This window comes from Bradyrhizobium sp. B025, from assembly GCF_042257955.1.
In the GTDB taxonomy this organism is placed as follows: Bacteria; Pseudomonadota; Alphaproteobacteria; order Rhizobiales; family Xanthobacteraceae; genus Bradyrhizobium; species Bradyrhizobium diazoefficiens.
Map to the genome: position 1 here is coordinate 115343 of NZ_CP170150.1, position 229227 is coordinate 344569.

Annotated in this window: 196 protein-coding genes, 1 tRNA gene and 3 pseudogenes (2 of these 200 only partly in view); 87 read left to right on the forward strand and 113 right to left on the reverse strand. The window is 65.0% G+C overall.

Translation table 11 applies throughout. The features are described from left to right. A protein-coding gene (locus ACE10W_RS00540; RefSeq protein ID WP_304550011.1) for a molybdopterin-synthase adenylyltransferase MoeB crosses the window boundary here: on the forward strand, positions 1-779 show its 3' portion. 25 nt of this gene lie to the left of the window's left edge; only the last 779 of its 804 coding nucleotides appear in the window; its start codon lies beyond the left edge, outside the window; the stop codon is at positions 777-779. Between the two features lie 50 nt (positions 780-829). On the opposite strand, the gene ACE10W_RS00545 is transcribed toward ACE10W_RS00540, so the two are convergent. Further along, on the reverse strand, positions 830-1831 hold the full coding sequence (locus tag ACE10W_RS00545; protein WP_011083589.1) for a D-glycerate dehydrogenase: 1002 nt from the start codon (positions 1829-1831) through the stop codon (positions 830-832). A 330-nt stretch (positions 1832-2161) separates the two neighbouring features. On the opposite strand from ACE10W_RS00545, the gene ACE10W_RS00550 reads away from it, so the two are divergent. Then, positions 2162-2692: an SH3 domain-containing protein gene (locus ACE10W_RS00550; protein WP_304550013.1), complete on the forward strand. Its 531-nt coding sequence runs from the start codon at positions 2162-2164 to the stop codon at positions 2690-2692. Between the two features lie 155 nt (positions 2693-2847). Here ACE10W_RS00550 and irrA read toward each other — a convergent pair whose 3' ends face one another. Continuing rightward, a complete protein-coding gene (irrA, locus tag ACE10W_RS00555; protein ID WP_008131763.1) occupies positions 2848-3339 on the reverse strand; it encodes an iron response transcriptional regulator IrrA in 492 nt (163 codons plus the stop codon). A gap of 350 nt (positions 3340-3689) precedes the next feature. On the opposite strand from irrA, the gene fabA reads away from it, so the two are divergent. The 4 genes from fabA to ACE10W_RS00575 all read left to right on the forward strand — a co-directional run bounded on the left by fabA (position 3690) and on the right by ACE10W_RS00575 (position 8538). Continuing rightward, positions 3690-4211 carry a bifunctional 3-hydroxydecanoyl-ACP dehydratase/trans-2-decenoyl-ACP isomerase gene (gene fabA / locus ACE10W_RS00560; protein ID WP_011083591.1) on the forward strand — a complete coding sequence of 174 codons (522 nt, stop codon included), beginning with the start codon at positions 3690-3692 and terminating at the stop codon, positions 4209-4211. 40 nt (positions 4212-4251) lie between these two features. After that, complete coding sequence (fabB, locus tag ACE10W_RS00565) at positions 4252-5475, forward strand: beta-ketoacyl-ACP synthase I (protein WP_161532857.1); 1224 nt, start codon at positions 4252-4254, stop codon at positions 5473-5475. Between the two features lie 135 nt (positions 5476-5610). Next, on the forward strand, positions 5611-6408 hold the full coding sequence (gene fabI / locus ACE10W_RS00570) for an enoyl-ACP reductase FabI (protein ID WP_011083593.1): 798 nt from the start codon (positions 5611-5613) through the stop codon (positions 6406-6408). 192 nt (positions 6409-6600) lie between these two features. After that, positions 6601-8538 carry an autotransporter outer membrane beta-barrel domain-containing protein gene (locus ACE10W_RS00575; protein ID WP_304553944.1) on the forward strand — a complete coding sequence of 646 codons (1938 nt, stop codon included), beginning with the start codon at positions 6601-6603 and terminating at the stop codon, positions 8536-8538. 64 nt (positions 8539-8602) lie between these two features. Here ACE10W_RS00575 and ACE10W_RS00580 read toward each other — a convergent pair whose 3' ends face one another. The 5 genes from ACE10W_RS00580 to ACE10W_RS00600 all read right to left on the reverse strand — a co-directional run bounded on the left by ACE10W_RS00580 (position 8603) and on the right by ACE10W_RS00600 (position 12582). Next, positions 8603-9199, reverse strand: a complete 597-nt coding sequence (locus ACE10W_RS00580; protein WP_304550018.1) for a glutathione S-transferase family protein — start codon at positions 9197-9199, stop codon at positions 8603-8605. A 115-nt stretch (positions 9200-9314) separates the two neighbouring features. After that, entirely contained in the window at positions 9315-10205 is an 891-nt protein-coding gene (locus tag ACE10W_RS00585; RefSeq protein WP_304550019.1) for a hypothetical protein, read from the reverse strand. Between the two features lie 60 nt (positions 10206-10265). Next, positions 10266-11105, reverse strand: a complete 840-nt coding sequence (locus tag ACE10W_RS00590; RefSeq protein ID WP_304550021.1) for a hypothetical protein — start codon at positions 11103-11105, stop codon at positions 10266-10268. An 82-nt stretch (positions 11106-11187) separates the two neighbouring features. Next, a complete protein-coding gene (locus tag ACE10W_RS00595) occupies positions 11188-11649 on the reverse strand; it encodes a GNAT family N-acetyltransferase (protein WP_304550023.1) in 462 nt (153 codons plus the stop codon). Between the two features lie 6 nt (positions 11650-11655). Further along, positions 11656-12582 carry a hydrogen peroxide-inducible genes activator gene (locus ACE10W_RS00600; protein ID WP_011083599.1) on the reverse strand — a complete coding sequence of 309 codons (927 nt, stop codon included), beginning with the start codon at positions 12580-12582 and terminating at the stop codon, positions 11656-11658. Positions 12583-12696: 114 nt separating this feature from the next. On the opposite strand from ACE10W_RS00600, the gene katG reads away from it, so the two are divergent. Next, entirely contained in the window at positions 12697-14862 is a 2166-nt protein-coding gene (gene katG / locus ACE10W_RS00605) for a catalase/peroxidase HPI (RefSeq protein WP_304550025.1), read from the forward strand. A gap of 172 nt (positions 14863-15034) precedes the next feature. Here katG and pnp read toward each other — a convergent pair whose 3' ends face one another. From pnp to rimP, 8 genes are all read right to left on the reverse strand, one after another. Beyond that, the gene (gene pnp, locus ACE10W_RS00610; protein ID WP_028172517.1) at positions 15035-17197 is read right to left on the reverse strand and encodes a polyribonucleotide nucleotidyltransferase; all 2163 of its coding nucleotides are present in this window, start codon (positions 17195-17197) and stop codon (positions 15035-15037) included. Positions 17198-17659: 462 nt separating this feature from the next. After that, entirely contained in the window at positions 17660-17929 is a 270-nt protein-coding gene (rpsO, locus tag ACE10W_RS00615; RefSeq protein WP_011083602.1) for a 30S ribosomal protein S15, read from the reverse strand. A 2-nt stretch (positions 17930-17931) separates the two neighbouring features. Continuing rightward, positions 17932-19050 carry a tRNA pseudouridine(55) synthase TruB gene (gene truB, locus ACE10W_RS00620; RefSeq protein WP_304550030.1) on the reverse strand — a complete coding sequence of 373 codons (1119 nt, stop codon included), beginning with the start codon at positions 19048-19050 and terminating at the stop codon, positions 17932-17934. Further along, a complete protein-coding gene (gene rbfA, locus ACE10W_RS00625; protein WP_011083604.1) occupies positions 19047-19481 on the reverse strand; it encodes a 30S ribosome-binding factor RbfA in 435 nt (144 codons plus the stop codon). Before rbfA ends, truB begins: the two co-directional genes overlap by 4 nt. Positions 19482-19634: 153 nt before the next feature. After that, on the reverse strand, positions 19635-22343 hold the full coding sequence (infB, locus tag ACE10W_RS00630; RefSeq protein WP_011083605.1) for a translation initiation factor IF-2: 2709 nt from the start codon (positions 22341-22343) through the stop codon (positions 19635-19637). A 71-nt stretch (positions 22344-22414) separates the two neighbouring features. After that, positions 22415-23098, reverse strand: a complete 684-nt coding sequence (locus ACE10W_RS00635) for an RNA-binding protein (protein ID WP_011083606.1) — start codon at positions 23096-23098, stop codon at positions 22415-22417. Between the two features lie 23 nt (positions 23099-23121). After that, positions 23122-24732, reverse strand: coding sequence for a transcription termination factor NusA (nusA, locus tag ACE10W_RS00640; RefSeq protein ID WP_028172520.1), 1611 nt, complete (start codon positions 24730-24732; stop codon positions 23122-23124). 2 nt (positions 24733-24734) lie between these two features. Beyond that, the gene (gene rimP, locus ACE10W_RS00645; RefSeq protein ID WP_028172521.1) at positions 24735-25490 is read right to left on the reverse strand and encodes a ribosome maturation factor RimP; all 756 of its coding nucleotides are present in this window, start codon (positions 25488-25490) and stop codon (positions 24735-24737) included. Positions 25491-25850: 360 nt separating this feature from the next. Between rimP and ACE10W_RS00650 the strand changes: the two genes are divergently transcribed. Further along, positions 25851-26933, forward strand: coding sequence for a DUF2336 domain-containing protein (locus ACE10W_RS00650; RefSeq protein WP_011083609.1), 1083 nt, complete (start codon positions 25851-25853; stop codon positions 26931-26933). Positions 26934-27026: 93 nt separating this feature from the next. Here the strand turns inward: ACE10W_RS00650 and ACE10W_RS00655 are convergent, their stop codons facing one another. From ACE10W_RS00655 to murJ, 16 genes are all read right to left on the reverse strand, one after another. After that, the gene (locus ACE10W_RS00655; protein WP_060909538.1) at positions 27027-27740 is read right to left on the reverse strand and encodes a tRNA (guanine(46)-N(7))-methyltransferase TrmB; all 714 of its coding nucleotides are present in this window, start codon (positions 27738-27740) and stop codon (positions 27027-27029) included. Continuing rightward, positions 27737-28894 carry a M20 family metallopeptidase gene (locus ACE10W_RS00660; RefSeq protein WP_304550038.1) on the reverse strand — a complete coding sequence of 386 codons (1158 nt, stop codon included), beginning with the start codon at positions 28892-28894 and terminating at the stop codon, positions 27737-27739. The genes ACE10W_RS00655 and ACE10W_RS00660 overlap by 4 nt, the downstream gene beginning before the upstream one ends. Before the next feature lie 86 nt (positions 28895-28980). Further along, positions 28981-29394, reverse strand: a complete 414-nt coding sequence (locus ACE10W_RS00665; protein ID WP_027546813.1) for a helix-turn-helix domain-containing protein — start codon at positions 29392-29394, stop codon at positions 28981-28983. 220 nt (positions 29395-29614) lie between these two features. Then, positions 29615-31228, reverse strand: coding sequence for an apolipoprotein N-acyltransferase (gene lnt / locus ACE10W_RS00670; RefSeq protein ID WP_161532867.1), 1614 nt, complete (start codon positions 31226-31228; stop codon positions 29615-29617). Further along, a complete protein-coding gene (locus ACE10W_RS00675) occupies positions 31225-32343 on the reverse strand; it encodes a hemolysin family protein (protein WP_028172525.1) in 1119 nt (372 codons plus the stop codon). Before ACE10W_RS00675 ends, lnt begins: the two co-directional genes overlap by 4 nt. 1 nt (position 32344) lies before the next feature. Next, on the reverse strand, positions 32345-32833 hold the full coding sequence (gene ybeY / locus ACE10W_RS00680) for an rRNA maturation RNase YbeY (RefSeq protein WP_370164877.1): 489 nt from the start codon (positions 32831-32833) through the stop codon (positions 32345-32347). Positions 32834-32916: 83 nt separating this feature from the next. Further along, complete coding sequence (locus ACE10W_RS00685; protein WP_011083616.1) at positions 32917-33912, reverse strand: PhoH family protein; 996 nt, start codon at positions 33910-33912, stop codon at positions 32917-32919. 64 nt (positions 33913-33976) lie between these two features. Beyond that, a complete protein-coding gene (gene miaB, locus ACE10W_RS00690) occupies positions 33977-35374 on the reverse strand; it encodes a tRNA (N6-isopentenyl adenosine(37)-C2)-methylthiotransferase MiaB (RefSeq protein ID WP_304550043.1) in 1398 nt (465 codons plus the stop codon). A 191-nt stretch (positions 35375-35565) separates the two neighbouring features. Continuing rightward, positions 35566-36246 (reverse strand): HAD family hydrolase, encoded by a 681-nt coding sequence (locus ACE10W_RS00695; protein ID WP_011083618.1) that lies wholly within the window; start codon positions 36244-36246, stop codon positions 35566-35568. Then, positions 36247-36702 (reverse strand): Fur family transcriptional regulator, encoded by a 456-nt coding sequence (locus tag ACE10W_RS00700; protein ID WP_011083619.1) that lies wholly within the window; start codon positions 36700-36702, stop codon positions 36247-36249. Positions 36703-36740: 38 nt separating this feature from the next. Then, on the reverse strand, positions 36741-37226 hold the full coding sequence (gene rimI / locus ACE10W_RS00705) for a ribosomal protein S18-alanine N-acetyltransferase (RefSeq protein ID WP_011083620.1): 486 nt from the start codon (positions 37224-37226) through the stop codon (positions 36741-36743). Then, positions 37223-37918, reverse strand: coding sequence for a tRNA (adenosine(37)-N6)-threonylcarbamoyltransferase complex dimerization subunit type 1 TsaB (tsaB, locus tag ACE10W_RS00710; protein ID WP_011083621.1), 696 nt, complete (start codon positions 37916-37918; stop codon positions 37223-37225). Before tsaB ends, rimI begins: the two co-directional genes overlap by 4 nt. 199 nt (positions 37919-38117) lie before the next feature. Next, positions 38118-38687: a NifU family protein gene (locus ACE10W_RS00715; protein WP_011083622.1), complete on the reverse strand. Its 570-nt coding sequence runs from the start codon at positions 38685-38687 to the stop codon at positions 38118-38120. A 238-nt stretch (positions 38688-38925) separates the two neighbouring features. Further along, positions 38926-39420 (reverse strand): universal stress protein, encoded by a 495-nt coding sequence (locus tag ACE10W_RS00720; protein WP_038965167.1) that lies wholly within the window; start codon positions 39418-39420, stop codon positions 38926-38928. Between the two features lie 108 nt (positions 39421-39528). Continuing rightward, complete coding sequence (gene trpS / locus ACE10W_RS00725; RefSeq protein ID WP_011083624.1) at positions 39529-40581, reverse strand: tryptophan--tRNA ligase; 1053 nt, start codon at positions 40579-40581, stop codon at positions 39529-39531. A 92-nt stretch (positions 40582-40673) separates the two neighbouring features. Beyond that, the gene (gene murJ / locus ACE10W_RS00730; RefSeq protein ID WP_304550050.1) at positions 40674-42206 is read right to left on the reverse strand and encodes a murein biosynthesis integral membrane protein MurJ; all 1533 of its coding nucleotides are present in this window, start codon (positions 42204-42206) and stop codon (positions 40674-40676) included. A gap of 125 nt (positions 42207-42331) precedes the next feature. Between murJ and ACE10W_RS00735 the strand changes: the two genes are divergently transcribed. After that, positions 42332-43333 (forward strand): adenosine kinase, encoded by a 1002-nt coding sequence (locus tag ACE10W_RS00735; protein ID WP_011083626.1) that lies wholly within the window; start codon positions 42332-42334, stop codon positions 43331-43333. Between the two features lie 165 nt (positions 43334-43498). Here ACE10W_RS00735 and ACE10W_RS00740 read toward each other — a convergent pair whose 3' ends face one another. Next, a complete protein-coding gene (locus tag ACE10W_RS00740) occupies positions 43499-44692 on the reverse strand; it encodes a serine hydrolase (protein WP_304550052.1) in 1194 nt (397 codons plus the stop codon). A 347-nt stretch (positions 44693-45039) separates the two neighbouring features. On the opposite strand from ACE10W_RS00740, the gene ACE10W_RS00745 reads away from it, so the two are divergent. Then, positions 45040-45360: a hypothetical protein gene (locus ACE10W_RS00745; protein WP_011083628.1), complete on the forward strand. Its 321-nt coding sequence runs from the start codon at positions 45040-45042 to the stop codon at positions 45358-45360. A gap of 189 nt (positions 45361-45549) precedes the next feature. Continuing rightward, positions 45550-47043: an NAD-dependent succinate-semialdehyde dehydrogenase gene (locus ACE10W_RS00750; protein ID WP_370205327.1), complete on the forward strand. Its 1494-nt coding sequence runs from the start codon at positions 45550-45552 to the stop codon at positions 47041-47043. Positions 47044-47094: 51 nt separating this feature from the next. Here the strand turns inward: ACE10W_RS00750 and ACE10W_RS00755 are convergent, their stop codons facing one another. The 6 genes from ACE10W_RS00755 to ACE10W_RS00780 form a co-directional block, all read right to left on the reverse strand. Further along, positions 47095-47370 (reverse strand): hypothetical protein, encoded by a 276-nt coding sequence (locus tag ACE10W_RS00755; RefSeq protein WP_011083630.1) that lies wholly within the window; start codon positions 47368-47370, stop codon positions 47095-47097. Positions 47371-47562: 192 nt separating this feature from the next. Then, a complete protein-coding gene (locus tag ACE10W_RS00760; protein ID WP_231166608.1) occupies positions 47563-47985 on the reverse strand; it encodes a hypothetical protein in 423 nt (140 codons plus the stop codon). A gap of 352 nt (positions 47986-48337) precedes the next feature. After that, complete coding sequence (locus tag ACE10W_RS00765; RefSeq protein ID WP_304550055.1) at positions 48338-50554, reverse strand: SLC26A/SulP transporter family protein; 2217 nt, start codon at positions 50552-50554, stop codon at positions 48338-48340. A 218-nt stretch (positions 50555-50772) separates the two neighbouring features. Next, positions 50773-51930: an IS481 family transposase gene (locus tag ACE10W_RS00770; protein ID WP_110116441.1), complete on the reverse strand. Its 1158-nt coding sequence runs from the start codon at positions 51928-51930 to the stop codon at positions 50773-50775. 177 nt (positions 51931-52107) lie between these two features. Next, positions 52108-53022: a phosphoribosylaminoimidazolesuccinocarboxamide synthase gene (locus ACE10W_RS00775; RefSeq protein WP_028172538.1), complete on the reverse strand. Its 915-nt coding sequence runs from the start codon at positions 53020-53022 to the stop codon at positions 52108-52110. A 78-nt stretch (positions 53023-53100) separates the two neighbouring features. Beyond that, positions 53101-54018 (reverse strand): pirin family protein, encoded by a 918-nt coding sequence (locus ACE10W_RS00780; protein WP_028172539.1) that lies wholly within the window; start codon positions 54016-54018, stop codon positions 53101-53103. 314 nt (positions 54019-54332) lie between these two features. Here ACE10W_RS00780 and ACE10W_RS00785 point away from each other — a divergent pair, with 314 nt between their 5' ends. Together ACE10W_RS00785 and ACE10W_RS00790 are read left to right on the forward strand one after the other, a co-directional pair. Continuing rightward, positions 54333-55394 (forward strand): helix-turn-helix domain-containing protein, encoded by a 1062-nt coding sequence (locus ACE10W_RS00785; protein ID WP_304550057.1) that lies wholly within the window; start codon positions 54333-54335, stop codon positions 55392-55394. 315 nt (positions 55395-55709) lie between these two features. Beyond that, on the forward strand, positions 55710-57137 hold the full coding sequence (locus ACE10W_RS00790; RefSeq protein WP_370205330.1) for a serine hydrolase domain-containing protein: 1428 nt from the start codon (positions 55710-55712) through the stop codon (positions 57135-57137). Between the two features lie 149 nt (positions 57138-57286). Here ACE10W_RS00790 and ACE10W_RS00795 read toward each other — a convergent pair whose 3' ends face one another. Next, a complete protein-coding gene (locus ACE10W_RS00795; protein ID WP_304550060.1) occupies positions 57287-58654 on the reverse strand; it encodes an MmgE/PrpD family protein in 1368 nt (455 codons plus the stop codon). A 123-nt stretch (positions 58655-58777) separates the two neighbouring features. Between ACE10W_RS00795 and ACE10W_RS00800 the strand changes: the two genes are divergently transcribed. After that, positions 58778-59893, forward strand: coding sequence for an aromatic acid exporter family protein (locus tag ACE10W_RS00800; RefSeq protein WP_271555619.1), 1116 nt, complete (start codon positions 58778-58780; stop codon positions 59891-59893). A 13-nt stretch (positions 59894-59906) separates the two neighbouring features. On the opposite strand, the gene ACE10W_RS00805 is transcribed toward ACE10W_RS00800, so the two are convergent. The 14 genes from ACE10W_RS00805 to rpsT all read right to left on the reverse strand — a co-directional run bounded on the left by ACE10W_RS00805 (position 59907) and on the right by rpsT (position 77879). Then, on the reverse strand, positions 59907-60554 hold the full coding sequence (locus ACE10W_RS00805) for a DUF6064 family protein (RefSeq protein ID WP_011083640.1): 648 nt from the start codon (positions 60552-60554) through the stop codon (positions 59907-59909). 142 nt (positions 60555-60696) lie between these two features. Beyond that, entirely contained in the window at positions 60697-61347 is a 651-nt protein-coding gene (locus tag ACE10W_RS00810) for a 2-hydroxychromene-2-carboxylate isomerase (protein ID WP_060909524.1), read from the reverse strand. After that, positions 61344-61832, reverse strand: a complete 489-nt coding sequence (locus ACE10W_RS00815; RefSeq protein WP_011083642.1) for a DUF2867 domain-containing protein — start codon at positions 61830-61832, stop codon at positions 61344-61346. Before ACE10W_RS00815 ends, ACE10W_RS00810 begins: the two co-directional genes overlap by 4 nt. Then, complete coding sequence (locus tag ACE10W_RS00820; RefSeq protein WP_304553945.1) at positions 61829-63223, reverse strand: MATE family efflux transporter; 1395 nt, start codon at positions 63221-63223, stop codon at positions 61829-61831. The genes ACE10W_RS00815 and ACE10W_RS00820 overlap by 4 nt, the downstream gene beginning before the upstream one ends. Before the next feature lie 226 nt (positions 63224-63449). Next, positions 63450-64745, reverse strand: a complete 1296-nt coding sequence (murA, locus tag ACE10W_RS00825; protein WP_304550064.1) for a UDP-N-acetylglucosamine 1-carboxyvinyltransferase — start codon at positions 64743-64745, stop codon at positions 63450-63452. 286 nt (positions 64746-65031) lie between these two features. Then, positions 65032-67467 (reverse strand): DNA topoisomerase (ATP-hydrolyzing) subunit B, encoded by a 2436-nt coding sequence (gyrB, locus tag ACE10W_RS00830; RefSeq protein WP_304550066.1) that lies wholly within the window; start codon positions 67465-67467, stop codon positions 65032-65034. Between the two features lie 280 nt (positions 67468-67747). Then, positions 67748-68431, reverse strand: a complete 684-nt coding sequence (locus ACE10W_RS00835) for a hypothetical protein (protein ID WP_304550068.1) — start codon at positions 68429-68431, stop codon at positions 67748-67750. A 140-nt stretch (positions 68432-68571) separates the two neighbouring features. Then, on the reverse strand, positions 68572-70728 hold the full coding sequence (locus ACE10W_RS00840; RefSeq protein ID WP_304550070.1) for a hypothetical protein: 2157 nt from the start codon (positions 70726-70728) through the stop codon (positions 68572-68574). A gap of 118 nt (positions 70729-70846) precedes the next feature. Next, the gene (locus ACE10W_RS00845) at positions 70847-71590 is read right to left on the reverse strand and encodes a hypothetical protein (RefSeq protein WP_304550071.1); all 744 of its coding nucleotides are present in this window, start codon (positions 71588-71590) and stop codon (positions 70847-70849) included. Between the two features lie 112 nt (positions 71591-71702). Beyond that, positions 71703-72839 (reverse strand): DNA replication/repair protein RecF, encoded by a 1137-nt coding sequence (gene recF, locus ACE10W_RS00850; RefSeq protein ID WP_304550074.1) that lies wholly within the window; start codon positions 72837-72839, stop codon positions 71703-71705. A gap of 91 nt (positions 72840-72930) precedes the next feature. Beyond that, positions 72931-73296 (reverse strand): DUF559 domain-containing protein, encoded by a 366-nt coding sequence (locus ACE10W_RS00855; protein WP_011083650.1) that lies wholly within the window; start codon positions 73294-73296, stop codon positions 72931-72933. Positions 73297-73423: 127 nt separating this feature from the next. Continuing rightward, complete coding sequence (gene dnaN / locus ACE10W_RS00860; protein WP_011083651.1) at positions 73424-74542, reverse strand: DNA polymerase III subunit beta; 1119 nt, start codon at positions 74540-74542, stop codon at positions 73424-73426. A 377-nt stretch (positions 74543-74919) separates the two neighbouring features. After that, the gene (dnaA, locus tag ACE10W_RS00865; RefSeq protein ID WP_011083652.1) at positions 74920-76332 is read right to left on the reverse strand and encodes a chromosomal replication initiator protein DnaA; all 1413 of its coding nucleotides are present in this window, start codon (positions 76330-76332) and stop codon (positions 74920-74922) included. Between the two features lie 1280 nt (positions 76333-77612). Then, positions 77613-77879, reverse strand: coding sequence for a 30S ribosomal protein S20 (gene rpsT / locus ACE10W_RS00870; RefSeq protein ID WP_011083654.1), 267 nt, complete (start codon positions 77877-77879; stop codon positions 77613-77615). Positions 77880-78240: 361 nt separating this feature from the next. Here rpsT and ACE10W_RS00875 point away from each other — a divergent pair, with 361 nt between their 5' ends. The 3 genes from ACE10W_RS00875 (at position 78241) to ACE10W_RS00885 (ending at position 80414) form a co-directional block, all read left to right on the forward strand. Next, on the forward strand, positions 78241-78558 hold the full coding sequence (locus ACE10W_RS00875; RefSeq protein WP_011083655.1) for a hypothetical protein: 318 nt from the start codon (positions 78241-78243) through the stop codon (positions 78556-78558). A 144-nt stretch (positions 78559-78702) separates the two neighbouring features. Further along, positions 78703-79359: a peptide-methionine (S)-S-oxide reductase MsrA gene (msrA, locus tag ACE10W_RS00880; protein ID WP_304550088.1), complete on the forward strand. Its 657-nt coding sequence runs from the start codon at positions 78703-78705 to the stop codon at positions 79357-79359. A gap of 350 nt (positions 79360-79709) precedes the next feature. Further along, positions 79710-80414, forward strand: a complete 705-nt coding sequence (locus ACE10W_RS00885) for a polysaccharide biosynthesis/export family protein (RefSeq protein ID WP_231166607.1) — start codon at positions 79710-79712, stop codon at positions 80412-80414. 143 nt (positions 80415-80557) lie between these two features. Here the strand turns inward: ACE10W_RS00885 and ACE10W_RS00890 are convergent, their stop codons facing one another. The 4 genes from ACE10W_RS00890 to ACE10W_RS00905 form a co-directional block, all read right to left on the reverse strand. Then, on the reverse strand, positions 80558-81040 hold the full coding sequence (locus tag ACE10W_RS00890; RefSeq protein ID WP_304550091.1) for a hypothetical protein: 483 nt from the start codon (positions 81038-81040) through the stop codon (positions 80558-80560). Between the two features lie 214 nt (positions 81041-81254). Further along, positions 81255-81926: a dienelactone hydrolase family protein gene (locus ACE10W_RS00895; RefSeq protein WP_182872464.1), complete on the reverse strand. Its 672-nt coding sequence runs from the start codon at positions 81924-81926 to the stop codon at positions 81255-81257. Between the two features lie 160 nt (positions 81927-82086). Further along, complete coding sequence (locus ACE10W_RS00900; protein WP_304550092.1) at positions 82087-82428, reverse strand: hypothetical protein; 342 nt, start codon at positions 82426-82428, stop codon at positions 82087-82089. Between the two features lie 25 nt (positions 82429-82453). Next, positions 82454-83218 carry an alpha/beta fold hydrolase gene (locus ACE10W_RS00905; RefSeq protein ID WP_304550095.1) on the reverse strand — a complete coding sequence of 255 codons (765 nt, stop codon included), beginning with the start codon at positions 83216-83218 and terminating at the stop codon, positions 82454-82456. A 319-nt stretch (positions 83219-83537) separates the two neighbouring features. Here ACE10W_RS00905 and ACE10W_RS00910 point away from each other — a divergent pair, with 319 nt between their 5' ends. The 3 genes from ACE10W_RS00910 (at position 83538) to ACE10W_RS00920 (ending at position 87814) form a co-directional block, all read left to right on the forward strand. Then, the gene (locus ACE10W_RS00910; RefSeq protein ID WP_028172559.1) at positions 83538-84029 is read left to right on the forward strand and encodes a (2Fe-2S)-binding protein; all 492 of its coding nucleotides are present in this window, start codon (positions 83538-83540) and stop codon (positions 84027-84029) included. After that, the gene (locus tag ACE10W_RS00915) at positions 84026-86320 is read left to right on the forward strand and encodes a molybdopterin cofactor-binding domain-containing protein (protein ID WP_304550097.1); all 2295 of its coding nucleotides are present in this window, start codon (positions 84026-84028) and stop codon (positions 86318-86320) included. Before ACE10W_RS00910 ends, ACE10W_RS00915 begins: the two co-directional genes overlap by 4 nt. A 399-nt stretch (positions 86321-86719) precedes the next feature. Further along, a complete protein-coding gene (locus tag ACE10W_RS00920) occupies positions 86720-87814 on the forward strand; it encodes an HD-GYP domain-containing protein (RefSeq protein WP_011083664.1) in 1095 nt (364 codons plus the stop codon). Between the two features lie 115 nt (positions 87815-87929). On the opposite strand, the gene ACE10W_RS00925 is transcribed toward ACE10W_RS00920, so the two are convergent. Further along, entirely contained in the window at positions 87930-89510 is a 1581-nt protein-coding gene (locus tag ACE10W_RS00925; protein WP_304550099.1) for an ATP-dependent acyl-CoA ligase, read from the reverse strand. A 218-nt stretch (positions 89511-89728) separates the two neighbouring features. Continuing rightward, the gene (locus ACE10W_RS00930) at positions 89729-90139 is read right to left on the reverse strand and encodes a VOC family protein (RefSeq protein ID WP_011083666.1); all 411 of its coding nucleotides are present in this window, start codon (positions 90137-90139) and stop codon (positions 89729-89731) included. Positions 90140-90265: 126 nt separating this feature from the next. On the opposite strand from ACE10W_RS00930, the gene ACE10W_RS00935 reads away from it, so the two are divergent. The 6 genes and pseudogenes from ACE10W_RS00935 (at position 90266) to ACE10W_RS00960 (ending at position 93729) form a co-directional block, all read left to right on the forward strand. Further along, positions 90266-91240 carry a tripartite tricarboxylate transporter substrate binding protein gene (locus tag ACE10W_RS00935; RefSeq protein ID WP_011083667.1) on the forward strand — a complete coding sequence of 325 codons (975 nt, stop codon included), beginning with the start codon at positions 90266-90268 and terminating at the stop codon, positions 91238-91240. 150 nt (positions 91241-91390) lie between these two features. Then, positions 91391-91669, forward strand: a complete 279-nt coding sequence (locus ACE10W_RS00940; RefSeq protein WP_304550102.1) for a DUF3551 domain-containing protein — start codon at positions 91391-91393, stop codon at positions 91667-91669. Between the two features lie 155 nt (positions 91670-91824). Further along, positions 91825-92049, forward strand: coding sequence for a DUF3551 domain-containing protein (locus ACE10W_RS00945; RefSeq protein WP_060912795.1), 225 nt, complete (start codon positions 91825-91827; stop codon positions 92047-92049). A 37-nt stretch (positions 92050-92086) separates the two neighbouring features. After that, the gene (locus ACE10W_RS00950) at positions 92087-92626 is read left to right on the forward strand and encodes a helix-turn-helix transcriptional regulator (protein WP_011083668.1); all 540 of its coding nucleotides are present in this window, start codon (positions 92087-92089) and stop codon (positions 92624-92626) included. A gap of 11 nt (positions 92627-92637) precedes the next feature. Then, positions 92638-92970 (forward strand): annotated as a pseudogene (locus ACE10W_RS00955) (SRPBCC domain-containing protein); the annotation flags it as partial. Positions 92971-92991: 21 nt separating this feature from the next. Beyond that, positions 92992-93729, forward strand: a complete 738-nt coding sequence (locus ACE10W_RS00960) for a DUF899 domain-containing protein (protein WP_304550104.1) — start codon at positions 92992-92994, stop codon at positions 93727-93729. 172 nt (positions 93730-93901) lie between these two features. Here the strand turns inward: ACE10W_RS00960 and ACE10W_RS00965 are convergent, their stop codons facing one another. After that, positions 93902-95146, reverse strand: a complete 1245-nt coding sequence (locus tag ACE10W_RS00965; RefSeq protein ID WP_304550106.1) for a S1C family serine protease — start codon at positions 95144-95146, stop codon at positions 93902-93904. 192 nt (positions 95147-95338) lie between these two features. Here ACE10W_RS00965 and ACE10W_RS00970 point away from each other — a divergent pair, with 192 nt between their 5' ends. From ACE10W_RS00970 to ACE10W_RS00990, 5 genes are all read left to right on the forward strand, one after another. After that, positions 95339-95956, forward strand: coding sequence for a hypothetical protein (locus ACE10W_RS00970; RefSeq protein ID WP_304550108.1), 618 nt, complete (start codon positions 95339-95341; stop codon positions 95954-95956). Beyond that, complete coding sequence (locus ACE10W_RS00975) at positions 95943-96317, forward strand: transcriptional regulator (RefSeq protein ID WP_038965183.1); 375 nt, start codon at positions 95943-95945, stop codon at positions 96315-96317. The genes ACE10W_RS00970 and ACE10W_RS00975 overlap by 14 nt, the downstream gene beginning before the upstream one ends. Positions 96318-96347: 30 nt before the next feature. Next, positions 96348-97088: a di-trans,poly-cis-decaprenylcistransferase gene (locus tag ACE10W_RS00980; RefSeq protein WP_011083674.1), complete on the forward strand. Its 741-nt coding sequence runs from the start codon at positions 96348-96350 to the stop codon at positions 97086-97088. A 121-nt stretch (positions 97089-97209) separates the two neighbouring features. Continuing rightward, positions 97210-97746: a GNAT family N-acetyltransferase gene (locus tag ACE10W_RS00985; protein WP_304550110.1), complete on the forward strand. Its 537-nt coding sequence runs from the start codon at positions 97210-97212 to the stop codon at positions 97744-97746. 86 nt (positions 97747-97832) lie between these two features. Then, positions 97833-98318: a Crp/Fnr family transcriptional regulator gene (locus ACE10W_RS00990; protein WP_011083677.1), complete on the forward strand. Its 486-nt coding sequence runs from the start codon at positions 97833-97835 to the stop codon at positions 98316-98318. Here the strand turns inward: ACE10W_RS00990 and ACE10W_RS00995 are convergent. Continuing rightward, positions 98257-99084, reverse strand: coding sequence for a metallophosphoesterase (locus tag ACE10W_RS00995; protein WP_304550112.1), 828 nt, complete (start codon positions 99082-99084; stop codon positions 98257-98259). The genes ACE10W_RS00990 and ACE10W_RS00995 overlap by 62 nt on opposite strands. Positions 99085-99291: 207 nt before the next feature. Between ACE10W_RS00995 and ACE10W_RS01000 the strand changes: the two genes are divergently transcribed. From ACE10W_RS01000 to ACE10W_RS01010, 3 genes are all read left to right on the forward strand, one after another. Beyond that, a complete protein-coding gene (locus tag ACE10W_RS01000; RefSeq protein WP_304550113.1) occupies positions 99292-99978 on the forward strand; it encodes a DNA-3-methyladenine glycosylase I in 687 nt (228 codons plus the stop codon). A gap of 303 nt (positions 99979-100281) precedes the next feature. Continuing rightward, positions 100282-100575, forward strand: coding sequence for a hypothetical protein (locus tag ACE10W_RS01005; protein ID WP_028172575.1), 294 nt, complete (start codon positions 100282-100284; stop codon positions 100573-100575). A 242-nt stretch (positions 100576-100817) separates the two neighbouring features. After that, positions 100818-101045: a DUF3551 domain-containing protein gene (locus tag ACE10W_RS01010; RefSeq protein WP_028172576.1), complete on the forward strand. Its 228-nt coding sequence runs from the start codon at positions 100818-100820 to the stop codon at positions 101043-101045. Between the two features lie 6 nt (positions 101046-101051). Here ACE10W_RS01010 and ACE10W_RS01015 read toward each other — a convergent pair whose 3' ends face one another. Further along, positions 101052-101300 carry a hypothetical protein gene (locus ACE10W_RS01015; protein WP_304550115.1) on the reverse strand — a complete coding sequence of 83 codons (249 nt, stop codon included), beginning with the start codon at positions 101298-101300 and terminating at the stop codon, positions 101052-101054. A gap of 134 nt (positions 101301-101434) precedes the next feature. On the opposite strand from ACE10W_RS01015, the gene ACE10W_RS01020 reads away from it, so the two are divergent. Next, complete coding sequence (locus tag ACE10W_RS01020; protein WP_304550116.1) at positions 101435-101818, forward strand: SHOCT domain-containing protein; 384 nt, start codon at positions 101435-101437, stop codon at positions 101816-101818. A 63-nt stretch (positions 101819-101881) separates the two neighbouring features. Here the strand turns inward: ACE10W_RS01020 and dinB are convergent, their stop codons facing one another. Further along, positions 101882-102982 carry a DNA polymerase IV gene (dinB, locus tag ACE10W_RS01025; RefSeq protein ID WP_304550117.1) on the reverse strand — a complete coding sequence of 367 codons (1101 nt, stop codon included), beginning with the start codon at positions 102980-102982 and terminating at the stop codon, positions 101882-101884. A 213-nt stretch (positions 102983-103195) separates the two neighbouring features. Between dinB and ACE10W_RS01030 the strand changes: the two genes are divergently transcribed. Then, positions 103196-103405 carry a hypothetical protein gene (locus ACE10W_RS01030; protein ID WP_060909506.1) on the forward strand — a complete coding sequence of 70 codons (210 nt, stop codon included), beginning with the start codon at positions 103196-103198 and terminating at the stop codon, positions 103403-103405. Positions 103406-103432: 27 nt separating this feature from the next. On the opposite strand, the gene ACE10W_RS01035 is transcribed toward ACE10W_RS01030, so the two are convergent. The 12 genes from ACE10W_RS01035 to ACE10W_RS01090 all read right to left on the reverse strand — a co-directional run bounded on the left by ACE10W_RS01035 (position 103433) and on the right by ACE10W_RS01090 (position 120404). Continuing rightward, positions 103433-103509, reverse strand: a tRNA-Arg gene (locus ACE10W_RS01035). A 285-nt stretch (positions 103510-103794) separates the two neighbouring features. Continuing rightward, positions 103795-106905, reverse strand: coding sequence for an EAL domain-containing protein (locus ACE10W_RS01040; RefSeq protein ID WP_304550166.1), 3111 nt, complete (start codon positions 106903-106905; stop codon positions 103795-103797). A 173-nt stretch (positions 106906-107078) separates the two neighbouring features. Beyond that, positions 107079-108164: a branched-chain amino acid ABC transporter permease gene (locus ACE10W_RS01045; protein WP_171463731.1), complete on the reverse strand. Its 1086-nt coding sequence runs from the start codon at positions 108162-108164 to the stop codon at positions 107079-107081. Then, complete coding sequence (locus tag ACE10W_RS01050; protein ID WP_011083706.1) at positions 108161-109171, reverse strand: branched-chain amino acid ABC transporter permease; 1011 nt, start codon at positions 109169-109171, stop codon at positions 108161-108163. Before ACE10W_RS01050 ends, ACE10W_RS01045 begins: the two co-directional genes overlap by 4 nt. Further along, positions 109168-109890, reverse strand: a complete 723-nt coding sequence (locus ACE10W_RS01055) for an ABC transporter ATP-binding protein (protein WP_304550170.1) — start codon at positions 109888-109890, stop codon at positions 109168-109170. The genes ACE10W_RS01050 and ACE10W_RS01055 overlap by 4 nt, the downstream gene beginning before the upstream one ends. Next, positions 109887-110651: an ABC transporter ATP-binding protein gene (locus tag ACE10W_RS01060; RefSeq protein WP_028172583.1), complete on the reverse strand. Its 765-nt coding sequence runs from the start codon at positions 110649-110651 to the stop codon at positions 109887-109889. The genes ACE10W_RS01055 and ACE10W_RS01060 overlap by 4 nt, the downstream gene beginning before the upstream one ends. Before the next feature lie 178 nt (positions 110652-110829). After that, positions 110830-112014 (reverse strand): substrate-binding domain-containing protein, encoded by a 1185-nt coding sequence (locus ACE10W_RS01065; protein ID WP_028172584.1) that lies wholly within the window; start codon positions 112012-112014, stop codon positions 110830-110832. Positions 112015-112125: 111 nt separating this feature from the next. Continuing rightward, complete coding sequence (locus tag ACE10W_RS01070) at positions 112126-114174, reverse strand: acyl CoA:acetate/3-ketoacid CoA transferase (RefSeq protein ID WP_304550172.1); 2049 nt, start codon at positions 114172-114174, stop codon at positions 112126-112128. Positions 114175-114287: 113 nt separating this feature from the next. Next, entirely contained in the window at positions 114288-115598 is a 1311-nt protein-coding gene (locus ACE10W_RS01075; RefSeq protein ID WP_039186767.1) for an MFS transporter, read from the reverse strand. A gap of 195 nt (positions 115599-115793) precedes the next feature. Further along, positions 115794-117236, reverse strand: a complete 1443-nt coding sequence (locus ACE10W_RS01080; RefSeq protein WP_011083712.1) for a sigma-54-dependent Fis family transcriptional regulator — start codon at positions 117234-117236, stop codon at positions 115794-115796. 261 nt (positions 117237-117497) lie between these two features. Next, the gene (locus ACE10W_RS01085; protein ID WP_304550175.1) at positions 117498-119234 is read right to left on the reverse strand and encodes a bifunctional diguanylate cyclase/phosphodiesterase; all 1737 of its coding nucleotides are present in this window, start codon (positions 119232-119234) and stop codon (positions 117498-117500) included. Between the two features lie 198 nt (positions 119235-119432). Further along, positions 119433-120404 carry a sensor histidine kinase gene (locus tag ACE10W_RS01090; protein ID WP_011083714.1) on the reverse strand — a complete coding sequence of 324 codons (972 nt, stop codon included), beginning with the start codon at positions 120402-120404 and terminating at the stop codon, positions 119433-119435. Between the two features lie 179 nt (positions 120405-120583). On the opposite strand from ACE10W_RS01090, the gene ACE10W_RS01095 reads away from it, so the two are divergent. Beyond that, complete coding sequence (locus ACE10W_RS01095) at positions 120584-121423, forward strand: SDR family NAD(P)-dependent oxidoreductase (protein ID WP_304550178.1); 840 nt, start codon at positions 120584-120586, stop codon at positions 121421-121423. Between the two features lie 125 nt (positions 121424-121548). On the opposite strand, the gene ACE10W_RS01100 is transcribed toward ACE10W_RS01095, so the two are convergent. From ACE10W_RS01100 to ACE10W_RS01110, 3 genes and pseudogenes are all read right to left on the reverse strand, one after another. Next, positions 121549-122925, reverse strand: coding sequence for a cytochrome P450 (locus ACE10W_RS01100; RefSeq protein WP_304550180.1), 1377 nt, complete (start codon positions 122923-122925; stop codon positions 121549-121551). Between the two features lie 142 nt (positions 122926-123067). After that, positions 123068-124303 (reverse strand): LLM class flavin-dependent oxidoreductase, encoded by a 1236-nt coding sequence (locus ACE10W_RS01105; RefSeq protein ID WP_304550182.1) that lies wholly within the window; start codon positions 124301-124303, stop codon positions 123068-123070. A 148-nt stretch (positions 124304-124451) separates the two neighbouring features. Further along, positions 124452-125316, reverse strand: a pseudogene (locus ACE10W_RS01110) (FAD-dependent oxidoreductase). Between the two features lie 159 nt (positions 125317-125475). Between ACE10W_RS01110 and ACE10W_RS01115 the strand changes: the two are divergent. Beyond that, complete coding sequence (locus ACE10W_RS01115) at positions 125476-126888, forward strand: MFS transporter (protein WP_304550183.1); 1413 nt, start codon at positions 125476-125478, stop codon at positions 126886-126888. 129 nt (positions 126889-127017) lie between these two features. Then, positions 127018-128196 carry a PHB depolymerase family esterase gene (locus ACE10W_RS01120; RefSeq protein WP_028172592.1) on the forward strand — a complete coding sequence of 393 codons (1179 nt, stop codon included), beginning with the start codon at positions 127018-127020 and terminating at the stop codon, positions 128194-128196. 93 nt (positions 128197-128289) lie between these two features. Here ACE10W_RS01120 and ACE10W_RS01125 read toward each other — a convergent pair whose 3' ends face one another. Continuing rightward, the gene (locus ACE10W_RS01125) at positions 128290-128982 is read right to left on the reverse strand and encodes an MBL fold metallo-hydrolase (RefSeq protein WP_304550185.1); all 693 of its coding nucleotides are present in this window, start codon (positions 128980-128982) and stop codon (positions 128290-128292) included. Between the two features lie 180 nt (positions 128983-129162). Between ACE10W_RS01125 and ACE10W_RS01130 the strand changes: the two genes are divergently transcribed. Further along, a complete protein-coding gene (locus ACE10W_RS01130; RefSeq protein WP_271557204.1) occupies positions 129163-130761 on the forward strand; it encodes an alpha-amylase family glycosyl hydrolase in 1599 nt (532 codons plus the stop codon). 186 nt (positions 130762-130947) lie between these two features. On the opposite strand, the gene ACE10W_RS01135 is transcribed toward ACE10W_RS01130, so the two are convergent. After that, on the reverse strand, positions 130948-132645 hold the full coding sequence (locus ACE10W_RS01135; protein WP_304550190.1) for an alpha-amylase family protein: 1698 nt from the start codon (positions 132643-132645) through the stop codon (positions 130948-130950). 152 nt (positions 132646-132797) lie between these two features. Between ACE10W_RS01135 and ACE10W_RS01140 the strand changes: the two genes are divergently transcribed. After that, a complete protein-coding gene (locus ACE10W_RS01140; RefSeq protein ID WP_092186190.1) occupies positions 132798-133289 on the forward strand; it encodes an MmcB family DNA repair protein in 492 nt (163 codons plus the stop codon). Between the two features lie 114 nt (positions 133290-133403). Here ACE10W_RS01140 and ACE10W_RS01145 read toward each other — a convergent pair whose 3' ends face one another. Beyond that, positions 133404-133958, reverse strand: coding sequence for an ActR/PrrA/RegA family redox response regulator transcription factor (locus ACE10W_RS01145; protein WP_008141807.1), 555 nt, complete (start codon positions 133956-133958; stop codon positions 133404-133406). A gap of 102 nt (positions 133959-134060) precedes the next feature. Further along, a complete protein-coding gene (locus tag ACE10W_RS01150) occupies positions 134061-135383 on the reverse strand; it encodes an ActS/PrrB/RegB family redox-sensitive histidine kinase (RefSeq protein WP_011083727.1) in 1323 nt (440 codons plus the stop codon). Positions 135384-135489: 106 nt separating this feature from the next. Between ACE10W_RS01150 and ACE10W_RS01155 the strand changes: the two genes are divergently transcribed. From ACE10W_RS01155 to ACE10W_RS01170, 4 genes are all read left to right on the forward strand, one after another. Continuing rightward, a complete protein-coding gene (locus ACE10W_RS01155; protein WP_060909491.1) occupies positions 135490-136293 on the forward strand; it encodes an ABC transporter ATP-binding protein in 804 nt (267 codons plus the stop codon). 238 nt (positions 136294-136531) lie between these two features. After that, positions 136532-137350 carry an ABC transporter permease gene (locus tag ACE10W_RS01160; protein WP_304550203.1) on the forward strand — a complete coding sequence of 273 codons (819 nt, stop codon included), beginning with the start codon at positions 136532-136534 and terminating at the stop codon, positions 137348-137350. A gap of 122 nt (positions 137351-137472) precedes the next feature. Then, a complete protein-coding gene (locus ACE10W_RS01165) occupies positions 137473-138801 on the forward strand; it encodes a polyhydroxyalkanoate depolymerase (protein WP_028172598.1) in 1329 nt (442 codons plus the stop codon). A 321-nt stretch (positions 138802-139122) separates the two neighbouring features. Continuing rightward, complete coding sequence (locus ACE10W_RS01170) at positions 139123-139962, forward strand: M48 family metallopeptidase (protein ID WP_011083731.1); 840 nt, start codon at positions 139123-139125, stop codon at positions 139960-139962. Between the two features lie 294 nt (positions 139963-140256). Here ACE10W_RS01170 and ACE10W_RS01175 read toward each other — a convergent pair whose 3' ends face one another. After that, on the reverse strand, positions 140257-142470 hold the full coding sequence (locus ACE10W_RS01175; protein ID WP_011083732.1) for a transglycosylase domain-containing protein: 2214 nt from the start codon (positions 142468-142470) through the stop codon (positions 140257-140259). Between the two features lie 180 nt (positions 142471-142650). Here ACE10W_RS01175 and ACE10W_RS01180 point away from each other — a divergent pair, with 180 nt between their 5' ends. Beyond that, complete coding sequence (locus ACE10W_RS01180) at positions 142651-143076, forward strand: DUF1330 domain-containing protein (protein WP_060909488.1); 426 nt, start codon at positions 142651-142653, stop codon at positions 143074-143076. Between the two features lie 162 nt (positions 143077-143238). Here ACE10W_RS01180 and ACE10W_RS01185 read toward each other — a convergent pair whose 3' ends face one another. The 3 genes from ACE10W_RS01185 to ACE10W_RS01195 form a co-directional block, all read right to left on the reverse strand. Beyond that, complete coding sequence (locus ACE10W_RS01185; RefSeq protein ID WP_028172601.1) at positions 143239-144465, reverse strand: ABC transporter substrate-binding protein; 1227 nt, start codon at positions 144463-144465, stop codon at positions 143239-143241. Positions 144466-144642: 177 nt separating this feature from the next. Beyond that, positions 144643-145869 (reverse strand): ABC transporter substrate-binding protein, encoded by a 1227-nt coding sequence (locus ACE10W_RS01190; RefSeq protein ID WP_028172602.1) that lies wholly within the window; start codon positions 145867-145869, stop codon positions 144643-144645. A gap of 177 nt (positions 145870-146046) precedes the next feature. Next, the gene (locus ACE10W_RS01195) at positions 146047-146403 is read right to left on the reverse strand and encodes a DUF1304 domain-containing protein (RefSeq protein ID WP_186363054.1); all 357 of its coding nucleotides are present in this window, start codon (positions 146401-146403) and stop codon (positions 146047-146049) included. A 98-nt stretch (positions 146404-146501) separates the two neighbouring features. Between ACE10W_RS01195 and ACE10W_RS01200 the strand changes: the two genes are divergently transcribed. Beyond that, the gene (locus tag ACE10W_RS01200; RefSeq protein ID WP_028172604.1) at positions 146502-147032 is read left to right on the forward strand and encodes a methylated-DNA--[protein]-cysteine S-methyltransferase; all 531 of its coding nucleotides are present in this window, start codon (positions 146502-146504) and stop codon (positions 147030-147032) included. 146 nt (positions 147033-147178) lie between these two features. Here ACE10W_RS01200 and ACE10W_RS01205 read toward each other — a convergent pair whose 3' ends face one another. Continuing rightward, positions 147179-149968 (reverse strand): [protein-PII] uridylyltransferase, encoded by a 2790-nt coding sequence (locus ACE10W_RS01205; RefSeq protein WP_028172605.1) that lies wholly within the window; start codon positions 149966-149968, stop codon positions 147179-147181. 188 nt (positions 149969-150156) lie between these two features. Between ACE10W_RS01205 and ACE10W_RS01210 the strand changes: the two genes are divergently transcribed. From ACE10W_RS01210 to ACE10W_RS01235, 6 genes are all read left to right on the forward strand, one after another. Then, entirely contained in the window at positions 150157-151128 is a 972-nt protein-coding gene (locus ACE10W_RS01210) for an aliphatic sulfonate ABC transporter substrate-binding protein (protein ID WP_271557198.1), read from the forward strand. 261 nt (positions 151129-151389) lie between these two features. After that, entirely contained in the window at positions 151390-152235 is an 846-nt protein-coding gene (locus ACE10W_RS01215) for an ABC transporter permease (protein WP_304553946.1), read from the forward strand. Positions 152236-152239: 4 nt separating this feature from the next. Next, positions 152240-153025 (forward strand): ABC transporter ATP-binding protein, encoded by a 786-nt coding sequence (locus ACE10W_RS01220; RefSeq protein ID WP_304550207.1) that lies wholly within the window; start codon positions 152240-152242, stop codon positions 153023-153025. 55 nt (positions 153026-153080) lie between these two features. Next, a complete protein-coding gene (locus ACE10W_RS01225) occupies positions 153081-153590 on the forward strand; it encodes an OsmC family protein (RefSeq protein WP_027542149.1) in 510 nt (169 codons plus the stop codon). Between the two features lie 220 nt (positions 153591-153810). Next, on the forward strand, positions 153811-154620 hold the full coding sequence (locus ACE10W_RS01230; RefSeq protein WP_011083743.1) for a hypothetical protein: 810 nt from the start codon (positions 153811-153813) through the stop codon (positions 154618-154620). A gap of 388 nt (positions 154621-155008) precedes the next feature. After that, positions 155009-156685, forward strand: a complete 1677-nt coding sequence (locus tag ACE10W_RS01235; RefSeq protein WP_304550211.1) for a PAS domain-containing methyl-accepting chemotaxis protein — start codon at positions 155009-155011, stop codon at positions 156683-156685. Between the two features lie 116 nt (positions 156686-156801). Here the strand turns inward: ACE10W_RS01235 and mutS are convergent, their stop codons facing one another. Further along, positions 156802-159540: a DNA mismatch repair protein MutS gene (gene mutS / locus ACE10W_RS01240; RefSeq protein ID WP_304550212.1), complete on the reverse strand. Its 2739-nt coding sequence runs from the start codon at positions 159538-159540 to the stop codon at positions 156802-156804. Between the two features lie 215 nt (positions 159541-159755). Here mutS and pcaF point away from each other — a divergent pair, with 215 nt between their 5' ends. The 6 genes from pcaF (at position 159756) to ACE10W_RS01270 (ending at position 166507) form a co-directional block, all read left to right on the forward strand. Then, complete coding sequence (gene pcaF, locus ACE10W_RS01245; RefSeq protein ID WP_304550213.1) at positions 159756-160964, forward strand: 3-oxoadipyl-CoA thiolase; 1209 nt, start codon at positions 159756-159758, stop codon at positions 160962-160964. A 119-nt stretch (positions 160965-161083) separates the two neighbouring features. Further along, positions 161084-161977 carry a dioxygenase gene (locus tag ACE10W_RS01250; RefSeq protein ID WP_060912787.1) on the forward strand — a complete coding sequence of 298 codons (894 nt, stop codon included), beginning with the start codon at positions 161084-161086 and terminating at the stop codon, positions 161975-161977. 129 nt (positions 161978-162106) lie between these two features. After that, on the forward strand, positions 162107-162808 hold the full coding sequence (pcaH, locus tag ACE10W_RS01255; protein ID WP_038965195.1) for a protocatechuate 3,4-dioxygenase subunit beta: 702 nt from the start codon (positions 162107-162109) through the stop codon (positions 162806-162808). Between the two features lies 1 nt (position 162809). Beyond that, positions 162810-163412 carry a protocatechuate 3,4-dioxygenase subunit alpha gene (gene pcaG, locus ACE10W_RS01260; protein WP_011083750.1) on the forward strand — a complete coding sequence of 201 codons (603 nt, stop codon included), beginning with the start codon at positions 162810-162812 and terminating at the stop codon, positions 163410-163412. Between the two features lie 263 nt (positions 163413-163675). Next, on the forward strand, positions 163676-165367 hold the full coding sequence (locus ACE10W_RS01265) for a methyl-accepting chemotaxis protein (protein ID WP_011083751.1): 1692 nt from the start codon (positions 163676-163678) through the stop codon (positions 165365-165367). A 48-nt stretch (positions 165368-165415) separates the two neighbouring features. Further along, positions 165416-166507, forward strand: a complete 1092-nt coding sequence (locus ACE10W_RS01270; protein ID WP_011083752.1) for a phosphotransferase — start codon at positions 165416-165418, stop codon at positions 166505-166507. A 177-nt stretch (positions 166508-166684) separates the two neighbouring features. On the opposite strand, the gene ACE10W_RS01275 is transcribed toward ACE10W_RS01270, so the two are convergent. The 3 genes from ACE10W_RS01275 to ACE10W_RS01285 are packed head-to-tail and all read right to left on the reverse strand — an operon-like array spanning position 166685 to position 169884. Next, a complete protein-coding gene (locus ACE10W_RS01275) occupies positions 166685-168241 on the reverse strand; it encodes an MDR family MFS transporter (RefSeq protein ID WP_304550215.1) in 1557 nt (518 codons plus the stop codon). A gap of 4 nt (positions 168242-168245) precedes the next feature. Continuing rightward, positions 168246-169409, reverse strand: coding sequence for an HlyD family secretion protein (locus ACE10W_RS01280; RefSeq protein ID WP_304550216.1), 1164 nt, complete (start codon positions 169407-169409; stop codon positions 168246-168248). After that, positions 169402-169884, reverse strand: coding sequence for a MarR family winged helix-turn-helix transcriptional regulator (locus tag ACE10W_RS01285; protein WP_011083755.1), 483 nt, complete (start codon positions 169882-169884; stop codon positions 169402-169404). Before ACE10W_RS01285 ends, ACE10W_RS01280 begins: the two co-directional genes overlap by 8 nt. 156 nt (positions 169885-170040) lie before the next feature. Between ACE10W_RS01285 and ACE10W_RS01290 the strand changes: the two genes are divergently transcribed. The 6 genes from ACE10W_RS01290 to ACE10W_RS01315 all read left to right on the forward strand — a co-directional run bounded on the left by ACE10W_RS01290 (position 170041) and on the right by ACE10W_RS01315 (position 176184). Then, on the forward strand, positions 170041-170535 hold the full coding sequence (locus ACE10W_RS01290; protein WP_011083756.1) for a Fur family transcriptional regulator: 495 nt from the start codon (positions 170041-170043) through the stop codon (positions 170533-170535). A gap of 34 nt (positions 170536-170569) precedes the next feature. After that, complete coding sequence (locus tag ACE10W_RS01295; RefSeq protein WP_011083757.1) at positions 170570-171523, forward strand: DMT family transporter; 954 nt, start codon at positions 170570-170572, stop codon at positions 171521-171523. A 12-nt stretch (positions 171524-171535) separates the two neighbouring features. Next, entirely contained in the window at positions 171536-172819 is a 1284-nt protein-coding gene (gene ispG, locus ACE10W_RS01300) for a flavodoxin-dependent (E)-4-hydroxy-3-methylbut-2-enyl-diphosphate synthase (protein ID WP_027542165.1), read from the forward strand. 138 nt (positions 172820-172957) lie between these two features. Further along, positions 172958-173854, forward strand: coding sequence for a TauD/TfdA family dioxygenase (locus ACE10W_RS01305; protein WP_028172619.1), 897 nt, complete (start codon positions 172958-172960; stop codon positions 173852-173854). A 185-nt stretch (positions 173855-174039) separates the two neighbouring features. Continuing rightward, positions 174040-175377, forward strand: coding sequence for a Rieske 2Fe-2S domain-containing protein (locus ACE10W_RS01310; RefSeq protein WP_369525357.1), 1338 nt, complete (start codon positions 174040-174042; stop codon positions 175375-175377). A gap of 3 nt (positions 175378-175380) precedes the next feature. Beyond that, positions 175381-176184, forward strand: coding sequence for an N-acetylmuramoyl-L-alanine amidase (locus tag ACE10W_RS01315; RefSeq protein WP_060909481.1), 804 nt, complete (start codon positions 175381-175383; stop codon positions 176182-176184). A gap of 31 nt (positions 176185-176215) precedes the next feature. Here the strand turns inward: ACE10W_RS01315 and ACE10W_RS01320 are convergent, their stop codons facing one another. The 3 genes from ACE10W_RS01320 to ACE10W_RS01330 form a co-directional block, all read right to left on the reverse strand. Continuing rightward, a complete protein-coding gene (locus ACE10W_RS01320) occupies positions 176216-177826 on the reverse strand; it encodes a Na+/H+ antiporter (protein ID WP_074076494.1) in 1611 nt (536 codons plus the stop codon). A gap of 45 nt (positions 177827-177871) precedes the next feature. Then, complete coding sequence (gene bla / locus ACE10W_RS01325) at positions 177872-178741, reverse strand: class A beta-lactamase (protein WP_304550222.1); 870 nt, start codon at positions 178739-178741, stop codon at positions 177872-177874. Between the two features lie 193 nt (positions 178742-178934). Beyond that, complete coding sequence (locus ACE10W_RS01330) at positions 178935-179309, reverse strand: nuclear transport factor 2 family protein (protein WP_011083764.1); 375 nt, start codon at positions 179307-179309, stop codon at positions 178935-178937. Positions 179310-179403: 94 nt separating this feature from the next. Between ACE10W_RS01330 and ACE10W_RS01335 the strand changes: the two genes are divergently transcribed. Both ACE10W_RS01335 and ACE10W_RS01340 read left to right on the forward strand, forming a co-directional pair. Further along, positions 179404-179832: a GFA family protein gene (locus tag ACE10W_RS01335; RefSeq protein ID WP_028172624.1), complete on the forward strand. Its 429-nt coding sequence runs from the start codon at positions 179404-179406 to the stop codon at positions 179830-179832. A gap of 147 nt (positions 179833-179979) precedes the next feature. Beyond that, positions 179980-181797, forward strand: coding sequence for a caspase family protein (locus ACE10W_RS01340; RefSeq protein WP_304550225.1), 1818 nt, complete (start codon positions 179980-179982; stop codon positions 181795-181797). Positions 181798-181845: 48 nt separating this feature from the next. On the opposite strand, the gene ACE10W_RS01345 is transcribed toward ACE10W_RS01340, so the two are convergent. Continuing rightward, positions 181846-182532 carry a DUF1345 domain-containing protein gene (locus ACE10W_RS01345; RefSeq protein WP_161532926.1) on the reverse strand — a complete coding sequence of 229 codons (687 nt, stop codon included), beginning with the start codon at positions 182530-182532 and terminating at the stop codon, positions 181846-181848. 7 nt (positions 182533-182539) lie between these two features. Beyond that, complete coding sequence (locus ACE10W_RS01350; RefSeq protein WP_304550230.1) at positions 182540-183463, reverse strand: polyprenyl synthetase family protein; 924 nt, start codon at positions 183461-183463, stop codon at positions 182540-182542. Positions 183464-183624: 161 nt separating this feature from the next. Between ACE10W_RS01350 and mtgA the strand changes: the two genes are divergently transcribed. From mtgA to ACE10W_RS01365, 3 genes are all read left to right on the forward strand, one after another. Further along, entirely contained in the window at positions 183625-184299 is a 675-nt protein-coding gene (gene mtgA / locus ACE10W_RS01355; protein ID WP_161532927.1) for a monofunctional biosynthetic peptidoglycan transglycosylase, read from the forward strand. 168 nt (positions 184300-184467) lie between these two features. Continuing rightward, a complete protein-coding gene (gene rpmF / locus ACE10W_RS01360) occupies positions 184468-184650 on the forward strand; it encodes a 50S ribosomal protein L32 (RefSeq protein WP_007598106.1) in 183 nt (60 codons plus the stop codon). Positions 184651-184808: 158 nt separating this feature from the next. Then, entirely contained in the window at positions 184809-185453 is a 645-nt protein-coding gene (locus ACE10W_RS01365; protein ID WP_028172628.1) for a hypothetical protein, read from the forward strand. A gap of 6 nt (positions 185454-185459) precedes the next feature. On the opposite strand, the gene ACE10W_RS01370 is transcribed toward ACE10W_RS01365, so the two are convergent. Continuing rightward, on the reverse strand, positions 185460-185720 hold the full coding sequence (locus ACE10W_RS01370; protein ID WP_038965203.1) for a hypothetical protein: 261 nt from the start codon (positions 185718-185720) through the stop codon (positions 185460-185462). 221 nt (positions 185721-185941) lie between these two features. Here ACE10W_RS01370 and ACE10W_RS01375 point away from each other — a divergent pair, with 221 nt between their 5' ends. Beyond that, entirely contained in the window at positions 185942-187636 is a 1695-nt protein-coding gene (locus tag ACE10W_RS01375; protein ID WP_028172630.1) for a bifunctional diguanylate cyclase/phosphodiesterase, read from the forward strand. A gap of 42 nt (positions 187637-187678) precedes the next feature. Here ACE10W_RS01375 and ACE10W_RS01380 read toward each other — a convergent pair whose 3' ends face one another. The 7 genes from ACE10W_RS01380 to ACE10W_RS01410 form a co-directional block, all read right to left on the reverse strand. Beyond that, a complete protein-coding gene (locus ACE10W_RS01380) occupies positions 187679-189187 on the reverse strand; it encodes a tripartite tricarboxylate transporter permease (protein ID WP_304550263.1) in 1509 nt (502 codons plus the stop codon). A 4-nt stretch (positions 189188-189191) separates the two neighbouring features. Then, entirely contained in the window at positions 189192-189677 is a 486-nt protein-coding gene (locus tag ACE10W_RS01385) for a tripartite tricarboxylate transporter TctB family protein (protein ID WP_304550265.1), read from the reverse strand. Positions 189678-189864: 187 nt separating this feature from the next. After that, entirely contained in the window at positions 189865-190842 is a 978-nt protein-coding gene (locus tag ACE10W_RS01390; RefSeq protein WP_304550267.1) for a tripartite tricarboxylate transporter substrate binding protein, read from the reverse strand. Positions 190843-191044: 202 nt separating this feature from the next. After that, positions 191045-193912: a PAS-domain containing protein gene (locus tag ACE10W_RS01395; RefSeq protein WP_304550269.1), complete on the reverse strand. Its 2868-nt coding sequence runs from the start codon at positions 193910-193912 to the stop codon at positions 191045-191047. 352 nt (positions 193913-194264) lie between these two features. Then, positions 194265-195140 carry a hypothetical protein gene (locus ACE10W_RS01400; protein WP_011083777.1) on the reverse strand — a complete coding sequence of 292 codons (876 nt, stop codon included), beginning with the start codon at positions 195138-195140 and terminating at the stop codon, positions 194265-194267. A gap of 95 nt (positions 195141-195235) precedes the next feature. Beyond that, positions 195236-196216 (reverse strand): amino acid--[acyl-carrier-protein] ligase, encoded by a 981-nt coding sequence (locus tag ACE10W_RS01405; RefSeq protein WP_011083778.1) that lies wholly within the window; start codon positions 196214-196216, stop codon positions 195236-195238. A 64-nt stretch (positions 196217-196280) separates the two neighbouring features. After that, the gene (locus ACE10W_RS01410; protein WP_161532933.1) at positions 196281-197498 is read right to left on the reverse strand and encodes an acyl-CoA dehydrogenase family protein; all 1218 of its coding nucleotides are present in this window, start codon (positions 197496-197498) and stop codon (positions 196281-196283) included. A gap of 353 nt (positions 197499-197851) precedes the next feature. Here ACE10W_RS01410 and ACE10W_RS01415 point away from each other — a divergent pair, with 353 nt between their 5' ends. The 3 genes from ACE10W_RS01415 (at position 197852) to mtnA (ending at position 200400) form a co-directional block, all read left to right on the forward strand. Beyond that, positions 197852-198124: a phosphopantetheine-binding protein gene (locus tag ACE10W_RS01415; protein ID WP_011083780.1), complete on the forward strand. Its 273-nt coding sequence runs from the start codon at positions 197852-197854 to the stop codon at positions 198122-198124. Positions 198125-198399: 275 nt separating this feature from the next. After that, complete coding sequence (locus ACE10W_RS01420; RefSeq protein WP_304550271.1) at positions 198400-199275, forward strand: S-methyl-5'-thioadenosine phosphorylase; 876 nt, start codon at positions 198400-198402, stop codon at positions 199273-199275. Between the two features lie 18 nt (positions 199276-199293). Next, the gene (gene mtnA / locus ACE10W_RS01425; protein ID WP_304550272.1) at positions 199294-200400 is read left to right on the forward strand and encodes an S-methyl-5-thioribose-1-phosphate isomerase; all 1107 of its coding nucleotides are present in this window, start codon (positions 199294-199296) and stop codon (positions 200398-200400) included. 107 nt (positions 200401-200507) lie between these two features. Here the strand turns inward: mtnA and ACE10W_RS01430 are convergent, their stop codons facing one another. After that, positions 200508-201143, reverse strand: coding sequence for an HAD-IA family hydrolase (locus ACE10W_RS01430; protein ID WP_304550274.1), 636 nt, complete (start codon positions 201141-201143; stop codon positions 200508-200510). Positions 201144-201250: 107 nt separating this feature from the next. Here ACE10W_RS01430 and ACE10W_RS01435 point away from each other — a divergent pair, with 107 nt between their 5' ends. Both ACE10W_RS01435 and ACE10W_RS01440 read left to right on the forward strand, forming a co-directional pair. Beyond that, complete coding sequence (locus tag ACE10W_RS01435) at positions 201251-202009, forward strand: trypsin-like serine protease (RefSeq protein WP_304550275.1); 759 nt, start codon at positions 201251-201253, stop codon at positions 202007-202009. Between the two features lie 125 nt (positions 202010-202134). Beyond that, entirely contained in the window at positions 202135-203637 is a 1503-nt protein-coding gene (locus ACE10W_RS01440; protein ID WP_304550276.1) for an NAD(P)/FAD-dependent oxidoreductase, read from the forward strand. 266 nt (positions 203638-203903) lie between these two features. Here ACE10W_RS01440 and ACE10W_RS01445 read toward each other — a convergent pair whose 3' ends face one another. Both ACE10W_RS01445 and ACE10W_RS01450 read right to left on the reverse strand, forming a co-directional pair. After that, positions 203904-204830: a response regulator transcription factor gene (locus tag ACE10W_RS01445; protein WP_161532938.1), complete on the reverse strand. Its 927-nt coding sequence runs from the start codon at positions 204828-204830 to the stop codon at positions 203904-203906. Beyond that, complete coding sequence (locus ACE10W_RS01450; RefSeq protein ID WP_304550277.1) at positions 204814-208185, reverse strand: ATP-binding protein; 3372 nt, start codon at positions 208183-208185, stop codon at positions 204814-204816. Before ACE10W_RS01450 ends, ACE10W_RS01445 begins: the two co-directional genes overlap by 17 nt. Before the next feature lie 167 nt (positions 208186-208352). On the opposite strand from ACE10W_RS01450, the gene urtA reads away from it, so the two are divergent. The 8 genes from urtA to ACE10W_RS01490 all read left to right on the forward strand — a co-directional run bounded on the left by urtA (position 208353) and on the right by ACE10W_RS01490 (position 216252). Beyond that, positions 208353-209612: an urea ABC transporter substrate-binding protein gene (gene urtA / locus ACE10W_RS01455; protein ID WP_038965210.1), complete on the forward strand. Its 1260-nt coding sequence runs from the start codon at positions 208353-208355 to the stop codon at positions 209610-209612. Positions 209613-209758: 146 nt separating this feature from the next. Then, positions 209759-210685, forward strand: coding sequence for an urea ABC transporter permease subunit UrtB (gene urtB / locus ACE10W_RS01460; protein ID WP_011083789.1), 927 nt, complete (start codon positions 209759-209761; stop codon positions 210683-210685). 18 nt (positions 210686-210703) lie between these two features. Continuing rightward, on the forward strand, positions 210704-211846 hold the full coding sequence (gene urtC, locus ACE10W_RS01465) for an urea ABC transporter permease subunit UrtC (protein ID WP_028172642.1): 1143 nt from the start codon (positions 210704-210706) through the stop codon (positions 211844-211846). A gap of 118 nt (positions 211847-211964) precedes the next feature. Continuing rightward, on the forward strand, positions 211965-212720 hold the full coding sequence (gene urtD / locus ACE10W_RS01470) for an urea ABC transporter ATP-binding protein UrtD (protein WP_011083791.1): 756 nt from the start codon (positions 211965-211967) through the stop codon (positions 212718-212720). A 10-nt stretch (positions 212721-212730) separates the two neighbouring features. Beyond that, the gene (gene urtE / locus ACE10W_RS01475; RefSeq protein ID WP_304550280.1) at positions 212731-213420 is read left to right on the forward strand and encodes an urea ABC transporter ATP-binding subunit UrtE; all 690 of its coding nucleotides are present in this window, start codon (positions 212731-212733) and stop codon (positions 213418-213420) included. 27 nt (positions 213421-213447) lie between these two features. Next, positions 213448-214677, forward strand: coding sequence for a formamidase (fmdA, locus tag ACE10W_RS01480; RefSeq protein ID WP_161532941.1), 1230 nt, complete (start codon positions 213448-213450; stop codon positions 214675-214677). A 92-nt stretch (positions 214678-214769) separates the two neighbouring features. After that, complete coding sequence (locus ACE10W_RS01485; RefSeq protein ID WP_304550281.1) at positions 214770-215147, forward strand: zinc ribbon domain-containing protein; 378 nt, start codon at positions 214770-214772, stop codon at positions 215145-215147. A gap of 64 nt (positions 215148-215211) precedes the next feature. Continuing rightward, positions 215212-216252, forward strand: a complete 1041-nt coding sequence (locus tag ACE10W_RS01490; RefSeq protein ID WP_304550283.1) for an aliphatic amidase — start codon at positions 215212-215214, stop codon at positions 216250-216252. Positions 216253-216435: 183 nt separating this feature from the next. On the opposite strand, the gene ACE10W_RS01495 is transcribed toward ACE10W_RS01490, so the two are convergent. The 4 genes from ACE10W_RS01495 to ACE10W_RS01510 all read right to left on the reverse strand — a co-directional run bounded on the left by ACE10W_RS01495 (position 216436) and on the right by ACE10W_RS01510 (position 222778). Then, positions 216436-217257, reverse strand: coding sequence for an MlaD family protein (locus ACE10W_RS01495; protein ID WP_271557130.1), 822 nt, complete (start codon positions 217255-217257; stop codon positions 216436-216438). 174 nt (positions 217258-217431) lie between these two features. Then, a complete protein-coding gene (locus ACE10W_RS01500) occupies positions 217432-219651 on the reverse strand; it encodes an acetate--CoA ligase family protein (protein ID WP_304550285.1) in 2220 nt (739 codons plus the stop codon). A 114-nt stretch (positions 219652-219765) separates the two neighbouring features. Continuing rightward, the gene (locus tag ACE10W_RS01505; RefSeq protein WP_375762500.1) at positions 219766-220335 is read right to left on the reverse strand and encodes a class GN sortase; all 570 of its coding nucleotides are present in this window, start codon (positions 220333-220335) and stop codon (positions 219766-219768) included. Between the two features lie 178 nt (positions 220336-220513). Further along, positions 220514-222778, reverse strand: coding sequence for a marine proteobacterial sortase target protein (locus ACE10W_RS01510; RefSeq protein ID WP_304550287.1), 2265 nt, complete (start codon positions 222776-222778; stop codon positions 220514-220516). 184 nt (positions 222779-222962) lie between these two features. Here ACE10W_RS01510 and ACE10W_RS01515 point away from each other — a divergent pair, with 184 nt between their 5' ends. Then, on the forward strand, positions 222963-223724 hold the full coding sequence (locus ACE10W_RS01515; RefSeq protein WP_304550288.1) for a helix-turn-helix transcriptional regulator: 762 nt from the start codon (positions 222963-222965) through the stop codon (positions 223722-223724). A gap of 78 nt (positions 223725-223802) precedes the next feature. Here the strand turns inward: ACE10W_RS01515 and ACE10W_RS01520 are convergent, their stop codons facing one another. Continuing rightward, positions 223803-225026: an ABC transporter substrate-binding protein gene (locus ACE10W_RS01520; protein ID WP_038965212.1), complete on the reverse strand. Its 1224-nt coding sequence runs from the start codon at positions 225024-225026 to the stop codon at positions 223803-223805. A 76-nt stretch (positions 225027-225102) separates the two neighbouring features. After that, the gene (locus ACE10W_RS01525; protein ID WP_304550289.1) at positions 225103-226653 is read right to left on the reverse strand and encodes a long-chain fatty acid--CoA ligase; all 1551 of its coding nucleotides are present in this window, start codon (positions 226651-226653) and stop codon (positions 225103-225105) included. A 262-nt stretch (positions 226654-226915) separates the two neighbouring features. Here ACE10W_RS01525 and ACE10W_RS01530 point away from each other — a divergent pair. Beyond that, positions 226916-228052: pseudogene (locus ACE10W_RS01530) on the forward strand (acyl-CoA dehydrogenase family protein). 118 nt (positions 228053-228170) lie between these two features. Next, positions 228171-229227 carry the 5' portion of an acyl-CoA dehydrogenase family protein gene (locus ACE10W_RS01535; RefSeq protein WP_304550291.1) on the forward strand. 110 nt of this gene lie beyond the right edge of the window, so 1057 of the gene's 1167 nt are visible here — the first part of the coding sequence; its start codon is at positions 228171-228173; its stop codon lies off the right edge, out of view.

Genomic DNA, 229227 nt, shown 5'->3' on the forward strand with positions numbered 1-229227 from the left:
GTTATGCCCGCCATATCGTCCTGCGCGACGTCGGCGGCCCGGGCCAGGCCGCGCTGAAGCGGGCCTCCGTGCTGGTGATCGGCGCCGGCGGGCTCGGCGCGCCCGCCTTGATGTATCTGGCTGCCGCCGGGATCGGCACGCTCGGCGTGGTCGATGACGACGTGGTGTCGCTGTCCAACCTCCAGCGCCAGGTGATCCATACGACGCCCGATATCGGCCGGCACAAGGTCGAGAGCGCGGCCGAGCGCATTTCCGCTCTCAATCCGCATGTCCGCTTCGTCGGTCACGCCACCTGGCTCAACGCCGACAACGCGCTCAGCCTGATCGGCGACTACGACCTCGTGCTCGACGGCTCCGACAATTTCTCGACGCGCTATCTGGTCTCCGACGCCTGCTTCTTCGCGAAGAAGCCGCTGATCACCGCGGCGCTCGGCACCTTCGACGGCTCGCTCACCACCATCCGCGCGCATGAAAAGAACGAGGCTGGTGAATTCAATCCGACCTATCGCTGCCTGTTTCCGGAGGCGCCGCCGCCCGGCACGGTGCCGGCCTGCGCCGAGGCCGGCGTCATGGGCGCGCTCGCGGGCGTGCTCGGCTCGATGATGGCGCTGGAGGCGATCCGCGAGATCGTCGGCTTCGGCGACGGCCTCGTCGGCCGCCTCCTGATGATCGATGCGCGCGCGATGCGCTTCGAGACGCTGCGCTATTCGCGCGATCCGGCCAATCCGCTCAACGGCGATGGTCCCGTGTTCGACGATCTAAGCATCCATCGCGCGTAGGCGCGTGTTCTTCAATCTCTACCCCCGCGTGGCCCCCAGCGCACAGCGCCTCAGAGCATGCTCGGCAGCACGCGATCCGGCGGCTTGTGCGCGTCGAGGAAGGTGCGGATGTTGATGATCACCTTCTCGCCCATCTCGACGCGGCCTTCGATCGTGGCCGAGCCCATGTGCGGCAGCAGCGTCACCTTGCCGGCCTTGGCCAGCCGCACCAGCTTCGGGTTCACCGCGGGCTCGTGCTCGTAGACGTCGAGCCCGGCGCCGCCGATCTCGCCGCCTTCGATCAGCTTGATCAGCGTGTCCTCGTCGGTCACCTCGCCGCGCGCAGTGTTGACGATGTAGGCGTCCTTGCGGATCAGCTTCAGCCGTCGTGCCGAGAGCAGGTGATAGGTCGCCGGCGTGTGCGGACAGTTCACCGAGAGGATGTCCATCCGCGCCAGCATCTGGTCGAGGCTTTCCCAATAGGTCGCGCCAAGCTCTTCGGCGATCTTCGGCGCCACGGGACGGCGGTTGTGGTAGTGGATCTGCAGGCCGAAGGCGCGGGCGCGGCGCGCCACCGCCTGGCCGATGCGGCCCATGCCGATGATGCCGAGGCGCTTGCCGCCGATGCGGTGGCCGAGCATCCAGGTTGGCGACCAGCCGGGCCAGGGCTTTCCTTCCGTCAGGATCGAGGCGCCTTCGATCATCCGCCGAGGCACGGCCAGGATCAGCGCCATGGTCATGTCGGCGGTGTCTTCGGTCAGAACCTTTGGCGTGTTGGTGACGGTGATGCCGCGCGCATGCGCGGCCTCGACATCGATATTGTCGACGCCGTTGCCGAAATTGGCGATCAGGCGCAGCTTGCAGTCGGGCTGGTTGACGATGTCGGCGGTGATGTGGTCGGTGACGGTCGGAACCAGCACGTCGGCGGTGCGCGCGGCTTCCGCGATCTGGTCGGCCGACATCGGCGTGTCGTCGAGATTGATCCGCGCGTCGAACAGCTCGCGCATCCGCGTCTCGATCGAATCCGGCAGCTTGCGCGTTACCACGACGAGGGGCTTTTTCTTCACCGACATGTCCTGCTCTCATGAGGCGTGGCAAGCCCGCCTCTGTCGCCAAAGGCCGGCCGTTCAGGCCTCATTAACCCGGTTGTTCGACACTGCCCTTGCCGTGTCGTCCCCGGCGTTTCCTTCAAGCTCTCCCGATATTTCCGACCGGAAAATCGGGCCAAACTGGTTGTTCAAGCGTCCGTCCTCTCTAGCAGAAGGCCGGGCCAAGACAAGAACCACGGGGTAAGGCTTGGCGGAACACCCGCGTGGGGCGGGTCAGGGACGACCGCGGCAGGGTATTTTGGAATTTTGGGGTGAGGGTCCGGCTCGGCCGGGTCCTCGACAGGAGACGGGTTGATGGCGTTGGGGCGTTTTTGTTCGGTGATGGCGCTCGTTTGCACCTGGTTGGGCGCCTCGGTCAGCCCCTCGCATTCGGCGAAGGACAACACCCCCCAGAGCGCCAGCGGCCTCCCGGTGCCGCGCTATGTCAGCCTGAAGTCGGATCACGTGAACGTCCGTGCCGGTCCGACCAAGGACAATGACGTGGCCTGGGTCTATACCCGCGCCGGCCTGCCGGTCGAAATCACCGCCGAGTTCGAGAACTGGCGCCGGGTGCGCGATTCCGAAGGCGCCGAGGGCTGGGTCTATCACTCGCTGCTGTCGGGCCGCCGCACCGCGGTCGTTACCATGAAGCACAAGGACGAGCTCGCGCCGATCTATGACCGCGCCGATCCTGACAGCGCGGTTGCGGCCAAGCTCCAGGCCGGCGTCGTCACCCAGGTGAAGAAGTGCAGCGCAAACTGGTGCCGCGTCACCGGCAACGGTTTTGACGGCTGGATCCAGCAGGAACGCCTCTGGGGCGTGTATTCGGACGAGCAGGTGAATTGACGCTGCAGGCGTCATCCCGGGATGGCGCGAAGCGCCAGACCCGGGATCTCGAGATACGGGGTTCGGTGCTACGCACCGCCCGGAACGACGGCGTAAACAATTGTGGCCGGGACAAGCCCGGCCATGACGACCAAATCAACAGTTTAGGATAGATCTCAGCGCTTCTTGCGCAGGCGCACGACCATGTCGATGCGCGCGATCTCGTAACCCTCGGGCACCTCCGGCATCTTGGACAGCGCCAGATGCGGATCCTCGATGTCGACCAGCTCGTGGCTGTTCTCGAGGTAATAGTGGTGGTGCGTGGTGACGTTGGTGTCGAAATAGGTCTTGGTGCCGTCGACACTGACCTGGCGCAGCAGGCCGGCATCGGTGAGCTGGTTCAGCGTGTTGTAGACGGTCGCCAGCGACACCGGAACCTTGGCCAGCGTGGCTTCCTCGTACAGCATTTCAGCCGTAAGGTGGCGAGCACCCTTGCCGAACAGGAGCCAGCCCAGCGCCATGCGCTGCCGCGTCGGGCGGAGCCCGGCGGACTGGAGCATTTCGTTAACGTCGTGCCACGGGCAGCCGGTCAAAGCCGGCTGGCGGCCGGACAGGAGGGCCGCGGCATGGACGTCGTCGTCGTGATGGGGCGCGGTATTCTCGCTCATTTCCAGATTTCGGGCACGCGTGAACAATAACTCCCTGCAATATAAGAACAGATAGATGCAGATGCAAGTTTCTCGCAACTAGAGAGGTTCTAATCGGAGTGGAACCGAGCGAGGAGCCCGTCATTTTACCTTCATGAGAGCGCTTTGCCACCGAAATGGCCTGTGTTAGAGAGCGCGCGGTTCCGCTTAGCCGATTTTGGTGCACCCGGGCATCGAGGCCCGGTCCGCAGTCCATCGGGGCTTGTGGGAGTTGCGCCTGACGATGGCAATTGGCGTTACTCTCCGACCGGGACGGGGCCCATTTTCGCCAAAAAACGTCGCTCAATCGGACTTTGAACAGAGGCACATGCATGCTGAACAGGCGCAACGGTTACGAATACGAAGATCTGCTGGCATGTGCCCGCGGCGAGATGTTCGGCCCGGGCAATGCCCAGCTGCCGCTGCCGCCGATGCTGATGTTCGACCGCATCACGGACATCAACGACAATGGCGGCGAATTCGGCAAGGGCCTGGTGCGCGCCGAGCTCGACGTGAAGCCCGACCTCTGGTTCTTCGGCTGCCATTTCAAGAACGATCCGGTGATGCCCGGCTGCCTCGGCCTCGATGCGCTGTGGCAAATGGTCGGTTTTTACCTGGGCTGGAGCGGCGGTGAAGGTCGCGGTCGCGCGCTTGGCCTGAACGAGCTGAAGTTCAGCGGCCAGGTGCTGCCCGAGGCCCGCAAGGTTGTGTACAACGTCGATATCAAGCGCGTGATGCGGGCAAAGCTCGTGCTCGGTATCGCCGACGGGTGGCTTTCGGTCGATGACCAGATTATCTATCGCGCGAAGGATCTGAAGGTCGGCCTGTTCAAGCAGGGCACGAGCCTGGGCTGAACGCATCACAAAGAAAGACAACGATTTAGGCGAGGCTGTCATGAGGCGGGTTGTGGTCACCGGGATGGGCATCGTCTCGTCCATCGGAAACAACACCCAGGAAGTGCTTGCGAGCCTTCACGAGGCGAAGTCGGGCATTTCGCGGGCTGAGAAATATGCCGAGCTCGGCTTCCGTTCGCAGGTGCAAGGTGCGCCGACGCTCGACCCTGCGACGGTCGTCGACCGCCGCGCGATGCGCTTCCTCGGCCAGGGCGCGGCCTGGAATCACATCGCGATGGAACAGGCGATCCAGGACTCCGGTCTGTCGCCCGAAGACGTCTCCAACATCCGCACCGGCATCATCATGGGCTCCGGCGGCCCCTCCGCCCGCACCATCGTCGAATCCGCCGACATCACCCGCACCAAGGGCCCGAAGCGCGTCGGACCGTTTGCAGTGCCGAAGGCGATGTCGTCCACGGCGTCCGCGACGCTCGCGACCTGGTTCAAGATCAAGGGCGTGAATTATTCGATCTCCTCGGCCTGTGCGACCTCGAACCATTGCGTAGGCAATGCCTATGAGACGATCCAGATCGGCAAGCAGGACATCATCTTCGCCGGCGGCTGCGAGGAGCTGGACTGGTCGCTGTCGGTGCTGTTCGACGCGATGGGCGCGATGTCGTCGAAGTACAACGACACGCCCGCGACCGCCTCGCGTCCCTACGACGTCAACCGCGACGGCTTCGTGATCGCCGGTGGCGCCGGCGTGCTGGTGTTGGAAGAGCTCGAACATGCCAAGGCGCGCGGCGCGCGCATCTACGGCGAGATCGTCGGCTATGGCGCGACCTCGGACGGCTACGACATGGTCGCGCCGTCGGGCGAGGGCGCCGAGCGCTGCATGCGCATGGCGATGTCGACGGTGAAGACCAAGGTCGACTACATCAATCCGCACGCGACCTCGACGCCGGCAGGCGATCCGCCGGAAATCGAGGCGCTCCGCAAGGTGTTCGGCGTCGGCGAGAAGTGCCCGCCGATCTCGGCGACCAAGGCGCTGACCGGCCATTCGCTGGGCGCCACCGGCGTCCAGGAGGCGATCTACTCGCTGCTGATGATGAACAACGGCTTCATCTGCGAGAGCGCGCACATCCAGGAGCTCGATCCCGTGTTCGCCGACATGCCGATCGTGCGCAAGCGAATCGACAACGTCAAAATCGGCACCGTGCTGTCGAACTCCTTCGGTTTCGGCGGCACCAACGCCACGCTGGTGTTCAGCCGGCTGGACGTGTGATCTCTGATTTTGTCATGCCCCGCGAAGGCGGGGCATCCAGTATGCCGCGGCTTCTCCATTTATCACGACGGTCTCTGGATACTGGATCGCCCGCCTGCGCGGGCGATGACGTCGAAAATAGGAGCGACGGCTGACATGGAAGGTTTGATGAAGGGCAAGCGCGGTCTGATCATGGGCATCGCCAATGATCATTCGATTGCCTGGGGCATGGCGAAGACGCTGCATGCCCATGGCGCCGAGCTTGCCTTCACCTTCCAGGGCGAAGCCCTTGGCAAGCGAGTCAAGCCACTGGCGGAGCAGCTCGGCGTCGAACTGGTGCTGCCTTGCGACGTCGAGGACATCGCCAGTGTCGACGCGACCTTCGATGTGCTGCGCGAAAAATGGGGCAAGCTCGATTTCGTCATCCATGCGATCGGCTTCGCCGACAAGAACGAGCTGAAGGGCCGCTACGCCGACACCAGCCGCGAGAATTTTTCGCGCACCATGGTGATCTCCTGCTTCTCGTTCACGGAGGTCGCAAAACGTGCCGCCGAGCTGATGACGGAGGGCGGCAGCATGATCACGCTGACCTTCGGCGCCTCGGAGCGCGCGATGCCGAACTACAACGTGATGGGCGTGGCCAAGGCGGCGCTGGAAGCCTCCGTGCGCTACCTCGCCTCCGATTTCGGACCGCGCGGCATCCGCGTCAACGCGGTCTCCGCCGGTCCCATCCGCACGCTTGCCGGCTCGGGGATCGGTGAGGCGCGCGCGATGTTTGCCTTCATGCAAAAACACTCGCCGCTTCGCCGCGGCGTCACGCTCGACGAGCTCGGCGGTTCGGCGCTGTACCTGCTGTCGGATCTGTCCGGCGGCGTGACCGGCGAGATCCACTACGTCGATTCCGGCTACAACATCGTCCTGATGCCGAGGCCTGACGATCTGAAGTCGGAATAAAGCGTTCGCAGGCCGCCTGAGGCCGCGACCGTTTCCTCGCACCCCACGATCATGGGGCAGACTCGGCGATAGAAATAATGTTTGCTGCGCCCGGTGGCGCCGCGGGGTCGTATCCCGCGGTTCGGGAGAGCGGTCTTGCCGAGGATACGTGCGATCAGTCGCGTAGGCGTGCTGGCGTCTGTTGCCGGTGCGATGCTGGTTTGCGGCAGCTCCCGCGCTGTAGCGCAGTCGGCGATCTGGGATGCGACCCTCTCCAACACGAACTGGTACGTGCCGACAGCGCAGCTGCTGGCCTACGCCGCGCCCAAGACCGGCTTCTCCAATCCGATCCCGATCGGCGACCAGACGCTGTGGTCGCTGGCGACCGCGACCAACGGCGCCTTCACCGGAACGAGCGTGGCGCAGCTCAAGCTTGGTCCGGCGCTGCTGACCGATACCTCGACCATCCAGGGCTTCGTCACGACCGCGGGCCAGATCACGATGCTGTTCACGCCGACCGCGGGCGGTGCGGTGACCGTCGGCCTCGGCCATATGCGAACCGTCAACGGCGTGACCGGCATGGAAATGCAGATGATCACGGGCGACAGCCTGCTGGTGACGCACTGGGCCTACATGCTTCCTTACGATCCCGCGACCTTCACGCCGCCGGCCTCGCAGGCCGTTCCGGCCAACTCCGTTCCACAATGGGCTTGGACGTCGGGCACGCCGTGGCGGATCGTCAGCTCGACGCTGTTCGGTACGTCCGCGCCTGGTCGCTTCGTCATCACGAATTACCAGAACGGATACTTCTGGGGCGCCGGCATTGCGCCCGCGGGGAGCGGTGCTGCGAACTTCACGCTGCTGGGGTCGGTGACGCCGGAAGGCAACGTGCTCTTCAACACACTCTCGCGCCGCACGCTCGCCAGCCTCTATGGCGCTGCGAGCGGCGATACGTCGGGCGCACAGATGCTGGTCAGCACCTATGATCTCTCGGGCAACCCGACCGGCGGCGTGGCCTATCTCTCCCTGGTGCGGCCCTATGCCGAAACGCTCCAGGCCCGGAACAGCCGTGCGGGATTAGGCGCGGCGGACATGCTCTATCGCTTGTCGGCGACCTCGCTTGGCTGGACCGGCAGCATGGCGACCGGCTTCACCGCGCTCGACAATCTCAGCGGCTCCGGTCTCGTCAACGCCGTCAACCAGACCTTGCCTGTCCTCACCGGCGCGGCGTCGCAGGCGACCTATTCCACGCAACGCACATTTCAGCAGGCGATGACAGGACGATTGGACGACGTGCTCGGGCTGAACGCGGGCGCAACGCCTGAACGGAATCTTTGGATGAAGCCGCTCGGCGGCGGTGTCCGGCAGGGCAGTGTGGATGGCGTCCCCGGCTATAACGCGTCCGGCGGTGGCATTGCCGTGGGCGCGGACACGACAATCTCCACGCGCGCGATGATCGGCGGCGTGTTCGCCTATTCGCATCAGACGATCACCGGCAGCGAGGATGCCGTCCCGAACCGGCTCGCCATCGATTCCTATCAGGCCGGACTCTACGGCGCCTATGCGCTCGGCCATGGCGTTCAGGTCGATGGCCAGCTCGACGGTGCGTTGAATGACAACGGCGAGAGTCGCTCGCTCACGTTCATCAACAGTACGGCTGCGGCCGGCTATCGGTCCTATAGCGGGCACGCCGGTGTGGGTGTTCGCAAGCTGATCCCGCTCGAGCCTGGATTTGCGATCGCGCCGTCGCTGCGGCTGGACTACGGACAGGTTCGTTCGCCAGCCTATCAGGAAGGCGGCGCAAGCGGCTTCAGCCTCAATGTGGATTCGCAAACCTATCGCGAATTGACGCTGACGGCAGGGCTGAAGGGCGCCTACAGGATCGCGCAGCACGTCTATCTTACCGGCGATGTCGGCGTCGGCTACAACGCGCTGAATCAGGGACTTCAGGTCAAGTCAGCGTTTGCCGGCGGCGGCGAGACCTTCACGACCGGCGGCCTTGCCCTGTCGCCGTGGATCTACTCGACCGCGCTGGGCATCGTCGCGGCCGACAACAACCGTTTCGATCTCGGCCTCCGCTACGGCCTCGCGGCGACATCCTCCGGATTGCTCCAGCAGTCCGGGCTCGCGGTCCTCAAGATCAGGCTTTGAGCCGGATTCTTGTTTTGTCGCGTTTTCTTTACGCGAACCGGCATCCACTTCGCTCGAAAACGCTCTAACCCGCCGCGATCTTCTCCGCGCGCTGGAACGCCGGCCGCGCCATGCAGCGCGCCAGATAGGCATCGAAGGCCGGGCGCGACGGCACCATCTTGAACAGGCGCACCGCGAAGTTCAGACCGGAGCCGACGGTGATGTCGGCGGCGGAAAACTCCTCGCCAAGAATCCACGGCCCCTTGGCGAGCGCAGCTTCCAGCACGTCGAACACCTGCGTCGCGCTGCCCCACGCCGCGGTCGAGGTCGGGATCTCGATCTTGGTGAAGATCTGGATGATGGCGGGCTCGATGCAGCCCGGCGAGAAGAACAGCCATTGCAGATAGCGCGCGCGGCGCGGATCGGTCACAGCGGGCGCAAGCTTGGTCTCGGGATAGCGGTCGGCGATATAGGCGCAGATCGCCGCGGCCTCGCCGAGCGCAGCGTTGCCGTCGCTGAGCGCCGGCACCTTGCCCATCGGGTTGACCTTCAAATAGTCCGGCGCCTTCTGCGCACCGGTCGAGATATCGGTCAGCACGCGCTCATAGGGCAGGCCGCTCTCCTCCATCAGCCAGAGCGTCGTGAACGAGCGAGAACGGGGCGACCAATAGAGCTTGATCATGGGGGGAACCTTTCATCGGCGGAAGGCCAACAGCGCGCAACTCATGCCGCGTTTGCCGTGTATCCGCAACGCAATACGCCTAGGCAGAAGGCAAGCGGCGCGAACGACATGTGGGTCAACGTTCCTTGGTGTCGCTTTGACGCGCTGCTGGTCGAACCCCGAGCATGAGCGGAAGCGTTTTGTCGAGGCTTTCCGCCAGCATGGCGCGCACGCCGTCGCGCAGTGCGGGATTGTCGGCGGCATCTTCAGGGCGCGTTGGAAACGATTCTGCGGGTAATTCGCGATAGGGGCCGCCGATTTGCCTGCCCAGAAGCCGCTGCACCACCAGGGAATGATGCACGTTGATCAGCGCAGAGCTCTGTCTGACAACGGAGAAGTCGCGCCCGTCAAAGATGCGGATAAACGCCAGGGCATAAAGATAGATGCGACGCCCTAGCACTACATCCTGGTTGAGGATGCCGAACCCGCGGACCGTATAGTTCGATGTCCCGATAGGGCTGACTGAATTGAGGATCTGAATGTAGTGCCGGCAATTCGTTCCTTTCGCGACCTCGCGCATGTATCCGGCCAGCTCCGCGTTGAGATCGCGGAACAGCCTGTCCTTCAATGTGTCCTTGGACTCATCGCGGGGAGGAAATTTCGCTGGGTTGTAGGGGATTCTCAGAACGGACACGCCGGCAGGGATCGCGGCGCGAGTCCGCGCGAAGATCAGATCGTTGAGCCCCCAGCCTGGGATCGGGACCACCATCGTCTTGTTCTGGAATACGGTGAGGCCGGTCGTCAGCACGGTGAACTCATCGCCGGTGGTGACCACGACACCGAAGTCGCACGAGCCGCCGGCCACGGGAGCGGGCTTGCCCGTCGCTTCACGCCGCGTGGTTATCTTGCCGATGGCTTGTTTGACGGTTGGTCGTGCCGTCTCCAATTGGGCTTGTGCCCGCGCCTGAGTTGAAAAACACCACAGGATGATCGCGACGACGAACAGCAGGGTCATGATGCTGAACACGGCTGTGTTCGCAAGCGCAGCGAAATTTGATTCTCTGGCGTGTCGCGTCGGCAAAGGCGCTTACTCTTCCTTTAGATAGCCCGGCAGGCCCCGGTCGAGCCTGTCGGTGATGAGCGCGCGCGTCCTCTCGCGCAGCGTCGCGCTGGCGGAAGCTGCCGCGGGTGGGTCGGGAAATAGCGAGTTGTCGAGCTTGTTGAGTGGGTCTTCGGTCAGTCGCAGACTCGCAGCGAAGTTAGCGCCGAAATTCACAAAGGGGCGCTTGATCTCCTCGTAGCTCCTTCCGTCGATCAGTGTGATCGCAACATTGGCGAAAAGATGCGAGTGACGGAGGATGCCGCCGACCCCCTGATTGTAAGTGCCGATGCCGTTTAGCGTCATGTGCGAATTTGGCAGCTCCGCCTTGAACGTGGTTGCGACAAGATAGCGCTCGCAATTCGCATTCGCGGTGAAGCTTCGTACGATGTCCGGCAGACGCTCTCCGGGATCGCGGATCAGGATCGTTTTCGGATTATAGAAGGGCTCGAAGACGCCCTTGGGATAGGCGATCCTACGTACCCCGGGATCGTTATTCGTTGCCGCGCGCACCCGTGCGAAGACGAGATCGTCGAGGCCCCAGTCGATCGGGACCTCGCTTGCCTCAGCCTCGAAGATCGTAATGCCAAATTTCTGTACGGAGTAGCGATCTCCGATCACCGAGATCACACCGAGCCGACACGGGCCGCTCTCTGCCGCGACCGGCGGCTTCGCAGTCGGCTTGGCCTTCGGCGCCGCTTTCTTGGCAACCGGCTTTGCCTGTGGTGCGGACTGAGCGACGGGCGCTGTTGTCGCGGGAGGAGTTTGTGCGACTGCCGGGGTCAGAAGGGACAGGAGCGCGATCAGCGAGACAGCAATGCGAAGCATGGATTCCGGGAGCAGGGGTCATCGGTCCCGCCACACTAGGTGGGGATCGTGACAACCGCAAGCTGCATCCAGAGATCGTGGTCTATCCCGCAGCCGGCCGCTTCCAACGGTAATACTTCATCACGAACCCGTTCGACGGTTCGACCTCTTCCTTCTCAAACACAAAGCCTTCGCGCTCGTACCAGCGCCAGGCCTTTTCGTTTTCGCGCACACAGCGCAGGTACATCTCGTCAGGCATTTGCGTGCGCGTGAAGGCGAGCAGTTTTCGCCCGAGCGATTGCCCCTGATAGGCGGGCCCGACAAAGAGCATATCGAGATAGAGTTTGGGCAGATGCAGTGCGAGCATCGCGGCGATGGCGCCGTTGTCGTCGGCGACGAACAGGCTCCAGCCGTTCTCGATCTCGCGCCTGATGCGTGCGCGCAGGTTTGCCAGCAGGAATTCACTCGCCTCGGCAAGCCCGGTCGAGACCCAGCTCTCCATCCAGACGCGGGCGATCTCGTCATATTCGTCCGCGCGGGCGGGGCGGATGACGGGTTGCGGCATCGGAAGTCAGGCCCGTTGGCTGCGCACGGATTGCCGTGCGCGCACCTTGCCGGCCGACAGGCACACCACCTCCGAAATCTGGAGCAGCTGCCGCGCCAGCGGGCTGGTCTTGCGCCAGACCATGCCGATGGTGCGCGAGGGCTGCGGGTCGCGAAAGCGCGTGAGCGAGACCGAGGCCGATCGCGTCTCCACCGGCACCGCCATCTCCGGGATCAAGGTGACGCCGATGCCGGCGCTGACCATCTGGACCAGCGTCGACAGCGAATTCGCATCCAGCATCTCGCGCGGCGGCGCCGATTGCATGTTGCAGAAGGACAGCGCCTGGTCGCGGAAGCAGTGTCCCTCCTCGAGCAGCAGGAGCCGCATCTCCCGCATCATCTCGCGCGAGGGTGCGGGCGTTCCCTCATCCGCGCCCGGCCGCACCAGCAGGAATTTCTCCTCGAACAGGGCAACTTCGGTGAGCGAGGGCTCGGACACCGGCAGCGCGACGATGGCGGTGTCGAGCCGGCCTTCGACCAGTTCCTGGATCAGCCGCGGCGTCATCGTCTCGCGCACGCGGATGTCGAGTTCCGGATGCATGCGCGTGAGATTCTTGGTGATCTTGGGCAGCAAATACGGCGCGATCGTCGGAATCATGCCGATGCGCAGTCGGCCGGCGAAGCGGTCCTGCGACGCCCGCGCGAAATCGCCGAGCTCATCGACCGAGCGCAGGATGTCGCGGACGCGGGGGGCGAGCTCTTCGCCGAACCGCGTCAGCGCGACCTGCCGGGCGGTGCGCTCCAGCAGCAGGCCGCCGAGCGCCTCCTCCAGTTCCTTGATCTGCATCGACAGGGCCGGCTGCGAGATCGAGCTCGCCTCCGCCGCGCGCCCGAAATGGCCGTGACGCGCCAGCGCGTCGAAATACCGGAGCTGGCGCATCGTCACGTTGACCATCAGAAAATCCTATCGCAGCGATCATTAAAGTCAACTTCCCCTGATGGAATGCGAGGCTTAGAGTGTTTCTACCTGGTCAAAGGCGCGAGTTCGACGCCACCAGAGGAGGTATTCATGGACGACACTTCAAAGTGCCCGTTTTCGGGTGGAAAACGCGTGCCGGCGAACCGCGATTGGTGGCCAACCCAGCTCAGCATCGAGATGCTGCATAAGAATTCCGGCCTGTCCGATCCGATGGGCAAGGAATTCGACTACGCCAAGGAATTCAAGACGCTCGACCTGAACGCGGTCATCAAGGACCTGACCGCCCTGATGACGGACTCGCAGGAGTGGTGGCCCGCCGACTTCGGTCATTATGGCGGCCTGATGATCCGCATGGCCTGGCACAGCGCCGGCACCTACCGCATCACCGATGGCCGTGGCGGGGCCGGTGCCGGTCAGCAGCGTTTCGCGCCGCTCAACAGCTGGCCCGACAACGCCAACCTCGACAAGGCGCGCCGGCTGCTCTGGCCGATCAAGCAGAAATACGGCCGCAAGATCTCCTGGGCCGATTTGATGGTGCTCGCCGGCAATGTCGCGCTGGAATCGATGGGCTTCAAGACGTTCGGTTTCGCCGGCGGTCGCGCCGACGTCTGGGAGCCGGAAGAGCTCTATTGGGGTCCCGAAGGCACCTGGCTGGGCGATGAGCGCTACAGCGGCGAACGCCAGCTCGCCGAGCCGCTCGGCGCGGTGCAGATGGGCCTCATCTACGTCAATCCGGAAGGCCCGAACGGCAAGCCGGACCCGATCGCCGCGGCAAAGGACATCCGCGAGACCTTCTTCCGCATGGCGATGAACGACGAGGAAACCGTCGCGCTGATCGCCGGCGGTCATACCTTCGGCAAGACCCATGGTGCGGGCGATCCGTCGCTGGTCGGACCGGAGCCGGAAGCGGGCGCGCTCGAGGATCAGGGTCTCGGCTGGAAGAGCAAGCACGCTTCGGGCCTGGCGGGCGACTCCATCACCAGCGGTCTCGAGGTGACGTGGACGACGACGCCGACGAAGTGGAGCAACAACTTCTTCGGGAACCTGTTCAAGTACGAATGGGAGCTGACGAAGAGCCCGGGCGGCGCGAACCAGTGGACGGCCAAGGGTGCCGAGGCGATCATTCCCGACGCCTTCGACAAGTCGAAGAAGCACCGGCCGACGATGCTGACCACCGATCTCTCGCTGCGCCTCGATCCGGCCTATGAGAAGATCTCGCGGCGCTTCCTGGAGAACCCGGATCAGTTCGCGGATGCATTCGCCCGCGCCTGGTTCAAGCTCACCCATCGCGACATGGGTCCGATCCAGCGCTATCTCGGCCCGCTGGTGCCGAAGGAGACGCTGATCTGGCAGGATCCGATCCCGGCCGTGAATCACGAGCTGGTCAGCGATCAGGACATCGCTGCGCTGAAGACGAAGATCCTGGCCTCGGGCCTCTCGGTGCCGGAGCTGGTCTCGACCGCATGGGCGTCGGCCTCGACGTTCCGCGGTTCGGACAAGCGCGGCGGCGCCAACGGCGCGCGCATTCGTCTCAGCCCGCAGAAGGACTGGGAGGTGAACCAGCCGGCTCAGCTCTCGAAGGTGCTCGGCAAGCTCGAAGCGATCCAGAAGGAGTTCAACGCCTCGGCCGGCGCGAAGAAGGTCTCGCTCGCCGACCTGATCGTCCTCGGCGGCACCGCCGCGGTCGAGAAGGCCGCGAAGGACGCCGGCGTCGACGTCAAGGTCGCGTTCACGCCGGGCCGCATGGACGCCTCGCAGGAGCAGACGGATGCGGCTTCCTTCGCGCCGCTGGAGCCGCGCGCCGATGGTTTCCGCAACTACGTCGGCAAGCGGCAGCAGTTCCTGCAGCAGGAAGAAGCGCTCGTCGATCGCGCACAGCTTCTGAAGCTCACCGGACCCGAGTTGACCGTCCTGGTCGGCGGTCTGCGCGTGCTCGGTGCCAATGCGAACGGTTCGAAGCACGGCGTCCTCACCGCGAAGGTGGGTGCGCTGAGCAACGACTTCTTCGTCAACCTGCTCGACATGAGCACGCAGTGGGCGCCGGCGGCCGACGGCACCTACGAGGCTCGCGACCGCAAGACCAACGCGGTGAAGTGGACCGGCACGCGCGCCGATCTCATCTTCGGCGCGCACTCGCAGCTCCGCGCCTACGCCGAGGTCTATGCCACGTCGGACTCCAAGGAGCAGTTCGTGAAGGACTTCGCCAAGGCCTGGACCAAGGTGATGAACCTCGACCGGTTCGATCTCGCGGCGTAAGATGGTGTTACACCTCTCCCGCCTGCGGGAGAGGTCGCGCCGAAGGTGCGGGCTCACCCCAGCCCTCTCCCGCAAGCGGGAGAGGGAGCGCAGCTCTCCCGGGGCGAGCACGAACACAAACAAAAAGGGCGGCCTCTCGGCCGCCCTTCGTTTTTCTGGACTGGTGCGAGACTTACTCGCCGGCCGCTTCGCGCGGAGCCTTCTCGCCCTCGGCGGCCTTGTCCTTGGCCTCGAGGTCCTCGCCGGTGGTCTGGTCGACCACCTTCATCGACAGGCGGGTCTTGCCGCGGTCGTCGAAGCCGAGCAGCTTGACCTTGACCTTGTCGCCTTCCTTGACGACGTCGGAGGTCTTCTGCACGCGCGCCGAAGCGAGCTGGCTGATGTGAACGAGGCCGTCCTTGGAGCCGAAGAAGTTCACGAAGGCGCCGAACTCCATCACCTTGACGACGGTGCCGTCATAGATCTGGCCGACTTCCGGCTCGGACGCGATCGACTTGATCCACTTGATCGCGGCCTTCATCGCCTCGCCGTCGCTGGAGGCGACCTTCACGGTGCCGTCGTCCTCGATGTTGACCTTGGCGCCGGTCTTCTCGACGATCTCGCGGATCACCTTGCCGCCGGTGCCGATCACTTCGCGGATCTTGTCGGTCGGGATCTTGAAGGTCTCGATGCGCGGCGCGTATTCGCCGAGCTCGGCGCGGGCGTTGGTCAGCGCCTTGGCCATCTCGCCGAGGATGTGGATACGCCCATCCTTGGCCTGGCCGAGAGCGACCTTCATGATCTCCTCGGTGATGCCCTCGATCTTGATGTCCATCTGGAGCGAGGTGATGCCCGATTCCGTGCCGGCGACCTTGAAGTCCATGTCGCCGAGATGATCCTCGTCACCGAGGATGTCGGAGAGAACCGCAAAGCGCTTGTCTTCGAGGATCAGGCCCATTGCGATGCCCGCGGTCGGCCGCTTCAGCGGCACGCCGGCGTCCATCAGCGCGAGCGAGGCGCCGCAGACCGAAGCCATCGACGAGGAGCCGTTGGATTCGGTGATCTCGGAGACCACGCGGATCGTGTACGGAAACTCGTGATGCGGCGGCAGCACCGGGTGGATCGCGCGCCAGGCGAGCTTGCCATGGCCGATCTCGCGGCGCTTGGTGCCGCCGAGGCGGCCGGTCTCACCGACCGAATAGGGAGGGAAGTTGTAGTGCAGCAGGAACGTCTCTTTGTACGTTCCCGACAGCGCGTCGATGTACTGCTCGTCCTCGCCGGTGCCGAGCGTGGTCACGACCATCGCCTGGGTCTCGCCGCGGGTGAACAGCGCCGAGCCGTGGGCGCGCGGCAGCACGCCGACTTCGGCGATGATGTTGCGCACGGTCTTGGAGTCGCGGCCGTCGATGCGCTTGCCGGTGTCGAGGATGTTCCAGCGAACGATCTTGGCCTCGAGCTCCTTGAACACGCCGGCGATGCGCAGCTTGTCGTATTTCGGTTCCTGCCCTTCGGGGAAATAATGGGCGATCACCTTTTCCTTGACCTTGCCGACCGCGGCGTAGCGATCCTGCTTGACCGGAATGGCGTAGGCGGCGCGGAGTTCCTGCTCGACGAGGCCGAGCATTTCCTTCTCGAGCGCGGCATTGTCGATGACGGTGACTTCGCGCGGCTCCTTGGCGGCCTTCTCGGCGAGCTCGATGATCGCGTTGATCACCGGCTGGAAGTGGCGGTGACCGAACATCACCGCGCCGAGCATGATGTCTTCGTTCAGTTCCTTGGCTTCCGATTCCACCATCAGCACGGCGTCGGCCGTGCCGGCGACGACGAGGTCGAGCTGGGTGTCGACCATCTCGTCGAGCGTCGGGTTGAGCACGTATTCGTCATTGACGAAGCCGACGCGCGCGGCGCCGATCGGACCCTTGAAGGGAGCGCCCGACAGGGTCAGCGCAGCCGACGAGGCCACCAGCGCGACGATATCGGGATCGTTCTCCATGTCGTGCGACAGCACGGTGGCGATCACCTGGGTCTCGTTGCGCCAACCGTCGACGAACAGCGGACGGATCGGGCGGTCGATCAGGCGGGAGACCAGCGTCTCCTTCTCGGTCGGACGGCCCTCACGCTTGAAATAGCCGCCGGGAATGCGGCCGGCGGCGTAGGTCTTCTCCTGGTAGTCGACGGTCAGCGGCAGGAAGTCGACGCCTTCGCGCGGCGCCTTCGCCGCGACGACGGTGGCGAGCACCACGGTCTCGCCATAGGTGGCGACGACGGCGCCGTCGGCCTGGCGGGCGATCTTGCCGGTTTCTAGCTTGAGAGGGCGTCCGCCCCAGTCGATCTCGACTGAATGCTTATTGAACATAGATGTCTTCTTTCATGGGTTCTCGAAACGAGGGACGCTTCGAAAAACAAAAACCATGCGCAAGATTGCGGGACGCTGATCGGAGCGGATGATCAGCGTCCTGCGATCCTGCCATGGTTTTTGGATTTCGGATGGCGTCCATCCTTTCGGGTCATACGGGCGCCTTGCCCGTTGTGCCCAGCCGCCGGATTGCTGCTGGACTGTCAGTCGGCACGAACGCGAACACCGAACTGCGGTCTTCGCCGATCGTGCCCCGGATGCTGGCCGTCACTCGAGTATGATCCGGAAAAGTGCGAATCGGTTTTCCGAAAAGATCATGCTCAAACAACAATCCAAAGTGCGATTCTTCGCGCTTTGGGCTCGCATCCGACGCGCACGCAGCCTCGATCAAAAACCTTTAAACAAACGCTTTCGTTCGAAACCACGCGCGAAAACGCGCGCCGGTGGCGCGCGCAGGAACACTTAACGACGAATGTTGTGCTTCTCGAGCAGTGCCTTGTAGCGCGCCTCGTCCCTCTTCTTGAGGTAGTCGAGGAGCGAGCGGCGGGTCGAGACCAGCTTCAAGAGGCCGCGACGCGAATGGTTGTCCTTCACGTGAGTCTTGAAATGGCTGGTGAGGTTGTTGATGCGTTCCGACAGGATCGCGACCTGAACCTCGGGCGAACCGGTATCGCCGGCCTTGGTGGCATTCGTCTTGATGACTTCCGCTTTGCGTTCTGCGGCAATCGACATCGTCAATTTCTCTCGTTGCGACCGGGGCTGGCAGTCAGGCCGGTCAGGTTGAACACACGCTTGGGGATGATTTCGCCATTGCCGACTTCGGCAAGCGCCAAAAGGCGGCCTGCCACCGTGACATAGACTGTGCCGCTACAAGTGGGCGCATCCCGTCCGCGCAACAAAACGGCCTGGCCCCGATGGAGCCTTGCCGCATCAGCCCGAGTGACGGCCAGTGCCGGGATGTCGTCCAGCGCGGTCTCAACGGGCAAAAGCGCGTCGGCGAGGCTGCCCTCGCCGGACGCGGCTCTATCGCACAAAGCCTCCAACTGATCCAGCGGAATCATGTCGTTTTCGCCAAATGGGCCGACCAGGGTCCGCCGCAGCGCGCAGATATGGCCATAAGTGCCGAGAATCCGGCCCATATCGCGGGCCAGCGCACGGACATAGGTGCCCTTGCCGCACTCGGCCTCGAACACGGCCCGGTCGTTATCCGGTTGATCCACAAGGGTTAATCGGTGAATCTCGACCGGGCGGGGAGCCAGCTCCACGACCTCGCCGTCGCGGGCGAGGTCATAGGCGCGCTCGCCCTGGATCTTGATCGCAGAATAGCGCGGCGGGATCTGCTCGATCACCCCGGTGAAGCGGGGCAACAGCGCCAGGATGGCCTCCCGGGTCGGGCGCTGGTCGGAGGTCGCGGTCACCCGGCCCTCGATGTCGTCGGTGTCGCGCTCCTCGCCCCAGCACACGGTGAACTGGTAGCGCTTGCGGCCGTCCATGACGAAGGGAACCGTCTTGGTGGCTTCGCCGAGCGCAATCGGCAGGCCGCCGGAAGCGAGCGGATCGAGCGTGCCGGCGTGGCCGGCGCGCTTGGCGTTGAACAGGCGCTTGAGCACGGCGACGGCCTGCGTCGAGGTCATGCCGATCGGCTTGTCGAGCACGACCCAGCCATGGACGTCGCGGCGGTCGCGGCGAACCTGGTTGCCCTTCTGCTGCTTGGCGCGGGGATCGTTGTTGACGCGGCGCGGCTCCTGGTGCGGCTGGGAATTGCCGCCCATGTCCGCAAAATTATTTTTCTGCACGTCGCGCTGATCGGCCTGTTCGCCGCCGATCGTGCCGTGAGCCGGGTCCATCGTCATTGCTCTTCTTCCCGATCCGAATCCGGATCCTGTTCCAGGTCCTTCTGCACCGCAGGTGTTCGCAAAAGCTTCTCGATCCGTTCCGCTTCGTCGAATCGCTCGTCGACGCGGAAGCGAACGTCAGGTGCAAATTTCAGGTTAACGCGCCGCGCGACTTCGCCGCGCAGGAATTTCTTGTTGCGCTCGAGCGCAGCGATGACGATCTCGGTGTCGCGGCCACCGAGCGGCATCACGTAGATTGTCGCGAGCTTCAGGTCGGGGGACATCCGCACCTCCGGCACGGTGACGATGTGACCTTCGAGGTCCGCATCATGCACGTTGCCTTGCGCCAGAATCTCGGCCATCGCATGGCGAACCTGCTCGCCGACGCGCAACTGGCGCTGCGAGCCTCCGCCGGATGCGGAACTTTTTTTCTGGTGGTGGCGCGGCATTCTGGAAATCACCTCGTCGTGCCCGCGTTTGGGACACGAGCATTGTCATTTGTCCGTTGAAACGAAGAGGCGCGGATGGCCGGAAAAAATCCGGCCATCTCACTCCCGCTATTTCAGCTCAAAAAGATCCGGGCGCTTCGGTAAGATTTGGACTTACAGGGAGCGCTGGATCGTCTCCACGCGATAACACTCGATCACGTCACCGGCACGCATGTCGTGATAGTTCTCGAAGGCCATGCCGCATTCCTGACCGGACTGGACTTCCTTCACTTCGTCCTTGAAGCGCTTCAGCGTCGACAGCTTGCCTTCGTGCACGACGACGTTGTCGCGGATCAGGCGCACATTGGCGCCGCGTTCCACGGTGCCGTCGGTGACGCGGCAGCCGGCGACCTTGCCGACCTTGGAGATGTTGAAGATCTCCAGGATCGCGGCATTGCCAAGCATGGTCTCGCGCAAGGTCGGCGCGAGCAGGCCGCTCATCGCCTTCTTCACGTCGTCCACGAGGTCGTAGATGATGTTGTAGTAGCGGATCTCGATGCCGTTGCGCTTGGCGGCCGCAGCGGCTTCCTTGTTGGCTCGAACCGAGAAGCCGATGATCGCGGCGTTGAAGCCTTCCGCGAGCGTCACGTCCGACTCCGAAATACCGCCGACGCCGGCATGCAGGATGCGGGCGGCGACTTCGTCGGTGCCGAGCTTCTCCAGCGAGCCGAGGATCGCTTCCAGCGAGCCCTGCACGTCGGCCTTGATGATCAGCGGGAATTCCTTGCGGCCCGCCGTCTTCAGCTGCGACATCATCTGCTCGAGCGAGCCGCGCATGCCGGAGATCGAGGCTGCCGCGTTCTCGCGCTTCTGGTGCGCGCGGTAGCTCGTGACCTGGCGGGCGCGGGCTTCGTTCTCGACGACGGCGAGGCGATCGCCGGCTTCCGGCGGACCGTTGAAGCCGAGCACCTCGACCGGCACCGACGGACCTGCTTCCTGCACCGTCTCGCCCTGGTCCGAGATCAGCGCGCGGACGCGGCCCATCTCGGCGCCGGCAACGATGATGTCGCCGACACGGAGCGTGCCGCGCTGAACCAGCACGGTCGCGACCGGGCCACGGCCGCGGTCGAGCTTGGCCTCGATCACGGTGCCTTCGGCCGGACGCTCCGAATTGGTCTTCAGGTCGAGGATATCGGCCTGGAGCGCGATCATTTCGAGCAGCTTGTCGAGATTGGTCTTGTTCTTGGCGGACACCTCGACGTCGACGACGTCGCCGCCGAAGGATTCCACCTGCACTTCGTGCTGGAGCAGCTCGGTGCGCACGCGCTCGGGCTTGGCATCGGGCTTGTCGATCTTGTTGATGGCAACGATGATCGGCACCCGCGCCGCCTTGGCGTGGTTGATGGCTTCGACGGTCTGCGGCATCACGCCGTCATCGGCCGCGACCACCAGCACGACGATGTCGGTGACCTTGGCGCCGCGGGCGCGCATCGCGGTGAACGCGGCGTGGCCGGGCGTGTCGATGAAGGTGATCTTCTTGCCGCTTTCGGGCGACACCACCTGATAGGCGCCGATATGCTGGGTGATGCCGCCGGCTTCGCCGGAGACCACGTTGGCATGTCGGAGCGCGTCGAGCAGCGAGGTCTTGCCGTGGTCGACGTGACCCATCACGGTCACCACGGGCGAACGCGTCTCGGTGTCGGTGGAATCGTCGACCTGGTCGAACAGGCCTTCTTCAACGTCAGACGCGGCGACGCGCTTGACTGTGTGACCGAGCTCTTCGGCGATAAGCTGCGCGGTGTCGGCGTCGATCACGTCGGTGATCTTGTGCATCGCGCCCTGCTTCATCAGCATGCGGATGACGTCGACCGCGCGCTCGGCCATGCGGTTGGCGAGCTCCTGGATCGTGATCGCTTCCGGAATGATCACCTCGCGGATGAGCTTTTCCTTCGGCTCGTTCGAGGCATGCCCCTTCAGACGCTGGGTGCGGCGGCGGAACGAGGCGATCGAGCGCTCGCGCACCTCGTCGGCGTTGAGCGCGGTGACCACCGTGAGGCGGCCGCGCTCTTTCTGCGGGCCGGGCTTGTGAGTGGTCTTGGGAGGCGGCGCGGGACGCGCGGCGCCGCCGGGACCGCGACGGATCTGGCGCGGCGCCTCGTCCTCGTCCGGCTCGGCCGCAACTGCGGGGCCACGGCCTGCCGGTGCACCCGGACGCTGCGCGGTCGTCGTTGCAGGACGCGCGGTCGTTGTTCCCGGGCGGGTCGTCGTGGTTCCGGGTCGTGCCGCGGGCGCACCGGGGCGCGGTGCGGGCGCGGCCGGCGCTGCGGTCGCGGGACGCGCGGCCGATGCCGGCTGCTCGCCCTCGCCAAAACGCTTCTTGGCCTCGGTCTCGGCCTTCCGCTTGGCTTCGTCCTCGTGGCGATGGCGCTCGTCCTCGGCCTTGCGGCGGGCTTCGGCGGCTTCGCGCTCGGCGCGTTCGGCGGCCTCGCGGACGGCGCGGCGCTGGGCCTCTTCCTCGGCCTGGCGGCGTTCCTCGACTTCGCGCAGCTTGGCATCGGCCAGCGCGCTGGCACGGGCCGAACGCTCGTCCTCGGTCAGGGTGCGCAGCACCACGCCGGAACCGGCATTGCGCGGCGGGGCGGGCGGCGGAGCCGGGCGCGACGGGGCAGGCGCGGCGGGCGCCGGCTTTGCGGTCACCTCGGGCGCGTGCGGCTCGGGACCGTCGCCAATACGGCGCTTGCCGCGCTTCTCGACCACGACCTGCTTGCTCCGGCCGTGGCTGAAGCTCTGGCGCACGGTGCCCGTTTCGACGCGCGGCTTGAGCGATAGCGTCTTGCTCGGAACGCTCAGCTTCTTGTCGCCAGGGGTCTTGGTATCAACCATTCAGCAGTCCTAATCCTGATCTTGTTGTCGTTGTGCGTTGCCGCACAGTCATGTCGGTTGGTCGTTGTCTCTCAGAAATCCTGGCCGCGCTTTTCGGCAGTCTTGTCATCGTCCGCCATCCGGTATCGGACCAGCATCTGGCTACGTGACAGGAATGACCTGCTCGCCGGGCCCGCGAGCAGCGCAGCATGTATCACATTTGACCGGGTCAGTGCCAAATCCAATTCTATCGATTTCAGTCCGGTCACGACGGGAATCTGCGGCTTGGCGCCGCGATTTCCGGCATTTTGACGCGCCAGCATGTCCAATTTGCGGATTCCGTCCGCGGCCCCGTCGCTGGCGTGGATCAGGACCTCGACCGTGCCTTCCCGAAGCGCGCTCTCGACCTTGCCGAAGCCGGCCACGACCTGGCCCGCCTTGGCGGCAATCCCAAGGGCTTCCGTCACGCTCCGGACCAGGAGCGCCTCGATGTCGGCGGGAAGCGTCTGAGGGGTGCGCAGCTCGCGCTTGAAGGCCTTGCTAAATTGGTGACGCCGCACCGCTTCCGCAACCACCTCGCGCGAGGCGGTGATCCACATGCCGCGTCCGGGCAGCTTGCGCTTGAGATCGGGAACTATGTGCCCTTCCGGCGAGACGACGAAACGGATCAGCTCGTCGATCGGCCGGACCTCGCGGCTGACCGCGCACATCCGCATGGTCGCGGACCTTTCGGTCCGCGGCCCATGGTCGAGATCGTGGTCAGTATCTGCGAGCATCCGGGCGACATTCTCCTTCGTCCTTAAGCCGGCTGATCTTCGCTCGCCTCAGCCTCTTCGGCGGGCTTGGCGAGATCGGCCTCGGTGATCCAGCCGGCCTTGACGCGGGCCTGCATGATCATCGCTTCGGCATCGTCACGGGAAATCTCGATACCGTCGAGCGCACCCGGATATTTGGTGGATTCGCCACCTTCCTTGCGCTCGGTCCAGCCGACCAGATCGTCGGTGGCGCAGCCGGCGAGGTCGTCGACGGTCTTGATGTCGTTCTCGCCGAACTTGACCAGCATCTTCGAGGTGACGCCGGGCACGTCCTTGAGAGCGTCCTCGACGCCGAGTTCCACGCGCTTGGCCTCGAGCTCGGCTTCCTGCTGCTCGAGATATTCGCGGGCGCGGTTCTGGAGCTCCTGCGCGGTCTCCTCGTCAAAACCCTCGATGCCGGCGAGCTCCTTGATGTCCACCATGGCGAGTTCCTCGACCGAGGTGAAGCCTTCGGACGCCAGCAGCTGGCCGACCACTTCGTCGACGTTGAGCGATTCCATGAAGACGCGGGTGGAGTTCTCGAAGTCGGCCTGGCGGCGCTCCGATTCCTCCTGCTCGGTCAGGATGTCGATATCCCAGCCGGTGAGCTGCGAGGCCAGGCGCACGTTCTGGCCGCGGCGGCCGATCGCCAGCGAGAGCTGGTTGTTGGTATCGGGCACCACGACCTCGATGCGCTCGCGGTCTTCGTCGATGACGACCTTGGAGACTTCGGCCGGCGCCAGCGCGTTGACCACGAAGGTCGCGATGTCGGGCGACCAGGGAATGATGTCGATCTTCTCGCCCTGCAATTCGTTCACCACGGCCTGCACGCGCGAGCCGCGCATGCCGACGCAGGCGCCGACCGGATCGACCGAGGAATCGCGGGAAATCACGCCGATTTTCGCGCGCGAGCCGGGATCGCGGGCAACCGCCTTGATCTCGACGATGCCGTCATAGATTTCCGGCACTTCCTGCGCGAACAGCTTCGCCATGAACTGCGGATGGGTGCGGGAGAGGAAGATCTGCGGGCCGCGGGTCTCGCGGCGGACGTCGAAGATATAGGCGCGGACGCGGTCGCCGTTGCGGAACACTTCGCGCGGCAGCATCTCGTCGCGGCGGATGATGGCTTCACCGCGGCCGAGATCGACGATCACGCTGCCATATTCGACGCGCTTGACGACGCCGTTGACGATGTCGCCGATGCGGTCCTTGAATTCCTGATATTGCCGGTCGCGCTCGGCCTCGCGCACCTTCTGCACGATCACCTGCTTGGCCGACTGCGCAGCGATGCGGCCATATTCGAGCGGCGGCAGGGTGTCGGCGATGGTGTCACCGACCTGGGCGCCGGGATTGGCGCGCTGCGCATCCACCAGCGAAATCTGGTTGGAGTGGTTTTCGACCTTCTCGACCACCAGCATGTGGCGCGACAGCCGCAGCTCGCCCTTCTTCGGGTCGATCTCGGCGTGAACGTCAGTCTCGCTGCCGTAGCGGGCCCGCGCCGCCTTGGCGATGGCGTCCTCCATCGCCGCGATGACGATGCCGCGGTCGATCGATTTCTCGCGCGCGACGGCATCGGCGATCTGGAGCAATTCAAGTCGATTGGCGCTGACTGCCATGGCTAGTCTCCTTCGTCAGGCTCGATCTCGCCGCGCCGCGCGCGTTCGGCGGCCAGGCGATGCTTCTTCGTATTGGTCGGTGCCGGCTTCTTCTTCGGCTTGGTGTTCTTGGTCGTTTTTTCGCTGATTTTCGCGTGAGGCGCAGCCGGCGGCTCCAGGCCGAGATTGCGGCGCATCTCGCGCGCCGCGGCCTTGCCACGGCGCATCGATTCCGCGATCAGCTCGTCGGTCAGCACCAGCCGGGCCTCGCTGATGTCCTCCATCGTCAGGAGAACGTCGCGTTCCTCACCCGCCTTGACGTCGTCGCGCTGCAGATGCACGCGGTCGCCTTCGACAGCGCCGATCATGCCGCGGAACCGCTTCCGCCCCTCATGGGCGACCGCCATCTCGACCTTCACCAGATGTCCGGCATAGCGCTCGAAATCGGAACGCCGCACCAGGGGGCGATCGATCCCCGGCGAGGAGATTTCCAGCCGATAGGCGCGATCGATGGGGTCGGCGACGTCGAGCACGGGCGACAGCGCCCGCGAGATCGCCTCGCAATCCTCGATCTGCATCGAGCCGTCCGGGCGCTCGGCCATGATCTGCACGGTGCAGCCGGCCTCGCCGGAAATGCGGATCCGCACCAGGCGGTAGCCCATGCCCTGGAGCACGGGACCTGCCACCGCGGACACCCGTGCCGCGACGCCCGGCTCGACCACGAGCCTCGGCTCGGCCAGCAACTCGGCATCCGTGGAACCAGCGGTCGGTTCGGTCATATCCAGGGTCAAGGCGCTCGATGGTTAAGGCTTGGTTACGATTTCAAAGCCCGCTTCGGAACTCTCCCGGCAGCTCGCCGGGCCGCATCTTCCGCCAAGCCGCGCTCAGGTAATAAAAAAGAGCGGGTCCTTTCGGGCCCACTCTCACTACGCGGATCGTATGAGAAGATGAATTGGCGCTGATATAGCCCTTTCCACCCTCGCGGACAAGGCCCATCGCAGGGCAGGCGAGGCTTTTTGCGCCTTTCCAACGGCCCCCCGCGCAACGCTTCCTTCATCAACGGGGCCTAAATTCCCTGATTGTGGGGCGACTTGGACCAAGGGCGCACCCGCGGCGTGCCCTGTACGAGTTTGCGTTTCATGACCGTTGCCACGTCGCTCATTCCCGGACTGGACGATATCGTCAAACGCGGCGACCCCCGGCGCCGTGGCGAGATCGCGCGTGCCATCGCCGAGCTGTTCTTCCAGGATCCCGCCAAGCTCCGTCCCGAGCTCATCGATCTCTTCGACGATCTCCTGATCGATCTCGTCCCGCATGCCGAGCTCGCCTCGCGCGTCGATCTCGCCGAGCGCTTTTCGCGCCTGGACAACGCGCCGCGGCACCTGGTGAACCAGTTCGCGCGTGAAAACGAGATCATGGTGGCGGCCCCTGTGTTGCGCCGCTCGCCCGTGCTCGACGAAGCGGCGCTGGTCGAGATCGCGCGGCTGAAGGGCCAGGGTCATCTGCTGGCGATGACGGAGCGTCCCGCCCTGTCGTCTGTCGTCACCGACGTACTGGTCGAGCGCGGCGATCGCGACGTGGTGCGTCGCGCCGCAGGCAATGCCGGTGCGATGTTCTCACCCGGCGGCTATTCCGAGCTGATCAAGCGTGCCGCGCAGGACGGCGTGCTGACGCTCAAGATCGGCCAGCGCAACGATCTTTCGGGCGAGCACCTGAAAGAGCTGCTCAACGGCACGCTCGACGTCATTCGCCGCCGTCTCTCCAGCGTGGTCAATCCCGTGCGCCAGGTCGAGATCAAGCGCGCCATGGCGGCCATCGAGGAGGCCGCGCTGCCGCCCGGGCCGCGGCGCGATTTCACGGCGGCACAGCGCACGGTGCTCGGCTTGCATCGCGAGGGCCATCTCGGCGAGAGCGCGCTGCTCGGCTTTGCCAAGGCAAACAAATACGAGGAAGCGATCGCCTCGCTCTCGGCGATGTCCGGCGTCCGCCTCTCGATCCTCGACCGCCTGATCGCGGGCGACCGCTACGATCCGATTCTGATCCTGGGGCGCGTGCTCAATCTCGGCTGGCCCACGGTGCGCGCGCTCATCCTGCTCTGGTACGGTCCGCATCGCACGCCGGCCGATGCCGACATCGAGGCCGCCCGCATGAACTTCACGCGCCTGATGCCGACGACGGCGGAACGCGTCGTGAATTTCTGGCGCAACCGGCAGACGATCTGAAGTTACTGTGTTGGTCATTCCGGGGCGATGCGAAGCATCGAACCCGGAATCTCGAGGTTCCGGGTTCGCGCTTCGCGCGCCCCGGAACGACAATCAGCTTCTTCTGAACCGCAAATACGTCGCCTTGCGTCCTTCGCGCGCGGCCTTCCGGCCGTAGCGCGTCATCGTGTAGCCGTCCCATGGCTGCCGGAAATCGTCGGCGCGCTCCGCAAGCCATTTGAAGTCCGCCGAGCGCGCAAGATGCGACAGCGTCCAGGCGCAGTAATCGTCGATGTCGCAGACGAAGCGGAATTCGCCGCCGACCTTCAGCACGCGCGCCATTGCGGCGATGGTCCTGTCCTGGACGAAGCGCCGCTTCCAGTGCCGGCGCTTCGGCCAGGGATCCGGGTGGATCAGGTCGATCCGCGACAGCGAGGCCTTCGGCAGCCAGGCCAGGAGCTCGGCGGCATCGCCCGCGAACAGGCGGATGTTGGCGATGTTGCCGGCCTCGATCTGCGCGAGGATCTTCGCCATGCCGTTGACATAGGGCTCGCAGCCGATGAAGCCGGTCGTGGCGAAGTTCTGCGCCTCGGCCGCAAGATGCTCGCCGCCGCCGAAGCCGATCTCGAGCCGCACGTCGCTCGCCGCGGGATCGAAGATCTCGCACGCATTCGCCGGCGCCTCGCCCGCGATGTCGAGCGCAAGATGCGGCAGCAGATGATCGATCAGCTCGGCCTGGTGCTGCCTGAGCTTGTGGCCCTTGCGGCGCCCGAAGAAGGCGCGCTCGCTGTTGTCATCGCGATCGGGATCTGACTTGCGTTCGCTCATCGCAGCGTCTGATACAGGCGATAGAGCAGCCGCGCGCGCGGTTCGAGCGACGAGACATAGAGCTGCTCATAATGGGTGTGTGCGCCCTTGCCGTCGACGCCGAGCCCGTCGAGCGTGCCGGTGTGGGGAGCGGTGAAATTGCCGTCCGAGCCGCCGCCCGTGTAGGTGTCGATCAGTTCGAAGCCGATCTCCGTGGCGAGCGTCCTGGCATGCTCGTACAGCGAGGCACCTGCATTGCCCTTCTCGTAGGGCGGACGATTGAGCTCGCCGGTGACCCTGACGGTGACGCCGTCCGTCTTCGACCTCAGGGCGAGGATCTTGCCGACGAATTCGTCCGCATCGGTGAAGCTCGGCACGCGCAGATCGATTTCGGCATAGGCCTCTTCCGGCGTCACGTTGGGGCGCGTGCCGCCGCGCACCACACCGACATTCACGGAGACGCCGCGCGCCGGGTCGTTCATCCCTTCCAGCGTCAGGATGATATTGGCGAGCTCGCGGACGGCGCTGCGACCATCTTCGGGTCGCGAGCCGGCATGTGCAGGCACGCCCTTGATGAACACCTGGAAGCGTCCGACGCCCTTGCGTCCGGTGACGATCTTGCCGCCGTCGCGTGCCGGCTCCGTCACCAGCACGTATTTGGCCTTGCGCCCTTCCTTCTCGATCAGCGCACGCGAGGTGGGGCTGCCGATCTCCTCGTCGGAGGTGAACAAGTGGGTGATGCCGAGTGGCGAGCGCTCGGCCGTGGCGCAAAGCGCGCGAAACGCGTGATGGGCGAGGTAGGCGCCGCCCTTCATGTCGTAGATGCCGGGACCGAACGCGCTGTCGCCTTCGACCTTGAACGGCAGGCGCTCGATGAATCCCAGGGGATGAACGGTATCGAGGTGGCTCAGCACCAGGATGCCGGGCCGGTCCTGGCCCCAGGCCGAGCGTGCCAGCAGATGATCGCCGCAGCCGTCGACGCCGGCGATGCGCTCGAGCGTGACAGGCAGATCGCGATAATGATCCGCGACCAGCGACACCAGCCTGTTGACCTGTTCAGGCGCCTCTGTCGGCGTCTCGATCTCCACCCAGCGCCGGATGCCGTCGAGAATAGTTTGGTTATCGAACCAGTTGGAGTTCGCCATGGGCGCATCTATGCCTTTGAATCGCATCATCCGGGAGGACGCGCGTCAAGGCGCGGCCGCAAATGACGACATAGGCCAGATTTGGCGCAGCCTCAAATCGATTGAGCTGGCGCGCCTCAGCGCTTGTCGGGACCTTCGCGTGCCGCGATCTGCTCGACGAGATCGACGATCGAGCGGCGCATCTTCGAATCAGTGATTCGCGTGAACGCCTTGGTCAAAGCGAGTCCCTCGGAGGTCGCGAGGAAGTCCGAGACGTAAGAGGGCGAGGCGCCTTCCGCGAAGCCGTTCGGGCCGGCCACACCGCTCGGTCCGCCTTCGAACAGGAACGACACCGGCACCTGGAGAATTTCGGCAATCTGCTGGATGCGGCTCGCGCCGACCCGGTTCGTGCCCTTCTCGTATTTCTGGATCTGCTGGAAAGTCAGGCCCAAAGCTTCACCGAGCTTTTCCTGGCTCATGCCCAACATGATGCGGCGCATGCGCACGCGGCTGCCGACATATTTGTCAACAGGGTTGGGCGCTTTCGACATTTCCTCAGCCTCCAAACACCACCCTCAGCGCAATCGACGGAATGCCTCAGGTGCCAGCATCATAAAAATCAGACCCTGTTATTGGGAAACATTGCGGAGAAATTTAGCAATGCCCACTGTCTTTTGCAGCTGGTGCAGAATGAGGAACCCGCGTGCAGTCTGTCAACCGTGGGACCACGGTTGTCAAAGGATTCCGGCCGCTTCGGCGGTGACGGCGGGATCAGGGGTACCGTTTGGCCACACGTCGGCGGACCGCGAGAAGCACGGCCAGCGCGACGAGCACGGCCGCGGGCACGTCGCCCACCCGTGCATAGATCGTCGGCGGGATCGCGGCGGGCAGGCTTGCATCCAAAATGCCTTCGACGCCGAGACCGAGGCTGGCGACGGTTCGCCCCACCGGATCGATCACCGCGGAGATGCCGGTATTGGCGGAGCGGACCAGCGGCAAGCCGAGTTCGATCGCGCGCATCCGCGCCTGCTCCAGATGCTGATAGGGTCCGGTCGAGATGCCGAACCAGCCGTCATTGGTGAGGTTCACGATCCAGCCCGGACGTTCGTTGCGACCGGCAACCTCGCCGGGAAAGATCGCTTCGTAGCAGATCAGCGGCAGCGCTGACGGCGCGCCGGGTATCGGCAGCGCATGCCGCACGGTGCCGGCGATGAAGCCGCCGCGCACACGCGTGAGCTGCTCGAAGCCGAGCTTCTCCATCAGATCCTGGTAGGGAAGAAATTCTCCGAACGGCACCAGGTGCAGCTTGTCGTAGACCGCGAGCACGCTGCCGTCGTGATCGATCACGTAGATCGAATTATAGGCACGCGTGATCGGCGTTCCCCGCGGCAGATCGGGCGCGCGAACCGAACCCGTGATCAGCACCGTGCCCTTCGGCAGCAGCTCGGCGATCTCGGCCATCGCGTCGGCTTCGCGGGTCAGGAAGAACGGAAAGGCGGATTCCGGCCAGATCAGGATGGTGGCATCGCGCACGCCGGTCGATTGCGGTCCGGAGGCGCGGTCCGACAGCGCCAGGTATTTCTTCATCACCTCCGTCTTGGCGGCGTAGTTGAACTTCGCGTCCTGCTGGAGGTTCGGCTGCATCAGGCGCAGCTTGGCGCCCGCGACCATCGTGGTCGGATGCAGCGACAGGCGGATCGCGCCGAAGATGCTCATGGCAATCAGAAGCGCGACCGCCGCGGCCGGCGCGCGCCACGCCACGCGGCGATCGGGCGTGCGGTCGATCAGCGTCGCGGGGCTTGCAAAGATCGCAACAGTCAGGAACGTCATGCCCCACAGTCCGATCAGCGACGCCGTCTGCGCCAGCGGCAACGGCTCGGACAGCGCATAGCCGAACGCGTTCCAGGGAAAGCCGGTCAGCGCGTGACCGCGCAGCCATTCGGCGATGGTGAGGCTTGCCGCGAGCGCAAGCACGCGCGTGGCGTTCTTGGTCCAGAGCAGGCGGGCGAGCGCAAATCCGATCGCCGTGAAGATGGAAAGATAGGCCGGCAGGCCCAGCACGGCGAACGGCGTCAGCCAAGCGAACACATCGGCGTCGACGAAGAAGGCATAGCCGATCCAGTAGAGGCCGGGGACGAAATAGCCGAGCCCGAACCAGTAGCCGGTCAGCGCCGCGGCGGGGATGCCGCGGTATCGCCCCGCGCCGGCGCCGTCGATCAGCCAGACCAGCACCGGGAAAGTGATGAACAGCACGGGGAAGAGATTGAACGGCGCCAGCGCCAGCACCGACAGCGCGCCGGCGGCCATGGCGACGAGGGCGCGCTTCCATCCCCAGGTGAGGATGATGGCAAGCGCAATCTGCCGGAGTCGCTGGAACGCGCTCACTGCGGGCCGGTCCCGTCGCTTGGCGGCGGGGTCGGCGTGTCACTGGCCGGCGGTTGACCGCTCTCCGGCGCGCTCTCGCGGCGTCGGCTCTCGCGCTGGGTGCGCGGCGCGGGGCGTTCCTTCCGCGTCGAGATGCGCAGCCGCTTGACGCGGCGCGGATCGGCATCGAGTACCTCGACCTCATAGTTGCCGGGGCCCGAGATCACCTCGCCGCGCACCGGCAGGCGCCCGACGAAGCTGACGAGATAGCCGCCCAGCGTCTCGACTTCCTCGCCGGCTTCGCCGGTGACGAAGTCCGCGCCGATCACGGTGCGGACGTCATCGAGGCTGGCGCGGGCGTCGGCGATGAAGGCGTTGTCGGGCAGGCGCACGATCGAGGGCGGCTCGTCGCTGTCGTGCTCGTCGTCGATCTCGCCGACGATCTGCTCGACGATGTCCTCGAGCGAGACCAGCCCGTCGCTGCCGCCATATTCGTCGACCACCAGCGCCAGGTGGATGCGCGTGGCCTGCATCTGCGCGAGCAGGTCGATCGCCCGCATCGACGGCGGCACGTAGAGCAGCTTGCGAATGATGCGCGCGTCCTCGAGCGGCATCGCGAGATCGACGGTACGAAGGTCGAGGCCGGCCGGCAGCGGCTTCTTGCGCTTGGTCTTGGTGGCGTCCGACACGCGTGCCCGCGCGGTCATGAACGCGAGCAGGTCGCGGATGTGGACGATGCCGACGGGATCGTCGAGCGTCTCGTTGTAGACGACGAGGCGCGAATGGCCGGCGCTTTCGAAGCGGTCCATCAGCTCGCCGAGTGGAATGTCGCGCTTCACCGCGATGATGTCGGCGCGATGCACCATGACGTCGGCGATGCGGCGCTCGTGCAGACCGAGGATGTTGCGCAGCATGGTGCGCTCGACGGCGGAGAAGCCGGTGTCGTCGGGCGTCGAGGCGTCGAGCACGACCTGGAGATCGTCGCGCACCGACCCCGCCTTCCAGCCGAACAGCGTGCGGATCGCGCGCAGCAGCCAGCCTTCGGCGGTCGGACGCAGCACCTCGCCGGGTGCCACCACGACCGGCAAATTGGGAGTGTTGCGGGGATTGTCGTGGATCGGGTCGGAATCCGGCATCTCAGTGCGTCCCCGGGCGGTCGGCATAGGGATCGGGAATGCCGAGATGGGCCAGGATCTGCGTCTCCAGCGCTTCCATCTCCTCCGCGTCGTCGTCGTTCTCGTGGTCGTAGCCGATCAGGTGCAGGAAACCGTGCACGGCCAGATGGCTCAGATGGTGGTCGAACGGCTTCTTTTCCTCGTCCGCCTCGCGCCGCATGGTCTCGTAGGCGATCGCGATGTCGCCGAGCATGCGCGGCGCATCGCCTTCCTTCCATTCGCCCTCCGGCTGGAGCGCGGGAAACGACAGCACGTTGGTCGGCTTGTCGATGCCGCGCCAGTTGCTGTTGAGCGTGCGGATGCCGGCATCGTCGGTCAGCATCACCGCCACTTCCGCCTCCGCGACGTCTTCGTCGACACTCTCGGCGGCGGCCGCGACCGCGCGCTGGATCACGGCTTCGGAATCGGGTTCGCGCTGCCAGCAATCGGCGACGACGAGGACCTCGGTCATGGGAAGGTTGGGGTGTGACATTGTCTTTGTTCGGAACGAAAAGGCGCTCGCGTCCGCGCCCATATGGTCCGGTTGTTGTCCCGTCAGGATTTACCGGCGGCCGGCCGCTGCGGCTGCCCTTCATAGGCGGAGACGATCCGCGCCACGAGTTCGTGGCGGATCACGTCCTCGGCTTTGAAATGAACTTGTGCAATGCCTTCGACGCCGTTCAGCAGGCGGGTTGCCTCGGCGAGGCCCGAGGTCTGGCCGTTTGGCAAGTCGATCTGCGAGGGGTCGCCGGTGACGATCATGCGGCTGTTCTCGCCGAGGCGGGTCAGGAACATCTTCATCTGCATCGACGTGGTGTTCTGCGCCTCGTCCAGGATGATGGCGGCGTTGGTCAGCGTGCGGCCGCGCATGAAGGCGAGCGGCGCGATCTCGATCTCGCCGGTTTGCAGCGCCCGCTCGACGATGCGTGCGTCCATGAGGTCGTAGAGCGCGTCGTAGATCGGGCGTAGATAGGGATCGACCTTCTCACGGAGATCGCCGGGCAGGAAGCCGAGCCGCTCGCCGGCTTCCACCGCCGGGCGCGACAGGATGATCTTGTCGACTTCCTTGCGCTCGAACAGTTGCGCGGCATGCGCGACCGCGAGCCAGGTCTTGCCGGTACCGGCAGGTCCAATGCCGAACACCAGTTCGTGGCGCTTCAGCGCGCGGATGTAGGAGTCCTGCGCGGCGGTGCGCGCGCGCACCGGGCGTTTACGCAAGTTGATGCTGTCGAAGGTCGTTTTGGCCGATTTGGCGTCGAACTCGAACAGGGAGCCCTGTGCGATCACGGCGCGGATCGCGCCCTCGACCTCGCCCTGGTCGAGATCCTGCCCCTTCACCGCCTGGGCGTAGAGCACCTCCAGCACGCGGCGCGCGGCATCGCAACCGTCGCGCGTGCCGCCGATGGTGATGTGGTTGCCCTTGGAATCGACGACGACGCCGAGCCGACGCTCGATCTGCGCGAGGTGCTGGCCGTAGGGGCCGACCAGTGCGGATGCGGCGCGGTTGTCGTCGAAGTCGATGACGACCTGGGTTTCGGGCGGAACTTGCATGTCGCGGTCAAATTTGCGGCTGGGAGCGATAGAAGACGAATCCGATGCGCTTTTTGGCAAGGGTTCAGGCTCCAGTGGCGATGGGTGATAAAGCGGGCTCGCGCGCAACGCGCGGTGTGACGAGCTCCCCGAGGAAGCTGTAGCGTTCGAGGCTGTCGATCCGCACCGGAAGGATTTGTCCGATGATGTCGGGCGAGGCCATCACATGCGCGGGCTGGAGGAAGGCGGTGCGGCCGACGATCTGGCCGTCCTTGCGCGCCGGACGCTCGAACAGCACATCGACGGTTGAGCCAATCGCGGCCTTGTTGAAGGCCGATTGCTGGCTGTCGATCAGTTCCTGGAGCCGCTCCAATCGCTGGTCCATCTCGGCGGGGGACACCGTCTCCTGCATATCCGCGGCCGGCGTTCCCGGCCGGGCGGAGTATTTGAACGAATAAGCGGCAGCGTAGCCGATTTGCGTGACAAGCGCGAGGGTGGCGAGAAAATCTTGCTCACTTTCACCCGGGAATCCGACGATAAAATCTGATGAAAAAGCAATGTCTTGGCGCGCGGCCCGGAAACGGTCGATGACACGCCGATAATCATCGGCGGTATGTTTGCGGTTCATGGCGGCCAGAATCCGGTCCGAGCCCGACTGCACCGGCAGGTGCACGAACGGCATCAGGGCCGCGAGATCGCGATGGGCCGCAATCAGGCTGTCATCGACGTCGCGGGGATGGCTGGTCGAATAGCGCAGCCGCGCGATGCCGGGAATCCCTGCCAGGTGTTCGAGCAGCCGGCCGAGTGGCCAGCTTTTTCCGTCGGGTCCGTCGCCGTGATAGGCGTTGACGTTCTGCCCGATCAGCGTGAGCTCGCGCACGCCGTTGTCGGCGAGCCGCTTCACGTCGTCGACGATCCTGGCCACCGGGCGCGACACTTCGGCGCCGCGCGTATAGGGCACGACGCAGAAGGTGCAGAACTTGTCGCAGCCTTCCTGCACCGTGACGAAGGCGGAAATGCCGCGCGCGCGGATCGCATCGGGTTTCGGCTGGGCCAGGAAGCCGAACTTGTCGGCCGCGGGAAATTCGGTCTCGACCGCGCGGCCTTCGTTGCCGGCCCGCTTCAGCAGCTCCGGCAGGTGATGATAGCTCTGCGGGCCGACCACGACGTCAACCACCGGCGCCCGGCGCACGATCTCCTCACCCTCGGCCTGCGCCACGCAGCCTGCGACGGCGATCTGCATCGCGCGGCCCCCGCGGGCGGCCTCGTCCTTGGCGACGCGCAGCCGGCCGAGCTCGGAATAGACCTTCTCGGAGGCCTTCTCGCGGATATGGCAGGTGTTGAGGATGACGAGGTCGGCGTCCTCGGCGCTGGCCGTCTCCACGAATCCTTCCGGAGCCAGCGTGTCCACCATGCGCTGGGCATCGTAGACGTTCATCTGGCAGCCATATGATTTGATGTGCAGCTTGCGCGGCGGCGTCATGGAACCCGAAAATGGAGGTGGAGGACGGCCCTCAGATATAGGCTGGAGGGGGGAAAATCCAGCGAATGGAGCCCGAGGCGGTCATTCCGGGGCGCCCGCAAGGCGGGCGAACCCGGAATCGCTCCAAAAGCACGGGATTCCCGGTTCACGCGCCTTGCGCGTGCCCCGGAATGACGGGCAAGGGGGCGAAATCAGCCCGCCAAAGCGTCCGCCTCGACCCGCCGGACCAGCTCCGGCAATTGCCGCATATCGTCGAACGTCAGTCCGGCGCCGGCGGCCCGCAGCCTTTCGGCGTGCCCCGGCGGGCAATGGCTGCCGCCGTGAAAGCCCAGCACGGTCATCCCGGCGGCGTGCGCGCCGGTCACTCCGGGAAGGCTGTCCTCGATCACGAGGCAGCGCTCCGGGGCGACCTTCATCTGCGCGGCGGCAAACAGGAACAGGTCGGGCGCGGGCTTGCCGCGGGCGACCTGGCTCGCGGAAAAGATGTTCGGCGCGAGCAGGTCGTAGAGCCCGGCGCACGTCAGGCCGTGATGGATCTTCTCCGGCGTGCCGCTCGATGCGACGCATTTCGGTAGATCGATTGCGGCGATCGCCGCGGCCACATGGGTGATCGGCTGCAAGTCGCTGGCGTAGAATTGCAGCGTGGCCGCATTCACTTGGCTCTCCAGATCGTCGGGGAGGCTGCGGCCGATTTCCTGCTCGACCATCCGCCGCGCGTCCTTCTCGGATACGCCGAGAAAGCGGATTAGTACCTCCTCCGAGGTGATCGGATAGCCGTGGCGGGTCAGCACATCCGCATGCGCGCGACAGGAGATCACCTCGCTGTCCACGAGCACGCCATCGCAGTCGAAGATGATGAGATCGACGGGCACTTAGCTTGTGGGCTTGTCGTCGTCGAGCGGGACGCAATAGAGCTCGAGCCGGTGGTCGACCAGCTTGTAGCCGAGCTTGCGGGCGATCTCCGCCTGGAGCTTCTCGATCTCTTCGGAGGTGAACTCGATCACCTTGCCGTCGCGCAGATTGATGAGGTGGTCGTGATGGCTGTCGCGCATCGTCTCGTAGCGCGCGCGTCCCTCGCGAAAGTCATGGCGTTCGATGATGCCGGCATCCTCGAACAGCTTGACGGTGCGATACACGGTTGAGATCGAGATCTTGTCGTCGACGGCGACGCAGCGGCGGTATAATTCCTCGACGTCGGGATGATCGACCGCCTCCGCGAGCACGCGGGCGATGACGCGGCGCTGCTCGGTCATGCGCATGCCGGTGGCGGCACAGCGCGCCTCGATGCCGGACGCCTTGGATGCAGAAGAAGGTTTCAGTGCGGTCATGATCTGTCTGCCTGACGGGGCGCTTTCTGCCATCAATGTTACGACAAGTCACGCCGCATCAGAAGGGCGTTCAATTGTTCCCCGTTCGGCTGTTTATAGTAGCGTTCGCGGCGGCCGACCACCATGAATCCGCACCTCGCGTAGAGCCGCCGTGCCGGCTGGTTGTTTTCCTCGACCTCGAGAAATATCGTGCGCACGCCGCGCCCGGCGAGGTGGCCGAGATGGCTCATCAGCAGCGTGTGGGAGAGGCCGCGGCCGCGATGGGCCCGGTCAACCGCGATCGAGAGGATCTCCGCTTCGTCCGCGCCGATCCGCGACACCGCAAAGCCGATGGTCTTGCGGCCGAGGCGCAGCCGATGCACCAGCGTATTGCGCTCGCTCATCATGCTCTCGAATTCGCCTTCGCCCCAGCCGTGCGCGAAGGAGGCGCCATGAAGCTGCGCGAGCCGCGCGGCATCGCGCGCGGAAGCCGGCTCGACGGCGGCCGTGCCGCCGCGCCACCATTCCGACAGCCAGCTCATCATGAAGTTGCGGCTTGAGCTGCGAGCGGCGGCTGCGTTGCCGGTTTTGCATCGGGGGCGCGCAGATAGAATGGCCGCGCCGGATTTGTCTCGGGATCGGCGGCAGCGCCAAGCCATGCGACCCAGCCGATATCGGGCGCGGGCTGCGCGTCGACCGCGACCGGCTGCGGTGCATCCTTCGGCCAGCGATCGGCAAGGATGTTTGCGGCATTGCCGACCAGATGCGGTGCGCCGAATTGCGAGGCCGCGATCGCCTCGTCGACGGAGACGACGCCCGGCCGCACCAGCTGGCTGCCGTCGCCGGCGACGATCTGGAAATAGACGTGATCGTGCCGCGCATCGATAGCGGAGATGACCGGGGCCGATTTGCTCTGGCCGACGACGGTGGCGGCATAGGCCGACAACGTCGTCAGCCCGACGGCCGGCCGCTTGGCCGCGAGTGCAAGGCCGCGCGCTGCCGAAATGCCGACGCGGAGGCCCGTGAAGCTTCCCGGGCCGACGGTGACGGCGATGCGGTCGAGCGCGGTGAAGGAAAGATTGGCCGATTGCATGACGCGCGCGATCATCGGCATCAACGCCTCGGCGTGGCCGCGCTTCATGAGAAGCTGCTCCTGCGCAAGCAGCTCGCCGGCGTCGGTATCGAGCACGGCGGCCGCGCACGCCTCGAGCGCGGTATCGATGGCAAGGATCAGCATGAGAACGCGAATGGCGAGTGGCGAATAACGAGTAGTGTAGCGAACCACGCGCCAATCCGCCATTCATCACGCACGATTTGCAGGCCTCCAAAATGCCCCACGCAAGCTGTCATTCCGGGATGGTGCGTCAGCACCAGACCCGGAATCTCGAGATTCCGGGCTCGGTCCTTCGGATCGCCCCGGAATGACGACTTCGTCGTCACATCGGCCGGACTTCGACCACGTCGGGTACGAAATGCTTGAGCAGGTTCTGGATGCCGTGCTGGAGCGTCGCGGTCGATGACGGGCAGCCGGAGCAGGCGCCCTTCATGTTGAGATAGACGATGCCGTCCTTGAAGCCGCGGAAGGTGATGTCGCCGCCGTCATTGGCGACCGCCGGCCGCACCCGGGTCTCGATCAGGTCCTTGATCATGTCGACCGTCTCGGCATCGGCCTCGTCGAAGAACTCGTCCTCGTCGTCGAGATCGGCATCGCTTTGCGCGGCGCCGTCGGCGAGCAGCGGCGCGCCCGACATGTAGTGCTCCATGATGGCACCGAGGATCGCGGGCTTGAGCTGCTGCCATTCACCGTTCGCCTTGGTCACGGTGATGAAGTCCGATCCGTAGAACACGCCGGTGACGCCGGGCACCTCGAACAGCTTTTCGGCGAGCGGCGAACGCGCTGCCGATTCGCGGCTCGCAAATTCCATCGGGCTGCCGTCGACCACGACGCGGCCGGGAATGAATTTCAGCGTGGCGGGATTGGGGGTGGCTTCGGTTTGAATGAACATGGTTTTCTCCAGACGTCGCCGGTTCAAGGCCGGCGCGCAAGCTATCCACTAGCAGATGGCGACGGGGAACGCACGATCAAGGGGCGAGATGGCCGTTCCGTTGTTATATCAGTGGGTTAAGGTGCCAAGATATTCCAACCTCGTCATGGCCGGGCTTGTCCCGGCCATCCACGCCTTACTTCGCGGAACCAAAAACGTGGATGCCCGGGACAAGCCCCGGGCATGACGAGCGCCCGGCCTACGACAGCGAATCCACGCTTTGGTCGCTCAGCGCGCCGGAGATGATCGTCACCGGCACCGGGAACGTGCCCAGCTCATGCGCGAGCAGCGCGACCAGGGGTCCCGGACCTTCCGCGCCGGGATTGGCGGCGAGCACCAGCATGGCGATGTCGGGGTCCTCGTCGATCACCGCGAGCAGCTGTTCCATCGCGGCCCCTTCGCGAATCACCCGCTCCGGCGTGATCGCGGCAATGCCGTTGGCGCGGCCGGCGGCGCGGTCGAGCGCGGCTTCCGCCGCCTCATGCGCCTCGGCGCGCATGATGTCGGCGACACCAAGCCATTCCTGGGTCCGCTGCTCGGGCTCGATGATGCGCAGCATCACCACCCCGCCGCCGGCGCGGATCGCCCAGCGGCTGGCGTAGTAGACCGCGCGGTCCCATTCGGCGGTGTCGTCGACGATGACGAGGCATTTGGGCTTGTGACCCGGCTCGAAGCAAAGTCGCTTGCTGGTCATGCATGTCCCGGCGTGTGCGCGGCCGGCATGCTGCCACACTCCCGCAACGTTTGGGAGAGGGGAAGCGGCCGACGTCGGCGCGCCGGCCGCGTTTTGCGAATGCGATAATCAGCGCCGGCGGATGAAGCCGACGATGTCCTTCGAGAGCTTCATGGTCTCGTCGGCAATCGCGCGGGCCCGGTCGGAGCCCTCGTTCAGGATCGCGTCGATATGGCCGGGGTCGGCGACGAGGCGCTTCATCTCGCCGGCAATCGGCGCGAGCTTGGTGACGCACAGCTCCGCCAGCGCGTTCTTGAAGCTGGAGAACTGTCCGCCGCCGAAGTCCCTGAGCACGTCGGCCTTGGAGCGGTCAGCGAGCGCCGCGAAGATGCCGACGAGATTGTCGGCTTCAGGGCGGGCTTCCAGGCCTTTCTCCTCGGTCGGAAGCGGCTCCGGATCGGTCTTCGCCTTGCGGATCTTCTGCGCGATGGTGTCGGCGTCGTCGGTGAGGTTGATGCGCGAATTGTCCGAGGCATCCGACTTCGACATCTTCTTGGTGCCGTCGCGCAAGCTCATCACGCGCGTCGCCGGGCCCGTGATGAAGGGTTCCGGCAGCGGGAAGAACAGGCCGTCATTGGTGCCCTGGGCGCGGATCGAGTCACCGAAGTCGTTGTTGAACTTCTGCGCGATGTCGCGCGAGAGCTCGAGATGCTGCTTCTGGTCCTCGCCGACCGGCACATGGGTGGCGCGGTACAGCAGGATGTCGGCCGCCATCAGCACGGGATAGTCGAACAGCCCGACGGAGGCGTTCTCGCGGTCCTTGCCGGCCTTCTCCTTGAACTGGGTCATGCGGCCGAGCCAGCCCATGCGCGCGACGCAGTTGAATATCCAGGCGAGCTCGGCATGACCCGAGACCTGGCTCTGGTTGAACACGATGTGCTTCTTTGGATCGATGCCGCTCGCGATGAACGCGGCGGTCACCTCGCGGGTGTTGCGCGCGAGCTCGACCGGTCCGCCCCAGACGTCCACGCCCTGCGTGATCGCGTGCATGTCGACGACGCAATAGATGCAGTTATGGGTTTCCTGCATCTTCACGAAGTTGACGATCGCGCCGAGGTAATTGCCGAGATGCAAATTGCCCGTCGGCTGGACGCCCGAGAAGACCCGTTCAACGAATGGCATGGCAAGCTTTCCTGGAAGGTACCGGCCGTCGTTTCCAACAGCGGCGCTGCCCCGTCAAGGGCAATTCGATCATCCTGCGCGCCGAGGTCGGGCTAGGCGGGCCGCCGCAAGGCGGCAGCCGCCTCGCGCCAGGAGGCCGCGCCGAGGATTTGCAGGAGCAGGCCGTAGACGGCGATTCCGGCCGCGATCTGCACGCCCAGCACGATGAATTTGATGACGCCATGCGCGTCGGCAGGCACCGGGCCCGCGGTCAGCCAGAGCAGGGCGCCCATGGCGGAAGCGGCGAGCACGATCCGCGGCAGTCGCTTGCGGGCGGCGGTGTCGACCGAGAAGCCGAATTCGCCCGTGCCCTTCCGCAGCAGCGAGAGCGCGCTGCTCCAGGCGCCGGCCGCGATGCTCGCAGCGATCCCGCCTGCGCCGAAGAAATGGCCGAGCAGAACCGCAAGCGCGACCGCGACCACAAAACCCTTGGCCGTTGCCAGCAGCGGCGTCATCGTGTCGCTGCGGGCATAGAAGGCCGGTGACAGCGCCTTGATCAGCACGTGGGCCGGCAGGCCCAGCGCCAGCCACATCAGCGCACGCGCGGTGGCCGTGCTGTCATCGGCGCCGAAGGCGCCATGCTCGAACAGCAGCCGCACGATCGGCTCGGCCAGCACGATCAGGCCGAGGGTTGCCGGCAGCGCGAGCCCGGTCGCAAGTTCCAGCGCGCGCGATTCCGCATGCGCCACCGCGTCGCGGTCGCCGCCGGTGACGGCGCGCGTGAGCTCCGGCACCAGCACCGTGCCCATGGCGACGCCGACGATGCCGAGCGGCAGCTCGATCAGGCGGTTGGCGAAATAGAGCCAGGAGACGGCAGAGGGCGTCGCCGAAGCGATGATCGCACCGGCCACCATCAGCCATTGCGGGCCCGAGCTTGCGATCATGCCGGGAATGGCCTTGGCGAAGAAGCCGCGCATCTCCTTGTCGAAGCTTGCGCGCAACGGTGCGGCAAGCCGTCCGCTTCGCTGCGACAGTAACATGGCGAGTTGCAGTAGCCCGGCAATGCCGACGGTCGCCGCCAGCATCCACGCGGCGGAGGTCGCATCGGCATGCCAGGCCAGCAGCGTCGCGATTGCGGCGATCAGGGCGATGTTGAACAGCAGCGGCGAGAACGCCGTGAGCGCAAAACGCCCCTGTGCGTTGAGCAGCCCCATCAGCACGGTGACGGGGCCGGCGAAAGCGAGATAGGGCAGCATCAGCCGCGCGTTCTGGACGGCGAGATCGAGGGTGCTGCTACCGAGAAATCCCGGCGCGATCATCATGATGATCAGCGGCATCAGCAGCGCAATGACGAGCGAGATTGTGATCAGGGCCGCGCTGATCGTGCCGAGCACACGTCCCGCGAAGGCGGAGGCGGCCGCCTCGCCGTCGCGATCCCGGACGCGCAGCCAGGCCGGGATCAGCGCCGCGTTCAGGGCCCCTTCGCTGAGCAGGCGGCGCACCACGTTGACGAGCTGGAACGCCGCCAGAAAGGCGTCCGCCACGGCGCCGGTGCCGAGCAGGGCGGCAATCATGGAATCGCGCGCAAAGCCCAGCAGTCGCGAGGCCAGTGTTCCCGTCGAGACGGTCAGGAAGGAGCGGATCATTGCGCGTGCATAATACCGTGGCTTGCCCGCGAAGGCCGGGTCGTGATAGGCCGCGAGCCAGATTTCAGGCCGACAGGAAGCGGATTTTCCCGGCAATCGCAATCCGCCAAACAGGATCAAGGTGAATGGCTGACGTGAAATATGACGTTCTCGGGATCGGCAACGCGCTGTTCGACGTGCTGGTCAGGACCGACGAGGCTTTTCTCGCCAAGCACGGCATGACCAAGGGCAGCATGTCCCTGATCGACGAGGCGCGGGCCGCCGCCATCTACCAGGATATGGGCCCGGCGACGGAAGTCTCGGGGGGATCTGCCGCCAACACCATCGTCGGCATCGGCAGCCTAGGCGCCCGCGCCGCCTATGTCGGCAAGGTCAAGGACGACCAGATCGGCAAGCTCTACGTCCACGACATCCGTGCCGCCGGCGTTGCCTTCAACACGCCCGCCGCGAAGGATGGTCCCGCCACCGGCTGCTCCTACATCCTGGTCACGGGCGATGGCGAGCGCACCATGAACACCTATCTCGGCGCGGCGCAGGATCTGTCGCCGGCTGACATCGATCCGGCCGAGATCGCGAGCGCCGGGATCGTCTATCTCGAGGGCTATCTCTGGGACCCCAAGAACGCCAAGGAGGCCTTCGTCAAGGCGGCCAAGATCGCTCATGACGCGAGGCGCAAGGTGGCGCTGACATTGTCGGATTCCTTCTGCGTCGATCGCTATCGCGACGAGTTCCTGTCCTTGATGCGCAACGGCACCGTCGACATCGTCTTTGCCAATGAGTCCGAGCTGCATTCGCTCTACATGACCTCGGACTTCGACACGGCGCTGAAGCAGCTGCGCAACGACGTCAATCTCGGTGTGGTCACCCGCAGCGAGAAGGGCTGCATGGTCGTCTCGGCGGAAGACGCCGTCGCCGCGCCGGCGGCTCCCATCGCCAAGCTCGTCGACACCACAGGCGCCGGCGATCTCTTCGCCGCCGGCTTCCTCTATGGCCTGGCGCGCAACCTGCCGTACAAGCAGTGCGGCGAGCTCGGCGCGCTTGCGGCCGCCGAAGTGATCCAGCACATCGGCGCGCGTCCGCAAGTGTCGCTGAAGGAATTGGCGGAGCAGCGCGGGCTGACGGCGTAACGCAAGCCCGCGCCTCGCTCTCCGCTGTCATCGCCCGGCTTGACCGGGCGATCCAGTACTCCGAGACGCCTGTGATTTATTGAGAAGCCGCGGCGTACTGGATCCCCCGCCTTCGCGGGGGATGACAGTCGTCGTGTGGTGAGAGCCGTGCGCGAAGTCGCCCCCTCACGCCGCCTTCTGCCCGCTCCCCGCATCGAGCCCGGCATAGACGCCGCGCTCGAATCCCGCGAACGCCTCCAGGCACTTTCCGTCCGCGAACGGCAACACCTGCATCAGGATCACGCCGGTGACGTCGCGCGCCGGGTCGATCCAGTAATAGGTGTTGGCGAGGCCCGCCCAGGCGAGGCTGTTCGGGCTGCGGCCTTCCGGCGTCTTGGCGGTGTTGATGAGGAAGCTGAGGCCCCACTTCTTCACCTGGTCCGGATAGAGGTCGACGTCGTTGGTGTACATCGGCGCCACCGAGGTCATCTTGGTGACGTTGAGATCGCCGATGTGGTTCTGCCCCATCGTTGCGACCGTCTCGGCCTTCAGCACCTGGTTGCCGTTGCCGCGGCCCTTGTTCAGGATCATCTGCGTGAACCTGATGTAGTCGGCCGCGGTCGAATAGAGGCCGCCGCCGCCCATGCAAAATTCCGGCGCTTGCTCGAGCTCGAACGGGATCGCGCCGAGCTGGCCGTCCTCGCCGCGCGCATGCATGCCGACCAGCCGTTTGCGCATGTCGTCGGTGATCTTGAAGCCGGTGTCGCTCATGCCGAGCGGGGTAAACAGACTGTCACGCAAATACGCGTCCAGCCGCTTGCCGCTGACGGCTTCCACCGCCTTGCCGACGAAATCGATATTGGTGCCGTATTCCCAGCGCGTGCCGGGATCGGAGGCGATCGGCGTCTTCAGCGCGGCGTTCTGGCAGGTGATGATACCCGGCGTTCCGGTCTTCTCGAGATAGATGCCAATATTGCCGTTCCACATGTCGTAGCAGAAGCCGGCGGTGTGGGTCATGAGCTGGCGCAGCGTGATCGGTCCCTTGGCCGGCCGCAGCTTCGGCTCGCCCTTGGCGTCAAAGCCTTCGAGCACTTGCGGCTTGGCGAGATCGGGCAGCACCTCACCGATCGGCGCGTCCAGCGACAGCTTGCCTTGCTCGACCAGCTGCATCGCGCCCGCTGTCGTCACCGCCTTCGTCATCGATGCGATCCAGAACACGCTGTCCGCTGTCATCGCGTCGGGCTTGGACAGATCGCGCTTGCCGAACGCGCCCTGATACAGCACGTCGTTACCGTTGGCGGCGATGGCCACGACGCCGGGAATCTCCTTGGCGTCGCTTGTCTTACGCAGAACCTCGTCGATCTGGGCTTGGCTTTGCATACGCGTTTCCTCCGGTTTGATTATTGTTGGAAGTGATCGATTGTCCTCCTGCATGCCCCGCGCGGCAAGCGCGTCGCGATGTCTCCGCCGGTCGCGATGTCGTGACTTGACGACCCGCGCCGCGCGCAGGACGACAAGACGTCTGAACTGAAACACTCCGTCACAATCTGCGGTGGATGGCCGCAACGAACCGTGACCGTGGACGGGCTCCGGCGATATGTTTCGCGTGTTTGAAGCACTTGAAACATTTTGTGCGTTGCGGCGTTTGGCAACGGGCCCAATCAGCCGCGGACGTTAGGACTTGATACAAATTTGGCGGCCGGCACCGGCCGCGAGGGGGACCTCTGATGATTTCAACCTGGAGCGAATGGAAGCGCTATCCCCGTCCCGGACGGGGCGACAATCTCGAGGCGCCGATCTCGCCCGGCATTTACGAGGTCCGCATCGCCGGCAGCGGCGCGCTCTATTCCTTCGGCGCGGTCGACAATCTGGCGCAGGCGCTGGCGCTGCTTCCGGTCGGCTCGAAATCGTGGTTTGGCCGCCGCGACACCACGGGCGTTCCCGATCTCGAATATCGCACCTGTGCGACCTCCTCGAAGTCCGACGCCAAAGCCGCCGCCGAGCGCATGATCGGCCGACGCGAGACCTATATGAGCGGCGCGGCCTGAGCATGATCCGGACCCGAAGGGCCGCGTTAGCGCAAAGTGTGCAGCGGTTTTCCGGAAAGATCATGCTCAAACAATAAGTTCGCCGCTACGAGCTTAGCTCCCATCTGATGTGCGTTGCGGGGCGGTGCATTACGCGCCGTCTGTCCCTATATTCCGGGCCGATCCGATCGCGCTCCGAGGAGTAACGCTATGACCCCGACTGCCGCCGCACGCGCCCAGCACGCCACCGCCACCCTGCGCGACCGGTTGAAGGACCCGTCGCTGCTGAAGGAGGCCTGCTACATCGACGGCGCCTGGGTCGGCACGCCGGTCTTTGCCGTCAACAATCCCGCCACCGGCGTCGAGCTTGCGAAGGTTCCACAGCTTGGTGCGGACGATACGACCAAGGCGGTCGAAGCCGCCGAGCGGGCCTTTCCCGCCTGGGCCAAGCACACCGCCAAGCAGCGCTCCAACATTTTGCGCAAATGGTTCGAGCTGATCATCGCCAATCGCGAGGACCTTGCGCTGATCCTCACCTCCGAGCAGGGCAAGCCGCTCTCCGAGGCATTGGGCGAGGTCGACATCGGCGCCGCCTATATCGAGTTCTTCGCCGAGGAAGCCCGCCGCGTCTATGGCGAAACCATTCCGACGCAACGTCCTGATGCGCGCCTGCTCGCGATCAAGCAGCCGATCGGCGTCTGCGGTGCGATCACGCCGTGGAATTTCCCGAACTCGATGATCACGCGAAAAGTCTCGCCGGCGCTGGCGGCCGGCTGCACCGTGGTGCTGAAGCCCGCCAACGAGACGCCGCTGTCGGCGCTGGCGCTGGCCGTGCTCGCCGAGAAGGCCGGCATCCCCCAGGGCGTGCTCAACATCATCACCGGCGACGCGCCGCCGATCGGCAAGGTGCTGTGCGAGCATCCGGCGGTGCGCTTCGTCGGCTTCACCGGCTCGACCGCCGTCGGCAAGATTCTCTACCAGCAGGCCTCCGTCGGCGTGAAGCGGCTCGGCCTCGAGCTCGGCGGCAACGCGCCCTTCGTGGTGTTCGACGACGCCGATATCGATGCGGCGGTCGAAGGCGCGATCGTCTCGAAATACCGCAACATGGGCCAGACCTGCGTCTGCGCCAACCGCCTCTACGCCCAGGACAAGATCTACGACGAGTTCGTGCAGAAGCTGTCGAAGAAGGTCGCGGTGATGAAGATCGGCGACGGCACAGAAGCCGGCGTGACGCAGGGCCCGCTGATCAACCTGAAGGCGGTCGACAAGGTCGAGCGCCACATTGCCGACGCCGTGAAGCGCGGCGCCAAGGTCGTCACCGGCGGCAAGCGCAGCGAGCTCGGACGCTCCTTCTTCGAGCCCACGGTGCTCGCCGACGTCAAGCCGGACTCGCTGGTGGCGCAGGAGGAAACCTTCGGCCCGCTCGCGCCGGTGATCCGCTTCAAGGACGAGGCCGACGTCATCGCGATGTGCAACGCCTCGCCGTTTGGGCTCGCCTCCTACTTCTATTCCCGCGATCTCGGCCGCGTCTGGCGTGTCGCCGAAGCGCTGGAGTCCGGCATGGTCGGCGTCAACACCGGCCTGATCACCACGGAAGTCGCGCCGTTCGGCGGCGTCAAGGAAAGCGGCTTGGGGCGCGAAGGCTCGCGCCACGGCATGGAAGAGTATGTCGAGATCAAATACGTGATGATGGCGGGGGTCTAACCGGCAATCGATGCTGCGCGCCGGCGATTTGAACTCGCCGGCGCGAATGCATCAGCGGCACACGTAGGCGCCGTTCACATATACGCGGACGCATGCTGTGCCGACCGCTGCCGCGCCTACCGCCGCTCCCCCTACGACCGCGCGCCGCGTGGTTCGACGTGCGACGCCGGCGACGCTCGCCGGGGTTGCCGGTCGTCCGACCCTGGCTTCAGCGGCTTGAACGACGAGCGTGATGCCGTCCTCGTGTGACCAATTGATCGAGCCGAAAATTCCACAGCCTAGAACGGCTGCAACAAGTAGCATTCGCTTGGTGCCGGCCAGCTTCATGGCAATCTCCCTCGGGTATCAAAGCCGAGCGATCAGCATTCTCTGGTCATTTGCTCCCGGCTTGATCTGGATCAATGGAGCACAGGAATTGCAAAGCGGCTTGCTCGCTGTTGCGAGGCGTGCGCCGTCTGGCAAAGGTGCAAGATGCGGGAGGCGGCTCGAAAGCCGCCTCCCGCTGATGCGACTGTGCCATTACTGACAGCGATACATGCGGCCGTCCTCCATCTTGGTCAGCGTACCGGGTGTGCAGACCATGCCGTTTCGCCTGCGCCAGTCCTCCGGCGAGTAGGCGTAAGACGCGTAAGGACCGCCGCCCGCATAATAGCCCGGACCGGCCCCCCATCCAGGTGACGTTGCGGCAATCGCGGCGGCTGTGCCAACCGCTGCGACACCTGCTCCGACACCGTAGGCGCCGGCACCGTATACGGCGCGCCGTGTCTGTCGACGCGCCACGCCGGCAACGCTCACGGGAGTCAGCGGGCGACCGACCCGCGCCTGTGCACTGTCGACCGACATCGAGACGCCGTGCTCCTCAGACCAGGCGAAGGAGAACAACGTCGCGCAGGCGAAGGTCGAGACTGCTATTGCAATTCTTGTCGCGCATGTACGTGTCATATTTTTTCCTCCATTGCTGTCTTCCAAATGCGCTTTCGCTGTCCGGGGTCCGTTGCGCGATCCCTGGCGGTCTTCTCGCGCTGGTCTGGAGCGGCGTGCAACCGACGCCGTTTGCGCTCGGCGCAAGCGGCGGCCCTTGCGATAAGAGAAGCTTCATCGGAGGCACGCCGTATCGTACTCGGAGAGCAATGGCAGGCAGGATCATATTGCAGATCGGCGACGCCCGCTATTGTCCCAATGCACCGCAATGGGTCACGCCAACTGCCTCATTGCAATGCTTGGTGGCGCAATCTCATGAGACGGAAGTGCCGTAGCCCGGACTGCGCTTCGCTCCGCCCGGACTACGCGGTCGTTACCGCCGCAGCACCGCGATCGTCCTGTTCGCAAATGTCAGTCGCTCGGCCATGACCGACACGAAATAGGTCAGCAGCTTGCGGCTGAGCGCGGGGGCCTCGTCCCTGATCGCGTCGAACTGGTGCGTGTTCAGCACGTAGAGCACGCTGTCGACCTCGGCCTGGATCGTCGCGCTGCGCGGCGTCTGCGACACCAGGCCCATCTCGCCGATCGTGGTGTAGCGCCCGAGGCTTCGGACCCGCGTCATGCCATTCTGCTCCGCGGGGATCATGATCCCAACGCGGCCGTCGAGGATGAAGTGCATGGAATCGGCGGCATCGCCGGCCTGCACGATGATTTCGCCGGCCTCGACCTCGAGGCGCTGGCAGCGGCGGATCAGTTCGTCGGCATCGTCCTCGCTGTCGAGAATCCCTGCGAACCAGTCGCGCAAATTCGCCTCTTCCTGCGCCAGGCCCTGATGCTGCGCGATGAGCTCGTTCTCGCACCACTCCAGCGCATGATCGAGCTCGGGAATGACGGTGACGCCGTCGCCGAGGAAATCGCTGGAGCGTAGCACCTTCTCGGCCGCGGCTGGCAGGTGCACCAGGATCAGCTCGACGCCGAGGTCGCCGGCGCTGCGCTTGATCTGGGCAAAACTGTAGGCGGCCGACGAATCGACGCCGGTGACGAGCTTGAAGTCGAACAGCAGATAGCGGCACTCCGGGCGTTCGTGCAGCAGCTTCTTGACGTGCTGATAGAGCCGGTTGGCGGACCCGAAGAACAGATAGCTCTGGAGATTCAGGCCCTGAATCTTGCCGCCATGAGCGAGCAGCACCTCCTGGTCGTCGCGCGAGCGATCGAGCGAGGAGCGATATTCGGCGCCGTCAAAACTGTATTTGATCGATTCGACCCGCGCCGCGCTGAATGCGAAGGTCGCGCAGCCGATGATCACGCCGATCAGGATGCCCGGCACGAAACCCCAGATGACGATGATCGCGATGATGGCGACCAGCGACAGATATTCGAGCTTCGAGAGCCGCTTGCGCGACTCGATGAGCCATTTGTGGAGCTGATCGGCGCCGAGATAGAGCAGCAGGCCGCCGAGCACGAATTTCGGCATGAAGCCGAGCAGCTCCGGTGCGATCGCGAGCATCAGCAGTGATATGGCCGCAACCGTGAAGCCGGACAGGCGTCCGCGGCCGCCGCTGCTGAAATTGAGGATCGAGCGGCTGACCGAGATGCAGCCGGCATAGCCGGCGAGCGCGCCGGACAGGATATTGGCGGCGCCGGTAGTGTTCAGCTCCCGCTCAAGATTGGCCTCGCGGTGAGCGGCGACCTCGATGCCGGTGGTGTTGAACAGGGTGCTGGAGGCGCTAACGAAGATGACGGCGACGACGTTGCCGAGCAGGTCCGGCACGGCGAACCACGGATAGTGCGCGAGGTCGTCGATGTGCCAGGGCAACATGAAGGTCGCCGGCGGCGGCGGTTGGAACATCCAGCCCAAAGCGCGCGCCTCCTCCGGCGAAATCCCGGCGATCCAGAACGCCAGATGCGCGGCGAGCATGCCGCCGACCAGGATGATCGGCAACCCGAACGCGTTGCGCGAGCGGTGCCACGTCAGATAGAGCACCAGCGCCATCGCGCAGGCGGCGCCCAGCTCCGACATCGTGACGCCGTTGGTGAAGCGCGGCAGGGTGGCAAACTGCACGGGATGATCGGTGATCACCCGGATCGCGCCCATCACGATCAAGAGCCCGGTGGCGCCGAGAAAGCCGCCGATCACCGGATAAGGCACGTAGCGGATGGCGCGGCCCATCCGCGTCAGTCCCAGTCCGCACAGCACGATCCCGGTCAGCATGGTCGACAGGCCGAGCGTGATCAGGACGGGCGAGAGCAGCGGCGCCGACAGATTGGCCGCTTCAATGCGTTCGACCAGTGAGGCGGCCAAGATGCCCGTCACTGCGGCGGTCGAGCTGTCGGGGCCGGCGACCGCGAAGGGCAGGGAGCTTCCCAGCCCGATGACAGCCGCAAGGACCGCGGAGCTGATGAAAGTCGCGGCGATGCCGTAGGACAGATAAGGCGACAGCGGCCCGGTGAAGATCAGCAGCGCGTAGGATAGCCCGAAAGTGACAGCCAGGACGCTGGCGGCGCTCCCGCCCAATATATCATTCAGCGCACGCCTGAGGGCCGGGTTGAAACGGGCAGCCGGACTGAAAATAATTGCTGGATCGGTCACGCGGTTGCGCTCGCCCCTGAAAAAGTCCCGTCCGAGACGTAGACGACTGCGGACTTAGCGCAACAGGATTCTTGTAACTATGAAATATCCGACAGTTCGGCGATGGCATGTGAACGGCCAATCATGCGTGAAGAAATAGAGCCGGATGGACAACGCCGGAAAGACACACCGACCCCTCCACGTCATTGCGAGCGTAGTGTTCAGCCCGGGCACATAGCTTACACCTGTTCGGGGAGATGGTTGACACTTTTGGGGTTACGTAGATCGATCGTTTCGATCTGGTGAGCGGCAAAGAATATTCCAAACTTTCCCTCAGCACTGAGCTGACGAATGGCGAGTTTCTCACCACGGAAGGCTTGCGGGACTTTCCAGAGCCGTCCCTTGAAGCTGACATAGGCCTTCGTGGTGGAGACGGAACGGACGATCTCGCCCTCGTCGTACTCCACCGTTGGAAGGCGATCCGGCATGAGGCGCTGGCTTGGTCGATAACGGCTTGCGGGCACATCGAAGCCCAATGCCTCGTGCGGCCGATCTAGATTGTAGACGGCTCGCCATTGGTCGAATGCCCGCTGGACATCGGCAAGGTCCCGGTAGCGCTTGAAGGCGAGAACCTCGGCCTTCAGGCTGCGATGGAACCGTTCGTTCTTGCCTCGGCTCTGGGGATGATAGGGCCGGCTGTGGATCGTGCGGACGCCGAGCTTGAGAAGCCACACCGTCAGCGTGGTCCAGGGGTCTTCAAGGGTGAAGCCCCAGGGGCCGCCATTGTCGACGAACATCGCATCCGGCAGTCCGTAGCGATGGAACGTCGCCTCAAGATGTCCTCGTACCGTCGAGCCTCGTTCGTTGTCACAGGCTGCCAGGCATAAGGAAAAGCGCGAGTGATCGTCTAGCGTCGTCAGTGGATGACAAGACACGCCGTTCTCCAGCGCACTGTGCCCCTTGAAGTCCATTTGCCAAAGCTGGTTGGGCGCATCCTTCTCAAAGCGAGTATAGGGCTGTCCAGGCGTGCCCGCGGGCTCCTTCACACGATCGTAACGGCGTAAAATTTCGTGCACGGTCGATATCGCGGGAGTGGCTTGCCGATTGCGCTTCAGGCGATGCGCGAGCTTGCGCGCACCCCAGGCCGGGTGCGCATCTCGCAGCTCGACAATCTGCTGCTCGGTCGCAGCAGCTGTACGCTCCGGACTGTGATGAGGTCGTCGCGACCGGTCTGCCAACGTCGCATCGCCCGCTTCGTACCGCTGGATCCACTTGTAGCCGGTCTGGGCGCTGATGCCGAACTGCCGGCACAGCTTCCGCCGGTTCACTCCCTCCTGCTTGGCAAGCATCACAAACTCTCGCCGTTGATCCATGACAGACACCTCGCGCCACGGCATCGCTCGCCCCCTTGTTTGACGAATCGAGCCGATTTTGACGTGTCAACCATGTCCCCGAACACCCGTCAGTCATGTCTCCGGGCTAAACAGTAGCGAAGCAATCCAGAATCCCTCCGCGGAAAGACTCTGGATTGCTTCGCGGCGCTCGCAATGACGAGTTTGTGGCAGCAACTGCGCCTAAATCTTCAGCTCTTTCCCCGTCACGCGCCGATACGCCTCCAGATACCGTTTGCTGGTCGCCTCCACCACGCTCGCCGGCAGCGGCGGCGGCGGGGCGTCGCCGTTCCAGCGGCCGGCGCGGCGCTCGACGTCGAGATAGTCGCGCAGCGGCTGCTTGTCGAAGCTCGCCTGCGGTTGGCCGGGCTTGTAGGCATCGACGGCCCAGAACCGCGACGAATCCGGCGTCATCACCTCGTCGATCAGGATGATGCGGCCGTCCTTGTCGCGGCCGAACTCGAACTTGGTATCGGCGATGATGATGCCCTGCTCGCGCGCCAGCTCCTCGCCGAGCGTGTAGATCGCGCGCGTCATGCTCTCGAGCGTGTAGGCTGTCTCGTCGCCGACCACCTCGCGCATCCGCGCAATCGTGATGTTCTCGTCATGGCCGGTCTCGGCCTTCGTCGCCGGGCTGAAGATCGCTGGCTCCAGCTTCTCGCTCTCGACGAGGCCGGCCTTCAGCTTCTCGCCCGCGAGCGTGCCGCTGGCTGCGTATTCCTTCCAGGCCGATCCCGAGAGATAGCCGCGGATCACGCATTCGATCGGAAACACCGTGGTGCGGCGGGAGAGCATGGCGCGGCCGAGGATCTCGGCGCGATGCGGCTTCAAGGCGGGCACGGCCGCGATGATCTCGTCGGTGTCGGCGCTGATCATGTGATGCGGCACCACGCCTTCAAGCTCGTTGAACCAGAACGCACTAATCTGGGTCAGCACCGCGCCCTTCATCGGGATGGTCTCGCCCATGACGACGTCGAAGGCGCTGATGCGATCGGTGGTAAGGAGCAGCAGGCGGTCGTCGTCGACGGCATAGATGTCGCGCACCTTGCCGCGCCCGATCTTGGGGAGCGGCAGGTCGCTGGAGAGCATGGTGGTCATCGGCAAAGCTTTCGCAGACAGGGCCTTCAGGCGGGAAATCCGGCCGCGCCTGACGGCACGGCCGGAAACCGGATTAGCCTATTCCGGCAACGGAATGAACTCATGTTCCTGAGGAACCGCCGCGAAGCGGCCGGTTTTCCAGTCCTGCTTGGCCTGCTCGATCCGCTCCTTGCTGGAGGAGACGAAATTCCACCAGATGTGGCGCGGGCCTTCCAGTGCATCGCCGCCGAGAAACATCATTCGCGTGGCCTTGAGTGCCTTCACGGTGATGCGGTCACCGGGGCGGAAGATCAGCAGCCGCGGCCCCTCATAGCGCTCGTTCGCGATCTCGACCTCGCCGTCGACCACGTAGATCGCGCGCTCCTCGTGATCGGGGTCAAGCGGCACGCTCGCGCCCGCGACCGCCGTGACCTCGGTGTAGAACCAGGGCGAGACCATGGACACCGGCGACGTGATGCCGAAGGCGGAGCCCGCGATCACCCGCGCGGTGAAATCCCGCTCGGAGATCATCGGCAGGTCGCCGGCGCCGTAATGCTGGAACGACGGCGCGATCTCTTCCGATCCGGCCGGCAGCGCGATCCAGCTTTGCAGGCCCAGCATCTGCTGGCCCGAGGCGCGCTGCGCATCCGGCGTGCGCTCGGAATGCGCGATGCCGCGGCCCGCCGTCATCAGGTTCATCGCACCGGGCGCGATCTCCTGGACGTTGCCCTCGCTGTCGCGGTGCATGATCGACCCGTCGAACAGATAGGTGACGGTGGCGAGCCCGATATGCGGATGCGGCCGCACGTCCATGCCCTTGCCGGAGACGAACTGCACCGGGCCGAAATGATCGAAAAAGATGAACGGCCCGACCATCTGCCGCCTGCCATGGGGCAGCGCGCGTCGCACGACGAAGCCGTCGCCGAGGTCGCGCGTGCGCGGCACGATCACGAGATCGAGCGCATCGCAGGACATGGGATCGCCGAGCACGGGATCATTGGAGGGTTGCCAGCTCATGATGGACTCCTTTTAACTTTCTTGGCACGATCGTAGCAGGATTTGGCGTCGCCGTCGCGACAAAGCCGGGGACCCGACGTCACAGGTTCGATAGAGCCACATACTTCGCTGTTATGCCCCGCCCAGTGCGCAATTGCGCACGGGGGCGGGGCATCCAGTGCGTCGCGACCTCTCGGCTCAATCACAACCGTCTCGGTGTACTGGATCGCCCGGTCAAGCCGGGCGATGACAGTTGGGGTGTGGATGGTCCTTGAAAAAAAGGACGCAACGAACGATGTTCGGCTGATTTCAACCGCGACCGATCGCATCGCCCGATGACAATTGCCGCAACAGAGCTTGCATTTCGCGCCGCGTCCGTGGCGCTGCTGCTGGTGCTCGCGGCGTCCCTGCTCTCGGATTTCCGCAATGTGCTGGCGGCCCGGCTCGGTGCGGCCTTCGCGCTGGGCTCAGCGGCGCATGCGGCGAGCTATTCGGTAGATGTCACGTCGCGGATCCCGCTCCTGCATGCGCCGCTGATCGCGCTCTCGACCGGCACCATCGTGGTGTTCTGGCTGTTCACGCGCTCCCTGTTCGACGACGAGTTTCGCCTCCGCTGGTGGCACGGATGGGTCTGGGCGCTGGTGACGGCCTTCAGCTTCGCAGGCTGCGTCTGGATTGCACCCAGCGGCCATGTGCGGTTCTCGGTGACGGCGGTGAATCTGATCGTGCTCGGTTTCATCGCGCTCGCGGTCGGGCAGATGATCGCCTCCTGGCCGGCCGACCTGGTCGAGCGCCGCCGCCACGTTCGTGTCTTCATCGTCTGCGTAACCGCACTCTATGGCGGGCTGAACGCGGTACTCCAGATCGTCGTCGCCGGCCACCACGTCGGCGATGTCGCCGAAACCATCAATGCCGGCGTGCTTGCCTGCACCGTCGCGGCGATCGTCTATGCCATGATGCGCGTTGACGGGGCGGATCTATTTCCGGCTGCGGCGGAGCCCGCACCGCCGATTGTTTTCAGTCAGCCTGCAGCCGATGACGCGGCCGATCAAAAGCTCATCGACGCCCTGATGCGGCTGATGGCCGACGAGCGGATCTATCGCCAGGAGAACATCACCATCGGCGTCCTGGCAGGTCGGCTGAAGATTCCCGAATACAGGCTGCGCCGGCTGATCAACCAGCGGCTCGGCTACCGCAACTTCAATGTCTTCCTGAACAACCACCGCATCGAGGAAGCCAAGGCCGCGCTCGCCGATCCCGCCCAGGCCGAGGTCCCGGTCATCACCATCGCGATGGATGCCGGCTTCCAGTCGCTCGGCCCGTTCAACCGCGCCTTCAAGGCGGTCACCGGCGTGACGCCGACGGAGTACCGGCGGCTGAAGGTGAATGCGGCGTAACCGGCTCTTCGCCTCTCCCCGCGTGCGGGGAGAGGCCGACGCGCGAAGCGCGGCGGGTGAGGGGGAGCCTCCGCGAGTCCAACTCTCACCGCCCCCGCGGAGGCTCCCCCTCACCCCAACCCTCTCCCCGCAAGCGGGGCGAGGCAGCGGACCACCGTCGTGACTGCATCCTCGCATTGCTTTGAAATATTTGAGTTATTTCGGAATCGGCCAGCCCCGCTCAGTTTCAGCCACGCTATTTTCCAAATCCGGCGAGCGCGTGTCGCCCGCATCCGGCCTGCTCTCCCGCACCTGCCCCGAAGCCGGAGAAAGCCCGTGACCCGCCGCCGCAAGATCATCCTCCTCACCACCGCCATCGCCGCTGCCGGCGTCGCGCTCGGCGCGGCGCGGGCGCATGACGTGCCCAGGATCGCCACCGGCTTCGTCGCCGACATCCTGTGCTCCGAGACGTTCGTCTCGGGCCTGGATATCAGGCGGACCTTCGCCGAAACCATGGACGCCATGCCGGGCACCAGTCTGATCACCTGGGCGATGGACTATCAGGTCGATCGCGCGCGCAAGGACGTCACGGTGACATTGTTCGGCATCGGCCGCAGCCATGCCGTCTATCGCGAAGGGCTCGGCTGCACGCTCGAGCACGGCGCGGCGATCGCCGACGTCGCGGTGCCCGCGGACGACAGGCAGCCGGCGCTGCTGCCCGAGATCGCCGGCCCCGCGATCGTGCCGCCGCAAAGCCCCGAGCTTGCCGCCGCGCTCGACCGTGCCTTTGCGGAGCCCGCGCAGCCGCCTCATCGCCGCACCCGCGCGGTCGTCGTGACGAAGGCGGGCCGCATCATTGCCGAGCGCTATGCGGACGGAATCGGACCGGAGACTCCGCTGCTCGGCTTCTCCATGACAAAATCGGTGATCTCGGCGCTAACAGGCGTGCTGGTGCGCCAGGGCAAGCTGAAGCTCGATGGGCCTGCGCCGGTCGCCGCCTGGAAAGATCCTGACGATCCGCGCCACGCCATTACCGTCGATCAGCTGCTGCGCCACACCGCGGGCCTTGCGCTCGGCAGCTCATTGGAGGCTTCGCTCGGCTCCGCCTTCGAGCCCGTCAACCGGATGAAGTTCATGGAATCCGACATGGCCACCTATGCGGAGAGCATCCCGCTCGAGACCGCACCGGGCACCGCGTGGAACTATCACGACGGCAACACCATCATTCTCGCGCATCTGATCCGCGTTGCTGCCGGCGGCACCCCCGAAGATGCGCTGCGCTTCGCGCGCCGCGAATTGTTCGCCCCGCTCGGCATGCGCCATGTCACGCTCCAGCTCGACGGCGCCGGCACGGTCGAGGGCTCCAGCGAGATGCTGGCGACCGCGCGTGACTGGGCGCGGTTCGGCCAGCTCTATCTCAATGACGGCCTCGCCGGCGGCAAGCGCATCCTCCCCGAGGGATGGGTGAACTATTCGGCGACGGCGACGCCAAACGCGTGGGTCGGCATCGGCGCCGGCTTCTGGACCAACCACGGCGCCAGCTTTGGCGCGAACCTTCGCATCACACACGGCTGGCCGCGCGATGCCTTCTTCGCCAAGGGCACGATCGGGCAGTACACGATCGTCATTCCCTCGGAGCGACTCGTGATCGTGCGGCTCGGCCGCTCGCCGAACTGGCCGCCGGAGGCGGACGGCGTGTTCGATCTCGTGCGCGACGTGGTGGCCGCAACGCGCGAGAAGGGGAAGCTGGCGGGGGTGAATTGATTTAACCTCTCCCCGCTTGCGGGGAGAGGTCGGATTGCGCAGCAATCCGGGTGAGGGGGGACAGGTCTCGCGGCCATCTCATTCGCGGAGAGATGCCCCTCACCCCAACCCTCTCCCCGTAAGAACGGGGAGAGGGGGAAGAGAGAGTCCTACCTCCCCAATTCCGTCGCCTTCGCCACGCGGTCGAACCGCTCCAGCGTCAGGATCGCGTCGGCAAATTTCTCCGCCCGCGCATTCAGCACCGGGCGCGCCAGCGTCAAGAATTTCTGCTGCATCGCCTGCGCATCGGGAAACGAATTCGGCTCGCCGGAGGGATCGGCATACAGCCGCTCGTGCACGCCGTCGTCCGTCGTGATGCTGACGCGCGCGCCGAACGGATGGGTGCGGCCGATCTCGAGCCGGTCGTCCTGCACCACGTCGAACTTGTCGGCGAGCGTGTCGATGGCGGTATCGCCGAGGCGGTTGTAGTCATCCCAACCAAAGCTGCCCTGATCGAGCGCGAGCGCGCCGGTGAAGAACATCGAGAACTGGCCGCCGACGATCGAGGTCGGATGCCGCTTGGTCGCGGCATCGCCGGTCAGCGTGATGCCGTTGCGATGCAGGCCGATCTCGACGCGCTTGACCTGGTCTGGCGTCAGATTGTGCTCGCGCCGCATCGCGATCAGCGCGTCGATTGCGGCATGGGTGTAGCGGCAGCTCGGATACGGCTTCACGCCGATCTTCATCGTCTCATAGGTCTTGCCGAGCTCGGCGACGGCCTTGCCGGGATGCGCGTCGTCGGTGTAGCCGGCGAGCAGGCCGTGCTTGCCCTCGACCGATTCGGTCGCGCCGACGAAATCGTTGCGCGCCAGCGTCGCGGCGATCACGCCGTTCATCGCGGCGGCGCCGACCTGGTAGCGCTTGTTCCAGGCGCCGTTGACCAAAAATTGCAGCGAGCCGGCGGCCTGGCTGCCGGAGACGCCGAAGGCGGCGATGATCTGCTTTTCGCTGAGGCCGAACAGTTTTCCGGCCGCGGCGGCCGCGCCATAGGTGCCGGCGGTCGCGGTCGGATGGAAGCCGCGCGCATAATGCGAGGTCGGGTCGAGCGCGTTGCCGAGCCGGCAGCAGACTTCATAGCCCGCCACGATCGCGGTCAGCACGTCGCGCCCGGAAGCGCCGACCATCTCGCCGACGGCGAACGCGGCCGGAACGACCGGCGCGCTCGGATGAAGCGAGGAATCCGCATGCGTGTCGTCGAAATCGAGGGAATGGCCGAGTGCGCCGTTCAGCAGCGCCGCCACCGCCGGGGTCCAGGTCTTGCTGTCGCCGAACACGGTGGACTCGCCCCTGGTGTCGAGCGCGAGCGCCTCCAGCATCTTCAGGATCGAGGGGGTGGATTCCGCTTCGCTTCTGGCCCGGATCGCGCTGCCGAGGAAATCCAGCGTCAACACCTTGGCGCGATCCAGCACTTCCGCCGGAATATCCTGGTATTTCAGATTGAAGACATAGGCGGCGAGCGTTGCGGTTTCGTGGGCCATCGTGTTTCCTCGTTTTGGCGCGCAAGTTAGGCGGGCTGATTTGGCCTTTCAAGCGGCCTTGGGGCCGCGGGCATCAGCTATGCTTTTGGCAGGCGCAAGAGGATCGGACCGGGACATTCGACGATGGCACTCGCAAGACAAATGTTCGACCGGATCCGATCACGGCGGACGCAGTTGGGGTTGGCCATCCGGGTCACGGTCGCCGCGGTGGCGGCCTATGCGATCGCCACCGCGCTGCATCTGCTGTTGCCGCTCTGGGCGGTGCTGACCTCGCTGATCGTGACCCAGATGAGCGTCGGCCGCTCGCTGAAGGCGACACGCGACTACGTGCTTGGCACGATCGGCGGCGCCATCTATGGCGGAGCCATCGCGATCCTGATCCCTTACTCTACCGAGGCGGGCCTGTTGGGGCTGCTGGTGCTGGCGGTCGCGCCACTCGCCTTCGTGGCCGCGATCAACCCAAGCCTCAACGCGGCGACGGTGACCGCGATTATCGTGCTGCTGGTTCCGACCATGCATCATTCCGATCCCATGACCTCGGCGATCGATCGCGTCAGCGAGGTCGGGGTCGGCGCCATCACGGGATTGCTCGTTTCGTTCCTGGTGCTGCCCTCACGCGCGGTGCGACAGATCCGCGCCAGCGCGGCAAGACTGCTCGAACTGATCGCGGACGCCTTCACCGAGTTGCTCGCGGGTCTCACGCGCGGCCGCGACAACGATGCGCTGCACCGGATCCAGGACGGCATCGGCACCGCGATGGTGGGCATGAATGCCATCGGTACAGAAGCCGAACGCGAGCGTGCGGCGCGCCTGTCGAGCGGGCCCGATACCGGTCCCTTGCTGCGAACGGTCCTGCGGCTGCGCCATGACGTCGTGATGATCGGCCGCGCCACCGTCGTCCCGCTGCCGGTCGAGGTGCAGATGCGGCTCGCCGCGCCGCTGGCGGAGGTCAGTGCGGCGATCGTGCGCTTCCTGCGGTCGGCGGCCGAAGCGTTGCGGGCTGGCGCCGGCGCGCCGCCGATCCATCCCGTGCATGTCGCGCTTCAGCACTACGCCGAGGCGGTTGCCGCGGTGCGCCAGGACGGCCTGATCCGCGGCCATTCCGGCGACACCGCCGAGCGCTTCTTCGCTATCGGATTCTCGCTGGAGCAGATGCACCAGAATCTCTGCGATCTCGACCGCGTCGTCGGCGAGTGGTCGGAGGCAGCAAGCGACAAGCCCGCGCGCGTGGCGGAGTGAGCCGGTGCTGGAACTAGCAGGCCGATGCGACCCGCCGGTCACGCTGGATCAGCAGTGCCAGAGAGACAGCTCCAGCCACCAACAGCGCCCAGTCTTGCGGCACGCGGAGCAGTATCGCGGCGCTGCCGCCGACAAGCGACCATAGAAACGGGATCACAAGGAGCCAGCGCGGGACCGGCTGCCTTGTCAGCAGCAACATGCCGAAGCTGAAGATGGTGACGGGACACGGCGTGACTCCGAACATCGGCAGTTCGTTGGGGTGCTGACCCATCTCGAGGCCGAACAGGGGGTAGATCGCCGCCGCGTAGAATACGAACGCGACTCCGATAACCCCCGCTGATTCCTCATTGTAGTCGAAATCGATCCGGTTTTGGCACACGCCGAAATAGACGAAGGCTGCAGCCTGGACGACAAACAACGCGCCGAAAATGTAGGCCAGCTTGTTGATCGTTGCGAAGAAGGTCAGGTGATAGACGATCCCGGTCCATGCCCACATCGCCGCAAGAATGCCGGCGACGATCTGATCGGCCCATCTGTCCTTGCGAAACACCAGCACGAAGGCCAGCCCGCCCAACAGATATGCGAGAACCTGCATCGGCCAGATTGCCCGGTTGTAGCTCGCAAAAACACCTAGGAATTGCTCGATCGTGAACGGCAGCATGATCGCGGCTCCTTCCGGGAGGAGACGCTATGCAGCCGGCGAGATGCGTCATTTGACCGGGATCAACGCGGATGCACGCCCGGCCGCGGCATGTTGACCTATGTCGGTCATGGGCCGAGGCCGGTACGCATCAGGACTTGCCCTACCGCTTCGTTAGGCCCTTGTCCTGCATGCGCCAGACCAAGAGATCGATGCGGTCCTGGCCGAAGAACGGCTCGTTCTCGAACACGAAGGTCGGCACGCCCCAATGGCCGGAGGCGGCGTGGTCCTTCTCGTTCTCCGCGATCACCTGCTCGTAACGATCCGGATCGGCGCTGATCGCAGCATCCATCGCGGCGAGATCGAAGCCGGCCTTCTCGGCCGCGCGGGCGAGATGATCGCCTTCGTTCCAGCCCGCCACCGAGCCGTCCCACAGCACGCGCGCAATTGCATCGGTGAATGCGAGCGAACGGCCCTCGAGCTGCGCCATCGCGCCCAGCCGGGTCAGCCGGTGGATGTAGGGTTGCTCGGCCGCGACATCGAACGTCGTCTTGTCCTGCACGATCGGATCGGGCCTCGGAAAGCGGAACGGAATGCCCTCGTGCTGCGCGACGCGCGTGCTGTCGAGCACCACATAGCGAATGAAGTTCGGGCTGGCCTTCTTGAAGAAGCCGGGGACGCGGACTGCCAGCGGATAGACCGGTCGCAGGTTCACCGCGAGGTCATACACCGCGACGAGCTTCAGCGTCTTCGGCAGCGCCAGATAGCTGAAGGGACTGCGGTAGGAGTAGAAGAGGTCGACGGACAGGGTCATCTCGCCGGTTCCGCGATGCGCTTCATCATGCCGCGGACCACGAACTTGTGGAAGGGCATGATGAGGGCGAGATAGGTCCGGCCGAGCAGATTGTGGGTGCGCACCAGCGTGGTCGATGTCACCTGGCGGTCCGCCTCCGTTCCGGCGACATCGACGACGAGGCGGAAATCGAGATGGGAATCGTTGAAGCCCGCGACCAGCCGCTCCGGTGTTTCGCTGACCACCGGAAACAATCCGATCAGGCCATACGGCGCCGGTGCGCCTTCGCCCGAGGTCTTCAGTCCGAACGGTCTCACCAGGATGTTGCGCAGGCGTATGAGCGCATCGACCCAGCGCGGTCCGTGGAGAACCATCCGCACGCAGGCCTCGCGAGCATTCACCGCCGTTGCGCCGATCTCCACGCGAAATGCGTCCACGAACTGCGCGCCCGCCAGCAGCGTGCCGGCGTCGACATTGGGAGGAACTTCGCGGACTGTGCCGATCATCCCGCCAGTCTGCGCGCCAGCATCCGGAAGCGCAAGACCAGGAGGCCGGCATAGACGAACGTGCCGATCGAGAATCCGATCCAGACGCCGACTGCGCCCAGCCCGGTGTGGAAAGCCAGGACCCAGGCGACGGGAAAGGCGACGCACCAATAGCCGATCGCCGCGAACGCCAGCGTCATCCGGGTGTCATTGATGCCGCGCAGTGCGCCGCCCATGATGGTCTGGAGGCCGTCGGCGATGAAGAAGGTCGCGCCGACCAGCAGCAGTGTCGCCGTCAGCTCGACCGTTCCCGCGCTGGCCTCGCTGCCGCCGAAGAACAGCCGTCCGAGCTCGTAGCGGCCGAGGATGATGGCAACCGTCAGGGCCGAGACCAGCGCCACGCCAAGCACCGCAGCGACGAGGCCCGCACGTCTCACCGCGGCCGGGTCGTTGCGGCCGAAGGCGTGGCCGACGCGGACCGTCGCCGCCATGCCGATGCCGAGCGGGACCATGAACAGCACGGCCGTGACCTGGAGCGCAATCTGGTGCGCGGCAAGCGCAGTGGTCGAGATCAACCCCATCAGCAGCGCCGCGGACGAGAACAGGCCATATTCCAGCAGCAGGGAAAACGAGATCGGCGCGCCGAGCGCGATGAGCTGGTGCATCAGGGGCCAGTCGATCCGCCAGAGATGGGCGAGCGGACGGTAGTCCGCGAATGGCTTTCGCCATGCGGCGATGGCGAGCACAGCGAGGAAGGTGCCGAGGTTGACGAGCGTGGTCGCGAGCCCGGCGCCGAACAGGCCGAGCTCCGGCAGGCCGAACAGGCCATGGATCAGGACATAGACCAGCGCGGCATTGACGGGGATCGCCGCGACCGTGATCCACAGCGGCGGCTGCGGCCGGTTCACCGCGCTCATCATGCTGCGCAGCGCGATGAAGCCGAGCGCCGGTGCGATGCCCCAGGCGAGGCCGTTCAGATAGTGCTGGGCGAGCGCGGCCGATTGCGGCACCTGTCCGAGAGCGATCAGGATGTGTTCGCCATAAAGCGGCGAGGCCATCATCGGCAGCGAGATCAGCAGCGCGACCCACAAGCCGACGCGCAAGGCGCGGCGGATGCGCCTGACGTCGCCGGCGCCGAACGCCTGCGCCACCAGCGGCGACACCGCAGCCATCAATCCGAGCCCGAAGGTAAAGCTGACGAAATAAACTGTATGCGCCAGCGCGGCGGCGGCGACCGCATCCTCGCCGAGCCGGCCGATCAGCGCGAGATCGGTCGTGATCATCGCGATCTGCCCGAGCTGCGTCAGCATCATCGGCACGGCCAGCCGCAGCGTCTCGACGAACTCATCGGCGAGATGGTTTTGCGGCACGCCGGATTGCGGCTGCGAATGATGTTGCACGGTGTCGAGCATGGTCACTCAATAGCATCACTGAGCGACGAAAACATGGCCCGTGTCTCTTCTCCCTCTCCCCGTTCTTACGGGGCCGCGACGAGCTTTGCTCGCGCTGAGAGGGTTGGGGTGAGGGGCCTGTTTCCGCAGAAAAGATGGCAGTTGGATTCGCGGAGGCTCCCCCTCACCCGGATTGCATCTGCGATGCAATCCGGCCCCTCCCCGCAAGCGGGGAGAGGCAAAGACCTTAGCTCTTTCTTTCCGGCACGCGCTTGATCTTCGCGCCCAGCGCGTTCAGCCGCTCCTCGATGCGCTCGTAGCCGCGCTCGATCTGGTCGGCGTTGTTGATGGTCGAGGTGCCCTCGGCGCAGACCGCGGCCAGCAGCATCGCCATGCCGGCGCGGATGTCGGGCGAGGTCATCGGCGCGCCGCGCAGTCGGCTGGGACCGGCGATGATGGCGCGATGCGGATCGCAGAGCACGATACGCGCGCCCATCGCGATCAGCTTGTCGACGAAGAACATCCGCGATTCGAACATCTTCTCGAACATCAGGATCACGCCCTCGCATTGCGTGGCGGTGACGATCGCGATCGACATCAGATCGGCCGGGAAGGCCGGCCAGGGCTGGTCCTCCAGCTTCGGCACGTGGCCGCCGAAATCGTCCTGGATCTTCAGCGTCTGGTTCGAGGGCACGATGAGGTCGTCGCCCTCGACGCGGCAGACGATGCCGAGCCGTTCGAAACCCATGCGGATCGAGCGCAGATGCTCGACACCGGCGCGCACGATGCGAAGCGGCGAGCGCGTCACGGCGGCAAGCCCGATCAGCGAGCCGACCTCGATATGGTCGGGCTGGATTCGGTAGGTCGCTTCCCCCAGCGTCGCCGGACCATGGATGATCATGGTGTTGGTGCCGATGCCCTCGATTCTGGCGCCGAGCGCGACCAGGAAGTTGGCGAGGTCCTGCACATGCGGCTCGGAGGCTGCGTTGCGCAAATAGGTGACGCCGTCGGCGGCGACCGCCGCCACCAGCGCGTTCTCGGTCGCGGTGACGCTGGGCTCGTCCAGGAACACGTCAGCGCCGGCGAGCTTTGGCGCGCGGAATTCGAGCCGGTCGGTTGCGGTGACTTTGGCCCCGAGCTGTTCCAGCGCCAGCACATGGGTGTCGAGCCGGCGGCGGCCGATGACGTCGCCGCCGGGCGGCGGCAGCATCACCTCGCCGCAGCGGGCGAGCAGGGGGCCCGCGAGCAGGATCGAGGCGCGGATGCGGACGCAGAGCTCGGGGTCGAGATCCGCAGCGCGGATGCTCTTGGCATGGATATGAAGCGTGTTGCGGGCGGTCCACTCCGCCGCCGCGCCGACCGAGCGGATCAGCTCGACCAGCGTCTCGGTGTCGCGGATCCGCGGCACGTTCTCCAGCGTCACCGGATGCTCGGTGAGCAGCGCGGCGGCGATGATCGGCAGCGCCGAATTCTTGTTGCCGGACGGCTCGATCGAGCCCGAGAGCCGATGACCGCCCTCGACGATGTACTGGATGGGCGCCACGGTGGTTCTCGCTGTCCTGTTGGGTGGGGCGGGCTACTTCGGAGGCGCAAACTACCGAGATTTGGGCACGGTAGCAATTCGGGCTTGATGGTCGCCAGGTGCGCTCCCTCTCCCGCTTGCGGGGGAGGGCTGGGGTGGGAGTGCTTCAGCGGTGGGGTTGTCGAAATCTATGGAGAATATCCCCGCGAGGAGAAAGCCCTCACCCGCCGCGCGCGGGACGATGCTTCGCACCGCCCGGAGCGCGTCGACCTCTCCCGCAAGCGGGAGAGGTGCAACGAGGTCGGGGCTAGATATCGATCGTCGCGCTGAGCGAATGTTCCTGGATGAAGTCGCGGCGCGGCTCGACCACGTCGCCCATCAGCTTGGTGAAGATGTCGTCGGCCTCGTCGACCTCCTTGACCTTCACCTGGAGCAGCGAGCGCGCATTGGTATCCAGCGTTGTTTCCCAGAGCTGCTCCGGGTTCATCTCACCCAGTCCTTTGTAGCGCTGCAGGGTGACGCCCTTGCGGCCGGCGTCGGTGACCGCTTCGAACAGATCGACCGGACCGTGGACCGTGTGCTCGACGTCCTTGCGCCGCAGGTTGCCGGGGCGGGCATAAACATCCTGCAGCTTGGGCGTAAATTCGTCGAGCTTGCGGGCCTCGGCCGAGCCCAGGAACGCGGAGTCAATGATCGCGACGTCCTTGACCCCGCGCACAGTGCGCTCGAACTGGAAGCCCTGGCCTTCCACGTAGTGGCCGACCCATCCGCGTTCGACATCCTCGGCCTGCTTGTCCAGCCGTCCGGCGACGTATTGGGCGGCCGCGGCGGCCTTGTCGGGATCGCCGTAGATGTCCTTGTTCAGCACGCCAGTGATGGCGGCCTGCTCGACGACCTTGCGGTTGTAGCGGGTGTGCAGATTGCGCAGGATGCTGCGAACGACGCGGGCGTCGTCGATCAGTCCGCGCAGGTCACGGCCGCTGCGGTCGCCGCCGGTGCCGGGCGTGAATATGCAATCATCGAGACCGGTCTCGATCAAATAGTCCTCCAGCGCCCGCTCGTCCTTCAGGTACTGCTCGGACTTGCCTCTGGAGACCTTATAGAGCGGCGGCTGGGCGATGTAGAGATAGCCGCCGTCGATGATGTCGCGCATCTGCCGGTAGAAGAAGGTGAGCAGCAGCGTGCGGATGTGGGCGCCGTCGACGTCGGCGTCCGTCATCACGATGATCTTGTGATAGCGCAGCTTCTCGATCGAGAACTCGTCGCTGATGCCGGTGCCGAGCGCCGTGATCAGCGTGCCGATCTGCTCGCTTCCCAGCATCTTGTCGGGACGCACGCGTTCCACGTTGAGGATCTTGCCGCGCAGCGGCAGCACCGCCTGGAATTCGCGGTTGCGGCCCTGCTTAGCGCTGCCGCCTGCCGAGTCACCCTCGACGATGAAGAGTTCGGACTTGGCCGGATCCTTTTCCTGGCAGTCGGCGAGCTTGCCGGGCAGCGAGGAGACCGAGAGCGGGCTCTTGCGCGTCAGCTCGCGCGCCTTTCGCGCGGCTTCGCGGGCGGCTGCGGCCTGGATCACCTTGCCGACGATCATCTTGGCTTCGCTAGGGTGCTCCTCGAACCAGGCCTGGAGCGCCTCGTTGAGCACGTTCTCGACCACGGGACGCACTTCCGAGGACACCAGCTTGTCCTTGGTCTGCGACGAAAACTTCGGATCGGGCACCTTGACCGACAGAACGGCGGTGAGGCCTTCGCGGCAATCGTCGCCGGTCAGCGCGATCTTTTCCTTCTTCGCATTGGCCTCGGCATAGCCGTTGACCTGGCGCGTCAGCGCGCCGCGGAAGCCGGCGAGATGGGTGCCGCCGTCGCGCTGCGGGATGTTGTTGGTGAAGCACAGCACGTTCTCGTGGTAGCTGTCGTTCCACCACAGCGCCGCCTCGACGCCGATGCCGTTGGCTTCCGCGCGCACCATGATCGGCGCCGGCACGATCGCCTTCTTGTTGCGGTCGAGATGTTTGACGAATTCCTCGACGCCGCCGGAATAGTGCATCTCCTCGCGCTTCTCGACCGCGTGGCGCATGTCGGAGAGGGCGATGTTGACGCCGGAGTTGAGGAAGGCGAGCTCGCGCAGGCGGTGCTCGAGCGTCGCGAAATCATATTCGATGTTCTTGAAGGTGTCGGGCGAGGCCAGGAACGTCACCTCGGTGCCGCGCTTGCCCGGCGCGTCGCCGACCACCACCAGCGGTGCGACGGCATCGCCATGGGCGAACTCGATGTAGTGCTCCTTGTTGTCGCGCCAGATGCGCAAGCCGAGCTTGCTCGACAGCGCATTCACGACGGAGACGCCGACGCCGTGCAGGCCGCCGGAGACCTTGTAGGAGTTCTGGTCGAACTTTCCGCCGGCATGGAGCTGGGTCATGATGACCTCGGCCGCCGAGATGCCTTCACCCTTGTGGATGTCGACGGGAATGCCGCGGCCGTCGTCGCGCACGGTGACGGAATTGTCGGCATTGAGCACGACATCGACGCGCGTGGCGTGGCCCGCCAGCGCCTCGTCGATCGCGTTGTCGACGACCTCGTACACCATGTGGTGCAGGCCCGAGCCGTCGTCGGTGTCGCCGATATACATGCCCGGGCGCTTGCGGACGGCATCGAGACCCTTGAGCACGCGGATCGATTCCGCCCCGTAATCGCTCGGATTTGAGGGCTCGTTTTCGGCAGGCGTCTGCCGAGCAGGTTCTGTCATAAGAGGCCTTCGAGATGTCGCCCGAATCAGCCGCGCAAAAGGCGCTGATGTGAGGCTATTTGTGCCATGAAAGACCGCTTGCGCCTAGCGCAAAGTATCCTCCGGCAACCCTTTGACTAAATAGGGATTTTTGGCCGGTTTTCAAGCCTCGCGAAGGCCGATTCTGGGCGCCGCAAAAAGCGCGATTCGGACCCTCCTTTTCACCCCCCGAAGGCGTGGATTTTGCGGGGCGGGGAAGCGCGTTCCGAGATGCCGCGGCGCCCCGGAACGGGCCACGGGTTCAGTATATCTGGGACGGTTTCTTATCGTCGCTGAGGCCCCAGGCCTCGCCTGAGGCAAGGGTGACGGTATCGGTGCGCACCAGAAGGCCCGACACGCGCAGCTCGTAGGAATACGTGCCGGGCGGCAGATCCAGCACTTGTGGATGGTTTTCGCCGCCCGCGATCTTGATGGTTTGATCGTTGATCACAAGCGAAGCCACATCCGGCCTTAGATAGCCGAATATCAGCCGCGCTTGTCCTGATATCGGCAGGACATCGGCCTTGGCTGCAGCCTCCGGATTCCGTTGCGCCAGGCTGACCGTGGTCTCGCCCTTGGCGCGGCCAAGCTTCAGCACGGCCGGGCCCTTCGGGGAGACGAAGGCCAGTTGCACGCGATCGGCGGCGATCATTGCGTCATCCGGCTTCTCCTGCCAGCCGCGCTGTCCGAGCTCTCTGCGGTAGAGGGCGAGCACCTCGCTGAGCTCCGCGGGCACGCGCGCTTCGATCTCGAGCCGGAGCGGGACCTTGGCGTCATGCGCGTGCGTGGTGCGGAATTGGCTGAAGCTGCTTTGCTTCGGTGCCGGCATGTCGACGTCGGGATCTGCCGTCAGCGGCTCCTTCGAACAGCCTGCGAGAAGAGTGAGGGCGCACACCAGCAGCCGCCATCGTGCCGGAACTCTCGTCCCGCGCTTGACCGTTGTCATGCTCCATCTCCGAGAATGTCGCGCGTTGTGATCTTCGCGCGATGCGGCGGCTGCGACACGGTCGCCGCCGCTTCCAGACGACTAGTCGCCCCAGGAACCGGACAGGTTCAACCGGGCCGTTGCAGGCACAGGCGGCGGGATCAATACATCTGCAGCGGAAGCACCTCGCCGGTCGGACCCACCATCAGGCCCCAGGCATCGCCGGCGGCGACCGTGAGGGTCTCGGTGCGGGCGGGACGCCCCGGTACGCGCAGCGCATACTGATACTTGCCGGGCGCCAGATCGAGCATCGGACCTTTCGGCGATTGCGGGCCGCCGGCGCCGGCCGCGATCTTGATGGTCTGCTTGTTGATCGTGAGCGATGCTTCCTTCGGCCCGATATTGCCGAGCATCACCCTGGCCTGGCCCGGCTTGGGCATGATGTCCGCCTTGGTCGCGGCATCCGGATTCTTCTGCGCCAGATTGACTGTGGTCTCGCCTTTGGCGCGACCGAGCTTGAGCACGGCCGGGCCCTGCGGCGAGGTGAAGTCGATCTGCGCGCTATCTGCGGACACGGCGGCACCGTCGGCCTTTTCCTGCCAGCCGAGCTTTCCAAGCTCGGTGCGGTAGAACGCCAGCACGTCGCCGAGCGGGGCGGGGATGCTGGCCTCCAGCTCGCGGCGGAACGGCGTCTCGCTGCCCGGCAGTTTCGTGGTGGCGAGCGAGGTCGACGAACGCTGCGTCGGCACGGGCAGCTGGGATTCGGTGTCCGGCTTGAGCGGTTCGGATGACTTGGCCTGCACCTCCGCAGGCTTATCCGCAGGCTTGGCCGCAGTCACCCTTAGGCCCGAACCCTCGGCACTGACCCGCACCTTGGGGCCCATCTGCATCACGGTGAAGGAGATCGACGTGCCGCCCTTGGCAAACTCCAGCATCGCCATGTTGGGCTGGTTGATGACCGAAGGCCGCTCGTTCCAGCCCAATGGCTTCAGCGAGGCCCGGTAGAACGCGGTCAGCGCCTTCACGGATGAACCAGAGGAGAATTCGAGGCTGCCGTCGCTGCCTTCGAACTTCACGCCCTCGGCGTTCTCCGGCAGCGGCACCGGCGTCTTGCTGTCGGCGAGCGCGTTGAGCGGGGCATCGGACAGCGCGGCCGCCTGCACCTTGCGCCGCGCCTCGTCGGCGGCGATGACCTGCTTTGCGGCTGCCGCGGCATCGCTGAAGAATCTGTCGTCAGCCTCCTTCTTTGCCTTGGCGCGGGCGGCAAGGGCTGATTCCTTCACCTGCGCGGTCAGGCTGACCATGGTGAAATCGTATTTGCGGCCAAGCCGCAGCACGCCGGCTTCCTCGGCGTTGGAGATCTTGATCGCCACCTCGTCGCCGGGCGCGAGCGGCGCGCTGCCGTCCTCCTGCCAGCCGCGCGCGGCGAGCTCGCGATGATAGAAGGCCAGCACCGCGGGCAGCTCGGCCATCGCTGCCGCCGACATCTCGCGCTTGTTGGAGCTTGCGCTGCCGAGCCCCCTCGACGACTTGGTGAAAGTTGGCCGCGGCAGCCCGGCGGCGTCGCTGTCGGCCTTGAGATCGAAGGGAAGCGCGAAGGGCGCGACGCGGATGTCGACATTGGTGCGGCCGTCGTCGAGGCGCGTCAGCGTCAGCATGACGGGCTTCTGCTTGTAGAAGCCGGTGACCTCACTGTCGGGATGCTCGTAGAACACGCGTAAGCCGTTGGGAACGGTCTCATCCAGGCTGGTCGTCCAGCGCGCGGCCGTTTCCGGCGTGAGCTTGCGCCAGCCGATCGCTTCCATCTGGCTGGCGTAAAAGTCCGATGTCGTATCGAGCGCGCTGGGCGCGATGCAGCCGAGATAGGGCCTTGTGCCATCGAACACGATGTCGCTCGCGCCGTCGGGGAACGGCACGTTGCCGTAGATCCGGTCGGTCGAGTAGTAGACCACGGACTGGTCGGGCCGGCCGAGGGCCTGCGTGAAATGAACGGACAGGCCCTGCCGTCCCTTCTTGAAATTCAGCGTGGTGCTCTTCTCCTCCAGCGGCCGCACATAGGGCACCCAGCCGGCCGCGCCGAGGAGCTTCTTCACCGCCGGCGATGTCACGGATTCCGGCGTCGGCATGCGATACTCGACGCGGTAGGGATCGGGGCGCGAATTATCCTCCACCGCACCCTCGAGCTGCGGCAGCGCGTGAACGTCGACGATGCCATCGTCGGCGCGTGCGGGCAGAGACGCGCTCGCCATGAGCAGAAGGCCGCAGGCAAGCAGCCGCCAGCGTGCCGGGACCTGCGTCCCGCGCTTGATGATCGACATCGCCAAAACTCCTGGATTTCGCGCGGGTCTTGATCCCTCGCGCAATTGCAGGCTGCGACACCGTCGGCGCGGCCTCAGACGAGAAGTCGCGGCAGGAACCCGTGAGGTTCAAAAGGGCTCAATACAGCAGGAGCGGCGACCATGCGTCACCGTCGGGCCCGACGGTGAGCTCCCAGGTATCGCCGGCAGCGACGTCGAGGACATTCGTGGTGGCTGGATGGCCCGGCACGCTCATCTCGTAGGAATATTTGCCGGGCTGCAGATCCAGCGACACCGCATGGGCGCCGGCGGCGCGCTTGATGGTCTGCTCATTGATCGTGAGCGTGGCGTCCGTCTTGCTGATATTGGCGAACACCAGCTTGGCCTGGCCGGGTTCGGGCATGACGTTCGCGTCGGTCGCGACCAATGCGTTCTTCTGCACGAGCTTGACCGTGGTGCTGCTGTCCTTGCGGTGGAGCTCCAGCAGCGCTGGTCCCAGCGGGGAGGCGAAGGCGAGCTGGACGTGATCGGCGGCGATCACCGCGCCGTCACGCTGCTCCTGCCAGCCGAGCTTGCTGAGCTCGGTGCGGTAGAAGGCGAGCACGTTGCCGAGCTCGGCGGGTACGGTGGCCTCCAGTCTGATGCGAAGCGGCGCTTTAACGCCCTGCACCACGGTGGTGTGGGTCCCCCTGTAGCTGTAACGGGTCGGCGCGGGCAGCTTGGCCTCGGGGTCCGGCGTGAGCTCTGCCGAAAACAGCCGCGGCAGATCCGGCACAAAGGCGCCGGCGGTTGCCGCGAGCATGCAGCTTGCGAGCAGGGCGAGGCCGCACGCAAACGCCCGCCATCGTGCCGGGGCTTGCGCCCCGGACCTTACCGTCCGCATCTCACTCTCCAAGAGATTGCGATTCATGTCATCGCGCAGTCACGGCTGCGACGTCGTCGGCGCGGCCTCCGACAGCTAGTCGCGGCGGGAAATCGTCGGGTTCAATGGCGTTCTAGCGCCGGGCAGAGACGCGTCCGCTCTCGACGTCAAAGACTTCGCCCCCGGCGCCGATCTCGGCGAAAGCGGCGGGGTCCGCGCCGGTCAGCCAGACCTGCGCGCCGAGCTTCTTCAGCTCCTCGAACAGCGCGGCGCGGCGGTTCGGATCGAGATGGGCGACGACCTCGTCGAGCAGCAGCAGCGGCACGATGCCGGTCATCTCGGCGACCAGCGTCGCGTGCGCCAGCACGAGGCCGATCAGAAGCGCCTTCTGCTCGCCGGTCGAGGCATCGCGCGCCGGCATGCCTTTCGGCGCGTAGATGACCTGGAGATCGGTCAAATGCGGGCCGTCGGTGGTGCGGCCGGCAATCGCATCGCGCGGACGGTTGTCGCGCAGGATCTGGCGGTAGCGGTCCTCGACCGACGTCGCGGTCTCCCGGAGCAGCGCGTTCTCCATCCAGCCGTCGAGCGCGATCTGCGCCGAAGGAAAGGCGGAAGCCTGCGCACGCGCGTTCAGCATGCCGGTCAGCCTTGCTGCGGTCTGGCCGCGGGTTGCTGCGACCGCGACCGCAAGCTCGGCGGTCTCGCGCTCGATCGCGTCACACCAATGGTCGTCGTAATTGCGCGTCTCGAGCAGGCGGTTGCGCGAGCGGAGGGAACGCTCGAGCGCGTTGATGCGGCTGGAATGCTCGCTGTCGATAGCGAGCACCAGGCGGTCGAAGAAGCGCCGCCGCTCGGAGGCCGCGCCCATGAACAGCCCGTCCATCGCCGGCGTCAGCCACACCATGCGGATGTGGTCGCCGAAGGCCGTCGCCGAATTCACGGGCTCGCGGTCGATGCGGCAGCGCCGGGTCACGGCAGCGTCGGCGCGCGGCGGCTCGATGCCGGTGCCGAGCGTGGCGAGGCCCAATGCGCCCTCGACCTGTGCCGATACCGCCCAGGAGCCGTCGCCCTGATTGTCGGCAACGTCCTCCAGCGTCGCACGCCGCAGGCCGCGCCCCGGCGACAGGAACGAGATCGCCTCGATGCAATTGGTCTTGCCCGCCCCGTTCGGCCCGACCAGCGCCACCATGTCAGCCGCCGTCTCGAGCCCCGCCGCCCGATAATTGCGAAAATGCGTCAGCGTCAGGCGATGAATGCGGGAGGGGGTCATTTTAACTCGTCATTGCCGGGCAGTGCCTTTCCCTCCCCCCTTGTGGGGGAGGGTGGCGCCTCACGAAGTGAGGCGACGGGTGAGGGGTATGTTACCGCGTGGCGAGCTTTGCAAGAATGTCTTCCAGCACAGCCGCGGGCTGTTGCAACACCTCGTTGTTCCAGTAACGCGCTATGGCGAAACCTGCCGCGGACAAGGCTGCGTCACGAGTTGCGTCGCCTTGTGATTCCGCATGTTGGCTTCCGTCAATCTCGATCACGAGCCTCTTCTCGAAACAGACAAAGTCGAGAATGTAGTTCTTGAACGGCTCCTGTCGGCGAAACTTGAAAGTGGAGAGCCGACGATCCCTCAACAAGCGCCACATTGCCCTCTCGGCGTCAGTCGGCTCGTGCCGCATCTTCCTTGCAAATTGGCGGAGAGGCGGGGCGATCGGTCGATGGGACGGGTCTCGTGGCACCAACCCCTCACCCAAGTGAGCTTGCGTCAAACATTGGTGTAGCCCTCTCCCACAGGGGGAGAGGGCGCAGTAACGTGCATCGCGCGCGGTTCTAAGGGCAGTGTGTGCTGGCGAGGGAGCACGGCCCTCACACCCGCATCGGCATCAGCACGTAGAGCGCGCTCTTGTCGTCGCGGTCCTGGACCAGGGTGGGCGAGCCGGGGTCGGCGAGCCTGAGGGTCGCGACCTCGCCTTCGATCTGGGCGGCGATGTCGAGCAGATAGCGGGAGTTGAAGCCGATATCGAGGGCGTCGGAGGCGTATTCGACCTCGAGCTCTTCGGTCGCGCTGCCGGAATCCGGGTTGGTCACCGACAGCACCAGCTTGCCCGGCGACAGCGACAGTTTCACCGCGCGGCCGCGCTCGCTGGAGATGGTGGAGACGCGGTCGACCGCGTTCTCGAAATCCTTCTTGTCGACGACGAGCTCCTTGTCGTTGCCTTGCGGGATCACGCGGCCGTAGTCGGGGAAGGTGCCGTCGATCAGCTTCGAGGTCAGCACGACGTTGCCGATCGTAAAGCGGATTTTGGCCTGCGACAGCTCGATCGTCATCTCGGCTTCGGTGTCCTCGATCAGGCGCTGCACCTCGCCGACCGTCTTGCGCGGCACGATCACGCCGGGCATGCCGTCGGCGCCCTTGGGCTGGACCAGGTCGAGCTGGGCGAGGCGGTGGCCGTCGGTGGCGACGCCGCGCAGGGTCGCGGCCTTGGCGGTGCCGGCGGCGTGCAGATAGATGCCGTTGAGATAATAGCGCGTCTCCTCGGTCGAGATCGCGAACTGGGTGCGGTCGATCAGCCGCTTGACGTCCTTGGCGGCGAGCGAGAACGAATGCGACATGTCGCCGGCGGCCAGATCCGGGAAGTCATTCTCCGGCAGCGTCTGGAGCGTGAAGCGCGAGCGGCCGGCGCGGATCGCCAGCACGGCGCGGTCGCCGTCGGCCTCGAGCACGATCTGGGAGCCGTCCGGCAGCTTGCGCACGATGTCGTAGAACATGTGCGCCGGCACGGTGGTGGAGCCGGCGGTCGCGGTTTCCGCGGGCAGCGTTTCCGTCACCTCGAGGTCGAGGTCGGTCGCCTTCAACGACAATTTCGCGTTCTCGGCCCGGACCAGCACATTGCCGAGGATCGGAATCGTATTGCGGCGCTCGACCACGCGGTGGACATGACCCAGCGATTTCAGGAGTTGCGCGCGTTCGACCGTAACCTTCATTGCACTACTCGCCCGATCCCCAAGATGAAAAAAGCCGGGCGGCCGAAAAGCGCGCCGCGGCACCGAAGACCCCGACAGGCCGGGGTCTCCAGCCGATATGACCAAAGCCGTCAGGGTCGCGCAAGGTGGCGCGGATGGCCCCCGGTTTCAAGGGATCGGGAGGCAGTTCCCCACGATTTACAGGCAAAAACACCGCCGCCGCTCAGGCATAGGTCTGCTCCCTCGCCCCGCTTGCGGGGAGAGGGTTGGGGTGAGGGGGAGTTACCGCAAGGGAGGTGAGAGTTGGATGCGCCGAGAGTCCCCCTCACCCGGAATCCGCGCTGCGCGCGTATTCCGACCTCTCCCCGCAAGCGGGGAGAGGTGAAAGAAATAGGCGTTTATTCCTGAAGCTGGCGCTTCAGCGACTCGACTTCCTCCGACAGCGCGGTGTCCTTGGAGACCAGCGCCTCGATCTTGCGCACGGCGTGCAGCACCGTGGTGTGGTCGCGTCCGCCGAAGCGGCGGCCGATTTCGGGCAGCGAGCGCAGGGTCAGCGTCTTGGCGAGGTACATCGCCACCTGGCGCGGACGGACCACGTTGGCGGTGCGGCGCGAGGACAGCAAGTCGGAGCGGCTGACATTATACTGCCGCGCCACCACGCGCTGGATGTCCTCGATCTTGATCCGCTTCGGCTCCTGCGGCCGGACCAGGTCGCGCACCTCGCGCTCGGCCATCTCCAGCGTCACCGGCTGGTTGTTGAGCTTGGAATGCGCCAAGAGCCGGTTGATCGCGCCTTCGAGGTCGCGGCCGTTATGGGTGATGGTGCGGGCGAGATAATGCAGCACCTCCTCCGGCACGTCGAACGTCGCATGATGGGCGCGGGCGGCGGCGACGCGCGACTTGAGGATGCCGTGGCGCAGCTCCTCGCCGAGCGAGCCCATCTCGACCACGAGGCCGCCGGCCAGCCGCGAGCGCACGCGGTCATCCAGGCTTTCGAGATCGGACGGCGGACGGTCGGCCGCGATCACGACCTGGCGGCCGGCGTCGATCAGCGCGTTCAGCGTGTGACAGAACTCGGCCTGAGTGGACTTGCCCTGCAGGAACTGGAGATCGTCGATCACCAGCACGTCGATACCGCGCAGCGCTTCCTTGAAGGCGAGCGCCGTCTGCGTCTTCAGCGCGGCGACGAAGCCGTACATGAACTTCTCGGCCGTGAGATACAGCACCTTACGCTCGTTGCCGGAATTGCCGGCCCAGGTCACCGCCTGGAGTAGATGCGTCTTGCCGAGGCCGACGCCGGCATGGATGTAGAGCGGGTTGAACATGACGGGATCGCCGCGACGTCCTTCGGCAACCTGGCGCGCGGCTGCATGGGCCAGCGTGTTGGAGCGGCCGATGACGAAGCTCGCAAAGGTCAGGCGCGGATCGAGCGGCGAGCCGCCGAGCGCGTCATGATTGGCCGAGACCGGCGCGGTCGCAGTCGAGCGCAGCTCCGGCGCAGGCGCGCGGCGTGTCTCGACGGGTGCGGGCGCTTCCTTCGGCGGCGCGACCGGGCGCACCGCGGAGCGCACGGTGAGATCGATGCGATGCACTTCCGGCATCTCGGCCTGCCAGCACGACAGCACGCGCTCGGCATAATGGGCCTGGATCCAGCTCTTCAGGAAGCGCGTGGGAACCGAGAGCCGCACGCTCTCATCCTGCACGTCTTCGAGATCCATGCGCGCAAACCAGCTCGTATAGATGTCTTCGCCGACGCTCGAGCGCAGCCGACCCTTCACGCGTGACCAGCGATCCTGTTCCGATGTGTTCATCGTCAAAACTTCTCTTGAGAGATATAGTTGCGTTGTGAGCGCCATGCAGGGTTCCTGCCATAGGGTTCCTGGCATGGCGCGACCTCAAAGCGAGTCCATCGTCAGACATGGCTCGACCGTTCGGCGAGAACGCCGCGTCCGATCAGCGATGTCAGAGATGGAGGGGTCGCGAGGTCAGCGCGTACTCGGCGCTCCGTCACACGCGGGAGGCTGGGTGTCCGACGGATTTAAAACGGCATCGTTGGAATGGGAAACCTGTTTCAATACCGCGTTCTGTCCGTAAGACATGATACCTCCCCGTCCTGCCGTGATTGCTCACGGCAAGGTCCTGCGTGTCCTGAAGACATCCGCGGCTAAAGTCGCCGATGTCCTGCCCGTCTGCACTGTTCGTTCGCCCGGCTTCGCCAATCACGCGTGTCGGGGTAGTCTCAAGATGTCTCTCGTTTGCGCTTGGATCTCGCTTGGAGACATTCAGACAAAGAGCTACCATTCCCATGTTGCTATGGGTTTTGAACCGACAATCGCTTGTTGAAGCGTCGCCAACGTGCACACCGCCGCCGATTTGCACGCTCGCCCCGTTTCCAAAACCGCGCTGGTCTCAAGATCGTGGGCGCCGCGAACGACTTAAGGAATACACTAAGCGGAAAGACTCGCAACGAAATTGATTCACACTCGATGCATCAAAAAACTTGACCAGCGTTAACGCCGCGCGCGACTTGTGCACAGGCTCGTGACCAAGTTTTTGGATTCGTGCACAGAATCGAAAATGCGCCGCGTCATGTGACAAATCCTCGTCACAGCCAAAAATTTTTTACAAAATCGTCACGCGCGCGACGTGCAGACGAATTTTCCAAATGCTTGCGATCGCTATGTCGATAAGTGATTAGCGAGACACCGTTTTTTGAGTCTCGTTTCACAGGGTAACTCCATCGCACGATGTGTCCCGGTGAAACTACGGTGTGCAGAACCTGGCGCGCGTGCAGGTGCGAGTTGGGCCCGCCTCGCAAGGGTTTTTCGCAGCGCAGCGCAGCGAAAGTTTCCGCTGTTGCAATATCACCCGCAACGAGGCTGGAGGTAAAATTGCGGAACGCATCATAGTGCGGAGATGCAAATCCTCCAATCGAGGATTGGCGCGTGACTGCTTGCGTGAATATGACAGGCAGCAAAAAGCCCGGCGCGAGGCCGGGCTGATTGACGAACGTGATGTCGAGCGGATCAACCGATCGGATGATTGCAACCAGTCGCTTGGCGAGCCTGGTCAGCGAACTTGCTTCGCGAACTTACTTGGCGAGCTTGGCGATCTGCGCGGTGAGCCGCGAGACTTTGCGACTGGCATTGTTCTTGTGAATGATGTTGCGCTGCGCGGCGCGCATCAAGGCGGGCTCGGCATTCGCCAGCGCCTTCACGGCGGCGGCGCGGTCGCCGGTCTTGATGGCTTCCTCGACGTTGCGCACGGCGCCACGCATCTGGGTGCGGCGCGACTTGTTGACGGCGGTGCGGCGGGCGATCTTGCGCGTCGCTTTCTTGGCGGAGGTGGTATTGGCCATGGTCTCAATGTCCTTTGCGGGTACCGGTCGCGTCTTGGTCGGGTAGCGCCGGCTTGCTTGACCGCGTAATCGACGCTCGGATTTAGGGTGTTCGGTTCAAGGCTGTTCCCGGAACATGAGGCCTCAAAGAGCCTGCAACTGCTCAAAGAACAGCGGCGGCAGGATTGCGCCCGCCGCCAGTTGGCGCCCTTATAGAGAGGGTCTTTGGCACCGTCAACGCTTTCAAGACCCGGAAAACCGGCTCTGGCGGCCTGAATGGGTGCCGTAACGCCCTGAAGAGGTTGAATTTCTGCCGTCGCCCGGCTATTGGCTGGCGGCGTTTCTTTGGGTCCTCCGACCGGACGACCATATAAGGTGAGGCATGATCCGCGGCTTTTTCCGACTGATTGGGCTGTTGCTGCTCGCCGGCGGGTTCATCTTCATGGTCTATGACGGCGCCCGCTGGGTGGCCGACCAGACCCTCAAGTTCACCCGGTTCGGCCAGTTCTGGAACGACATCAATCAGGCCAGCCAGTCGGCGTTCCGGACCTGGGTCGAGGCCAAGGCGCCCTGGCTCTGGACCTCGGTGATCCGCCTTGTGCTGGATCAGCCGGTGTTCGCCGTCCTCGGCATCCTGGGCATCCTCCTGATGATCCTGTTCCGCCCGCGCAAGCCGCTGATCGGCTATTCCCGGGACTGAGTCCCGCGCGCGGCGCCGCGTAACAAGGCTGCCCCTTCGCGCGTAAACGCCTATATTCCCACCTGATCGCGAGCACGCCGCCTGAGCGCCTGGCTTTTCAAGTCGGCACAAGCGACGGACAGCTCGTTCTTCGGAGATCCGACCATGCTGTTCATGCGCAAGACCACCGCATTGCCGAGCGCAACTGAGGCGCTGCCGGGCCGTGCGCAAGCCATCCCGACCGCGAGCACCCATTTCGTCAACGGCAGCAAGTTGCAGCCGCCTTATCCCGCCGGCCTCGAGCAGGCCGTGTTCGGGCTCGGCTGCTTCTGGGGCGCCGAGCGCAAGTTCTGGGAGCTTGGCGATGGCGTTTACACCACCGCCGTCGGCTATGCCGGCGGCCACACGCCGAATCCGACCTATGAGGAGACCTGTTCGGGACGCACCGGCCACACCGAAGTGGTGCTGGTCGTGTTCGATCCGAACAAGGTCTCCTACGAGAAGCTCTTGAAGACGTTCTGGGAGAGCCACAACCCGACGCAGGGCATGCGCCAGGGCAACGACGTCGGCACGCAGTACCGTAGCGCGATCTACACTTACTCGGATGCGCAGAAGAAAGCGGCCGACGAGTCGAAGGCGCTCTATCAGAAGGCGCTCGCGGCCAAGGGCCTCGGTGCCATCACCACCGAGATCGCGCCCGCCGGCGCATTCTATTTCGCCGAGGACTACCATCAGCAATATCTGGCGAAGAATCCCGCCGGCTATTGCGGCCTCGGCGGCACCGGCGTGTCCTGCCCGATCGGCGTCGGCGTGAGCGCGTAAGTCAGCTCCGGACTCGCTGCACCTCTCCCGCTTGCGGGAGAGGTCGGCGTGCCCGGGCGATGCGAAGCAACGTCCCGCGCGCCGGGTGAGGGCTCTATCCCCCGGGGGACTGTCCCGTTGTGGAGACACCCTCTCCCCAGCCCTCTCAGCGCGAGCGAAGCTCGTCGCGCCCCGCATCCGCCTTCGCCAAGGCTTCGGCGGACAAGAGCGGGAGAGGGAGCGCAGTGTGCCCGTTGCTCGCAGCGCTCCAGCCCCCTCAACGCTTTATTAACCATAACCGGTGCATCACTGGAGCCGTCTCGTTTCGAGGGATAGGTCCGGTGCCGGTTGCACGCGCGTTTCGATGGTCGATGTTGGCAGCGTCCGCCGCGCTTGCCCTTGGCGGCTGCATGCAGACCGCCGGTCCCGTCGCGGTGATGCAGCCGCGCGCCGATCTCGATTCCATGGCCTACGGCCAGCCCTACAACGCGCCGCAGCCGGTTGTCGTCGCCGACGGTGGCGGCGCCATCGGCGCGCTGCGCAACTCCTTTGCCTCCGCGCCTGCGCCGATGCCGGTTGGCTACGCCGCGCCGATGGGAGCGCCGGTCCGTTATGACGCCTCCTACCATCTCGATGCCGGCGACAAGCTGCGCGTCGTGGTCTATGGCCAGGAAGGTCTCACCAACAGCTACGCGATCGATGCCGGCGGCTCCATCACCATGCCGCTGATCGGCGCGGTGCCGGCCCGTGGCCGCACCACGGCGGGCCTCGCCGGTGAAATCGCCGCGCGCCTGCGCAACGGTTACATCCGTGAGCCCTCGGTCGCCGTCGAGATCGAGGCCTATCGCCCGTTCTTCATTCTCGGCGAAGTCTCGGCGCCCGGCCAATATCCCTACGTGCCGAACATGACGGTCGAAAGCGCCGTCGCCATCGCCGGCGGTTTCTCGCCCCGCGCCAAGCGCGACGTGGTCACCGTCACGCATACCGAAGCCGGCGGCTCGATGCGCGCCGTGGTTCCGCTCGGCACGCCGTTGGCACCGGGCGACACCGTGTTCGTCGGCGAGCGCTGGTTCTAGCTCTCTCGTCATTCCGGGGCGCGCGTAGCGCGAGCCCGGAATCTATTTCCCCACCATCTCTGACGCACGGTGGATTCCGGGCCTGCACCGCTGCGCGGCGCATCCCGGAATGACGGCAGGGATGATGTCGGCGGCCTCGCGACCTATCTCCTGAAATCCAGCCGCCCTTCCGGAAAACATCCGTCGATGCGCGCGGCATCGACCACGCGCCCGACCCACGGCCGCGTGATCGCAGGGTTGGTCAGGTTGATGTACTTGCCGACCAAGCGATCCGCGCCCTCGCGCACAGCGTCGATCAGCCCGTGCCGGCGGCCGTTGTGCCAGTCGAAACGCAGATAGATCCGGTTCCCCGCGACGCGAATTTTCGCGCGGCCCTGCTTCCACATCTCCGGCGTATCGCCCGCGATGGTTGGATCAGCGCCGCCGTTCCAGCGGCTTGCCCAGATGCCTTCAAGCGGATCGGCGCGCGAAGAAATGTCTGCCCAATGCGCCGCATTGACGTCGGCTGCATCGCCGGAAAGCGTGGCGGCCGCGGCGTAGCTCATGACGTCAGAATCGTCCGGACCCGGGACGTCCATCGTGCCGAAAGGATTGCGGATGACGCGGTTCGTGTTGATCTGCTGCATGACGATCTCCCGGCGTGTGTTGGCTTGATCGGCCAGCTCTATCGCCGGGGGGCAAGGTGCGGCCACCCGATTCCCGCTCTCTCCTCTGGTCATTCCGGGGCGCGCGTAGCGCGAACCCGGAATCCATCGCGCCACCATTTTCTGCGGCCCGATGGATTCCGGGCCTGCACCGCTTCGCGGCGCATCCCGGAATGACGGATGAGAGATGTGCGCCTTACGTCAAATGCTTCGCGAAGAATTCCATGCTGCGTGGCCAGGCGATGTCGGCACTCGCCTTGTCGTAGCTGGCGCGCTCGTCGCAATGAAAGCCGTGCTGGGCGCCGGGATAGATGAAGACCTCCACGTCCGGCCGTTTCGCCTTGACGGTCTCGACGTCGGTCAGGGGAATGCCGGCATCCTTCTCGCCGAAATGCAGTTGCGTCGGCACCTTCGGCGTCTCGTCGGCAAAGCGCACGACCGCGCCGCCGTAATAGCCGATCGCCGCCTTCAGGCCCGACAGCCGCGTCGCCGCGACGAAGGCGACGCTGCCGCCGAGGCAAAAGCCGATGATGCCGACCGGTCCGACGCCCTTCACCGCATCGATCGCGGCTTGGGTGTCGCGCAGCATCGCGGCCCAGTCGGGACTGGCGACGAACTTGCGCGCCTCGGCGATCTCGTCGGGCGTATAGCCCGACTGGAAATTGGGCGAGGTGCGGTCGAAGATCGACGGCGCGATCGCGACATAGCCTTCGCTCGCCAGCCGATCGCAGACCGAGCGGATGTGATGATTGACCCCGAATATCTCCTGGATCACCACCACCGCGCCCTTCGGGTTGCCTGCGGGATCGGCGCGATAGCCGCCCAGCTGGAAATTGTCGGAGGCCGTCAGTCTGATGTCTTGTCCCACGCGGGTTGTCCTTCTTTGTTATTGCGAACTCAGCTCTCTCCCCTCATCCTGAGGAGCGCGCCCTTCGCGCGCGTCTCGAAGGATAGAGGCCGAGCTGCGAGAGGCGGGCCTGCATGGTTCGAGACGCGCGTTCCGCGCTCCACACCATGAGGGGTGACAGTTATTCCCACATCCAGTTCTCGCCGTAGTCCTCCTTCCATCCCGCCAGCCGTCCGTGGCGGAATTGCAGGAACAGGCGGTGGCGGTGGGGGATCAAGCCGCTGCCGCCGATGTTGCGAAGCGCGAGGTAGATCTCGTTGCCGGGACGTCCCCGCACATATTGCAGCGGCTGCCCCAGGGCTCGCGCGCTCTGCCCGGCGTCCATGCCGAAGGCGAGCGGTGTGTTGTTCGACAAGGTCGCGACGAAGGGCCGGCGCGGCGGCATGGTGCCAAACGGCTCGGCCTGCACAGGCGCCGAGAAAAGTGTCGCCACGACGCCCGCAACCAACATCGCTCGCTTCATCGCCTCAGGTCCTCGTCCGTCCGGCCTATTGCGGCAAGTTCTTCAGGAAAGGCACGACCGCGTCAACAAAAGCCTTGGGCTGATCGATGTTGACGGCGTGTCCGGCGGCGGGGATCACGACCTTTTGTGCGCCGGGGATCTTGGCCGCCATGTAGTCGGATGCGGCCAGGAACGGCGTGTCGTCGGCGCCGACCACGATCAGCGACGGCACCGTGATATCGGGAAGTAGCTCGATCACCTTCGCATCGCGCTGGGTCAGCATGCCGCGTGCGGCGAGCGCCAGCCCGCTGGCGTTGCGATGACTAGCGGAGGCGCGCTCGCGCGTCGCCGCCTTCAGCACGTCGAGACCTTCGCGCTCGAGCCTGTCGGCGGTGGCAAGCGCCCGTGCGTTCCAGGCCTCGCGCGCATCGTCCTTCTTGAAGCCCGGGCCGGTGTCGATGATCAGCAGCGCGCGGACGCGTTGCGGATAAGCACGCATGAAGGCGAGCGACATGTAGCCGCCGAGCGACAGCCCGCCGATGACGGCGCGCTTCGAGCCGACGGTATCGAGGATCGTCGCCATGTCGCCGACGGTGAGCGCTTCGCTATAGGCCTTGGGATCGTCGGGATAGTCGGACTGGCCGTGGCCGCGCATGTCCCACAAGACAAGCTTGTGGTCCCCCGCCAGCGCATCGACCTGCTCACGCCACATCGCTGAGGTCGATGAGTAGCCGTGCGTGAGTAGCAGCGGCGGCCCGTCGCCATGAACCTCGTAATAGATTCCGACGCCGTCCCGATCGATCTTCGGCATTTCTCCCGCCTTTATTGTTTGTTTCGTCGCGGCCATCCTAGCCGCCGGGTTACCTCGAAGAAACCGCCTGAAGGCGATGGCATGTATGCTTGACGCGAGGTCTGCCGTTTTCCTTTGCATCATGCGCGCTGCGTCAGTTCCGTTCTCGCAACGCACAACATGCAAAGGCCGAGATGGCTTCGATCAATTCCAGATTGCATTTGCCTCTGCGGCGGAACGCGATCATTCTTGCGATCAAGGTTGACGCCAGCCCGGTGGGCGTCCGCCAATACAAGTTGCCGCCGTAAGCGGCTTCATGCACCGGCAGGGGAAGACGCCTATGCCAACTCTCACCATCAACGGGCGGAGTCTGTCCGTGGATGCGGCGAACGACACGCCGCTCCTCTGGGCTATCCGCGAGCAATTGCAGATGACCGGCACCAAGTTCGGCTGCGGTGCCGGCCTGTGCGGTGCCTGCACCGTGCACGTCAACGGCGAAGCCGTGCGCTCGTGCCAGACCATGGTCGGCGATGTTGCCGGCAAGAAGGTCACCACCATCGAAGGCCTCTCCGCCAAGGGCGATCATCCGCTCCAGAAGGCATGGATCGCCGAGCAGGTTCCGCAATGTGGCTACTGCCAGTCCGGGCAGATCATGCAGGCAGCCTCGCTGCTCGCGAAGAATGCCAATCCGACCAAGGAAGAGGTCGTCGCACACATGGACGGCAATCTCTGCCGCTGCATGACCTATTCGCGGATACAGAAGGCAATCATGCGTGCCGCAACCGAGATGCGCACTGCATCCGCCTCCGGCAATGAGCGGAGGTCCACATGAATAAGCACGTGAACAACGTCGCCCCCGGGACGACCGATCTCAGCCGCCGCTCCTTCCTCGTCGGCACCGCCGCGTCCGGCCTCGTGCTCGGCTATGCCGGCATGCCCGGCATCGATCCGGCGTCGGCCGCCGCGCCCGCCAATTTCGAGCCGAGCGTCTGGTATGCGATCTCGCCTGACGGTCTCGTCACCGTGACCTGCGGCAAGGCCGACATGGGCCAGCACATCGCCTCCACCATGGCGCAGATCGTCTGCGAGGAGCTGGGCGCGAAATGGAGCGACATGCGCGTGCAGCTCGCCTCCAACGATCCGAAGTTCAACGATCCCGTTCTGGGGGCGCAGATCACCGGCGGCAGCTGGTCAACCATGATGAATTTCGAGGCGATGAGCCGGGCGGGCGCTGCCGGCCGTATCGCGCTGACGGAAGCGGCGGCCGCAGCCATGGGCCTGCCGCCCTACTTCAAGGACCAGCTGGTGGTGCGCGACTCCATGGTCTCGCATCCGAAGTCGAAGAAGCAGATGTCGTTTGCCGACATCGTCAAGAGCGGCAAGGCGACCAAGACCTTCACGCCGGACGAGCTCAAGGCGATCAAGCTGAAGACGCCGGATCAATACACCATGATCGGCGTGTCGGTGCCGCAGCTCGACATCCCCTCCAAGACCAACGGCACCGCCAAGTACGGCATCGACGTGATGCTGCCGGGCATGGTCTACGGCAAGGTGGTGACCCCGCCGGTGCGCTTCGGCGCCACGGTGAAATCGGTCGACGACAGCGAAGCAAAGAAGGTGCCCGGCTTCATCAAGGCCATCATCCTCGACGACAAGACCGGAACCACCTCCGGCTGGGTGGTCGCGGTGGCCGGCACCTATGCCAACGCGCGCAAGGCGGCGGATGCGCTGAAGATCGCCTATGACGGCGGTCCGAACGCCAAGCTGTCGAGCCAGTCGCTGCTCGACGAGGCCAAGCGGCTCCAGGGCCTCGAGGATTCCGGCCAGTTCTTCGTCAAGGACGGCGATCCCAATGCGGCCTTCGGTTCGGCGGCCAAGGTGGTGGAGGCCGAGTACACCACCAGCATCAACATCCACGCGCCGCTGGAGCCGATGAACGCCACCGCGGAGTTCAAGGGCGACATCCTGCACATCTATTCCGGCAACCAGTTCGCGACGCGCTCCGGCGCGATCGCCGCGGGCGCGGCCGGGATCGATCCGAAGTTCGTGGTGATGCACCAGCATTGGCTGGGCGGCGGCTTCGGCCGGCGTCTCGATGCCGACATGATGATTCCGGCCGTGCAGGCGGCAAAGGCGGTCGGCAAGCCGGTGAAGGTGATCTATTCGCGCGAGAACGACATGACGATGGATTTCTCGCGTCCGCTCACCTACCAAAAGGTGAGGGCCGGCGTGGACGGCGACGGCAAGCTCATCGCGCTCAGCCACGACGTCGTCTCCGCCTGGCCGACCGCGCGCTGGGGAATCCCCGATTTCCTGACGCCATCGGTCGACAAGAAGGGGCCGCTCGACAGCTTCACGGTGAACGGTGCCGACTTCTTCTACACCGTGCCCAACCATTATGTGCGCGCGATCAAGAACGAGCTCGCGCACAACGCGACGCCGTCCGGGCAGCTTCGCTCGGTGGCGCCCGGCTGGACGTTCTGGGCGGTCGAAAGCATGATCGACGAGATCGCGGCTGCGACCGGCAAGGATCCCGCGCAGTTCCGCATCTCGCTGCTCGACGGTGCCGGCAAGAACGACGGCGGGGCGCAGCGGCTGCGCAACACGCTGCTCGCCGCAATGGGACTGTCCGGCTACGGCACCAGGCAACTGCCGAAAGGCGAGGGCATGGGCGTCGCCTGCGTCTCGTCGCAGGAGCGCGCGACCGCAAGCTGGACGGCGTGCGTCGCCCATGTCGCGGTGGCGCCGTCGGGTGAGGTGACCGTGAAGAAGCTCACGGTCGCAACCGATGTCGGCACCCAGGTGCATCCCGACAACATCCGCGCCCAGGTCGAGGGTGCGGCGCTGTGGGGCCTGTCGCTGGCGATGTACGAGAAGGCGACGCTCAAGGGCGGTGGCATCGAGCAGACCAATTTCGACAGCTACACGCCCTTGCGCATGAGCCAGATGCCCGAGGTCGCGGTCACCGTGATCGCCAATGGCGAGAAGGCCACCGGCGTCGGCGAGCCGGCGGTGACGGTGATCGCCCCCGCCATCGGCAACGCCATCTTCAATGCTTCCGGCGCCCGCGTGCGCGCGCTGCCGATCACGGCCGAGGCCGTGAAGGGCGCAATGAAGGCGTAAGCCGGTCGAAGGCTGCCAGAGATCATCCGCCGGAGGGCAACTTCCGGCGGATTTGTTGTTATGCGGAACGCCGCATCCACATATTCGCTGTCATGCCCCGCGCAGGCGGGGCATCCAGTACGCCGCGGCCTTTCCGTATCCTCACGCGGCCTCTGGAATACTGGATCACCCGCCTTCGCGGGTGATGACAGTGGGACCCAAATTCCCCTTTATCTTCAATGGCCGTTCTACCGTGCATGGGGTTGTTTTTGACTGTTTTGCAGTTCCCGTCTCGGGAACAGAAATCCGTAAAATTGCGCGCAATTCCGGAAGGTTCCATTGAGCACGCCTCTTAAGGGCCGGAGAACCTGATCCGGCTTAGGCTTTCGCCCGAAACACTCCCGTTCTCTTGGGGAAGCCATGAACGCCTCAGTGAAACCCGCCGCCAAACGCCGGCTTCTGCTCGCCTCCGACCGGAGCGACGAGAGCACCGAGCTTGCCAGCATCCTGAAGGCGGTCGGCGACGTCTCGACGGTGACGACCCAGGACATCCCCGAGAAGCCCTCGCGCGATCTCTCCGGCCTCGTGGTCGACATCAATCTGCGCTCGCCCGAGAGCGTGCAGCGGGTGCGCAACAAGCTGCGCGGCGATGCCTATCGTTCGATGCCGCGGCTGTTCGTGCTCGCCGATGCCCTGCACCACGGCACCATGCAGGCCTGGGCGCTGGGCGCCACCGACACGATCTCGCGGCCGCTTCAGGCCGACGCGATCCTGCAGCGCATCCGCGCCGCGTTTCCCGACACCGCCACCTATGACGCGACCGATCGCGGCAAGACGCTCAACCGCGGCGTCGAGGCGGCGCACGCGGTGCTCGCCAAGATGTTCGAGAAGCTGCCGCTCGGCGTGCCCCTGACCTTCGACGACGTCATCGCCGCCGAGAGCAAGATCCTGAAGGCGATGAAGCACTCCTCGCTGCGCGAGTGGCTCACCACGGTCGGCTGCCACCATGTCGGCAGCTATCGCCACTGCCTGTTCGTCACCGGATTTGCGGTCGCCTTCGCGCAGCATCTCGGCATGCGCGAGGACGACCAGCGCCGCCTGACCCGCGCCGCGCTGCTGCACGACGTCGGCAAGGCCTTCGTTCCTTCCGCGCTGCTCGACAAGCCCGGCAAGCTGACCGACGAGGAGATGGACGAGGTCCGCCAGCATCCGCGCCGCGGCTATGACGCGCTCGCAGCCCAGGGCGGCTTCCCGCCGGAGATGCTCGACGTCGTGCTGCATCACCACGAATTCCTCGACGGCAGCGGTTATCCCAACGGCCTGTCGTCGAACCAGATCAGCGACATCGTGCGGCTGACGACGATCGTCGACATCTACGCCGCCCTGGTGGAGAAGCGCGCCTACCGCATGCCCTTCACCCACTCCCGCGCCTTCACGATGATGGAAGGCATGGGCGGCAAGCTCGACCAGCAGCTGCTGCAGGCGTTCAGGCCCGTGGCGCTGGGGTCGTTTTGACTTCTTGACGAGTCATTCCGGGGCGCGCGCAGCGCGAACTATCGTGCGCAGTTGCGCACCTGAGAATCTCGAGGTTCCGGGTTCGGTGCTTTGCACCGCCCCGGAACGACTGTGATCACCCCACCATCTTCCTCAGCTCCGCCTTCGCCACCTTCTCCAGCGTCGAGCGCGGCATGTCGTCGACCAGCCTGATCTCGCGCGGCACCTTGAAGTCGGCGAGGCCTTTGCGGCAGGCGGCCATCACGCTGTCATGCAGGTCCGGCGCTGCGCCCGCGACGCCGCCGTGCGGGATGATGAAGACGACCGGCACCTCGTCCAGCATCGGGTGCTTCTTCGCCACCACCGCCGCCTCGCGCACGCCGGGGACGAGCGCGATCACCTGCTCGATCTCGGAGGCCGCGACGTTCTCGCCGCCGACCTTCAGCATGTCCTTGGCGCGGTCGCCGAACCTGATGAAGCCGTTCGCCAGCCGCTCGACGCGGTCGCCGGTGAGGAAGAAGCCGTGCGCGTCGAAGCTCTCGCGCGTGGCTTTCTCGTTGTGGAGATATTCGGCGAACAGCGACAGGCCGCGGATGCCCTTGATCGAGAGATTGCCGGTGTCGCCGACCTCGGTCGGCCGTCCGTCATCGTCGGTGATCCGGATCTGGTACTCAGGCGCGGCGCGGCCGATCGACATCGGGATGTTGGGCTGATCGACCTCGCCGACGATGCCGTGGGTGATGGTCTCGGTCATGCCCCACCAGCCGATGATCTTGACGCCGAACGCGGCAAAGGCCGGCGGCTCGTTGACGGCGCTGCCCCACAGGCGGAATTTGTGGTCCTTCGGGATCTCCTGCTCGAGCAGCGCCTTCATGCAGAAGGGAATGGTCGAGGTCCAGGTCGAGCCGTGCTCGCGCGCGACACCCCAGAACCGGCTCGCGGAGAAGCGCGGCTGGATCACGCAGGAGCCGCCGACCCACAGCGTCGCCAGCATGGAGTAGGCCAGCGCGTTGGTGTGAAACAGCGGCAGATAGGCCTGGTGCACGTCGCCGGCGTGCAGGTCCTCATGCGCGGCGTTGACCTTGGCGCCCCACAGCGCGTTGGCGTGGGTCCACAGCACCGCCTTCGGCCGCGACGTCGTGCCGGAGGTGTATTGCACGCTGCACGGCGCGAGCGGATCGGCCATGCGCCCGGGACGGTCGGCGCTGTCGGCGAACAGCGCCTCGAAGCTGTCGCCGTGCGCGACGGGCTGTGCCGGCGCCGCGCCCGCATCGTGCGAGGTCACCGCGATCCAGCGCAGATTGCGGCAGTGCTTTGCAAGGATCTCGGCGTAGGACGGTTGCGTGATGGCGGCAACCGCGCCGCAATGATCCGCAAAATACTCCATCTCGGCCGGCGCCGAACGCGTGTTGGTGGTCACTGCGATGGCGCCCAGCTCGACGCAGGCAAACCAGGCCAGCAGCGCCTCGATGCAATTGTCCAGGTGAATGAGGACATACTCGCCCGGCCTGACGCCGCGCTTCGCCAGCCCCGCCGCGAGCGCGCCGACCCGCTCGTGAAACTCGCCATAGCTCCAGTGCCGCGCCGGCGCGTCGAACGGCGCCCAGATCAGGAACGGATGTGAGCTGCGCACCTCGGCGCGCATCTTCAGGAGCCAGGGCACATCCAGCCCGTCAAACGGGCCCACGATTCCGGCTGCGGTCTGTTGATTGGGCATGCGTCCTCCCGTGCAGCCTGCATCTTGATGGCGGCTGCCTTTTGATTATTGCGTCTTCCTGCCACCGGACGGCGCGGGGAGCAAATCGGGGGCGGTGTGCGCTGTGCAGTGGCCGCGCGCTCGTTCTCTCATTCGTCATTCCGGGATGGTCCGAAGGACCAGACCCGGAATCTCGAGATTCCGGGTTCGATGCTTCGCATCGCCCCGGAATGACGAGTCTAGTTTTCGTACGACGAGATCTCGATCAGGCTGCCGTCCGGATCCCTGCAATAGACCGAGCGCAGCGTGCCGCGGGCGCCCTGCTTGGGAACCGGGCCTTCCTCGATCGCGACGCCATGTGCCTGCAAATGCGCCACCACCTCGTCGGGCGCGGCGGAGGTGAGGAAGCACAGATCCTCGCTGCCGGCGGTCTGGTGATCGGCGGTGAACCACTCCACCTTGTCGGCATCGCGCGGCCGGACGTTGATCTTCTGGTTACCGAATTGAAGGGAAGTCCGCGGCGCTTTGCCGCCGCCGGGGTCGAACACCTTGACTTCCATGCCGAGAATCTTGCGGTACCACTCCGCGGTCACCGCGACGTCGGCGACGTTGATCACGAGGTGATCGAGGGCCTCGACCTTGACCGGCATGCCTTATCCTTTCGTCGCCATGTGCGTTGCGCACTTTCCGCGTGCTTCCGGCTTTGTTACAACGCCGCCGACGACGCTTTCAAGATATCTGGCTTTCAAGAACAACACGTTGGGAGAACCCTTGAAATGATCACTCGCCGTACCGCGCTGGGCCTGCTTGCCGCCACTCCTCTTGCAGCCAGCCCGCTGTCGAAGGCCCTTGCCGCCGATTATCCGGCTCGCCCGGTGAAATGGGTGGTCGGCTATCCGCCGGGCGGCGCCACCGACATCCTGGCACGGCTGATCGGCCAGCGGCTGTCGGAAAAGCTCGGCCAGCAATTCGTGATCGAGAACAAGCCGGGCGCCGGCAACAATATCGCCACCGAATCCGTGATCAATGCCGAGCCCGACGGCTACACGCTGCAGCTGGTCAATCCGGCCAACTACATCAACGCCTCGCTCTACACCAACCTGAAGTTCAACTTCGTGCGCGACATCGCGCCGGTCGCCTCGTTCCAGCGCGTGCCGAACGTGATGACCGTGAACAAGGACGTGCCGGCCAAGACCGTCGCCGAGTTCATCGAATACGTGAAGGCCAATCCCGGCAAGGTCAACATGGCCTCGTCAGGCAACGGCACCTCGGTGCACCTGTCCGGCGAGATGTTCATGGCGATGACCGGCTGCAAGATGCAGCACGTGCCCTATCGCGGCGCGGCGCCCGCGATCACCGACATGCTCGGCGGTCAGGTGCAGGTGATCTTCGACAACATGCCCTCGATCATCCAGCACATCCGTTCGGGCAGCCTGCGTGCGATCGGCGTCACCACCGCGCAGCGCTCGCCGCAACTGCCCGACGTGCCGGCGATCGGCGAGACCGTGAAGGACTACGAGGCGAGCGCGCTGTTCGGCATGGGGGCGCCGAAGAACACGCCGAAGGAAATCATCGCCAAGCTCAACGATGAGATCAACACGCTGATGAAGGAGCCCGACATGACCAAGCGTCTGGTCGAGCTCGGCGGCGAGCCGCGGGTGCAGACCCCCGAGGCGTTCGGCGAGGAGATCAAGGCCGAGACCGAGAAGTGGAAGAAGGTCGTCGAGTTCGCCGGCCTGAAGGTCGAGTAGCGATCTTGTGATGATCGGAATTGGAGCCCTGCCGTTCGGCAGGGCTTTTTTTCTTGCGCGCGTTGTCTCGTTGATCTGGAATAAAGCGGCCCGGCGAAACCTGATGATGTATGGCGCCGTATCTGGCGCCGTGAAGAGAGGAGTTGGGACATGCGCAAGACGCAACTGGTCCTGCTGACATTGGGTGCGACGGTCCTTGCCGGTGTCGTCACCGTCACGCCCGCCGCGGCGCGCGACTATCCCTGGTGCGCCCAGGGCGGCGAATATGATTATCCCGGCGAATGCGCCTACAGCACCTACGAGCAGTGTCTGGCCAGTGTGTCTGGCCGGCTGCTGTACTGCGGCCCCAATCCGCTCATGGCCTATGGCCAGGTGCCGCAGCGCCAACCGCAGCCGCGCCGGCGCACGCGGCCCGTCGCGCCGTACTAGCCGCACGAAGTCATCTCGAAACCCGCAGCGGCGCATTTTCGCGTGATCGCTCCGGAATAAACTGGCTCGGCGAGCCTTTCTCTCTGTGAGGTCGCATGTCGCGCGGCGAACATGGGAGATCGGTCATGCGCAAGGCGCAATTCGTGCTGGGCACCATGGTCCTTGTGTGGCTCGCCGGCGGCAGCCCGGCGCGGGCGGACTATGCGTGGTGCATTCAGGATTCGGAATACGGCTATCCCGGCGACTGCTCCTATCAAACCCGGGAGCAGTGTCTGCTGAGCGCCTCAGGCCGCAAGGGCTTTTGCGGTCAGAATCCAGCCTTGGTCACGCGAGCGCCACCTCAGCCGGCTCCGCGAGCCCGGCACGCTCCGCCATACTAGCGGCGCCTCTCATTGACGTCTGCCTGATCAGCTGATCGTGCAGATCCGGGCGCGCGGGTTCCTGCTTGACGCCTTCTCGTTCACGTCTATACTAAACCATATGGTTAAGTATCAGGACGAGACGCTGGACCGGACCTTTGCGGCGCTATCCGACCCGACGCGGCGTGCGCTTCTCGCCCGCCTCGGCGAGCAGGACAGCCTGTCGGTGAGCGAGCTGGCCGCGCCGTTTCCGGTCTCGCTGCCGGCGATCATGAAGCATCTCGATGTGCTCACGGACGCAGGCCTGATCGTGCGCGAGAAAACCGGTCGCACGGTCTCGTGCCGGCTCACCGCGCAGCCGATGGAGCAGGCGATGAACTGGCTCAATCGTTACGCGCAGTTCTGGTCCGACAATCTAGATCGTCTTGCCGCCTTCGTGGAGGAAGAGACATGGCCAACACAGCCGTCAACGCCGATTCCCGCAGCGCCGAGCGCCCGGCAGAACGTCCAAGCGAACGTCCAAGCCTCACGCTCACGCGCCGGCTCCGCGCGCGGCCGGAAAAAGTCTACGCCGCCTGGACGCAGGCCGCGCAGCTAGCGCAATGGTTCGGGCCGCCGAACATGAAACCGGCGACGCTGACCGCCGAGCTCGACGTTCGCACCGGCGGTCGCTACCGCATCAGCTTCGTCAGCGACGACGGCGAATATTTCGAGGCCGGCGGCACCTATCGCGAGGTCGTGCCGAACGAGCTTTTGGTCTTCACCTGGGCCTGGCACTCGACGCCCGAGCGCGAATCGCTGGTCACGATCTCGTTCAAGCCGGATAGCGCCGGCACGCTGATGATCTTTCATCACGCCCAGTTCTTCGACGAGGCCGCACGCGACAACCATCGGCGGGGCTGGAGCTCGTTCCTCGACAAGCTCGATGCCTTCGTCGCCTGATTTCTGTCAGAGGAGACCGTCATGCAACCCCATCAGATCGTATCGCGCGAGCAATGGATCGCGGCTCGCAAGACCCTTATGGCGCATGAGAAGGAGCTTACAGCGGCGCGCGAGCGCCTCGCCGAGGAGCGCCGCGCGCTGCCCTGGGTCAAGGTCGACAAGGACTACGTATTCGACGGACCGAGCGGCAAGGTGACGCTCGGCGATCTCTTCAAGGGGCGTCCGCAGCTCGTCGTCCAGCACGTGATGTTCGCGCCCGACTGGGACGCGGCCTGCAAGAGCTGCTCGTTCTGGGCCGACGGTCTTGATCGCATGGTGCCGCATTTGGCCGCGCGCGATACCGCGACGGTCGCAATCTCGCTGGCGCCGATCGCAAAGCTCGAGGACTTCAAGACGCGGATGGGCTGGACCTTCGACTGGGTCTCGTCGGGAAGCAACGACTTCAACCGGGATTACGGCGTGACGTTCTCGCCGGACCAGATCGCCACGGGCAAGCCGATGTACAATTTCGGCACCACGAAGATCTACGGGCCGGAGCTGCCGGGCATCAGCGTGTTCTACCGCAACGAGGCCGGTGAGATCTTCCACACTTATTCCTGCTTCGCCCGCGGCCTCGACATGATGAACGCCGCTTATCAGTACCTCGACCTCACCCCGCTCGGCCGTCACGAGGAGGGGCTGCCCTATCCGATGGACTGGGTGCGCCTGCGCGACCAGTACGAGCCGCAGGCGACGAAGGGTGCGTGCTGCCACGGGTGAGGGGGCGGGTACGCCCTGCCCACATCAAAGGTGTCATCGCCCGGCTTGACCGGGCGATCCAGTACTCCGAGAGGGGAGTGATAGAGACGAGAGGCCGCAGCGTACTGGGTTCCCCGCCTTCGCGGGGAATGACAGCAGTGGTCGGCGCGGCAGCTTGCCTTGCTCGTGAGGGCTACCGCTTCGCGTCGGCCTGCTCCGTCGCGTTGCACGAGATCAGCATCGTATAGGGCCGCGCGTTGCCGGCGATGTCGGTGGTCTTGAGCTCGGCCTTAGGCTCGGCGGTCTGATAGGGCACCACGGAATTGTCGAGGAAGTCGCGCAGCACGCCGGTCTTGATGGCGAAGTTGATGTTCTCGGGAATGTTGCCGGTCGCTACGGCGATGCGGAGCGCGTCGACCTTTCCGGTAACGACGCCCACGATCTGCCCGGTGGCGTCGAACAGCGGGCCCCCGCTGTTGCCGGGCTGCACTGGCGCACTGATCTGCAGGAAGCGCGTGTCGTTGCGCATGCCGCTGAGTGAGCTCACGATACCGGTCGTCACGGTGAAGTCCGAGGTCAGCATTCCATGGTAAGGAAAGCCGATCGCGATGACGGAATCGCCGGAGCGGATCGAGCGGTCGCGGATACGGGCAAAGTCCTTGAAAGCCGCCGTCGACGGCGCCTGCAACAAAGCGAGATCGTTGTTCGCATCGCTCGACACGACGCGCAGCGCCATCGAGGCCTCGCCGGTGAGGTTGCCCTTGATGTCGCCGACGCAGCCGTCGATCACATGGTTGTTGGTGACGACGTGGCCGTTGGCGCTGACCACGAAGCCGGTGCCGCTCTTGGTTCGAGCAGATTTGCCGCCGGTCGCCGGTGATGCCTGCTTGTCCGGCGCGGTCTGCGGCTTGGCGGCAATCTTTGTAAAATCGCCGGCCTTATCCAGGCCGTCGGTTTTGACTCTGGTCACACAATTGGTAATCGCAGCCACCAAAGGCGCAGTTGACGTCAGGCTGAACTGAAAGGGCGTACCTCTCGCCACCGCCACCATCAGGCTCGCCTTCTGGAGCGCGCGGGCGACGTTGGTGGGCAGAACCGCCGAGACCATGACCTCGGAAAACGCGGTCGCGAAGAGTCTTACCTCGGCCTGACCGTCGAAGGTTACGTCGATCGTCAGGTTCTCACCCTTCTTGAAGCGAAATGCCGGATTGGCAAAGCCGAGCAGCCAAGAGCTGTTTGCATCCTGGCCAACAAGCAAGGTGACTCCGTTGGCGTAAGGTGTGCTTGCGGCGCAGTGAGAGAACGCGCCGGTCGAATCATTGGAATAGGCGCCGCCGTTCCAGTTGCCGACGCGGATCGTGCCGAAAGGCCCCGCCGCATGGGCCACCCCGGCCAGGATCATCTGTAGCACGCACGCAACAACAGTCGTCTTGAACATCTCCACGCCCCCGGAACGCTATTGGCTCATCTTATCCGGCCGGTCCCCATTGGTGCAACCGGCAGTTGTTCGGTTGGGGCGTGTTTCCTCGGGCAGCCTTCGGGCTTGCGCCTACTTTGCAATGCTATATACTTTGCAGTACAAAGTAACGGATCCCGACAAGCGGGGTCGAGCGAGGTTCTGGCGTTGCCGATGCGCGATCTCGACAAGGCACTGGCCGACATCGTGGCGATCCGCAGCCAGATTGCGGCCGGCACGGCGTTCCGCGGCTACGGCCCGGCAACCATGGTCGCGACCGGCGGTGTCGCGCTGATTACGGCAATCCTGCAATTCTGGCTGCTCGGCGACCCCACCGGAGAGCCGCTTGGCTTTTTCTTCGGCTGGTTCATCGCCGCCGTGGTCTCCGGCCTGATGATCGGGATCGAGATGCGCGCGCGTTCACGCCGCCATCATTCCGGCCTTGCCGACGCCATGATCCACCAGGCGGTCGAGCAGTTCCTTCCGGCAGGCGTTGCCGGCGTGCTGCTTGCGGTGGTGATGTGGAAGTTCGCGAGTGAGACGCTGTGGCTGTTGCCGGGTCTGTGGCAGATCCTGGTGTCGCTTGGCATCTTCGCCTCCATTCGCTCGCTGCCGCGCACCGTCGCGCTCGCCGGCGCCTGGTATTTCGTTTCCGGTTTCGCGGTCGTGGTGCTCACGAGCCGAACCCACACGCTGTCGCCGTGGACCATGGGCCTGCCTTTCGTGATCGGCCAGTCGGTGATGGCGGGCATTCTGTATTTTGCGTCCGGAGATCATGATGTCGAAGACTGACAGCGCGCCTTTTTCCTATGAAGGGCTCGACCGCGTCATCCACGAGAAGGCGAGGCTCGGGCTTCTGACCTCGCTGATGGCGCATCCGAAGGGGCTGGCGTTCGCCGACCTCAAGCAGCTCTGCGGCCTTACCGACGGCAATCTCAGCCGGCATCTTGCCGTGCTGCAGGAGGCCGGCCTCGTCGAGGTAACCAAGGGCTATGAGGGCAATCGTCCGCACACCACTTGCCGGCTGACCAGGGCAGGCCGCCGCCGCTTCCTCGACTATCTGGCCGTGCTCGAGCGCTTGGTGCGCGACGCCGCCAAGGCCGCCGGTCGCGAAGCGCCGCCGCTCGGCCGTCTCGGTATCATCTCGACCTGATCCTCCCCTTTTTTGACCGGAGACTTTGCAATGCAAAGTGACATGACCTCTCGCAGCGAGAAGCTTCACGTCGGTATCATCATGGACGGTAACGGCAGATGGGCGACGCGGCGCGGCCTGTCGCGGCTGCGCGGCCACGAGGCCGGCGTCGAGACGATCCGCCGCATCGTCGAGGCAGCGCCCAAGCAGGGCATCGGCACGCTGACGCTCTATGCGTTCTCGACCGACAATTGGCGAAGGCCGAAGGCCGAGGTCGCAGCGCTGATGACCCTGCTGCGCTTCTATCTCGCCAACGAGGTGCAGAGCCTGGTGAAGAACGGGGTGCGTCTCACCGTGATCGGCCGCCGCGACCGGCTGCCTGACGGCATCGCGAATGCGATCGCGCGGGCCGAAGCGGCCACCGCCCACGGCAGCACGCTCCACCTCCGCATCGCCGTCGATTATTCCGCGCGCGATGCCATCCTCAACGCGGCGGCGAAGGCGGCGGCGCTGACCAGCCTCACCCGCGAAGCGTTCTCGCAGCTCGTCACCGGCGAGGCCGGTTTGCGCGACGTCGATCTCATCATCCGCACCTCGGGCGAGAAGCGGCTGTCGGACTTCCTGCTGTGGGAAGGCGCCTATGCCGAGCTGCACTTCACCGAGCGGATGTGGCCGGAATTCGATGCGGGCGATCTCGCCGAGGCGCTCGCCGCGTTCCACGGCCGTGAGCGGCGCTTCGGCGGCCTCCAGGCGATCATGCCCGAGGAGGTGCCGTCACTCTCGCGGGTGTGACGCGGGGCACAGGGAAACGAGCTGTTCGTTTTTAGCCGCATGATTGGCGGCGATGTCCAAGCGCTGCGTGCACGGCCTCGGCTAGGTGTGCGGTCCACGCAACCTGCCGAGAGCGTCACGCATGCTACAGCTGTTTCCGGGGGGCGTCGTCGCGCCGGTCGAACTGGCCGAAGCGAAGGGGATGGTCTGCATCAGGGCCGCCAGTGCGTCCGATGTGGAGGACCTGTCGGTCTATTTCACCGGCCTGTCCACGTCATCGCGCAACAAGCGTTTCATGGGTGCGCGCGCCGACCTCGCCGTGGTCGCGGCCGAATGCGTGGCGAAGGCCGACCGTCCCGGTCACTTCACCTTGCTGGCCGAGTTCAGGCAGGAGGGGCAGCGCAACATCATCGGCGAAACGCACTACGCCTACGATGCGGCCGCACGGCACGGCGAGTTTGCCATCTCGGTCGCCGACGCCTTCCAGCGCCTGGGCCTTGGCCTCCAGATGATGACGGCGATGGAGACGCGCGCGATCGATCTCGGCCACGAGATGATCGCCGGCGAGACCGCGCGAACGAATGCTGAAATGCTCGGCCTGGCGAAGAAGGCCGGGTTCAGGGATACCGGGCTCGGCGACTGGCAGTCGGTTCACCTCGCAAAGCACCTGTCGCGATAGCTCTACGCAGGTCGAATTGCCGCGTGGCACGGATCGTGCTCTAGTATCCCGGCGATGGGTATCCCCAGCGATGGGAGCTTTCGGCGATGCGCGCAGTCCTGGATTATTGCACCGGCGGAACGGAGCGGCAGGTTGCGGCCGGTACGGTCGTCGTCACCGAGGGCGGCACCAGCGGCCATCTCTATGTGCTGATGCAGGGCAAGCTCGAGGTGCTCAAGGGTGAGATGGTGGTCGCCACCGTCACCGAGCCGGGCGCGGTGCTGGGCGAAATGTCGGTGCTGCTGGGCCAGCCGCACACCGCGACGGTCAGGGCCTGCTCCGATGCAATCGTCTACGAGTTCGAGGATGCCGCCTCGTTCCTGAAGCAGGAGCCGGGGGTGGCGCTGCTGATCGCGAAGATGCTGGCGCAGCGGCTCAACGTCGCCAACACCTATCTTGCCGATCTCAAGCGGCAATATGCCGGCCACGGCACGCATCTGGCCATGGTCGGCGAAGTGCTTCAGAGCATGATCAACCTGCCGCCGCTTGAGGTCTCGCCAGGCTCGGATCGGCAATCCGATCCAAGAATGTAAGCCAGTCCGGCGGTGCCTCGACCAAGGCCGCCGGCCGCTTCAGCGGCGCGTCGAGATCGAGCCATTGCGCCTCGCCCGCCGCCAGCCAGAACGCCTTGTTGGCATCGAGATCCAGCACGATATGCGTCGGCGGCCGGCCCGGTTGCAGGCCCGCGTTGAAGACCCAGGTCTGGCCCAGCCGGTCGAACCACGAGCCGTCGGCGATGAAGGGCGACTGATGCACATGTCCCGAGATCACCATCGACGGCTGATACTGCATGATCCACTGCACCACCTCGACATCGCCGAAGAAGCGCTTGCCGCCCCAGCTCGTCGGCGAATTCGCCGGCGGCGCATGATGCGCCCAGATCCAGCGCTGCGGCCGGCTCGCCGCGGCATCGCGGAGCTGGTCGGCGATGCGCTGCTTGACCAGCGGTCCATCCCACCACGGGCACACCGTGAACAGGGTGTCGCCGATGGTGAGGCTGTCGCCGTCGCAGGCGATCCCCAGCTCGCGCACCTCCGAGATCCAGCGCGAGATCTTCTCGCCTTCCGCGTTGCGCTCGTCGAGGTCGTGATTGCCGGAGCAGATGATCACGCGGGTCTTCCCGGCAAGCAGCGCGAGGTATTTCTTCACCACCACGATCTGCGCGCGAAAATCCACCATCGAGCCGATATCGAGCGCATCGCCGGCGAAGATCACCAGGTCGAATTGCGGCGCCGCGCTGACCAGCCAGTCGAACTGCGGCAGCGCGTAGTGCAGGTCAGCCACGACCAGGCAGCGCATTTGAAATCCGTTCGCGATTGAAATTGTCTGGGAATTCCAAAACGGCAAAAAGCAAGAAGCAGACCAGCACGGCCGCCCCCTCGCGTCAATCCAATGAGCCGGAGCATGCCGCGGCGTATCGCGGCATGCAGGGCATCGGGCGTCGCAGGTCTGGACCGGACCATCGAATTCTGCTGTCGTGGCATATCCTCAATCGCTCGTGTCCGCATGACCCCCTTCAAGATCATTCGTGCCCGCGCCGAGAAGCGCAAGGGCGGCCCCAAGGCGCTGGACAGGCTGATGCCCGACAAGCCCGACCTCAAGCGTCTGGCCAAGCTCGGCGACGACCGCATCCTCGCCGAGATGACCCGGCGGGTGTTTTGCGCAGGGTTTGCCTGGAGCGTGATCGATTCGAAATGGGACGGCTTTGAAGCGGCCTTCCTGCATTTCCAGCCGGCCAAGCTCACCTTCCAGCCGGAAGACTATTGGGAAGGCCTGCTGCGCGATGCGCGGATCGTGCGCAACGGCGCAAAGATCATGTCGGTGCGCGACAACGCCGCCTTCGTCCAGGCGATCGCAAAGGAGCACGGCAGCTTCGGCAAGTTTCTGGCGAAGTGGCCGTCGTCCGACGAAATCGGCCTGCTCGATCTCCTCACCAAGCGCGGCAGCCGGCTCGGCGGCAATACCGGCCAGATGCTGCTGCGCTTCGTCGGCTGGGACGGTTTCGTCACCTCCAGGGACGTCGTGGCCTGCCTGCGCGGTGCCGGCCTCGATATCGGCGAAGAGGTGAAGTCGAAGGGCGATCTCGCAAAAGTGCAGGCGCAGTTCAACGCGTGGGCCGAGGAGACCGGTCTGCCCTACACATATCTGTCACGCATCTGCGCGCTCTCGGTCGGCGAGGTCAGGAGCGAGTAACGGATCAAAAGGCATCAGGAGAAGCCTATCAGGCTGCCCATGATTTGCTCGGCGACGGCGCGGACCGCGACATCCGGATCGTCGAAGCTGCCGATTAGAGCCGCTCACAGGCAGATCGTGGACATCGTGTGGCGATCCCGTGCCGTGAGCGCGGCGGATGAAACCCGCGATCACGAAATACATTTCACCGGAACATTTGTGCGCAGCACCCGTTCGGGAATTTGAGCCAGGCGACACAGGCGCAGGGAACGCCCGTCCTAGCTCAACTCAATGAAACCCGGCACGACAGAAACGGAGCAGCCCATGAAGCTCACATCCGAACAGGTGAAGCAGACCGTCAACCAACTCGGCGCCCAGGTGCTGCCCGACGAGCATCCCGCCATGCCGCAGCTCAACAGCATGTTCGGCGAGCACACCTTCTTCGTCGACGAGACGGGCCTGAAGGTCCTCGAGCCGACCCCGTCGCTCGGCGCCGAGCGCCAGACCGGCGAAGTCGTCAGCCTCGCCGACTGGAGCGATGCCGACCTCACGCGCCTGATGGCCCACGAGCCGGAGCCGACGGGTGTGATCGTCGTGTTCGAGCATGTGAGGCATTGACCATTGCTGGTCGTGAAGGAAGATCAGATCGGCGGGGGAGACCCCCGCCGTGAAGGTGTGACGCCGTCAATTGATACGGCCGCCTTCAGGCAGCCCCGAGCTTGAGATTTTCGCGATAGCGTGGGCGCTTTTCGCCGCAGGTCGCATCAATAAACGCCGCAGCGTCTGGCAAGGGCTTTTACTGGCGGTATGGCCGACGCGTCGGCGATATAATTCGCCTCCATCCATCCATGGAGGTCGAGATGCATCGTGCCGTTCCGATGCTGGCATTGCTTGCCACATTTTTATCCGTTGTATTCTCGGGGCCGGCCCAGGCCGCCGAGGCGGATCGTTACTGCCTGCGTGGTCGCAACTGGGGCTTTCCGGGCAATTGCCAGTTCGCCACACGCCCGCAATGTCTGGCTGCCGCTTCCGGCACGAACGCATATTGCGGCATCAATCCACGCTATGCCGCTCCGCGGCGGCGCTGATCACCCTCAGAGATAAACCGTTCTGCGGTTATCTGCGCGGTAGACGCGTCCAATCAGGAAAGGCACGCTCAGATGCGAAAGCTTGCACTGTTCGTCATCCTGCTCGCGTTCGCGGGAACGTTCCCTTCCAGCGAATCGTATCCTCAGAGCGCGCTTCGGGGTGCGGTCATCGGCGGTGCCGTCGGCGGTCGTCGCGGCGCTGCGATAGGAGCTACGGCCGGAGCGATCGCCGGCGCCCACCGGCGGCATCGGCATTGGCATAGATATTATTGGCGGAACGGCAGCTGCTGGTACCGCTCGAGCAGCGGAAGATCGCACCGCGTGTCGCATCGGTACTGCCGTTAAGTGGAGCGACGGATCGAGAACGGTAATTCAACGAGGGGATTGCAATGTTCTTCGTTCAAGAGGGATTCACGTACCGAAATTTCCTGATGGACATGATTGCGATATTCGCATTCGTCGTTTGGTTCTGGCTGCTCATCGTCATCTATGGCGACCTGTTCAGGCGCCACGACATCTCCGGGTGGGGCAAGGCACTATGGGTGCTCGCGCTGGTTCTGACCTCCTACCTCGGCATCTTTGCATACCTCATTACGCAAGGGCGAAGCATGGCCGAACGTAACGCCGAGCAAGCTCAGCGGGCGCGCGAGGAGTTGCGGCACATCGTCGGCTTCAGCGTTGCAGACGAGCTTACCAAGCTTGATCAGCTCAGAAGGGCGGGATCCGTAACGGATGACGAGTACAGGCGGCTTCGCACCAGGCTGGTTTCCTAGCCGTCGTTGCGCGCGGCACACTCGGAAGCGATTTTTGAAAAATCTCGTCACCGTCCATCCGGTTCAGATGCCGAAAGTCAGCTGCGGCTCCGGATCATCCCCGTCCTGGAGGGCAGACAGCGATACGCCCAACAGCCTGACGCGCTTGGGCAGTGGCATCTCGACTTCGAGCAGGCCGCAGGTCAGCCGCTCCAGATCGTCCCGGCCTGCAACCGGTGTTGGTGCGGACCTGCTGCGTGTGATGATCTCGAAGTCAGCAAATTTGATCTTCAAGGTGACGGTGCGGCCGCGATTGCCGGTCGCCTCGCAATGGCGCCAGACCTTGTCGACGAGAGGCTTGAGCGCGGCGACCAGCGCGTCGAATTCGTCGAGGTCGGCCTGGAACGTGGTCTCCGCGCCGATCGACTTGCGGATCCGGTTGGCCCGCACCGGACGTTCGTCGACACCGCGTGAGATCCAATAGTAATAGGCACCCGCCTTGCCGAAATTCGCGTTCATGAACTCCAGCGTCTGGTTACGCATGTCGCGACCGGTAAATATGCCGAGCGCGTTCATCTTCGCACTGGTCGCCGGGCCAATCCCGTGGAATTTGCCGACGGGCAGCGCCTCGACGAAGGCGGGTCCCATCTCCGGAGAGATCACGAACTGGCCGTTGGGCTTGCGATGATCGGAGGCGAGTTTTGCGAGAAACTTGTTGTAGGAAATGCCCGCCGAAGCGTTGAGCCCCGTCTCGGCCTTGATCTTCTCGCGAATCCGCAGCGCGACGTCCCGTGCCAGCGGAATGCCCTGCAGGTTTTCCGTCACGTCGAGATAGGCCTCGTCGAGCGACAACGGCTCGATGACCGGCGTGTATTCGGCAAAGATGTCGCGGATCTGCCTGGAGATCGCCTTGTAGACCTCGAAGCGCGGCCTGACGAAGATCAGGTCGGGACATTGCCGCTTCGCCGTTACCGACGGCATCGCGGAGCGAACGCCGAACTTGCGGGCCTCGTAGCTGGCGGCCGCGACGACGCCGCGTTCCGCGGAGCCTCCGACCGCGACCGGCTTGCCGCGCAGCTCCGGATTGTCGCGTTGCTCCACGGACGCATAGAACGCATCCATGTCGATATGGATGATCTTGCGGACGGGCGAAGTGTCGCCAGTCACCGTGCCGGAATCGCTCATGGGGAGATGATACAATCGCGCAAGGAGAAGCGCGACGTGATCGATGCTTTTCGCGCCTTACGCAGCCTCGGCCGCGTTTGCCGGCCTGCTCAATGCGGCCATCTGGCGTTTGAATTGAGGCGTTCAGTCTCGACCAGGTTCAAAGAACAGTCTCAGGCTTGTGAGTGGCAAGCATGGGCACGCGATCTAATATGAGGGCGCGGAGGACAACCCATGCAATACAGCTCCGAGCTCATTCGCACGATGCGTCAAGCGCTGGAGACCGTGATGGCGAGCGTACCGGCCCATCAATCGGTCTTCGGTCTGAAAGCGGCTGTGGCCGAATGCATCCTGAAGGCCGCCGCACACGGCCAGACGTCCTACGACGGCCTGGTCGCGTCCGCCTCGGACCAGATCCAGGCGATGATCTCGATGCTCAGCTAGGCGCTGGCGTGAAGACGGCGACAAGGCTGGCGCACCCGACACGATTCGAACGTGTGACCTTTGCCTTCGGAGGGCAACGCTCTATCCAGCTGAGCTACGGGTGCAGTGGGGCCTCATTTAGCCGATTGGCGAGGGGTGGGCAACCGCTTCCGCCGTGTTCGGCCACGTTGATTTGCGGGCAATGCGGCCAGGAACCGGCAGGCTGTCGCAGCCAAGCCGTATTGCCGCATAAAGCGCCTGGTCGGCCAGGCCCAGCAGCCGGTCGGGGGTGCCGTCGGCCTCGCCGGGAATGTGGCTGGCGACGCCGACGCTGAGGGTGACGTGGTCGCCGGCTCCCTGGCGCCATGGGCGATCCGCAAGGCCATGACGGCGATGCGGATCTCACCATCTCAGGCCACCGCCGCCACCGGAACGGCGTGGCTCGGGCCGAACAGCTTTCGCACCTCGCTGGCGGGCTTCGGCGCGCTGAACAGATAGCCCTGCATCTCGGTGCAGCCGAGCGCGCGCAGCAGCTCGCGCTGGGCCTCGGTCTCGACGCCCTCGGCGACCGTGGTCATGTGGCTCGCGGCGGCAATGTTCACCACCGCCTGCACGATCACGGGCGCGCCGCTCGTCTCCGCGATGTCGGCGACGAAGCAGCGGTCGATCTTGATCTTGTCGAACGGGAAGCGCTTCAGATAGCTCAGCGACGAGTAGCCCGTGCCGAAATCGTCGAGCGCGATCCGCACGCCGATGGCGCGAAGCTGGTGCAGGATCGCGAGCGCCGCCTCGTCGTCGCGGATCAGCACGGCCTCGGTGATCTCGAGCTCGAGCCGGCGCGGATCGAGCCCGGAGGCGGCGAGCGCGCCGGCGATCCTGAGCGCCAGCGTGTCGCATTTGAGCTGCACCGGCGAGACGTTGACCGCAACCCGCACATGCGCCGGCCAGGTCGCGGCTTCGTTGCAGGCCATGCGCAGCACCCAGTCGCCGAGCTCGTTGATCAGGCCGGTATCCTCGGCGATCGGAATGAACTCCGCCGGCGAGATTCCGCCGCGTTCGGGATGGCGCCAGCGCAGCAGCGCCTCGCAGCCGGAGACCTCGCCCGAGCGCAGATCGACCAGCGGTTGATAGTGGATCTCGAAGCCGCCGTTCACCAGGGCCTGACGCAGATCCTGCTCCATGGTCAGGCGCGCCTTGGCGCACGCGTCCATTTCCGGCTCGAAGAAGCGGTGGGTGCGGCGTCCCTCGGCCTTGGCGCCGTACATCGCGAGGTCGGCGTTCTTGATCAGCTGGTCGAGATCGTTGCCGTCCTGCGGCGCCAGCGCGATGCCGATGCTGGCGTCGGTGGAGAGCTGGTGGCCGAGACAGTGATAGGGCTGCCGGATCGCCTCGTAGATCCGCGTCACGAAGGACAGCACGTCGGCACGGGACTGGATTCCGGTCTGGATCACTGCGAACTCGTCGCCGCCGAGCCGCGCGATCAGGTCGCTCTTCTTGAGGCAGCCACGGAGGCGGGTGGCGATCGCCTTCAACAGCTCGTCGCCGACGTGATGGCCGAGCGAATCGTTGATGCCCTTGAATTCGTCGACGTCGATGTAGAGCAGCGCGAACTGCCCGCCGTCGGCGACCTTCGCCAGCTCGCGTTCGATCTGCTCGCGGAACAACGTACGGTTCGGCAGGTCGGTCAACGCATCGTAGTGCGCCATATGCGCGATCTTCTCGTGGGCGCGCCGCCGCTCGGTGACGTCCTCGACGACATTGATGATGTAGCGCGGCTCGCCGGACTTGTCGCGAATGCCGATCCGGGTCGAGGTGATGTAGCGCCGTCCGATGGTCGGGGTGCTCCAGATGTGCTCATCCAGAAATAGTCCGTCCGGCGATTGCAGCAGCTTGTCGTCGTCCCGGGTGATGATCTCGGCGGCGTCCGTCGGATAAAGGTCGAACGCGGTCTTGCCGACGATCGTCTCGGGGGCGGTGACGAGTTGTTCCTCGGCCACCTGGTTGGCCAGGAGGTAGCGCCGCGTGTGGGCGTCCTTCACGGTGATGCGCGAGGGAATATGGTCGATGATCTCGCGCAGGAAGGTGTGGTTGCGATCGCGCTCCTGTTCCAGGTTGCGGCGCTCGGTGATGTCTTCGATCGTGGCGACCCATCCGCCCTGCGCGAGCGGGGTATTGATGACCTGGAAGGCGCGGCCGTTGGCGATCTGATGGGTTCTCGTGGAGACCGTGCCTTCGGCGACGGTCCTCATGACGTCGTCGCAAAATTCCTCGACGTCGCCGTCGAACGCGTCACGTTCCTTGCGATGGTACATCGCCTCACGGATGTGACAGCCGGGCTTGATGACGTCGTGGGAGAGGCCGAACATGTCGGCGTACCGGCGGTTGCAGGTGACGATGTATCCGGCGGCGTCGTACAGGATCAGCCCTTGCGACATGTTGTTCAAGGCCGTGTCGAGCCGCAGCCGCTCCGCTTCGATTCCCTCCTGGGCTTCGCGGTTCTGCCGGTTGATCTGGCGGATGATCAGAAAGAGGATCAGCGCGATCACGACGGCCGAAAGCGCGGCCGTCGTGACCATGAAGCCGGTCTGCTGCCGCCAGTCGGCAAGCGCCGCCGCCGTGGTGTTGGTGGCAACGATGACCAGCGGGAAATGGTTCAGCGACGCGGCTGAGCCAAGCCGCTCCTCGCCGTCGACCGGGCTCCTGACGCGAAGCGTTTGATGGCCGCCCTCGGTCAGCACCTTGTGCATCAGCGGCGCGGTCTTGAAGCTCCTGCCGATCAGCTCCTCGACATGCGGATAGCGCGCCAGCATCTTGCCTTCGCGATCGAACAGCGAGATCGCCGTGCCTTCGGCGAGCGCCACGGATGCGAAATAGTTCTGGTAGCTGTCCGGATCGATCCGCCGGACCATCGCACCGACGAAGGTGCCGTCCGGCAGGCTCAGCCGGCGTGCGACGACCGTGGTCCATTTGCCGATGATGAAGCTGCGGACGGACTCCAGCAGCACCGGTTCGGCCATCGGGTCCGATTTGAAGGTCTGGAAGTAGGCGCGCGAGGAGATGTTGATCTTCGGCAACGGCTGGGCCCGCGACCAGTTGATCAGTTCGCCGTCGGCATCGTAGATCGCGATGTCTCCGAGATAGGAGACCGAGCTGACCTTGCTGCGCAGCATCTGGTTTGTGGCAGGTCCGTACATGCGCTCGCGGAACATCCCGGGCGAGGCGATGCCCGGCAGGTTCATCTGCCCGATCAGATCGGCGGCGACGACGTCGGAATCCTCGAATTGCTGATCGAAATGCCGCGCGATCAGCTGCACTGTGTTTTCCAGCTCGCGCTCGCGGTTGGTGAGGGTTCGCTCGCGGAATTCGCCGACGGCCATGGCGGTCACGGCGAAGATCCCCGCGACCAGCAACACGCCGCACAGGGTCAGCCACAGGACAGGACCACGCCGCGCCAAGGCCGCCCAGCCGTTCTTTGCGGCTAAGGACATTCCGGCTGCCACCGTGGAAAAGACCTGGCGCATTCCCCCTCCCTGGAGGAACATGAATACACCGCACAAATGGCCCAAACCTTAGGAAAGCCGGTTACCTGAGCATTAATGCGGTTGCACGGCCAGGCCGCATGCAGCTGGGCGGGAATCGCTCCGCGGTTGCGCGATGCGCGTAACAATCGCTGCGCTGCATCACTAACGGCAGCTTAATGCGAGGCGCCCGCGCTCTTGTCACCGCCGCCACTGCGCAGCCGTCCGACCACGCCGGTCGGGAAGAAATAGACGCTGGCAATGAACAGCAGCCCGAGCCACAGCAGCCAGCGGTCGGGATGCAGAAGTCCCGGCAGCAGCGGCAAGCCGGCTTCCGACGCCGCCTTGGAGGCGACGCCCATCAGCGACTGGAGATAGTTCTGCGCGAGGATGAAGATGGTGGCGCCGATGATCGCGCCGTAGATCGTGCCCATGCCGCCGATCACCACCATCAGCAGGATGTCGAGCATGATCGAGAAGCTGAGCGAGGTGTCAGGGCCGGCGTAGCGCAGCCACAATGCGTTCAGGATGCCGGCGCTGGCGGCGACGAGGGCCGCGAGGCAGTTGGCGTAGGTCAGGTGGAACACGGTGCGGAAGCCGAGCGCCTCGGCGCGAAAACGGTTCTCGCGGATCGCCTGCAGCACACGGCCGAACGGCGAGTTCACCACGCGCAGCAATGCGAGGATCATCAGGGCCGAGATGGCGAGCACGAGGTAATAGGTGAGAATGCGGCCGTTGACCTCGAAGCCGAACAGGTTTCTGGAGATCAGCACCGTGCCGGGGCGCAGCAGTTCGGGCAGCTGGAAGCTGCGGCCATCCTCGCCGCCGGTCAGCCAGGACAGCTGCGAGGCCAGCACCTGGAAGGCGGAGGCGACCGCCAGCGTGATCATGGCAAAGAAGATCGCTGCGACCCGCAGCGAAAACAGTCCGATCGCGAGCGCGAGCAGGGCCGCCAGCGGCAGGCCGACGACGATGCCGGTTGCGACCGCGGCCCAGTTCGGACCCATCCCGTACAGCGCGATCGCGATCGCGTAGCTGCCGATGCCGTAGAACATGGTGTGGGCGAACGACACCGAGCCGGTATAGCCGAGCAGCAGGTCGTAGGAGGCGACCAGCGCGGCGAAGACGCAGATCTTGGCCGCAACGTTCAGCGCCTTGGCACCGGGAAACAGGAACGGCGTCGCCGCAAGCGCCAGGATGATGAGGACGAGGACGAGCGTGAGAACGCGGCTGCGCGGCGGATCGCCTGAGAGGATCATCATCGGCTGGTCACCGCATAGAGGCCGCGCGGCCGCCACATCAGAATGGCGACCATCAGCAGGATGTTGGAGACGAGGGCGAGTTTCGGCACCAGGAAGCCGCCGTAATTGGCGACCATCGCCACCAGGATCGCGCCGATGAAGCAGCCGCCGATCGACCCGAGCCCGCCGATGATGACGACGATGAAGATCAGCACGGTGAGGTCGTCGCTCATGGAGGCGTGGACCTGCTCGCGATAGAGCGCCCACATCACCCCGCCGAGGCCTGCGAGCGCGGAGCCCGTCATGAACACGCCGAGGAACAGGCGGCGGATGCGATAGCCGAGCGCCTCGACCATCTCGCGGTTCTCGACCCCGGCGCGGATCAGCAGGCCGAGCTTGGTGCGGTTGAGCACGAGCTGGATCGCGATGAAGACGGCAAGGCCGATCAGCGTCGCCAGCACGCGGTATTTGGCGATCGCGACGTCGCCGAGGATGAAGGAGCCGCGCAGCGAGGTGGGCAGCGGCATCGGGATGATCTGCGGCCCCCACAGCGCATAGAGCGTCTGCTCGGCGACGATCAGGCCGCCGGTCGTCATCAGGATCTGCTTCAGATGCTGGCCGTAGACCGGCAGGATCAGCACGCGCTCGACGACCAGGCCGAGCGCGCCCGACACCGCCATCGACAGCAGCGCAGCCGGCGCCAGCACCGCGAGGTTCATCCAGAGCGAATCGGCCTGAATGGACGCCGCAAACGGTGCCAGCACCAGGGTTGCGACATAGGCGCCGACGGCGATGAAGGCGCCATGACCGAAATTGAGCACGTCCATCAGGCCGAACACCAGCGTCAGCCCGGAGGCCATGATGAAGATCATCATGCCCATGGCGAGGCTCGCGGCGGTCAGCGTCAGCCAGGTGCTGGGCGAGCCGACCAGCGGGATCACCAGGAGGGCGAGCGCGATCGGCAGCAGGATCGGCGCGATGTCGCGCTTCGGCTTCGGCAGCGGATCGTTTGCGGCAAGTTCTGTCACTGATGCGCCTCCAGGCTCAGGCCGAGCAGCCGCTCCTGCAGCGGCACGTCGGCGGCGAGCGCCGCCATATCGCCGCGATGAACGATGGTGCCGTTGTCCATGACCAGCACGTTGTCGCCGAGCTCGCGCGCGGCAAAGAAGTTCTGCTCGACCAGGAGAATGGTGGCGCCCTTGCGCTTGATCTCCTTCAGGCACTCGATCAGCGCCATGACGATGGCGGGCGCCAGCCCCTTGGTCGGCTCGTCGATCAGCAGCAGCTTGCGCGGCTCGATGATGGCGCGCGCGATCGACAACATCTGCTTCTGTCCGCCCGAGAGGCTTCCCGCGCGCGACAGCCAGAACCGGCGCAACGCCGGGAAGAAGCCGAAGATCCAGTCGAGCTGGGCGTCGTCGAGCGGCCCGTCGCGGGCCGCCAGCACGAGGTTCTCCTTCACCGTGAGATCGGAGAACACCGCCATGCTCTCGGGTACGTAGCCGACGCCGAGCCGGGCGATGTCGGGCGTGGCGCGGCTCTCGATGCGCATCCCGGCGAGGCTGATCTCGCCCTTCGAGGCCTGCCACAAGCCCATGATGGTGCGCAGCGTCGTGGTCTTGCCGGCGCCGTTGCGGCCGAGCAGCATCGTGGTCTGTCCTTGCGGGACGACGAGATCGATGCCCTGGAGGATGTGATAGCGGCCGATATGGGTGTGCACGCCGGAGAGTTTCAACAGCTCGGTCATGCGGCGCTCTTCGGTGCGATGCCGAGATAGGCCTCCTGCACGATCGGCGAGGCGATCACTTCGGCAGGTACGCCGTCGGCGACGAGCTGGCCGTTATGCAGCACGATGATGCGGTCGGCCAGCGAGCGCACCACGTCCATCTTGTGCTCGACCAGCAGAATGATCTTGCTCCTGTCCTGCTTGAGCTGCGCGATCAGGTTGAGCACCACAGGCACCTCGTCGATGCTCATGCCGGCGGTCGGCTCGTCGAACATGAACACCTTCGGCTCCAGCGCGATCATCAGCGCCACCTCCAGCTTGCGCTGGTCGCCATGCGACAGCGCGGTCGCGGCGACGCCGCGGCGGCCACCGAGCGCGACCTGGTCCAGGATGGCGTCGGCGCGCGCGATCAGGTCGCGGCGGACCATCCACGGCCGCAGCATGTCGTAATGGGTGCCGTTCGCCGCCTGTACCGCGAGGCGGACGTTCTCTTCCACGGTGAGGTTCGGAAACAGGTTGGTGAGCTGGAAGGCGCGTCCGAGGCCCGCGCGGGTGCGCAGCGGCGCGGAATGCTGGGTGATGTCGGTGCCGTCGAACAGGATGCTGCCACTCGATGCGCGTAGCTGGCCCGAGATCAGGTTGAAATAGGTGGTCTTGCCGGCGCCGTTCGGCCCGACGATGGCGGTGAGCTCGCCGGGGCGGAACGTGCAGGAGACGTTGTTGACCGCGACGTGGCCGCCGAAGCGGATGGTGAGGTCGCGGGTTTCGAGAGAGAGCGTCATTCGATGTTTCGACCGAGTTTGGCGAATAAAATGGAGATGTATCCGCGATCACGCTGCGCTCCCTCCCCCGCTTGCGGGGGAGGGTTGGGGAGAGGGTGTCTCAGCAATCGAGAACCCCCGAGCGAGAAGAGCCCCCACCCGGCCTCCCCCGCAAGCGGGGGAGGTGAAGCAAGAAAGCTCAGCGCTTGTTGCGGACGGGAACGTCCATGTCCTCGATCTTCAGCTCGCGCACCGGCTCGAGCACGGCCCAGGCGACGTTCGGATCGACCTTGACCTTGAAGTGATACATGCTCTGGAGCGCCTGATGGTCGTCTTTCCGGAACACCATCTTGCCCTTCGGCGTGTCGAACTCCAGGCCTTCCATCGCGGTGATCAGCTTCTCGGTGTCGGTCGACTTCGCCTTGGTGACGGCGGCGACGACGGACATCGCGGCGGCGAAGCCGCCCGCGGTGAAGAAGTCCGGCGGCGCGTTGAAGCGCTTCTGGTGCTCGGCGACCAGCCAGTCGTTCACCGGGTTCTTCGGGATCTCGTAGAAGTAATAGGTGGCGCCTTCCATGCCGGGCAGGCCCTTGTAGGCGGCGAGCGCCGGCAGGATGTTGCCACCGGTGGAGAGCTCGATGCCGTAGCGCTTCGGATCCATGTCCTGGAGCTTGGCCAGCGGATTGCCGGCGCCGGCCCAGATCACCCAGATCACCTTGCGGCCCGGCTTGTCCTTCAGCGCGTCGAACAGGCGCTGGCCGACCGCGGTGAAGTCGGTGGTCGAGGTCGGGGCATATTCTTCGGCGGCGAGCGTCGCGCCGGTCTTGGCAAGCGCCTCCTTGAAGGCGGCGACGCCGTCGCGGCCGAAGGCATAGTCCTGCGCCAGCGTTGCGACGGTGACGCCCTGCTTGCCGATCGCGACCGCATTCGAGATCGCGTCCTGCGAGGAGTTGCGCGCGGTGCGGAAGATGTAGCGATTCCACTTCTCGCCGGTAATCTGGTCCGCGACCGCCGGCTCGACGATCAAGATCTTCTTGTTCTCCTCGGCGACCGGGAGAATGGCAAGCGCTGCGGCCGACGATGTCGTGCCGATCGCGATATCAGCCTTGTCGTCCTGATAGGCTTCCGCGAGCGCTGCCTTGGAGAGATCGGGCTTGCCCTGGTCGTCCTTGGTGATGACGACGATCTTGCGGCCGTCGAGCGTCATGGTGCCCTTGGTGGCGTACTCAAAACCCATCTGCAGGCCGGTCTCGGTCTGCTTGGCGTAGGCCTCGAGCGGACCGGTCTTGCCGTAGATCAGCGCGACCTTGAGGTCGTCGGCCCGAGCGGAGGTGCCCGCGGCGAGGGCGAGGATGGTTGTTGTTATGATGAGTGATCGACGCACGATGGTCCCTCCTGATTCAAAGTTTCTCGGTAACAGCGAGTTGCACAACGTTACGAACATTGCAATTCATCCTTCCGGCGGACTGCGCCGGCACATGAGCATGCATCATTTTTAGGCCTGCCGTGTCACGCGCGTGTCGCCTGATGCGGCGGGTCTGCCGGCAGACTCGATCTGCCGCCAGTCCGACTGCGCCTCTTCCGCGCTCTCGAAGATGTGCGGCGCGACGCCGCGCTTCTCCAGGGCTTCGCCGAGCTTGATGCGCAGGAAGCCGGACGTGGTGTAGCGCGACACGCCGGAATAGAAGCGATCGACCAGGCTGCGCACCATGGCCGAATAGTCGTCCATCAGCTCCGGCAGGATCGAGAAGTTGTCGTAGTTGACGATGGCGTAGACCCGGCGGCCGAGCGGGGCGAGCTTCGCCTCGACGAGGGCTGCGATCGCATCGATCTCGGCCTTGCTGCGCAGCGGATATCGTTCCAGGTTGACGAAGAACAGGTTCTGCTGCTCGTCGAGCGTGAAGCGCTGGTCGAGCGGAATGGTCAGCAGCCGCTCGCGCAGGTCCATGGGGCCGTCGCGGAAGATGCGGGTGTCCATCAGGATAGGGTCGCGCGGGATCAATGGCTTGAAATCCATCAGGCGCAGGATGTCGCGCTCGATGTCGATGCCGGGCGCTATTTCCATGAGCTCGAGCCCGTCGGGCCGCAACGCGAAGACGCAGCGCTCGGTGACATAGAGCACGCGCTGCCCCCGTGCCGCGGCGAAGGGGCCGCTGAAGGTGACGTGCTCGACGCTGTTGACGAATTTGCGCGACCTCGCCTCGTCGAGGATGGCGAGCTTTCCGTCGTTCACCGCAATGCGCTGCTTGCCGGCGCCGAACGTGCCGACGAAGACGACCTCCTTGGCGTTCTGGCTGATGTTGATGAAGCCGCCGGCGCCCGCGAGCTTCGGCCCGAACTTGCTGACATTGAGGTTGCCGGCGCGATCGACCTGGGCGAGCCCGAGGAAGGCGGCATCCAGGCCGCCGCCGTCGTAGAAGTCGAATTGATAAGGCTGGTCGATCACCGCCTGGGTGTTGATCGCCGCGCCGAAATCGATCCCGCTCGCCGGAATGCCGCCGATCACGCCGGGCTCCGCCGTCAGCGTGATGAGATCGATGATCCGCTCTTCATTTGCGACCGAAGCGATCCCTTCGGGCATGCCGATGCCGAGATTGACCACGCTATTGGCCTTGAGCTCGAGCGCGGCGCGCCGGGCGATGATCTTGCGCTCGCTGACCGGCATCACGGGCAGGGAGGCGGCGCGGACCCGGATCTCGCTCGAGAAGGCCGCATTGTATTGCGTGCCGAAGGTCTGCCAGTGGTTCTCAGGTCTCGCCACGACGACGCAATCGACGAGGATGCCGGGAATCTTGACCTGGCGCGGATTGAGGCTGCCGCTCTCGGCAACGCGCTCGACCTGGGCGATGACGATGCCGCCGGAATTATGCGCCGCCATGGCGATCGCGAGCGCCTCCAGCGTCAGCGCCTCCTTCTCCATGGTGAGATTGCCGTCGGGATCGCCCGTCGTGGCGCGGATGATCCCGACTTGAATCGGAAACGTCCTGTAGAGCAGGCATTCTTCGCCGCCGATCTTGATCAGCTCCACCATGTCCTCGGTGGTGCGCGCATTCAGCTTGCCGCCGCCATTGCGGGGGTCGACGAAGGTGCCCATGCCGACGCGGGTGATGTGGCCGGGCCGGCGCGCGGCGATGTCGCGGAACAGATGCGTGATGACGCCCTGCGGCAGGTTATAGGCCTCGATCTGATTGGCGATCGCAAGCTGCTGGAGCTTCGGGGCAAGGCCCCAGTGCCCGCCGATCACGCGCCGGACCAGGCCTTCATGCGCGAAATGATTGAGGCCGCGATGCTTGCCGTCGCCCTGGCCGGCCGCGTAGACGAGCGTCAGATTGCGCGGCTTGCCCTGCGTGTAGGGCGCATCGCCCTCGTGTGAGAGATAGAGCTCCTCCAGTGCGATCGCGATCTCCTCGGCAAAGCCGATGCCGACGAAGCCGCCGGTCGCGACGGTGTCGCCGTCGCGGATCAGCATGACCGCTTCGGCCGCCGTGACGACCTTGCCTTTCTCGGAATTGCGCAGATAGGGCAGAGCTGGATGATGGCTCACGGCGTTCCTCCCGATCCCTGGACGGTATGCCGTCGTTGCTGTGCGTCGATCCTAGCGCGGGGAGCAGGCCCGGAACAGGCTGCTCCTCGCGACAAGAGGTATCGTCAGGACGTTCAGGACTGCACTATCTTGCGTGTTTCGGTGGCGAAATAGACCGACACGACGGTGATGATCGCCAGCGCGATCATGTAGAGCGAGATCGGCCAGGTCGCCGGCGCGTACGCCGTCATCAATCCCGTCGCGATCAGCGGCGACAATGCGCCGGCGAAGATCGAGGCGAGGTTGTAGCCGAGCGAGACGCCGCTATAGCGCACCTTGGTGCCGAACAGCTCCGACAGGAAGCTCGCCTGCGGGCCGTACATCGCGGCGTGACCGACGGCGAGGCCGAGCACGATCGCGATCCAGGCATATTGCGGGTTCTTGGTCGAAAGCAGCATGAACAGCGGGAACGACATCAGCGCCGAGAACACCGCGCCGAAGATGTAGATCGGCCGCCGCCCGAGCCGGTCGGAGAGCGCGCCGAAGGCGGGAATGGTGAAGGTCTCGATCGCCGCGCCGATCAGCACGCCGTTGAGCATGTCCTGCTTGTTCATGCCGAGCGATTGCGTCGCATAGGCGAGCACGAAGGTCGCGTAGATGTAGAAGAAGCCGTTTTCGGCAAAGCGCGCGCCCATCGCGAGCAGGATGTTCTTGGGATACATCCGGATCGCCTCGAGGATCGGCATCTTGACCTCTTGCTTGGTGTCCTTGACCTTCTGGAACTCCGGCGATTCCGCGATGGTGAAGCGAATCCACAGGCCCACCAGCACCAGCGCGATCGAGAACAGGAACGGGATGCGCCAGCCCCAGGAAAGAAGCTGTGCGTCGGTCAGCATCGCGGACACCACCGAGAACACCAGCGTGCCGAGCACGAGACCGAGCGGCGCCCCGAGTTGCGGCCAGCTGCCGTAGAATCCCTTCTTGTCCGCGGGCGCATGCTCGACCGCCATCAGCACCGCGCCGCCCCATTCGCCGCCGAGGCCAAAGCCCTGGATCAGCCGGCAGGTCACCAGCAGGACCGCGGCCCAGATGCCGGCGGTCTCGTAGGTCGGCAGGAAGCCGATCGCCGCGGTCGCCGCGCCCATGATCAGCAGGGTCAGATAGAGCATGGTCTTGCGGCCGATCTTGTCGCCGTAGTGGCCGAACACGACGCCGCCGAGCGGACGCGCGATGAAGCCGAGCGCGTAGGTCGCGAACGCCAGCAGCGTTCCCATCATGGGGTCGAAGGTCGGGAAGAACAGCTTGTTGAAGATCAGCGCCGCGGCGGTGCCGTAAAGGAAGAAGTCGTACCACTCGATGGCTGTGCCGATCAGGCTCGCGGTGGCGACGGTCACGTGCGAGGGCTGTCTCGCCTCAAGCTGATGGACTGAGATCGCTTCACTCATCTTGCGTCCTCCCTGGTTGCGAATGCGCATGTGCAGCATGCGTCATTGTGCAGGGCGAAGAGCAAGCTCCGCGCCAGATGCCGCAGGTTTGCGCAAAATGGCTGAAAACCCAGCAGTTTCAACGCCCGCCCCGGGACAGAGCGGCAGCGCGCCGTGTCTGGAGTCCGAGACTCCGGACACGCGATGTCTCGCAACTCAGACGGATGCGGCTCCCGAGGCGAGGCCGAACTTGGCGAGCTTCTTGTAGAAGGTCGCGCGCGAGATCTGGAGCATCTTGGCGGCCTCCGAGATCTGGCCGTTGCTGGCGGCGAGCGCCTGTTCCAGCGTGTGCTTCTCGAACTCGGCCTCGGCTTCCGCATAGGGCAGGACGAGGCCGGCCGGCCGCGATGGTGCCGTGGGCACCGTCTCCGCGCCGACGGGGAGAATGCGATCGAAATCGTCGCTGGTGAGGCGTCCCGAATCGCTCAGGATCAGCGCGCGTTCCAGGATGTTGCGCAGTTCGCGGACGTTGCCGGGCCAGCCATAGCGCGCAAGCGCAGCCAGACCGCTCGGCGTGATCCTGGCATTGAGGTAGTCGCCGGATGCGCTGATGTCCTCGAGCAGCCGTCCGCAGATCTCGGGCAGGTCGTCCAGGCAGTGGCGCAGGGGCGGCAGCTCGATCGAGAGCACGTTCAGCCGGTAGTAGAGATCCGCCCGGAATGTCCCCTCGCTGACCCGCTTGTGCAGGTCGACATTGGTGGCCGCAATCACGCGCACGTCGACCCTGGTGACCTTGTCGGAGCCGAGTGGCTCGATCTCGCGCTCCTGGAGCACGCGCAGCAGCTTGGCCTGCAATTGCAGCGGCATCTCGCCGATCTCGTCGAGAAACAGCGTGCCCCCGTCGGCGATCCGGAATTTTCCGTCGCGACCCTTGCGGTCCGCGCCGGTATAGGCGCCCGGCGCGGCGCCGAAGAACTCCGATTCGATCAGCGTATCCGGGATCGCCGCGACGTTGACGCTGACGAACGGCTTTTCGGCGCGGGCGGAGGCGTTGTGGATGGCCTGCGCCAGCATCTCCTTGCCGGTGCCGGTCTCCCCGGTGAGCAGAACGGTGACGCTCTGGCGCGCGGCGCGCGCTGCAAGCTCCTTGGCCTGTGCGATGCCGGCGGTTGCACCGACATAGTCGTCGAAAGTGAACCGGGCGGCGCGCGCATGCGACAATTGCCGCCGCGCCAGCCGCAAGTCGTTCTCGAGCTGGGCGACGCGACCGAGCAGTGGCTTCAAGCCCTCGAGGCGGTCGTAAAGTACGAAGCCGATCGCGCCGATGATATTCCCCTTCTCGTCCTCGATCGGCATGCGGGTCACGACGAGTTGCTCGCCGCCGAGCTCCATGATGTCGAGGATGATCGGTTCACCCGTTTCCACGACCCTGCGCATCAGGCTGTTGGGGATGACCTCCTCGATCGGGCGGCCGAGCGCCTCGGATTCGTGCGAGAGGCCCATCGCAGTGACGTATTTTTCGTTGACATACACCACGCGTCCGCTGCGATCGATCGCGATGGCGCCCTCGCACAGATGCTCCAGCCGCTCGAACAGCGTCTCCATGGCGCGTGCGCGGATATAGGCGGGATCGCTGACGACGGAAGAGGGACCGGACATGGCGTGCCTCGCGGGAAGCCCGCCTGTTTATTACCAAAAGGGCAGCAATTTCAAAGGGGAGAATTGGCGCTGGCTTCGCGACCCATTCTCGGTCGTCGTCCTGGACAAGCGAGCAAAGCGAGCGCCGATCCAGGACCCATTACCCTAGGGAGCTGTTTGGCGAAGACTCGTGGTCACCATCCCGCGCCACGACACCCGCCTGGGGTAATGGGTCCTGGCTTTCGCCAGGACGACGGCGGTGTTTGTTGCGCCGCTGCCGCCCTACCGCCGATAACCGCCCGCCCGCGAATAGCCCTGTCGGTTCTGCTGCATCGGGCGGCTGGCCACGTTGGCGCGGGACTCGCTGGCGACGGGTGTTGCGAGCTTCAGCTCCTCCAGGAAGATCGGCCGCGAGAAATAATAGCCCTGCGCGTAGCGGATCTTGGTCGCGGCCTGGAGGTAGGCGAGCTCCTCGTAGGATTCGAGGCCCTCGGCGATCACGGTCATGCCGAGCGCTTCGCTCAAGGATTCGATCGCGCGCAGGATGCCCTGGCTGCGCGGCCGCTTATGGATGTCGGTGATGAAGGAGCGGTCGATCTTGATCTCGTCGGCCGTGATGTCGGCGAGCGCCGAGAGCGAGGAATAACCGGTGCCGAAATCGTCGATCGAGATGCCGACGCCGAGCTTGCGGAACATCGGCAGGATTTCCGACTGGAAATGGCTTTTGGCGACGAAGGCCTCTTCCGTCAGCTCGATCATGAAGCGTTGGGGAAAGCCAGTGTTGTCCAGCGCCTGCGCGAAGCTGCGCATGAACTCGGGATTGCCGGCCTGCCTGGCGGCGACGTTGATGCTGATGGAGGCGTCCGCGCCGAACGTGTCGTTGATCAGGTCGATCGACTTGACGATCTCGGCGAGCACGAGATGGGTCAGCTCGTCGATCAGTCCGAGCTCGCCGGCAAGGTTGATGAACGAGCCCGGCGCCTGGATCACGCCTTCGTCGTCGCGCAGCCGCACCAGGGCCTCGATGCCCTTCACGGCCTGCGTGCGGATGTCGACCTTGGACTGGAACGCGCAGCAGAAGCGCTTCTCCAGGATGGCGAGCCGCAGCGACTGCTCGATCTTGGTGCGCGCCAGCGCCTCGCGCTCCATGCTGGCGTCGAAGAAGGCGGCCGATCCCTTGCCGTCGTTCTTGATGCGGTACATCGCGATGTCGGCGTTCTGACGCAGCATCTCGAAGCTGCTTCCGTGATCGGGATAGAGGCTGATGCCGACCGAGGTCGAGGCGAAGACCTCCGAATGGTCGATGAAGAACGGCGCGGTCAGCCGCTCCAGCGTCGCTTGCATGAATTCGGCGACTTCCTCCTGGCCCTGGATCGGGGAGAGCAGCAGCAGGAATTCGTCGCCCGAGATGCGCGACAGCATGTCGGAATCGCGCAGGTCGCGCCCGAGCCGCTTCGCCAGCTCGACCAGCAGCGCATCGCCGACGGCGTGGCCGTAATAGTCGTTGATGTGCTTGAAATTGTCGACGTCGAGAAAGGCGAGCGCGAAGCGCTCGCCGCCGCCATCGCGCGCGAGCAGGTTGTTGGCGCGGTGCTCGATCACGCGCCGCGAGGGCAGGCCGGTCAGCTCGTCGAAATAGGCCGAGCGGAACAGCTGGTCCTCGAAATTCTTCTGCTCGGTGATGTCGGAGGAGGCGGAGATCAGGAGCTCGCGTCCGGCGAGGCGAACGGGGCGATGGGTCGTGAGCAGCACCTGGCGCGCCGCGCCGTCGTGCAGGGCTTCCTCGGTGACGACCGCCTGGCCGGCGCTCAGCGCCCGGCGGCAGGCTTCCCGGCGCGGCGTCAGATCGGGCGAGGGACGGCTGTCGTCCATGCCGAGCTGCGCCGCTGCGGCATCGTTAACCAGCAGAAGCTCGCCATGGGCGTCCTGAACGGTCAGGCCGGCCGGCAGCATTCTAACGATTTCCTTGAGGAATCCGAGTTCGGCTTCGCTCGCGCCGGAATATCTGTTGTCGTTCATAGAAGTCATGAATCTTGTTGTTTCAGCGCGCCTTTGCAATGGGCGCGATCTTGCGTGGTTCCCTCTTAAGTTCGGTTAAGGGGTCCGGAGAAATACGGTGGTGTCTTGCGGCGATGCGGCACGCGCGCCGATCGTCATTAACAGAGGGTCAATGCGCCCAGCGAAATCGCGAGCGGAGCGCGCGGGTCTGCTTTCGCTTTAGCGGCTTTCGCCTTGGGGGATGCGGCATTGCATGATGCAATGCAGCCCGGTCTTCAGATACGAGATCTCGGTCCTGCCATCGAAGGCGGAAAGCGCCGATTTCAGCAGCTTGGTGCCGAAGCCAGGCTCGGACACCTTGTCCACGGTTGGCCCCTCGGTCTCGTCCCAGGTGATGGTCAGGCGATCGTCGCTGACGGTCCACGACACCTGCAGCAGACCGCGCGGCGCAGAGAATGCGCCGTATTTGCCTGCATTGGTGGCGAGCTCGTGAAACATCAATGACAGCGTGACCGCGAGCTTCGCCGGCAGGAACAGCCGGTCGCCGTTGAGGGTGAAGCGGACGTGGCCGTAGGGGCCGAGCTCCGAGATCAGGAGATCGCGGATGTCGCAGCCGGCCTTGTCGATCCGCGAGATCAGATCGTCGGTTGCGGCCAGCGATCGCAGCCGCGGATCGACCCGGGCCCAGACCTGCGGCTGGTCATGCAGCACCTGGTGAATCACGGCGTGCACTGTCGAGAGCTTGTTCTTCAGCCGGTGCTGGAGCTCGTCGACCAGCAGCTTGCGATAGTCTTCTTCCTCGATCAGGCGCTTGGAGATCCGGCGCTGCTCCGCCAGCATGGTGCGATAGTGCTCGACGCCCCAGATGGTCAGCGCGCTCACGGCCCAGTAGAGCGCCAGCAGGGCAAAACGCGCGCGATCGGCAAGCGCATCGCTGAAATTCACGACGACGCCGAGCACGCCGCCGACGATCGCCGTCACGATGCCGATCCGGAAGCCTCCGAACGCGGCGGCAAAGAACACGGCCGGAAAGTACGGGGTGAAGTAGACGTCGGGCCGCACTTGCGCGAGGCCCCAGCGCGCCAGCGTCGCAACGAGCAGGCAGGCCACCGCAAAGGCAATGCTCAAGCCGAGCGACGGAGGTGCCGCGCCCTGCCAGCCCTTGCGGAATTCGTCGATCAGCTTCTCCATGCGCCGCCCGGTTGCGAGGTGCGTTCGTTGCGAATGTTACGCATCTCGCCAGCGCAAGCAAAGCTTGCCTTGTCGGGAGCCGGCAGGAATAGTGACCGTCGCGGCGCCGACTGTCGCGGCGTCGTCGTCGATCGGTATCCGCCATTTGGCGTCAAGAGGTTCGAAAACAGGGACATTCCATGGGCAGGCTGGACGGAAAGGTCGCGGTGATTACGGGTGCGACAAGCGGGATCGGATTACGGACCGCTGAAGTCTTCGTTGCCGAAGGTGCCAAAATTGTGATCGCGGGGCGGCGCATACCGGAAGGCGAGGCGCTGGCGAAGCAGCTCGGGGCCAATTGCATCTTCCGCCAGACCGATGTGACGGTCGAAGCGCAGATGCAGGCGCTGATCGCGCTCGCGGTAGACAAATTCGGCCGGATCGATTGCCTGTTCAACAATGCCGGCGGGCCGGCGCAGACCGGCGGCATCGAGGGCCTCGAGGTCGAGCGCTTCGACGCGGCGATGGCGACGCTGGTGCGCAGCGTCATGCTCGGCATGAAGCACGCCGCGCCCTACATGAAGAAGCAGGGGTCCGGCAGCATCATCAACAATGGCAGCATCGCTGGCCGGCTCGCCGGCTTCTCCTCGTCGGTGGTTTACGGCGCGGCCAAGGCGGCGGTGATCCATCTCACCAAATGCGTGGCGATGGAGCTCGGCGAATCCAACGTCCGCGTCAACTCGATCTCGCCCGGCGCGATCGCGACCGGCATTTTCGGCAAGGCGCTTGGGCTGGCGACCGACGCCGCGGAGAAGACGCCGGCGGTGATGCGCGAAGTCTACAAGACCGCCCAGCCGATCCCGCGCGCCGGCGTTCCCGACGACATCGCCCATGCCGCGGTGTTCCTGGCGAGCGACGAATCCAGCTTCATCAACGGCCACGACCTCGTCATCGACGGCGCCATCACCGGCGGCCGCAACTGGAGCCAGCAGCAGCAGGGCTACGTGGCGCTGCGCAAGGCGTTCGATCAGGGGGCGTAGCGAGGGATTTTCTGTCGTCATTCCGGGGCGATGCGAAGCATCGAACCCGGAATCTCGAGATTCTCAGGTGCGCAATTGCGCACCATAGCTCGCACTTCGTGCGCCCGGAATGACGGCGTACCAATTCACACCGCCTTCACCCGCACCTTCAACCCGTCCCGCGGCTTCGGGATCGGCCACATCTGCCAGTCCGGCTTGTAGCCCGGCTCCAGCGACACCTCGATGTTCTGCAGGAAGTGCCGGGCAAAGCATTTGGCCTGCATGTAGGCGAAGTGCAGGCCGAGGCACATATGCGCACCGCCGCCGAACGGCACCCAGGCGAAGCGGTGGCGGCCACGCTGGGCCTCCTCGGTGAAGCGCAGCGGATCGAAGCGGTCCGGCTCCGGCCAGATGTCCTTCATGTGATGCGTATAGAGCGGATTGACGCCGACCGCGGTGCCGGCGGGAATCCTGAAACCCTTGAAGGTGAAGTCGCGCATCGCGCGGCGCGGCATCGACGGCACCGGCGGCTTGATCCGCAGCGCTTCCTTGAACGCCATTTCGGACAGCGGCATCTTCTCGAGATCGTCGAAGCTGCTTGGCGCGCCCGGGGCGAGCCCGAGCGCCAGAACCTCGGCGCGCAGCCTGTCCTGCCAGTCCGGGTTTGCGGCGAGCTCGCCGATGAAGGAGGTGAGCGACGAGGTCAGCGTGTCGTGCGCCGCCATCATCAAAAAGCTCATGTGGTCGATGATGTCCTGCTCCGACAGCAGCGCACCGTCCTCATGGGTGGCGCGGCAGAGCTGCGAGAACAGATCATCGCCGCCGTGATTGCCGCGGCGGAGCGGAATCTGCTGGCGGAAATAGGCGACGATGCGCTTGCGGCCCGCGACACCGCGCGCCATCTGCGTGCCGGGCAGGGGACGGCGGATCGGTGCGACGGCGGCCGCGACCATGTCGACGAAGGCGCGGTTGATCTCGTCGACCTCCGGCCCGATATCGGCGCCGAGAAAGGACGCGGCGGCGAGATCGAGTGTGAGCTGCTTCATCGCCGGATAGAGCTGCATCTCGCCGGGCTTGGCCTTCCACTGCGCGACGCGCGCGGAAATGCCGCGGTCGAGATCGCTGAGATAGGATTTCATCGGTCCGGACTTGAACGCGACCGACAGCGCCTTGCGGTGCAGCCGGTGCTCGTCGAAATCGAGCAGCATCAATCCGCGCGGAAACAGCAGGCCGAGCACCTTGTTCCAGCCGTGCGTCGACGAGAACAGTTTTTGCTGGTCGAACATCACGAGCTCGTTCGCTTCGGGTCCGAGCAGCACGACATTGGTCTCGCCGAAGACATGGGTGCGGTAGACCGAGCCGTATTTGGCGCCGTTCGCCTCGATATGCCCCTTGGGGTCGGCCAGCACCTGGAAGGTCTTGCCGATGACCGGCCAGCCCTCGTCGCCCGGGATGTGCGTTAGCTCGTTACGCCCCGGGGCGGTGAACTGAAGCGCAGGGGCGGCCACATTCTGCATCGACATGACGAGTGCTCCGGTTGGCTGACCGAACGGACATCGCGCGACCGCAACTTTATTGCGGCCTGCGCCAGCTGACCGGGTCAGCATAGCACAGGCCGATATCGCTTGCTTGAGATCGTGGTTACACGTGTAACGCCAACGAGCCCTACCGCTTCGCCGCTTCCTTCTGCAGATCCGGGGCGTTGACGGCGGGAATGGCGACGCGGCCGGGTCCGGTGACCTTCAGCGCTTCGGCAGCCTTCTCGTTCTCCATGATCTTGGCCATCACGGCCTGGCCGGCGCGTTCGAAGATCGCGCGGTTCTCGATCACGAATTTTTGCGACTTGCGGAGGCCATCGATATAGCCGTTGATCTCCGGCACGACATAGCGCGCGACCAGGTCCCAGCTCCGGCGCGTGTTCTCCGGGTTGGCCCAGTCGTGCACGAAGCCGATCACGGCGCCGACGCCGCCGGAGACCTGCATCACGTTCTTGATCATTTTCACGAGGTCGTCGGGCGTGCCGATGACGGAGGCGGCGCCCTCGACGAAGGCGGTCTTGTCCACGGCCTCGTCGGGCGAGGCGAATGCGGTGAGGCCCGGCCGCTGCAAGGTGCCGACATTATATTCGTTGTGCCAGCGCATCAGGCCGGCGCCGGCCTCGCGGCGGGCCTGCTCGCGGGTCTCGGCGACGTGCCAGGTCAGGAGCACGCGCCAGTCGGCGCGGTTCACCGTCGTGCCGTGCTTCCTGGCGGCATCCTCGGCGAACTGCCATTGCTGCTGGAGCGACATCAGGCCCTGTGTCGTCATCGAGCCCAGCGAGATGATGCCGATGCCGTATTTGCCGGCGAGCGTCATGCCGGAGGGCGAGATCTGCGAGGCCACCACGAACGGCATTTCCTCCTGCAAGGGCAGGAGCTGGAGCGCGGCATCGTTCATGGTGAACCAGTCGCTCTTGGCGGTGACGCGCTCGCCGTTGAACAGGCGGCGGATCACGCCGATCGCCTCGTCCTGGCGGTCGCGCTGCGTCATCGGGTCGATGCCGAGCGTGTGCGCGTCGGAGGCGAGCGCACCGGGACCGGAGCCGAAGATGGCGCGGCCGCCGGTCATGTGATCGAGCTGCACCATGCGCTGGGCGACGTTGAAGGGATGGTGATAGGGCAGCGACACCACGCCGGTACCGAGCCTGATCCGCTTGGTGCGCTCGCCGGCTGCGGCCAAAAACATCTCGGGCGAGGCGATCATCTCCCAGCCGGAGGAATGGTGCTCGCCGCACCAGAACTCGTCATAACCGAGCGCGTCGAGCTGCTCGACCAGGTCGAGATCGCGCCGGAACTGGAGCATCGGATGCTCCCCGATCGGGTGATGCGGGGCAAGGAAGGCTCCGAACTTCAGGCGCGCCATGGCGTTCTCTCCGGCTGGATTTTTTGTTTGTTGAGACGGTGAGGCTACGTGCCCGATGGCGCGAACGCAATCGCGCGATGTCCCGCGCGGCGGAATGCAGGCATGCGCTCATCTTCTCCCTCTCCCCGCGGGGAGAGGCGAAGGAAGATCACCGCGTCATCCTGTTCCACGCATCCAGGCCGGCGATCTTGTACGCCTCCGCCAGTGTCGGGTAGTTGAACGTGTTCTGGATGAAATAGTCGATGCCGCCTTTGAGGTTGAGCACGGCCTGGCCGATATGGATCAGCTCGGTAGCGCCTTCGCCGAGGATGTGCACGCCGAGCAGGCGGCGCGTCTTGGTCGAGAAGATCATCTTCATCATGCCGCTGTTCAGCCCCATGATGTGGCCGCGCGAGGTCTCGCGGAAGCGGGCGATGCCGACCTCGTAAGGAATGCCGCGCGTGCGCACCTCTTCTTCGGTGAGGCCGGCGGTCGAGATCTCCGGCACCGAATAGATGCCGTAGGGAAAGAACTCCGGCGGCGCCAGGGGCTCCATGCCGAGCGCGTGACAGGCGGCGACGCGGCCCTGCTCCATCGAGGTCGAGGCGAGGCTCGGAAAGCCGATCACGTCACCGGCCGCGTAGATGTGGGGCACGCTGGTCTGCAATGTCACGGGATCGACCGTGATGCGCCCGCGATGATCGACGGCGATGCCGGCGGCCTCGAGGTTGATGCTCGAGAACCTCGACCTCGTGATCGAGGGTTTTCTGCAGCCGGGTCGTCAGGTCGCTTGCCGCGATATCCTGCTTCACCCGGTAGGAGCGGCCGTAGAAGCCACGCTCGCGCCAGCCGGACAGATTGAGCACGGTCTCGCGCAGGGTTTTGGAGGGAATGGTGCCGGTGTGGACGGAGACGCCGCCGACCCGCCGGCCCTTCTCCACCACCAGCACCGCCTTGCCGAGCTTGGCGCATTGCACTGCGGCCCGGCGCCCCGACGGGCCCGAGCCGATCACCACCATGTCGTAGTCGTACATCGGAAGACTTCCGAACCCCGCGAGACCAGCGGGAACCGACATGCAGCAATCGGGCCAAAGCGGCAAGAAGGCGGCAAGTCCTACCTCGGAGGTAATCGCACCGATGACGCCGATCTGCGAGCATCGCGCGCAAATAAATTCCGGAAGGGCCGCGCGCCGATGCATCAAACCGTCACAAAGCAGATCGATTCGTCGCGCCGCTGGTGGGTGCTCGGCATCGTCGTCGCCGCCCAGTTCATGTTCGGCGTCGACGCCTTCATCGTGAACGTCGCCATTCCGACCATCGCCGTCGATCTGCACGCGACGCCGGCGCAGATCGAATCCGTCATCGCGATCTATCTGATCGCCTATGCCACGCTGGTCGTCACCGGCGGCAGGCTCGGCGACATCCACGGGACCAAGAACGTATTCCTGGCCGGCGTGCTCGGCTTCACCCTGACCTCGCTGTGGTGCGGGCTGGCGCAATCAGGCGCGGAGCTGATCATCGCGCGGCTGGCGCAGGGCGCCACCGCCGCGCTGATGGTGCCGCAGGTGCTGGCGACGCTGCATCTGTTGTTCACCGACGGCCAGCGCAACCGCGCCTTTGCCGTCTACGGCATTGTGCTCGGGCTTGCGGGCGCCGCGGGCTTCCTGCTCGGCGGGCTTCTCGTCACGCTCGATCTCGCCGGCACCGGCTGGCGCTCGGTGTTCTTCGTCAACGTTCCCAGCGGCCTCGTCATCGCCGGTGCCGCCTGGCGCATCATGCCGTCGGTGCCTCGCCGGGCCGGTACGAAGCTCGACATCAAGGGCAGTGTTGTGCTGTTCGCAGGGTTGTTGTGCCTGATCGGTCCGCTGCTGTTCGGGCACGATGTCGGCTGGGCGCCGTGGCTGTGGGCGGCGATGGCGATCGGCGGGGTGATCCTCGCGCTATTCCTGAAGCTCGAGCACGCAGTCGGGCGCGCCGGCGGCATGCCGCTGATCGATCTCACGCTGCTGGCGGATGCGGCGTTCCTGCGCGGCCTCGGCGCGGCCTTCTTTTTCTTCGTCGCCAATCTCTCGTTCTATCTCGTCATGACGCTGTTCATGCAGCGCGGCCTGAAGATCCCGCCGCTCGAAGCCGGCATGGCCTTCATTCCGCTCGCGTTCGCCTTCGTCGTGGCCTCGCGTCACAGCGGTGTGCGGGCGCGCCATCGCGGCACCAAGGTGTTGATCGAGGGCTGCGCGCTTCAGATTGCGGGCCTCACCGCGCTCGCGCTTGTTGTAGTCGATCTCGATGCGCCGACGCCGATCGGGCTTGCGCTCACCATGATCATCTTCGGCTACGGTCAGGGCCTGGTGATGGCGCCGCTGTCCGGCGCGGTGCTTTCCACCGTGAAGCCCGTCGCCGCAGGCTCGGCGTCCGGCATGTACGGCACCATTGCGCAGATCGGAAATGCGGCCGGAGTGGCCGCAATCGGCGCATTGTTCTTCGCGCTCGAAGCTCTGCAATCACCGCGCGCAGGATTTCTCGTCTCGCTCGCGCTGTTTGTGACATTAATAATGATCTGCGCCGCATTTCTGGCGTGGATGCGCCGCGCATCTGCACGAAGTTGAGGCATTGCGGTTAATGCGTGCGGTTTCTCCGTGAATTTCTGGTAATTGACAGCACACACACTTTTCATTTTGCAGTGCAGCAACTATCTGGTTTGGGTGGACGTTGAACGTCGCCTGCCAGGAGTTGCCGTGTCGCTTGCCAGAAATATCGATCTCTTGAGACGCCTGCCGAAGGTGGATGGTCTGCGCTTTGCCGACTTCGGCCGCAGCGCGGATGCGCCCGGTCCATTGCAAGAGGTTGCGGACTTCGGTGACAATCCCGGCAATCTTCGCATGTTCGCGTTCGCGCCGGCGCAGTTGCAGATGCCGCGCGCGCTCGTCGTCGTGCTGCATGGCTGCGGACAGACCGCAGCGGCTTACGATCTCGGCGCGGGCTGGTCGACGCTCGCACGGCACTACGGCTTCGCGCTGCTGATGCCCGAGCAGCAGCGCGCCAACAACGGCAACACCTGCTTCAACTGGTTCAATCCGGAAGACACTGCGCGCGACAGCGGCGAGGCGCGCTCGATCCGCGAGATGATCGCGCATATGGTCAAGACGCACCGCATCGATCCCAGGCGCGTCTTCATCACCGGCCTCTCCGCCGGCGGCGGCATGACGTCCGTGATGCTCGCGACCTATCCGGAAGTCTTCGCGGCCGGCGCGGTGATCGCAGGCCTGCCCTATGGCATCGCCTCGAATTTGCGCGAGGCGCTGGACGGCATGTTCCATTCGCCGGCGCGTCCCGCGCGCGAGCTCGGCGATCTCGTGCGCAACGCTTCCGATTATCGCGGCCCCTGGCCGAAGATGTCGGTGTGGCACGGCAGTGCCGACCGCACCGTCAATCCCGGCAATGCCAACGAGATCGTCAAGCAGTGGCTCGACCTGCACGACCTGCCTGACGTGCCGATGGCCGAGACCAATGTCGACGGCTATCCGCGCCAGGCCTGGTGGAACAAGGACGGCGAGACGCTGGTCGAGTCCTACGCCATCACCGACATGGCGCACGGCACGCCGCTCGGGCTAGCCGACAACGACCAGCGCTATGGCGTCGAAGGCGCGTTCCTGATCGAGGCCGGCATCTCCTCGTCCTACCACATCGCAAAGTTCTTCGGCCTGACCGGCTGGATTCCGGACGCGGCGAAGAAGAAGGCGGAGGCAAAGCCTGGAGCGCCGAAGCCGGCGCTGACGCCAGCGCCGCATCTGGCCCGCTCGATCCGCGACGCGGTCGCCGAACCGCCGGCCGAGCCGAAGCGCGAGGACGCCCGCGGCTTCGACCTCGGCCAGATCATCACGCGCGCGCTCACCGCCGCGGGGTTGATGAAGTAGCTCAGCCCTCGCGCGTCGTCCCGGATCTGCGCTTACGCTTGTCCGGGACGACAGCTGAGTTTGTGGCGACGCCGGTGCATCGCTGAATAGAGCTTACATCTCGCCGGTGATGAACGGATTGGTCATCCGCTCCTGGCCGATGCTCGAGCCGGCGCCATGGCCGCAAATGAAGCCGACATCGTCGCCGAGCGGCAACAGCTTGGTCTTGATCGAGCTGATCAGCGTGGCGTGACTGCCGCCGGGCAGGTCGGTGCGGCCGACGGAGCCTGCGAACAGGACGTCGCCGACATGAGCGAAACGTAATTCCTTGTTGAAGAACGCCACGCTGCCGGGCGAATGGCCGGGGCAGTGCAGAATGTCGAACTGCAAGCCGCCGATCAACACGGTGTCGCCCTCCTCTAACCAGCGGTCCGGCGCGAAGTTGCGCACCCCGGTCATGCCGAAGCGCGCGCCGCTCTCCACCACATTGTCGAGCAGGAACTTGTCGGCCTGATGCGGTCCCTCGATCGGCACCTTCAGCGCATCGCGCAATTCCGCGGCGCCGCCGACATGGTCGATATGGCCGTGGGTCAGCCAGATCTTCTCCACGGTGACGCCGGTCTGCTTGATCGCGTCCAAAATCTTCGGCACGTCCCCGCCGGGGTCGATCACCACGGCCTTCTTGCCGGGTTCGTCCCAGATGATGGTGCAGTTCTGCTCGAACAGCGTCACGGGGACGATGATCGCGCCGGCCTTGGCTTGCGAGGACTCTTGCGAGGATCCTTGGGTATCATTTTGCTCGGTCATGGCGCCACAATGCCGATTTTTGCCATGCCGCCAAGCAAAAGATTCTTGAGATTCTTGGCCCGGCCCCGGAACAGCCGCCTCGGCCGTCACACGGCCGTCCCAATTGGCCTGCTGGTTTGAACCGGGGCGTTGCTTCCGCGTTCTCTCGCGCGAGGCGGATTTTCGGGTGGGTTCTCCGACATGGCACAGGGCGAGGTGAATTGGTGGCGCGACGGCATCTTCTACCAGGTCTATCCGCGCTCGTTTCAGGACAGCGACGGTGACGGCGTTGGCGATCTCGCCGGCATCTTGCGGCGGCTGCCTTATGTGAAGTCGCTCGGCGTCGACGCGATCTGGCTGTCGCCGATCTTCCCTTCGCCGATGGCCGATTTCGGCTACGACATTTCCGACCATACCGGCATCGATCCGCTGTTCGGCACGATGGCGGATTTCGACGCGCTGCTCACGGCCGCGCATGAGCATGGTCTCAAGCTGATCCTCGACCTCGTGCCCAACCACACCTCGGACCAGCATCCCTGGTTTGTCGAGAGCCGGTCCTCGCGCGACAATCCCAAGCGCGACTGGTACGTCTGGCGCGATCCGGCGCCCGATGGCGGCGTGCCGAACAACTGGCTGTCCGAGTTCGGCGGCAGCGCGTGGCAGTTCGACGAGACGACGGGTCAATATTACTATCACGCCTTCCTCGCCCAGCAGCCGGACCTCAACTGGCGCAACCCAGACGTCCGCGCGGCGATCTACGACGCGATGCGGTTCTGGCTGGACAAGGGCGTCGACGGCTTTCGCGTCGACGTGATCTGGCACCTGATCAAGGACGCCGAATTCCGCGACAATCCGCCCAATCCTCACTACGTCGAGGGCCGTCCGCCGAACGAGAAGATCCTGACGCAATATTCCACCGACCAGCCGGAGGTGCACGACGTCATCGCCGAGATGCGCCGCGTCACCGATGCCTATCGCGCCCGCGTGCTGATCGGCGAGATCTATCTGCCGCTGCACCGGCTGATGGCCTATTACGGCAACGACCTCACCGGCGCGCAGATGCCGTTCAACTTCGCGCTGCTCTCGACGTTCTGGAGCGCGCGCTCGATCGAGACGATCATCGACGACTACGAGAAGGCGCTGCCGAAAGGCGCCTGGCCGAACTGGGTGCTTGGCAATCACGACCGCCCGCGCGTCGCCAGCCGCGTCGGGCCCGAGCAGGCCCGCGTCGCCGCCATGCTGCTGCTGACGCTGCGCGGCACGCCGACGCTCTATTACGGCGACGAGATCGGCATGCATCAGCTCGCGATCGCGCCCGAGGATGTGCGCGATCCCTTCGAGAAGAACGTGCCCGGCATCGGCGTCGGCCGCGACGGTTGCCGCACGCCGATGCAGTGGGATTCCTCGAACTTCGCCGGCTTCTCGAACGTCAGGCCGTGGCTGCCGCTGCCTGAGGATCATATCCACGAAAATGTCGTCAATCTCGAAGCCGACACGCGCTCGATCCTCAGCCTGTACAGGCGGCTCATCGTGCTGCGAAAGAGCAGCCCGCCCCTGGTGGCCGGCAACTATCATCCGATCGCGGCGCAGGGCGATCTCCTGATCTACCGCCGCGAGGCCGAGGGCAGGGCGGTGATCGTGGCCCTCAATCTCGGCCCCGACCCGATCGCCGTCACCACCAGCGCGATCCGCTTCGGCAGCGAGATCCTGCTGTCGACGTTCCTGGATCGTGAGGGTGAGCGGCTGGAAGGGGTGCTGGATCTGCGCGGCAATGAGGGCGTGATCGTCGCGCCGCCCTAAAAAGTAGGGCGAGGCGATAGCGTCATTCTCCAACGTCGTCCTGGACAAGCGAAGCGCAGATCCAGGACCCATTACCACAGGACGCAGTGTGGCGGAGGCTGGTGGTTATCAGCTCACGCGCCAACGACCTCTTGGGGTAATGGGTCCTGGCTTTCGCCAGGACGACGGCGGAGTGTGTGGATGCACCTACCCCGGATGCTTGTTACCCGCAGTATCCTCATCGATATCGCTCCGCTTCAGTAAATAATCCAACCCGCCGACCCGATACCAGCGATAGCCATACGGCTCCAGGACGACGCGGTGCTGGCCGCGCTTGTCGGCGTGGCTGTGGTCTTCCGCGAGCAGATTGATCAGGTGCGCGCCGGCATCATCAGGCAGCCCCGTCGAGAACGCGATCTCGCGTGGCTTCTCATCGAGATTGTGCACGAACAGCACCGAATTGTTGCGCCAGTCATAGCGCATGATGAAGACAGCCGGATCACGCGTCGCAATGATCGCGAAATTGCCCCAGCCGATCTCCGGCACCTCCTTGCGCATGCGGACGATGCGTTCGGTCCAGTTCAGCATGGAATTGGCATCGCGCCGCTGCTTGGCGACGTTGACGTGCGGAAAGCCATAAGGGCCCTTGTCGATGACGGGACAGGCCGGCTTGTCGTTCTTGGTGAAGCCGCCATGCGGCTCGGTCGACCATTGCATCGGCGTGCGCGCGCAATTGCGCTCCGGCAATGAGAGATCGTCGCCCATCCCGATCTCGTCGCCATATCGGATCACGGGCGTTCCCGGCAGCGTGCACATCAGGCTGTAGGCAAGCTCGAGCCGCCTGCGGTCGCCGCCGAGCATTGGCGCGAGGCGGCGGCGGATGCCGCGGTCGTAGAGCTGCATGTCCTTGTCGGGGCCGAAGCTCTTGAACACGGTGTCGCGCTGTGCCGGGGTCAAGCGCCCGAGATCGAGCTCGTCGTGATTGCGCAGGAACAGGCCCCATTGCGCCGAGGCCGGCCGCGGCTTGGTCGCCTTCAGCGCCTTTGCCAGCGGTCGCGAGTCGGCCGACGCCAGCGCATAGAACAGATGCTGGTTGACGTGGAAGTTGAACATCATGTGCATGCGGTCGGCATCGCGGCCGAAATATTCCATGTCGGTTTCCGGCAGCACATTGGCTTCGGCGAGGATTATGGCGTCACCCTGGCGCCATTGCAGGAATTCGCGGAACGCGCGCAGCATGTCGTATTGCTCGACCGGCTTCTTCACCTTGGCGCCCTTGGTCGCAATCACGAAGGGCACGGCGTCCATGCGGAATCCGGAGACGCCGAGCTGGATCCAGAAGCCCATGATCTTCAAAATCTCGGCCTGCACGTGCGGGTTCGAGGTGTTGAGGTCGGGTTGAAAATCGTAGAAGCGATGAAAATACCAGGCGCCGGCGTCCTTGTCGCGCGTCCAGGTCGATTTCTGCACGCCGGGAAACACCATGCCCTTGTTGGCATTGGCGGGCTTCGTGTCGGACCAGACGTACCAGTCGCGATAGGGCGAGTTCTTGTCGCGCCGCGCTTCCTTGAACCAGCGATGCTGGTCCGAGGTGTGGTTGACGACGAGGTCGATGATGATGCGGATGCCGCGCTGCTTGCAGCCATGGGCGAACTCGACGAAGTCGCCGAGCGTGCCGTAGCGGGAATCGACGCTGTAATAGTCGGCGATGTCGTAGCCGTCGTCGCGGCCGGGCGAGGTCTGGAACGGCATCAGCCAGATTGTGGTTATGCCGAGGCCGTGCAGATAGTCGAGCCGCCGCAACAGGCCCTTGAAGTCGCCGACGCCGTCGCCGTCGGCATCCATATAGGTGCCGACGGACAGGCAGTAGATCACGCCGTTCTTGTACCAGAGATCGTCGATCATGCGCGAGCGGCCTCACAGGTCCCGCCGGGGTGCGGCGGCTGCGTGATAAGTGCGAGGGCAGGGGGAGGTTCCTGCGCCACCGTCGTCCCGGGCTCGCGCCAGGTGGCGCGCCCCGGAATGACGGGTGGAATGGAATCGGCTATCCTCACCCCATGGACAGCAGCGCCCGCAACATCGCCCTCGTGCCGCCGCCGGACCGCCGCCAATCCGAGACGGCGCTGGCGATCGCGCGCGGCACGGCGCGGCTGCTGCGCTCGCTCGGATTTTCCTGCATCAGCGAACTGCCGCTACCGTCGGGCCGGCGCGCCGATCTGGTGGCGCTGAACGAGCGCGGCGAGATCTGGATCGTCGAGATCAAGTCGTCGGTCGAGGATCTGCGCGCAGATCAGAAATGGCACGAATACCGCGCCCATTGCGACCGGCTGTTCTTCGCCTTCACGCAGGACCTGCCGTGCGAGATCTTTCCGCAAGACACCGGCCTCATCATCGCCGACGCCTATGGCGCGCATCTGCATTGCGAGGCGCCCGAGCACAAGATCGCGGCCGCCACGCGCAAGCAGATGACGGTGCGTTTTGCGATGGCGGCGGCTTTGCGGATCAACCGGCTGGTCGATCCGCAGGGGCACGCGGATTTCTGGGAATGAGTCCGTAGGATGGGTAGAGCGAAGCGAAACCCATCACTTTCGGTCAGGTAAGCAAGGCGGTCAGGTAAGCAAGGAAGGTGGGTTTCGCTTCGCTCTACCCACCCTACGAAACCGTTACCGCGGCGCGCGCTTGGCCAAAATGCGCTGCAACGTCCGGCGGTGCATGTTGAGCCGCCGCGCCGTTTCCGAGACGTTGCGGTTGCACATCTCGTAGATGCGCTGGATGTGTTCCCAGCGGACGCGATCGGCGGACATCGGGTTGGTCGGCAGCTCGGATTTCTCTGCGCTGGTCGACAGCAGCGCGGCGACGACGTCGTCGGCATCGGCCGGCTTGGAGAGATAATCGATCGCGCCCATCTTCACCGCGGTCACCGCGGTGGCGATGTTGCCATAGCCGGTCAGCACGATCGCGCGTGCATCCGGGCGCTTCTTCTTCAGCGCCGAGACCACGTCGAGGCCGTTGCCGTCCCCGAGGCGCAAATCAACCACGGCGAATGCCGGCGCCGCCTTGCCGATCTGCGCGAGACCGTCCGAGACGGTGTCGCACGATGTCACCGCAAAGCCGCGCGTCTCCATCGCGCGCGACAAGCGCTCCAGAAACGGCTTGTCGTCCTCCACGATGAGAAGCGAGCGGTCGGTCTGTTCGTTCAGTTCGGCGATGGCGTTCAAGGTTTTGTCCTCTCTCTGCACATCCACATATGGCGTCGCAAACGGGCGGCGCCAAGGCCGCCAATAGTCGATCAGTCGGCCTGTGCGACGCAAGGTCGCGGCCTATCCTATTGTTTCTTCAAGCGTCTCGATAGCCTCAAAACGCTGTCGCGGCCACGTTATCTGGACCACCGCGCCGTGTTCCGGAAAGATCCGGTTGGTAAACGAGACCTTGGCGCCGGTGCGTTCGAGCAGGGTGCGCGCGATGAACACGCCAAGCCCGAGGCCGCGCCGTTCGCCGCCGGCGTCATCCGGGGTGCGCCGCCGCGACAGATAGGGCTCGCCGATCCGGTTAAGGATATCGGGCGGAATGCCGGGGCCGTCGTCGGAGATCAGGAGCTCGATCGTGTCCTTGTTCCACCAGGCGTTCACCTCGACGGTGGTGTGGGCGAAATCGACTGCGTTCTCGACGATGTTGCCGACGCCGTAGAGGATCGCCGGGTTGCGCGAGCCGACCGGCTCGGCGAAGGCGGCCACCGCGATCCGCACCTTGATGTCGACGCCGAAATCGCGGTGCGGGGCCACCACCTCCTCGATCAGCTCCGACAGCTTCATGCGGTCGAACGGCGCGCCGGTGGAGGAGAGCTGGGTGATCTTGCTGAGGATGTCGCGGCAACGCTGCGTCTGCTCGCGCAGGGTTTTCAAATCGGCGGCAAAGATCGGGTCCTTCACCGTCTTTTCCAGCTCGCGCGAGATCAGGAAGATCGTCGCGAGCGGCGTGCCGAGCTCGTGCGCGGCCGCGGCGGCGAGGCCGTCGAGCTGGGTCAGATGCTGCTCGCGCGTCAGCACCAGCTCGGTCGCGGCGAGCGCATCCGCAAGCTTGCGCGCCTCCTCGGTGACCTGGAACGAGTAAAGGCTGGTGACGCCGATCGCGAGCACGATCGAGAGCCAGACGCCGACGAGATAGATCGGCGGCAGCACCAGCGGATCGTCGGAATCCCAGGGCAGCGGCAGGTGGAAGAAGAACAGGACCGAGGCGCAGGCGACCGCCAGCACGCCAAGCCCGAAGGTGAAGCGGGCCGGCAGCGCGGTTGCCGAGATCAGCACCGGTGCGAGGAACAGGAACGAGAACGGGTTCTGGAGCCCGCCGGTGAAGAACAACAGGCCGGCCAGCTCCACGATGTTCAGCGCAAGCAGTCCGGCCGCCTGCATCGGCTCCAGCCGCTGCAGCGGATTGGACACGGTCTGGAGCGCCAGATTGAGCGAGGCCGACAGGGCGATGATGCTGACGCAGGGGACGATCTCGACGTTGAACTCCAGCCCCTGCGCCACGATAAAGATCGCGGCGAGCTGGCCGAGCACCGCGAGCCAGCGCAGCCGCAGGATGGTGTCCAGGCGGATATGCCGCTGCGCGGGGCGAAAGTCGGAAGCGGCAATTTCGGTCATGTCGGCCAATGTGGCGGTGCCTTCTGGTCACGAACGCGCGGCTGGTGGAACCACCCGGATTACAAGCCTTGCGCTGTCAGCTGCAATAGCAGAAGAACGGCTCAGCATGACCGGGAACGACAAAGCTTCAAGTCCGCCGACTGTCGCGGAGCGCAGCTCCTCTGCGGCAATTGCGGTCGATCACCTCGTCAAGGTCTACAAGCAGACCCGCGCCGTCGACGATATCTCCTTTTCGCTGCCGCGCGGCAGCATCACCGGGCTCCTGGGCGGCAACGGCGCCGGCAAGACCACGACCATCGCGATGATCATGGGCCTGGTGCTGCCGACCTCCGGCCGCGTGCAGGTGCTCGGGCATAAGATGCCCGAGGAGAGCGCTTCCGTGCTGGGGCGGATGAATTTCGAAAGCCCCTATGTCGACATGCCGATGCGGCTCACGGTGCGGCAGAACCTCACCATCTTCGGCAAGCTCTATGCGGTGAAGAATCTCGCGGGCCGCATCGCCAGGCTCGCCGACGATCTCGACCTCACCGAATTCATCGACCGTGCCAACGGCAAGCTCTCCGCCGGCCAGAAGACCCGCGTCGCGCTGGCGAAAGCGCTGATCAACCAGCCCGAGCTGCTGCTCCTGGACGAGCCGACCGCCTCGCTCGACCCTGACACCGCCGATTGGGTGCGAGGCCATCTGGAGCGCTATCGCAAGGAGAACAACGCCACCATCCTCTTGGCCTCGCACAACATGCTCGAGGTCGAGCGTCTGTGCGACCGCGTCATCATCATGAAGCGCGGCCGCATCGAGGATGACGACACGCCGGAGGCCATCATGGCCCGCTACAACCGCACCACGCTGGAGGAGGTGTTCCTGGACGTCGCGCGCGGCCGGGTGAACGGCGAGAAGGAGGCGGCGCGATGAGGGAGTCCCGATTTTTCGGTCCTAGCCCGGATGGATCCCGTCATCCCGGGGCGCGACATAGTCGCGAGCCCGGGATCCATAACCACAGGATTGAATTTGGCGAAGACTCGGGGTTGCCGGCCTCGTCCCACAATCGCCGCCTGTGGTTATGGATTCTCAGATGCGCAATTGCGCATCATAGCTCGCGCTCCGCGCGCCCCGGAATGACGAAGCTTCATCCGGGCTACGCGGTGCAGCCATGACCGAGCTCTCCCTCCATCGCGGCATCTCCATGCAGCGCATCGGCGCGATGATCCTGCGCTACTGGTACCTGTTGATGTCGTCCTGGCCGCGGCTGCTCGAGCTGCTCTACTGGCCGGCGCTCCAGGTCATCACCTGGGGCTTCCTGCAGCTCTACATCGCGCAAAACGCCAATTTCTTCGCGCGCGCCGGCGGCACGCTGATCGGCGCCGTCATCCTCTGGGACATCCTGTTCCGCGGCCAGCTCGGCTTCTCCATCTCCTTCCTGGAGGAGATGTGGGCGCGCAACCTCGGCAACCTCATGATGAGCCCCCTGAAGCCGATCGAATTTCTGCTGTCGCTGATGATCATGAGCCTGATCCGGCTCGCGATCGGCGTGATCCCGATGACGCTGCTCGCGCTGTTTTTGTTTCACTTCAACGTCTACGCCCTCGGCCTGCCGCTGATCGCGTTCTTCTGCAATCTGATCTTCACCAGCTGGTCGGTCGGCATCTTCGTCTCGGGACTCGTGCTGCGAAACGGTCTCGGCGCCGAGAGCATCGTCTGGACCCTGATGTTCGCGATCATGCCGCTCGCCTGCATCTACTATCCGGTCAGCGTGCTGCCGGGCTGGCTGCAAGTCGTCGCCTGGACGCTGCCGCCGACCTACGTTTTCGAGGGGATGCGGGCGCTCTTGATCGAGAACACCTTCCGCATCGACCTGATGCTGGAGGCGCTGGCCATCAATTTAGGGCTGCTGATTGCATCTTTTTGGGCATTCCTTGCCCTTTTGCGCAGCGCCAGGAAGAACGGCTCGCTGCTGTCCAGCGGCGAATAGTTTCACTTTCCCGTGGATTCAGGCTGATTTAACCGTCTCCGCCACGTAGATGTACGGGGACGGTGCATTGACGCAATATTACGCATTCGGCAGTATGCTGCGATGCGAAGAGGGATATAGCGATGCCTATTGGTGAGTTTGGCGGCGCGCCGCCCCTGGCTGCAGAAGGCAGTCCGGTCCTGACGACGCCGATGTACTGGATGTACGAGATGGCCCACGCCTCTCTCAATCCGGCACGTGCGGTCACCGACGCGACCAAGTTCCTGTTTCAGAATCCCCTCAATCCCTGGGCGCGCACCGAGGTCGGCAAGTCGGTCGCCGCGGCCTGCGAATTGTTCGAGCGCACCACGCGCCGCTACGGCAAGCCGGAATGGGGCCTCAACGACACCGAGGTCAACGGCATCCGCGTCCCCGTCGAGATCCGTTCGGTCTGGGAAAAGCCGTTCTGCCGGCTGCTCTACTTCGATCGCAAGTTCACGCGTCCGCTGCGCAGCCCGCAGCCGCGCGTGCTGATCGTGGCCCCGATGTCCGGCCACTATGCGACGCTGCTGCGCGGCACGGTCGAGGCGTTGCTGCCCGCGCATGATGTCTACATCACCGACTGGGCCGATGCCCGCATGGTGCCCCTCAGCGACGGCCGCTTCGATCTCGACGACTACATCGACTACATCATCGAGATGTTGCACGTCCTCGGCGGCAACACCCATGTCATGGCGGTGTGCCAGCCCTCGGTGCCCGTCGTCGCCGCCGTTTCGATCATGGAAGCGCAGCGCGATCCGTTCGTGCCGACCTCGATGACCCTGATGGGCGGCCCGATCGACACCCGCCGCAATCCGACCGCGGTGAACAACCTCGCCCAGGAGCGCGGCATCGACTGGTTCCGCAACCACGTCATCACCAAGGTGCCGTTCCCGCATCCGGGCATGATGCGCGACGTCTATCCGGGATTTTTGCAGCTCAACGGCTTCATCAGCATGAATCTCGACCGGCACATGGATGCCCACAAGCAGCTTTTCGCCCATCTGGTGAAGGGCGACGGCGATCTCGTCGACAAGCATCGTGAGTTCTATGACGAATATCTCGCGGTGATGGACCTCTCCGCCGAGTATTACCTGCAGACCGTCGACACCGTGTTCGTGAAGCACGCGCTGCCGAAGGGCGAGATGACCCATCGTGGAACCCGCGTCGATCCCTCCAAGGTCAAGCGTGTGGCGTTGATGACGGTTGAAGGCGAGAACGACGACATCTCCGGTCTCGGTCAGACCGAAGCAACGCACACATTGTGCCGCTCGATCCCCGATCATCGCCGCGTTCATTACGTCCAGAAGGGCGTCGGACATTACGGCGTGTTCAACGGCTCGCGTTTCAAGTCGGAAATCGTGCCGAGGATTCACGACTTCATGGTCTCCGCTGCGAATCCGAGCTCGTTGCAGGCTCTCGCGGCCGAATAGAGCGTTTTCGAGCGAAGCGGGACCGGTTCGCGCAAAGAAAACGCGTCAGAAGTGGAATCGAGAGCCATCTCCGTTCGATCACATCGGAGCGGGCATCGCTCTCGACGCGTTTTTCGGCTTTCCCGTCGAAAATTCGGGTGCTGCCGGAGGTTCCGGCAGGGCTTGGTTCCCTCCAGATTCGCGGTATTTAGGTAGCTTTATAGGAGTGAGTCAGCCCTCACCCCTTGGGGGTGTCGCATGCGTCCGGAGGGGGCGAAAAAAGCGGGTTCCAACCCCAGTCTGTAGGGTCTCCCGGACGCCAGACCCCTGTATATTGGGCAAATGATTTGTTTTTGCGCCGAGCGCTTTCCCTGGCGGCGGTTATGGCAGAATCCGGGCGAACTCCTGCTCCCCGGACTGACAGACATGGCCACTCGCGCACTCCTCTATCGGCGGCCCCACGAGCCAAAGACCCTCGTCATCACCCATGGATCGCAGTTTTTTGCGATTCGGCTGCGCCGGCACAGGCGTGCGCGCCGCTACACGCTCAGAATTCATCCGAGCGATCGCGAAGCCATCCTCACCATGCCGCCGCGCGGCACGCTCGCCGAAGCAAAAGACTTCGCGCAGCGTCACGGTGCATGGATTGCGGCACGTCTCGGGCGTTTGCCGAAGGCCGCGCCGTTCCAGCCTGGCACAGTGATACCGCTTCGCGGTGTTCCCCATCGCATCGTTCATCGCGCCGGTGCGCGCGGCACGGTGTGGACGGAAGTGCGCGACAGCGGTGAACGCATTCTCTGCGTCGCCGGCGGCGTCGAGCATGCTGACCGCCGCGTCCATGACTTCCTCAAGCGCGAGGCGCGCCACGATCTTCAGCGTTCGGCCGAAGCCTATGCCGCCGAGCTCGGTGTCAGGGTCAAGCGGCTGTCGATCCGCGACCAGTCCAGCCGCTGGGGCTCCTGCACCTCGGCCGGCTCGCTGTCGTTCTCCTGGCGCCTGATCCTCGCGCCGCCCTTCGTGCTCGACTATCTCGCCGCCCACGAGGTCGCCCATCTCGTCGAGATGAACCACTCGGCGCGGTTCTGGCGCGTGTGCGGCAAGGTCTGCCCCTCGATGGAGCGCGCCAAGAAGTGGCTCGACACGTGCGGGAACGACCTGCACCGGTACGGGGTCGAGGATTAGCGTCCGCTGCTAACCAAATTGGAGCTGTCATCGCCCGCGAAAGCGGGCGATCTAGTATTCCGAGGCGGTTGTTATTGAATCGAGAGGCCGCAGCGTACTGGATTGCCCGCTTTCGCGGGCAATGACGGCGGAGAGTGGGGCGACGTCAGCGCCTTGCGCCACGGCTTTTGATTTGCCCGACGTATCAATGACCTCGCACAATCCACCGCGCATCGCGCCAGCGATCACCGGCTAATGTGCATGGGGTTGTTTTCGCAGTTTTTGTTTTGAGGCCCCAAAGGCCTCAAGCCGAACCTATCGATTCCCGCCAAACAGCCGGTCCATCAACCAGCCATCCAGCCCCGCCGCCGCTTCCGGCCGCGCATTGGCGCGCGTCGGTGGCGGGCGATAGCCGCCATTGCTCGCCGGCGCCGGCCCGGGCGCGGCCGCCGTCGGCGGCGACACCTGCGAAGCCGCCTGCGCGAGGTTCGACAGGCCCCAGCTCGCTTGCGAGTTCGGCAAGTTCGCGACCGGCACGCCCTCGTGCGCGGTGCGCATGAAGCGCGACCAGACTTCGACCGGCAGGCCGCCGCCGGTCGCCTTCTTGGTCGGCGCGTTGTCGTCATTGCCAAGCCAGACGCCGGTGACGAGGTTGGCGGTGTAGCCGATGAACCAGGCGTCACGGTAATCCTGGCTGGTGCCGGTCTTGCCGGCCGCGGGCCAGCCGGGGATCTCCGCCTTCTTGGCGGTGCCTGATATCAGCGTTTCCCGCATCATTGAATTCATCATGCCGACATAGCGCGGGTCGATCACCTGGTTGCGCTCGTCGGGCTGGCGCATGTAGAGCAGCTTGCCACTGAGCGTCCTGATCCGCGTGACGACATGCGGCGTCACCGCGAAGCCGCCATTGGCGAAGGGCGCATAGGCGCCGACCAGCTCGACGACCGAGACTTCGGAGGTGCCGAGCGCGATCGAGGCATTGGGCTCGAGCTTCGAGGAGATGCCGAGCCGGTGCGCGGTGCGCACCACGTTCTTCGGCCCGACCTCGAGGCCGAGGCGGATCGCGACCGTGTTGAGCGACATCGCCAGCGCCTGGGTCAGCGTCACCGCGCCGAAATATTCATGGGTGTAGTTCTCAGGTCTCCAGCCCTTGACCTCGATCGGCGCGTCCTGGCGCACGGTGTCGGGCGTCAGGCCCTGCTCGAGCGCGGTGAGGTACACGAACGGCTTGAACGAGGAGCCCGGCTGGCGCTTGGCGGTCACCGCGCGGTTGTACTGGCTCTCGGAGTAGTTCCGCCCGCCCACCATGGCGCGCACGGCGCCGTCGGGCGTCATTGCCACCAACGCGCCCTGGCTGACATTGAACTTCACGCTCTTGGCCGCGAGCTCGTCGATGATGGCGGCTTCCGCCACGCCCTGCAGCTTCGGATCGATCGTGGTCTCGACCTTGATGCTCTCGTCGATCTGGCCGACGAGGTCGTCCAGCACCTCGCCGATCCAGTCGGCGACGTAATTGACCGTGCCGGCGCCGACCGGCTTCACGTTGTAGGAGGGATGGCCGATCGAGGCCTGCGCCTGCGCTTCGGTGATGAACCTTGCATCCGCCATCGCCGTGAGCACGATTTGCGCGCGCGCTTCCGCGCCTTCCGGGTTGCGGTTCGGCGCAAGCCGCGAGGGCGATTTGACGAGGCCGGCCAGCATCGCGGCTTCCGCGATGGTCACGTTCTTCGCCGACTTGCCGAAATAGCGCTGCGCGGCGGCCTCGACGCCATAGGCGCCGGAGCCGAAATAGACGCGGTTGAGATAGAGCTCCAGGATCTCGTCCTTGGAATGCTTGCGCTCCAGCCAGATCGCGAGCTCCGCCTCCTGCAGCTTGCGCTGCATGGTGCGCTCCTGGGTCAGGAACAGGTTCTTCGCGAGCTGCTGCGTCAGCGTCGATCCGCCCTGCGACACGCCGCGATGAAGCACGTTGGTGACGAGGGCGCGCAGGATGCCGACGGGATCGATGCCGAAATGCGAATAGAAGCGGCGGTCCTCGATGGCAATGAAGGCCTTGGGCAGGTATGGCGGCAGATCCTTCAGCGCGACATTGGCGCCGGCCATCTCGCCGCGTTGCGCCAGCATGCTGCCGTCCATGCCGACGATCTGGATCGTCGGCGGACGCTTGGGAATCTCCAGCGACTGGATCGGCGGCAGATGGGCGCCGACATAGATCACGACGCCGACCACGGCGATGGCGCCCCACAGGCCCACCACCGCGCCCCAATAGACCAGTCGGCCAAGGCTGGCGCCGATACGCGACTTCGACCGGCGCTTGGCGCCGCTGCGGCCGGCCGGTGGCTTCCGTTCGCGCGGCGGCTCGTCGCCGGAGTCCTCAGCTTTGCGCTTGGCGGATGATTTCGCTGACTTCTTCGGTTTGTCCTCGCCGCCCGGGACGCGGTCGGCCGCGGTCAGGCGCAGGTCGGCGAGCGCCGCGGGCAAGCCGAACAGCGGCTCCTTCCGCCCACCCTTTTTCTTTCCCCACGCCATACGCAAAACGCCCGGTCAGCCCGCCCCGCCGCACGCTAGCGGTCGCTGTTTAAGGCCCGGTTACCCAGGCGTTAACGCGCGATTAGGAGGTGCGGCATTCGTCCGCCGCAGTTCCGCTGATCGGACGGCGAAGCTAGGATCGCCGCCACAAAACAAGAGGGAACACAAGAGGGAGTACCTATGGGCCACATCGATCCGACCAAGGAGATTTTCGCGCAGTTCCGGGACAACGATCGCCCGGGCCCGATCCACATGCTCAACTTGGTGCGGCTGCGCAAAGACGCCGCCTACCCGGACGGCCGCAAGGCGAGCGGCGCGGAGGCCTATGCGGCCTATGGCCGCGAGAGCGGCCCGGTGTTCGAACGCCTCGGCGGGCGCATCGTCTGGCAGGGCAGGTTCGAGCTGATGCTGATCGGCCCGCAGGAGGAACGCTGGGACCATTGCTTCATCGCCGAATACCCAAGCGTCGCCGCCTTCGTCGAGATGATCCGCGATCCCGTCTATCGCGAGGCGGTGAAGCACCGCCAGGCCGCCGTGGAGGATTCGCGGCTGATCCGGCACGCGGTGCTGCCGGTGGGCAAGAACTTTGGCGAGGTGCCGACTTGAGAGCCGCGGAGCGACACTCTCTCTGCCGTCACGGCCGGGCTTGACCCAGCCATCCACGCCTTCTTGTTCAGTCATTCCGGGGCGGCTCGAAGAGCCGAACCCGGAATCTCGAGATTCCGGGTTCGATGCTGTCGCATCGCCCCGGAATGACAGCGGAGGAAACTAACCCGCCGGCCCTGCATCCTCCAGGATCGGGCCGAACAGTTCCCAGCGCTCGCCGTTGAACTTCATCATCTGAAGCTGCTTGTTGACGCGGTAGTCGGTCGGCGAGGTGTTGGCCTTGATGCCGGGCAGTGCGATGTCGCCGGTCACGTCCTTCAGCGACGCCGCCTGCTTCATGACGTTCTCGCGCGTCAGGTTGTCGCCGCACTGCTGGAGCACATGGGCCAGAAGCTGCGCGGTGCCGTAGCCGTAGGTGTTGAAGTTCGAGTCCTTGTCGCCGTCCGGGTAGTATTTCGCCATGAAGTCGAGATACCGCTTCATGCCGGCATCGTCCTTCCAGGTCGGATCGAGCGGGTCCTTGCCGTAGTTGACGCTGATGACGCCCTTGGCGGCATCGAGCCCCGCGGGCTTCATCACCGCGCCGACCGAGGTCGCGTTGATGTCGACGATCTGCACCGGATGCCAGCCGAGCTCGGCGATCTTCTTGATCGCCTGCGCCGCCTGCTTCGGCGTGGTCGCGCTGAAGAACAAATCGGCGCCGGCATCCTTGATCTTGAGGATCTGCGAATCGACGGTCGGGTCGGACACCTCGTAGGACGCCTCCGTCACGATCATCTTGGCGGCCTTGTCGCCGAGGCCGGCCTTGATGCCGTTCAGATAGTCCTTGCCGAGGTCGTCGTTCTGATAGAGCACGCCGATCTTGGCGTTCGGATGCTCCTTCAGGATGTATTGGCCATAGATGCGGCCTTCGACGAAATAGTTCGGATTGTAGCCCATGGTCCACGGGAAGTTCTTGGGGTCCGTGAACTTCGAGGCGCCGGTGGCCGCGAACAGCTGCGGCACTTTCTTGGAGTTGAGATATTTCTGCACGGCCGCGTTCGACGGCGTGCCGATGATCTGGAAGGTGAGCAGCACCTCGTCGCTCTCGACGAGCTTGCGGACCTGCTCCACCGCTTTCGGCGGCGAATAGGCATCGTCGTATTGAATCAGATTGATCTTGCGGCCGTTGATGCCGCCCTGGTCGTTGATCATCTTGAAGTAAGCGGCCTGGGTCTTGCCGATCGACGCATAGGCCGACGCTGGCCCCGAGAACGGCACGGTCTGGCCGACCTTGATCTCGGTGTCGCTGGCGCCCGGATCATATTTTTTCTGGGCATTGGCCGCAGAGACCGACAGCGCCAGGGTCAGCGCCGTTGCCGTGGCCAGATGCAGCATTCCATTCCTCATTCGCAATTTCCTCAGCTTGTTATTGCCGATGATCTGCCGGACGCACTGTTGCGCGCCCGGCGCCATCGCTGCCGGGGAGTGTGGAGGAGGCGTTGCTGCAACGCAAGGCGGGGATGTGCCCGCAGTTCGTAGGGTGGGCTGCGGTTCGCCAACCCACCCTGTGACGTCTCCGAGTCGCTAGCCCGACGGACCGTTGTCCTCGATGATCGGTCCGAACAGCTCCCAGCGCTCGCCGTTGAACTTCATCATCTGCATCTGCTTGTTGACGCGGTAGTCGTTCGGCCCGGTGTTGATCTTGATGCCGGGCAGCGCGAAGCTCGGGGTGAAGTCCTTGATGTTGGCGACCTGCTTCATGACGTTCTCACGCGTGAGGTCGTCGCCGCATTGCTTCAAGACCTGCACCAGCAGCTCGGCCACCGAATAGGCATAGGTGTTGACGGTGTTGAGCTTGTCGCCTTCCGGGAAGTACTTGTCCATGAAGGCGAAGAAGGCCTTCACGCCCGGATCGTCCTTCCACTGCGGATCGCTGGGTTCCTTGCCATACTGGGTCGAGATGATGCCCTTGGAGATCTCGAGGCCGGCCGGCTTCAGCGTCGCCGAGATCGGGCTCGCATTGATGTCGAGGATGTGCACCGGCGTCCAGCCGAGGTCGGCGAGCTTCTTGATGGCCTGCGCGGCGAATTTCGGCGTCGAGGCATCATAGAACAGGTCGACGCCCATCGACTTCAGCTTGACCACCTGCGAATCCACGGTCGGATCGGTGACCTCGTAGGACACCTCGCCGACGATCATGCCGGCGGCCTTGTCGCCGAGGCCGCTCTTGAGCCCCGCGAGGTAGTCGCGTCCCATGTCGTCGTTCTGGTAGAGCACGCCGATCTTGGCGTTGGGGTGATTGGCCAGAATGTACTTGGCGTAGATGCGCCCCTCGGACACGTAGTTCGGATTGTAGGCGATGGTCCAGGGATAGTTCTGCGGATCGTTGAAACGCGCCGCGCCGGTCGAGGCCAGCAGCTGCGGCACCTTCTTGCCGTTGAGATATTTCTGCACGGCGGCGTTGGCCGCGGTGCCGATGAGCTGGAAGGTGAAGAGCACCTCGTCGCCTTCGACCAGCTTGCGGACCTGCTCGACGGTCTTCGGCGGCGAATAGGCGTCGTCATACTGGATCAGGTTGATCTTGCGGCCGTTGATGCCGCCCTGATCGTTGATCATCTTGAAGTAGGCGGCCTGGGTCTTGCCGATATTGGCATAGACCGAGTAGGCGCCGGAGAACGGCACGGTCTGGCCGATCTTGATCTCGGTGTCGCTCGCACCGGTGTCATATTTCTTCTGTGCGAGGGCTTGGCTGGCGGAGACCGCGAAGGCGAGCGCCGCCGTGGCAGCCATGAAGACTCTGCGATTGCTCATGTTGGGTTGTTCCTCCTGACGGAATTTTCGGCCGATGGTCTTTTTCCGTTGGTTGCAACGGTCGCCATCGCTGCCGAAGAGTGTGGAGGAACGTTCGCCGCCGCGCAAGGATCGCGGCACTGCGCCGTAGCGTCTCAGGCCAAGGATCTTAGGCCCAAGGATCTTAGGCCAGCGGTCCTAGGCCAGGAACAATGCCGCCAGCGCGATCGCCGCCGGCAGCGCCTGCACGAGCAGGATGCGCGTGCTGACGGTTGCCGCGCCATAGGCGCCGGCCACGATCACGCAAAGCAGGAAGAACGCCTTGATCTGGAATGCAAAGGCCGGGTTGCCGTGAAGCAGGCCCCAGATCAGGCCGGCGGCAAGGAAGCCGTTATAGAGGCCCTGATTGGCAGCCATCACCTTCGTGATCGCGGCCTTTTCCGGCGTATTGCGAAAGACCTTCAAGCCCTGCGGCTTGTCCCAGAGAAACATCTCCAGGATCAGGAAGTAGGCGTGCAGTGCGGCGACCAGCGCCACCAGGATATTCGCGATCAGACTCAAGTTGAGCTCCCCCAAAGCGTCAGCTTTCGGGTGGACGGTAGCACGCCCGGCATGGCAAGTGCGATCCCATGATTTGAAGTGATGGAGTCGCAATGGCCGCTCGATCAACCAGCCTGCCGGAACGCTTCGGCCTCGATCGTCTGGCGACGCCGATCGGAACCGCCCTGCTCGTCACCGATGCCGAGGGCGCCTTGCGTGCGCTCGACTGGGACGACTACGAGCACCGCATGCGCGAGCTGCTGCGCCTGCACTACGGCGCGGTGGATCTGAGCCAGCGCTCCGCGCCGGCAGCGATCAAGGCCGCGCTGTCGGATTACTTCGCAGGTAACCTCGGAAGGCTATCAGCGATCGCATGGCGCATCGCCGGCACACCGTTCCAGCAAAAGGTCTGGACCGCGCTTGCGCAAATCCCCGCCGGCACCACGATGAGCTACGGCGCGCTCGCCGCAAGGATCGACATGCCCAGGGCCATTCGCGCCGTCGGCCATGCCAACGGCTCCAACCCGATCAGCGTGGTGCTGCCCTGTCACCGCCTGATCGGCGCCGACGGCTCGCTGGTGAAATACGGCGGCGGGCTCGAGCGTAAGCGCTGGCTGCTGCGGCACGAGGGAGTGGAGGTCTAGGTTCTCACTCCCGTGGTCATTCCGGGGCGCGCGTAGCGCGAACCCGGAATCCATTTATCCGCGTCACCAGTGGCTCGATGGATTCCGGGCTCGCCGCTGCGCGGCGCCCCGGAATGACGAGGGGAGAGAGGTGCGCGCGACCGCCGTCACGCCGCGGGCTGAACCGCCTTGTCGCCGGCCATCACGTGGGTCAGCGCGCTCTTGATCGCGGACTGGCGGGTCGGCGCGTTGATCTGCGCGCCGAGCAGGTCGGTGACGTAGAACACGTCGCGCGCGCGCTCGCCAAAGGTCGCGACGTGGGCGGAGGCGATGTTCAGATTGAGCTTCGAGATCGCGGTGGTGAGCTCGTAGAGCAGGCCGGGCCGGTCGAGGCCGGATACCTCGATCACGGTGTAGCGGTCGGACCACTGGTTGTTGATGGTCACTTCAGGCTCGATCACGAAGGGCCGTGCCTTGCTGCGCACCGTGCGCCGCGCCACCACCTCGGGCAGGCGCAGCTTGCCTTCCAGCACGTCCTCGATCATCTCGCCGATACGGGTGGCGCGCCTTCCCTCGTCCTCGTCGCGGTCGTATTCCCGGGAGATCGAGATCGTGTCGAGCGCGCGGCCGTCGGTCGTGGTGTAGATCTGGGCGTCGACGATGTTGGCGCCGGCGGAGGCACAGGCGCCCGCGATGATCGACAGCAGCCAGGGATGGTCGGCCGCGAAGATGGTCAGCTCGGTGACGCCGCGCACCTCGTCGAAGCCGACATTGATCGCGAGCTTGTGGCCGGCCTGCTCGCTGGAGCGGACGAAGCGGGCGTGGCGGATCTTGCGCGGCAGCTCGACCTTGAGCCAGTAGGCCGGGTAGTGCCGGGCGATATAGGCGTCGAGCTCGTCCGCCGGCCATTCGGCGAAGGCGTTGCGGAATTCGGCGTATGCGGCCGTGAGGCGCTTGCCGCGGTCGACTTCCGAGAAGCCGCCGGTCAGCACCGGTTCTGTCTCGTAGTACAGTGAACGCAGCAGCTGCGCCTTCCAGCCGTTCCACACGCCGGGACCGACGCCGCGGATGTCGGCGGTAGTGAGGATCGTCAGCAGCTTCATCTGCTCGACCGACTGCACCACGGCAGCGAAATTCTCGATCGTCTTGCGGTCCGACAGGTCGCGCGACTGCGCGACCGTGGACATGGTCAGATGCTCCTCGATCAGCCAGGCCACGAGCTCGGTGTCGGCCGGGCTGAAGCCGAGCCGCGGGCAGAGCCGCCGCGCCACCTTGGCGCCGGCGATGGAGTGATCCTCCGGCCGGCCCTTGGCGACGTCGTGCAGGAGCGTCGCAATGTAGATCACCGAGCGATGCTCGGGCCGGATCTTGCGCATCAGGTCGCTGGCTACGGCGAATTCCTCGATGCCGCCGCGCTCGATGTCCTGGAGGAAGCCGACGCAGCGGATCAGATGCTCGTCGACGGTGTAGTGATGATACATGTTGAACTGCATCATCGAGACGATCTTGCCGAAGGCCCGGATGAAGTGGCCGAGCACGCCGGTCTCGTTCATCCGACGCAGCACGATCTCCGCGTTGTCGGAGGTAAGGATCTCCATGAACAGCCGGTTGGCTTCGGGGTTCTCGCGAAGCTGGGCGTTGATCAGGCCGAGCGAGCGCGTCACGTCGCGCATCGCGTCCGGATGAAAGGCGAGGTTGTTCTTCTGCGCCAGGCGGAAGATGCGGATCAGGTTGACCGGGTCGTGCTTGAAGACGTCGGGCGCGGCGACGTTGATGCGGTTGTTGTCGACGATGAAGTCGTCGCTGTCAGGCACGCGCCGCTTCGCGGGGGTCGGGCGCAGCCGCGCCATCATCCGGCTCAGGACCGGCGCGGGCTTGGCCTGCTGGTCCTCGAGCTTGGCGCAGAGGATGGCGGTGAGGTTGCCGACTTCCTTGGCGACCAGGAAGTAGTGCTTCATGAACCGCTCGACGTCCTGCATGCCGGGATGCGAGGTGTAGCCGAGCCGGACCGCGATCTCGCGCTGGAGATCGAAGGACAGGCGCTCTTCGGCGCGGCCGGAGTAGAAGTGCAGGTTGCAGCGCACCGACCACAGGAAATCGGCGCAGCGGCGGAACGTGCGGTATTCCTGCGCGTCGAACACGCCGCGCTCGACCAGCTCGTCGGTGTCGCGGACGCGGTAGACGTATTTGGCGATCCAGAACAGCGTGTGCAGGTCGCGCAAGGCGCCCTTGCCGTCCTTGACGTTGGGTTCGACCAGGTAGCGCGACTGGCCGCCGCGCCGGTGCCGCTCCTCGCGCTCGGCGAGTTTTGCGGTGACGAATTCGGACGCGGTGCCCTGCACCACTTCCTTGTCGAAGCGTTCGACCAGCTCGTCATAGAGCGGCTGGTCGCCGGTCAGGAAGCGCGTCTCCAGGATTGCGGTGCGGATCGTCATGTCGCCGCGCGCCTGCCGGATCGACTCGTCGACCGAGCGCGTGGCGTGTCCGACCTTCAGCCCCATGTCCCAGAGGCAATAGAGGATCGCCTCGGCGACCTGCTCGCCCCAGGCGGTCTGCTTGTAGGGCAGGATGAAGAGCAGATCGATGTCCGATTCCGGCGCCATCAGGCCGCGGCCATAGCCGCCGGTCGCGACCACCGCCATGCGCTCGGCGCCGCTCGGGATCGGCGAGCGGTAGAGATGGCGGGTTGCCGCCGAATAGAGGATGCGGATGATCTCGTCCTGCACATGGCACAGCCGCTCGGCGCAGCGACGGCCATGGCGGTCCTTCAGCAGGATCGCCTGTGCGGCGGCGCGCGCCGCGATCAGCTCGGCCTTGAGCAATTGCGCCATGGCCGTGCGGAACGCGTCCTCGCGTCCCTGGTGCTTTTCGGCAAGCGCATCGACCGCTGCGGTGATCCGCGCGGTGTCGAAGCGATCGTCCACCTCTTGCTTGTGCTCTGTCGTGACGCTGTCCATGTCACACCGGATATAAGAGGTGACAGGCGCTGTCACCCGCCATTCGCTGGCAATAGTCGTTCCATGCTTGAAAAGCCCGGCATCGGGCAAAGTTGTTCTCGGGCGACCCGCTTTCAAGGGTGGGATTTTCTCGTTGACCTCTAGATGTAACTCATTGAAAAACAATGAAGTTTTTGAGGAGGGCGGGCATGACCAAGGTGACACGACGCATTCTGCTGGTGGGCGCGATGGCGCTCGCCATGACCCCCGCGGCGCGGGCGGCCGATCCGCTCAAGGAAATCCGCATCGACTGGGCGACCTACAATCCGGTGTCGCTGGTGCTGAAGCAGAAGGGGCTGCTGGAGAAGGAGTTCGCCAAGGACGGCATCACCATCACCTGGGTGCAATCGGCCGGCTCCAACAAGGCACTCGAATTCCTCAATGCCGGCTCGATCGATTTCGGCTCGACCGCGGGCTCGGCGGCGCTGGTGGCGAAGATCAACGGCAACCCGATCAAGTCGATCTATGTCTATTCGCGTCCCGAATGGACCGCGCTGGTGACGGGCAAGGAGTCCAGGATCGCAAGCGTTGCGGATCTCAAGGGCAAGCGCGTCGCGGTGACGCGCGGCACCGATCCGCACATCTTCCTGGTGCGCGCGCTGCTTGGCGCCGGCCTCACCGAGAAGGACATCACGCCGGTGCTGCTCCAGCACGCCGACGGCAAGACCGCGCTGATCCGCGGCGATGTCGATGCCTGGGCCGGGCTCGATCCGATGATGGCGCAGGCCGAAGTGGAGGAGGGCGCCAAGCTGTTCTATCGCAAGGCGGACGCTAACACCTGGGGCATCCTCAATGTGCGCGAGCAGTTCCTGAAGGACTATCCGGACGTGGCCCGCCGCGTGCTCGCCACTTACGAAGAGGCGCGCAAATATTCGCTGGCGAACTATGACGAACTGAAGAAGACCTTCATCGCCGTGACGAAGCTTCTCGAGGCCGTCGTCGACAAGCAGCTCAAGGAGCGCACCGAGCTGACCCACAGCCGCATCGGCTCGCCCCAGCGCGAGTCGATCCTCGCCGCCGGCCTGGCGTTGCAGCAGGCGGGCGTCGTCGACGCCAAGGTTGACGTGAAGGCGACGCTGGATGCGCTGATCGACGACCAGATTCCGCTGCCGACGAATTAGTCGGCAGGAAGAGGCAGCCGCGCGTGCATCAAACTCCGCCGTCGTCCCGGCCTAGTTGCGCAATTGCGCACGGGGGGCCGGGACCCATCACCACAGGGAGTGGTTGTTGCGCGAAGGCGGTCACTCCGAATCCCCGTAACCACTCCTCCCCGTGGTTATGGATCCCGGATCGGCGCGCGCTTGAGGCGCGCTTGTCCGGGACGACGGTCGTGGGTGTGGCGACACTGTTGCATTCCCTCACAAGACGCGCTTGCTATGGCCATGATCTCCGACGCGCCTGCCTTGCAACGATCCTCTGAACCGGCCGAGGGCGCCGCCGCGCCCTCGCGCATCGCGCGTTACGCGCGGCCGGTGCTGGGTGTGCTGTTGCCGCTCGCGCTCGCGCTCGGCTGGGAGCTCGTGGTGTGGTCCGGCTGGTCCAACGGCCGGCTGGTGCCGCCGCCCTCGCGCGTCTTTGTCACCATCACTGACCTCGCCCGCTCCGGCGAGCTGGTCCGTCACATCGCCGCGACGCTGTGGCGTGTCGGCCTTGGCTTCGCGTTCGGAGTGGTCGCCGGCACGCTGCTCGGCGCGATTTCCGGCTATTGGTCGCTGGCGCGCCGGCTGCTCGATCCGACCGTGCAGGCGCTGCGCGCGATACCCTCGCTGGCCTGGGTGCCGCTGTTCATCCTCTGGCTCGGTATCTTCGAGACATCGAAGATCGCGCTGATCGCGGTCGGCGTGTTCTTCCCGGTCTATCTCGGCGTGATGGGTGCCATCCTCTCGGTCGATCGCAAGATCGTCGAGGTCGGGCGCACCTTCCGCCTCTCCGGCCCGGCGATGATCCGCCGCATCCTCTTGCCCGCGGTGCTGCCGGCCTATGTGGTGTCCTTGCGCGTCGGCCTCGGTCTCGGCTGGATGTTCGTGGTCGCAGCCGAATTGATCGGCGCCTCCGAAGGTCTCGGCTATCTTCTGCTCGACGGCCAGCAGCTCGGCAAGCCCGCGCAGATCCTCGCCGCGATCGTGATCTTCGCCATGCTCGGCAAGCTCACGGACTGGCTGATCGAGGTCGGGTCCGCGCCATTCCTGCGCTGGCAGGACGGCTTCGGGCGCGACAGGGGAGCGTAACGCGATGCTCGCGCTCGACCGGGTCAGCAAGACCTATCCCAACGGCGTCGAGGCGCTGGCGCGTTTCTCGGCCGAGATCAGGCAGGGCGAGATCATCGCCATCATCGGCGGCTCCGGCTGCGGCAAATCAACATTGCTGCGCGCCATCGCCGGCCTCGATCGCGCCGGCTCGGGCACGGTGACGCTCGACGACGAGGCGATCGCCTCGCCGCATGCCAAGATCGGCATCATCTTCCAGGAGCCGCGGCTTTTGCCCTGGCTCAGCGTCGCCGACAATATCGGCTTTGGCCTTGCCGATTTGCCCGCGGCCGAGCGGCGCGAGAAGGTGGCGCGCGCGCTCGCGCGCGTCGGGCTCGCCGACAAGGCGCAGGCCTGGCCGCGCGAACTCTCCGGCGGGCAGGCGCAGCGCGTCGCGATCGCCCGCGCGCTGGTGCCGCAGCCCGAGGTGCTCTTGCTCGACGAGCCGTTCTCCGCGCTCGACGCATTCACCCGCAGGGATCTCCAGGATCATCTGCTCGATCTCTGGGCCGACACGCGCCCGACCTTGATCCTCGTCACACATGACGTCGACGAGGCCGTGGTGCTGGCAGATCGCGTGCTGGTGATGCGGCCGCGGCCGGGCCGCCTGTTCGACCAGATCGAGATCAATCTGGGGCGGCCGCGCGACCGCAATTCGCCGCTGTTCGAGAACTTCAAGCGAAGTGTGCTGACGTCACTCGACCGTTCGCTCGACCGCAGCGTGCCCGACCGTGACGCAACCCAGGGTCCCGGTCAGGCCATGTGGTGGTGACAATTTCTCCTCAAGCCGGTACATCGAGGGGCGATTTTTCCGGGAGAGAACGAAAATGGACGCTGCCCAACTGCGCCAGATGCAGGCCCCGATCAAGGAACGCTACAAGACCGATCCCAAGACCGCGCTGATCACGTTGAAGGCCAAGGGCTCGACCGACAGCGACGGCATCGCCTGCAAGGTCGAGACCGGCCGGGCTATCGCGCTTGCCGGCCTGCATCCGGCCACCGGCGGCTCCGGCCTCGAACTCTGCTCCGGCGACATGCTGCTCGAGGCGCTGGTTGCTTGCGCCGGCGTCACGCTGAAATCGGTTGCGACCGCGATCGAGGTGCCGCTCAAGACCGGCAACGTCTATGCCGAGGGCGATCTCGATTTCCGCGGCACGCTCGGCGTCGACAAGGAGACGCCGGTCGGCTTCGCCGAGATCCGCCTCCGCTTCGAGGTCGACACGCCGGCGCCGCAGGACAAACTCGATCTGCTGCTCAAGCTCACCGAGCGCTATTGCGTGGTCTACCAGACCATCAAGAACGGCCCGAAGGTTTCGGTGTCGATGCAGCGGATGTGAGGCGCGAGAGTCGCTGCTCTACAATTGGTGTCGTTCCCGCGTAGGCGGGAACCCATAACCCCAGGCCGTCGTGATTTCGGACGGTCGTAGCTCCAGCTCTCGAATCACAACGCCCTGTGGCTATGGATTCCGGGTTCGCGCTTCGCGCGCCCCGGAATGACGGACAGAATGCCTTCCTTCCGGATCTGCGCTTCGCTTGTCCGGCACGACAAACAAAAAAATGTCCCCCGAGCTCCACTTCATCCTCTTCCTGCTCCTGCGCATGGCGATCGCGGCGGCGTTCGTCGTGACGGCCTCGATCATCACCGAACGCTCGGGTCCGGTGATCGGTGCGCTGATCGCGACCCTGCCGGTCTCGGCCGGTCCGTCCTACGTCTTCCTCGCGATCGACCATGACGCCGCCTTCATCGCGCAGGGCGCGCTGGCGAGCCTGCCGGTGAACGCGGCGACCATCTTCATGTGCCTCACCTATGTCGTGCTGTCGCAGCGGCACAATCTCGCGGTGAGTTGCGGCAGCGCCGTCGCGGTGTGGATCGGGCTGGCCTCGATCATCCGCCAGTTCGACTGGTCGCTCACCGCCGGGCTTGCCGCCAATCTGATCGCATTCGGCATCTGCATTCCGCTGCTCGCAGGCTATCGCCACGTGAAGATGCCGCTGGTGACGCGGCGCTGGTACGACGTCCCGATGCGGGCCGCGCTGGTCGCGACCCTCGTCGCCATCGTGGTCTCGACTTCCAGCTGGGTCGGCCCCCGTATCAGCGGCATCATCGCGCTGTATCCCGTGGTGTTCTCAAGCATGATGGTGATCCTGCATCCGCGCATCGGCGGCCCGCCGACCGCCGCCGTACTCGCAAACTCCGCCTGGGGCCTGCTCGGATTCGGAATGGCGGTCGCCGTCATGCACGTCGCGGTGGTGCAGTTCGGCCTGGCCGTCGGCTTGAGTCTTGCGCTCGGTACCTGCGTCACCTGGAACCTGACGCTGTGGGGGATCGGCCGGCGCGCGATGCGCAAGGCTCGGCAGAAGCCGTGAGACTACGGATGAACGCGAGATGACGTCGAAGACATATCTGCGGCTAGTTCATTCGAGCAATCAGCGCGGCGTCCCGCAAGCCGTTGAATGACAAATGTCATTTCAAATTCGGGCCGAGACCGCCGCGGGGCGCCGTGTGCACCGGCGATTTTCCCCGGCTGCTGCTTTCCGACATTTCTATTAGAACTTTGTTCGAGCTTTTCCCGTACGAATCAACTTGCATACCCGCGTCCGACACCGCCCGCGTATATTTTGGCGGATCTCTATTCAAGCGATCGGACCTGCGGGAACCGCTGATTGGAATACGGCATCGCTGCCGCGCGGTCACATCCCCCTGGTTCCGACGGGCACGTCCCGATCGGTGTTATTTCGAGATGGAGATTCTTTGATGTTTGGTCGCAACTCCCGCAGTGATGCAGACGCACAGCTCGCCGCGATCGGCCGGTCGCAGGCCGTGATCGAGTTTGCGATGGATGGCACGATTCTTACGGCCAACCAGAACTTCCTGAAGGCGCTCGGCTACTCCATCGACGAGATCAAGGGGAAGAAGCACGCCATGTTCGTGCCGGCCGATCAGCGCGACAGCGCCGAATACAAGGCGTTCTGGGCGCAGCTCAACCGCGGCGAGCCGCAGGCCGCCGAATTCAAGCGAATTGCCAAGGGCGGCCGCGAGGTCTGGATCGAGGCGTCGTACAATCCGGTGCTCGACAATGCCGGCAAGCCGGTCAAGGTCGTGAAGATCGCGACCGACATCACCGCCAAGAAGGTCCGCGCCATGACGGAAGCCTCCAAGGTGTCCGCCATCAGCCGCGCCCAGGCCGTGATCGAGTTCAAGCTCGACGGTACCGTCGTCACGGCCAACGAGAATTTCTGCAAGGCGCTCGGCTATTCGCTGGCCGAGATCGAGGGCAAGCACCACAGCCTGTTCGTGGCTCAGTCCGAGCGTGACGGCGGCGCTTATCGCGAATTCTGGGCCGCGCTCAACCGCGGCGAATACCAGGCCGGCGAGTTCAAGCGCATCGGCAAGGGCGGTCGCGAGGTCTGGATCCTCGCCTCCTACAATCCCCTGCTCGACGAGAACGGCAAGCCGTTCGGCGTCGCCAAGTTCGCGACCGACATCACCGCGGAGAAGCTGAAGAACGTCGATCTCGCCGGTCAGATTGCGGCGATCGACAAGGCGCAGGCGGTGATCGAGTTCAACATGGACGGCACCATCATCACCGCCAATGCCAACTTCCTCGGAACGCTCGGCTATTCACTCGCCGAGATCAAGGGCCATCATCACAGCATGTTCGTCGAGCCTGCCGAGCGCGACGGCGCGGCCTATCGCGAGTTCTGGGCCGCGCTCAACCGCGGCCAGTACCAGGCGGCGGAATACAAGCGCATCGGCAAGGGCGGCAAGGAGGTCTATATTCAGGCCTCCTACAACCCGATCCTCGATCTCAACGGCAAGCCGTTCAAGGTCGTGAAATATGCCACCGACACCACGAAGCAGGTGCTCGTCCGCATGGGCAACGAGCGCGTCCGCGGCATGATGGAATCTGTCGCCGCGGGTTCGGAGGAGCTCAACGCCTCGGTGCGGGAGATTTCCGAGGCGATGACCAAGTCGCGCGAAACCGCGATGAGCGCGGTGGATCAGGTCGCCGCCGCCGACGCCCAGGCGCAGCGCCTCACCGAGGCCGCGCAGGCGATGAGCGGCATCGTCGAGATGATCAACAGCATCACCGGGCAGATCAACCTGCTCGCGCTCAACGCCACGATCGAATCCGCGCGCGCCGGCGAAGCCGGCCGCGGCTTTGCCGTGGTCGCCTCCGAGGTGAAGAGCCTCGCCAACCAGGCCAAGCAGGCGACCGACAAGATCGGCCAGGAGATCGGCAGCCTCAACGGCATCTCCGGCGACGTCGTCAGCGCGCTCGGCTCCATCAAGCAGGCGATCAACAATGTCAGCGAATACGTGACATCGACCGCCGCCGCAGTCGAGGAGCAGAGCACGGTGACGAACGAGATGTCGACCAGCATGCAGCGCGCGGCGGCGGAAGCGGCGGCGATCGCGGCGCGGGCGTAGGGCAGTATCGTAGGGTGGGCCAAGGCGCGCGCACTTCGCGCGCCGTGCCCACCATCCATCCGCGAATTCGTCGTTGCATGGTGGGCACGCTACGCTTTGCCCACCCTACGGCGCCGTTACTGCTTCGGCAGCTTGGCCTTCAACGCATACAGCGCGTCGAGCGCCTCGCGCGGAGACATCTCGTCGGGGTGCAGCGCCTTCACCGCGTCCATCAGCAGCTCCGCCTCGCTCGGCGGCGCGGCTTCCGCGGCGGCGCGTGAGGGCACGGCGAACAACGGCAGATCATCGGCGAGGGCCCGCGCGGTCTGGCCGCGATCCTGCGCCTCGAGTTTCGCCAGCACGGATTTGGCGCGCGTGATCACGGCCGGCGGCAGGCCTGCGAGTTTTGCCACCTGGATGCCGTAGGAGCGGTCGGCCGAGCCCGGCAGCACCTCGTGCAGGAACACGACATTGCCCTGCCACTCCTTGACGCGCACGGTGGCGTTGAACATCCGCGGCAGCTTGGCCGAGAGCGCGGTCAGCTCGTGATAATGCGTCGCGAACAGCGTGCGGCAGCGGTTGCTCTCGTGCAGATGCTCGATCGCGGCCCAGGCGATCGAGAGGCCGTCGAAGGTTGCCGTGCCGCGGCCGATCTCGTCGAGGATCACGAGCGCGCGCTCGCCGGCCTGGTTCAGGATCGCCGCGGTCTCGACCATCTCCACCATGAAGGTGGAGCGGCCGCGCGCGAGATCATCGGCGGCGCCGACGCGCGAGAACAGGCGATCGATGATGCCGATGCGGGCGCGCGTCGCCGGCACGAAGCTGCCGATCTGCGCCAGCAGTGCGATCAGCGCGTTCTGGCGCAGGAAGGTCGATTTACCAGCCATGTTGGGACCGGTCAGCAGCCAGAGCTGGCCGGACTTTTGCGCGGGCGCCGGCGAGAGATCGCAGGCATTGGCAATGAACGGCTCGCCGTTGCGCTTCAGGGCCTGCTCGACGACGGGATGACGGCCGGCTTCGATCGCAAAGCCGAGCGAGGAGTCCACTTCCGGCCGCACATAGTTCTCGTCGACTGCAAGCTTGGCCAGCGAAGTCGCAACATCGAGCAGCGCAAAGCCTTGCGCGGCGGCGCGCAGGTCGTCGCTGATCTCGAGCGCCTTGGCGCAGAGCCGCTCAAAGATCTCGAGCTCGAGGCCGAGCGCGCGGTCGCCGGCATTGGCGATCTTGGCTTCGATCTCGCCGAGCTCGGAGGTCGTGAAGCGGATCTGGCCCGCAAGCGTCTGGCGATGGATGAAGGTCGCGTTGAGCGGTGCCGACATCAGCTTGTCGCCATGCTGCGCGGTGACCTCGACGAAATAGCCGAGCACGTTGTTGTGCCGGATCTTGAGGCCTTTGACGCCGGTGTCGTCGGCGTAGCGGGCCTGCATCGAGGCCACCACGAGGCGCGAGGCGTCGCGCAGGTTCCGGGCTTCGTCGAGCGCGGGCTCATAGCCCTGGCGCACGAAGCCGCCGTCGCGCTTGATCAGCGGCAGTTGCTCGTCGAGCGCTGTCGCAAACTCGGCCGCGAGCTCGCGCGATGGTCGCGTCAAGGCCGCCATCACCGCCGCGATCTCCTGCGGCGGCTGGTCGAGTTCGCCGAGCCGCGCCAGCACCTGGTCGGCGGCGATGATGCCGTCGCGCAAGCCCGCGAGGTCGCGCGGTCCGCCGCGGCCGACCGAGAGACGGGCCAGCGCCCGCGACATGTCGGGCGCGCCGCGCAGGATGCTGCGGATGTCTTCGCGCGCGGCGGAATCGGCAACGAAGGCGCCGACCGCGTCGAGCCGCCGCGCGATCGCCGGCGCATCCGTCAGCGGCGCCGCCAGCCGCTGCGCCAGCAGGCGCGAGCCCGCCGAGGTCACGGTGCAGTCGATCGCATCGAGCAGGGAGCCGCGGCGCTCGCCGGCGAGCGTCCGCGTCAGCTCGAGATTGGCGCGCGTGGCCGGATCGATCGCCATGGTCGCGCCCGAGGCTTCGCGCGCGGGCGGTGACAGTGGCGGGTGCCTGCCGACCTGGGTGCGGTCGACATAGGTGACGGCGGCGGCCGCGGCCGTCGCTTCGAGCCTGGTCAGCTGTGCCAGCCCGTCCATGGTCGCGACGGCAAAGTAGTCGCACAGCCGCTTCTCGGCGGTGGCGCCGTCGAAGACGTCGCGGGTCAGCGGCGTCACCGCCGGCAATTCGCGCAAGGTCTGTCCGAGCTCGTTGTCATTGTAGAGCGCGTCGGTGACGATCGCCTCGTTCGGATTGATCCGCGCCAGCGTTGCGGCGAGCTCGCCGCCCGAGCATTCCGTCACCATGAATTCGGCGGTCGAGATGTCGATCCATGCGAGCCCGAAGCGGTCGCCGCCGGTGGACGAGCGGGCGCGCGCGATCGCCAGCAGGTAATTGTTGGCGCGCGCATCGAGCAGCGTGTCCTCGGTCAGCGTGCCGGGCGTGACCAGCCGCACCACGCCGCGGCGCACCACGCTCTTGTTGCCGCGCGCTTTCGCGGCGGCGGGATCCTCGGTCTGCTCGCAGACCGCGACCCGGTGGCCGGCCGAGATCAGGCGGTGCAGATAATCCTCGGCGCGCTCGACCGGAACGCCGCACATCGGGATGTCCGCGCCCTGGTGCTTGCCGCGCTTGGTCAGCACGATGCCGAGCGTCTTGGAGGCGATCTCGGCGTCCTCGAAGAACAATTCGTAGAAGTCGCCCATCCGGTAGAACAGCAGCAGGCCCTGATGCGCCGCCTTGATCTCCAGGTACTGTTCCATCATCGGCGTGACGCGCGCGGCGGCTTCCGCCTGCGGCGCGGGCGTTTCGTCGGGCGGCGGTACGGGTATCGGCTGTTGCATCGTCATGGGCGGCGCAACCTACAAAATTTCGTCCCGCGCTCCTATCGGTTTGGCCGGGGAAGGGAGGTTTTCCACGCTGTCCGCACTGCGGCATGCGTGGCAGGCGTGCACGCCCCTCGGAACACGCGCGTATCAGTCAATTGACCTGCCGCGGGCGCCCTCCTAAAACTCCGCCGGAATTGAAGAATTTGGCCGGACCGCGGCATTCAGGGAGAACAACGATGCGTGACGTCTTTATCTGCGATGCCGTGCGGACCCCGATCGGCCGTTTCGGCGGCTCGCTCGCCAAGGTGCGTGCCGACGACCTCGCCGCCGCGCCGATCAAGGCGCTGATGGCCAAGCACCCCAATCTCGATTGGGCGCAGGTGGACGAGGTGTTCTTCGGCTGCGCCAACCAGGCCGGCGAGGACAACCGCAACGTCGCACGCATGGCGTTGCTGCTCGCAGGCCTCCCCGACTCGGTTCCCGGCCAGACCCTGAACCGCCTGTGCGCCTCCGGCCTCGATGCAGTCGGTGCCGCCGGCCGCGCCATCCGCTCCGGCGAGATCGAGCTCGCCATTGCCGGCGGCGTCGAATCCATGACCCGCGCGCCCTTCGTGATGGGCAAGGCGCAGGAGGCCTTCTCCCGCTCGGCCGAGATTTTCGACACCACCATCGGCTGGCGCTTCATCAATCCGCTGCTGAAGGCGCAGTACGGCGTCGATGCGATGCCGGAGACCGGCGAGAACGTCGCCGAGGAATTCCAGGTCTCGCGCGCCGACCAGGACGCCTTCGCCATCCGCTCGCAGCAGCGCGCAGGCGCCGCGATCGCGGCCGGCTATTTCGCCGAAGAAATCACGCCGATCAGCATTCCCGGCGGCAAGACCGGTCCGATCACGGTGGACAAGGACGAGCATCCGCGTCCCGAGACCACGCTGGAAGGTCTCGCCAAGCTGAAGCCGATTGTGCGCAATCCCGGCACGGTCACCGCCGGCAACGCATCCGGCGTCAACGACGGCGCGGCTGCGATGATCCTGGTGTCCGAAGCTGCCGTGAAGAAGCATGGCCTGACGCCGCGCGCCCGCATCCTCGGCCTCGCCTCGGCCGGCGTGCCGCCGCGCATCATGGGCATTGGACCCGTGCCTGCGACCCGCAAGCTGATGGAGCGGCTCGGCAAGAAGATCAGCGATTTCGACCTGATCGAGCTCAACGAGGCCTTCGCCTCGCAGGGCATCGCCTGCATGCGCCAACTCGGTGTTGCCGACGATGCCGACTTCGTCAATCCGCATGGCGGCGCCATCGCGCTCGGACATCCCCTCGGCATGAGCGGCGCGCGCCTGGCGCTCACCGCCGTGCACGGCATGGAGAAGCGCGGCGGCAAGCTCGCGCTCGCCACCATGTGCGTCGGCGTCGGCCAGGGCGTTGCCGTGGCGATCGAGAAGCTGAACTGACGGGACGCTGCGCGTCCCGTCATCCCGGAGCCGCTCGTTAGAGCGGAATCCGGGATCTCGAGATTCCGGGTTCAGCCCTGTCGGGCTGCCCCGGAATGACGGGCGACCGGGAGGCAAGCATGATCATCGAACGTGAGCAGGACGTCACGGCCGCGGCACTGGCGGTGATGGAGCGGACGTCCGATCCGCGGCTTCGCCAGATCATGGTCTCACTGGTCAAGCACCTGCACGCCTTCGTCCGCGATGTTCGCCTGACCGAGGCGGAATTCCGCGACGCCACGGCGATCGTGGCCGAGCTCGGCAAGCTGACCACCGATACGCATAACGAAGTCGTGCTGATGGCCGGCTCGCTCGGCGTCTCGCCGCTGGTGTGCCTGCTCAACAATGGCGATCAGGGCAATACGGAAACCGACCAATCGCTGCTCGGACCGTTCTGGCGGTTGAACTCGCCGCGGGTCGAGAACGGCGGATCGATCGTTCGCTCCGAGACCCCGGGTGCGCCGCTGTTCGTCAGCGGCCGCGTCGTGGACAAGGATGGCCGTCCCGTCACTGGGGCGGAGGTCGATGTCTGGCATGCCTCGCCGGTCGGTCTCTACGAGAACCAGGACCCCGAGCAAGCGGACATGAACCTGCGCGGCAAGTTCACGACCGACCAGGACGGGCGCTTCGCCTTCCGTTCGGTGATGATGGTTGGCTATCCCATTCCGACCAGTGGTGTGGTCGGCCGCCTGCTGAAGGCGCAGAGCCGGCATCCCTATCGTCCCGCGCATCTGCACGCGCTGATCTTCAAGCCCGGATTCAAGGTGCTGATCTCGCAGGTCTACGACCCCGCCGATCCGCATATCGACAGCGACGTGCAGTTCGGGGTGACGCAGGCGCTGATCGGCAAGTTCCTGCGCCACGATACGCCGCATCCGACCGCGCGCGACGTCGCGACGCCCTGGTACTCGCTCGACCACACCTACCGGCTCGAGACCGGCGAGGCCGTGCTGCCACGTCCGCCGATCAAATAGGGCGCGCCTGTGCCATGTGCCGGCGCAAAGAGGCCGCCAAACCCGCTTCCCCCAATTAGTTATATCCTATAATGATTGGCGGAAGTGTTGACCGGCCGGACCGAAAATGGCCGGGGGAGGAGTTCGCCAATGACATTCATCTATCCCGTCGATAGCAACAAGGCGCATCCGCTGCCGCTGTCGCCCGAGTACAAGAGCTCGATCAAGCGCGCACCGAACAAGCCCTTGATCCCGATGCGCCACACGCTGTCGGAATTGACCGGCCCGGTCTACGGCCACGAGACCGTGCGCGAGGGCGACAACGATCTCACCACACAGCATACCGGCGAGCCGATCGGTGAGCGCATCATCGTGCACGGCCATGTGCTCGACGAGGACGGCCGCGGCGTGCCGAACTCGCTGGTCGAGATCTGGCAGGCCAATTCCTGCGGCCGCTACGTCCATGTCCGCGACCAGCATCCGGCGCCGCTGGATCCGAACTTCACCGGCGCAGGCCGCACCCAGAGCGATGCCTCCGGCTACTACCGCTTCGTCACCATCAAGCCCGGCGCCTATCCGTGGGGCAATCACCACAACGCCTGGCGTCCCGCGCACATCCATCTCTCGGTGTTCGGCCATTCCTTCGTCACGCGCCTGGTGACGCAGATGTACTTCCCGGCCGATCCGCTGTTCCCGTTCGATCCGATCTTCAATTCGGTGCCGGACGAGAAGGCGCGCGCGCGGATGGTCTCGTCGTTCGATCTCGAGAACACCCAGCCCGAATGGGCGCTGTGCTACCGCTTTGACATCGTGCTGCGCGGCAAGAACGCCACGCCCATGGAGAGCCACTAAAGTGCAGGATTCTGTGAAGCCCGAGGGGATCACCCCATCGCAGACCGTCGGTCCGTTCTTCAAATACGGCCTGACGCCGACCGGCGACTACGCCTGGAACGACGCGTTCACCAACTCGACGCTGACGCCCGACGTCACGGGCGATCGTGTCCACATCGAGGGCCGCGTGCTCGACGGTGACGGCGTCGCCGTGCCTGATGCCATGCTGGAGATCTGGCAGGCGGATGCTCAAGGGCGCTTCGCCGACCCGCAGGACAAGCGCGCGCTGCCGAATGCCAGCTTCCGCGGTTTCGCCCGCTGCGGCACCGACAAGGACGGCAATTACGCCTTCGACACCGTCAAGCCGGGCGCGGTGCCCGATCTCGACGGCAAGCTGCAGGCGCCGCATATCCTCCTTGCGGTGTTCGGCCGCGGCATGCTGCGGCATCTCTACACCCGGATCTATTTCAGCGACGAGGCCGGCAATGCCGCCGATCCCGTGCTGGCGCTGGTGCCCACTGAGCGCCGCGCCACGCTGATTGCGACGCGCGAGGCGGGGAAGGCGGTCTATCGCCTCGACCTGCGTTTGCAGGGCGACAACGAGACGGTGTTCTTCGACGTGTGAGGCGGCACGCGTGGCGGCGATATCGACGGCCGGCACGCGTTTCTCATCCAGCGCAACCGAGTCGGCTGCTGCTCCGCATCGGGCCTGAGTCGTTTCTCTTCGCGCCGTGAGTCGGTCTCGCTGCCTGAAAACCGACCGTTCGACATCCAATTCCTGTAATTTTCCGGTCTCCGCGGAATACAATTTCCGCGCGAAGCAATCCCGTGTTTACCGCAATCGTTTAGGGTCCGTTCGGATTTCGACCAGCGGCATTGGATTGTTCCATGAAATTTCGTCTCTCGCTTTCTTCTGCGGTCATTGCATTCGGGATCGTTCTCGCCATCGGCTTCACGGCGGTCGTTTCCACCAGCCTCTACGCCCTGCGCGAGCTCAAGGTCGGCGGTCCGCTCTATTCCGACATCAAGCTGGGCAACGACCTCATCGCGGACATCCTGCCGCCGCCGGAATATGTCATCGAGGCCTATCTCGAAGCGACCCTCGCCATGCGCGAGCCGGATCAGCTGGCGGCCCATGGCGAGCGCCTGGTCCAGCTCCGCAAGGATTACGACGAGCGCAAGGCATTCTGGATCGCCTCCAGCCTCTCGGCCGATCTGAAGAACGCGCTGGTGTCGAAGTCCGATGCCGAGGTGCAGAAGTTCTGGAAAGTCCTGTCCGATCAGCTCCTGCCGGCCCTCAAGGCCAAGAACAGCGCCGCTGCCGAAGGCGCCTACGCGCAGCTCAAGGACGCCTACACGGCCCACCGCGCCGTCATCGACAGCATCGTCGAGAGCGCCAACAAGCAGAACGCCGACATGGAGAAGCTGGCCGCGGAGCGCGACAGCACCATGCTCTATATCCTCCTCGGCGTCTCCGCCGCCGTCCTGGCCTTCGTTGCCGCAGGCCTGCTTGGCGTTGCCCTCGGCGTGGTGCGCCCGATCGTGCGCATGACGGATACGATGCAAAGGCTCGCGACCGGCGATCTCGCCGCCGACATTCCATTTGCACACCGCCAGGACGAGGTCGGCTCGATGGCGGGCGCGCTTGTGGTGTTCAAGCAGGCGGCGGCCGAGAATTCGCGGCTGCGCGAGGAGCAGTTGCAGAAGGAGCAGGAGGCCGCGCTCGCCAAGCGCGGCGCCCTGCACCAGATGGCCGAGACCGTCGAGCGCGAGACCGGGCGCTCGGTCGACACCGCGAGCGCGGCGAGCCAGGGCGTCGAGCGGGCCGTCTCCAGCCTGTCCGAGATCGCGCGATCGCTGTCCTCGGAGTCGCAGGCGGTGGCCGCGGCCTCCACCCAGGCCCTCGGCAGTTCCCAGACCGTTTCGGCCGCGGCCGAAGAACTGAGTGTTTCGATCCGCGAGATCGCGGGCCAGGTCGCGCGGACCAGCACGGTCACCAGATCGGCCGTTGCCGGCCGTGAGCAGGCGCGTTCGACCATTCAGGCGCTGGCGGGATCGGTGAAGAAGATTGCCGAGGTCTCCGATCTCATCGGCGGCATCGCCGGCCAGACCAACCTGCTGGCGCTCAACGCCACGATCGAGGCGGCGCGCGCCGGCGAGGCCGGCCGCGGCTTTGCGGTGGTGGCCGCCGAAGTGAAATCCCTGTCCGACCAGACCGCCAAGTCCACGGAGGAGATCGGGCGGCTGATTGCCGAGATCCAGGCCTCGACGCAGGCCGCGGTCGATGCCGTCGAGACCATGGGGGGCCACATCGTCGAGATCGACGGCGTGGCGTCCTCGGTTGCTGCCGCGATGGAACAGCAGGACGCCGCGACGCGGGAGATCGCGCGGTCGATTTCCGAATCGGCGTCCGCCGCGAAGGAGGTCTCGGCCAAGATCGGCAATGTCAGCCGCGACGCCGCCTCCGTGAACGAGCGCGCCGCGGAGGTCAGGCAGGCGATCGCCGGCATGGCGTCCAATCTCGAACAGCTGCGGTCGGTCGTGGTCCGGACTGTGCGCGACTCGACCGCCGCGGCTTGAGCCCGGCATCGCGTCGGCCGCTGGTGCCCGGGGGCGTGATCGTGCAGTATGGCGCGGGACAGGGGCATCGTGGCTATGACATCTCCACAATTGCCGGCGGTCGTTGAGTCCGCCCAACTGACGGCGGCGCTGCGCAGGGGCGGCGTGCTTGACGCGGGCGCGGTGCGCGAGGTGAAGGTGCTGCATCAGCGTGACACCCTCGTGTCACAGATCGTCAGGCTCGGGCTGCGCTATGTCGGCGAGTCCGCTGGCGCCCCGCAGTCGCTGATCCTCAAGACTCCCAATTCCGCTTTCGCCGAGAGCCTCGCCAATGGCGGCCGGCGCGAGGTGGACTTCTACACGCAGCTTGCGCCGAAGATGCCGCCGGGACTGGTGCCGCGCTGCTTTGACGGGCATTTCGACGAGGACGGCCCCACCTGGCACCTGCTGCTCGAGGACCTTACCGACAGCCATGAGATCGCAACGAAGTGGCCGCTGCCGCCGTCGCGTGAGCAGGCGATGGCGATCGTCACGACACTGGCGCGCTGGCATGCGGCATGGTGGGACCATCCCGGTCTTGGCGACACCGTCGGCACCTGGGCGAGCGCCGAGGACCGCGCGCAGCACATGGAAACCTTCGCCGGCCATTACGACCGCTTCGCCGATCTGCTCGGTGATCGCCTCGGCGAAGAGCGCCGCACCCTCTATCGCCGCCTGATCGAGCACTCGGCTCGGCTATCCCAGCGCTATCATTCGCGGCGTCACATCAGCATTGCCCATGGCGATGCCCATATCTGGAATTTCATGCTGCCGCGCCCCGGCGTCGCGGATACCGTGCGCATCTTCGATTTCGACCAGTGGCGCATCAACGTGCCGACGAGTGACCTTGCCTACATGATGGCGATGCAATGGTACCCGGACCGCAGGCAGGCGCTCGAACGGCCGCTGCTCAATCGTTATCACGAGACGCTGGTCGCCAACGGCGTCAGCGGCTACACGCGCGGCGCGCTCGATCAGGACTATCGTCTGTCGGTGCTCTGGCACATCACGGGGCCGGTCTGGCAGTGGAGCATCAACATCCCGCCGCTGATCTGGTGGAACAATCTGGAGCGGGTGATGATGGCGGTCGAGGATCTGGGGTGTGAGGAGTTGTTGGGGTAGGCGACGCTACATACTTGCTGTCGTCCTGGCGAAAGCCAGGACCCATTACCCCAGGGCGAGGTTGTGGCGCGAAGCTGGTAATCACGAGTCTTCGCCAAACTCCTCCCTGGGGTAATGGGTCCTGGATCTGCGCTTCGCTTGTCCAGGACGACGGCGGAGCTTGTGACGCCCCTCCCCTTACTCCATCACCGCATGTTCCGGCCCCGCGGCCTGCCTGCGCAGCGTGGCCTTGGTCGAGCCGATCAACAGGGCGAGCGGGATGGTGCAGAGGATGAAGACCATCACCAGCATATAGTCGTGCGCGAAGGCGATGATCTGCGCCTGCACGCTGACCATCCTGTCGGCCATGGCGCGGCCCGCGTCGGTGGATAGGTTGATCATGCCGCTGACGCCGGGCATCTGGAGCGCGTGGTTGAACGGGTTGACGTGCTCGGACAGGATCGCATAGGTCCGCCGCGTGCCCTGCGTCAGCTGGGCGATGACGACGGAAATGCCGACCGAGCTCGCGACGTTGCGCATCAGGGTCAGCATCGCGGTGCCGTCGGTGCGCAGCTCGTTCGACAGCGTCAGGAACGCAACGGTCGAGAGCGGCACGAAGACCAGGCCGAAGCCAAAGCCCTGGATGACGCTGACGGTCACGATCTCCGGCACCTGGGTCAGGTCGGTCCAGCCGGTCATTTGATACAGCGAGCCCGCGGTCAGCGTCAGGCCGGAGATGATCAGCGTGCGTGCCTCGAAATAACGCATCATGCGGCCGACCAGCATCATGGCGAAGAAGGTGCCGAAGCCGCGGCTCGCCAGCAGCAGGCCGGCGGTGATGATGGGGTAGCCGATCACGTTCTGCATGTAGGGCGAGGCCAGCGCCATGGTCGAGAACAGCACGAGCCCCATCACGACCATGAACATGCAGCCGGTGACGAAATTGCGATCCTGGAACAGCGCGAAGCGGATGAACGGCGTCGAGGTCGTGAAGGAGTGCGCGACGAAGAAGTAGAACGCGACGGCGGAGACGATGAACTCCGCGACGATCTCATTGGATTCGAGCCAGCCCAATTGCTCGCCGCGGTCGAGCGCGAGCTGAAGCGAGCCGATCGCGACCGCCAGCGCAGCGAAGCCGAACCAGTCGAATTTGAGGCTGATGTCCTTCCTGGTCTCGTCCATGAAGATGATCAGCCCGAGCACGGTGATGGCGCCGAACGGCAGATTGACGAAGAACACCCAGTGCCAGGAATAGGTCTCGGTGAGCCATGCCCCTAGCGAGGGACCCATGATCGGGCCCATCATCACGCCCATGCCCCAGATCGACATCGCCTTGGCGCGTTCCTGGAGCGTGTAATAGTCGAGCATCACCGACTGCGACAGCGGCACCAGCGCCGCGCCGAACACGCCTTGCAGCAGGCGGAACAGCACCATCTGGTTGATGTCCTGCGCGAGGCCGCACAGCACCGACGCCATGGTGAAGCCGGCGGAGCAGATGATGAAGATGCGCTTGCGGCCGAAGCGGTTGGCGATCCAGCCCACCGGCGCCGTCATGATCGCGGCGGCGACGATGTAGGAGGTCAAGACCCAGTTGATCTGGTCCTGCGAGGCCGACAGCGTGCCCTGCATGTAGGGCAGGGCGACATTGGCGATGGTGGTGTCCAGCGCCTGCATGATGGTCGCGGTCATGGCGCAGATCGTCACCATGTTCCGGCGCAGACCGGGGACCATCAGGCTGGCATTGGGGCCGGACATCGGATCAGTCCTTGTCCTGGCCCGCGGTCGCCGACAGGCCGAACAGGCCGGCGAGCGAGCGCCGATGGCCGGTGTCGATGGTGGCGTAGACGCTCATGCCGGCCTTCAGCTTCCGCACGTATTTGTCGGTCTCGTCGAAATAGATGCGGATCGGCACGCGCTGCACCACCTTGACGAAATTGCCGGTGGCGTTCTGCGGCGGCAGGATCGCGAACTGCGCGCCGGTACCGGGCGAGAGCGAGCCGATCTTGCCCTTGAACACGTGGTTCGGGAACGCGTCGACCTCGAGGGTAACAGGCTGGCCTTCGGTGACGTAGGTGAGGTCGCTTTCCTTCGGATTGGCGTCGACCCAGGGATGGGCGACGTCGATGATGGAGAACACCGGCGTGCCGGCCGTGACGTAGCGGCCGAGCTGAATCTGCTCGACCTGCGTCGCGACGCCGCCCATCGGCGCGCGCACCACGGCGTGATCGAGATTGCGCTCGGCGTTGTCGAGCTTGGACTTGGCCTGCGCGTAGGGTGGGAATTTCTCCAGCGGCAGGTCGGTATCGCCGAGCAATTGCGTCTTGGCCGCCGAGATCTGCTGCTTGACGTATTGCGCGATCGAGCCTGACGTGACCAGCGCGTTCGCCGCGTTGTCGAGGTCGAGCTGCGAGCCGTAGCTGTTCTTGACCAGCGCCTGCTTGCGCTCGACGTCGCGCTGCTTGAGGTCGACGCCCTGCTGGGCGAGGCTCAGCATGTCGCCGTAGATCTTGATGTTGGCGCGGAGATTGTCGTAGGTCGACTGCGCCTGCGCGAGCTGCGCCCTGGCCTCGTCCACCGCGAGGCGGAACGGCACGGGATCGATCTCGAACAGCTCATCGCCCTGCTTGACGAGCTGACCTTCCCTCACGACGACCTTCTCGATCTTGCCGGAGATGTCGGGCGTCACCAGCACTTTCTGCGCGCCGACATAGGCGTCATCGGTACCGACATAGCGGCCGCCATTCAGATAGAAGGTCAAGCCGCCAATGGCGACGACGATCGGCAGCACGACCATCAGCAGGAAGCGGCGATAGCGCCGCAGGCCTGCGATGATGCGGCGGCGGGGATCGGTGCCGGCTTTCTTGGTGGGCTTGCCGCTGTCGATCTTCTGCTCGGGCTGGAACTTGATGACTTGATCAGCCATAGCGCTGCTCCTTACGTGCTTGTTCCGCTCCGGATGTCTGGATCGCGGTACGCACGTTTTCCTTGATTGCTTCGAGTTGGGTGAGGAGGCGATGGGCATCCGCCGGATTGATACCGTCGAGCGCGTTGGCCGTGATTTCGGACCTGAGCCCGCTCATCTTGCCGAGCAATTGCCGGCCGGCCTTCCTCAGGTAGAGGCGCTTGACGCGCCGGTCCGAGGCGTCGCTGCGGCGCTCGATCCAGTCATTGTCGCAGAGCTTGTCGATCAGGCGCGTCAGCGTGATCGGCTGCACCTCGAGGAGCTCGGCGAGCTCCGACTGCTTCATGCCCTCGCTGCGCTCGACCTTTGCCAGCACCGCCCATTGCGCGCGGGTGATGCCGAAGCGCGACGCCTCCTTGTCGGCATAGACGCGCAGCAGGCGATAGAGCTCGGCGAGCGTAAACAGGAAGTTCTGGTCCACGGGCCCGCGGCTCATGAGCTTGGTCTCCTATAAGCTTGAGATACTATAAGCAAGCTTATGATTTTTTCATGGCGGGGTAACGGGACGCTGTCCCGCTGCAAGAGCATGGCTGACCGCCGTTCGCCGGTCGTGCTTTGGGTTCCCTCGCCGAAATGCTAGAAGGCAGGCCAAATGACCCTCGCAAAGCCGGCATTCCCCGCGCCCGACCACGATCACGGCCGCTGCACTGCGGACGCGCTGGCGCATGCCGAGGAGGTTTGCGAGCAGCGCGCGCAGAAATTCACGCCGATTCGCCGCCAGGTGCTCGGGGCGCTGCTCTCCAGCCACCGCCCGCTCGGGGCCTACGAGGTGATCGACGAACTCGCCAAGTCGATGCCGCGGCCGGCCCCGATCACGATCTACCGTGCTCTCGATTTCTTGATGGCCAACGGCCTCGTGCACCGCATCGAAAGTCGCAACGCCTATCTCGCCTGCGCCGCCCACGACCACGATGCGACCTCCGCGGTGGCGTTCCTGATCTGCGAGCGCTGCGGTCTGGTCGGCGAGATCCCGTCGGCGTCCTTCGCCAAGGATATCAACGCCGCTGCGCGCAGCTCAGGTTTTGCCCCCAAATTGTCTGTGGTGGAGATCACGGGCATCTGCACCCATTGTCAGAAAACTGCATAAAGCAACAACGGCGCAAAGCCGATATCGGGAAGAAATGTCCTCACCTCAAGCCATACCGTCCGCCGGTCGCCCCCTCAGTGCCGGCGCCATCGCCCTGATGCTGATGCTGTGCCTGACCTGGGGGTTCAACCAGATCGCGGTGAAGCTGGTGCTGCCGGACATCCCGCCGATGCTCCAGGCGATGATCCGCTCGATGGGCGCGCTGCCGGTACTCTTCATCATCGGCACGCTGCGCGGCGTCAAATTCTTCGAGAAGGACGGCACGTGGAAGCCCGGCCTGATCGCCGGGCTGATGTTCGGCATCGAGTTCGTGCTGATCTTCCAGGGCCTGCGCCTCACGCCGGCGTCCCGGGCCGTGGTGTTTCTTTACACCGCACCGTTCTTCGTCGCGCTCGGCTCCTACCAGGTGCTCGGCGAACGGCTCGGCGGCACGCAATGGCTGGGGCTCGCGGTGAGCTTTGCCGGCGTCGCGCTCGCGATCGGCGTGCCGCAGCCGGATGTCGATGCCAAGGTGCTGCTCGGCGACCTCATGATCGTCGGCGGTGCCGCGCTGTGGGCGGCCACCACGCTGGTTGCCAAGGGCACGCGGCTGCGCTTCGCCGCGCCGGAGAAGGCGCTGGGCTACCAGGTTGCGACCTCGATCCCGATCCTGGGCCTGGCGGCTTGGTTGTTCGGCGAATCCATCACCCACACCCCGGCGCCGCTGTCCCTCGCCCTGATGGCCTTCCAGGCGATCTGGGTGGTGGGAACCACGTTCACGCTTTGGTTCGCGCTGGTGAAGGCCTATTCGGCCAGCAAATTGTCCGCTTTTACCTTCATCACCCCTTTGTTTGGCGTGGTGGGTAGCTATTTCATCATGCACGACACCTTGAGCCTGACATTCGGGGCCGCCGCGGTCCTTGTAATTGCTGGGCTTTTTCTGGTTAACCGTCCCAGCCAAACGGCTGCGGCGCCGCGCGATGCATTGCTGAACGTCACCAAAACCTGATATTTGGACCCCATGAACAAGCTCGAAAACACCATCGATTCAGACATCGCGGGCCCCGCGCCCCGGCACCGGACCACCCAGGTCAAGGTCGGAGACGTCGCCGTTGGCGGCGGTGCGCCGATCGTCGTGCAGTCGATGACCAACACCGACACCGCCGATATCGACGGCACCATCGCCCAGGTTGCAGCGCTCGCGCGCGCCGGCTCCGAAATGGTCCGCATCACCGTGGATCGCGAGGAGGCCGCGGCCGCCGTCCCGCACATCCGTGACGGCCTCGCCAAGCGCGGCATCACCACGCCCCTGATCGGCGACTTCCATTATATCGGCCACAAGCTGCTCGCAGCCTATCCCGCCTGCGCCGAGGCGCTCGCCAAGTACCGCATCAATCCCGGCAATGTCGGCTTCAAGGACAAGCGCGACACCCAGTTCGCCGATATCATCGAGATCGCGAACAAGAACAGCAAGCCGGTCCGCATCGGCGCCAATTGGGGTTCGCTCGACCAGGAGCTGCTGACCAAGCTGATGGACGAGAACGCCGCGTCCGCCAATCCGCGCGACGTGCGCGCGGTGACGCGCGAGGCCATGGTGCAGTCGGCACTGCTCTCGGCCGCGCGCGCCGAAGAGCTCGGCATGCCCAAGGACCGCATCATCCTCTCCGCAAAGGTCTCGGCGGTGCAGGATCTGATCGCGGTCTACCAGGATCTCGCATCGCGCTCCGACTACGCCATCCATCTCGGTCTCACCGAGGCCGGCATGGGCTCGAAGGGCATCGTCGCCTCCTCGGCCGCGCTCGGCATCCTGCTGCAGCAGGGCATCGGCGACACCATCCGCATCTCGCTGACGCCGGAGCCCGGCGGCGACCGCACCCGTGAGGTGCAGGTCGGCCAGGAGCTCCTGCAGACCATGGGCTTCCGCACCTTCGTGCCGCTGGTCGCGGCCTGCCCCGGCTGCGGCCGCACCACCTCGACCACATTCCAGGAGCTGGCGCGCTCGATCCAGGATTTCATCCGCGACGAGATGCCGGCCTGGAAGACGAAATATCCGGGTGTGGAAGAGCTCAACGTCGCGGTGATGGGCTGCATCGTCAACGGCCCCGGCGAATCCAAGCACGCCAATATCGGCATCTCCTTGCCCGGCACCGGCGAAGCGCCGGCCGCGCCCGTCTTCGTCGACGGCAAGAAGTTCCGCACGCTGCGCGGCCCGACCATCTCCGCCGACTTCAAGGCGCTGGTGATCGACTACATCGACCAGCGCTACGGCCAGGGCGCCAAGGTACCGGTGACCGCGGCGGAGTAGTCGTTCCCAAACATTGGAATCGTGAGGCGGGTTCGCGAAGCGTAACCCGCCTTATTTTTTGCGCGGGTCGTAGCCCAGATTGCGCTTCGCTCCATCCGCGCTACGATGTCTCCAATCAAAATGATCGGGAGACACGCCATGAGCTCACTCGCCGGCAAGCAGGGTCCGCGCTATCGCCACATGGCCGAGGACGGCGCGCCTTACGAAACCATCGCGGTCGAAAAGCTCACACCGATCATCGGCGCGGAAATCTCCGGCGTCGACATCGGCAGGCTCGTCTCCGATGACGTTCGTTCCAATCAACAGATGGACGAGATCCATCGCGCGCTCGCGGAAAATCTCGTCATCTTCTTCCGCGACCAGCACATCTCGCCACAACAGCATCTCGCCTTCGGCCGCAAGTTCGGCGAGCTGCATTTCCATCCCGCAGCGCCGCACGAGGACGAAGACCCGGCACTGATGAAGATCTATGCCGACAAGAACTCGCCGCGCGCCAACGGCGAGGGCTGGCACTCCGACGTGTCCTGCGACCTCGAGCCGCCGATGGGCTCGATCCTCTACATCAAGCAGTGCCCGCCCCGCGGCGGCGACACGCTGTTCGCCAACATGTATGCGGCCTATGAGGCGCTGTCGGATCGCATGAAGGCCTATCTCGACGGCCTGACCGCACTGCATGACGGCGAGCCGATCTATCGCGGCCTCTATGCCAACTATGGCGTCGCCGATCGTCCATCCTATCCGAACGCGGAGCATCCGGTGCTGCGCACGCACCCGGTCACCGGCAGGAAGGCGCTCTACGTCAACCGCGGCTTCACTCGCCACATCAACGGCATCCCGCGCGACGAGAGCGACGCGATGCTCGCCTATCTCTACCAGCACGCCGAGAACCCGCTGTTCCAGTGCCGCTTCCGCTGGACCGAGAACGCCATCGCCTTCTGGGACAACCGCTGCACCCAGCACCGTGCGATGTGGGACTACTGGCCGCACACGCGCTCGGGGACACGGGTGACGGTGAAGGGGGAGCGGCCGGTTTAGGCATGGCTGCCGTAGGGTGAAAATGGCGCGTCAGCGCCGTGCCCGCCATCTCGCTGTGCCTGCAACAGGACGGTGGGCACGACGCGCGAAGAGCGCGCCTTTGCCCACCCTACGAAACCGTTCTTGCGTTGACGTCGTCTCACGTCCGCGCCAATCTTCCCAAAAACAAATCGGGAGGATTTTCCATACTCCGCGCAGAGGACAATAAATTCCTGACCGAGTCCGGCCCCGGGACGGGCATGGGTGAGCTGCTGCGCCGCTTCTGGATTCCTGTGCTCCTGTCGAAGGAGCTTCCTGAAGCCGATGGCGAGCCGAAGAAGATCGTCGTGCTCGGCGAGGAGCTGCTCGCCTTCCGCGATTCGCGCAGCGTCGTCGGTGTCATCGATCAATACTGCCCGCATCGCGGCGCCAATCTCTGGCTCGGGCGCAATGAGGAATGCGGCATCCGCTGCGTCTATCACGGCTGGAAGTTCGACACGGACGGTCGCTGCGTGGACATGCCGACCTCCTATCCCGATCTCAACGCCAAGGATCTGATCCGCATCAAGTCCTATCCGGTGCGCGAATGGGGCGAGATGATCTGGGCCTATATGGGCCCGGCGGACGTCATGCCCGAGCTGCCCGATCTCGAAATGGCGATGCTGCCGGCCTCGCATCGTTACGTCAGCAAGAAATGGCAGGACTGCAACTGGGTGCAGGCGCTGGAAGGCTCGATCGACACCGCGCATTTCACCTTTGCGCATCTCTCCTTCGACAAGGAGGAGAACGAGATCCTCGACATCAAGAAGCATTTTGTGAATCCGATCGCGCGGATGTCGAGCGACCACATGCGCTGGATCGCCGAGGACCCGCGGCCGGTGATCAAGATCGCCCCGCACGACGCCGGCCTCTGCATTGCCGGTGGCCGGCTCACCGGCAGCGACAACATCTATTGGCGGATCGCGCAGTTCCTGATGCCGTTCCACGCCTACGCACCGAGCGCGATGCCGGGTGAGAACATCTTTGGCCAGACCTTCGTGCCTGTAACCGACACCAATTGCTGGATCTACACCTATGCCTGGAATCCGGAGCGGCCGCTGACGCAGGCCGAACGCGACGCCTATGACCGCGGCAATGGCGTGATCGCGGAGGTTGACGATCATTACGTGCCACTGCGCCACAAGGGCAACGATTACATGATCGACCGCAAGCTCCAGAGGACGAGGAGCTACACCGGCATCAAGGGCGTCTCCGAGCAGGACGCCGCCGTGCAGGACAGCCAGGGCCCGATCGCCGACCGCACCCGCGAGCATCTCGGCCCGACCGATCTCGGCATCATGCATTTCCGCAAGCTCGTGATGGATCTGGCGCGCGCGCTTCAGCAGGGCGTGCCGCCGCCGCAGGCCGCACACCAGGATCGCTACGCGGTGCGCTCCGGCGCCTGCGTCACCAGCAAGGCCAAGGACCTGCCCGCGGTGATGCTGGAACGTTTTGGCGATGTCGCGGGCTTCGTCGGCCGTCCCAAGGTCGCAGCAGCGGAGTAGCGCTTGGGCCAATTGCGCAGCATCATCGCCGGATTGGTCGCGTCGACCCTGCTGTCGTCGCTTGCCCCTGTCGAGCGCGGACATGCCGCTGCCGCGCGAACAATGACGAAGCCGCCGGCGTCACCGGCCAAATGCCAGATGCCGAAATTCCGGATCGTCGTGGATGTCGGGCACACCCCGGACTCCTATGGCGCGCTGAGCGCGCGCAATGATACGGAATTCGGCTTCAACTTCCGGCTCGGAAAGCTGATCACGGCGAAACTCAGGGACCAAGGCTTTGCCGCAACCCGCCTGCTCGTGACGGACGGCAAGGCGCGGCCGAGCCTGTTCAAGCGCGTCAGTGCCGCGAATGACGGCCGGGCCGATCTCCTGCTGTCGATCCATCACGACTCGGTACCGGACAAGCTGCTCGAGACCTGGGAATTCGACGGCGCGATGAGTTATTTCAGCGATCGGTTTTCAGGCCATTCGCTGTTCGTATCCGAACGCAATTCGCACTTCGCCACCAGCCTGTTGCTGGCCCGGATGATCGGCCGGCAGTTGAAAGAGCAGGGCCTGCATTATGCCAGCCAATACACATTGCCGGTGATGGGGCGCTACCGGCGCCAATTGCTGGACAGGGATTTCGGTGTCTACCGCTACGACGGGCTCGTCGTGCTGTCGCGAACGAACAGTGCCGCGGTGCTGCTCGAAGCCGGCTCGATCATCAACCGCGACGAGGAGATGGCGATGAACTCGCCGGAGCGGCAGGAGATGATCGCGGGAGCCGTCGCGGCGGCGATGGGGGAGTTTTGCGAGAGGCGGTAGCTTGCGCAGCCGGTTCAGCAATGACGAGAAGCTACAGCGGCACGCCCCGATACTCCCGGTTCGCCAGACTCGCCTCCTCCAGATCCAGATCCCGCTCGATCCGGCGCCGCGTCTCGTCGGTGATCTGGCCGTCGCGCAGGAGGTTGTGGATGAATTTTCGTTCGGCGGCGATCAGCTCGCGGGTCAGCGCGGTGCCGGCGGCGGAGACGTCGTGATGGGTGGGATCGAGTGAATCAGGGAGCTGGTTGACGCGGATCTCGTGGCGGGCGCGCAGCAGCCGCATCACCTCGTCCGACACCTCCTTCGCCTCGGTCAGCGCATCGAGCGACTTCAGCGCAGCGTCGAGCGCCTGGCGGCGTGCCGCGATCTCGGCCTCATGCTCGGCGACATGCTCGTTGCGGCCGGCTTCGGCGACGCCGAGCCAGCGCACCACCGGCGGCAGCGTCAGTCCGACGCCGATCAGCGTGACGAAGATGACGCCGAAGGCGACGAACAGGATCAGGTCGCGATACGGAAAGGCATTGCCATCAGGCAGCGTGAACGGCAGCGCCAGCGCCGCCGCCAGCGACACCGCGCCGCGCACGCCGGTGAAGGCGAGCACGAACGGCCATTGCCATGGCGGCGACGGGTCGCGCTTGCGCAGCGATTTGGAGAGGATCCGCGGCAGATAGGTCGCGGGATAGAGCCAGGCGAAACGCGCGGTCACAATGATCGTCAGCACGACGGCGGTCGCGATGAGAATGTCGTCGAGCGGGAACGCCTTCGATTTCTCGTAGAGCGCGCGCATTTGGAAGCCGGTGAGCAGGAACAGCAGGCCCTCGATCAGGTAAATGATGAGGTCCCAGAAGAAGATGCCTTGCAGGCGTGTCGCCGAGGAGATCAGCAGCGGGCCGTTCCAGCTCACATAGAGGCCGCAGGCGACGGTGGCGATCACGCCGGAGCCGCCGACATGCTCGGGCAGCCAGTAGGAGACGTAAGGCGTGATCAGCGACAGCGTCAGCTCGACCTGCTGATCTTTCGCCCATCTGCGGAAGCGCAGGGAAAGCCAGCCGACGCCGATGCCGAAGGCGATCTCTCCGGCGATAATGAGGACAAACTCGCCGGCCGCCATCGGAAGCGATAGATGGCCGACCATGATGGCGGCGAGCGCGAAGCGGTAGAGGATCAGCGCGGTGGCGTCATTCGCGAGCCCTTCGCCTTCGAGTATGACCAGGAGGCGGCGCGGTATGTTGAGCCGTCGCGCGATCGCGAGCGGCGCCACCACGTCGGGCGGCGCGACGATGGCCCCGAGCAGGAAACCGATGGCCCATGGCAGGCCGATCAAATAGTGCGTGGCGGCCGCCACCATCGCCGCGGTGAAGATCACCGCGCCGACCGCGAGCAGCACGATCGGGCGCAGATTGTTCCGGAACTCCCGCCAGCTCATGGCGACGCTCGCCGAGTAGATCAGCGGCGGCAGCACCATCAGCAGCACCAGCTCCGGCGGCAGTTCCACCGGCGGCATGCCCGGCACGAAGGCGAGGCCGACGCCGGACAGCATCAGCAAGATCGCAGGCGCGATGTTGAAACGGCGGGCGACGAGCGCGGTGCCCGCCAGCACCGCGAGCAGGATGAGGAAGGTCTGGAATTTCGCTGCGATCATGGCCTGTCTTCGCCCGGAAGCGGCCAAGAGGTCAATGCGGGGGCCTTACGCCAGGCGCCCTGCCACCATGCGTCCGATGCGCGCGAACATGGCCTCGATCTGCGGGGCAGTTGGCGAGCCGCCCTGGGTGTAGGCCACGATCAGGATCGGCGCATCGGGCTTAGTATCGGGCTTGGGCCAGGCGACCGCGATATCGCCCGATGCGTCCTTGCCGTTGTTGCCGGTCTTGTCGCCGATGGTCCAGCTCGCGGGCAGGCCGCCGCGCAGCCGGTTCGCACCGGTCTTGCAGCCCACCAACCATTCGGTGAGCTGGGAGCGCGACGCCGGCGACAATGCCTCGCCCGTCACCAGCCGCCGCAGATTGCCGGCCATCGCGGCCGGCGTCGTGGTGTCATGGGGATCGCCGGGCGCTGACTTATTGACCTCAGGCTCGTTGTGGTCGATCCGTGAGGTGGTGTCGCCAAGCGATCGCCAGAACGCCGTGAGGGCGGCCGGCCCTCCGATCCGTGCCAGCAGCAGATTGGCGCAGGTGTTGTCGCTGAGCTCGACGATCGCCTTGCACATCTCGGCGACCGACATCTTGCCGGCCGCGAGATTTTGCTTGGCAACAGGCGCATAGCTCAGAAGGTCGGCCTGGCCGTAAGGGATCACGGCCGCGAGCTGCTCCTGGCCGCGATCGACCCGCGCCAGCACGCAGGCCGCGAGCGAGGCCTTGAATGTCGAGCACATGACGAACCGCTCGTCGGCGCGCCAGGCGATCTTCGCGCCGGTCGCCAAGTTTTCCGCATACAGCCCGATCCGTCCACCGCTTTCGCGCTCATAGGCTTCGAGCTCAGGCGGCGCGTCGGCGGCGAGCACGGGAGTGGCGGCCATCCAGCACAGCGAGGCGAGGAGGGAGCGGCGGTCGAGCAGCATGGGGGACCTTTGGGACAGATGGAACAGGGGGAGGGAAGGTCGCGCACGATTGTCCCACCCCATCATTGCGAGCGTAGCGAAGCAATCCAGTGTGTTTCCGCGGAGAGATTCTGGATTGCTTCGCTACGCTCGCAATGACGGAGGATGGGCATCGAGCGCGGCAGATATTGGGCAGCGGGAGATTGAGGCTCCCTCACTCCCTCAGGTCATACCGGTACGATTTCGACACGATCTGCCAGCCGTCGGCGAGCTTCATCGCCACCAGATAATCGGTGAAAAAACGTGGCGGCAGTTGGCACCGGACCTTGATGAAGGCGGTCTTGTCGTCCGAACGGTCGATGGTGACGATGAAATCCTCGCGCGGCTTGCCTTCCGCCTTGGCCGAGGGGCGCTTGCGCACCCAGGCGAGCCAGTCCGGCACGGTCAGGATCTTCAGCTCGCCCTTTTCCACCCAACGCAGATCGGCGGACGGATGGAAGACGTCGCCGAGCTTGTCGGCGTCGCCCTCGTAGAGCCCGTCAAAATAGCTTTGCACGACGGCCTCGACGCTCGAACGATTCTGGCTCATGGGTCATCCCTTTGAATGATGGCTCGGCGGGAATTTAGTCGTACGCATAAAAATGCGCTATGGGTGTGTCAACCATTTGCACGCAGGCGTTGCCATGACCGGATCAGAAAATTCGAATGCTCGTATCCTCACCGGCGAATGCTACTGCCGCGCCGTGCGCTACGAGGTCGCGGACCAATTCTCTTACGCAATGAACTGCCACTGTTCGAATTGCCGTCGCACCACCGGCTCCGCCTTCAAGCCGTTCGCCGGCATCGCGCAAGAGAAGCTCCGCATCGTCCGGGGTGACGACCAGCGGATCATTTTCGGGGACGACACCACCCATGACGCCCACTGCGCCCGTTGCGGCTCGCTGCTTTATTCCCGGGTGCGCGACGGAAAATGGGTTCATGTCGCCATGGGAACCCTGGTCGATGCCCCCTCGATCCGGCCGAGCGCCCACATTTTCGTCGGCTCGAAGGCGCCCTGGCATGAGATTACGGACAATCTGCCGCAATATCGGGGGCACGTCGGGGACGGATGAGGGAACCCAGCCTGGACCCCAGCGAACCGCGATGGCGCTGGCGCGACAAACCAAAGGGGGCATTCGATCTGACAAGCACCGGCGCTGGAGCCTGCTAGAACGATCCCAAAGGGGGCTCGAACGGCCCTGAACTTCGGAATTCGTGTCATGCGCAATTTGCTCAGACTTTGCCCGCTTCTCCTCGCCCTCGCGCTGCTGTTCGGCGCAGAACCTGCTTTTGCCGGAAAGCGCGTGGCGCTGGTGCTGGCCAATTCGGCCTATCAGCACGCGCCGTCACTCACCAACCCTGTCAATGACGGTTCGGTGATCGCGAAGACGCTGAAGGATGCCGGTTTCGACATTGTCGATTCCCGGCACGATCTGTCGGCCCTCGAGACGCGGCGCGTGCTGCGCGACTTCGCGGACGCGACCCGCGATGCCGACATCGCCGTGGTCTACTATGCCGGTCACGGCATCGAGGTCGAAGGCTCCAATTATCTGATCCCTGTTGACGCCAGGCTCGAGCGCGATACCGACGTCTATGACGAAGCACTCTCGCTCGACCGCGTCCTGGTCGCCGTCGAACCCGCCAAGCAGCTCCGCCTGGTGATCCTGGATGCCTGCCGCGACAATCCGTTCGGCAAGACCATGAAGCGCTCGGTGGCCTCGCGCGGCATTGGCCGGGGCCTCGCCCAGGTCGAGCCGACCAGCCCCAACACGCTGATTGCCTATTCGGCCAAGGCCGGCTTCACGGCGCAGGACGGCGACGGCGCCAACAGCCCGTTTACGGTTGCGTTGTCGAAGCACCTGACGACGCCGGGCCTCGATGTCCGCCGCGCCTTCGGCTTCGTGCGCGACGACGTGCTCAAGTCGACCGGCAACAAGCAGGAGCCGTTCGTCTATGGCTCGCTCGGCGGCGACGACGTCCCGCTGGTGCCGGTCAAGGTGGCGGCTGCAGCGTCGCCCGTGGCGAACCCGCAGGCCGACATCCGCCGCGACTACGAGCTCGCGCTCCAGGTCGGCAACAGGGCGGCATGGGACGCCTTCCTCGCCCAGCATCCGGACGGTTTCTATTCCAGCCTCGCCAAGCTTCAGCTCGAGAAGATCGGTGCCGAGCAGGCCCATGCGGCGGCGATCGAGAAGGCGAAGCAGGCCGAGGCCGAGCGCGATCGTCTTGCCGCCGTCGGTGCGCAGAAGGATGCGCAGATCAAGGCTGCGGCCGATGCGAAGGCCGCCGAGCAGGCGCAGCTTGCCGCCCAGAAGGCAAAGGAGCAGGCGCAGCAGCAGGCGGCCGCCGCCGAGCAGCAGCGCGTCAACCTCGCCGCCGCGGCCCCGAGCGCTGCGCCGGCCAGCACGGCGAGCCCCGCCGGGACCAACGTTGCGTCCCTGACGCCGGCGACCACGCCGGCCGATCTCAGCCGCTCGGTCCAGACCGAGCTCGGCCGCGTCGGCTGTTTCTCGGGCCAGGCCGACGGCAACTGGAACACGTCCTCGCAGCGGTCGCTGTCGCAGTTCAACCGCTATGCCGGCACCAAGCTCGACGTGAAAGTGGCGAGCACCGATGCGCTCGATACGGTCAAGTCGAAGCCGTCGCGCGTCTGCCCGCTGGTCTGCGAGCACGGCTTCAAGGCCGACGGCGACAAGTGCACCAGGATCGTCTGCGGCGACGGCTATGCGCTGAACGACGACAACGAATGCGAGAAGAAGCGCGCCGCCAAGCCGACGGCTTCCAAACCTGCGACCTCGCGGCGTGACGACAGCGAGGATCGCCCGGCACGGCAGCGTCCGCAGATCGGCGCCGCGGGCGGCCTCGGTGGCTTGGGCGGCGACGCTGCCGGCATCGCGACCGGTGCGCGGCGCACCTCAGGCGGCGGGCAGGTCTTCTGCACTAATGGCGGCTGCCGTCCGGTCAACCGCGGTTGCCATCTCGAGTATCGCGGTGGCGGCGGCCCCGGCAACGATGCCAACGCCGAGGTGTGTAATTGAAGCCGAGATGATTCCACATGGTCGTCGTGGCGAAAGCCAGGACGACATCTAAGTCGCAATCGCGCTCGCCGCGATGTTCACCGTCAGTGCCAGCAAGGCCGTGTTGTAGATGAACGAGATAATGCCGTGCGCGGTCGCGGTGCGGCGGATGGTCTTGTCGGTGATGCCGACGTCGGAGACCTGCGCGGTCATGCCGATCACGAACGAGAAATAGACGAAGTCCCAATAGTCGGCGTGGTCTTCCTTGTCGCCGCTCGGGAATTGCAACCCGCCCGGCGGGTGCCGATAGTAGTCATGGGCGTAGTGCAGCGCGAAGGTGGTGTGCACGGCGGCCCATGACAGCGCGATGGTGGTGATCGCGATCGTCAGCTCCGTGGCGCCGCGATGGGCGCCGAGCTCGGCGACGATCGCCGCGATGCTCGCGAATGCGCCGATCGCCGTCACCAGCAGGATCACGAAGCGGCCGTCGTCCTGCATCGCAGCGTTGCGGCGGATGTGCTGGTGGTCGTTGTTCAGCATCATCACGTAGACCAGCACCAGATAGGCCGCGATCAGCGCATCCCAGCCGAGCACGAGCCGCGTCGCCAGCCGCAGGGAGCCGGGCAGCAGCAGGCAGACCAGGATGCCGAACCCGAGTGAAATGAATGTCCGCGGCCGCGCGTAGATCACGCGCATCGGCCGCGACATTTTCTGGAAGCGCGCGAGGACGGGATCTTCCTTGTCGATGCCCGTCATCGCACGGTCAGTTCTTGCGCTCGGCGACAAACCGCGCGGCGGCTTGCAGCACGGCCGCGCGATCGCCGAAGATCGAGACCGCGCTGTCGGCGCGCGCGAGCAGGTCGCGCACGCGCTGCTTGGCGCCTTCGATGCCGAGCTGGGTGACGAAGGTGGTCTTGCCGAGCGCAGCATCCTGGCCCGAGGGTTTGCCGAGCGCCGCGGCATCGCCTTCGACGTCGAGCAGATCGTCGGCGATCTGGAAGGCTTCGCCGAGCGCGCGGCCGTAATCGTCGAGCGCCTGATATTCCTTGGCCGTGGCCTGGCCGAGAATCGCGCCGGCGATGCAGCCGTAGCGCAGCAGCGCGCCGGTCTTCATCTGCTGAATGCGGGCGACATCGATCGGCTCGTTGCCGCCGAAGCGGCCTTCGCCTGCGAGGTCGAGAATCTGGCCACCGACCATGCCGCCGATGCCGGCGCAGCGCGCCAGCGCGCGCGTCAGCAGCAGCCGTACATTGGCGTCGCAATGGATCTCGTCGCGGGTGACGATATCGAAGGCGAGCGTCAGCAGGCCGTCGCCGGCGAGGATCGCGGTCGCGTCGTCGGTCTTCTTGTGCAGGGTGGGCCGGCCCCGGCGCAGGTCCGAATTGTCCATCGCCGGCAGGTCGTCATGGATCAGCGAGTAGCAGTGGATGCATTCGAGCGCCGCACCGGCGAGCAGCGCCGCCTCGCGCGGCACGCCGAACACGGCTGCGCTTTCAACCACCAGGAACGGCCGCAGGCGCTTGCCGCCGTTCAGGCTCGAATAGCGCATTGCGTCCATCAGTCGCTTGGGACGGGCGATTTCATCGGGCAGGATGTCGTCCGCGAGGAGGCGCCCGAGCAGGGCCTCGGTATCATCAGCGGTCTTGTCCAGACGTTTGGCGAAATCGGACGGGGACGTGCCGGTCATCAAGAAGGGCTCCAGAACTAAAATTCGGCGGGACAATCCTTTATGAGCCCGCCTCAGTCAATCGTTTGGAAGGCCTAAAAAGTGCTGGAAAAGACCCGAATTATCACAGACTTAATGGCTGGGCCCGTGGCTGCGTTTCATTTTGCGCCGGAAAGGTCGATTTGCGCATCGTTAAAATCCTGCTGGTAGCGCTCGCGGTCGTGGTTCTCGCGCCCTATGTGATCGCGCCGTTCTACCGCTCCGGTCATCCCGTTTCGACGCTGATGGCCTGGCGCAGCTTGCGGGGCGCGCCGATGCAGCGGGAATGGATCGATCTCGCGGCGATGTCGCCCTACCTGCCGCGGTCGGTGGTGGCGGCCGAGGACGCTCATTTCTGCAAGCATCACGGCATCGACTGGGGCGCGTTGCGCGAGGCGATCGACGACGCGAAGGAGGACGGCACCGCCTTCCGGGGCGCCTCCACCATCACCCAGCAGGTGGCGAAAAACCTGTTCCTCTGGCAGGGGCGGGACTTCATCCGCAAGGCGCTGGAATTCCCGCTGGCGTTGTGGATCGATTTCGTCCTGCCTAAGCCGCGGATCCTGGAAATTTACCTCAACATCGCCGAGCTCGGTCCGCAGAGCCAGTTTGGGGTGGAGGCGGCCAGTGCCTATGCGTTCGGTAAATCGGCCGCCAGCCTCTCCCCCCGGGAGGCGGCACTTCTGGCCTCGATCCTGCCGAATCCGGTCAAACGCAGCGCCAGGACCCCCGGACCGGGCGTCCGGCGGCTCGCCGGGACCTATGTGGCAAGGGCGCAGGCCTCGACGCTTGCGACCTGCTGGCGGGAAAATCGCTGATTTCGGGCCCTTTTCGGGCGCATTTTCCGGCCCAAGAGCCTAGCTTTGCGGCCAGCCTTCCTCTATAAGCGCGGCCTTGATCGGCATTCAGCTCGCCTCGTATTGCGGGTGCTGAGCCGTCCCTCGCGGACGATGCCCTGATGACACCAATCCCTAGAGGATATTGAAATGGCCGTTCCGAGAAGAAAAACCTCGCCGTCGCGCCGTGGCATGCGCCGCTCGGCAGACGCCATCAAGAAGCCGACCTATGTGGAAGACAAGGACTCCGGCGAGCTCCGTCGTCCGCACCATCTCGACCTCAAGACCGGCATGTACAAGGGCCGTCAGGTCCTGAAGAAGAAAGAGTCCTGAGGTCGGACTCTTCTTCGGGCAGGGTTATCCTCAATCAGGATGACGTGACCTGCCTGATTTCGGCCAACCCATGAGATATGACGGTGACGGCGGCGGAGCGAATGCTTCGCCGCTGCATTGTTCTGTCCGGATATCTTGATCGAGAAGGCATTTCGCCGATGGTCGGTTTCCCGCTGCTCCTGATTCCGCTCGCGGTCTACAACATCATCGCCTTCCTGATGCCCAGCGTGTCCTTCTCGGACGTGCTGTTCAAGGTGCCGATGATCACGGGCGAGACCTGGCCGGTCACGCTCGCCGATCTGATGCTTGCGCTCGGTATCGTGCTGCTGCTGCTCGAGGTGGTCAAAGGCGCGCGGCCCGGCTCGAAATTCCTGATGGATCATCTGCTGTCGCTGATCGTGTTCGGCGCGGCCGCCGCCGAATTCGTGATGTGGCCCAAATTCGGCAACTCCACCTATTTCCTGCTGGTGCTGCTCGCGATGGCCGATTTCCTCGGCGGCATCGCCCAGCGCACGCGCCGCCGCGTCACCTATGTCGCCGAGACGACGGTGCCCGCGCCGCGCAAGGCCAAGCGCCAGGCCGAGGCGCCGGCGGATGACGTCGCGTCCGAGCCCAAATTCGAGCCGGTGTCGGCACCGCAAGCAGCCCCGGTGCCGCCCGCGCCCACCGCTCAATCGGTCGCCGAATCCGTGCTGATGGACCATCCGGCGCCGAAGCCGGTGAGCCCGCCCTCGCCGGAAATTCCCTCGCCGCATCTGCAGCCGGGCAATGGCACGCCGTCGTCGCCGGATACGCCGCGCTGATCGATTTCAAGCCACCTGCCGCGTGCGCGCGCTGACGCTTCCGAGCGGGCGCTTGCTGCCATAGGCCATCCGCGCATCTTCAGGGGAGGCGCGGCGGAGCCGGCTGGCCTGGGGCAAATGCTCGGCATTGGCGATGAGTTGGGTGACGAAGCTCGGATCGGGGCGAGGCAGCGGCGCCTTGATAACCCACTGCAACGTCGGCAGCAGCGGCACGAGGGCCGAGCCTGTGCCGTAGTCCGCCAAGTCCGATCGATCAGTACTCAACATCGCAATCACCGTTGATCCGGCGAAGATCGTCGCGTTTCGGGACGCGGGCGCCGGTGCGAGTCACGTACTCGCAAGGCCTATGCCGGCCGGGCCGGTTTGGTTCCGCGCTGCCCCGAAACATGGTTTCCAAATTGTTTATCAACTTTGCCTAGGGTTGGGGGCGAATCTGGCTCTATCCTGTGCCGGCTCAGGACTCCCCGCTGTCCCGAAATGAGGCGATTTTGACCCCCGCATTGCCACAAGCCTCCGACATCCTGGCCGCGCTCGGCCAGGCCGTGTTCGCCTGGGACATCGCCAGCGACGTCATCGTCTGGGGGGAGCACGCCGGCGCCGTCTTCCCCGGCATCCCCGCCGAGCGGCTCGCGACCGGCGCCGAATTCGCCAAGCTGATCGAGCCCGCGCCGTCGCTGCGGACCGCCGCGCTGGCGCAGACCTCCGCCGTGCACGGCGCCGACGGCACGCCCTACCGGGTCGAATACGGCGTGCGCATGAGCGCCTCCGATCCCGTGGTCTGGGTCGAGGAGACCGGCCGCTGGTTCGCCGGCCCCGACGGCCGTCCGGTCCGCGCGATCGGCTCCGTCCGCATCAACAATGAGCGCCACGCCCGCGACGAGGAATTGACCAGGCTGGCCCGGCTCGATCCGCTGACCGGCGAGCTCAACCGCTCGCATCTGATCGCGGCGCTGGCCGAGGCGATCGAGGAGACGACCCGCTTCCGCTCGACCGCGGCCTTCATGCTGGTCGGCATCGATCATCTCGCCCGCGTCAACGACGCCTTCGGCTTCGACGTTGCTGATGCCGTGATTCTCGATGTCGGCAAACGCATTCGCGCGCGGCTGCGCGGCGGCGACGTGCTCGGGCGCTTCTCCGGCAACAAGTTCGGCCTGATCCTGAAGAACTGCACCATCGACGACATGAACGTCGCCGCCGAGCGTTTCCTCGCCGGCATCCGGGACGAGGTGGTGCCGACCAAATCCGGCCCGGTCTCGGTCACCGCGTCGATCGGCGCGGTCAGCGTGCCGCGCTATGCCCGCAACACCGACGAGGCGGTCAACCGCGCCCATGAGACGCTGGACGCCGCAAAGCGCCGCCGCGCCGGCTCGTTTGCAGCGTGGCGTCCGGATGCCACGCGCGACGCGCAGCGCCGCGTCAACATCCGCGTCACCGACGAGATCGTCACCGCACTAAACGAGCGCCGCATCAAGCTCGCCTATGAGCCGGTGGTCTCGGCCGTCTCGCGCGAGCGCGCATTCCATGAATGCCTGGTGCGGATGGACCAGGGTGACGGCCAGGTGCTGCTCGCGCCCGACATCGTGCCGGTTGCCGAGCGCCTCGGCCTGATCCGCCTGGTCGATCACCGCGTGCTCGAGCTCGTGGTCGCCGAGCTTGCGGCCGCGCCCGCTGTCAGTCTCAGCCTCAACATCTCGCCGGACACCACCATGGATCCGGACTGGTGGGCGGGAATCGAGTCGCTGATGCTGGCGCATCCCGGGGTCGCCGAGCGGCTGATCGTCGAGATCACCGAAACGGTCGCGATCCAGGACATCGACGATGTCCGCGGCTTCGTCACGCGGCTGAAGAATTTCGGCAGCCGCATCGCCATCGACGATTTCGGCGCCGGCTACACCTCGTTCCGCAATTTGCGCAAGCTCGGCGTGGACATCGTCAAGATCGACGGCGCCTTCGTGCAGAACATCACCCGTTCCGCCGACGATCGCGCCTTCGTGCAGACCCTGATCGACCTCGCCCGCCGCCTCGACATCAAGACGGTGGCCGAATGGGTGCAGGACGACGAGGCCGCAAACATGCTGCGCGACTGGGGTTGCGACTACATCCAGGGCCGTCTGATCGGGCTGGCGTCAGCCGAACGCCCGTGGAGTGCGCCGCCGGACAGCGCGCTGCCTGCGGCGGGGTAGGAGTTCATCGTTTAATCGCGCTGCGATCTCGCTTCCCCTCCCTCACGCTCCCTCATCCAGCGCCACCAGCTCGCGCTTCCTGCGCAGCGACGGCAGCAGCGGGGCGACCAGCAGCGCCAGCGCCAGCGCAAGGCACGCCGCCGAGATCGGCCGCTGCACGAAGGTCCAGAGATCGCCCTGCGACAGGATCAGCGACTTGCGCAGATTGTTCTCCAGCATCGGTCCGAGCACGAAGGCGAGCACCAGCGGTGCCGGCTCGTAGCCGAGCTTGCGCATGAAATAGCCGATGATCCCGAACGCGATCATCACATAGACGTCGAACACGTTGTTGCTGGAGCAGTACACGCCCAGGATCGTGAACAGGATGATCAGGGGAAAGAGGATGTTGTAGGGCAGCTTCAGGAGCTGCACCCACATGCCGATCATCGGCAGATTGAGGATCAGCAGCATGACGTTGCCGATATACATGCTGGCGACGATGCCCCAGAACAGGCCGGGGTTTTGCGTGATCAGCAGCGGCCCCGGTTGCAGGCCGTGGATGACGAAGGCGCCGAGCAGCAGCGCCATCACCACGTTCGGCGGGATGCCCAGCGTCATCAGCGGAATGAACGCGCCGCCGGCCGCCGCGTTGTTGGCGGATTCGGGGCCCGCGACGCCCTCGATCGCGCCATGGCCAAACCGTTCCGGCGTTTTCGACAGCCGCTTCTCCAGCGCATAGGACGCAAACGAGGCCACCACCGCGCCGCCGCCGGGCAGGATGCCGAGCAGGAAGCCGAGCAGCGTGCCGCGCGCGACGGGGCCGGCGCTGGCCTGCCAATCGGCCTTGTTCGGCAAGAGCTGCGTGATCTTGGCGTTGATGATGTCGCGCTTGATCGCCTGCTCGGTGTTGAGCAGCACCTCGGCGACGCCGAACAGGCCCATCACCACGGGCGCGAGGCCGATGCCGTCGATCAGCTCCATGCGGCCGAAGGTCAGGCGCGGCTGCGCCGTGATGCTGTCGAGCCCGATCAGCCCGAGCACGACGCCGATGCATGCCATCAATAGCGCCTTCGGCATCGAGCCCTGGGTGAGGAAGGTGAGCACGACGAGACCGAGCACCATCAGGCTGAAATACTCGGCCGGGCCAAATGCGATCGCAATGCTGGCAAGTCTTGGCGCCACCAGCATCAGCGCCACCAGCGCGAACGTGCCGGCGATGAAGGAGCCGAAGGCGGAGATGCCGAGCGCGGGGCCGGCGCGGCCCTGCTTGGCCATCTGGTGGCCGTCGATGCAGGTCACGACGGAGGCCGCCTCGCCGGGGATGTTGACCAGGATCGAGGTGGTCGAGCCGCCATACATCGAGCCGTAATAGATGCCGGCCATCATGATGATGCCGGATTCCGGCGTGCCCGACAGCGTCACGGGCAGCAGCAGCGACATCGCCGAGATCGGCCCGATGCCCGGCAGCACGCCGACCAGCGTGCCGATGAAGACGCCGATGAAGCAATAGAGCAGGTTGATCGGCAGCAGCGCGACGCCGAACCCATGCGCGACGTTGACGAGCGTATCCATGCGATCAGCCGATCCCGAACAGGCCGGAGGGCAGCTGGATCAGGAGCAGGCGCTTGAGCACCCACCACATGCCTGATGGCACCAGCACGGCGATCGGGATCGCCAGCGTCCAGCGCACCGGATCGATCAGCCGCAACATCAGCAGCAGCAAGGGGATCGACGACAGCAGAAATCCCAGCGGCTCCAGCGCGAAGGAGAACGCGACGAGGCAGGCGATGACGAGCAGCGGCTTGCCCCAGCGCACATTTTCCCAGCGCGAGGCCAGCGTCGGCCCGCCCTCGGCGACGGCCGAGACGATGATGGAGGCCGCGAACACGCACATCAGGATGCCGGTGTAGAACAGCACGTAGCCGGAGCCGGGATCGTTGATCGTGCCGAGCTTCAGCCTCAAGCCCTGCCAGATCACAAAGCCGCCGAGCCCGAGCCCGATCAGCCCGCCCCAGAGTTCGGAGTTGGAGAGGCGGAGTTTGACGTCGGTTTGGTCGCCCATGTGAAACACTCCTAGACCACCGTCACCCCCGCGCAACGGCTAAGCCGTTGTCGCTGAGGCGGCCGCTTCTTCGGCGGCCCACGAAGGGCGACGGTGCCCGTGTCCATCCTTCGAGGCGAGCCGCAAGGGCGGCTCGCACCTCAGCATGACGTCAGAATTTGCAGTAGCCCAATTTGTTCTCGCGATTCTACTTCTTCGCGAGCCCGAGCGTGTCGATGACCTTGCGTTCGGACTCCGTGACCTCGACGACGAACTTCCTGTAGTCCTCGGTGTTCTTGTAGTTCGGCACCATGTCGTACTTGGCGAGCGTGGCGATCACCGCGGGATCTTCGACGGCCTTCTTGAAGGCGTCGTGCAGCTTGGCGACGATCTTGGGGTCCATGCCCTTCGGGCCGGCGATGCCGAACGGGGAATCGTAGACCATGGGGTAGCCGAGCTCCTTCAGCGTCGGCACGTCGGGATAATTCGGCGATCGCGCGCCGGTCCACACCATCAGAAGCTTCAGCTTGCCGGCATCGACCAAGGGCCGCCATCCCGTGGAATCGGCCTGGAGCATCGTGTGCTGGCCCAGCACTGCGGCGTTGGTCTCGGCGCCGCCCTTGAACGGCACCTGCGTGAGCTTGATGCCGGACATCGCCGCGATCTGCTCCATGCCGATATGGAGCGAGGTTCCGGTGCCCGGTGTCGCATAGGTCACCTTGCCCGGATTCGCCTTCGCGAACTCGATCACGTCCTTCCAGGACTTGAACTGCGACTCCGCGCTGGTGGTCACGCCGAACGTGTAGCCGGTGAGGTGAATGATATAGGTAAAGTCCTTCGCCGGGTCCCATGACACGTCCTGCATCAAGGGCAGGCGGAAGACGGTGATCGGGATCTGCGAGATGGTGTAGCCGTCGGGCTTGGCGGCCGCTGCCATGGTCGCGGGGCCCACCGTGCCGCCGCCGCCGGCCTTGTTGTCGATCACGATCGGCTGTCCCAGCACTTTCGAGGCGCTGTCCGCGATCGCGCGCATCGAGATGTCGGTCGAGCCGCCGGCCGGCCATGGCACGATCAGCGTGACCGGCTTGCTCGGATAGTCCTGCGCGCCGGCCGCGGTCGCGAGCAGCGCTCCCACGGCAATATGTATGGCGGCGAATACAGCCGTCCTCAGCCCATACCGCGACATCGGGTTACCTCCCTCGCGGCGGCCTCGTTCGGGCCGCCGTCTCTCTTTGTCATGACGGGATTGTCCCTGAAATCATCAGAGAAGAAAAGCGCATTGCGCGGACCGTGCGCAGCGGTCGACGCGGCTATCCAGCCGGAAACGTTATGTGCGACAATTGGTCGTTTGGAGGCGTGCCGAGGCACGGAATTTGACGTGGGCGTCCTTACGCCACGCGGCGAACCGCGTTCAGCGTCTCGATGGTACGTGCAACCTCGGCCGCCGGGCACGGTCTGCCGAAGTAATAGCCCTGCACCGCGGTGCAGCCGCATTCGCGCACGAAGTCGAGCTGCTCCTCGGTCTCCACACCCTCAGCCGTGGTCTCGACGCCGAGCACGGAGCCAAGGCTTGCGATGGTGCGAACGATGGCGACGCTCTCCGGGCTTTCGCCGAGCGTGCCGACGAAGGAGCGGTCGATCTTGATGCGGTCGAACGGAAACTTGCGCAAATAGCTCAGCGAGGAATAGCCGACGCCGAAATCATCGAGGCTGACGCGCACGCCGAGCGCGCGAAGCTGGTGCAAGATCTCGATCGTCGCCTCGCTGTCGTCGAGCAGCGCGGTCTCGGTGACCTCGAGCTCGAGCCGCTGCGGCGGCAGGCCGGCTTCCGCGAGCGCGCTTGTGACCATCGCCGCCAGCCCGCGCGCGCGGAACTGCACCGGCGACAGGTTCACCGCGACCGTGACATCGGGCCATGACGCCGCGGTCGCACAGGCCGTGCGCAGCACCCATTCGCCGATCGGAACGATCAGTCCGTTCTCTTCGGCGATCGGAATGAATTCGGCCGGCGAGACGAAGCCGCGCGAGGGATGCTTCCAGCGCAGCAGCGCCTCGAAGCCGGTGAGCTCCGAGGACTCGAGCCGCACCTGTGGCTGGAACACCAGGTGGAATTCACGCGCCTCCAGTGCGCCGCGCAGGTCGTGCTCGAGCGCGTGCCGGCTGCGGGCCTCTTCCTCCATCTCGGGTTCGAACAGCTGATAGGCGCCGCGCCCCCTTGCCTTGGCCTGGTACAGCGCGAGATCGGCGCATTTCATCAGCTCGTCGGCATCGAGCCCGTGGTCGGGCGCGATCGCGATGCCGACGGAGACGCCGACATGGATCGACTGGCTTTCCAGCGGCGGCGGGTGGCCGATGATCTCGACCAGGCGGCGGGCGAGCTTTTCGGCCGACTGTGGCTGCGGGCCGCGCTGGAGAACGGCGAACTCGTCACCGCCGAGGCGGGCGACGGTGTCGTGCTCGCCGACATTCTCCTTCAGGCGCGCGGCGACCCAGCGCAGCAAGCGGTCGCCGGCGGCATGGCCGAGCCTGTCGTTGACGGTCTTGAAATTGTCGAGGTCGAAGCACAGCACGGCCATGGCGCCGCCGGCGATCGCGACCTGGTTCAGTCCCTCGCCCATCTTCTCGCGGAACAGCGTGCGGTTGGGCAGGTCGGTGAGTGAATCGTGCCGGGCCATGTGCGCGACGCGGGCCTGGGCTTTGTGGCGCTCGGTGACGTCCTCATAGGTGACGACCCAGCCGCCAAGCTCCATCCGCTTGTGGTTGAGCTTGATGATACGGCCGTCGCTCAAATGGCGGTGCAGCGTGTGTTCGCCCTCGCGCAGCCTTTCGACATAATCGGCATAGAGCTTGGCGCCGGTCGTGTCCGGATGGATGCCGAGCTCGCAGCTGTGATCCATGATCTCGCGCATCGAAATGCCCGGCTTCACCACGTCGGGCGACAGCCCGTACATCTCGATATAGCGGCGATTGCAGACGATCACGCGCAGGCTCGAATCGAGCATGCACAGGCCCTGGCTCATGTTGTTCAGCGCCGCGTCGAAGCGGCGATACTGTTCGCTCAGTTCCTCGATCGCGCGCTCGCGCTCGGTGATGTCTTCATAGGTGGCGACGAAGCCGCCCTCGGCCAGGGCGCAGTAGCGCACCGAGATCACGGTGTCGTTCGTCATGCGCCGGCGCATCGGCGAGGAATCGCGGTTCGCGATCTTCGCGCTGGCGGCTTCCAGGAGCTGTCGCGGACTGTATTCCGAAACGAACGCGCCGTTCGCCATCGATCTTTCGATCAGCTCGCCGAGATGCGTGCCGGGCCTGGTTTCCTCCGGCGACAGCCAGTAGATCTTGCGGTAGGTGGTGTTGCAGACGCGCAGGCGCATGTCGCTGTCGTAGAAGGCGAGCCCGTGCGCCATGTTCTCCATCGCCGCGTCGAGGATGAAGTTCTGCTGCCTCAGCGTCTCCTCGTATTTCAGCCGCTCGGTGACGTCTTCGTGTACCGTCACCCAGCCGCCGTCGGGCAGGAAGCGGGAGACCGCCTGCACCATCCGCCCGTCGTAGCGCATCACCAGCAGCGTCTTCGCCTTCCGGCTGCGCACGTCCTCGAGCCTGGTGTCGTGGAATTCGTCGGCCGACATGCCCGGCGTGTTGCCGCGCGAGAGCCAGTGTTCGATGGCCGCGCTGTGCGTGACGCCCGGCTTCACGACTTCTGGGTCGAGGTTGTAGAGTTTCAGGAAGCGTTCGTTGCAGACGACGACGCGGCTGTCGGCGTCATACATGATGAGGCCGTGAGACATGTTGGCGAGCGCATGCTGGCTGCGTTCTGTCTGCACGCGCAATTCCGCCTCGAGCCGGGCGAGGCGGCTGACGTCGTCACAGATCGTCATCCAGCCGCCGCCGGGAAGCGGCTTCAGCTCGAGTGCCATGACGAGGCCAGTCGCCAGCCGTTGCTCGGTACGGAACGGCTTGCCCGCCGCGATCTGCGCGATCCGCGTCGAATACAGCGAGTCGAGCTCGCTTTCCGGAAAATTCCCACGCGTCGCGCTGTGCGCGAGCACCTCGCGATAGCTCGCACCCACCCGCACGACATCGGCCGACATGTCGAACAGCGACAGGTAGCGCTGGTTGACCAGCACGATCCTGTTGTCGGCATCGTAGACGCAGACACCCTGCTCCATGTGGTCGAGCGCAAGCTGGCTCAGCGCGACCAGGGCCTCCGGGCCCTGCTCGCGGCGTGCACCAAGCTCGTTGTCGCGGGTCGACGTCATGGGGTCGGCGTGATCTCGGCGGGCAATAGACTTAACGCAGCGTAATTCGAGCGCCGAGGGTAACGGAGACCCGGGAAAATTCCCTTAAGCGCAGTAGTTTACGGAGGGTGACCGGCGGTGGAGAGCGTCTCCGGATTGCAAAGGTGCCTGCAAGAGTTGGCCGAGAGGGCGCAACATATTTTCTGGTGTCGTCCCGGCGAAGGCCGGGACCCACAACCATAGGGAGAGGTTTGGCGAAGACTAGTAGTGAACAGGTTTTCCCGCGGTACTAGCACCCCGCGCTTACAGACAGATCACGCGGTATGGGTCCCGGCCTTCGCCGGGACGACACTGAGTGTGGCGGCATCTGCCCTCACGGCCCGTAGAGCACGAGTTCCGTGTCGGTGAGATCGGCGAGCTGCGGCTGGTGCGGACCCTTGAAATATTTGCGGCCACGCCGCTCGGTATAAATACCGACGAGGCCGGGAACCGGGCCGTTGGCATCGACCGCCACCGAGATCTTGCCGAGCCGCAGCAGCAGCCGGCCGATGCGGCCTGCGCAGGCGGCGTATTCGGCGGCGCTGCGGCAGTAGATCAGCTTCATCGCGGGCGGCGCGATGAAGCCGCGGCGGATGCGCACCGGTTGCAGGATGAACGGGAAGGTTCCCTGCGGCGTGCGGCAGACGAGGCTGAGGCAATTGTAGCGCGCATGCCGCGTCAGCAGTTCAGTCTCGGCCTCGGAAAGTCCCTCGATCGTCTTGGCGTGCTGCGAGATGACTTCGATCTTGCTCCAGCGCGGGGGCCGCGCCAGCGCTGGCACCGAAAAGAATATGCCGCGGCAATAGGCACGGAAGCCCTGCGTCTCGATGATCGGCCAGGTCCACGGCGCCGGGCTGATGTTGAGATAGGTCACGTCCTTGTGCCGCTGCGCGATCTTGGTCAGCAGCGGGGCGTAGTTGCGATACGCCGGATCGACATACCAGCTCGACAGGTTGCACTGGATCGCGGTCTCTTCACCGTTCTTCCGTGCCGTGTAGATCAGCAGCAGCACGCCGACCGGCGTGCCGTCATTGTCGATCATGTAGCCGAAGCGCGGATAGCCCTCCGGCACCGGCCGGAAGGCCTGCCGGCGCAGGCCCTGGATCCAATAGTTGCGCGAGCGGCCCACGAAGCCGCGCGTCAGCAAGTCCGCGATGGCATCGACATCGGACTCGGTAATCTCGCGGCATCGAACCTTGGTGTGGATCACGCTCGTCTTACCCGTGGAAATGGTCGGCCTCGTTTGGTCTATCGTTTCAGCATGATTTTTTCGGAAAACCGCTTCGCACTTTTCCGGATCATGCTCTAGCGCCAGCCTTCGCCATGGGCGCCGGCCGCAACATGCGGCTGCAGGCCCAGGATGTCCCGTACCTTGGCGGGCCAGGCGGAAAGATCGGTGCCGTGGGTGTGGAACATGGCGACCGCGAGCCGGTCCATGCCGAAGGCGACGCAGCCGGTGTGGGCCGGCTCGCCATTGGCGTCCTGGATGCCCCAGGTGGTGCCGAAATGCTCGCGGTGATAGTTGAAGCTCATGCAGGCGGTCGGCTGCTCTTCCGAGCGCAGCGGGATCAGGAGCTCGAACTTGAGCTGCTGCTGCTTCTGGCTCACCGCCTTCATCTGGCCGACGCGGCCGAAGAAGGGATCGCTGGCGTAGTCGACGCGGAAGGTCAGGCCGAGATCGCGGGCGATCGCCTGCGCGCGCACCATCCAGCGCTCGCGGAAATCGGAAACGTCGTCGGGCGTGCCGATGCAGACATATTCGCGCATCCGGAACGATTGCAGCCGGTCGAGATGCTTCGACGGCTCGCGGCGGAAGCAATCGGCGGCGACGTCGAAGCGGAGACCGCCCTTCGGCAAGGGGCCGCGGCTCGCCGCGATCGGATAGACAGGGTAGCAGGCGGCCGGCGACAGCACGAGGTCGGCCGGCGACAGTGACGTGGTCCAGTCGCCGCCGGCATCGAAACGGCTCACCGCGGCGTTGATCTCACGCTCGGTGCCGTGCAGGCCGCAGACGCATCCGAGCAGGTTCGGAAAGCTCTTGAGATAGCCGGACTTCTCGAGCTGGGCGCGGCTCATCACAGGTGGGAAGCGCAGCGCTTCGGTGCCGGCTTCGCGATGGCTGGTGATCAGCGCGGCGAGCCGCTCGACGATGCTCTCATAGAGCGCGGTGCGGGCGTAGACACCGTCCGAGCCCATGCTGTGGAACAGCTTGTCGGCGAGATGATCGAGCGGATCGGCGATTTGCGGTGCGGTGTCAGGCGAGTTGGGGAGAACAGCAATGTTCATGTTCGACTTCCTGCTATCTGAAATTATTCTTGTTGGACGAAGGCACGTCAGTCTCGAAAACTTGTCAGTCCCGCAGGCTCGCCGGAATGCCGCTCATCAGCGTCGAGGTCGCAGCGTTGGCCAGGATACGGTCGTTGTTGATCATGATCGGCGACGACAGCACGTCGCGCAGGTGGCGGCCCATGGTGAACTCGCCGTCGTTGCGGTAGCCGGAGAGGCCCGCGGTGCGCATCGCATGCATCACGGTCTCGACCGCGAGCTCGGAAGCTTGCACCTTCAGCAGCGTGATCGACGACTGGAAGTCGAGCGAGCCGAGTGCGCGCTCGTCATGCTCGGCGCGGGCGAAGGCCTCGATATTGGCGGCGATCAGCGCGCGGAGCTTTGCCAGCGACATTTTTGCCGCGGTGAAGTGCGCTGCTGCCGGCGGCATCTGGCCCCCGGAGCTGCGGGCCGCCTTGCGGATGAAGGCCTGCGCGCGCGTCACGGCCGCGGCGGCAATGCCGGCCCAGGCCGAGGACCAGCACAGATGCGCGAACGGCGTCATCGTCTGGGCATGGATCTTGTCGTAGGCTTCCGGGAAGACGCGGTCGGTCGGGCAGTCGACCTTCAGCTCGAATCCGGTGGAGCAGGTGCCGCGCATGCCGAGCGTTTCCCAGCCCAGCGTACGTTTCAGCGAATAATCGTCCTTGGCGAGCGCCAGCAGCACCTGGTCCGAGGCGGCGGCGTCGGTGGCGCGGCGGGCGATGGTGACGAGGCCGTCGGCCTCGGCGCCGTAGGAGATCACGGTGGCGTCGCGCACCAGCGAGACGGTGTCGCCGGCGACGTCGACGGCGGCAGCGCTGGCGCGGATGTTGCCGCCGTTCTGGCCTTCGGTGGTGGAGGAGGCGAGCAGCCACTGGTCGCGGGCGACCCGGCGCATCATGGTTTCCATCCAGGGAATGCCGTGGCCGTGCCTGACGACGCAGGCGACCTTGGTCTGGTGCATCGCGTAGATCATCGCGGTCGAGGCGCAGGCGCGCCCGAGCGTGTAGCAGATGTCGGTGACGTCGTAGATCGAGGCGCCGAAGCCGCCGAACTCGACCGGGATCATGACGCCGAGCAATTTCTGCTCACGCGCGACGTCGAAAGCCTTGTGCGGGAAGCGGGCGTCGCGATCGACCCCGTCTGCGTCGGCCGCTGCCGCTACCGCGGTTCGGGCGACGCGCTCGATCAGGGAGGGACCCTGCTCGAGGAGGTTCGTCTGCGTTTCGTCGACAGTGAGAACTGCTTCACGCACGTTCATGCTCGTCCGCCTCCGGTTTGCCGTTCGAGATCGCCGGCATCATTCGCGATGCCGCGTAAGCGATCCTCCGGCCATCTTTGCTTGTGAGACGAGGCTACGGATTTAATTCAAATTCGTCGATGAAATACAGGGTAAACAAAGCCAAATTCCGAACGAACAGTTAAGGTCGGGTTGTTGGCATGGCCGGAATTTCCGCGATCGCGTTAGGGATCTGGAAGATGTCCGGATTCCCGACAATCTGAGTCATCGTTTACTAAGAAACGCGAAGTAATGGTGCCGGCCATTGCGGGATCGGCCGTCCCTGACCATCGTAGGCGGCAGTCCGGACCGACTAGACAAACGGGAATTTGCCGATGCAGGCCTTCAATACCGACGTGCGCAATCGCATCATCAAGCTGGTGAAGGGCATCCTTGAACAGAACGCGCTCGCCGCGGACGTCACGCCGCAGGCCAAGCTCGTCGATGTCGGCCTGACCTCAATGGACATGGTCAATCTGATGCTCGGCGTCGAAGCCGAATTCGATTTCACCATTCCGCAGTCGGAGATCACGCCGGAGAATTTCCAGTCCGTCGAGACGCTGGAGCGGATGGTGATGACCCAGCTGCAGCCGGCGACCGCGGCTTAGCTAAGCGCACAGCTGTCTCCCCGGGGTCGTCCTGGCGAAAGCCAGGACCCATTACCCCAGGCAGGAGTTTGGCGAAGTTTGGTCGTTCGGGATTGATATCGCGCCCCATCGATGGACCTCGCGGTATGGGTCCTGGCTTTCGCCAGGACGACACCGAACGTGTTACGAGCGCCTCACGCCCCTCACGCGCATCGTTCCCCCACCCCCGTTCCAAAACCGCCGCAAAACTGGCATAGCTTAACCATGTCGCACGTAGCGGACAGGGTGGAGCAGGCATGACGCAGGCGGTATTGGGCATCATCGGTGGCTCCGGCATCTATGACCTGCCGGGCCTCGAGGGCGCGCACGAAGAGGTGATCAAGAGCCCGTGGGGCGAGCCTTCGGCGCCCCTGCGGCGCGGGACCATCGCAGGCCTGCCGATCGTGTTCCTGCCGCGGCACGACAAGGGCCACAGGCTGTCGCCCACCGACATCAACTACCGTGCCAATATCGACGTGCTGAAGCGCGCCGGCGTCACCGACCTGATCTCGCTGTCGGCCTGCGGCTCGTTCAAGGAAGAGATGCCGCCCGGCACCTTCGTGCTCGTCGATCAATTCGTCGACCGCACCCACAAGCGCGAGAGCTCGTTCTTCGGCCGCGGCTGCGTCGCGCATGTGTCGATGGCCCATCCGGTCTCGCCGCGGCTGCGCATCCATCTTGCCGCGGCGGCCGAGGCCGAGGGTATCGCAATCGCGCGCGGCGGCACCTATGTCTGCATGGAGGGGCCGCAGTTCTCGACCTATGCGGAGAGCATGACCTACAAGACGCTTGGCTATTCCGTGATCGGCATGACCAACATGCCCGAGGCGAAGCTCGCGCGCGAAGCGGAGATCTGCTACGCCACGGTCGCGATGGTGACGGATTTCGACTGTTGGCATCCCGACCATGACGCCGTTACCGTGCAGGACATCATCCGCGTGCTGACCTCGAACGCCGACAAGGCGAAGGCGCTGGTGGCGCGGTTGGCAAAGGATTTCCCGCGCGAGCATGAGCCGTGCCCGATCGGTTCGGACCGCGCGCTCGACACCGCGCTGATCACTGCGCCCGAGGCGCGTGATCCCGAGCTTCTGAAGAAGCTCGATGCCGTAGCAGGGCGCGTGCTACGCGGCTGAGACGAAAGGCAGAAAGCCATGAAGGTTGACGGCAAGCATTTCCGCAGCATCTGGCGCGAGCGCGACGGCTGGTCGGTCGGCGCGATCGACCAGCGCCGGCTGCCGCATGAGTTCGTCGTCGCGCGCCTGACCTCCTGTGACGACGCGGCAGTAGCCATCCGCGACATGCTGGTGCGCGGCGCGCCGCTGATCGGCGCGACGGCAGCCTATGGCATGGCGCTTGCCATGCGCGAGGACAGTTCCGATGTCGGCCTGAAGCGTGCCTACGAGACGCTCGTCGTGGCCCGCCCGACCGCAATCAATCTGAAATGGGCTCTGGACGAGATGCGCGCGGCGCTCGCGCCGATCGATCCGCTGGAACGAGCGGAGGCGGCCTATGCGCGCGCCGATGAGATCGTCGAGCAGGACGTCGAGATCAACCGCGGCATCGCCGCCAACGGCCTGGCGCTGATCGAGGCGATCGCGGCAAAGAAGCCGGGCGAGGTCGTCAACGTGCTGACCCATTGCAACGCCGGCTGGCTCGCCACCGTCGACTGGGGCACCGCGACGGCGCCGATCTACCTCGCGCATGAGCGCGGCATCAAGGTCCATGTCTGGGTCGACGAGACGCGCCCGCGCAACCAGGGTGCCTCGCTCACCGCCTGGGAGCTCGGCCATCACGGCGTGCCGCACACGGTGATCCCCGACAATACCGGCGGCCATCTGATGCAGCACGGCATGGTCGATCTCGCCATCGTCGGCACCGACCGCGTCGCCGCCAATGGCGACGTCTGCAACAAGATCGGCACTTACCTCAAGGCGCTCGCCGCGCATGACAACGGCGTGCCGTTCTACGTCGCGCTGCCGTCGCCGACGATCGATTTCGCCGTCCATGACGGCATCCGCGACATCCCGATCGAGCAGCGCAGCGGCGTGGAGGTCACCGATATGACCGGCCGCACCGCCGACGGGAGGCTGGAGACGGTGCGCATCGTGCCCGAGAACTCGCCGGTCGCGAACTACGCCTTCGACGTGACGCCTGCTCGCCTCGTCACCGGTCTCATCACCGAGCGCGGTGTGCTGAAGCCCGACCGCGCCTCGCTCGCCGCAGCGTTTCCGGAGCGAATCTCCGCCGCGGCGGAGTAGGCTCTCGTAGGGTGGGCAAAGGCGCGAAAGCGCCGTGCCCACCATCTGCTTGTCCCAATGGAATTGGTGGGCACGCTTCTCTTTGCCCACCCTACAGCCTTCGCGAACTATGTCAGCTTCAACCCTGTCGCCGCCTCGAGCTCGGCAATCGCCTGGGCGCCGCTGGCGACTTTGATGGTGGTCATACCCATCTCACGCGCGGGCTTCAGATTGACGCCGAGATCGTCGAGATAGACGCAATTTCCCGGATCGACCTTCAGCGTCTCGACCATCATCTTGTAAATGCGTGGGTCGGGTTTGCGCAGGCCGATCTTGGCGGACTCGATGACGTGGTCGAACAGCACCATCACCTCGGCAATGTAGAGCGAGCGCCCGGTCATGCTGCCGATAGCGTTGGCAGGCAGGTTGTTGGTGATGCAGCCGGTCTTGAGCCCGGCCTTGATTCGCTTCAACGCTTCGACCATCTCGGGGCGCAGATCGCCCTGAAGCAGCGGCAGCACGTCGCGGCCGCGCACCTCCGCGCCGAGCGCGCGCGACTCCTCCGCGAACAACGTGTCGAAGGTGTCGATGTCGACCTCGGCGCGCTCGAACCTGGCCCAGGCGTTCTCCAGATGATTGGCCGCGTTGGTGCGCCGGATGATGTCGATGGGCAGCCCACGCTCGGTCTCGAACCGCGCGAACGCCTCGAACGGCGAGCTCGTCAGCACGCCGCCAAAATCAAAGATCACCGCCTCGATCGCCAATGTCCTGCCCTCGTCAATTCCTTTCCAAGAGGGCTAGCATGCGCTATCGGCAAGGGCCAGTCCGAAGCAATCCGCCCTCACCGAGGCCGCCGCCAAAACGTGTTCCCATGAAGAAGCTTGCAACTCCCATCATCGCGGCGCTGCTGCTCGCCACGCCCGCCCATGCCATCGTCGGCGGCGGCACGCCGCAAGCCGACGGCGTTGCGCGCGCCGTCGTCACCATCGTCGGCTCGCGCGGCAATTTCTGCACTGGCAGCCTGATCGCACCAAAACTCGTGCTTACCGTCGCCCACTGCGTGCAGCCCGGCGCGGACTACAAGATCGTGGATCGCGGCACCGACGGCCAGCCGCAATTGCTGAACGTCCGCACCGTCGCGATCCATCCGAACTTCAACATGCAGGCGATGCAGGCGCATCGCGCCACCGCCGACGTGGCGCTGCTGCAACTGGAAATTCCACTCAAGGGAAAATCGACGGTGCCGGTCGGCATGCCGAGTATTCCAATCCAGGTCGGCAGCCGCTTCGTCATCGCCGGTATTGGCGTCACCGTGCGCGGTGATGGCAAGAGCGGCGGCGCGACGCGGGTCGCGGGCCTCGTCGCCACCGGCCAGCCCGGCACGCTTCAGATCCGGCTGGTCGATCCCGTAACCAACGGTGTTCGCGACGGAATCGGCGCCTGCACCGGTGATTCCGGCGGTCCCGTGTTCGAGGACAAGCCGAACGGCGCCATGCTCGTCGGCCTCATCAGCTGGTCCACGGGGCCGAATGGCGCGGCTGGCTGCGGCGGGTTGACCGGCGTCACGCCGCTCACGCTCTACCGCGACTGGATCTTGCAGACCGCGCGGAGCTGGGGTGCGGCGCTGTGATTTGACCGCAACTTGATCTATGTCATTTTGTAGCGGAAGCGCGATGGGCGACCATGCCTGTCGCGGAGGAAACGCGTCGCTCAATCAAGGGCGGCCACAAAAACAAGCAAGGCATAGAAGCAACAATGAATGTCGCTGTTCGCAGTCACGCCACGGCCAAACAGGTTTCAGAGCATTTCGACGTGCTGATCGTCGGCGCCGGCATCTCCGGCATCGGCAGCGCCTATCACGTCACAAAGCACCTGCCGGGCACGAGCTACGTCATCCTGGAAACGCAAGCGACGTTCGGCGGCACCTGGAGCACGCATCGCTATCCCGGCATCCGCTCGGACAGCGACCTCCACACTTTCGGTTATAGCTTCAAGCCCTGGGTCGGGCCGCCCATTGCGACCGCCGAGGAGATCCTCGCTTATATGAACGAGGTGATCGAGGACAACGATATCGCCCGCCACATCCGCTACAAGCACAAGATCAATTCCGCGAGCTGGTCGAGCGACCAAAACCTCTGGACCATCGAAGCGGTCACGACCGATACCGGTGAAGCAAAGACCTTCACCGCAAACTTCCTCTGGATGTGCCAGGGCTATTATCGCCATTCCGAGGGTTACACGCCCGAGTGGAAGGGCATGGATCGCTTCAAGGGCCGCATCGTCCATCCGCAGACCTGGCCTGATGACATCGACCTCACCGGCAAGAAGGTCGTCGTGATTGGCTCGGGCGCGACCGCAGCGACGCTGGTGCCGAACATCGCGGACGATTGCGCGCATGTCACCATGCTGCAGCGCTCGCCGACCTATTTCCGCCTCGGCCGCAACGCCATCGAGATCGCCGAGGAGCTGCGTCGGCTCCAGGTGGATGAAGCATGGATCCACGAGATCGTCCGCCGCAAGATCCTGTTCGAGCAGGATGCGTTCACGAAGCTCTGCGTGTCCAGGCCCGAGCAGGTGAAGAAGGAACTGATCGGCCAGATCAGCGCGGTGCTTGGGCCGGATTACGATGTCGAGACGCACTTCACGCCGAGCTACCGGCCGTGGCGGCAGCGCATCGCCTTCGTGCCCGATGCCGATCTGTTCAAGGGGATTGCCAGCGGCAAGGCCTCCGTCGTCACCGACGAGATCGAATGCTTCGTCGAGAACGGCATCCAGCTCAAGTCGGGCAAGCTGCTGGAGGCCGATATCATCGTCACCGCGACCGGCTTCAATCTCGCGGCGCTCGGCGACATCGCCTTCGAGATCGACGGCAAGCCGCTCGCCTTCGGCGAGACCGTCACCTATCGCGGCATGATGTTCACGGGCGTGCCGAACATGGTCTGGGTGTTCGGCTATTTCCGCGCCAGCTGGACGCTGCGCGTCGACCTCGTCGCCGATTTCGTCTGCCGTCTGCTCGGACATATGAAGGCGAAGGGCAAAAAGAAGGTCGAGGTGAGCTTGCGCCCCGAAGACCACAACATGCCGATCCTGCCCTGGATCGATCCGGAGAACTTCAACCCCGGCTACATGATGCGCAACATGAACCTGCTGCCCAAGCGCGGCGACAAGCCGGAATGGCAGCACAGCCAGGATTACTGGACCGAAAAGGACGAGATCCCGAAGACGGATCTGGATGACAAGGCGTTCGTATACGGGTGAAGGGGTTGTTCCTGTAGGGGCGATGGCCGTTGTCACGCACGCCACTGTCGTCCCGGGGCGCGAAGCGAGCCCGGGACCCATACTCCCAGGCAGTGGTCGTAGGGCGAGCAGGCAACTCCGAGTCTTCGCCAAACGTCTCCCTGTGGCTATGGATCCCGGATCAGCGCTCCGCTCTAGACAACGCTACGCGTTGTCGGGCGCTGCGCTTGTCCGGGACGACACCGTTTGTTGGGTTAGTGGTGTGTCCCAACTCATTCGCGCCGCGGCTACGAATTTCTCCGCGTTGCGCTCGTCGCAATCGCCGCCGCCGCAGTCCGGTTCTCCACGCCCAGCTTCGCATAGATCTGCTCGAGATGCTTGTCGACCGTGCGCGGGCTCAATCCCAGGATCTGCGCGATGTCGCGATTGGTCTTGCCCTTGCTGAGCCAGGCCAGCACTTCCCCTTCGCGGGTGGTGAGGCCGAGCTCGCTGGTGAATTCCGGCGGCAACGCGGTGCCGGATTCCTTGGACAGCCGTAGCAGGAACTCGTTCGGCGCGGTTTCGCCCATGTAATAGAACCGGAGTTGCGGATTGTCGGGCAAGGAAGCGCCTTGCGACTTCGAGCTGCCCTTGCCCTTGGCCTGCTCCAGCCAGTGCAGCAGCGATGGCGGAAGGGCAAAGTCGTCGGCCTGGGCCCCGTGGTGATCGGACAGCAGCTTCTGCGCCTGCGGGGTCGCCCAGAGGATGCTGCCCTGCCGGTTGACCGCGAACAGGAAGCGGCCGGAGACGTCGAGCGCGGCGCGCGCGCTCTGGGTCAGGCGGGCGTTGCCGAGATGGACACGGATGCGCGCCAGCATCTCCTCGATCACGATCGGCTTGGTCACGTAGTCGACGCCGCCGGCGTCCAGCCCGCGCACGATATGCTCGGTTTCGGCGAGGCCCGTCATGAAGATCACGGGGACGTTGGCAAGGCCCGCATCGCGCTTGAGGCGGCGGCAGGTCTCGAAGCCGTCGATGCCGGGCATCACCGCATCGAGCAGCACGATGTCGGGCGTGATCTGCTCGACGATGCGCATCGCCGCCGCGCCGTCGAGCGCCACCATCACCGTCATCCCGGCGCCGTCGAGCGCGTCGGTGAGCAGCCGCAGCGTCTCGGGAGAGTCATCGACAACGAGCGCGACGTCGCGCTTCTTTGACTCAATGCTCATGCGCATGCAACGTCTTCAATGTGGTCATGTACTGGTCGAGATCGAAGCGGTCGACCAGCGATCGCATCTGGGCGACGAAGTCGGCATGCTCCGGATGCTCGCTGCCGATCTCGTCGAGCTTCAGCTGGATGCCCTTGACGTAGCCGATCTGGCCGAGCCCGATCAGCTCCTCGATGTGTCGCACCGGCGGCCGTGAGCCGCTCTCGGGCTGCCAGAACGGCACCGCGATCTCGTCCGAGCCGTATTGCCATTCGATCTTGAGCAGTTGGCGGATCGTCTCCAGCAGCCGCGGAATGTCGATCGGCTTCATCAGATAGCCGTCGTGGAACGGTTGCGCCAGCGGCGTGCCGTGAGCCTCCAGCGCGCTCGCCGAGACCATCAGGATTCGGGCCTGGTGATGGCCGCTCGCGCGCAGCGTCTCCGCGACCGTCCAGCCGTCCATGCCGGGCATGGAGATATCGAGCAGGAACAGATCGGGCCGGCAATGCTGCGCCAGCGCGAGGCAGCCCGGGCCGTCGGTGGCGCTGAGCAGGATGAAGCCGAGCGGCGTCAGCACTTCGCGCAGGAGGTCGCGATGAACGGGGTCGTCGTCGGTGATCAGGATCGTCTTGCGCGCGCCGTGATAGCCGGAGACCGGCGCCTCCACCGGCGCGATGCGCTGGGGATTGGCGACCTCCGACAGCAGGATCTTGACCTTGAACGTGCTGCCGGTGCCGACCGTGCTCATGACCTTGATGTCGCCGCCCATGACGCCGGCGAGCAGCCGGCTGATGGTCAGCCCGAGGCCCGTTCCGGTCTGCGGCTGCGAGACACCGAGGGCGCCGCGTTCGAACGGCGCGAAGATGCGTTCGAGATCGTCGCCCTGGATGCCGGGACCGGTGTCGATCACTTCGAATTCGGCAACGGGGCTGCGATAGTGCACCACGAACTGCACGCTGCCGGTCTGGGTGAATTTGATCGCGTTGGAGAGCAAATTGATCAGCACCTGGCGCAGCCGCTTCTCGTCGGCATAGACCACGACCGGCAAGTGGGCGGGACGCCTGAACACGAAGTCGATGCCCTTGGCGGCGGCCTGAAGACGGAACATGCCGACGAGCTGGTCGAGGAATTCGCTGAGGCGAACCTCGTCGCGCGAGAGATACAGTCGCCCCGCCTCGATCTTGGAGATGTCCAGGATGCCGTCGATCAGGCCGGAGAGATGATCGGCGCTGCGGCGAACCACGCGGACCTGGTCGCGCGGCTTGGTGTTGAGCGTCGTATCCTGCTCGAGGAGCTGCGCATAGCCGCTGATCGCATTCAGCGGCGAGCGCAGCTCGTGGCTGAGGCCGACGACATAGCGGCTCTTGGCGAGGTTGGCGGATTCGGCGACCTCCTTGGCGCGCTGGAGCTCGGCGTCGGTGCGCTTGTGCGCGTCGATCTCCTGGATCAGCAGCGTGGTCTGCCGCCGCGTCTCGGCCTCCGCGGCCCGCCGGCTCTGCTGCGCCAGCACGAACAGCCAGGCCACCACGCCGATGATGATGCTGAGCGAGAAGAACACCTTCCACAGCACGTCGGAGACGAGCATGTTCTCGCCATGCGCGCTCGCGGAGGTCTGGAGATAGATCAGCCCCAGCACGAGCGCGACGAGGCCGGCCGAGATCACGAACACGCCGATGTAATGGCCGAGCTGCGAATTGATCCGCCGGTAGATCGGCTGCGGCAGGATCTTGCCGAGCGTCTCGGAGAATTGCGTCTGTACGCGCGCATGCGGCTTGCAGAGGTCGTGGCAGCGGGCGTCGAGCGAGCAGCACAGGGAGCAGATCGGCCCGGCGTAAGCGGGGCAGGAGGCCATGTCCTCCGGTTCGAACGAGTGCTCGCAGATGCAGCACTGGATCGCCTCGATGTTCTGCCAGCTCCGCTTCGGCTTGCGCGCGATGTAGTATTTGCCGCCGGTCGTCCATGCGATCAGGGGGGCGGCGAGGAAGGCAACCGCCAGCGCGATGAAGGCCGACAGCGCCTTCGCGGTCGGCCCGAACAGGCCGTAGAAGGCGCTGATGGAGATAATGGTCGCGATCGTCATCGCGCCGACGCCGACCGGATTGATGTCGTAGAGATGCGCGCGCTTGAACTCGATCTGCTGTGGCCGCAATCCAAGTGGCTTGTTGATGACGAGGTCGGCGACCAGCGCGCCGACCCAGGCGATCGCGACGTTGGAATAGAGCGCGAGCGTCTGCTCCAGCGCCTTGTAGACGCCGATCTCCATCAACAGCAGCGCCACGATGACGTTGAAGACCAGCCAGACCACGCGGCCGGGATGGCTGTGGGTCAGGCGCGAGAAGAAGTTCGACCAGGCGATCGAGCCGGCATAGGCGTTGGTGACGTTGATCTTGACCTGCGACAGGATCACGAAGGTGCCGGTCAGCGCCAGCGCGAGGTCGGGCTGTGACAGCACGTATCGAAATGCTTCGAGATACATATGCGCCGGCTCGGCGGCCTCTTCGGGCGGCACGCCGTGGCTGAGCGCGAAGAAGGCGAGGAACGAGCCGGCCAGCAATTTCAGCGCGCCGAGCACGATCCAGCCGGGGCCCGCGCTCATCAGTGCGATCCACCAGGAGGTCCTGGAGGCCCGACGGTCGCGCGGCAGGAATCGCAGGAAGTCGACCTGCTCGCCGATCTGCGCCACCAGCGAAAACACGACCGAGGCCGCAACACCGAACAGCAGCAGATCGAAATGTCCGTTGAGGTCGCCGTGCTCGCCCGAGAACTTGCGCCACTCCGTGAACGAGTAGGGGTTGGCCCAGGCGATCGCCGCAAAGGGCAGGATGTGCAGAATGATCCAGAGTGGCTGGGTCCAGAGCTGGAAGCGGCTGATCAGCGTGATGCCGTAGGCCACCAGCGGGATGATGACGACCGCGCTGATGAGATAGCCGACCGGCCTCGGAATCCCGAAGCACATCTCGAGCGCGGACGCCAGGATCACCGCTTCGATCGCGAAGAAGATGAAGGTGAAGGACGCGTAGATCAGTGAGGTGACGGTCGAGCCGATGTAGCCGAAACCAGCGCCGCGCGTCAGCAGGTCAATGTCGATGCCGCATTTGGCGGCATAATAGGCAATCGGCACGCCGCAGCAGAAGATGATGGTCGAGACCACGAGGATCGCGGCGGTGGCGTTGGTGACGCCGTAGTTCAGGGTGATGGTGCCGCCGATCGCCTCCATCGCCAGGAACGAGATCGCGCCCAGCGCGGTGTTGGCAACGCGGGCGGTGGACCAGCGACGCGCACTCTTGGCCGTGAAGCGCAGCGCGTAGTCTTCCAGCGTCTGGTTGGCGACCCATTGGTTGTACTGGCGCCTGACGCGGTCTATTCGCTGCCGCCCTGCCACTTAATCCCACTCCCGATACGACCCGGATCCCTCGCAAATCCCGTACCAAAAGCCTACGTCGGCATTTTGCGGTGCAGTATACGCGATCTTGCGTATGCTTGCGCTGCACAAATTCGAGCCATCCTCACGGCACCAATCGCGTGTCCTCGAACAAAAGTGGGGTGCTCATGTCAGACGAAGCAAACAAGGGCCTGTTGTCGCCGCTCCGGCGCAAATTATTGATGGGAATGGCAGCCGTGCCGGCCATCACGATGCTGCCGCGGGCGTCTTTTGCACAGGCTCCGGCGACCTCGGCGGTCAATACCACGGGTCTCGCGGTCACCGACACCGAGGTGACAGTCGGCATCCTGCATTCGGCGACCGGCACCATGGCGATCTCCGAGACCGGCTCGATCGAAGCCGAAAAGCTCGCCATCGAGCAGATCAACGCCATGGGCGGCGTGCTCGGCCGCAAGATCAAGTTCATCCAGGAGGACGGGGCCAGCGATTGGCCGACCTTCGCCGAGAAGGCCAAGAAGCTGCTGGTCAACGACAAGGTCGCGGCGATCATGGGCTGCTGGACCTCGGCCTCGCGCAAGGCGGTGCTGCCGGTCGTCGAGCAGTACAACGGCATGCTCTACTACCCGACCTTCTACGAAGGCCTCGAGCAGTCCAAGAACGTGATCTACACCGGCCAGGAGGCGACCCAGCAGATTCTCGCGGGCCTGAACTGGATCGCCAAGGAGAAGGGCGCGAAGTCGTTCTTCTTCATCGGCTCCGACTACATCTGGCCGCGCACCTCGAACAAGATCGCGCGCAAGCACGTCGAGAACGTGCTGAAGGGCAAGGTCGTCGGCGAGGAGTATTATCCGCTCGGCAACACCCAGTTCAATTCGGTCATCAACAAGATCAAGCTGACCAAGCCCGACGTGATCTTCACTGACGTCGTCGGCGGTTCCAACGTCGCGTTCTACAAGCAGCTCAAGGCTGCCGGCATCGACCTCGCCAAGCAGCCGCTGCTGACGATCTCGGTGACCGAAGACGAAATCGACGGCATCGGTGGCGAGAATATCGCAGGCGCCTATGCCTGCATGAAGTACTTCCAGTCGCTCGACAATCCGAACAACAAGACTTTCGTGCCCGCGTTCAAGAAGATGTGGGGCGAGAAGACCGTGATCGGAGACGTCACCCAGGCTGCCTATCTCGGCCCGTGGCTGTGGAAGTTGACGGTCGAGAAGGCCGGCTCGTTCGACGTCGACAAGATCGCGGCGGCTTCGCCGGGCGTCGAGTTCAAGGGTGCTCCGGAAGGCTATGTGCGCATCCACGAGAACCATCACCTCTGGTCGAAGACCCGGGTGGGCCGCGCCAAGCTCGATGGCCAGTTCGAGCTGATCTACGAGACCGCCGATCTCGTCGAGCCGGATCCGTTCCCCAAGGGCTACCAGTAAGAAGCGCTACCAGTCAGAGCGCGGCCTCTGCCGCGTCTCCCTCGAGGCAAAACCGCTCCCTGGCGTGGATCGCAAGTCCATGCCCAAGACCCCCGCGTCGCGAACCTGCTCGCGACGCGGGACCCTTTCCCTGACGGAGGACATCGATGTTCGGCGACTACTCGATTGGCGACCTTGGCTCCATCTTCGTCATGCAGGGTTTTGCGGGACTGATCCTGTTCTCGGTCTACGTGCTGATGGCGCTCGGTCTTGCGATCATCTTCGGCCAGATGGGCGTCATCAACATGGCCCATGGCGAGTTCATGATCCTCGGGGCCTACGTCACCTGGATGACCTCGAATTTCTTCCAGTCCTATTTGCCGAGCCTGTTCAGCGGCTACTTCTTCCTCGCGATGATCCTGGCCTTCGTCGCGTCCGGCGCGCTGGGAATGCTGGTGGAATGGGTGCTGATACGGCACCTCTACAAGCGCCCGCTCGATACGCTGCTCGCCACCTGGGGCCTCAGCCTGATGTTGCAGCAGGCCTATCGTTCCGTGTTCGGCGCGCGCGAGGTCGGCGTCGAGCTGCCGCAGTGGATGCTCGGCTCGCTGCACGTGACCGACAGCATCGAAGTGCCGATCAACGGCGTCTTCGTGATGTGCCTCACCGTGCTGATCACGCTGGGCGTCGCCTATGTGATGTACAAATCGCGCTGGGGCCGGCAGGTGCGCGCCGTCGTGCAGAACCGCATCATGGCCGGCGCCGTCGGCATCAACACCGAAAAGGTCGATCGCTACACCTACGGCCTCGGCTGCGGCATCGCCGGCATCGCGGGCAGCGCCTTCACCATGATCGGCTCGACCGGGCCGACCTCCGGTCAGCTCTACATCGTCGACACGTTCCTGGTGGTCGTGTTCGGCGGCGCCGCGAGCCTGCTCGGCACCATCGCCTCCGCCTTCTCGATCTCGCAGACGCAATCCACCCTCGAGTTCTTCATGTCGGGCTCGATGGCCAAGGTGCTGACGCTGCTCGCCGTTGTCGGAATCCTGATGCTGCGGCCGCAGGGGCTGTTCGCCCTCAAGGTCCGGAAGTAAGAAAATGGGGCTGATGCAATGACCGACAATCGGTTCTTCAATCGATCGGAGCTCATCGGAATTCTGGTGCTCGCGGTGTTCCTGGTGGTGGTGCTGCCGCTCTCGCTCGATGTCTTCAGGCTCAATCTGGTCGCGAAATACCTGACCTATGCATTCGTCGCGCTGGGGCTGGTGATCTGCTGGGGCTATGGCGGCATCTTAAGCCTCGGTCAGGGCGTGTTCTTTGGGCTCGGCGGCTACTGCATGGCGATGTTCCTCAAGCTCGAGGCATCGAGCGTGGAGAACACCAAGATCCAGTCGACCCCCGGCATCCCCGATTTCATGGACTGGAATCAGATCACCGCGCTGCCGTTCTTCTGGAAGCCCTTCAACAGCCTCACCTTTACCATCGCCGCCATCATTCTCGTGCCCGGCATCTTCGCTCTCATCATCGGCACCGCGATGTTCAAGCGCCGGGTCGGCGGCACCTACTTCGCCATCATCACCCAGGCCGTCGCCGCCATCCTCACCATCCTGATCGTCGGACAGCAGGGTTACACCGGCGGCATCAACGGCATGACCGATCTGCGCACGCTGAAGGGCTGGGACATCCGGCCCGACCACGCCAAGATCGTGCTGTACTTCTTCGAGGTCGGACTGCTGTTCGCCTGCATCATGATCGCGCAGTTCGTCCGGCACTCCAAGCTGGGGCGCATCCTGGTCGCGATGCGCGAGAAGGAGGACCGGGTTCGCTTCTCCGGCTACAGCGTCGCGAACTTCAAGATCTTCGCCTTCTGCATCGCCGCGGTCTTCGCCGCGATCGGCGGCGCCATGTTCGCGCTGAACGTCGGTTTCATGTCGCCCTCTTTCGTCGGCATCGTGCCCTCGATCGAAATGGTGATCTACACCGCGGTCGGCGGCCGGCTGTCGATCCTGGGCGCGATCTACGGCACGCTGCTGGTCAACTTCGCCAAGACCAGCCTGTCGGAAACCTTTCCCGAATTGTGGCTGTTTGGCCTCGGCGGATTGTTCATCGCCGTGGTCCTGGCCTTCCCGAACGGCCTTGCCGGGATCTGGGGCGACTATGTGCAGCCGCGCATCGATCGCCTGATCTCGTCACGCAAACCGAAACCCGAGGGCTGGACCGAAAGCTCGGTCGCCGACGGCGCTCCGGCAGAGTGAGGAGATCATCATGCTCGTAGGTCACCACGATGCCGATGCCATGCTGGCAGTGAGGAGATAGGTCATGCTCGTCGGTCATCACGATGCCGATGCCACGCTGGCAGTGAGGAGATAGATCATGCTCGTCGGTCATCAGCCCAAGGAATTCCTGCTCGCGGTCGAGGCACTGACCGTGTCGTTCGACGGGTTCAAGGCGGTCAATGATCTCTCCTTCTACGTCGACGAGAACGAGATCCGCGTCATCATCGGTCCCAACGGCGCCGGCAAGACCACGGTGCTCGATCTGATCTGCGGCAAAACCAAGGCCACGTCGGGCTCGATCCAGTTCCGCGGCAAGGAGCTGACGCGGATGAAGGAGAACGAGATCGTCAAGACCGGGGTCGGCCGCAAGTTCCAGAACCCCTCGATCTACGACGATCTCACGGTGTTCGAGAATCTGGAGATCTCATATCCCCGCGGCCGCTCCGTGTTCGGCGCGCTGACCTTCACCCGCGACGCCGCCGTGCGCGACCGGGTGCACGAGGTCGCCGAGATGATCTTCCTGAAGGATCGGCTCAACGTGAACGCCGATCTGCTCAGCCACGGCCAGAAGCAATGGCTCGAGATCGGCATGCTTCTGATCCAGGACCCGGACCTCTTGATGCTGGACGAGCCCGTCGCCGGCATGAGCGTGTCCGAGCGCGCCAAGACGGCCGAGTTGCTCAACCGCATCATCAAGAACCGCTCGGTGCTGGTGATCGAGCACGACATGAAGTTCGTCGAGGACATCGCGCACAAGGTCACCGTGCTTCACCAGGGCCAGATCCTCTCCGAGGGGACCATGGAGAAGGTGAAGAACGACCCCAAGGTCGTTGAAGTCTATCTTGGTCATTAGGAGCGCGATGATGCTGGCAATTTCAGACCTTCACGTCGCCTACGGCCAGAGCGAGGTGCTGCACGGGCTCAACGTCAAGGTCGCGCCGAACGAGATCGTCGCGATCATGGGCCGCAACGGCATGGGCAAGACCACGCTGATGAAATCGCTGATGGGCATCCTGCCCGCCAAGAGCGGCTCGGTGACCATGGACGGCGCCGAGCTCGGTGGTCTGCCGAGCTACGAGCGAGTGGCCAAGGGCCTCGCCTATGTGCCGCAGGGCCGCATGATCTTCTCGACCATGACGGTGAAGGAGAACATCGAGACCGGCCTCGTCGTCTCCGGCGGCACCGAGGTGCCTGAAGACATCTACGAATTGTTCCCGGTGCTGCTGGAGATGAAGAGCCGCCGCGGCGGCAATCTCTCCGGCGGCCAGCAGCAGCAGCTCGCGATCGCCCGCGCGCTCGCGACCAAGCCGAAGGCGCTGCTGCTGGATGAGCCGACCGAAGGCATCCAGCCGTCGATCATCAAGGACATGGCGCGCACCCTGAAGCGCATCCGTGACGAAAAGGGGCTCTCGATCGTGGTGTCCGAGCAGGTCCTGAGCTTCGCGCTCGATATCGCCGACCGCGTGCTGGTCATCGAGAACGGCGAGATCGTCCGCGACGACCCGCGCGATGCCGTCGATGCCGCGCAGGTCTCCAAATATCTGTCCGTCTAACCAACCGTGTAAAAGGGGAGCATCTCGATGCCAGAGACACTGATCAAGGTCGATCTCACCAAGTCGGCCTACGAAAATGACATGGTGCATAATCGCTGGCACCCCGACATTCCGATCGTGGCCTGGGTCAATCCCGGCGACGATTTCATCATCGAGACTTATGACTGGACCGGCGGCTTCATCAAGAACAACGATTCCGCCGACGACGTGCGCGACATCGATCTGTCGATCGTGCACTTCCTCTCCGGCCCGATCGGCGTCAAGGGCGCCGAGCCCGGCGATCTTCTGGTCGTCGACCTGCTCGACGTCGGCCCGCTCAAGGAGAGCCTGTGGGGCTTCAACGGCTTCTTCTCCAAGCAGAACGGCGGTGGCTTCCTCACCGACCACTTCCCGCTGGCGCAGAAATCGATCTGGGACATCAAGGGCCTCTACACCTCGTCGCGTCACGTTCCCGGCGTCAACTTCGCCGGCCTGATCCATCCCGGCCTGATCGGCTGTCTGCCCGATCCGAAGATGCTGGATATGTGGAACAAGCGCGAGGCCGAGCTGATCTCGACCAACCCGACCCGCGTGCCCGGCCTTGCCAATCCGCCATTCGCGCCGACCGCCCATGGCGGCCGTGCCAAGGGCGACGTCAAGGCGAAGATCGGCGCCGAAGGCGCGCGCACGGTGCCGCCGCGCGAGCATGGCGGCAATTGCGACATCAAGGACCTGTCGCGCGGATCGAAGATCTACTTCCCGGTCTATGTGCCCGGCGCCGGTCTCTCGATGGGCGACCTGCACTTCAGCCAGGGCGACGGCGAGATCACCTTCTGCGGCGCGATCGAGATGGCCGGCTGGCTGCATCTGAAGGTCGAGGTGATCAAGGATGGCATGGCGAAGTACGGCATCAAGAACCCGATCTTCAAGCCGTCGCCGATCACGCCGAACTACAAGGACTATCTGATCTTCGAGGGCATCTCGGTCGACGAGGCCGGCAAGCAGCACTATCTCGACGTCCACATCGCCTACCGCCAGGCCTGCCTCAACGCCATCGAGTATCTGAAGAAGTTCGGCTACTCCGGCGCGCAGGCCTACTCGATCCTCGGCACCGCGCCGTGCCAGGGGCACATTTCCGGCGTGGTCGACGTGCCCAACGCCTGCGCCACGCTATGGTTGCCGACGGAGATCTTCGACTTCGACGTGATGCCGTCGGCGGCAGGTCCCATCAAGCACATCACGGGCGATATCCAGATGCCGATCTCGCCGGACAAGTAATCCCTGCGCGACGGGATGCGGGACGGCGCGTATCTGCCGCCCCGCATCCGCCGCCAGGTGTGTTGAACAGGCAAGAGCGTGGGGATGATGCGATGCCGGTCTATGAATATCTCTGTGACGACTGCGGTCCCTTCAAGGACCTGCGCCCGATGGCGGAATGCGACGATCCGCAAAGCTGTCCGCATTGCGAGACCATGGCGCCGCGGGTGATCCTGACCGCGCCGAATTTCTTCTGCATGCCGGCGGAGAAGCGCAAGGCGCACGCCGTCAACGAGCGCAGCACGCACGCGCCGCAGACGCTCGCGCAATACAAGGCCTCGCACGGTCCCGGTTGCGGCTGCTGCTCCACGGGCAAGACGGTCAAGGACAAGGGCTCGGCGGACAAGAAGAAGCCGGCGCGGCTGATGACCAAGACCGGGAGCGGGGCCAAGGGTTTTCCAACGGCGCGCCCCTGGATGATCAGCCACTGACGCCACGCGACCGCTCGATCGGCGGCCAACCCAGAACAACAAGTCAAGAACAGGAGCGGTCAAAATGCTTCACGGCGACATTTCCAGCAGCAACGACACCGTCGGCGTCGCAGTGGTGAACTACAAGATGCCCCGCCTTCACACCAAGGCCGAGGTGCTCGACAACGCCCGCAAGATCGCCGACATGGTGGTGGGCATGAAGGTCGGCCTGCCCGGCATGGACCTCGTGATCTTCCCCGAATACTCCACTCAGGGGATCATGTACGACTCCAAGGAGATGTATGAGACCGCCTCGGCGGTGCCCGGTGAAGAGACCGCGATCTTCGCCGAGGCCTGCCGCAAGGCGAAAGTGTGGGGCGTGTTCTCGCTGACCGGCGAGCGCCACGAGGAGCACCCGCACAAGGCGCCCTACAACACCTTGATCCTGATGAACGACAAGGGCGAGATCGTCCAGAAGTACCGCAAGATCATGCCCTGGGTGCCGATCGAGGGCTGGTATCCCGGCAATTGCACTTATGTCTCCGACGGCCCGAAGGGCCTCAAGGTCAGCCTGATCATCTGCGACGACGGCAACTATCCGGAGATCTGGCGGGACTGCGCCATGAAGGGCGCCGAGCTGATCGTGCGTTGCCAGGGCTACATGTATCCGGCCAAGGAGCAGCAGGTCCTGATTTCCAAGGCCATGGCATGGGCCAACAATGTCTATGTCGCGGTCGCTAATGCCGCCGGCTTCGACGGCGTCTATTCCTACTTCGGTCACTCCGCGATCATAGGTTTCGACGGCCGCACACTCGGCGAGTGCGGCGAAGAGGATTACGGCATCCAGTACGCCCAGCTGTCGAAGCATCTGATCCGCGACGCGCGCCGCAATGGCCAGTCGCAGAACCACCTCTACAAGCTGGTCCACCGCGGTTACACCGGCATGATCAATTCCGGCGAAAGCCCGCGCGGCGTCGCGGCGTGCCCGTACGATTTCTACAAGAACTGGATCAAGGATCCCGAAGGCACGCGCGACATGGTCGAGGCGATGACCCGCTCGACGCCGGGGACCGACGAGTGCCCGATCGAGGGCATCCCCAATGAGGCAGCGGCCAGCAACTACTGAGCTGTCGCGGATGTCGCAGGGTGGGCAAAGCGTTCGCGTGCCCGCCCCTCATCGCGAACCCCCGGACAGGGGCGCCAAGTGTGTTCGCGGCGCAGCGCCAAGCCCCGACTGGCGGGGCAGTTCTACTGTGCATGGGGTTGTTTTCGAGATTTTTTGGCGGAGGGGCGGATCGGCTCGCCACGCCTACCGCTTCTTCTGCTCGGGCTTGCGCGGTGGCCGCGGCGGCACGGGCGTGCCGGCCATCTTGTTGGCGGTCTCGCTGACGTCGAGCAGCGAGCGACGAATGTCCTCGATGTAGCTCGCCGACTTCTTCCTCATGGTGTCGGTCAGCTCGCGCAGCCCCTGCACCGTCTCGAACAGCTCGTCGGCCCTGCCATCGACGAAGCCTGGCACCACGCCCTCGATCTTCGTGACCGCCTTGTCGAAGCCTGCGAAGGCGCTGTCGACCTTGGCCATGACGGAATCGATTTCGCCGCCCTTGCTCCTGAGGTCGGCGCTGGAGTTCTCGAATGTGCGGAGCCCCTCCTTGATCGCAGGGGCGTTGCTCACGATCGTGCGGTCGACACTGTGCAAGGTGTCGACGATGGATTCGACGTCGCTGAGATCGGCGGTGAGCACGGGAATGCCGTCCGAATCAAGCGGCACCGGCGGTGCGGAAGGCGCGCCGCCGATCAGGGAGACCGCGGCGACGCCGGTGAGACCCTGGAACTCGATTCCCGCCACGGTGTCCTTGCGGATCGGCGCGGAGTTGTCGAGCAACACCAGCGCCACGACCTTGCGGGGATTGTCCAGCTTGATCGACAGGATCTGGCCCGCGAGCACACCGTCGAAATTGACCGGGCCGCCCCGGCGCAAGCCGCTGGCGGAACCGCCTTCGAACACCACGCGCAACTGGCTGCGACTCTGGATGGTGCGCCATTTCTGTACGCCGAGCAGGCCGCCGAACGCCACGGCGATCACCGCCAGCGTCGCCGTCCCGATCACCAGATTGCTCGCGCGTGCCATGCGGATGCGATTTTACGACCAAAGCGGGGAAGTTGGAAGGAGTCCGAACGACCGCAATGCTAACGCGGGCGGGTTAACGACTTGTCCGCCGTAGCTCGAAGAGCGAAGGCGGAAGTGTAACCCGCCACTGCTCTTTGCCGCGCAAAATGGCGCGCTAGTCCGCCCAACGCGACATCAATGCCCGGCCGCGCGCTTTGCCGCGGCATTGTTCAGCACGATCAGGGCATCGACCGCCACGCCCGTCCTGGTGTTGATCAGGAACGGATTGATGTCGATCGAGGCGATCCGGTCGCCGGCATCCGCAATCAGGTTGGACAGGCCGACCAGCGCCTTCACCGCGGAGGCCTCGTGCAAGGCCGGCTTGCCGCGATAGCCGCGCATCTTGATGCCGGCCTTGGTGCGGCCGATCAGGAGCCGCGCCTCGGCCTCGTCGAGCGGCGCGCCGGCGAGCGCGACGTCCTTCATCAGCTCGATGTCGATGCCGCCGGTGCCGAACAGCACGACCGGGCCCATCTCGGCGTCGAGCGAGGCGCCGACCACGAGTTCGAGGTCGGCCTTGACCTGCTGCGCGATCAGGATGCCGTCGAGCCTCGGCTTGCCCTTCAGCCGCTTCACCCGCGCGGTGATATCGGCGAACGCCTTCCTCACCTCGGCCGCATTGCTCAGGTTCAGCACCACGCCGCCGATGTCGGACTTGTGCAGGATCTCGGCGCTGACGACCTTTGCCACGACCGGGAAGCCGATCTGTTTCGCGATCTTCACGGCTTCCGCCGCCGTCTGTGCGGTCGCTTCCTTCGAGGTCGGGATGCCATAGGCCTTCAGGAGCTTTTTCGAGGCGACTTCGTCGAGCGCGGCGCCGTTCGCCGATGTCAGCGCCTTTTCCAGCACGGCACGCGCGGCGGGTTTCGAGCTCGAGACGATGTCGGGGACTTCCTTGCGCAGCTTCGCATAGGCGAGCAGCGACTTGATCGCGGTGACCGCGCGGTCCATGCCCTGCATGACCGCGAGATGCGGCAGCGATTTGCGCAAGGACTTGGTGAACTCGGTGAAGCCGATCGACATCGCGCTGATGTAGATCACGGGCTTTGAGGCCCGGCTCGCCATCTCGTCGACGATGCGCAGGTTACGCTCGCGCAGCTCGTGCGGCATCTTCGGCAGCTCGGCATCGATGATGACGATGTCGATTTCGGGGTCGTCGATCATCAGCTTGATCGACTTCATGTAGACGGAGGGATCGACGACCGCGGCAAAGCCGGCGTCAAGCGGATTGCCTACGATCGATCCGGGCCCGAGCATCCTCGCCAGCTCCGAGCTGACATGCGGGCTCAGCGGCGCGAAGTTCAAGCCTTCCGCATAGAAGGCGTCGATCAGCATGCCGCGCTTGCCGCCGGACAGCGTGACCGCGGCGAGCCGGTCCCCGTTGGGTACGGCGGCGTGGACGAAGCATTCGGTGGTCTCGATCAATTCGTCGAGCCCGCCGACCCGGATGACACCTTCACGCGTTGCGATTGCGTCGAACGTCTCGATCGAGCCCGCCAGCGCTCCGGTGTGCGCCATCGCCGCGGCGCGGCCGCCCTCGGATGCGCCGAGCTTGAGCGCGATCACGGGCTTGCTCGCCGCGCGCGCCGCCTTGCAGGCGTCGCGAAAGGCCTTTGTGTTGCGCACGCCCTCGAGGTAGACGACGATCACCTTGACGCTCGGATCCTCCGCGAAATAGCGCATCAGGTCCGGCGTCTCGAGCCCGGCCTCGTTGCCGGTCGTGACCATGTAGCCGACGCCGACGCCGCGATCCTCCAGCGCCTGGCGGATCGCCATGACGATGGCGCCGGATTGCCCGGCGATCGCCACCGCGCCCTGCTCCATGGTGACGACACGGTCGTCGATATTGGTGAAGAGTTTTTCGCCGGCGCTTAAGTTGCCGAGGCAATTCGGGCCGGTGACGGCGAGGCCGGTTTCGCGGATGGCCGCTTGCAGTTCGGCGGCGAGCTTCTGGCTCTCGTCATCCTGCAACTCGCTGAAGCCGGAGGTGACGATGGTGGCCGAGCGCGCGCCGGCCGCGGCGGCATCGCGGATAACCTGCACGGCGAAACGGGCCGGCACCAGCACCAGGACATGATCGGGCTTTTCCGGGAGGGCTGCAAAATCCTTGTAGCAGGGCACACCCCAGATCGTCTCGCGCTTGGCGTTGACCGGATAGAGCCCGCCCTCGAAGCCGTATTTGACCAGATTGTTCCAGATGCGCTCGGCATAATTGCCGGGCTTGTCGGTCGCGCCCACCAGCACGATGTTGTGCGGGTGCAGCATGGCATGGATGCCTTTTACGATGTCGCTGGCGTCGGGCGATGGAGACCATGGGCGCGGAGAGGAGAATGCAGCAGATACGCGAGCTTCCATGGCGTGATCTCACCTGTTGTTCTTCTTGGTGGCGCGTCACTCTGTTCTATGGCGAGTTCTTCGCAGTAGCAACCACATGGTATGCCGTGTGATGGAATGAGCGATGCATCGCTGCTATTCATTCGCTCCCATCAGGACGCCATGCAGGACATAACGTTCGGGACCGGACGTGACGGCGTCGAACGGCCAGCAGGTGGCGAGCACGAGCTCGGCATCCTGTGTCGCGGGATCGATGCCCGATGCGTCGAAACGGACAACGGCCGAAGAATCCACGCGATAGCGGAAATGCCTGCCGTCGCGGCGGGTGATCTCGATCACGTCTCCGATCGCAACATTCCGCAAGAAGCGGAAATGCGTATCGCGATGGGCGGCATAGACGGCAACGCCGCGTTCGCCGGCATCGACTGTCCGCTCGATATGGCCGGGTCCGAAAGCAAGCGTCTGGCCGCTCGTGCCGTCCAGAACGATCGCACTGGCGCCGATCCGCTTCACCTCGATCCGGGCGACCGGCCAGGTGTCGGCCCATGACCATGGCTTGACCACCTCTCCCGTCGCGACGTTTCTGTCGAACGCGCGTTCCAGCAGCACCTGCGCGAGCCACGCCTTGGCATGGATATAGGCGCCGTCGCCGAACAGGACGGCGCCGATCAGCGCGAGAACCAGGGGAGAGATGAGGCGGGGCATTGAGTATCTCTTGTTCGTCGTTCCGGGGCTCGCGTAGCGAGAATCCGGAACCTCGAGATTCCGGGTTCGGCTCTACGAGCCGCCCCGGAATGACATTCCCAAAAAAGGCGCGCGCGGCCGTTGGGTAGGGGACGGGCAGCCGCGCGCGCTAACAGAGGAGTTCGGGGAGGCTCCTCTCTCAAGCGGCGTCAGTGAGCAAGGGCTGACGCCGGTTGAACACGAACAGGATCAGGGCGAGCACGATCAGGACCAGACCTCCGATCATCTTCAGCTCGGCTGAGGTGGCGGTCTTGGGCAGGCGGATCGCGTCGGGCGCGGCGGGGGTCGGCCGCCTTGCCGCCGGCTGGTTGCGCGCATCGGCATGGCGTTCGCGCAGCTGCGTCGGCACCAGCTGCGGCCGTTCGCCGAAGATCTTCTCGAAATCCCAGCCGGCCGGCAGATTGATCGGCAATTCGCTGAGCTTGAGCGGTTCGCCTTCGGGGCGGCTCGGCGTCTTGTCGATCGCGACGAGGCTGGTGAGCCGCGTGACGATCTGATGGTCGAGCGCCAGCGCCAGGATCGCCTTGTCGGCCTCTTCCGACGTCATCTCGCGCATCGTGCGCGCCACTTCGGCGTCGCCGATCTTGCGCCTGGCCCAGAGTTTTGACAGGCCCTTGCCTTCGGCGGCATTTTGCAACGGCAGCGTCACCGACCACGGACGGTCGCCGACGCGCCCCTTGATCTCGAGCGAGCCTGCGAGCTTGTCGAGCCTGGCCGCCAGCACCAGGGGCTCGTCGCGATAGACGTCCGGAATGATCGCCGGGGTGACGTCGGCCGTGGCTTCGGAGAACTTTGCGCTGAGGCCGGTCACCGCCGGATTTTCCAGCTTCGCGAACAGGCCGCGCATGCGCTCCTCGACCTGCTCGACAGAGCCGATATGGGTGAAGGCGCCGCGGCCGAGCTCGGAAGCGCGCGTCATCAGATAGGTGTTGGGCGCGGACCCGATGCCGACCATGAACACGCGCGAGCGGCCGCGCATCGCCGTGATCGTCTCGAACAATTGCTGCTCGTTGCCGATCGCGCCGTCGGTCAGGAACACGACCTGGCGAACCATGCCGGTGTCACCGATCTTGTCGGTCAGCGCGGCGCGCATCGCCGGCACCATCTCGGTGCCGCCGCGCGCCTGCAAGGCGCTGACGAACGAGGTAGCTTCGCCGACATGGGCGGCATCCGCCGGCACGGAGGCCGGAAACAGCACGTCCATGGTATCGTCGAAGCGGATGACGTTGAAGCGGTCGGCCGGCTGGAGGCGGCCGAGGGCGTAGAGCAGGCTCGCCTTGGCCTGGACGATCGAGGTGCCACCCATCGAGCCCGAATTGTCGATCACGAACACGACCTCGCGCGGCAGCGGCTTCTGCGTCGCCTGCTCGGCGCTCGGCGGCGTGACGAAGGCGAGCAGGTAATCGGCATCGCCGACATGCTCGCGGAACAGGCCGACCGACGGTGCTTTCTGAGCCGCCGGCTTCCACGTCAGTTCGAAATCGCGGTCGGCGGGCACCGCGCCGTCGGCGAGCGTGACGATGCGCGTCGCGTTGTCCGGGCTCTCGATCTTGACGTTACGATGGTGGCTCTTGACCTCGCCGAGCGCAAAGCCGGCCTTCAGACGCACTGTGATGCTGGTCGGGTTAGCGGGCGCATTCCTGACGGGATCCAGCACCGTCGGGGAAATGCGCTCGCGGTCGGGCACGGGATCGGACGTGGCGGCGCCCCAGCCGGAGCCGTCGTTGCGGAAGTCGACGCTCTGCACGATCGGCGCCGGATTGTAGCGCGGCGCGACCACCAGCGGCACGCGGAGCGAATATTCATTGCCGGATTGATGCACCGGCTCCTGATATTCGATCTGCACCAGCACGGTTTCGCCGGGACCGATATTCGCCACCGAGTTGGTGAAGATGTTGGGCCGCTCCTGCTCGGTGAGCGCGGCCTTCTGGCCGGCGCTGCGCGCCTGTTCGTAGATCACGCGCGCCTGCTGCCGCTCCTTGATGTCGCCGACGATGACGCGGTCGCCGACCACCATCTTCAGCGTGTCGACGGCGCCATTGGTCGCGAGCGGATAGACATAGGTGGCCTCGACCCAGTCCTTGGTCGGATTGCGGAACACCTGGGTGACGCGGGTGCGCAGCGTCGGGCCCGATACCGAGATGTCGATATCGATGCCGAGGCGGATCGCTTCGGTGGTGGCGCCATCTTCCTTCAGTAGGAGGGTGCCGGACCTGGCATCGCCGGGCTGGAGCAGGCTGGCCTGTTCGGTCGTTGCCGACCAGCTCGTCCCGAAGCTCACCAGCAAGGCCACGAAGGCGACCAGCATCACCGCGATGCCCTGCGCGAGAAGAAACAATCCGAGCTTGATCAGCCGGCTCAGCATGGGATGTTCGTCGCTGTCGGCTGTGTCGTAGGTATTCATCTGGCCTGCTCCCGAAGGATGTTTGCAGGCTCAGCATCCGCCGGGAGGGCCTGATTTCGCGAGCAGAATGATCGGCAATGTTCCGCCGCGGCCGGCCCGGGCGGGCGGCGGACGGGTGGCCATGTGCGGTTTTGTGCTGGTTTGTCCGCCCTGCTAGAATGGTGCTCCCAAGGCAGGGGTGACGATGCAGACGCAGGGCGACAAGCAGCTTTCGGACGAGCAGAGCCGCGAGATCGCGGAGACCATTCGCGAGGAGCTCGCCAGGCGCCGGATCTCCCGGCAGGCGCTGGCCGAGCAGGCCAAGCTCAGCCTGTCGACGCTGGAGAAGGTGCTCGGCGGCCGCCGGCCGTTCACGCTGGCGACGACGGTCCGGCTGGAGCAGGCGCTAGGCGTGTCCTTGCGCAAGAGCGTCGTCGTCGTGACGCCTGCGGCCGCGAACGATGTCGCGCCCGACAGCCTCGGCTCCTATGCGCATCGCGCGGTGACCTGGCTCGAGGATGTCTACATCACGCTGCGGCCGTCGTTTGGCGACAAGGACGCGATCTTCGCCTACCGCACCGAAATCTTGTGGGAGCCGACGGTCTCGTCGCTGGTCTTCCGCGAGGGCGATCGGACCGATGCCGCCTATGAGCATACCGGCGAGGTCGCCGTGCCGCATCAGTCCGGCTTCATCTATCTCGTCATCATCAAGCACGGCCAGCATCGCGTGATCACGGTGTCGCGGCCGACGGTCGCCGGCGAGATGTACGGCATCATCTCGACGCTCCGCGCCGGTCCCGGCTCGCAGCTGACGCCGATTGCAGCACCGATCGCCTACGTGCCGCTCAGGAACGTTCCGACGCCGTCCTTGGGACGGGTCGCGTCCGGCGACGCCAACTATGAGCTGTACCGAAAACACCTGCGCCGCACGGTGGAAGAGCCGTTCGCGCTGTTCCTGCCGGCATAGGTTCACCCTGGAGATCCGCGGATAAAGAGATGGCGGCCCCGTGGCCGCCATCCCCCCGCACGGACAGTTCGCCGAGAACTAGCCGCTCGGCTCCGCGCTGATGATGGGGCCGAACAGTTCCCACTGGCCGTTCTTGAACCGCCACATCTTGAGCTGTTCGATCGGCGCGAAGTCGGTGGGCGAGGTGTTGATCTTGATCCCCGGGATCAGCGTATCGGGGGCGAAGTCCTTCAGGCTGGCGGCCTGCTTCATCACGTTCTCGCGGGTGAGATTGTCGCCCGCCTGCTTCAGCACCTGCACCATCGTCTGGGCCGCGGCATAGCCGTAGACCAGATTAGCGTCCGAGATGTTTGCGCCGGGCATGTATTTGTCGATGAAGGCCATGAACTTCTTCATGCCCTCGTCGTCCTTCCATTGCGGATCCGACGCGTCCTTCAGATAACCGGCCGATAGCACGCCCTCGGAGGCTTCGAGGCCGGCGGGCTTCATTACCGCGCCGATGGACACCGAGACATCAGTCATCAGGTGCATCGGCTTCCATTCCAGCTCCGCGATCTTCTTGATGGCTTGCGCCGCGAATTTCGGGGTCGAGATGTTCACGAAGACGTCCGCGCCGGTGCCCTTGAGCTTGACGATGTGCGAGTCGATCGATGGCTCCGAGGTCTCGTAGCTCTCCTCGGCCACGATCAGCTTCGATGCCTTGTCGCCGAACACGTCCTTGATGCCGGCGACGTAGTCTTTGCCGAAATCGTCGTTGGCATAGAAGATCGCGACCTTCGCGTCCGGCTTCTCCTTCAGGATATATTTTGCGAAGATCCGCGCCTCGACCCGGTAGCTCGGCTGGAAGCCCATCGTCCACGGGAAATTTTGCGGGTCGTTCCACTTGCTGGCACCGGTGGCGAGGAAGAGCTGCGGGATCTTCTTGGCGTTGTGATATTTCTGCACGGCGGTCTGGGTCGGCGTGCCCAGCGCGTTGAACACCAGGAACACTTCGTCGCTCTCGATCAGCTTGCGGACCTGCTCCACGGTCTTGGGCGGCGAGTAGCCGTCATCATAGGAGATCCAGTTGATCTTGCGGCCGTTGATGCCGCCCTGGTCGTTGATCATCTTGAAATAGGCTTCCTCGGTCTTGCCGATGACGCCGTAAGCGGAGGCGGGGCCGGAATAGGCCTCGACATTGCCGATCTTGATCTCGGTGTCGGAGGCGCCGGTATCGTACCTCTTCTGTGCGTAAGCCCCTTGAACCGAGAGCAATGTCAGGGCCGTCGCCGCCGCGAGCAGGACGCGTTTCTTGTTTTTCATGGAAATTCCTTGGGTTTCTTGTGGGTCGGAGCAGGCACTACAAAAAGAAAAAGCGCCCGCGAGAGGGGCGCTTTGGTCAGGCGTTGGCGACTTTCTTGTCGACTTCGGTGGCCGCCGAGAATTCCTTGCGCAAGGTCGGCTTGTGGATCTTGCCGGTGGCGTTGCGCGGCAGCGCATCGACGAAGCGAATTTGGCGTGGGCATTTGAAGCGCGCGAGATTGGCCGCGCAATGTGCGAAGACGTCGGTTTCCGTCAGCCTTTGTCCCGGCTTGACCGCGACGATGGCAAGGCCCACCTCGCCCCATTGCGGATCGGGAATGCCGATGACGGCGGCCTCGGCGATGGCGCCAAGCTGGTGCAGGACGTTCTCGACCTCGGCCGGATAGACGTTCTCGCCGCCCGAGATGTACATGTCCTTCCAGCGGTCGACGATGTAGTAGAAGCCTTCCTCATCGACGCGTGTCGCATCGCCGGTGTGGAGCCAGCCGTCGGTGAAGGAGGATTTGTTCGCCTCCGGCCTGTTCCAGTAGCCGGGCGTGATGTTTGGTCCCTTCACCCAGAGCTCGCCAAGCTCGCCGACATCGGCGTCGCTGCCGTCGGGTCGCACGATGCGGACTTCCGTGTGCAGCACCGGCTTGCCGGCGGAGCCGGCCTTGCGCGCCGCATCCTCGCGGTCGAGCACCAGCACGGCCGGCGAGGTCTCGGTCATGCCATAGCCCTGCTGGAGTGCGACGCCGCGCGCCTCCCAGACCTTCAGCAGCGGCACGGGCATTGGCGCGCCGCCGACACCGCCGACGATCAGCCGGGTAAGGTCGGTCGTTGCGAAAGCGGGATGCTGCGCCATGAACTGGTAGATCGCGGGGACGCCGAAGAACACGTTGATGCCCTGCGCGGGGTCGTTGATCAGGCCGAGCGCCGTGCCGGGATCGAAGGCCCGCATAATCATCACGGTGCCGCCGGCATGCAGCACCGGATTGGTGTAGCAATTCAGCCCGCCGGTATGGAACAGCGGCAGCACGGTGAGCAGCACCGAGGACGGTCCGATGCAGGCGGGACCGCCGAGATTGACGCAATTCCAGAACGTCATGCCGTGGGTGATGGTCGCGCCCTTCGGATGACCCGTGGTGCCGGACGTGTACATGATGGTCGAGACGTCATCGAGTGTGACCTCCTCGATCCGGTCGAGCGGCTTTGCGGCGGCGATGCCGGCCTCGTAGGCCCCGCCGGGGCCGAGCAGCAGGCTGGTCGCTACACCGCAGAGCTTGGCGACGCTCAGCGCCGTCTCGGCGAGGTCGGCATCATGGATCATCACCTTCGGCGCGCAATCAGCGGTGATGAACTGGAGTTCGGGAACGGTGAGGCGGGTGTTCAGCGGCACGAAGATCGCACCTAACCGCCCGCAGGCGAACTGCACCTCCAGCGTATCGGTCGTGTTCAGCGCCAGCACCGCGACGCGGTCGCCGCGCGAGACCTTCAGCGTGTGACACAGGAACGAGGCGAGACGCGAGACCCTCGCATCCAGCTGCGAATAGGTGAAGCGGCGCTCGCTCGCGAGGTCGATGACCGCGACCTTGCCAGGCGTGCGGCGGCCATGATGGGCGATCCAGTCGTAGTAACGAACGGCCAAAAAACCCTCCCTCGGCGGTCTTGTGCCGCCTGTATCCCTATTGCCGTGCAATGCCCGGCGTGGCCCTGGGGCCAGCCGGAGTTTGTGCAACACGTCTTTTTTGATTTGGAGTTGGCGCGCGAGGGGCGAAAATCGTCTTGCGTTGAGTTGCTAGGTGATGGCCTGCTGAATGGCCTTCCCGGGTCAGCCACTCCGCGCAAGTGAGCTGCCCAGGTTCCAGCCATGGTGGATGAGACGAATCCGTCCGCGAGGCGAGAGTGCGATGAAGAACCCGTTCTATACCGCCGAGCACGATGCCTTCCGCGACGTGATGCGCCGCTTTGTCGAGAAGGAGATCTCGCCCTTCGCCCATGAATGGGACGAGGCCGGCGAATTTCCCCGCGCGCTCTATCGCAAGGCGGCGGAGATCGGCCTGCTGGGGCTCGGATTCCCCGAGGAATATGGCGGGATTGCCGCCGACCAGTTCATGAAGATCGTGGCGAGCCAGGAGCTGGCGCAGGCCGGCGCCGGCGGCGTCAGCGCCAGCCTGATGAGCCACACCATCGGCTCGCCGCCGATCGCGCGTGCGGCGCGGCCGGAGGTGAAGGCGCGCGTGCTGCCGCAGGTGCTGGCAGGCGAGAAGATCTCCGCGCTCGCGATCACCGAGCCGGGCGGCGGCTCGGACGTTGCAAACCTTCGCACGCGGGCGCGGCGGGACGGCGATCACTACGTCGTGAGCGGCGAGAAGACCTTCATCACCTCGGGCATGCGCGCCGATTATCTGACCGTCGCCGTGCGTACGGGCGGCGAGGGCGCCGGCGGCGTCAGCCTGCTCCTGATCGCGGGCGACACGCCCGGCCTGTCCAGGACAAAACTGAAGAAGATGGGCTGGTGGGCCTCCGACACCGCGACGTTGCATTTCGACGACTGCCGCGTGCCGGCCGAAAATCTGATCGGCGAGGAGGGCCAGGGCTTCAAGATCATCATGCAGAATTTCAACAGCGAGCGCATGGGCATGGCGGCGGGCTGCACCGCCTTCGCACGCGTCTGCCTCGACGAGGCGATTGCCTACGCCAAGGAACGCAAGACCTTCGGCAAGCCGCTCGCCCAGCATCAGGTCATCAGGCACAAGATTGTCGACATGGCGCAGAAGGTCGCGGCCTCGCAGGCGATGCTGGAGATGCTGGCCTGGCGTCTGGAGCAGGGCGAAAGTCCGGTCGCCGAAATCTGCATGATGAAGAACTAGGCAACGCAGACCATGGCGTTCTGCGCCTCGGAAGCGGTGCAGATATTCGGCGGCGCCGGCTTCATGCGCGGCATCAAGGCCGAGCGCATCTACCGCGAGGTCAAGGTCAACGCCATCGGCGGCGGTACCGAGGAGATCATGAAGGATCTGGCGTCGCGGCAGATGGGGCTGTGACCTTCGCCGTCATTCCGGGGCGGCGCGAAGCGTCGAACCCGAAATCTCGATATTGTAGGACTCATCTCTGGATTCCGGGTTCGCGCTTCGCGCGCCCCGGAATGACGAAGGGAAAGAAATGCTATTCACCGCCGACCACGACGACATCCGCCGCTCCCTGCAAAAATTCATCGCGAACGAGATCAATCCGCACGTCGACGAATGGGAGAAGGCCGATATCTTCCCCGCGCACGCGCTGTTCAAGAAGATGGGCAACCTCGGCTTCCTCGGATTGAACAAGCCGGTCGAATTCGGCGGCTCGGGGCTCGACTATTCCTATGCGCTGATGATGGCGGAGGAGCTCGGGGCCATCACCTGCGGCGGCGTGCCCATGGCGATCGGGGTGCAGACCGACATGGCGACGCCGGCGCTGGCGCGGTTCGGCTCCGACGAGGTGCGGCGCGAATTCCTGGCGCCCTCGATTGCGGGTGATTTCGTCGCCTGCATCGGCGTCTCCGAGCCCGGCGCCGGCTCCGACGTCGCCTCGATCAAGACCGCTGCGCGCTCCGACGGCGACGACTATGTCATCAATGGCGGCAAGATGTGGATCACCAACGGCACCCAGGCCGACTGGATCTGCCTGCTCGCCAACACCGGCGACGGGCCCGTTCACCGCAACAAGTCGCTGATCTGCGTGCCCATGAAGGCCAAGGGCGTCACGGTCGCCCGCAAGCTCGACAAGATGGGCATGCGCTCGTCCGACACCGCGCAGATATTCTTCGACAATGTCCGCGTGCCCAAGCGCAACCGGATCGGCGAGGAGGGCGAGGGTTTTACCTACCAGATGATCCAGTTCCAGGAGGAGCGGCTGTGGGGCGCGGCCGCCTGCCTCAAGGCGCACGAATACATCATCAACGAGACCATCGAATACACCCGCAACCGCAAGGCTTTTGGCCAGAGCATCCTCGACAACCAGGTCGTGCACTTCAAGCTCGCGGAGATGCAGACCGAGGTCGAGCTGCTGCGCGCACTGATCTATCGCGCCGGTGAGGCGCTGGTGGCGGGTGAGGACGTGACCAGGCTCGCGACCATGGCCAAGTTGAAGGCCGGCCGGCTCGGCCGGGAGCTCACCGACGCCTGCTTGCAATATTGGGGCGGAATGGGCTTTACCAACGAGACGCCGGTCAGCCGTGCCT

Excerpts from the sequence above, each read along its gene's own strand:
- ACE10W_RS00545 (WP_011083589.1), bottom strand. The coding sequence starts at position 1,831 with ATGTCGGTGAAGAAAAAGCCCCTCGTCGTGGTAACGCGCAAGCTGCCG.
- ACE10W_RS00550 (WP_304550013.1), top strand. The coding sequence starts at position 2,162 with ATGGCGTTGGGGCGTTTTTGTTCGGTGATGGCGCTCGTTTGCACCTGG.
- irrA (WP_008131763.1), bottom strand. The coding sequence starts at position 3,339 with ATGAGCGAGAATACCGCGCCCCATCACGACGACGACGTCCATGCCGCG.
- fabA (WP_011083591.1), top strand. The coding sequence starts at position 3,690 with ATGCTGAACAGGCGCAACGGTTACGAATACGAAGATCTGCTGGCATGT.
- fabB (WP_161532857.1), top strand. The coding sequence starts at position 4,252 with ATGAGGCGGGTTGTGGTCACCGGGATGGGCATCGTCTCGTCCATCGGA.
- fabI (WP_011083593.1), top strand. The coding sequence starts at position 5,611 with ATGGAAGGTTTGATGAAGGGCAAGCGCGGTCTGATCATGGGCATCGCC.
- ACE10W_RS00575 (WP_304553944.1), top strand. The coding sequence starts at position 6,601 with ATGCTGGTTTGCGGCAGCTCCCGCGCTGTAGCGCAGTCGGCGATCTGG.
- ACE10W_RS00580 (WP_304550018.1), bottom strand. The coding sequence starts at position 9,199 with ATGATCAAGCTCTATTGGTCGCCCCGTTCTCGCTCGTTCACGACGCTC.
- ACE10W_RS00590 (WP_304550021.1), bottom strand. The coding sequence starts at position 11,105 with ATGCTTCGCATTGCTGTCTCGCTGATCGCGCTCCTGTCCCTTCTGACC.
- ACE10W_RS00595 (WP_304550023.1), bottom strand. The coding sequence starts at position 11,649 with ATGCCGCAACCCGTCATCCGCCCCGCCCGCGCGGACGAATATGACGAG.
- ACE10W_RS00600 (WP_011083599.1), bottom strand. The coding sequence starts at position 12,582 with ATGGTCAACGTGACGATGCGCCAGCTCCGGTATTTCGACGCGCTGGCG.
- katG (WP_304550025.1), top strand. The coding sequence starts at position 12,697 with ATGGACGACACTTCAAAGTGCCCGTTTTCGGGTGGAAAACGCGTGCCG.
- pnp (WP_028172517.1), bottom strand. The coding sequence starts at position 17,197 with ATGTTCAATAAGCATTCAGTCGAGATCGACTGGGGCGGACGCCCTCTC.
- rpsO (WP_011083602.1), bottom strand. The coding sequence starts at position 17,929 with ATGTCGATTGCCGCAGAACGCAAAGCGGAAGTCATCAAGACGAATGCC.
- truB (WP_304550030.1), bottom strand. The coding sequence starts at position 19,050 with ATGACGATGGACCCGGCTCACGGCACGATCGGCGGCGAACAGGCCGAT.
- rbfA (WP_011083604.1), bottom strand. The coding sequence starts at position 19,481 with ATGCCGCGCCACCACCAGAAAAAAAGTTCCGCATCCGGCGGAGGCTCG.
- infB (WP_011083605.1), bottom strand. The coding sequence starts at position 22,343 with ATGGTTGATACCAAGACCCCTGGCGACAAGAAGCTGAGCGTTCCGAGC.
- ACE10W_RS00635 (WP_011083606.1), bottom strand. The coding sequence starts at position 23,098 with ATGCTCGCAGATACTGACCACGATCTCGACCATGGGCCGCGGACCGAA.
- nusA (WP_028172520.1), bottom strand. The coding sequence starts at position 24,732 with ATGGCAGTCAGCGCCAATCGACTTGAATTGCTCCAGATCGCCGATGCC.
- rimP (WP_028172521.1), bottom strand. The coding sequence starts at position 25,490 with ATGACCGAACCGACCGCTGGTTCCACGGATGCCGAGTTGCTGGCCGAG.
- ACE10W_RS00650 (WP_011083609.1), top strand. The coding sequence starts at position 25,851 with ATGACCGTTGCCACGTCGCTCATTCCCGGACTGGACGATATCGTCAAA.
- ACE10W_RS00655 (WP_060909538.1), bottom strand. The coding sequence starts at position 27,740 with ATGAGCGAACGCAAGTCAGATCCCGATCGCGATGACAACAGCGAGCGC.
- ACE10W_RS00660 (WP_304550038.1), bottom strand. The coding sequence starts at position 28,894 with ATGATGCGATTCAAAGGCATAGATGCGCCCATGGCGAACTCCAACTGG.
- ACE10W_RS00665 (WP_027546813.1), bottom strand. The coding sequence starts at position 29,394 with ATGTCGAAAGCGCCCAACCCTGTTGACAAATATGTCGGCAGCCGCGTG.
- ACE10W_RS00675 (WP_028172525.1), bottom strand. The coding sequence starts at position 32,343 with ATGCCGGATTCCGACCCGATCCACGACAATCCCCGCAACACTCCCAAT.
- ybeY (WP_370164877.1), bottom strand. The coding sequence starts at position 32,833 with ATGACCGAGGTCCTCGTCGTCGCCGATTGCTGGCAGCGCGAACCCGAT.
- ACE10W_RS00685 (WP_011083616.1), bottom strand. The coding sequence starts at position 33,912 with ATGCAAGTTCCGCCCGAAACCCAGGTCGTCATCGACTTCGACGACAAC.
- miaB (WP_304550043.1), bottom strand. The coding sequence starts at position 35,374 with ATGACGCCGCCGCGCAAGCTGCACATCAAATCATATGGCTGCCAGATG.
- ACE10W_RS00700 (WP_011083619.1), bottom strand. The coding sequence starts at position 36,702 with ATGACCGCACTGAAACCTTCTTCTGCATCCAAGGCGTCCGGCATCGAG.
- rimI (WP_011083620.1), bottom strand. The coding sequence starts at position 37,226 with ATGATGAGCTGGCTGTCGGAATGGTGGCGCGGCGGCACGGCCGCCGTC.
- tsaB (WP_011083621.1), bottom strand. The coding sequence starts at position 37,918 with ATGCTGATCCTTGCCATCGATACCGCGCTCGAGGCGTGCGCGGCCGCC.
- ACE10W_RS00715 (WP_011083622.1), bottom strand. The coding sequence starts at position 38,687 with ATGTTCATTCAAACCGAAGCCACCCCCAATCCCGCCACGCTGAAATTC.
- ACE10W_RS00720 (WP_038965167.1), bottom strand. The coding sequence starts at position 39,420 with ATGACCAGCAAGCGACTTTGCTTCGAGCCGGGTCACAAGCCCAAATGC.
- trpS (WP_011083624.1), bottom strand. The coding sequence starts at position 40,581 with ATGCCATTCGTTGAACGGGTCTTCTCGGGCGTCCAGCCGACGGGCAAT.
- murJ (WP_304550050.1), bottom strand. The coding sequence starts at position 42,206 with ATGATCCGCTCCTTCCTGACCGTCTCGACGGGAACACTGGCCTCGCGA.
- ACE10W_RS00735 (WP_011083626.1), top strand. The coding sequence starts at position 42,332 with ATGGCTGACGTGAAATATGACGTTCTCGGGATCGGCAACGCGCTGTTC.
- ACE10W_RS00740 (WP_304550052.1), bottom strand. The coding sequence starts at position 44,692 with ATGCAAAGCCAAGCCCAGATCGACGAGGTTCTGCGTAAGACAAGCGAC.
- ACE10W_RS00745 (WP_011083628.1), top strand. The coding sequence starts at position 45,040 with ATGATTTCAACCTGGAGCGAATGGAAGCGCTATCCCCGTCCCGGACGG.
- ACE10W_RS00750 (WP_370205327.1), top strand. The coding sequence starts at position 45,550 with ATGACCCCGACTGCCGCCGCACGCGCCCAGCACGCCACCGCCACCCTG.
- ACE10W_RS00755 (WP_011083630.1), bottom strand. The coding sequence starts at position 47,370 with ATGAAGCTGGCCGGCACCAAGCGAATGCTACTTGTTGCAGCCGTTCTA.
- ACE10W_RS00760 (WP_231166608.1), bottom strand. The coding sequence starts at position 47,985 with ATGACACGTACATGCGCGACAAGAATTGCAATAGCAGTCTCGACCTTC.
- ACE10W_RS00770 (WP_110116441.1), bottom strand. The coding sequence starts at position 51,930 with ATGCCGTGGCGCGAGGTGTCTGTCATGGATCAACGGCGAGAGTTTGTG.
- ACE10W_RS00775 (WP_028172538.1), bottom strand. The coding sequence starts at position 53,022 with ATGACCACCATGCTCTCCAGCGACCTGCCGCTCCCCAAGATCGGGCGC.
- ACE10W_RS00780 (WP_028172539.1), bottom strand. The coding sequence starts at position 54,018 with ATGAGCTGGCAACCCTCCAATGATCCCGTGCTCGGCGATCCCATGTCC.
- ACE10W_RS00785 (WP_304550057.1), top strand. The coding sequence starts at position 54,333 with ATGACAATTGCCGCAACAGAGCTTGCATTTCGCGCCGCGTCCGTGGCG.
- ACE10W_RS00795 (WP_304550060.1), bottom strand. The coding sequence starts at position 58,654 with ATGGCCCACGAAACCGCAACGCTCGCCGCCTATGTCTTCAATCTGAAA.
- ACE10W_RS00800 (WP_271555619.1), top strand. The coding sequence starts at position 58,778 with ATGGCACTCGCAAGACAAATGTTCGACCGGATCCGATCACGGCGGACG.
- ACE10W_RS00805 (WP_011083640.1), bottom strand. The coding sequence starts at position 60,554 with ATGCTGCCGTTCACGATCGAGCAATTCCTAGGTGTTTTTGCGAGCTAC.
- ACE10W_RS00810 (WP_060909524.1), bottom strand. The coding sequence starts at position 61,347 with ATGACCCTGTCCGTCGACCTCTTCTACTCCTACCGCAGTCCCTTCAGC.
- ACE10W_RS00815 (WP_011083642.1), bottom strand. The coding sequence starts at position 61,832 with ATGATCGGCACAGTCCGCGAAGTTCCTCCCAATGTCGACGCCGGCACG.
- ACE10W_RS00820 (WP_304553945.1), bottom strand. The coding sequence starts at position 63,223 with ATGCTCGACACCGTGCAACATCATTCGCAGCCGCAATCCGGCGTGCCG.
- gyrB (WP_304550066.1), bottom strand. The coding sequence starts at position 67,467 with ATGACAGAACCTGCTCGGCAGACGCCTGCCGAAAACGAGCCCTCAAAT.
- ACE10W_RS00835 (WP_304550068.1), bottom strand. The coding sequence starts at position 68,431 with ATGACAACGGTCAAGCGCGGGACGAGAGTTCCGGCACGATGGCGGCTG.
- ACE10W_RS00840 (WP_304550070.1), bottom strand. The coding sequence starts at position 70,728 with ATGTCGATCATCAAGCGCGGGACGCAGGTCCCGGCACGCTGGCGGCTG.
- ACE10W_RS00845 (WP_304550071.1), bottom strand. The coding sequence starts at position 71,590 with ATGCGGACGGTAAGGTCCGGGGCGCAAGCCCCGGCACGATGGCGGGCG.
- recF (WP_304550074.1), bottom strand. The coding sequence starts at position 72,839 with ATGACCCCCTCCCGCATTCATCGCCTGACGCTGACGCATTTTCGCAAT.
- dnaN (WP_011083651.1), bottom strand. The coding sequence starts at position 74,542 with ATGAAGGTTACGGTCGAACGCGCGCAACTCCTGAAATCGCTGGGTCAT.
- dnaA (WP_011083652.1), bottom strand. The coding sequence starts at position 76,332 with ATGAACACATCGGAACAGGATCGCTGGTCACGCGTGAAGGGTCGGCTG.
- rpsT (WP_011083654.1), bottom strand. The coding sequence starts at position 77,879 with ATGGCCAATACCACCTCCGCCAAGAAAGCGACGCGCAAGATCGCCCGC.
- ACE10W_RS00875 (WP_011083655.1), top strand. The coding sequence starts at position 78,241 with ATGATCCGCGGCTTTTTCCGACTGATTGGGCTGTTGCTGCTCGCCGGC.
- msrA (WP_304550088.1), top strand. The coding sequence starts at position 78,703 with ATGCTGTTCATGCGCAAGACCACCGCATTGCCGAGCGCAACTGAGGCG.
- ACE10W_RS00885 (WP_231166607.1), top strand. The coding sequence starts at position 79,710 with ATGTTGGCAGCGTCCGCCGCGCTTGCCCTTGGCGGCTGCATGCAGACC.
- ACE10W_RS00890 (WP_304550091.1), bottom strand. The coding sequence starts at position 81,040 with ATGCAGCAGATCAACACGAACCGCGTCATCCGCAATCCTTTCGGCACG.
- ACE10W_RS00900 (WP_304550092.1), bottom strand. The coding sequence starts at position 82,428 with ATGAAGCGAGCGATGTTGGTTGCGGGCGTCGTGGCGACACTTTTCTCG.
- ACE10W_RS00905 (WP_304550095.1), bottom strand. The coding sequence starts at position 83,218 with ATGCCGAAGATCGATCGGGACGGCGTCGGAATCTATTACGAGGTTCAT.
- ACE10W_RS00910 (WP_028172559.1), top strand. The coding sequence starts at position 83,538 with ATGCCAACTCTCACCATCAACGGGCGGAGTCTGTCCGTGGATGCGGCG.
- ACE10W_RS00915 (WP_304550097.1), top strand. The coding sequence starts at position 84,026 with ATGAATAAGCACGTGAACAACGTCGCCCCCGGGACGACCGATCTCAGC.
- ACE10W_RS00920 (WP_011083664.1), top strand. The coding sequence starts at position 86,720 with ATGAACGCCTCAGTGAAACCCGCCGCCAAACGCCGGCTTCTGCTCGCC.
- ACE10W_RS00925 (WP_304550099.1), bottom strand. The coding sequence starts at position 89,510 with ATGCCCAATCAACAGACCGCAGCCGGAATCGTGGGCCCGTTTGACGGG.
- ACE10W_RS00930 (WP_011083666.1), bottom strand. The coding sequence starts at position 90,139 with ATGCCGGTCAAGGTCGAGGCCCTCGATCACCTCGTGATCAACGTCGCC.
- ACE10W_RS00935 (WP_011083667.1), top strand. The coding sequence starts at position 90,266 with ATGATCACTCGCCGTACCGCGCTGGGCCTGCTTGCCGCCACTCCTCTT.
- ACE10W_RS00940 (WP_304550102.1), top strand. The coding sequence starts at position 91,391 with ATGCGCAAGACGCAACTGGTCCTGCTGACATTGGGTGCGACGGTCCTT.
- ACE10W_RS00945 (WP_060912795.1), top strand. The coding sequence starts at position 91,825 with ATGGTCCTTGTGTGGCTCGCCGGCGGCAGCCCGGCGCGGGCGGACTAT.
- ACE10W_RS00960 (WP_304550104.1), top strand. The coding sequence starts at position 92,992 with ATGCAACCCCATCAGATCGTATCGCGCGAGCAATGGATCGCGGCTCGC.
- ACE10W_RS00965 (WP_304550106.1), bottom strand. The coding sequence starts at position 95,146 with ATGTTCAAGACGACTGTTGTTGCGTGCGTGCTACAGATGATCCTGGCC.
- ACE10W_RS00970 (WP_304550108.1), top strand. The coding sequence starts at position 95,339 with ATGCGCGATCTCGACAAGGCACTGGCCGACATCGTGGCGATCCGCAGC.
- ACE10W_RS00975 (WP_038965183.1), top strand. The coding sequence starts at position 95,943 with ATGTCGAAGACTGACAGCGCGCCTTTTTCCTATGAAGGGCTCGACCGC.
- ACE10W_RS00980 (WP_011083674.1), top strand. The coding sequence starts at position 96,348 with ATGCAAAGTGACATGACCTCTCGCAGCGAGAAGCTTCACGTCGGTATC.
- ACE10W_RS00985 (WP_304550110.1), top strand. The coding sequence starts at position 97,210 with ATGCTACAGCTGTTTCCGGGGGGCGTCGTCGCGCCGGTCGAACTGGCC.
- ACE10W_RS00990 (WP_011083677.1), top strand. The coding sequence starts at position 97,833 with ATGCGCGCAGTCCTGGATTATTGCACCGGCGGAACGGAGCGGCAGGTT.
- ACE10W_RS00995 (WP_304550112.1), bottom strand. The coding sequence starts at position 99,084 with ATGCGCTGCCTGGTCGTGGCTGACCTGCACTACGCGCTGCCGCAGTTC.
- ACE10W_RS01000 (WP_304550113.1), top strand. The coding sequence starts at position 99,292 with ATGACCCCCTTCAAGATCATTCGTGCCCGCGCCGAGAAGCGCAAGGGC.
- ACE10W_RS01005 (WP_028172575.1), top strand. The coding sequence starts at position 100,282 with ATGAAGCTCACATCCGAACAGGTGAAGCAGACCGTCAACCAACTCGGC.
- ACE10W_RS01010 (WP_028172576.1), top strand. The coding sequence starts at position 100,818 with ATGCATCGTGCCGTTCCGATGCTGGCATTGCTTGCCACATTTTTATCC.
- ACE10W_RS01015 (WP_304550115.1), bottom strand. The coding sequence starts at position 101,300 with ATGCCGATGCCGCCGGTGGGCGCCGGCGATCGCTCCGGCCGTAGCTCC.
- ACE10W_RS01020 (WP_304550116.1), top strand. The coding sequence starts at position 101,435 with ATGTTCTTCGTTCAAGAGGGATTCACGTACCGAAATTTCCTGATGGAC.
- dinB (WP_304550117.1), bottom strand. The coding sequence starts at position 102,982 with ATGAGCGATTCCGGCACGGTGACTGGCGACACTTCGCCCGTCCGCAAG.
- ACE10W_RS01030 (WP_060909506.1), top strand. The coding sequence starts at position 103,196 with ATGCAATACAGCTCCGAGCTCATTCGCACGATGCGTCAAGCGCTGGAG.
- ACE10W_RS01040 (WP_304550166.1), bottom strand. The coding sequence starts at position 106,905 with ATGCGCCAGGTCTTTTCCACGGTGGCAGCCGGAATGTCCTTAGCCGCA.
- ACE10W_RS01045 (WP_171463731.1), bottom strand. The coding sequence starts at position 108,164 with ATGATGATCCTCTCAGGCGATCCGCCGCGCAGCCGCGTTCTCACGCTC.
- ACE10W_RS01055 (WP_304550170.1), bottom strand. The coding sequence starts at position 109,890 with ATGACCGAGCTGTTGAAACTCTCCGGCGTGCACACCCATATCGGCCGC.
- ACE10W_RS01060 (WP_028172583.1), bottom strand. The coding sequence starts at position 110,651 with ATGACGCTCTCTCTCGAAACCCGCGACCTCACCATCCGCTTCGGCGGC.
- ACE10W_RS01075 (WP_039186767.1), bottom strand. The coding sequence starts at position 115,598 with ATGAGTGAAGCGATCTCAGTCCATCAGCTTGAGGCGAGACAGCCCTCG.
- ACE10W_RS01080 (WP_011083712.1), bottom strand. The coding sequence starts at position 117,236 with ATGTCCGGTCCCTCTTCCGTCGTCAGCGATCCCGCCTATATCCGCGCA.
- ACE10W_RS01085 (WP_304550175.1), bottom strand. The coding sequence starts at position 119,234 with ATGAACGACAACAGATATTCCGGCGCGAGCGAAGCCGAACTCGGATTC.
- ACE10W_RS01090 (WP_011083714.1), bottom strand. The coding sequence starts at position 120,404 with ATGGAGAAGCTGATCGACGAATTCCGCAAGGGCTGGCAGGGCGCGGCA.
- ACE10W_RS01095 (WP_304550178.1), top strand. The coding sequence starts at position 120,584 with ATGGGCAGGCTGGACGGAAAGGTCGCGGTGATTACGGGTGCGACAAGC.
- ACE10W_RS01100 (WP_304550180.1), bottom strand. The coding sequence starts at position 122,925 with ATGTCGATGCAGAATGTGGCCGCCCCTGCGCTTCAGTTCACCGCCCCG.
- ACE10W_RS01105 (WP_304550182.1), bottom strand. The coding sequence starts at position 124,303 with ATGGCGCGCCTGAAGTTCGGAGCCTTCCTTGCCCCGCATCACCCGATC.
- ACE10W_RS01115 (WP_304550183.1), top strand. The coding sequence starts at position 125,476 with ATGCATCAAACCGTCACAAAGCAGATCGATTCGTCGCGCCGCTGGTGG.
- ACE10W_RS01125 (WP_304550185.1), bottom strand. The coding sequence starts at position 128,982 with ATGACCGAGCAAAATGATACCCAAGGATCCTCGCAAGAGTCCTCGCAA.
- ACE10W_RS01130 (WP_271557204.1), top strand. The coding sequence starts at position 129,163 with ATGGCACAGGGCGAGGTGAATTGGTGGCGCGACGGCATCTTCTACCAG.
- ACE10W_RS01135 (WP_304550190.1), bottom strand. The coding sequence starts at position 132,645 with ATGATCGACGATCTCTGGTACAAGAACGGCGTGATCTACTGCCTGTCC.
- ACE10W_RS01140 (WP_092186190.1), top strand. The coding sequence starts at position 132,798 with ATGGACAGCAGCGCCCGCAACATCGCCCTCGTGCCGCCGCCGGACCGC.
- ACE10W_RS01150 (WP_011083727.1), bottom strand. The coding sequence starts at position 135,383 with ATGACCGAAATTGCCGCTTCCGACTTTCGCCCCGCGCAGCGGCATATC.
- ACE10W_RS01155 (WP_060909491.1), top strand. The coding sequence starts at position 135,490 with ATGACCGGGAACGACAAAGCTTCAAGTCCGCCGACTGTCGCGGAGCGC.
- ACE10W_RS01160 (WP_304550203.1), top strand. The coding sequence starts at position 136,532 with ATGACCGAGCTCTCCCTCCATCGCGGCATCTCCATGCAGCGCATCGGC.
- ACE10W_RS01165 (WP_028172598.1), top strand. The coding sequence starts at position 137,473 with ATGCCTATTGGTGAGTTTGGCGGCGCGCCGCCCCTGGCTGCAGAAGGC.
- ACE10W_RS01170 (WP_011083731.1), top strand. The coding sequence starts at position 139,123 with ATGATTTGTTTTTGCGCCGAGCGCTTTCCCTGGCGGCGGTTATGGCAG.
- ACE10W_RS01175 (WP_011083732.1), bottom strand. The coding sequence starts at position 142,470 with ATGGCGTGGGGAAAGAAAAAGGGTGGGCGGAAGGAGCCGCTGTTCGGC.
- ACE10W_RS01180 (WP_060909488.1), top strand. The coding sequence starts at position 142,651 with ATGGGCCACATCGATCCGACCAAGGAGATTTTCGCGCAGTTCCGGGAC.
- ACE10W_RS01185 (WP_028172601.1), bottom strand. The coding sequence starts at position 144,465 with ATGAGGAATGGAATGCTGCATCTGGCCACGGCAACGGCGCTGACCCTG.
- ACE10W_RS01190 (WP_028172602.1), bottom strand. The coding sequence starts at position 145,869 with ATGAGCAATCGCAGAGTCTTCATGGCTGCCACGGCGGCGCTCGCCTTC.
- ACE10W_RS01200 (WP_028172604.1), top strand. The coding sequence starts at position 146,502 with ATGGCCGCTCGATCAACCAGCCTGCCGGAACGCTTCGGCCTCGATCGT.
- ACE10W_RS01205 (WP_028172605.1), bottom strand. The coding sequence starts at position 149,968 with ATGGACAGCGTCACGACAGAGCACAAGCAAGAGGTGGACGATCGCTTC.
- ACE10W_RS01210 (WP_271557198.1), top strand. The coding sequence starts at position 150,157 with ATGACCAAGGTGACACGACGCATTCTGCTGGTGGGCGCGATGGCGCTC.
- ACE10W_RS01215 (WP_304553946.1), top strand. The coding sequence starts at position 151,390 with ATGATCTCCGACGCGCCTGCCTTGCAACGATCCTCTGAACCGGCCGAG.
- ACE10W_RS01220 (WP_304550207.1), top strand. The coding sequence starts at position 152,240 with ATGCTCGCGCTCGACCGGGTCAGCAAGACCTATCCCAACGGCGTCGAG.
- ACE10W_RS01225 (WP_027542149.1), top strand. The coding sequence starts at position 153,081 with ATGGACGCTGCCCAACTGCGCCAGATGCAGGCCCCGATCAAGGAACGC.
- ACE10W_RS01230 (WP_011083743.1), top strand. The coding sequence starts at position 153,811 with ATGTCCCCCGAGCTCCACTTCATCCTCTTCCTGCTCCTGCGCATGGCG.
- ACE10W_RS01235 (WP_304550211.1), top strand. The coding sequence starts at position 155,009 with ATGTTTGGTCGCAACTCCCGCAGTGATGCAGACGCACAGCTCGCCGCG.
- mutS (WP_304550212.1), bottom strand. The coding sequence starts at position 159,540 with ATGACGATGCAACAGCCGATACCCGTACCGCCGCCCGACGAAACGCCC.
- pcaF (WP_304550213.1), top strand. The coding sequence starts at position 159,756 with ATGCGTGACGTCTTTATCTGCGATGCCGTGCGGACCCCGATCGGCCGT.
- ACE10W_RS01250 (WP_060912787.1), top strand. The coding sequence starts at position 161,084 with ATGATCATCGAACGTGAGCAGGACGTCACGGCCGCGGCACTGGCGGTG.
- pcaH (WP_038965195.1), top strand. The coding sequence starts at position 162,107 with ATGACATTCATCTATCCCGTCGATAGCAACAAGGCGCATCCGCTGCCG.
- ACE10W_RS01265 (WP_011083751.1), top strand. The coding sequence starts at position 163,676 with ATGAAATTTCGTCTCTCGCTTTCTTCTGCGGTCATTGCATTCGGGATC.
- ACE10W_RS01270 (WP_011083752.1), top strand. The coding sequence starts at position 165,416 with ATGGCGCGGGACAGGGGCATCGTGGCTATGACATCTCCACAATTGCCG.
- ACE10W_RS01275 (WP_304550215.1), bottom strand. The coding sequence starts at position 168,241 with ATGTCCGGCCCCAATGCCAGCCTGATGGTCCCCGGTCTGCGCCGGAAC.
- ACE10W_RS01280 (WP_304550216.1), bottom strand. The coding sequence starts at position 169,409 with ATGGCTGATCAAGTCATCAAGTTCCAGCCCGAGCAGAAGATCGACAGC.
- ACE10W_RS01285 (WP_011083755.1), bottom strand. The coding sequence starts at position 169,884 with ATGAGCCGCGGGCCCGTGGACCAGAACTTCCTGTTTACGCTCGCCGAG.
- ACE10W_RS01290 (WP_011083756.1), top strand. The coding sequence starts at position 170,041 with ATGACCCTCGCAAAGCCGGCATTCCCCGCGCCCGACCACGATCACGGC.
- ACE10W_RS01295 (WP_011083757.1), top strand. The coding sequence starts at position 170,570 with ATGTCCTCACCTCAAGCCATACCGTCCGCCGGTCGCCCCCTCAGTGCC.
- ispG (WP_027542165.1), top strand. The coding sequence starts at position 171,536 with ATGAACAAGCTCGAAAACACCATCGATTCAGACATCGCGGGCCCCGCG.
- ACE10W_RS01305 (WP_028172619.1), top strand. The coding sequence starts at position 172,958 with ATGAGCTCACTCGCCGGCAAGCAGGGTCCGCGCTATCGCCACATGGCC.
- ACE10W_RS01320 (WP_074076494.1), bottom strand. The coding sequence starts at position 177,826 with ATGATCGCAGCGAAATTCCAGACCTTCCTCATCCTGCTCGCGGTGCTG.
- bla (WP_304550222.1), bottom strand. The coding sequence starts at position 178,741 with ATGCTGCTCGACCGCCGCTCCCTCCTCGCCTCGCTGTGCTGGATGGCC.
- ACE10W_RS01330 (WP_011083764.1), bottom strand. The coding sequence starts at position 179,309 with ATGAGCCAGAATCGTTCGAGCGTCGAGGCCGTCGTGCAAAGCTATTTT.
- ACE10W_RS01335 (WP_028172624.1), top strand. The coding sequence starts at position 179,404 with ATGACCGGATCAGAAAATTCGAATGCTCGTATCCTCACCGGCGAATGC.
- ACE10W_RS01340 (WP_304550225.1), top strand. The coding sequence starts at position 179,980 with ATGCGCAATTTGCTCAGACTTTGCCCGCTTCTCCTCGCCCTCGCGCTG.
- ACE10W_RS01345 (WP_161532926.1), bottom strand. The coding sequence starts at position 182,532 with ATGACGGGCATCGACAAGGAAGATCCCGTCCTCGCGCGCTTCCAGAAA.
- ACE10W_RS01350 (WP_304550230.1), bottom strand. The coding sequence starts at position 183,463 with ATGACCGGCACGTCCCCGTCCGATTTCGCCAAACGTCTGGACAAGACC.
- rpmF (WP_007598106.1), top strand. The coding sequence starts at position 184,468 with ATGGCCGTTCCGAGAAGAAAAACCTCGCCGTCGCGCCGTGGCATGCGC.
- ACE10W_RS01365 (WP_028172628.1), top strand. The coding sequence starts at position 184,809 with ATGGTCGGTTTCCCGCTGCTCCTGATTCCGCTCGCGGTCTACAACATC.
- ACE10W_RS01370 (WP_038965203.1), bottom strand. The coding sequence starts at position 185,720 with ATGTTGAGTACTGATCGATCGGACTTGGCGGACTACGGCACAGGCTCG.
- ACE10W_RS01380 (WP_304550263.1), bottom strand. The coding sequence starts at position 189,187 with ATGGATACGCTCGTCAACGTCGCGCATGGGTTCGGCGTCGCGCTGCTG.
- ACE10W_RS01385 (WP_304550265.1), bottom strand. The coding sequence starts at position 189,677 with ATGGGCGACCAAACCGACGTCAAACTCCGCCTCTCCAACTCCGAACTC.
- ACE10W_RS01390 (WP_304550267.1), bottom strand. The coding sequence starts at position 190,842 with ATGTCGCGGTATGGGCTGAGGACGGCTGTATTCGCCGCCATACATATT.
- ACE10W_RS01395 (WP_304550269.1), bottom strand. The coding sequence starts at position 193,912 with ATGACGTCGACCCGCGACAACGAGCTTGGTGCACGCCGCGAGCAGGGC.
- ACE10W_RS01405 (WP_011083778.1), bottom strand. The coding sequence starts at position 196,216 with ATGAACATTGCTGTTCTCCCCAACTCGCCTGACACCGCACCGCAAATC.
- ACE10W_RS01410 (WP_161532933.1), bottom strand. The coding sequence starts at position 197,498 with ATGAACGTGCGTGAAGCAGTTCTCACTGTCGACGAAACGCAGACGAAC.
- ACE10W_RS01415 (WP_011083780.1), top strand. The coding sequence starts at position 197,852 with ATGCAGGCCTTCAATACCGACGTGCGCAATCGCATCATCAAGCTGGTG.
- ACE10W_RS01420 (WP_304550271.1), top strand. The coding sequence starts at position 198,400 with ATGACGCAGGCGGTATTGGGCATCATCGGTGGCTCCGGCATCTATGAC.
- mtnA (WP_304550272.1), top strand. The coding sequence starts at position 199,294 with ATGAAGGTTGACGGCAAGCATTTCCGCAGCATCTGGCGCGAGCGCGAC.
- ACE10W_RS01435 (WP_304550275.1), top strand. The coding sequence starts at position 201,251 with ATGAAGAAGCTTGCAACTCCCATCATCGCGGCGCTGCTGCTCGCCACG.
- ACE10W_RS01440 (WP_304550276.1), top strand. The coding sequence starts at position 202,135 with ATGAATGTCGCTGTTCGCAGTCACGCCACGGCCAAACAGGTTTCAGAG.
- ACE10W_RS01445 (WP_161532938.1), bottom strand. The coding sequence starts at position 204,830 with ATGCGCATGAGCATTGAGTCAAAGAAGCGCGACGTCGCGCTCGTTGTC.
- urtA (WP_038965210.1), top strand. The coding sequence starts at position 208,353 with ATGTCAGACGAAGCAAACAAGGGCCTGTTGTCGCCGCTCCGGCGCAAA.
- urtB (WP_011083789.1), top strand. The coding sequence starts at position 209,759 with ATGTTCGGCGACTACTCGATTGGCGACCTTGGCTCCATCTTCGTCATG.
- urtC (WP_028172642.1), top strand. The coding sequence starts at position 210,704 with ATGACCGACAATCGGTTCTTCAATCGATCGGAGCTCATCGGAATTCTG.
- urtD (WP_011083791.1), top strand. The coding sequence starts at position 211,965 with ATGCTCGTCGGTCATCAGCCCAAGGAATTCCTGCTCGCGGTCGAGGCA.
- urtE (WP_304550280.1), top strand. The coding sequence starts at position 212,731 with ATGCTGGCAATTTCAGACCTTCACGTCGCCTACGGCCAGAGCGAGGTG.
- fmdA (WP_161532941.1), top strand. The coding sequence starts at position 213,448 with ATGCCAGAGACACTGATCAAGGTCGATCTCACCAAGTCGGCCTACGAA.
- ACE10W_RS01485 (WP_304550281.1), top strand. The coding sequence starts at position 214,770 with ATGCCGGTCTATGAATATCTCTGTGACGACTGCGGTCCCTTCAAGGAC.
- ACE10W_RS01490 (WP_304550283.1), top strand. The coding sequence starts at position 215,212 with ATGCTTCACGGCGACATTTCCAGCAGCAACGACACCGTCGGCGTCGCA.
- ACE10W_RS01495 (WP_271557130.1), bottom strand. The coding sequence starts at position 217,257 with ATGGCACGCGCGAGCAATCTGGTGATCGGGACGGCGACGCTGGCGGTG.
- ACE10W_RS01500 (WP_304550285.1), bottom strand. The coding sequence starts at position 219,651 with ATGGAAGCTCGCGTATCTGCTGCATTCTCCTCTCCGCGCCCATGGTCT.
- ACE10W_RS01505 (WP_375762500.1), bottom strand. The coding sequence starts at position 220,335 with ATGCCCCGCCTCATCTCTCCCCTGGTTCTCGCGCTGATCGGCGCCGTC.
- ACE10W_RS01510 (WP_304550287.1), bottom strand. The coding sequence starts at position 222,778 with ATGAATACCTACGACACAGCCGACAGCGACGAACATCCCATGCTGAGC.
- ACE10W_RS01515 (WP_304550288.1), top strand. The coding sequence starts at position 222,963 with ATGCAGACGCAGGGCGACAAGCAGCTTTCGGACGAGCAGAGCCGCGAG.
- ACE10W_RS01520 (WP_038965212.1), bottom strand. The coding sequence starts at position 225,026 with ATGAAAAACAAGAAACGCGTCCTGCTCGCGGCGGCGACGGCCCTGACA.